We start from the raw sequence: 217,400 nt of genomic DNA on the forward strand, positions 1-217,400 counted from the left end.
CGCGTGGCGCACGATCGTCAACACAACACACGCACCGACCTGGTGTGGCCGGTCCATCGCACATCGGCGCTGGACCGGCCGCGACAACGCACCGACCCGGCAGGCCGCGGCGCCTGTCATCGGCCCGCTCCTCGCCGCGTTGTTCCTGCTCAGCGGGTGTGCACCGGCGGTGGGGCCCGCGCCGGGCAGTCCGCCACGAGCCGAGGTCGAACGGCTGCTCGCGGTGGTCCGGGTCGTCGAGGGCCGTCCGCATCCGGGTGGCTACGACCGCGGCTGCGGACCGGACGAGGCCTGCGTTTTCGGCCCCGCTTGGTCCGATGACTACGAAGGCACCGGCGGGCACGATGGTTGCGATACCCGCAACAACGTCCTGGCCCGTCAGCTCACCGAGGTGAGTTTCCGGCCCGGCACCCGTGAATGCGTGGTCCTCTCCGGCATCCTGGCCGATCCCTACACCGGCACCGAGGTGGTCTTCAGCAAATCCGACGCCGAGAATGTCCCCATCGACCACGTCTATCCACTGGCCGCCGCCTGGGATTTCGGCGCCGCCGCCTGGCCGTTGGACCGCCGCGTCCGGTTCGCCAACGACATCGACCACAACTTGCAGGCCACCACCCGCGCGGCGAATCGGGCCAAGGGCGACAGCACTCCCGGCGAATGGCTACCACCCTCGCGACCGGGGCACTGCTTCTACGCGGCCAAGTATCTGACGGTGGCCATCCACTACGACCTGCCCATCACCGTCGACGACCGGACGGCACTGCAATCCATCGCGATCAGCTGCCCGTAGTGGCTCGTCGCGTCGGGGTCTGCGGCTATCCCACCACCGAGTTCGCAGGTCTGCGCACGAAGCAGATCGCGCTCGGCTATGCCCTTGGTGGTACGGCATCGCCGGGCTGCCGGCGCGGGCCGCGCGCCGATCAATTCTCGTGGTGGCCGGCTGATCTGCGCGGATCACTATCAGGCGCCGGTGGCGACCGCCCGTTTCGGGTCGTTGGACCACTGCGACCACGAGCCCGGGTACAGGGCGGCGTCGATGCCCGCGACCGCGAGCGCCGCGATCTGGTGGGCGGCGGTGACGCCGGAGCCGCAGTAGACCGCCACCGGGCCCGCCCAGTCGGCGAAGCGTTTGCGCAGCTCCTCCGGGGTGCGGAAGTGGCCGTCGGCGGTGAGGTTGTCGGCGGTCGGAGCGCTGATCGCGCCGGGGATATGGCCGGCGCGCGGGTCGATCGGCTCCTGTTCGCCGCGAAAGCGCTCGCCCGCACGCGCGTCGAGCAGTGCCCCTGGCCAGCGCGCGGCGGCGTCGGCATCGATGACCGGCAGATGGCCGGGGCTCAATTCGACGTCGCCATCGGCGGGATCGGGTTCGGCGCCGGTGGCCTGCTCGGCGCCGGTCGCGATCCAGGCGGGCAGGCCGCCGTCGAGGATCCGCACATCGGCCAAGCCGGCCCAGCGCAGCAACCACCAGGCGCGCGCGGCCGCCATACCGCCGGTCGCGTCGTAGACGACGACGGTGTCGCCGTTGCATACGCCCCAGCTACGCGCGCATTTCTCCAGCTGACCGATATCGGGCAGCGGATGCCTGCCGCGGGCAGGCGAGGGCGGTGCGGCGAGCTCGGTCTCCAGGTCGACGAAGACCGCCCCGGGGATATGCCCCTCCAGATAGTGTTGCGGGCCGTCCGGATCGCCCAGCGCCCAGCGGACATCGAGCACCCGTACTCGATTGTCCGACAACGCGTCCCGCAGTTCGTCCGCCGAAATGAGTACCGGCCGCACCCCAGCTCCTCGTTCAGATCCGCCTCGTCGAGCCCGTCGCCTCCAGCGTACGGCCAGGTCCGTGCTTTCGTACCGTGACCCGGAAAAGCCGACCCGGCCGCGGACGCGGGCGGCAATTCAGGCCAGTTCCGCTCGACTGGCTCGGGACAAGGGGCCTGGACCAGCGCAGTATCGCCACAATGTCGCAGAAATCTCCCAGCACCGCCGCGCCGCCGAGCACCGATCCGGCCACGGACTCCCCCGGCGCACGCGACATCACCCAGCCGATCGGTGCCGGCGTGATCACCGCACTGGTCGGCTTCACCAGTTCGTTCGCCGTGGTGCTCAGCGGGCTGACGGCGGTCGGCGCCACCCCCGCGCAGGCGGCGTCGGGACTGCTCGCGCTGTGTCTCACCCAGGCCGTCGGCATGCTGGTGCTGAGCTACCGGTACCGGATGCCGATCACCTTGGCCTGGTCCACGCCGGGCGCGGCCCTGCTCGCCGGCACCGGAGTGGTGGCAGGGGGCTGGGGCGCGGCCGTCGGCGCGTTCATCGCGACCGGCGTGCTGATCGTGTGCACCGGACTCAGCCGGCGGCTCGCCGACCTGGTCGCCGCGATACCGGTGGAGATCGCCCAGGCCATGCTGGCCGGCGTGCTCTTATCGCTGTGTCTGGCACCGGTGCGGGCGGTGCAGACCAGTCCGGCGGTGGTGCTGCCGGTGATCCTGGTGTGGCTGGTCATGCGCCGCGTCGCCGCGCGCTGGGCGGTGCTCGCCGCCTTCGGCGCGGCCGCCATCGGGGTGGGCGTCGGCATCGTGGCCGGACACAAGGAGCTCGACACCGCCGCGATCGCCCCGACGGTGGAACTGGTTGTGCCGCAGTGGAGTTGGCCGGCCACGATCAGCATCGCGGTGCCGCTCTATGTCGTCACGATGGCGTCGCAGAACATTCCCGGCACCGCGGTGCTGCGTTCCTTCGACTACCGCGTGCCCTGGCGCGCCGCGATGACGGCGACCGGGCTCGGCACCATTGCCGGTGCGCCCGCCGGTGGCCACGCGATCAACCTCGCCGCCATCAGCGCGGCACTGTCCGCGGCGCCGTCCGCCCATCCGGATCCGCGACGCCGCTGGATCGCCGGCTGCACGGCGGGCGCGAGCTATCTGGTGCTCGGGCTCGGCTCGGCCGCACTGGTCACCGTGATCGCCGCGGCGCCGGCGGGGACGCTGGAAACCGTTGCGGGCCTGGCCTTGCTGCCGACCCTCGCCGCGGCGCTGGCGGCCGCGCTGACCGCGGAGCAGGACCGGGAGGCGGGCGTGGTCACCTTCCTGGTCGCCGCGTCCGGGATCGGTTTCCTCGGTATCGGCTCGGCGTTCTGGGCGGTGATCGCGGGGCTCGTCGTGCGGCAGACCTTGCGCCGCAGGCCCGCACCGCCGGCGACAACGGAAGAAGCGCCTGAGCACGCTACAAACGGCTGAGCAACGTGAGCGGATCCTCCAGCAAGCCGGCCGTGGTGGCCAGGAACTTCGCGGCTTGTTCGCCGTCGATCATGCGGTGGTCGAAACTGAGGGTCAGCGTGGTGACCCAGCGGATGGCGAGCTCACCGCGCACCACCCAGGGCCGCTCGGTGATCGCGCCGAGGCACAAGATCGCCGCTTCGCCCGGGTTGACCAGCGGCATCCCGGCGTCGACACCGAAGACGCCGACGTTGGAGATGGTGAAGGTGCCGCCGCGCAGGTCGGTGGGCGCGGCATTGCCCGCACGGGCGACGTCGACCAGCCAGCCGATCTCGCGGCACAGATCGCGCAGGCTCAGTGCGTGCGCGTCCTTGATATTGGGCACGAGCAGTCCGCGGTCGGTGGCCACCGCGATCCCCAGATTGACGTAGTGCTTGGTGACGATCTCCTGATTCGCCTCATCCCAATAGGCGTTCAGGCCGGGGAATTCCGCCAGCGCGGCCAGTACCGATTTCGCCACCAGCGCGAGCGGGGTCAGCGTCAAGCCGGCGAACGGCGCGGTGCTGCGCAGGTGATCGAGCAGTTCCATGGACGCCGTGCAATCCACCGTGATCGAGGCGCCGGCCTGCGGGATGGTGCGGGCGCTGGCGACCATGGCGGCGGCGGTGCGTTTGCGGACCCCGCTGATCGGGGTGCGTTCTTCGCGGGCGGGCGGGCGCACGACACCGGATTCGGCGCCCGCCGCAGCCGTGACCGGCGCCGCGGCGGGGGTTGCGGCGCGGACCCGTGGCGCGGACACCGGAACCGCCGAGCGGACGTCCTCGACGGTGACCGCGCCCTGCGGACCGGATCCCGCGACGTACCAGAGGTCGATGCCGAGCTCCTTGGCCAGTTTCCTGGCCGCGGGAGTCGCTGCCGCGCGTGCGGCAGCCCCTTGTTTCCCGTTCGGCGCGGTCGAGTCCGCGGCGTCCGGCTGCCGTTGCGCACCATTGGCGGGCTCGGCCGGCCGACGTCGCCGGGAAGCCGTCTCCCCCTCCGGGCCGTACCCGACGAGCACCGATGTACGTTCCGGGTCCGCCGCCCGCCCCTGCGCGGCGTCCGGTGCAACGGCGGGCGCCTCCGGCGTGGCGGGCGCGGTGGTGCGCACCCGGATCAACGGTGCACCGACCGGCACCGTCTCGCCCGGCTCGGCCAGCAGTTCCACCACCGTGCCCGCGAACGGCGACGGCAGCGCCACCACCGCCTTGGCCGTCTCCACCTCGGCGATGGTCTGATTCAGGTCCACGTCGTCGCCGACGGCCACCGACCAGGATTGCAGTTCGGCGTCGGCGAGGCCCTCGCCCAGATCGGGCAGCCGGAATTCCAGCACCTGGTTCGGGTCTTCGGCACGCGGTTCGTTCACGAAAGGCACCTCGGTCTCGATCGAGCTGGTCGTCGGTTGTCTGCGATTGTGCCGCCCCGACGAGGTCCGCGTGCTGCGGCGGGCCGTCGAGGCGCAATCACGTCAGGCGGCCAGCGAACGATCCACGGCGGCGAGAATGCGGTCGGGGTCGGGCAGGTGGTGCTTTTCGAGTTTGGCCGGAGGATAGGGGATGTCGAAGCCGCCGACCCGCAGCACCGGCGCCTCCAGGTGATAGAAGCAGCGTTCGGTGATCCTGGCGGCGATTTCCGCACCGAGCCCGGCGAAGACCGGCGCCTCGTGCACCACGACCAGCCTGCCGGTCTTGGCCACCGACTCTTCGACGGTGTCGAAGTCGATCGGCGAGAGGCTGCGCAGATCGATCACCTCGAGCGAATGGCCTTCCTCGGCGGCGATTGTCGCGGCGCCGAGCGCGGTCGCGACGGTGCCACCGTAGGCGACGACGGTGGCGTCGGCGCCCTCGCGACAGATCCGGGCCCGGTCCGGCGGCAGCTCTGCGGGGGCATCGAAATCGACGTCGGCCTTATCCCAGTAGCGGCGCTTGGGTTCGAAGAAGATCACCGGATCGTCGAGCGCGATCGCCTGGCGGATCATCGCGTAAGCGTCGGCCGGGGTGCTCGGCGTCATCACTCGCAGCCCCGCGGTGTGCGCGAAATAGGCCTCCGGCGATTCGGAATGGTGCTCCACCGAACCGATGCCGCCGCCGAATGGAATGCGAATGGTGATCGGCGCCTTCACCTTTCCCTCGGTGCGGTAGTGGATCTTGGCCACCTGGGACACGATCTGGTCGAAAGCCGGATAGACGAACCCGTCGAATTGGATCTCGCACACCGGACGGAACCCGCGCAGCGCCATGCCGAACGCGGTGCCGATGATGCCGGATTCGGCCAGCGGCGCATCGATGACGCGGTTGTTGCCGAAATCCTTCTGCAGGGTGTCGGTCACCCGGAACACCCCGCCGAGGCGGCCGATGTCCTCGCCCATGAGCAGCACCTTCGGGTCGTCCTCCAGCGCCCGGCGCAGACCGGCATTGAGTGCGGCGGCGAAGGTGGTGATCATGACGGGACTCCTTCCGTGTGCGTGGTGTGCACGTCGGCGTCGGCCAGGTACCGCGCGTAGGCGCGCCGTTGTTCGGCGATCAGCGGATGCTCGGTGGCGTAGACGTGGTCGAACAGCTGCATCGGCTCGGGATCGGGTAAGTCGATGGTCGCGCTGCGTACCACGGCCGCGATCTCGTCGGCCCTGGCGCGCACTCGCTGCTCGAACTGGGCGTACAGCAGGTTTTCCCGTTCGAGCAGCCGGCGCACCCGGTCGATCGGGTCGCGCTTTTTCCACTCCTCGGTTTCGGCGTCGGAACGGTACCGGGTCGGATCGTCGGCGGTGGTGTGCGGGCCCATCCGGTAGGTGATCGCCTCGATGAACGACGGGCCACCTCCGGCATGGGCGCGGGCCAGCGCCTGCCGGGTGACGGCGAGCACCGCCAGCACATCGTTGCCGTCGACCTGCACCGAGGGGATGCCGTAGCCGAGGGCGCGCTGGGCGATGGGCGTCGCGCTCTGCAACCGGACCGGTTCGCTGATCGCCCAGTGATTGTTCTGGCAGAAGAACACCACCGGCGCGCTCCAACTCGCGGCGAAACCCAGCGCCTCGGCGATATCACCCTGACTGGTGGCGCCATCACCGAAGTAGGCGATGCTGGCGATATCGGCGCCTTCCAGGTGCGCGGCGTAGGCGTAACCAGTGGCGTGCAAGCCCTGCGCGCCGACCACGATGGCCGGGTTGGTCATATTGATGGCGTCGGGATCCCAGCAGGAATGCGCGACGCCGCGCCACATCCGGGTCAATCGGGCCGGGTCGACGCCGCGACAGTAGGCGACCGCGGCCTCCCGGTAGCTACAGAACACGTAATCGTCGGGGCGAAGGGCGCGCGCCGAACCCACCTGCGCGGCCTCCTGGCCGAGCAACGGCGCCCACAGCCCGAGCTGGCCCTGCCGTTGCAAGGCCGTCGCCTCGGTGTCGATACGGCGGGTCACCACCAGGTCTTCGTAGAGGTCGCGCAGCCTGTCGGGCCCGATGTCGGCAACCACCGCGGCGTGTTCCCGGTCGAGGACGCGCCTGCCGTCGGGCTGGATCAGTTGTACCGGATAGCTGGGTTTGCCGAGCATCTCCTTCACCGCCTCCTGGGAAGTCGGAGCCAGGATTGTGTCCTGTATCACACAGCATCCACGATCAGACGATGTGCGCAAGTGACCGACACGAAACTGAGCAGAATGCGCGATTTCGGGGGTTACCCGCCGGTCATATTGCACGTTGTGACAGATCAACTACTCGACGTGTCGACCATCGCCCCTGCTAGAGCACAGAAAAGTCCGCCCAGCGGACGGCCGGGCGGGCTCGATGATCCGCAGACTGCTCCGCCGATTCATCAGGCTGGTTCGCGCGTGCCGCCCGACGAGACCGGCCCGCGCATGGCGATCGCAATCAGAAATGCGGCTGTAACGGCCGCGGAGGCGTCCCGATAGTCTCCGTGGGCCGCGCGGCCGGACCAAACCTGTTCGCAGACGGGCATATTCGGCCATCCTCGCGCCCAGCATCGCCGTCGAGATGCCGGCTCTGGCGATGCCGTACGGCTCGGTCCGATCCGCGACCGAGCCGATCTCATCGCACCGAACAAAGGATTCCTCATGTCGTTCCCCAAGCTGCTCGGCGCAGGCGTCGCGGCACTGGCTCTCGGCACTGTTCTCACCGCGGGTCCGGCTGCCGCCGCACCGCTGCCCGTCACTCCGATGGTCACCCCCGTGGTCGCGCCGGGTGAACCCGCACCGGGCGGGGCGTCCTCGGGCAGCGCGGTGCTGTCACTGATCGATCGCCTCATGTGCGGCTCGTCGATCACCTGCACCTAGGCATATCCCCCGAATCGGCAGGCACGGGCGGAGCACTGCGCCCGTGCCCGCCATCGGTGACCGCCCGGGTGCGCTCGTGCGCACCGAACATCCATCCGAGCCACCCGGCGCGTGTCATCATGCGATATATGACCGGTCGAGAGCTCGCCGATCCCGCCGTCGACGCTACCGACGCGCGATTGCTGCTGGAGCTGGTGGACAACCCGAGAGCGACCGGCGTGGAGCTGGCCGCTCGGCTGGGGTTGTCGCGCAATACCGTGCAGGCCCGGCTGGCGCGCTGGGAGGCCAACGGAGTGCTCGCCAGTTTCGAGCGCCGAGTGGAGGCACGCGCGCTCGGCTATCCGCTGGCGGCGTTCGTCGCGGTGGTGGTCGACCAGCACAAACTCGATCCGGTGGTGGACGAGCTCGCGGAAGTCCCCGAGGTCACCGAGGTATGCGGGATGACCGGCGCCACCGACCTCACCGTGCGCGTGGTGGCCCGCGATGCCGATGATCTCTACCGCATCACCGGCCGCATCCTGAAGATCCCGGGCGTGGAACGCACCAATATGGCTCTGGTGATGCGCGAATTGGTCGGGCCGCGGATCTCGCCGCTGTTGCAGCGGATCGCCGAATCGAGCTGACCGGACGTCGACGATCTCGGAGATACCGCCCGTTGTCCGATGGCCCGACACCGGCGGGCAAGCGAGAGCTATCGTGCGGGCATGGATATTTCGGGCAAGGTCGCCATCGTCACCGGAGCCGGCGCGGGAATCGGAGCGGCGCTGGCGCGACGGCTGGTGGCGGACGGCGCGCAGGTGGTGGTCGCGGATCTCGACGCCGAGGCGGCGCAGCAGGTCGCGGATTCGCTGGGCACGGCGGCGATCGCGGTGGGCGGTGACGTCGCCGATGACGCGGTGATCGCCACCCTCATCGCACGAGCCGAGGCCGAATTCGGTCCGGTGGACCTGTTCTTCGCCAACGCGGGCATCGGCGGCGGGCCCGGCCTCGACAGCACCGACGCGCAGTGGACGGCCGCGCTCGAGGTCAATGTGCTCGCTCATGTCCGCGCGGCACGCCAACTCGTGCCCGGCTGGCTGGAACGCGGCAGCGGATACTTCGTGACGACCGCGTCGGCGGCCGGACTGCTCACCCAGATCGGGTCGGCGCCGTACTCGGTGTCCAAGCACGCCGCCGTCGGCTTCGCCGAATGGTTGTCGGTGACCTACGGCGACAAGGGCATTCGCGTCAGCTGCCTGTGCCCGATGGGGGTGGACACCCAGCTGCTGCACGGCGGGATGATGCCGCCGGAGAACGCCGACGCCGCGGAGCTGGCGATCAAGGCGGTGACCACGGCAGGCGCGGTGCTCACCCCGGAGCAGGTCGCCGAATCGGTGATCGCCGGGATCGAGTCCGAGAGCTTCCTCATCCTCCCGCACCCGGAGGTGCTGAAGATGTACCGGTACAAGGGCAGCGATTACGACCGGTGGATCGACGGTATGCGCCGGTTCCAGGCGGCGTTGCAGAGCTCCATGGCCTGATCCGGCGGGCGCGTCGTCCGGGGCTCAGTCCGTGACGAGCTGGGCCGCGGCGGTGCGGATGACCTCGGGGATCTCCACCGGCTTGCGGGTCTCGGAGTCCACGTAGACGTGCACGAAGGTGCCGGTGGCGGCCAACTCCAGCGCACCGTCGGCCTCGCGGAAGATCGCCAGATCGTAGGTGATGCTGGAGTTGCCGAGCCGCGAGATCCGCAGGCCGACCTGGAGCTGGTCCGGGAAGCTGATCGAGCCGAGGTACTGGCACGAGGTCTGCGCCACCACACCGAGCGCGGGCAGCTCGCGGATATCGGTGCCGGTGGCGTGCATCAGCCAGGCGTTGACCGCGGTGTCGAAGTACGAGTAGTAGGTCACGTTGTTGACGTGCCCGTAGTGGTCGTTGTCGGCCCACCGGGTGGGCACCGGCCAGAGCACCGGATACTGCTGCTGCGTCACCCGGCCGACGATACCGGCGCCGGTGCCGCGCCCCTGCGGTGGTCGCGCGGGCTCACACCGAACTGGCGCTTGAACGCCGAGCTGAGCGCGAACGCGCTGCCGTAACCCACCTGCCGCGCGATGGACTCGATCGTGGCGTCGGAGTCCTGGAGCAGGTCGGCGGCCAGCGCCAGCCGCCATTCGGTGAGGAATGCCATCGGCGGCTCCCCCACCAGTTCGGTGAACCGGCGGGCCAGCGCGGCCCTGGACACGCCGACCGCCGCGGCCAGGCTCGCCACTGTCCAGCCGTGCGCCGGATTGTGCTGCAACAGCCGCAGCGCCTTGCCGACCAGCGGATCGTCGTAGGCGTGATACCAAGCGGGGGCGTCGTTTCGGGCGAACCAGGCCCGCAGCGCCGCGATCAGCAGCAGGTCGAGCAGGCGGTCCAGCACGGCGCCCTGCGCGGGCTGATCCTTGGACATCTCGTCGACGAGCAGTTCGAGCAGCCGGGTATCGCATTCGCCGCGTGGCAGCACGATGACGGGCGGCAGGGCGCGCAGCAGGCCCTGGCTCACCGCGCCGGCCGACTCATAGGTGCCGGTGACCATCATGGTCTCGCCGTTCGGGTCGGTGCCCCATTCGCGCACGCCCAGGCTCAAGGTCTCACAGAGGATGTCGCCCGCGGGGGTCATCGTCACCTGGCCGGGTCGGATGATGATCTGCGGTTCGGTGGACGGGTCGTCGGCCACGGTGTAGGGCCGCCCGCCGCTGAACACCACGACGTCGCCCGCGCTCGCGCGCCGACCGCCGGAGTCGTCATCGGTCGTGATCCACGCACTACCGCGGATCATCGCGAGCACCGTCAGCGGCGCCTCGTCCTCGATACGCAGCGACCACGGCGGTTGCAGCACCGACCGCATCAGGAAGGCACCGCGTGCGCGTGGACCTTCGAGCAAGCCGGCCAGCGCGTCCATGCCATCACTGTACGACGCGGCAGGCCTGCGGCGAATCCCAGGAAATCGGACTATCGGCCCGCCGATCGCCATTGCCGAAACCTGTCGGTGACGGATGCGAGTATGGAACGTATCGAGAAGGGGGCGCTCATGATGGGGATCGAGGTCGTGTTCACCGGCGACCAGGTGTGCTTCGGCAGCGAGCACCTTTCGGCCGCCGATCTACCCGATGGGCGTGAGGTGCCCGCCGGCGCGATCCGCGATGCCGACCCGGCGGCGTTTCCCCCCGAGATCCGCACGTGTTCGGGGCTCACGCTGTTCGTGTCGGCGAACCAACGCGATGAGCTCGCCGAGTTCTGCGCGAGGAACGCCATCCCGATCGGGCATCGCGTCGATGTGTGGGCCGATCTGCTCGAGCCGTATCTGGACACCGAGTTCTCCGAGGCGGATCAGCGCGCCACCATCGCCCGGTTGGCACGCGCCGGGATCCCCGCCGCCGAGGTCGCGAGCATCCGGGCCCGCGTCGGGCCGGTCGTGCACGCGTACAACGTCAAGGTCTGGGAATGGGTGCATCTCGGGCTCTGTGACCTGCTCGAGGCGGCGACCACTCGTTTCGTCCCGCGGCAGATACGCGCCGAACTGGGCGATCTCGCCGAGTTCCGGGCCTGGGCGATGCGCATCGCCGAGCGTCCGGTCGACGGAGCCGGTGCGGATCCGGCTCGTCCGAGCCGGTGAGCGGCGGTACCGTCGACGCGGTGGCCGCATCGACGATCGATCCGATGGTGCGGACCGCCCGCGCGGCGGTCTTCACCGTCTTCGGGCTCAACGGATTCCTGCTCGCCATGTGGGTGGTGCACATTCCGGCGATCACCGAACGCACCGGGATCGCGCACTCCACGCTCGGCATGTTCATCCTGTTGATGGCCGGCGCAGGCATCGTGGGAATGCGGCTGGCCGGCCCGCTCGCGGACCGGTTCGGCAGCCGGGCGCTGGTCGGCGTGGCCGGGGTGACGGCATCGGTCTGCGTGATCGGGCCCGGGCTGGCGATAGGGCCGGTGTCGCTGGCGATCGCGCTGGCGGCCTTCGGATTCGGCAACGGCGCCCTCGACGTCTCGATGAATACCCAAGCGGTGCATGTGGAACGGGAGTATCGGCGCCCGATCATGTCGGCCTTCCACGCGCTGTTCTCCGGCGGCGGTCTACTCGGCGCGCTGGTCGGCGCGCTCACGCTGAGGTTGGGCTGGTCACCGTGGCTGACGATGTCGCTGGCGGCGGGCGCCGGGGTCGTCATCGTGGCGGCCTGCCTGCCCCGGCTGCTGCCGCATGCCCCGCCGGAGCACGACGGCGGCGAGACCGATATCAGCGGCAGTTCCCGCAAGGTATGGGCGCTGGCCGCGCTGGCGTTCGGTCTACTGCTCACCGAGGGCGTCGCCAACGACTGGAGCACCTTGCAGATGCGCGAGCATCTCGAGACCGACGAGTCCACGGCCGCTTTGGCTTTCGGCGCGTTCTCGGTCACCATGACGCTCGGCCGTTTCACCGCCGATAGGGTCAGCGGCGCGTTCGGCCGCGTCGCGGTGGTGCGCTACGGTTCGCTGCTCGCCGCACTCGGGTTGCTGCTCATCCTGGTATCGCCGTGGGTTCCGCTCACCCTGCTCGGCTGGGCGTTGTGCGGCCTCGGCTTGGCCGGCGGTATCCCGCAGATCTTCACCGCCGCGGGCAATCTCGGTTCCGGTAATGCCGCCACGGATATGTCGCGGGTGTTCAGCATCGGCTACGTGGGCCTGCTCGCGGGCCCTGCCGTGATCGGCTGGCTCACAGCTTTGATCCCACTCACCGCCACCTTCGTGGTGCCCTTGGCGATAGTCGTGCTGTGCTGCGTGTTCGCGGGCATCGTCGCGCCCCCGGCGGAGACAACCGCGGCTCCCCCGGCCGCGTCGGCAAAGCCCTTCATGGAGTGATCCCACACGTCCCCGATGCGCGTTGCACCGCCCCAGTCGACCCACACCCGTTCGCCGACAACGTGCTCGCCGACGCCCGCTCCGGTTCGGACGCCCCGCGCGCCGGTCCACGCCGGTCGAATCGCCCCTGCAACCAGCCACCTCCCGGGCCAGCAGCGGAGTTCGCGATCAGCCCCGCATCGACAGCTCGACCATCGGGACGGTGTCGATGCCCTGCCCGGTCGCCTCCTCGATGACGCCGCTGAGTTCCTGGTACGCCTTCGGATGCCGGACGCGATAACCGGCCAGCACGGCGGCGGTTTCCTCGATGTCGAGCATGCGGGCCACCGCGGCCGCGCGATAGCGCCATCCGACGCTCACCCGGCAGTGCGGGTCGGCCAGCAGATTGCGATACCACTGCGAGGACTTGCCGAAGCCGGAGGCGATGACGACGGTGTCGGTATCGGGGCGGTCCACCGTCTCCAGCACCACGTAGCGCACCTGCCGGGACTTGCGGCCGATATGTTCCAGCAGCAGCAACCGGCCGCCGAACAGGAATCCGAGGCGCGCCCGGAACACCCAGATGGGCGCCCGCACGAACCATCGCGTCCGCAACAGCTTCGCTCCGATACTCGGCATACCGACGAGGGTAACAGCGCCACTCCCGCCGCCGCGGTGCCACGGTGCCCGACACGCCAACACACCGCCGCACGGCTGGTTTCGCTCCCGCCACACCGCGTCGATCACGGCCGAACCGTAACCGCCGCACTCCGAACAGAATTCGGCTTCCGATCGGCCATTAAAGCCGGGTCCTGCCGGACGGCTACTGCGAGCCCCATCCGAAAACCATCGACCTACAGGTACATTCCCGATTCGGCCTGCGGCGAGGCGGTCACGATCTGCTCGGCCCCGTCCCGTAGCGCGATCAGCTCCGCGAGCGTCGCGCCCCTGGCCGGAACCTCCACTCGCTCAGCGTGTTCGCCGAGCCAGGCCCGCGATTCGGCATAGCTGAGCCGTCCCACTTCGAGCTGGGCCAGGCACCGTCCCGGCCGGGTGACCGCTGGATGCAGGCGGGACAGATCCTCGTTGGTGGTGATCGCGATCAGCACATCCCGCCCCTGGCCGAGCATGCCGTCGGTCAGATTCAACAGCCGGGAAAGGCCCTGGCCCGCGGACTCTTTGGCCTCGGCACGGATCAGCTCGTCGCAGTCCTCCAGCACCAGCAGCCGCCAGCGCCCTGCCCCCTGTTCGCCGCCATCGGCGCCCATCGCCGCCGACATCAGGTAACCCGGCTGGGAGAACAAGACCTCGGGATCGAGCACACAATCGGCCTGACACCACGGTCCCCAAGCCCGCGCGAGGGCCCGCAGCGCGGTGGTCTTGCCGGTGCCGGGCGCGCCGTGCAGCAGCAACAGCCGTCCGCGAATATCGGCCGCCGCCAAGGCCATCAACCGATCCAGCGTGGCCGCGACCGGCGCCGAGTAGTTGCCGCGGATATCGGCCCAGGCCGGAGTCGAGATGTCGAGTACCCGGCGACGCGGGCCCTGGTGTTCGTCCAGATGCCAGAAACCCATCTTGACCACGTCGTCGGCGATGGTTTCGTCCACTGCCTCGTGGGTCGCCTCGGTCATGATGCGCTCGGCGAGCTCATCGTCGACCGCGACCACTTCGACGACGCCGCTGCGGTCCTCCCAGCGATCCGAACGCAAGGTCCAGCCGTCACCGTGTACCAGCACCGAGACGCTGCCGCCCTCGTTGACCATCCGCGACACCGTCGACCCGGCCGGACGCAGCAGAGCCTGCGGACGCACTCGCTCCAGATGCACCTTCCGGTAGCAGGGCAGCGCGCCGCGCGCGAACGGCGTCAAGGCGAGCACGTCGAGCACATCGCGCGCGGAATAGTAGGAATCGAGCCGGACCGACCAGTCGAGCCCGCCGGTGGCATCCGCGGACGCCTCCGGTGTTCCGACCAGCCGCAGAGCTTCACTGTGTTCGAACATCGCCACCATGCTTCGCGCCGGAACGGGGAACGTCCAGCGATTATCGGTACACCGGCAACGCGACGGCCCGCCGTCCATGCCGGACGACGGGCCGTGTTCGCGCGAAACCGCCTGGATTACAGGGCCTTCAGTTCCTCGGTGACCTCACCGACGGACTTCTTGGCGTCGCCGAACAGCATCGAGGTGTGGTCGGCGTAGAACAGCGGGTTGTCGATGCCGGCGAAGCCGGAGTTCATCGAGCGCTTGAGCACGATGACCGACTTGGCCTGGTCGACGTTGAGCACCGGCATGCCGTAGATCGGGCTGGAGGAGTCCTCGCGGGCAGCCGGGTTGGTGACGTCGTTGGCGCCGATCACCAGGGCGACATCGGTGCGGTTGAACTCACCGTTGATGTCGTCCATTTCCTTCATGGCGTCGTAGGACACCTCGGCCTCGGCCAGCAGCACGTTCATGTGGCCGGGCATACGACCAGCGACCGGATGGATGGCGTACTTGACCTCGACGCCCTTGGCCTCGAGCAGCGCGGCCATCTCCTTGACCGCGTGCTGGGCCTGCGCGACGGCCATACCGTAGCCGGGCACCACGATGACCTGGTTGGCGTAGGCCATCTGGATCGCGGCGTCGGCGGCCGAGGTGGCCTTGGCCTGCTTGGCCTCACCGCCGCCGGCACCGGCCGCGGCGCCGCCGCCACCGCCGAACCCACCGGCCACGATGGCCGGGATGGACCGGTTCATCGCCTTGGCCATGAGGTTGGTGAGGATGGTGCCGGACGCGCCGACGATCATGCCTGCCACGATCATGGCGGTGTTGTTCAGCGCCAGACCTGCCGCCGCGGCGGACAGACCGGTGAGGGCGTTCAGCAGCGAGATCACCACGGGCATATCGGCGCCGCCGATGGGCAGCACGACCATCAGGCCGAGGATGCCCGCCAGCACCAGCACCGCGATCATCCACAGCTGCGAGGCGCCACCGTCGGCGGCCTGCACACCGATGTAGACCGCTGCCGCGATCGCGCCGACCAGCAACAGCAGGTTCAGCGGCTGCTGCAGCTTGCCGAGACCGATCGGGCGGCCGGGCAGGATCTCCTGCAGCTTGCCGAACGCGATCAGCGAACCCCAGAACGAGATCGAACCGATGACGGCCGCGAACAGCGAACCGATCACGATGTGCACGGTCGGTTCCTCGCCGTGCTTGAAGTTCGAGAACCCGGTGGTGTCGAGAAACTCCGCCCACGCGATCAGCGCGACCGTGCCACCGCCGACACCGTTGAACGCCGCCACCAGCTGCGGCATCTCGGTCATCTTGGTGAACTTGGCCGGCGGAACGCCGAGCACCACACCGACCACGAGGCCGGCGATGATCAGGATCCAGTTGCCGGTGTCACGCACCGCGATCAGCGTCGCGATCACCGCGATGGCCATACCGGCCGCGGCGATCCAGTTACCGCGCACCGCCGTCTTCGGGCCGGTCAGGCCCATCAGACCGTAGATGAACAGCGCGAACGCGACGATGTAGAGAATGTTGACCAGGTTGTCCATCGGTTTACTCGCTCGCCTTCTGCGCGGCCGGCTTCTTGCCCTTGAACATGCCGAGCATGCGGTCGGTGACCACGAAACCACCGATGACGTTCAGGGTTCCGAACACCACGGCGACGAACAGGATCACCTGCATCAGCACCGACGGGTCCTCGACCTTGCCGAGCGTCACCAGCGCGCCGAGCACCACGATGCCGTGAATGGCGTTGGTGCCCGACATCAGCGGGGTATGCAGGGTGTTGGGGACCTTGGAAATGACCGCGAATCCGACGAAGCCGGACAGCACCAGGATCGCGATATTGGCAAGCAGTTCGGTGTACATCAGTTCTCCACCTCGCGGGTGACGCAGGAATCGGCGAGCACCTGATCGTCGAAATCAGGGGCGAGCTTGCCGTCGACCAGCATCAGTTCCAGCAGCGCCGCGATGTTCTTCGAGTACAGCTCGCTGGCGTGCTCGGGCATGGTCGCGGGCAGGTTCAGCGGCGAGCAGATGGTGACCCCGTGCTTGACCACGGTCTGGCCGGGTTCGGTCAGCTCGCAGTTACCACCGGTCTCACCGGCCAGGTCGACGATGACGCTGCCGGGCTTCATGCCCTCCACGGCCGCGGCGGTGACCAGGCGCGGCGCCGGGCGTCCCGGCACCAGCGCGGTGGTGATGACGACGTCGAAGCCCTTGATGGCGTCTTCGAGGGCCTGCTGCTGCTTGGCCTTCTCCTCCTCGGTGAGCTCGCGGGCGTAGCCGCCCTCACCGGCGGCGTCGATGCCGAGATCCAGCCACTGCGAGCCGACCGAGCGCACCTGATCGGCGACCTCGGGGCGCACGTCGTAACCGGTGGTGCGGCCACCGAGGCGCTTGGCCGTGGCCAGCGCCTGCAGACCGGCCACACCCACACCGAGCACCAGCACGGTCGCGGGCTTCACGGTGCCCGCGGCGGTGGTGAGCATCGGGAAGAAGCGGGTCGATTCCGAGGCCGCGAGCAGCACTGCCTTGTAGCCGGCCACGTTGGCCTGCGAGGACAGCGCGTCCATCACCTGCGCGCGCGAGATGCGCGGGATCGCCTCGACCGCGAAGGCCTGCACGCCGGCCGATTTCAGGGCGGCGATCTGGTTGTCGGCGTTGCGCGGAGCGAGGAACCCGATCAGCGTCTGCCCGGCCGTCAGCTTGGCCACCTCGGCGTCGTTCGGCGGGGCGACCTTGACCACGACCTCGGCCGACCACGGATCACCGATGGTCGCGCCCGCGTCGATGTAGGCCTCGTCGGGAATGAGCGCGCCGAGTCCGGCACCGGATTCCACGACCACCTGCACGCCCTGTTTCACCAGGGCAGGAATGATCTTGGGTACCAATGCGACACGTCGTTCGCCCGCGCCGGTTTCGCGAACGACTCCGACACGCGCTCCGCGCGGGGACTCCTCGCCCACGTTTTGCGTTGTCTCCACCTGTCAGACTTCCTTCTCGTGCTGGCTTAGCTCTACCGAACGACTCAGCGCCACCGAGCGGCGGCGAACGAAGTTACCGAAGAGTAAGTTCCACCAAATCCTGGCAACTGTACCCGGACCGCGGTGAGCTTAGCTGAGAGTCCGGTCACACGCGGACCCCCGGGTTAGGTTGCCCTTTCGGACTCAGATCGTGACTGAGCAGGGCAAACGGCACAAGACCGTACGTCCGGGTGGGTTACCCACCTCGAGGTAGGTCGTGAGGTCGGGTAGCTGCGGAGGGCTGCCGCAGTGACAGGCATCACGCCATTCAGTGGACGCAGGGTGTCCCAGGCCACTCATACGCCGTATGGTCGCCGTGTGAACGACTGCGTCTTCTGCCGCATCGTGGCAGGTGTTGCTCCGGCGACCAAGGTGTACGAGGACGACACTCTGTGCGCGTTCCTCGACATCCGCCCGATCGCTCGCGGCCACACCCTCGTGGTCCCGAAACGCCATGCCACCGAACTCGAGGACCTCGATCCCGATACCGGTGCCGAACTGTTCCGCGCCGGGCATCGACTCGCGCTGGCGATCCGGCGCGGCGGACTGGCCGCCGACGGCGCCAACCTCATTCTCAACGACGGCACCGCCGCCTTCCAGACCGTGCCACATGTGCACCTGCACGTGGTACCGCGCAGACACGGCGACAAACTCCGCTTCGCCGCCGGTTTCCTGCTGCGCCGCCCGCACGAGCCCGCCACCACCGCCGCCGCGATCCGCTCCGGCCTGGAAGCACTCGACTCCGCGGCCGGAACCATCACGGCCGCAACCGAACTCGATAACGACCAGACCAGCACGGGGGAAGGACCCGCACCACGATGACGGATACGCCGAATCAGGCCGAGCTCACCGCACTGCTGCCGGAGCAGTGGGAGGCCATCGCCACCCTCGTCGACGGGCTGGAAGAGCGCGTGTGGCGCAGCCCGAGCCCACTGCCGGGGTGGACCGTCTTCGATGTGGTGGCCCATGTGGTCGGCACGGAGTCGTTCCTGCTCGGGGAGAAGCCGCCCGCGCGCGATCGCTCGCAACCCGAGGTCGATGTGCATTCGCTGCCGCATGTACGCAACGAGACCGCGGTGTTCAACGAGATCTGGATCCAGCGGCTGCGCCCGCTCACCGGATCCGCACTGCTGCAACGGTTCCACGACGTCACCGAACGCAGGCGCAAGGCGCTGGCGGCGATGGACGAGGCGCAGTGGCAGGCGCAGACCCAGTCGCCGATCGGGCCGGTGAGCTACGGCCGGTTCATGCGGGTGCGGCTGTTCGACTGCTGGATGCACGAATTGGATATCGCCGACGCGCTCGGCGTCCGGGTGGACGAGGGCGGGCGGCGCGGCGAACTGGCGTTCCAGGAGTTCGCCCAGACCGTGCCGCGGGTGATCGCCAAGGTGGGCAAGGCCCCCGAAGGTTCGCGGATCGCTTTCGAATTGACCGGACCGCTGGCCCGCACCCTGCATATCGCGGTCGAGGGCCGGGCCCGCTATGTCGACGCCTTCGACGGCCCGCCGACCACGACCATCACCCTGGATTCCGGCCTGATGGTCCGGCTGGGCGGCGGCCGGGTCACCGCCGATTCGCGGATGGGCGAGATCGGCTTCTCCGGCGACGACGAACTGGGCAGGCGGCTGGTGCGCACCCTCGCCTTCACCATCTGAGCCGATGCGGCTGTTCCTGGCGTCCTACCGTTTCGGCGCGCACGCCGACCGGCTGGCCGCGCTCGCCGGGCCGCCGGGGCGGGTCGCGGTGATCGCCAACGCCTGCGATGCCTGGCCACGGGCCCGGGCCGCGGCGGTGACCAGCGATCTGGTGCCGTTGCGCACGCTCGGCTATCGCCCGGAGGAAGTGGATCTGCGGGAATACGCCGGCCGCGCAAAGGCTTTGGCGCAGCGGCTGGCCGAGTTCCCGATGGTGTGGGTGCGCGGCGGCAATACCTTCGTGCTGCGGGCACAGTTCGCGCGCAGCGGGGCCGATCTCGTCATCCCGGAGTTGCTCGCCGCCGACGCGCTGGTGTACGCGGGATACAGCGCGGGCGCCTGCGTGCTCGCGCCCGATCTGCACGGTCTGGAAACCGCCGACGACCCGGCCGAGGTGCTGCCCGCCTGCGGTATCGAGCCGCGCTGGGACGGACTGGGTTTGATCGACCGGCCGATCGTCCCGCATATCGATTCCGCCACCGACCCCGACGGCGACGGCAACCGCCTGGCCGCCGCCTATCGGGCCGCCGGAGTCGAGCACTGGGCGCTCACCGATGACGATGTGGTCGTCGTCGACGGGGACGCGGTGCGACTGTTCTACTGACCCGATGGCCGAGCCGCGTCGTGGCGACCCCCCCCGCCGGGCGCACATCGTCGCCGCCGACCCGCCGTCACCTCGTGTCGGGCACGGGTTCCGCGCGCCGGCGAAAAACCACCCACCGCATCGCGCTGTACATGTATACGGCTTCACAGGCACCCGCGGCCAGCCTGGACAGGTGGTACTCGAGGCCAAGCGCCGTCAGCCCGGTGCTGACACCGAGGATGAAGGCCAGATAGTTGATCAGCATGACCACCGCGTACACCACGGCCTGCCTGCCGATCGGGGCGTGCGAATGGAAGTTGAAGGTGCGGTTGAGCAGGAAGGCCAGCCCGAACGCGCACACATAGCCGACGGTCACCGATATCCACAGCGGCAGCCCGAGACCGCTGTGCAGTGTGGTGAGCAGCACCAGGTCCACGCCGAAAGTGAAGCTGTTGATCAGCGCGAAGCCGAGGAACGTCGGCGCGACGATCCGGTCCAGCCCGAACGGCAGCCGCGCGACCACGGCCTGGCACAGGCGAGTGAAACGCGCGGCCAGGGAGTCGGCGGCGACGGCCAGATCATGCACGGCGGCCAGGGTGCCAGCGGCAGGTAGCGCCGAAGTTATCAGCTGGTGGGCCGAGATGATCGGCGGGGAAACGCGCCGGTCAGGCCATGCGGGCGCGGGTGTCCGCGCCGCCATCGCCGAGTGCGGCCCATGCGGTGAGGCAGCGGCGGCGGGTGACGTCGTCGGCCTCGGTGAGCAGGGCGTCCAACAGCACCCGTGGATCCTCACGCCACTGCGCGGTGACCGTGGCGACGGTGTCGGTGCCGAACATCCCGGACCGATCGAGGGCCAGCGCCCATTCGGCGTGCTCACCCGCGTGTACGCGGCGCAACGCCGCCGGATCGACCCCGCCGTCGACGAACTCGGCGGAGAACATCGCGGCCACCAGCTCCCGGCAACTCTGCGGTTCGACTTGCATCAACGCCATCCCTCCGCCCGACCAGTGCACAAACCCCGACAGCTGATTGTCGCCCCATGCCCTGCCGCAGGGCCACTCCGGCGCGCGACATCACATTCGGCGGCTTGCGCGCCCGGCTGCGGCACCGGCGGTGCCTGCCACGCGCGGCTGGGCGCGGCAAGGATCGTCCCGGACGCTAGCGTTGTCGCTGTGGACCTGCACGATCTGATCGACTCCCTGCCCGACGGCGCGGTGGTCACCGACCCCGATCTGCTCGACGGCTACCGGCACGACTGGGCCCGCGACCCCGATGCGGGCACCCCGCTGGCGGTGGTCCGGGCGAGCAGCACCGCCGACGTCGCGGCGACGCTGCGCTGGGCGCACGCGCGGAGGGTCCCGGTGGTGCCCCGTGGCGCGGGTTCGGGGCTGTCCGGCGGGGCGACCGCGGTGGACGGCGGGATCGTGCTGAGCACCGAACGCATGCGCGAGATCACCGTCGACCCGATCACCCGTACCGCGGTGGTGCAGCCGGGCCTGCTCAATGCCGAGGTCAAGCGGGCCGTCGCCGAGCACGGGCTGTGGTATCCGCCGGACCCGTCGTCGTTCGAGATGTGCTCGATCGGCGGCAACGCCGCGACCAACGCGGGCGGGCTGTGCTGTGTCAAGTACGGAGTCACCACCGATTACGTGCTCGGCATGGAGGTCGTGCTCGCCGACGGCACCCCGGTGCGGCTGGGCGGGCCGCGGTTGAAGGATTCGGCTGGCCTGTCGCTGACGAAACTGTTCGTCGGCAGCGAAGGCACCCTCGGCGTCATCACCGAACTCACCCTGCGGCTGCTGCCCGCGCAACCACCGCAGAGCACGGTGGTCGCCTCGTTCGGCACACTCGCCGCGGCCACCGAGGCGATCCTGTCCATCACCGGTGCGCTGCGCCCGGCCATGCTCGAATTCATGGACACCGTCGCGATCAACGCGGTGGAGGACGAGATGCGCATGGGCCTGGATCGCGAGGCCGCCGCGCTGCTGGTCGCCCGATCCGACGCGCCAGGCGCGTTCGCCGCGCACGAGGCCGAGATCATGGTCGCCGCCTGCGAGAAGGCCGGCGCCACCGAGGTCTTCCACACCGAGGACCCCGCGGAAGGTGAGGCCTTCACCGCCGCCAGGCGATTCGCCATCCCCGCGGTGGAACGACTCGGGCCGCTGCTGCTCGAAGACGTCGGCGTGCCACTGCCGCGCCTGGGCGAGCTGGTCGACGGCATCGCCGAGATCGCCGAACGCAACGATGTGATCGTCTCGGTGATCGCGCACGCGGGCGACGGCAACACCCACCCACTGATCGTGCACGACCCCACCGATCCGGATATGACCGAACGCGCCCACCGGGCCTTCGGCGAGATCATGGACCTGGCCATCGCCCTCGGCGGCACCATCACCGGCGAACACGGCGTCGGCAGGCTCAAGAAGGCCTGGCTGCCCGATCAGCTCGGCCCCGACGTGATGGCGTTGACCGCCCGCATCAAAGACGCGCTCGACCCGCACGGCATCCTCAATCCGGGCGCCATCCTGTGATCGAATCGAGCGCATCCGGAACAACCGCGCCGGAGAAGGAGTTCCACCCCGATATGACCACCAGGCTCGAACACAATGTCGCCGATACCCGATTCGAGATCTACATCGACGACACCCTCGCCGGCTACGCCGATTACTCCGAACGCGAGGACGCCAAGGTCCGCGACTTCCACCACACCATGACGTTCCCGGAATTCCGTGGCCGCGGCGTGGCCGCCCAGGTGGTCGAATACGCGCTCGCCGATTCCAAGGACAACGGCTATTCGGTGGTTCCCACCTGCTGGTATGTCGATCAGTACATCGGCGCGCACCCGGAGTACGCCGACCTGGTCGCCTGAGCGGCCGCGAGTCAGCCCGCGCGGGCGATGGTGCGGAAGACCTCGAAGGTCTCCGTCTCGTCCTGCGAGGTGCCGTAATCACTGAGCTTGACGATGACGGTGCGGCTGGGCGGATCGACCCAGATGTATTGGCCGTAGACGCCGACCGCCGACAGATCCGCGCCGTCGCCGCCGTCCGGATGCCACCACTGCGCCGAGTAGCCCTCATCGGAGACCCGGTGCGGTGACGGCGTACTGATGCGCTCGATCCAGGCCGGCGGCACGAGCTGGTTATCGCCGACGCGGCCGCCGTCGGCGACCAGCTGCCCGATCTTGGCGAAATCGCGGGCGGTGGCATTGAGACAGCAGAACGCCTTCTCCTGGCCGCCCTCGCGATCGAGATTCCACAGGGCGTCGTCCACCGCGCCGATCGGCGCCCAGATATCGCGCGCCAGCAGCTCACTCAGCGAAGTACCGGTAACGCGCGCCAGCGCCATACCGAGCAGCTGGGTGTCGACGCTGCGGTAATCGCCCTTGCTGCCGGGCGGGAAGATCAGCGTGCGATGCCCGTCGACGAACTCGGCAAGATCGGTGGTCAGATACATGCGGGCGGTGCCGGTGAACGGTGCCCACTTGTTGTAGTTCTCCGAAACATCGATGCCCGAACTCATATCGAGCAGATCACCGATGGTGACCTTGTCGTAGTCGGCGCCGGTGGCGAGTTCGGGCAGCAGATCGACCAGCCGGTCGTCCTCGCTCATCTGCCCGGCGCCGATGGCCCGGCCGATCAGCAGCGACACCACCGATTTGGCCACCGACCAGGACGACTGCTTCGTGGTCGGACCGACGCCGTCGCGGTACCACTCGTGGATCATCACCCCGTCGCGCAGCACCACGAACGAATTGGTCTTCGTGGTGTCGAGGAACTCGGCCACCGAGATCCGCGCACCCTTCCATGGCACCGTATCCGGTAGCGGCGCTTCGGCTTTCGGCAGCGGCCGCGGCTGCGGCGACGCGGGCACGGTGCGCGAGGCGAACAGCTCACCCTGGGTCGACGGCGGTGCGAACATCAGCTGCGCCAATGTCGGCGGGGAGGGCAGCGACATGAGGGCGGTGGCGCCGAACGCGGCGGCGATCAGCAGCACCACCGTCGCCGCCAATCCGACAGCCGCGCGGAGTAGGTATCGACGCCTGCGCGACGGCTGTGCTGCCGGCTCGTTCATGAACGGTCCTCGCTATCGGTTCCATCGGCGAGACCGGCGTTCACAACGGCCGAGAGCGCCGCGCTCATCGTATCCGGGGCGCGCGATGCGAGCCGGGCGACGGGTGGGCAGCGACCGATGGGGCGCATACACGGCTATACGGAACGGAAGCCCCGGGCGATCGAACCGATATGGTCCGATCGCCCGGGGCTGCCACGTCGAGCTCTTCCGGCCGCTCGGCCGGCGAGTACTCAGCCCTTGAGCAGGGCGCGGCTCATCACCAGACGCTGGATCTGGTTGGTGCCCTCGTAGATCTGGGTGATCTTGGCGTCACGCATCATCCGCTCCACCGGGAAGTCGGTGGTGTAGCCGGCGCCGCCGAAGAGCTGGACGGCGTTGGTGGTGACTTCCATGGCCACATCGGAGGCGAAGCACTTGGCCGCGGCGGAGATGAAGCCGAGGTTCTGCTCACCACGCTCGGCGCGCGCGGCCGAGGTGTAGACCATCAGGCGGGCAGCTTCCACCTTCATCGCCATATCGGCCAGCATGAACTGGGTGTTCTGGAAGTCGGCGATGGCCTTGCCGAACTGCTTGCGGTCCTTGGTGTAGGCGATGGCCGCGTCGAGCGCGCCCTGGGCCAGGCCGACGGCCTGCGCGCCGATGGTGGGGCGGGTGTGGTCGAGGGTCTGCAGCGCGGTCTTGAAACCGGTGCCCGGCTCGCCGATGATGCGGTCGCCCGGCACCCGGCAGTTCTCGAAGTACAGCTCGGCGGTGGGCGAACCCTTGATGCCGAGTTTGTGCTCGAGCGGGCCGACGACGAAGCCCTCGTCATCCTTGTGCACCATGAACGCGGAGATGCCGTTGGCGCCCTTGTCGGGATCGGTCACGGCCATCACGGTGTACCACTCGGACTTGCCGCCGTTGGTGATCCAGCACTTGGAGCCGTTGATCACCCAGTCGTCACCGTCCTGCTTGGCGCGGGTGCGCATGGACGCGGCGTCGGATCCGGCCTCACGCTCGGACAGACAGTACGAGGCCATCTTGCCGTTCACCAGGTCGCCGAGCACCTTCTGCTTCAGCTCCTCGGAGCCGTTCAGGATCAGGCCCATGGTGCCGAGCTTGTTGACCGCGGGGATCAGTGACGAGGAACCGCAGACGCGGGCGACCTCTTCGATGACGATGCAGGTGGCGACCGAGTCGGCGCCCTGGCCGCCGTAGGCCTCGGGCACGTGCACGGCGTTGAAGCCCGCGGCGTTGAGGGCGGTCAGCGCCTCTTCCGGGAAGCGGGCGTTGCCGTCGACGTCCTTGGCGTAGGGCGCGATCTCCTTCTCGGCCAGGCCGCGGATGGCAGCACGCAGCTCATCGTGGAAGTCCTCGAGCTTGAACAGGTCGAAATCGGGGTTTCCCGCCATCGGGCACGCTCCTGATCGTGTGTGAAAAGCTGCGGTCCTTTCCGGACACACAGATTGGTCCGGCACTCAGTGCCACGTCGACGCCGAGTATACGCGCCGAACGGGCACTACCGGGAGAGACCGTATGGCACTGAGTGTCAGAATCCAGCTGTGTGGCTGGTCACAGATTACCGAGGCGGTGTTCGAGCAGGTCGGCGACCCGGCGCGGCGGCAGGTCGCGCGGGAACACCGCGAGCACCATCTCATCCGACCGCGGCCGCTGCCCGCCGCGCGGAATCGCGGCCAGTTCGACCCGCAGATCGGCCGCACCGGCATCGGATTCCCCGCGCACCATGCGCCGCAGCAGATAGTTGTGCGTCGCAGTGACCGCCGCGGTGAACTGCACCCTGGCCAGATCAGAGGCCTCCGGCAACCGTTCGCGCAGGAAATCGGTGAACAGCCGCTCGTACCGGAACACCGTCACGATCTCGCGTTCGCGCAGTGCGGGCACCCGCCGCACCACCCGGTACCGGCGCGCGGCGATATCGCGCCACTGGGTGAATCGTTGGAACACCTGCACCACCGCCGAGCACACCGCGTCCCACGGGTCCTCCTCGCTGGCGCTCAGGTATTCCCCCGCCGCCGCCAGCTGGGCTTCGTGATCGGCGAAGATCACGTCCTCTTTCGAACGGAACTGCCGGAAGAACGTGCGCCGCGAAATCCCCGCGGCCTCCGCGATCGCATCCACCGACGTCGCCTCGTACCCCTGCTCGGCGAACAGCCGCAAGGCCACATCCACCACGGCCAAGCGGAACCGGACGGTGTCGTCACCCGCTGTGACCCGCGCTGTGTCGTCGGTCGTCATCGTTTCACCGTATCGAGCGCCGGCGCGGTACTCAGCCGAGCAGCTTGCGGCGCAGCGCCTCGTCCTTGTCCAGCACCATCTGCTCCAGCCCGGCCTGGAACTGGCGCATCCGCTCCAGCAGGGCCGGATCCTGGGTGGCGAGGATGCGGGCGGCGAGCAGGCCTGCGTTGCGGGCGCCACCGATGGAGACGGTGGCGACCGGGACGCCCGCGGGCATCTGCACGATGGACAGCAGCGAGTCCATCCCGTCGAGGTACTTCAACGGGACCGGGACACCGATCACCGGCAGCGGGGTCGCCGAGGCGACCATGCCCGGCAGATGGGCGGCCCCGCCCGCACCGGCGATGATGACCTTGATACCGCGCCCGGCGGCGTCACGGGCGTAGTCGAGCATGCGCTGCGGGGTGCGATGCGCGGAGACCACGCCGACCTCGAAGCGGATCCCGAACTCGGCCAGCGCCTCGGCGGCGGCCTCCATGGTCGGCCAGTCGGAGTCGCTGCCCATGATCAGGCCGACTGCCGGGCCCTGCTGCTCACTCATGCGGATCCCATCCGTCGGTCCATACGGCGTGCGACATCCAATGCGCCGCCCGCTCGGCCTTCTCGCGCACCGTCGCGACATCATCGCCCAGCACGTTCACATGCCCGATCTTGCGATCCGGGCGCTCACCCTTGCCGTACAGGTGCACCTTGGCATCCGGCATCCGGGCGAACAGATGATGCAGCCGCTCGTCCATCGACATGGCAGGCGCCTCGGGCGCGCCGAGAATGTTCGCCATCACGGTGACCGGCGCCAGCGGGCTGGTGTCGCCGAGCGGGTAGTCGAGTACCGCGCGCAGATGCTGTTCGAATTGGCCGGTGCGGGCGCCGTCCATGCCCCAGTGCCCGGAATTGTGCGGGCGCATGGCCAGCTCGTTGATCAGCAGGGTTCCGTCGTGGGTCTCGAACAGCTCCACCGCCATCGCACCGACCACACCCAGTTCGTTGGCCAGCGCGAGCGCCATGGTCTCGGCTTCGGCACCCACCTGCTCCGGCAACTCCGGCGCCGGCGCGATGACGACCGCGCACTGCCCCTTGCGCTGCACGGTCTCCACCACCGGCCAGGTCGCGGCCTGCCCGAACGGCGAGCGCGCCACCATCGCGGACAGCTCCCGCTTCAGGTCCACCCTGGCCTCGGCCAGCAGCCGCACCCCGTTCGCCAACTGCTCGGTGACGATCAGCTCGGCCTCGGCGGCGTCCTCGGGCATCCACACTCCGCGCCCGTCGTAGCCGCCGCGCACCGCCTTGATGACGATGGGCCAGCCCTGTTCGGCGCCGAACTTCACCGCGTGGGCGGGCTCGGACACCTCCACGAACGCGGGCACCGGCAGCCCCATGCTCGACAGTTTCGTCCGCATGGCCAGCTTGTCCTGGGCGTAGAGCAGCGCCGACGGCGGCGGCTGCACGTTCACGCCCTCGGCGACCAGCGTCTCGAGGTGTTCGGTCGGCACATGCTCGTGATCGAAGGTCAGCGCGTGCGAACCCACCGCGGCGGCGCGCAGCGCGGCCAGGTCGGTGTGACTTCCGAGGACGACGTCGGGGCTGACCTGCGCGGCCGGATCGCCGGGCTGCTCGGCGAGCACCCGAAGGCGCTGGCCCAATGCGATGGCGGCCTGGTGCGTCATGCGCGCGAGCTGGCCACCGCCGATCATGGTGACGGTCGGCATTGCCGAAGGATCGAAGGAACGTGCGCTCACGTCGGTCAATACTGTCATGTCCGGTGCGAATGACCGCTACCGGTACACTCGGGCCTTGTGTCATTCGTCGACGACGTGGTCAGCGTCCTTCCCAAGCCTGCGCAGGAGATCGCGTATCGCCACCGCGAGCTGATCAAGTTCGCCATCGTCGGCGCGACGACCTTCGTCATCGACAGCGGGATCTTCTACCTACTGAAGTGGACGGTTCTGGAGCCGAAGCCGGTCACCGCGAAGATCATCTCCGGTGTGATCGCGGTGATCTGTTCCTACATCCTCAACCGGGAATGGTCGTTCAAGAACCGCGGCGGCCGCGAACGCCACCACGAAGCCGCACTGTTCTTCGCCGTCAGCGGCGTCGGCGTGGTGCTGAGCTTCGTGCCGCTATGGATTTCCAGTTACGTCTTCCACCTGCGCCAACCCGACGTCAGCTTCCTTGTGGAGAATGTCGCCGATTTCATCAGCGCGTTCATCATCGGCAATCTGCTGCAGATGGCGTTCCGCTTCTGGGCCATGCGCCGCTGGGTGTTCCCCGATGAGATGGAACAGATCATGGAAGAGTTCGAAGAGCTCGTCGAGGAAGAGCGCCGCCTCGGCCATCAGGGCTGAGCGATCGCCGCGAAGCTAGCGCGGCTCCCCCACCACCCCGTTGGCCTGACGCGTCGCCGTCGGCGCCCCGAGGAACACCGCGAACAACGCGGGCCTGCGCCGCTGCAATTCCAGCCGCCCGCCATCGGCCTCGATCAACGCCCGCGCCAGCGCCAGCCCCACCCCGGTCGAACCGGCGCCGGAGAAACCCCGATCGAAGATGTGCGGGGCCAGCTCATCGCTGACGCCGTCGCCCTCGTCGGCGATCTCCACACACACCAGCGGCTCCCGATCGCCACCGGGACGCACCGTGCGCACCGACACCGTGCAGGTGCCGCCGCCGTGCATGAGGGCATTGTCGATCAGCACCGCGACCGCCTCCCGCAACCGGGAACCGGTGATCGGCGCGCGCAATTGGTCGTCGCCGATCAGTTGCAGGGTGCGCCCGGCCTCGGTGAACGGATGGGTCCATTCGGTGACGATGCCGCGCAGCTCGTCCATCACCGGCACCGGATCGCGGTCGGTGGCGTCCTCGTCACGGGAGGCGCGCACCAGATCATCAATCGCCTCGGTGAGCCGGTCGACCTGCGCCATCGCCTCCTCGGCCTCGTGCACCACATCCGGATCGCGGTGCGCCGACAGCTCGTCCAGGCGCAGCCGCACCGCGGTGAGCCTGCTGCGCAACTGATGGGAGACGTCGGCCACCAGCGCGTGCTCGCGTTGCAGCCGGCCGGCGATCTCGACGGTCGCCGAATCGAGCACATCGGAGACCCGGTCCAGCTCGGCGATGCCGTGCCTGCGCGGATCGGGCCGGAAATCACCCATGGCCAGCCTGGCCGCCCGCGCCGCCACATCGCGCAGCGGATCGGCGACCCTGCGCGCGGTCACCACCGCCACCGCGACCGCGGCGCTGAGCGAGGCCAGCACGGCCAGCCCCACCACGGCGACCGCCTGGCGCTGCCTGGCATGCATCGGCGCCGAAGGCACCTCGAGCCGCAGCGACCCCGACGCACCCATCGACAGCGATTCCAGCAGCGGATCCTGCACCCGCTCCGGGCCGATATCCACCTGCGAGGCGTTGTCGTGCGGTGCGGGATAGATGATGGTGAGCTTGCCGTCGTCGGGCACCAGCGGACGCACCGTGCGCAGATCGAGGCCGTCGTGCACCCGCCCGTCCTCGCGTTCCTGGGCGATCACCTCCACCGCGATCCGTTCGAGCCGGTTCTGCAGATCGTTGCGGGTGATGTCCTCGACCCACAGCCACGCGGTGTAGGTCAGCGGCACACCGAGCGCCACCGTGGTGAGCATGAGCACGGTCAGCATGGACCGCAGAATCCGGCGCCGCACGTCAGTCGGTGTTCAGCCGGAATCCGACACCGCGCACGGTGACGATGCGTCGCTCCGCCATCGGACCCTCGTCCCCGATCTTGCGGCGCAGCCACGACATGTGCATATCGAGGGTCTTGGAGCCGCGCAGTTCGGCATCGCCCCACACCTCGCGCAGGATGGTCTCGCGCGAGACCACCTGGCCTGCCCGGTCGATGAGCACCTTGAGCAGCTCGTACTCCTTGTTGGCCAGACCGACCTCGACGCCGTTGACCAGCACCCGCCGCGCGGCGGGCTCGAGCCGGATGCCACCCACCTCGACGGTGTCGTCGCCGATTCCGCTGCGCCGCAACAGCGCTCGCACCCGAGCCAGCAGTTCGGCCAGCCGGAACGGTTTACCCACGTAGTCGTCGGCGCCCGCGTCCAGCCCGACCACGAAATCGACCTCGTCGGTGCGCGCGGTCAACATCAGTACCGCCAGATCGGCGCCACGCGCCCGCACCTGACGGCACACCTCCAGCCCGTCCATGCCGGGCAGCCCGAGATCGAGGATCAGCAGATCGTGGTTGCCTTCGAGCGCGCGGCGCAGCACCGCGGGACCGAAGCGTTCGACGGTGACCGAGTAGCCTTCCCGGCCCAAGGCGCGCGAGAGCGGCGCGGCGATGGCCTCATCGTCCTCGGCCAGCAGTACAGCGGTCATAGAGCAAGATTACGGACCGACGCCAGGACCGGCGCGCCGCTCACCGGTAGCCGTGCGAATCGTCACGATGGCCGCGCTCGACCTCGAACACCTGGTGGTAGAGCAGCGCGTGCACCTGCTGCACCGCCGGGATGTCGTCGTATTCGAGCGGTTCCTCCGACGAGGATCCGATGATCAGGGTGCCGGTGCCGAGCAGCCGGTCGAACAGGCCGTGCCGGAACTGCACACTGGAGATGCGGCTCATCGGAATATCGATGCCGGTGTGGGTGATCACGCCCTGGCGCACCAGGACCCGCCGCTGAGTGATGATGAAATGCGTCGACTTCCAGCTGATCAGCGGAATGACGCAACGCCAGATCACGATGAGCAGCCAGATCAGGAAGATCACCAGCAACAGGATCGACCGGCCCGGCGCCTCGGTGTTGCGGTAGGCCACCCCGCCGGCGAAGCCCGCGACGGCGGTGGCGACGATCAAGGTGACGACCGGCCAGAACAGCATCTTCCAGTGCGGATGGCGATGCAGTATCAGCTCTTCGTCGGGCGCCAGGACGTCCTCCGGATAACCCATGTGCCGAACCCTACCGCCCACCACGGCGAAACCACCGGCGCGCGGCGTGGTGTCGACGGAACGCGCTCGACCGCAACGAGTTCAGCTCTATTCGGGGCGCAGGTGGGTGACGTCGCCTGCCGAGACCGCCCGATCACCGATCAGCAGCCGGCCCGCGTCGTCGACGTCGGTGGCCACGCCGGTCAGCGTCTTGCCGCCGGGCAGGTCGGCGCGCACCCTGGCGCCGAGCGTCGCGCACCGCTCCCGGTAGGCGTGCGCCAGATGGGCGACGGCCCAATCCTCTTCGCGCCAGGCGGTGATTCGGCGGGCGAATTCGGTGAGGATCGAACGGGCCACCGCGGTGCGGTCGACGCCGTCCGCACCGGCCAGCGTCAGCGAGGTGGCATGCGGGACCGGCAGCTCGTCCTCGGCGAGGCTCACGTTGAGCCCGATGCCGACCACCACCGCGAGCTCGGCGCCGCTCGCGGCGACCTCGGCGAGGATGCCCGCCACCTTCCGGCCCTCGATCAAGACATCGTTCGGCCATTTGAGCGTCGCGGGCACCGAGGCAGTGGTGCGCAGCGCGTCCACCACCGCCACTCCTGTCAACAGGGGTAGCCAACCGAGTGCGGTCGGATCGATCCCCGGCAACCGCACCAGAATCGACAGCGCGATCTGCGCGCGCGGCGGGCTCACCCACACCCTGGCGTGCCTGCCGCGCCCCTGCTCCTGCGCCTCGGCCAGCAGCGCGATCCGGTCGGCGGCCGGATCGGCCGCCCTGGCGATCAGATCGGCGTTGGTGGATCCGGTCGTCTCCACCACCTCGATCTCGCGATAGAACGACAACTGGTCGTCCTCGGCGATATCGCGCCGCAACTGCTCTGCATCCAACGGTGGCCTGTGCACATGCGCAGGCTACTCGCCGTCGGCGGCGCTACCCCGCGAGATCGAAATCGGCCGGACGCGGTGCCGATCGCATCGCGGAGCCGCCTCCGGTCTCCCCTTCGGCGGCCTCGGCGGTGAATCCGGATTCCGCGGCCGACTCCGCTTCGGTGAACTTCGGTTCCGGCTCGGCGACCGGCCGGGTGAACGCCGCCGCGGTCGCGTGTTCGGCCACCGATCTACTCCATCCGAACATGCTCGCTCCCTCCCCTGAGCTCGAAAAATGAATGCTCACAGGGTATTGCGAAGCCCTTTGGGAAAGAAACCGATTTTCCGGCCCGACCCCATGCCCACCTGGGCTTTTCTACTGACCGGTAGCCCTTCCTGGGTTAACAGGCGGTACTGGCACTGGTTACACTCCGAACCCATGACGAGTGTCCAGCAGCAGCCTACGCCGGGACCGGCGGGTGCCCCAGATATCCACACCACCGCCGGCAAGCTGGCTGACCTGCGGAATCGGCTGGAAGAGGCCAAGCACCCGATGGGTGAGGCCGCGGTCGACAAGGTGCACGCCAAGGGCAAGATGACCGCCCGCGAACGCATCTTGGCCCTGCTCGACGAGGGCTCCTTCGTCGAGCTGGACGCCTTGGCGCGCCACCGCAGCGTGAACTTCGGCTTGGAGAACAACCGCCCGCTCGGCGACGGTGTGGTCACCGGTTACGGCACCATCGACGGCCGCGACGTGTGCATCTTCAGCCAGGACGTCACCGTCTTCGGCGGCAGCCTCGGCGAGGTGTACGGCGAGAAGATCGTCAAGGTCATGGATCTGGCGCTGAAGACCGGCCGCCCGCTGATCGGCATCAACGAGGGCGCGGGCGCGCGCATCCAGGAGGGCGTGGTCTCCCTCGGCCTCTACGGCGAGATCTTCCACCGCAACATCCAGGCCTCCGGCGTGATCCCGCAGATCTCGCTGATCATGGGCCCGGCCGCCGGTGGGCACGTGTACTCGCCCGCGCTCACCGACTTCGTGGTGATGGTCGATCAGACCAGCCAGATGTTCGTCACCGGCCCCGACGTGATCAAGACCGTCACCGGTGAAGAAGTCACCATGGAAGAACTCGGTGGCGCCAACACCCACATGACCAAGTCCGGTGTCGCGCACTACGTCGCCTCCGGCGAGCAGGACGCCCTCGACTACGTCAAGGACCTGCTGTCCTACCTGCCGAGCAACAACCGTGCCGAGGCGCCGCGTTTCCCGGCCACCGACCCGATCGACGGCGCCATCGAGGACTGCCTCACCGAGGAAGACCTCGAGCTGGACACGCTGATCCCGGACTCGCCGAACCAGCCCTACGACATGCACGAGGTGATCCGTCGCCTGCTCGACGACGACGAATTCCTCGAGGTGCAGGCCGAGCGCGCGATGAACATCATCGTCGGCTTCGGCCGCGTCGACGGCCGCAGCGTCGGCATCGTCGCCAACCAGCCCACCCAATTCGCCGGCTGCCTCGATATCGACGCCTCGGAGAAGGCCGCGCGGTTCGTGCGCACCTGCGATGCGTTCAACATCCCGATCATCACCCTGGTCGATGTTCCCGGCTTCCTGCCCGGCACCGGACAGGAATACAACGGCATCATCCGGCGCGGCGCGAAGCTGCTCTACGCCTACGGCGAGGCCACTGTGGGCAAAATCACGATCATCACGCGTAAGGCCTACGGCGGCGCCTACGACGTCATGGGTTCCAAGCACATGGGCGCCGATGTGAACCTCGCCTGGCCCACCGCGCAGATCGCCGTGATGGGTGCCTCGGGGGCCGTCGGATTCGTCTACCGCAAGCAGCTGGCCGAGGCCGCCAAAGAGGGCGCCGACGTCGATGCGCTGCGGCTCGAGCTGCAAAACGAGTACGAGGACACCTTGGTCAACCCCTACGTCGCCGCCGAACGCGGATACGTCGACGCGGTCATCCCGCCCTCGCACACCCGCGGCCAGATCGTGTCCGCGCTGCGACTGCTGGAACGCAAGATGGTGACCCTGCCGCCGAAGAAACACGGCAACATTCCGCTGTGAATCAGCGATACCCTCGTTGAGCCGCGCACACTGGTTGCAGTGATGCAATGAGTGAATCCGACGATGATTGCGTCTCTTGACCGGACACGACCCTCGTCCGGCCAAGGCAAGAGAGAGGATCTGGCACCGTGACAATCGTGGCAGATGAAGAAGTGTTGACCGCCGCCGAACTCGACCTCGCGGTCGACTCGCTCGATGACGCCGCGGCAGTCGGCACCGACGTCGACGCTGCCCTGGCTGCGGTCGCGGGCGACAAGCCCTTCCTGATCATCGAAAAGGGCGCGCCCACCGATGAGGAGATCGCGGCGCTGGTGTGCGTGCTGAGCGCGGCGGCCGGCAGTGCGGCGCCCACGGGCCCACAGGGACCGAACGATTTCTGGGGCAGGCCCACCATGATGCACCGCGGCACCTCGCCGTTCTCCCCGTACGCGTTCCCGCAGCTGTCGCATCTGCGCTGAGCCGACGGCGCCGGGAGGGGAACAACCGTGACCGAACTGGTTCTCGCGTCGGCGTCCCCTGCCCGGCGCACGGTGCTGCGGTCCGCGGGCATCGAGCCCATCGTCCGGGTCTCGGACGTGGACGAGGATGCCGTGGCCGCTGCGCTGCCCGCTGATACCCCGCCGCAACGGGTCGTTGTCGAACTGGCCAGGGCCAAGGCCGCGACGGTCGCCGCGGCAGTTCCCGATTTCGCCGCCGACTGTGTGGTGGTCGGCTGCGATTCCATGCTGCTGATCGACGGCACGCTGCAAGGCAAACCGCATACCCCCGAGGTGGCCCGGGCCCGCTGGAACGCGATGGCGGGCCGCAGCGCCGAACTCATCACCGGGCACTGCGTGCTGCGGCTGCTGGACGGCGCCGTGACCGCCGAAGCGGTGGATTGCAGCTCCACCACGATTCATTTCGCCAAGCCCGAACCCGAGGCGCTGGAGGCCTATATCGCCACCGGTGAGCCCTTGCAGGTGGCGGGAGCGTTCACCCTCGACGGTCTCGGCGGCTGGTTCGTCGACCGCATCGACGGTGATCCGTCGAGTGTGATCGGGATCGGGCTACCACTGCTGCGCAGGTTGCTCGATGATGTCGGGGTCGGTGTCGCGGACCTGTGGCGGCATCCCGCCGACCACTGACGGCGCCGGACGCGCGCCCTCGTAGGGCTCGCGCCCCACGGCCAGCAGGGCCAGCCGCAATTCGCACACCTCGGCCTCGACGAACGGATCGAGGCTGACCGCCACCCGGTCGCGGGCGCCGTTGCGGTCGAGCACCTCCTGCAGCAGCCCCTGATGCACCCCGCAGACCACCTCGGAATGCGTGCGGGCCAATTCGCGCAGCGGGCAGGCCGTGAGCCGGATGGTGACCTTCTCGTCGGTATCGCCAGACGGATCACGTTCGGGGGCGAATCCGAGCTCCGACATCAACGACATGGCCAGATCTTTGGCCTCGCCGAGCGATTCGGCCGGCTGCTCCACCACGTCCAAGCGGGCGCCCCACGCACGACCGGCCGCCACCGCGGCTTCGGCGCGACGGCGCGGATCCGGGCCGAGCTGATCGGCGAGCACCTGCGCCAGTTCCTGATAACCGACCGTTCGCTGAACGGCTCGGTACCCGATGCGCGGGCGTCCGCGCCCGCGCGGCGGCTGCTGAAACTGCCGAACCAGTGATTCCCGGGTGAGGACATCGAGATGGAATCGGACGGTGGTGACGTGCTGTCCGGTGATCTTGGCCAGTTCCTGGGCGTCGAGAGGCTCGCTGGCGCCACGTAGGATCGCGAGCAGTCGCCGCCGCGGCCACGAATCGGACATAGCTCACCCCTCCTCCCGGGAGACTTTATCGGATGCTCGTGCGATTTATTCGCCCAATCAGCCGATTTGTGATCTGAAACGAGATTCATCTTCGGGTCACACATACCATGCACTGTGCGACCCCGATACCGCCCTACCGCCGCCTACCTCGTGTGAAGGATCCCTGACGTGCCCGTCGCCCCGGACCCCAATCCCGCCTTCGGTGCCTACGCACACCCACAACGACTAGTAACCACGGAATGGCTGTCGGCAAACATCGGCGCTCCCGGGCTGAAGATCATCGAGTCGAACGAAGACATCCTGCTCTATGACATCGGTCATGTGCCCGGCGCCACCAAGATCGACTGGCGTGGCGACCTGAACGACCCGGTCACCCGCGATTACATCGACGGCGCGCGGTTCACCGAACTCATGCGGTCCAAGGGCATCGAACGCGAGGACACCGTCGTCGTCTACGGCGATCGCGGCAATGCGCAGGCAGCGCACACGCTCTGGGTGCTCACCCTGTTCGGCCACGAGGACGTCCGGCTGCTCGACGGCGGCCGCGAGGCCTGGATCGGCGAAGAGCGCGACACCACCTTCGAACCGCCTCGCCTGGCACCGAGCAGCTATCCCGTCGTACGCCGCGACGACGGCACCGATCGGGCCTTCCGCTCCGAGGTGCTCAATCACCTGGGCAAACCGCTGGTCGATGTGCGCTCGCCGGAGGAATACACCGGTGAGACCTCCGCGGCGCCGGACGATCTGGCGCTGCGGGCAGGCCATATCCCGACCGCGGTGAACATTCCGTGGACCGAGGCGCTGAATTCCGACGGCCGCTTCCGGCCGCGCGCCGATCTCGACGCCCTCTACGGCGAACTCACCGCCGAAGACGCTTTGATCGTCTACAGCAGGGTCGGCGAGCGTTCCAGCCACACCTGGTTCGTGCTCAAATACCTGCTCGGCTTCGATTCGGTCCGCAATTACGACGGCTCCTGGACCGAATGGGGCAACTCGGTGCGCATGCCGATCGCTCGCGGAAGTGAGCCCGGCAGCGCCCCGGCCGGTGCCGGTCGCCGGGCTCGTAGCAGGTAACACAGACCCCGGCCGACCATATATGTGATCCACAACCTACTCTTCGGTAGGACTATCCGAGTTCGGCGTCTGTTGGCAGACTGCCTACACTCGCCCCAGACGTTGAGTTGTCGACCCAGGGGCGACCACAGAGAAGATTGCACAGGAGGCTCAGTGCCCAGCCATGCCAGCGCGCAGATCACGAAGGTACTCGTAGCTAACCGAGGCGAGATCGCCGTGCGCGTGATCCGGGCGGCCAAGGATGCCGGTATCGGCAGCGTTGCGGTGTATGCCGAACCCGATGCCGATGCCCCGCACGTCAAGCTCGCCGATGAGGCCTTCGCCCTCGGTGGACAGACGTCGGCAGAGTCGTACCTGGTGTTCGACAAGATCCTCGACGCCGCCGCCAAGTCCGGCGCCGATGCCATCCACCCCGGTTACGGATTCCTTTCCGAGAACGCCGACTTCGCCCAGGCCGTCATCGACGCCGGGCTGATCTGGATCGGCCCGTCGCCGCAGTCCATCCGCGACCTCGGTGACAAGGTCACCGCCCGCCACATCGCCGAACGCGCGAACGCGCCGATGGCCGCGGGCACCAAGGACCCGGTCAAGAATGCCGACGAGGTCGTCGAGTTCGCCAAGAAGTACGGCGTGCCGGTGGCCATCAAGGCCGCCTTCGGTGGTGGTGGCCGCGGCATGAAGGTCGCCCACAGCATCGAAGAGATTCCCGAGCTGTTCGAATCGGCCACCCGCGAGGCCGTGGCCGCGTTCGGTCGCGGCGAGTGCTTCGTCGAGCAGTACCTGGACAAGGCCCGCCACGTCGAGGCGCAGGTCATCGCCGACAAGCACGGCAACGTGGTGGTCGCCGGTACCCGTGACTGCTCGCTGCAGCGCCGGTTCCAGAAGCTGGTCGAGGAGGCGCCCGCGCCGTTCCTGTCCGACGAGGTGCGCGCCAAGATCCACGAATCGGCCAAGCGGATCTGCCGCGAGGCCCACTACTACGGCGCCGGCACCGTGGAGTACCTGGTGCAGGGCGAGACCGTGTCGTTCCTCGAGGTGAACACCCGCCTGCAGGTCGAGCACCCGGTCACCGAGGAAACCTCGGGCATCGACCTGGTGCGCCAGCAGTTCCGCATCGCCAACGGCGAAGAACTGTCGATCAAGGAAGACCCGACTCCGCGCGGGCACTCCATCGAGTTCCGGATCAACGGTGAGGACGCCGGCCGCGGCTTCCTGCCCGCCCCCGGCCCGGTCACCGCCTACTCCGAGCCCACCGGCCCCGGCGTGCGCGTGGACTCCGGCGTGGTGGCCGGCAGCGTGATCGGCGGCCAGTTCGACTCCATGCTGGCCAAGCTGATCGTCACCGGCGAGAACCGCACCCAGGCCCTGGAACGGGCCCGGCGCGCGCTGGCCGAGTTCCACGTCGAGGGCCTGGCCACCGTCATCCCGTTCCACCGCGCGATCGTCGAGGATCCGGCGTTCATCGGTGACGGCGAGAAGTTCGACGTCTACACCAAGTGGATCGAGAACGAGTGGAACAACACCATCGAGCCCTACACCGGTGGCGCCCCGCTCGATGAGGACGAAGAAGGCCCGCGGCAGAAGGTGGTCGTCGAGGTCGGCGGCCGTCGCGTCGAGGTCTCGCTGCCCGGCAACTTCACCGTCGGCGCCGGCGCCGCCGGTGCGGGTGGCAACGGGGCCGGTGTGATCCGCAAGAAGCCCAAGCCGCGCAAGCGCGGCGGCGCGGGCGCCGGTGCGGCCTCTGGTGACTCGGTCACCGCACCCATGCAGGGCACCGTCGTCAAGGTCGCCGTCGAAGAAGGCCAGACCGTCGAAGCCGGCGACCTGATCGTCGTGCTCGAAGCCATGAAGATGGAAAACCCGGTCAACGCCCACAAGGCCGGCGTGGTCACCGGCCTCGCCGTCGAAGCCGGCGCCGCCATCACCCAGGGCACCGTCCTCGCCGAAATCAAGTAGGACCGGGCAGGCCGAAGACCTACGGGCCGCGAACGAGGAGCTGATCAGCCCCCGTTCGCGGCCCGTCTCGCGTCTCCGCTGCCGCTGCGCAGGCCGAAGGCGAGCAACCCGCACGACACGCGGCCCATGAGCCCAACCCCGGAGGGCGACCCCGAGGAGCCCCGTCCGCGGCCCGTCTCACGTTTCCGTTCGCGGTGCGCACGCCGCAGGCGAGCAGCGCGAACGGAAACGCGAGACATTGGGGGCCGCGAACACGCCGCGCCTGCGGCCGGACAACCCAGTATCGTGGTCGCGTGACCAGCTCTGTCCCCGCCGTCGCGGAGGTCATTCGTGCCCGCGTCGAGTCCGGTAGCCGCGCCGATGGGCATCGGCTGGTGCTCGTCGTCGAGGGCGGCGGCAGTCGCGGGGTGTATTCCAGCGGCATGGTGCACGGGCTGGAGCAGCTGGGGTTGGCCGGGGTGTTCGATGCCGTCTACGGCACGTCGGCCGGTGCGATCAATGGTGCGTGGCTGCTGTGCGGACGGGCCGAGCCGGGGATGCGGTCGTGGACCGATCCGGTGATCATGCGCCGTGCGATCGATCCCGCCCGGTTGTTGCGTGGCCGTCCGGCCTTCGATCTGCGGTATCTGGTGCATCAGGTGTACGACGGCATCGAGCCGATGGATTTTCCGGCCATCCTGGCCAACTCCACCACCTTCCACCCGGTGGCCACCGATGTGCGCACCGGCTTGGCGGTGGACCTGAATCGGCACATCGTGGACAAGCACACCTTGATGACCGCACTGCGGGCGTCGGCGGGGTTGCCGATCCTGGCCGGGCCACCGGTCGCGCTGGGTGACGCCTACTACTTGGACGGCGGGCTCGCCGAAACCGTGCCGATCCGCACCGCGCTGCGGTCCGGCGCGACCCATGCGCTGGTCTTGCGTACCCGTCGGGTGGACGAGCGCCGCCCGCCCGCCTCGCGCGTGCATTCGGTGGTCGGCGGCACCTATCTGCGGGTGCGCGCGCCCGGCGCCTACCGGGCCTGGCTGGAGCGCCCGCACCAGCAGGCAGTGGAGGACCGGGTCTTGGCCGGCCTCGGCGACGCTGTCCTGCAGATCCACCCGCCCGTGGGTTCGCCCGCCGTCGACAGTGCGGCCCGCGATACCGATCTGCTGGCGCGGGCCCTCGAGATCGGGCGGCAGGCGGCGCATGCGGCGCTGGGCGCGGTCGTAGCGCAGCGCGATCGGGGCTGATCGGCTGAATGCACGTCGACCGGGCCGTCGGGATGCTGCTCGGTGAACGTCCGGATCGGTTCGCGCCGAGACATCCTGACGTAGGCGCCTCGGGCGCGCTGCCTACCCACGCTCGGTGCTGTCGCCCGGCTGCCGAGCCGATCAAGTCGCGCGGCAGCTGCCGAGGCATGGCCGATCGTCTCGCGGCTAACCTTGCACCGGAAGCCGACCACGGTCGTGCGGAGTACCGCCGATGCGCTGCCGGGCACGTGAGACGAAGAGAGCTGATGGAACCGATCGAGATCAACGCGGGCTCCTGGTACCTGCGCGCCCTGCGCGCCGACGACCGCATCGACGACCGCCCGGCGCTGGCCGAAGGCGGCATCACCGACCCCGGCTATGTGAACCGCCGCTCCACCCAGTGGGACGACGAAACCCACTACTCCTGGGCGGTGTGCGAGCCGACGACCGCAGAACTCGTCGCCGAGATCGGCGTCACCCCCGGCGCCGACGGCACCGCCGAGATCACCGGCTGGTCCCGCCCGGGCTACGACGAAGCTCTCGACGCCGGGCTGACGGCAGTGCGGCGGTTCACCGAGGGCGCACTCGGTCTGAGCCCGCGCCGAGTGGGCTGAGCGATCCGCACCACCTCGGCCTCAACGCATGACGCCCGTGTGCCCGGTGGAATACCGCCCCGGCTGCGGCCACACCGTCAGCCCGTGCGCGCCTTTCCCGACCGGGATGCGCGCCAGTAGCTTCCAGTCGATGATGTCGATGGCGTAGACCTCGCCGTGGTGGCGGCCGGAGACCCAGAAGATGCGGCCGTCGGCGGAGATATTGCCCATATCGGGGCTGCCGCCGCCGGGCAGATGCCACTTGTGCACCAGCTTGTCCTGGGCGAAGTCCCACACCGAGATGCTGCCCTCGTGCCGATTGGTGATGATCATCTGCTTGGAGTCACGGGTGATGTAGAGCCCGTGCGCGCCATGACCGGTGGGCACGAAGCCGGTGTTCTCGAAGGTGAGGGCGTCGAAGACGTAGATGCCGTTGGCGACCATGTCGGCGACGAAGAACTGGGTGCCGTCCGGTGAGAGCTTCACATCCTGCGGTTTGCCGGAGCGGCCGCCGGGCAGGTCGATGGTTCTGATCGGCTTGCGTTCGGCGACGTCGAAAACCAGCATCCGCCCGATGAATTCGCAGCTGGCCAGGGCGAAGCGGCCGTCGGCTGTGAAGTCCATATGGTCGACGCCCGCGCAGTCGGGCACCGGAACGCCGTGCAGCTTCTGCCACGTCTTCGGATCGTAGAAGTCCAGGGACTTGTCCGCCTCGGCGACGACGAGCGCGAATTTGCCGTCCGGCGTGTAGTACATGTTGTACGGGTCGCGCACCGGAATCGGGGCGCCGGGCTTGCCGGTTCGCGGGTCGATGGGCAGCAGGCTGCCGCCGCCGATGGGCAGATCGTTGGTGGCGTAGAGGGTCTGCATGTCATAGGACGGGACCACATGCTGGGGTTCCTGCCCGCCCGAGGGGAAGGTGTCGACCACCTGGAAGGTCGCCTGGTCGATCACGGTGACGGTATTGGATTCGCTGTTGGGCACGTAGACGAGCGGGCGATGGTCGGCCACCGACGGGTCCAGTTCCCGGTTGGCCGCGTACACGTCGGTGTCCGACAGCGGTGGCGGCATACCGGGGAGCAGGTTCGTCAGGTGCGGAGGCGGCGCCGAGGTGGTGGTGGCGGTGGCGCCCTCGGTGTGCTGGACCGAACCGGCTTCGCTCGTGCTGGAACACCCGGCGACGGCCGCGACCACGGCCAGCGAGGCGACAAGGGAAGCCCGGCGTCGCCGCACGCCGTGGTCGATTCGACAGGTATGGGGTCTGGCACCGGAGACCCGCGTCGCAGCCTCCGAACACTGACCGCGAACGCCGGCCACCGGCGCTGAATTGTGGTGCTGACGGGAGGACATGGCAGCGAAGCATAGGGATAGCCACCCGGTAGCGCAGCTGTCCGCGCCGTACAGGGCGGGAAACCGTCGATCGCTCAGTGCAGGTCGGTGAGCACCCGGTCCAGCGCCGTCACCGCCGCGTCGAGTTCCTCGACGGTCACCGTCAACGGCGGACGGAATCGGATGCCGCGTTCGCCGGTACCGATGATGAGTACGTGCTCGCGTTCGCGCAGCTGGGTGAGCACATCGTCGCGGAAGCGGGTGTCGGGCAGCGTGATCGCGCACATGAGCCCGCGACCTCGCGGTTCGGTGACGGTCGGATGCCGCTGCACCAGCTCGGTGAGCCGGTCGAGCAGGTGCGCGCCGAGCAGCCGGGAGCGTTCCACGAGTCCGTCGCGTTCGATCACCTCGAGGATGCGGCGGGTGCGCACCATATCGGTCAGGTTGCCGCCCCAGGTCGAGTTCAGCCGGGAACTCACCGCGAACACATTGTCGGGCACCTCGTCCACGCGCCCGCCTGCCATCACACCGCAGACCTGGGTCTTCTTCCCGAAGGCCACCACATCCGGTGTCAATCCGAATTGCTGGTACGCCCAGGTGGTTCCGGTCATGCCGACACCGGTCTGCACCTCGTCGAGTACGAACAGTGCGTCGTTGTCGTGACACAGCTGCTGCATCGCGAGGAAGAACTCAGGGCGCAGATGGCGATCGCCGCCCTCGCCCTGGATCGGTTCGGCGATGAAACACGCGATGTCGTGCGGGTTCTCGGCGAACGCACGCGCGGCCTGATCGAGCGCGAGCCGTTCCGCCGCGGCGATATCGCGTCCCTCGCCCAGGTACGGCGCATCGATGCGCGGCCAGGCGAAGGCCGGGAAGCGGGCGGTCTTGTTCGGGTCGGTATTGGTCAGCGACATCGTGTAGCCGGTGCGTCCGTGGAAAGCGCCGGTCAGGTGCATCACCTGGGTGCCGAGACGCGGTGAGCGGCCGTGGCTTTCGTTATGCCTGCTCTTCCAGTCGAAAGCCACCTTGAGCGCGTTCTCCACGGCGAGACCGCCGCCGTCGATGAAGAACAGGTGCGGCAGCCGGGGATCGCCGAGCACCCGCACGAAGGTTTCCACGAAGCGGGCCATGGCGACGGTGTAGATGTCGGAGTTGCTCGGTTTGTTGAGGGCGGCGGCGGCCAGCTCCGCGACGAACGCCTCGTCACCGGCGAGCGCCGGATGATTCATGCCGAGCGCGTTGGAGGCGAAGAAGCCGAACATGTCCAGGTAGACGGTGCCGTCACGTTCGTCGACGAGCTGGCGGCCCTGCGATTGTCGTAGGTCAAGAACCAGCTCGAAGCCATCGGCGAGGATGCTCGCCGACAAGATCTCATGGACTCGGGATGCGGTGGTGACCGATACCTCGTCACCATCCGGGCGGGTGCGCTCCAGTTCGATGGTCACATCCGCAGGGTACGAAAGATTTAGCGAAATCTCTACAACAATACGGAGAAACTCCGGTCAAAGCCTATCTGTCGTAGAATGTCTGCAAGATGATGGTGCTTCGCGTACGGACATTTGCGGTCGCGCGGATCTCCTGCAAGAGCTGCTCCAGGTGCCGGGGCGAGGCCACCCGCACCAGCAGCACATAACTCTCGTCGCCCGCCACCGAGTGGCAGGCCTCGATGCCGGGGATCTGCTGCAACAATGCGGGCGCGTCATCGGGTTGAGACGGGTCGAGAGGAGTGATCGCGACAAATGCCGACAGCAGATGCCCCAGCGCCTCGGGATCGACCTTCGCGGTGTAGCCACGGATCACGCCGCGCGCTTCCAGCCTGCGCACCCGCGACTGCACCGCCGACACCGACAGGCTGGCTTTCTCGGCCAGATTCGACAGGGTCGCCCGGCCATCGGCCATCAGTTCGCGAATCAATAGCCGATCGATGTCGTCGAGAACGGGCTTTGCCGGTGTTTCCGCCATCAGCGAAGGCTAACGCAGCCAACGCGGCCCGTGCAGAAAACTTGTAATCGTTCATTCCGCGACCGGACCCGCATCAGGTACCGGTCACCGACGTCGAAGCGGAGGACCAGATGACCCACATCGTCGGCGAGCACGCCACCCGCACGCTGCCGGGCCGCGCCGAAGCACTGCTCGACGCGCTCGGGGCCGAACTTCCCCCGCCCGGCACGCTGGTCGCGCGCACCCCGATCACCGGCGGGCAACTGGCGACCCTGCGCCCGGACGCCCCCGCCGACGTCGAGGCCGCGATCGACCGGGCCGCCACCGCGTTTCGGAACTGGCGCACGGTTCCCGCGCCGGTGCGTGGTGCGGTGGTGCGCAGGCTCGCCGAACTGCTGCGCGCGCACAAGAACGAGCTGGGCGAGCTGGTCACGCTGGAGGCCGGGAAGATCGGCGCCGAGGCGGTCGGCGAGGTGCAGGAGATGATCGACGTCTGCGAGTTCGCGGTCGGGTTGTCGCGTCAGCTCTACGGGCGCACGATGCCCTCGGAGCGCCCCGGGCACCGGCTGATGGAGACCTGGCATCCGCTGGGCGTGGTCGGAGTGATCTCGGCGTTCAACTTCCCGGTCGCGGTATGGGCCTGGAACACCGCGATCGCGCTGGTGTGCGGCGACACCGTGGTGTGGAAGCCCTCGGAGACCACGCCGTTGACCGGGCTGGCCTGCCATACGCTGCTGCGCCGGGCCGCCGCCGACGTCGGCGCCGATCCGCAGATCCATCAGCTGATCCTCGGCGGCGCCGAGGCCGGCGAGCGGCTCGTGGACGACGAACGGGTGGCGTTGCTGAGCGCGACCGGATCGGTGCGGATGGGCCGCACGGTCGCACCGCGGGTCGCGGCCCGCCTGGGTCGCTGCCTGCTCGAGCTCGGCGGCAACAATGCCGCCATCGTGACGGCGTCGGCGGATCTGGAGCTGGCCGCGCGCGGCATCGTCTTCGCGGCGGCGGGCACCGCCGGCCAGCGCTGCACGACATTGCGGCGATTGATCGTGCACGCCGATGTGGCCGGCCCGCTGCTCGACCGGCTGGAGAGCGCGTATCTGCAACTGCGCGTGGGCAATCCGCTCGAACCCGGTGTGCTGGTCGGCCCGCTGATCGACGCCAGGGCGCATGCGTCGATGATCAAGGCGATCGAGCGCGCACTCGACGACGGCGGGGAATTGATCTGCGGCGGTGAACGCGTGGACGGCTTCGGCGACGACGCCTATTACGTACAACCGGCCATCATCCGGATGCCCGCCCAGACCGCGGTGGTGCGGGAGGAGACCTTCGCCCCGATCCTGTACGTGCTGACCTACCACGATTTCGAGACCGCGATCGAGCTGCACAATGCGGTCCCTCAGGGCCTGTCGTCGTCGGTGTTCACCACCGATCAGCGTGAGGCCGAACGATTCCTGGCCGCCGACGGCTCCGACTGCGGCATCGCCAATGTCAATATCGGCACCTCGGGCGCGGAGATCGGCGGCGCGTTCGGTGGCGAGAAGCAGACCGGCGGCGGACGCGAATCCGGGTCCGATTCGTGGAAGGCCTATATGCGCCGCGCCACCAACACCGTCAACTACTCCGATGATCTGCCGTTGGCACAGGGGATCGAATTCGGCTGAGCCTGCGCGGGCGCACACCTGCGTATCGGTGACCACTCGGTCGATTCGGTCCGGTCAGCGGCCGAACCGCACCGTCCACGCCCCGCGGTGGTGCAGCCGGACCGCGGATCCGGGCGGGACGTCCAGGCGCCAGAACGAAGCGGCGGGGGCATCGAGCGCGACCAGCAGGGCGGCGCGGATCACCGCGGGGTGGGTGACGGCGACCGTCGATCGGCCACCGGCGGCGACCCTGTCGAGCCAGCCGCGGACGCGGCCGATGAGGTCGTCGACGGATTCACCACCGTGTCCGCGAAATCCCGGATCGGTGAGCCAGGCATGTGCCTCGGCGGGATCGAGCGCGGCGAGTTCGCGGCCTCGCCAGCTGCCCGCGTCCAGGTCGCGCAGCGCCGGATCGGACGTGCCCGGCAGGCCGAGCGCCTGCCCGGTCTCACGGGCCCGGCGTTCGGGGGCGAACAGCACCACCGCGCCCGCGGGTGGGCGGAACGGTTCGAGGGCGTTGCGCCCGGCGTCGGTGAGCGATTCGTCGTCGGGGAAGCGCGCGGCACGCATGGCCTCGGTCACACCGTGGCCGATCAGGTCGAGTTTCAGCACGCCGGACACAGCGGCAACGATACGGCGTCGGTGCTGGTCGGGGCCTACGTGTCGGTGCCCGGGTGCACACTGATCTCATGGCCGAGTTCTCCCCCGCGACCCAGGAGTGGTTCGACGGCGCCTTCCCGGCACCGACCGACGCCCAGCTCGGTGCGTGGCGTGCGATCGCGGCCGGTGAACACACCCTGGTCATCGCACCGACCGGCTCGGGCAAGACGCTGTCGGCGTTCCTGTGGGCGATCGACCGGCTGGCCTCCGGAGAGAAATCCGACGAGCCGGGCACCACGGTGCTGTACGTGTCGCCGTTGAAGGCCCTCGCCGTCGACGTGGAACGCAATCTGCGGGCCCCGCTGGTCGGCATCACCCAGACGGCGAAGCGGCTCGGGCTCGACCCGCCGCACATCAGCGTGGGTGTGCGCTCCGGCGACACCAGCGCGAGCGAACGCCGCTCGATGCAGCGCACGCCACCGGACATCCTCATCACCACCCCGGAATCGCTGTTCCTCATGCTCACCTCGGCTGCCAGGGAGACGCTGCGCACCGTGCGGACGGTGATCGTGGACGAGGTGCACGCCATCGCCGGTTCCAAACGCGGCTCCCATCTGGCCTTGTCACTGGCCCGGCTTGACCTGCTCACCGAGCGCCCGGTGCAGCGCATCGGCCTGTCGGCCACCGTGCGCCCGCCCGAAGAGGTGGGCCGATTCCTGGTGGGCAGCGCGCCGCTGACCATCGTCTCGCCGCCGGCGCCGAAGACCTTCGACCTGTCGGTGCGGGTGCCCGTCGCGGATATGACCGAGCCCGGCGAATCGGATCAGCCCGGCTCGATCTGGCCGCATGTGGACGAGGCGATTGTGGACCTGGTGCTCGCCCATCGGTCGTCGATCGTGTTCGCCAACTCCCGCAGGCTGGCCGAACGGCTCACCGCCCGGCTGAACGAGACCTTCGCCGAGCGTGCGGGCGATCCGGTCGAGACCGAGCACGCACCACCCGCGCAACTCGGCGCGTCCACCGAGGTGGTGCACGGTGCGGCGCCGCTGCTGGCTCGGGCGCACCACGGCTCGGTCAGCAAAGAGCAGCGCGCGCTCATCGAAGACGATCTGAAAAGCGGGCGGCTGCGCTGCGTGGTGGCCACCAGCAGCCTCGAGCTCGGCATCGATATGGGTGCGGTGGATCTGGTGGTGCAGGTGGAGGCGCCACCGTCGGTGGCCAGCGGGCTGCAACGGATCGGCCGGGCCGGGCATCAGGTCGGCGAGATCTCGCGCGGGGTGCTGTTTCCCAAGCACCGCACCGACGTCATCCACTGCGCCGTCGCGGCCCAGCGCATGACCACCGGCCAGATCGAGGCCATCCAGATTCCGGCGCATCCACTCGACATCCTCGCCCAGCAGACGGTCGCGGTGTGCGCACTGGAGCCGGTCGACGTCGACGCCTGGTTCGAGGTGGTGCGCGGCACCGGAAGCTATGCGACGCTGCCGCGTTCGGCCTATGAGTCGGTGCTCGATCTGCTGTCCGGGCGGTATCCGTCCGACGAGTTCGCCGAACTGCGCCCGCGGGTGGTGTGGGATCGCGACGCGGGCACGCTGACCGGCAGGCCCGGCGCCCAGCGATTGGCCGTCACCTCCGGTGGCGCGATCCCCGACCGCGGCATGTTCGCGGTGTACATGGTGGGCGAAAAGGCCTCTCGGGTGGGTGAACTGGACGAGGAGATGGTCTACGAATCGCGCGTGGGCGATGTCTTCGCCCTCGGCGCCACGAGCTGGCGGATCGAAGAGATCACCTTCGACCGGGTGCTGGTGACGCCAGCATTCGGCCTGCCGGGCCGGCTGCCGTTCTGGCACGGCGACGGGCTCGGGCGCCCGGCCGAATTGGGCGCGGCGCTGGGTGAATTCATCCGGCGCGCGGGTCAGGTAGCCGAGCGCGCGCAGCCGGACGGCAGTAGCCGGCGCCCCCGATCCGAGCTCGCCGATCACGATGGGGTGCCGTCACCGGATGGCACCGCCGGGGCCGGCTCCCGCGGCGCGACGGGCTCGCGCACCCGTGCGGCGGCACCCACCGCCCCGGCGCACGACGGGCTGGCCGAGTTGGTCGGCGCGGCCGGGCTGGACGAGAACGCCGCCTCGAATCTGCTTGCGTTGCTGGATGATCAGCGCGCAGCGACCGGACGGCTGCCCACCGACCGCATGCTGATCGTTGAACGTTTCCGTGACGAGCTCGGTGACTGGCGGCTGGTGCTGCACTCCCCCTACGGCCTGCCGGTACACGCACCGTGGGCGCTCGCGGTGGGCGCGCGGCTGCGGGAACGCTTCGGGGTCGACGCCGCACCGAACGCCTCCGACGACGGCATCGTGGTGCGGCTGCCGGACACCACCGACGATCCGCCCGGCGCCGAACTGTTCGTCTTCGAACCCGATGAGATCGACGACATCGTCACCGAGCAGGTCGGCGGCTCGGCCCTGTTCGCCTCCCGCTTCCGCGAGTGCTCGGCCCGTGCCCTGCTGCTGCCGCGCCGCGATCCGGGCAAACGTGCCCCGCTGTGGCAGCAACGTCAGCGCTCGGCGCAGCTGCTCGATGTGGCGCGCAAGTTCCCGGATTTCCCGATCCTGCTGGAGACGGTGCGCGAATGCCTGCGCGACGTCTACGATCTGCCAGCGTTGAGCGAACTGCTCGGGCGGGTGGCGCGGCGGCAGGTGCGGCTGATCGAGGTGGAGACAGCGACGCCGTCACCGTTCGCGAACGCGCTGCTGTTCGATTACATCGGTCAATTCATGTACGACGGCGACAGCCCGCTGGCCGAACGGCGAGCGGCGGCGTTGTCGCTGGATTCGAGCCTGCTGGCCGAACTGCTGGGGCGGGTGGAGCTGCGGGAGCTGCTAGACGCGTCGGTCATCGAGCAGACCGAGCGCGAGCTGCAACGGCTCACCCCCGAACGCCTGGCCCGCGACGCCGAAGGCCTGGCCGATCTGCTGCGGCTGCTCGGACCGCTCACCGCCGCCGAGGCGGCCGAACGATGCCGCGAGGATCCGGCGCCGTGGTTCGCCGAGCTGGTCCAGGCCCGGCGCGCCCTCGAGGTTTCCTTCGCCGGCCGCACCTGGTGGGCGCCGGTGGAGGATGCGGCCCGATTACGTGATGCGCTGGGCGTTCCGCTGCCCATCGGCACCCCGGCCGCGTTCATCGAACCGGTAGCCGACCCGCTCGGCGATCTGGTGGCGCGCTATGCCCGCACGCACGGCCCGTTCGGGGTGGATGCGGTGGCAGCCAGGTTCGGTCTCGGCACCGCGGTCGCCGCTGGTGCCCTGCATCGGCTGGCAGCCGAGAAACGAGTGGTCGAGGGCGAATTCACGCCGGCTGCGACAGGTTCGGAATGGTGTGACGCCCAGGTGCTGCGCCGCCTGCGCCGACGCAGCCTGGCCGCCGCCCGCCATGAGGTCGAGCCGGTGTCCACCGCGACCTTCGGGCGTTTCCTGCCCGCCTGGCAACATCTCGGCACCGGCGAGCTGCGCGGAATCGACGGTGTGGCCGCGGTGGTGGAACAGCTGGCCGGCGTGCCGATCCCGGCCTCCGCCCTGGAATCGCTGGTACTGCCGGCCCGGGTGCGCGACTACTCCCCCGCCATGCTGGACGAACTCATGGCCACCGGTGAAGTGCGCTGGTCCGGGCACGGCGCCATCAACGCCAAGGACGGCTGGATCGCGCTGCACCTCGCCGACCAAGCACCGGTGACCTTGCCCCCGGCCGACGACATCGAACTCACCGAAACCCACCTGCGCCTGCTCACCGCACTCGGCGCCCAGCTACCGGCGTGGTCACCGGGTTCCCCGACGCCATCGACCACACTTGTCGACCTGGATGCGCCCGACATCAGCCCTGATCCCACTGCGGTACAACAGGGTTCACCACCCGATGACATCTCCGATGGCAGCGGGACGGTGGAGGTCGGCGCCCCTGCGTCGGGGCGCGCCGCGGCTACCGCAGACAATGCCGACGGGCCAGGAGCACCGCCGCCCACCAACGGGGCGATATCGGAGGGCGCGGGGTCGCCCCGCCCAGCCGAGCGATCGGCGCTGATGCGGGTGCCGCCACAGCTACATGGCGGTGGCGCCTACTTCTTCCGGCAGCTCTCCGATGCCACCGGCCTGCTCGACGATGCCGCGGTGGCGGACGCACTGTGGGAGCTGGTCTGGGCCGGACTCGTCTCAGGCGACACCTTCGCTCCGGTGCGGGCCCGCTTGGCCGGTTCTACCCGGACGCCGACCGCGCACCGCTCACCACGCCGCACCCCGCGCGGCCGGGCCTACCTCCCGCGCCAGGCGCTGCCCACCCGTTCCGGCCCGCCGACGGTCGCCGGACGCTGGTCGCTTCTCCCGGACCGGCTGACCGACAACACGATTCGCGCGCACGCCACCGCCGATCTGCTCCTGGAACGCTACGGCGTGCTCACCAGGGGCTCGGTGCAGAGCGAAGGCGTGGCGGGTGGTTTCGCGCTGATGTACCGGGTGCTCACCGAATTCGAGGACCGTGGCCGTTGCCGGCGCGGCTATTTCATCGACTCCCTCGGCGGCGCCCAGTTCTCCACCACCGATGTGGTCGACCGGCTTCGGTCCTTCGACGGCGACCGCGGCCGCGGCAGTGCGAACGGGCCCGACGGTGCGGCGCTGGCATTGGCCGCCTGCGATCCGGCCAACCCGTACGGCGCCGCCCTGCCCTGGCCCAAGGGCGACGGCGAGTCCGGGCACCGGCCAGGCCGCAAGGCGGGCGCGCTCGTGGTCCTGGTCGGCGGTGAGCTGGTGCTGTATCTGGAACGCGGCGGTAAGACGCTGCTCACCTTCACCGAGGATCCCACCGCCCGGCAGCGGGCGACGCGGGCACTGGCCGCGCTGGTACACGAGCGCAGGGTCGATTCGCTGGTGATCGACCGGGTCGACGGCGAATCGGTGCACGGCAACACCTTCGCCGCCTTCCTCACCGACGCCGGTTTCGCCGCCACTCCGCGCGGCCTGCGCCTACGAGGACGCCCGTGAGCACCCGGGCCGACGGAGCGGGCGATGCCCGAGGGTGACGTCGTCTACCGCACCGCGCAACGACTACGGGCGGCGCTGGCCGGGCAGGTGCTGACCCGCAGCGATTTCCGCGTCCCCCGCTATGCCACCGTCGACCTGCGCGGACAGACCGTGGACAGCGTCGGCAGCTACGGCAAGCACCTGTTCGTCCGCACCGACACCGTCAGCATTCACACCCACCTGAAAATGGAGGGCAGCTGGCGGGTGTTCCATTGCGGGCAGCGCTGGACGAAACCGCGGGTCACCGCCCGGCTGGTGCTGGCCACCGACGAGGTGGAGGCGGTCGGCTTCTCGCTCGGCGTGGTCGAGGTGCTGCGCCGCGCCGAGGAGCAGCGCGTCATCGAACACCTCGGACCCGATCTGCTCGGCCCGGAGTGGGATCCGGCCGAAGCGGTCGACCGGCTGATCCGGCAGCCCGACGAACCCATCGGGATCGCGCTGCTCGATCAGCGCAATCTGGCCGGCATCGGCAATATCTATCGCAGCGAGGTGTGCTTCCTGCGTCGCGTGCACCCGGCCACGCCGGTCGCCGCCGTGCCGGATCTGCTCGCCCTGGTCAACGAGGCGCACCGGGTGCTCACCACCGCCGCACAGCAACCACCGTGGCGCCCGCTGGTCTACGGCCGGCACCGGATGCCGTGCCAGCGCTGCGGCACCACCATCGCGGTAGAGCTGCTCGGCGAGAGCGCACCACCCGCGGACCGGATCTCGCGGCGCGAGCGCGGCATCTACTTCTGCCCGCGGTGCCAACCAGCGGTAACGATGTGATTTGCCATTCAATTGCTAATGATTCAACGAGTTCGCACGACAAGGACGGCAGTAGTCGATTTCGCCGACCGATCGAAAGCGAGCACTCATGCGGGCACCGACGACGCGGCAGCGCCTGGCCGCCATCGCCGGCCGCATCGTGACCACTGTGCTCGCCCTCCTGGCCACCGCCCTGTTCAGCTACCTGCTGCTACATGGCGGCGGTCCCGCCGCGCCCCTCGCGCCGCCCGCCCCCGCGCCGCCCACACCACAGATCGAGCGCTTCTCCATCTCTCACTAGACCGGTCGTCATAATTCACGTAACGTCTCCGTCGTGACTACACGCACGGACTCCCGGCAGCGATTCATCGACGCCGCCGTCGATCTCTTCCACACCCAGGGCTATCACGCCACCGGACTCAACCAGCTGGTCACCGCGGGGGGCGCGCCCAAGGGCTCGCTGTACTTCCATTTCCCCGGCGGCAAGGAACAACTCGCCGCCGAGGCCGTCGACCAGGCGGGCAAGCTGCTGCGCGAGCGGCTCGCGGTCGCACTCGAACACGGCGACATCGATAGCGTCGTCGACCAGTTGACCGCCAACCTCGTCGCCTCCGATTTCGCGCGCGCCTGCCCACTGGCCTCGGTCGCGCTCGATGCCGCCGACAGCGAACCGATCCGCGCCGCGTGCGCGGGCGGTTTCGAATCCTGGCGGCTGACCATCGCGGATTACCTGCGCGCCAAGGGCATCGATGCCGAGCGCGCCGAACAACTGTCCACAGTGGCGCTCGCCATGCTCGAGGGCGCGCTGCTACTCGCCAAGACCAGCCGCGATATCGCCCCGCTGCGCACGGTCGCCGACCACCTTCGCACCCTCATGGACCAGGAGTTGTCCCGATGAAGATCCATCACCTCGACGGCGGAACGATGCGGCCCTTCGGCGGCCGGCTGATCAGCGGCACCGGCGGTCTGCTGCATCGCGGCGAAATGGTCTGCCACTGCGTGCTGATCGAGCACGACACCGGTCTGGTACTGGTGGAGACCGGCATCGGCGAGCAGGCGGTGCGGCGCCCGTCCGAATGGCTCGGCGCCCAATTCCTGCAGATGACCCATCCGGTGCTCGATCTCGAACGGACCGTCGCCCGCCAGATCGAGCGGCTCGGCTACCGGCGCGAGGACGTCCGCGATATCGTGCTGACCCACCTCGACCTCGATCACGCGGGCGGTCTCGCCGATTTCCCGCACGCGCGCGTGCACGTCTACGCCGAGGAGATGCGGGCACTCGAAGGTACCTATGGTCCGCGAGAACGGTTCCGCTATCGCGCGATCCAGTTCGCGCACGGCCCGAAGTGGCAGGTGCACGGCGAACACGGCGAGCCGTGGTTCGGCTTCGAAGCGGTCCGCGAGCTGGCCGGTCTGCCGCCGGAGATCCTGCTGGTACCGCTGGCCGGGCACACCCGCGGGCATGCGGGCGTCGCGGTCGACACCGGTGACGGATGGCTGCTCAGCGCGGGCGACTCGTACTTCCACCCCGGCGTCCTCGAAGCCCATCCACATCAACCGCTCGGCATCGCCGCCTTCGAACGGTTCGTCCAGACGGTGCCCGAGGCCAGGGCGAACAATCAGCAGCGCCTGCGGGAGCTGATCGCTGCCGAGGGTGATCAGGTGCGGATCTTCAGCGCCCATCACGCCGGCGAGCTGCGCGCACTGCAGGCCGCCGCAGTCTGATTCGGCCGCAGGCAGGCGCGTCCGGGTGCGGACGCGCCTGCCCTGAGCATCACCGATCCAGCGGTACCGGCTCCAGAATCTCCGGACGCGGCTCCGGCGCGGCCACCCGCAACGCGTCGGCGCATTCGTCGTCGGGCTCGGCCTGGGAACGGATCTCGGCATCGACCCTGGCCAGGTACAGGCCGACCTCACGGTCGACGTCGTCATCGCCCCAGCCCAGCACCGGCGCCACCAGTCGGGCGACCTGCTCGGCGCAGTCGGCGCCGCGATGGGAGTACTCGATGGAGATGCGGGTGCGCCGGGCCAGGATGTCGTCCAGGTGCAGCGCGCCCTCCGCGGCGGCCGCGTAGACCACCTCGACCTGGAGGTAGGACGGTGCGTCGGTCAGCGGTTGCAGCAGTTCGGGTTTGCCCTCGGCCATGGCCATCACCTCATCGATGAGCGAGCCGTAGCGGTCGAGCAGATGCTTGATCCGGTACGGGTGCACACCGTAGGCCTCGGCCAGCTGCACGGTCTGATTGACCAGCGCGAAGTAGCCGTCGGCGCCCAGCAGCGGCACCTTCTCGGTGATCGAGGGCGAGACCCGGGCCGGAATGTCCTGCGCCGCCTCGTCGACGGCGTCGTAGGCCATCACCCGGTAGGTGGTGTATTTGCCGCCGGCGATGGCGACCAGACCGGGTGCGATCCGGGCGACGGCGTGCTCGCGCGAGAGCTTGGAGGTGTCGTCGCTCTCCCCGGCCAGCAGCGGCCGCAGCCCGGCGTACACGCCGTCGATATCGTCGTGGGTCAACGGGGTGACCAGCACCCGGTTGACATGCTCTAGCAGGTAGTCGATATCGGCCTTGGTCGCCGCCGGGTGCGCGAGGTCCAGATTCCAGTCGGTGTCGGTGGTGCCGATGATCCAGTGGCTGCCCCACGGGATCACGAACAACACCGAGGTGGCGGTGCGCAGGATGATCGCCGCATCGCTGACGATCCGGTCGCGCGGCACCACGATGTGCACGCCCTTGGACGCCCGCACATGGAAACGTCCACGCTGATGCGAGAGGGCCTGGATCTCGTCGGTCCACACGCCGGTCGCGTTGATCACCACATGCGCGCGGGTTTCGGTGGTGCGCCCGTCCTCGCTGTCGCGCAGCTTCACCCCGACCACCCGGTCCGCCTCCCGCAGGAAGCCGACCACCTGCGTCGAGGTGCGGATCACGGCACCGTAGTGGGCGGCGGTACGGGCCACGGTCATGGTGTGGCGGGCGTCGTCGACGACGGTGTCGTAGTAGCTGATGCCGCCGATCATCGAATCGCGGCGCAGCCCGGGCGCCAGCCGAAGCGCGCCGTGCCTGCTCAGATGACGTTGCCCTGGAACCGATTTAGCGCCGCCCATGGTGTCGTAGAGCAACAACCCCGACGCCACATACGGCCGCTCCCACACCCGGTGGGTGAGCGGGTAGAGGAAGCGCAGCGGCTTCACCAGATGCGGCGCCAGCGTCGACATGGACAGCTCGCGTTCGGCCAGCGCCTCCCGGACCAGGCCGAACTCCAGCTGCTCCAGATATCGCAGACCGCCGTGGAACATCTTCGACGAGCGACTCGACGTCCCGGAGGCCAGATCGCGCGCCTCGACCAGCGCCACCCGCAACCCACGGGTCGCGGCATCGAGGGCGATGCCCGCACCCACCACACCGCCGCCGACGACGACCACGTCGAAGTGGTCTTTGCCCAGCCGGGCCCAGGCGTCCAGCCGCTGCTGCGGCCCGAGGAACTGCGAATCGGGCTTCTTGGTCATGCTCGGCTCCTCCAACCGACGCAAGCGCCGGAGGTCGACGTTGTGGTCTGTGATCGGGCGATCGAGCTTCTCTGACACCTTATCGCCGCATCGGCCGCGCTCGCGTGTGACGCCCTCGGGCGCGGGCGGACCCGCTGATCCGGGCCGCGCACCGCCACGGTGCCGGGTTGTCCCGAGGCCACCGTGACCGGCCGCGGGTTCCGGTAACCTGCTCCAATGCGACGCTATGTGGCCGCCATCGACCAGGGGACGACGTCGAGCCGGTGCATCATTTTCGACCGCTCGGGGCGGGTCGCGGGCATCGCCCAGCGCGAGCACGAACAGATCTTCCCGCGCCCGGGCTGGGTGGAACACGATGCCGAAGCGATCTGGCACAACACCGAACACGTCCTCGGCGAAGCGCTGACCGCCACCGGCATCACCGCAGCCGATATCGCGGCGGTCGGCATCACCAATCAGCGGGAGACCACGGTGGTCTGGGATCGCGCCACCGGCAAGCCCATCCACAACGCCATCGTCTGGCAGGACACCCGCACCGAGGCGCTGTGCACCGAGCTGGCCGGCGAGGTCGGGCGCACCCGGTATCAGGATCGCACCGGTCTGCCGCTGTCGACCTATTTCGCCGGCCCGAAACTGCGCTGGATCCTCGACCATGTCGAGGGCGCCCGCGAGCGCGCCGAGGCCGGTGAGCTGTGCTTCGGCACCGTCGACAGCTGGGTGCTGTGGAATCTCACCGGAGAGCACCTGACCGACGTCACCAATGCCTCGCGCACCATGCTGATGGATCTGCGCACCCTGCAATGGGACGGCCAGATCTGCGCCGAATTCGGCGTGCCAGAGGCGATGCTGCCGCGGATCCGCAGTTCCTCCGAGGTGTATGCCGAGATCACCTCGGGTCCGCTCGCCGGAGTACCGGTCGCAGGCATCCTCGGCGATCAGCAGGCGGCCACCTTCGGCCAGGCCTGCCTGTCTCCCGGCGATGCCAAGAACACCTACGGCACCGGCAATTTCATGCTGCTCAATACCGGCACCACACCGGTGTTCAGCAAGCACGGACTGCTCACCACCGTCTGCTACCGGCTCGGTGACCAGGCGCCGGTGTACGCGCTGGAAGGCTCCATCGCCGTCACCGGATCACTCGTGCAATGGTTCCGCGACAATCTCGGCATCATCTCCTCGGCCGCCGAGATCGAACCGCTGGCGCGCAGCGTCGACGACAACGGCGGCGCCTATATCGTGCCCGCGTTCTCCGGTTTGTTCGCCCCGCGCTGGCGGCCGGACGCGCGCGGGGTCATCGCGGGGCTCACGCGTTTCGTGAACAAGGCCCACTTGGCCAGGGCCGTCCTCGAATCCACCGCGTTCCAGACGCGTGAGGTCACCGACGCCATGCGCGCGGACGCCGAATCCGAGCAGCTGCGACTGGAATTGACGACGTTGAAGGTCGACGGCGGGATGGTGAACAACGAGCTGCTCATGCAATTCCAGGCCGATATCCTCGGCGTCCCGGTGGTGCGCCCGGTCGTCAACGAGACCACCGCGCTCGGTGCCGCGTACGCGGCCGGTCTCGCGGTCGGCTACTGGGCAGGCACCGACGACATCCTGGACAACTGGGCGGCGGACAAGACCTGGGAGCCGAGCATGAGCGACACCGACCGGCAGACCCGGCTCGACGCCTGGAACAAGGCGGTCGAACGCACCTACAACTGGGCTGACTGAGCCCCGGTCGCGACGCCGCGAGCCACGCACGGCCCGCGCCCTCCTCGACCGCGCCCCAAGGCTTTCACCGACTACCGCGAGTCTCTGGTCATTCGCACTCGTGCTTCTGCGTGCACTAGGCACCTGCGCGATCACCTGAGCGGGTGCGCCAGGCCGAACCCGGCGCTATACGGTGGCAACCGCGCGCTGCGCGATGACCGCGCGCTCGAGCCGGTCCACCGCTTCGGCGAGTGCGTCCGCTGCGCCGGTGGTGAAGCACATGCGCAGCGAATGCGGGTACGGGGTGCTCACCGAGAACGCTTGACCGGGGACGTAGGCGACGCCGGCGTCGAGGGCGTGGGTGAGCAGCGCCCCGGTGTCCGTGCCGTCGGTGAAATCGGCCCAGATGAACATGCCGCCGGCGGCGTCGGAGCAGGTGAGCCGATCACCGAAGCGCGCACGCAGCGCGCCTGCAAGCGCTTTCGCGCGTTCGGCGTAGGCGGCGCGCACGGTGTCGATGTGGGCGGTGAGCCATTCGGTGTCGGCCAGCAGATCGGCCGCGATCTGCTGGGTCAGCGCCGAACCGCACAGGTCGGCGCCCTGTTTGAGCAGCTCGACCGCCCGGCACACCGGATTCGGCGCGACCATCCAGCCCACCCGCAACGTCGGCGCGAGGATCTTGGAGGAACTCGACAGGCGGATCACATTCGATGAGTAGGTCGCGACGGGAGCCGGCGCGGGCTGGTCGAACCACAGTTCGCCGTAGGGATCGTCCTCGATCACCCAGAAGCCGTAGCGCTCGGCCAGGGCCGCCAGCTCCTGCCGCCGCGCCGGACTCATGGTGACCCCGCCCGGGTTGTGGAAGTTGCTCACCGTATGCACCACCGCAGGCCGCTCCCCACCGGCCAGCAGCTCGCCCAACAGGTCCATCCGCAGGCCTTCGGCATCCAACGGCAGCGCGACGATGCGCGCGCCGGCTGCCCGGAACACCTGAAGCGCGCCGACGTAGGCGGGATCTTCGACGACGACCAGCGCGCCCGGGTCGAGCAGCACCTCCGACAGCAGCGACAACGCCTGCTGCGATCCGTGCGTGACGAACACCTCGTCCAGCGCGACGGTGCGCCCCAACCGCGCGCTCTCTCGTTCGGCGAGGACGGTACGCAGCGGCCTCCAGCCGGGCGATTCGGTGTATTGCAGGGCGGCATCCTGGCGCAGCGCGGCGTCGGCGGCTACCGCGATCCGCTCCCCCGGCATCAGCGCCGCATCGGGCAGACCACCGGCAAGGCTGATGATCTCCGCGCGCGCGGTGAGTTTGAGCAGGTCACGGATGGCCGAACTGGTCAGACCGTTCAGGCGGCCGGCCAGCGGCGGTAGGTGCTGCGACATGGAACCTCCAGGGATTACGCGAGGTGCGCCTGTCCCACTGTCGCATACCGGGGACCATGATGTGAAATAATCATCCCATGATTTGAGACACCCTGGCGTTCACGAGAAACGACAACGGCCCCATCCCGAGTGCGGGATGAGGCCGTTCGCTGCTGCGCAGATCAGCGTCGTGAGGGGACCTTGCAGTCCTTCGTGACGCCGGGCTGGCACGGCGGCTTCTTCTTGGTGTCCTTGCAGTCGGTGCTCACACCCGGCTGACACGGACCGGCAAGCGCGATGGACGGTGCCAACGCGGGGCCAACCCCCACCAGACCGATCGTGAGCGCGACACCGGCAACCAATTTCTTCATGGATACTCCCTCCCTAGAGTCAGCTCGAACAGTACCCGACGGCAGCGGGTGCGGCAATAGGCGGTTCGAACGAAACGCCTTGGGGCAGTAGCGATTTCCTATCGCCGCCGGCTGAGCTGGCACCAGGGAGGGCTGGGTCAGCGGTCCAGGATGGCGAAGATCAGGTGCTTGCCGTTCTGGTCGATGGTCTGCACCGTCTGCGGGTAGAGGTTGGTGGTGCCGTCGGGCTGATGTACCGCCAGATCGACGTCGAAGACGTTCGGTTGCCGTTCGGTCATTCGCAGGCAGTACGTGGTGCCCTGTGGGATCTGCTCATCGATGACCTTTTGCAGATCGGCGGCCGGCAGCACGTTCGCGTCCGAGGCGGCGAAGCTGCGAGCTTTCGCGCCGTCGCGAGCCGTATAGAACGCATGCTGATATCCGAGAATGGCGCCGGCCCCGCTCGCGGTATCACCCGGACCGTTGCCCACGGTGACTTTGCCGTCCTTGCTCGCCGGACAGCTCAGCGCGGCCGTGGTCGTCGGCGCCTGCGCCGATTCCGCTCCACTGTCGTCACCGGTCATCATGACGATCACCACGGTGAGCGCGACCAGCACGGCTACGACGACGGCCGAGCCGGCGATGATCGGCCCGAGCGGACGCTTCTTCTTGGCCGGACGGGCCAGCGCCTCGGTCACCGACTGCGGGGTGAGGCGCTTGGCGATCGGATCGTCGGCCCAGGACAGGCCCGGCTCCGGTGTGGGCTCGGCCGGCGGGGTCGGCGGCTCGCCGGAGGTGGTCGGCCGATTCCACCAGCTGCTGTCGTCCTCGGTCGACATCCGGGCGGTGCGATCCTCGCCGGCGTCGGCGGGTTCCGGGCGCGGCGGGCGTGGTGGATTGTCCGGGAACGTGGTGCTGTCGGGTGCCCGGAACTGCGGCGGCGGTGCGGGCACGCTCGCCGGCGGCTCGGGTGCGGGCTCACCGGCTGGTCGCCAGGTCAGGCCGGGCTTTTCCGGTGCGGGTTCGGGCTTCCAGCCGGGCCCGGGGGTGGTGGGTGGTCCGAAATCGCCGAGCGGAGGACCGAAGTTCGATACCGGAGGTCCGAAGTCTCCTACCGGTGGGCCGAAATCCGATCCTCCGGACCCGCTGTCCTTGCCTTCGCCGTCGCCGGACACACCCAATCCTTTCCCCGGAACACACGTATGGGGCGGCCGCGAACGACCGCCCCAACGCCCATTCAGCACATTTCAGTACTGGAGTGAACCACCCCACTGGGTGGTGACGCCAGCGACATTGATCGTCTGCGGGGCCATGTCACCCGGTTGCACGATAGTCGGCAGTTTAACCTGCGCGGCCGCTTCGAGCGCGGCGGCGCCGCCCGGCTGCTGGGCGATCCACTGCTCGACGTTCGCCTTGGCGGCATTGATCTGGGTGGTGTCGAGGACGGTCTCGAACTTGTTGTCGGCCAGGCCCGCACCGCCGGTGAAGGTGTTCACCTTGATGTGGTTCTCGTCCAGGAACTCCCACGCGATGCCCGCGTCACCGCGACCGGTGGGCGTGCTGTATCCGACGGTGCCGACGTAGCCGGCCTCGTTGGTGAAGTGGTGGGTGTTGGCCAGATAGCCGGGTGCCAGCGAACCACCGTCGATGGTGGCGCCGACCTCGGCGTGCGGGCCCGTCATCTCGACGACCGGCGCGGCGGGAGCAGCCTCGATGCGCGGGGCCTCCCACTGCGGCTGCACCAGCGTCTGGGTCTCGGACTCGGTGCCGGGCTCGATGGTCTGAGCGGTCTCGGGGTCGATGGCCGGCTGGGCCTCGGTGCCCTCTTCCGGGGTGACGGCCTGGCCGGTGCGCGGGTCGACGACGCCAGGACGGTTCGGATCGACCTCGCCCGGCTTCTGATCCGGCACGACGACCGGCTGGACGGGACCGCTCTGGCCGGGCACCGGCAGCGGCGCGACACGCGGCGCGGTGACGCCGGGCTGGCGCGGCGCGGCCAGCTTCGGGTCCTTCTGGTCGTTGTCGGTGTTCGGGGTGGTGACGCCCGGCTGGCTCGGCGTGGCGTTGCCCTGCGGGTTCTCCGGCTTCGCCGGGTCGGTGACGCCGGGCTGGGTCGGCGACTGCGACTGCTCCGGCTGGGTGGTACCCGGCTGGCTCGGCGACTCGTCCTGCGTCGGCGCCGGGGCCTCGGGCTGCTCGTTCGGAACGGCCCCCGCCGGCGATGCGAACAGAGTGGCTACGGCCGCCGCGGTGGCCAGCGGCAACGAAGTACTCGCCATCGCTCGCTGCGCCCGACTCGGCTTACGATGTTTCACTTTTCGCCCAATCCCTTCCCGGGTGCGGTCGCACCGACCGCACTCAGCTGTCTTTGGTGAGACGCTCGGACTGCCAACAGCCCAGGCTGCCCGCCGTTCGCGTCAGGAAAGGAAACCCCCCGACACCAAACCACACGACCACCCATCGATCGCATCTCTGCCGGAAGTGAACCACAACTGCCCGGCCCAGGCAACGTGACGAAACCTACCCACTGACAGGAACACTCGACACGCTGGACGAACCGCCCGGCTCAGTCCAGATCGTCGTGACGCATGAGCTGGCGCGCGGCTTCGGTCACCGATCCGGTCAACGAGGGATACACCGAGAAGGTCTGCGCCAGATCGGTGACGGTCAGATTGTTCTGCACCGCAAGAGCAATCGGCAGGATCAGCTCGGACGCGATCGGCGCCACCACCACACCGCCGATGACCACACCGGTGGCCGGACGGCAGAAGATCTTGACGAAGCCACGCCGCAGCCCCGACATCTTCGCGCGCGGATTGGTGTTCAACGGCAGCATCACCGTGCGGGCCGGGACCTCGCCGTTGTCGATGGCGGTCTGGCTGACGCCGACGGTCGCGATCTCGGGCCGGGTGAACACGGCCGAGGCAACGGTCTTGAGCCGAATCGGATTCACGCCCTCGCCGAGCGCGTGGTACATCGCGATGCGGCCCTGCATCGCGGCCACCGAGGCCAGCGGCAGCAGGCCGGTGCAGTCGCCCGCGGCGTAGATGCCCGGTACCGAGGTGCGCGACACCCGGTCGACGCGCAGGTAGCCGCGGTCGAGTTCGATGCCGACGCGCTCCAAGCCGAGATCATCGGTATTGGGCGTCGAACCGACGGTCATCAGCGCATGCGATCCGGAGACGGTGCGCCCATCGGCCAGCTTGACCACGACGCCGTCGGCGGTGCGCTCCACGGCATCGGCACGCGCGTGCTTGACCAGCTCGACACCGCGCTCGGCCAGCGCGTCCTCCAGCACCAGCGCCGCGTCGGCGTCCTCACCGGGCAGCACCCGGTCGCGGCTGGACACCAGCTTCACCCGCACGCCCATTTCGGTGTAGGCGGAAACGAATTCGGCGCCGGTGACACCGGAACCGACCACCACCAGGGTCTCCGGCAGCTCGGTCAGGTCGTAGAGCTGGCGCCAGTTGAGGATGCGCTCGCCGTCGGGTTCGGCGCCGGGCAGCACCCGCGGGCTGGCACCGGTGGCGATCAGCACCACCTCGGCCTCGATTGTCTGCTCGGTGCCGTCGGCGAGCGCGGCGCGCACCCGATGGGCGGCAAGGCCGGAGCCCGAATCGATCAACTGCCCGCGCCCGGCCAGCACCGTCACCCCGACGGTCTGCAACTTCGAGCGGATATCCGAGGACTGGGCCAGCGCCAGCGCCTTCACCCGCGAATGCACCTCCGGCAACGACACCGTGGCCTGGCTCGGATCGAGAGTGATGCCGAGATCGCGGGCGCGGCGCAGATCGGTGCGCACCCCGGTCGAGGCGATGAAGGTCTTCGACGGCACGCAGTCCCACAGCACGCACGCTCCGCCGATGCCGTCGGAATCGATCAGCGTGACCTCGGCGCCGTGCTGGGCCGCCACCAGTGCGGCCTCGTATCCGGCCGGTCCGCCACCGATGATCGCAATGCGGGTCATGGATACCTCCGCTCGAGCAGTTGCACCGGGATCTCCGGTTCGGCATCAACGTTATCCGCCCTGAGCCGTGCCGCCGCGTTGCGGTAGGCCGCGCCGCGAGCACGGCAAATCCGATACCGGTTACCCTTTCCTCGTGCCGATCTACGCCGCTTACGGGTCCAACATGGACTCGTCCCAGATGCTCGAGCGCTGTCCGCACTCCCCGATGTTCGGGACGGGGTGGCTGGAGGGCTGGCGCCTCACCTTCAGTGGCGACGACATCGGCTGGGAAGGCCCGCTCGCCACCGTCGTCGAGGAACCCGGTTCCCGGGTGTTCGTCGTGCTCTACGACGTCTCCCCCGAGGACGAGCAGCGGCTGGACCGCTGGGAGGGCTCCGATTTCGGGATCCACCGCAAGATCCGGCTACGCGTCACCCCGAATCCCGGTAGCGGCACCGAACCCATCCTGGCCTGGCTGTATGTGCTCGACGCCTACGAGGGCGGGCTGCCATCGGCCCGCTACCTGGGTGTGATGGCCGACGCCGCGGAGAAGGCGGGCGCGCCCGAGGAGTACGTGCACGCCCTGCGCACCCGCAACAGCCGCAACGTCGGCCCGGGCAATTTCAGCGCCTGATTCAGCCTGCCTGGAGCACGATGTTGCTCAGTACCCGCACGCCCACAGCGAGCGCGCGCTCATCGATGTCGAAGGTGGGCTGGTGCAGGTCGAGTTGGTCGCCTTCGCCGGACCAGACGCCGAGGCGCGCCATCGCACCGGGGACCTCCTCCAGATACCAGGAGAAGTCCTCGCCGCCGCCGGACTGTGGTGTGTCGGCGAGGGCGTCGGGACCGACGGCGCGGATGGCGTCCTCGAACATCCGGGTGGAGTGTTCGTCGTTGACCACGGGCGGCACGCCGCGCCGGTAATTGAGCTGATACCGCACGCCGGTGGGCGCCAGCAGGCCGTCGACGATCTCGTGCACCATCGGCTCCAGCAGTGACCAGGTGGCGTGGTCGCCGGTGCGGACGGTGCCGGTGAGCATGCCGGTCTGCGGTATCGCATTCGGCGCCTTGCCCGCGCTGACCGCACCCCACACCATGACGGTGCTGGTGCGCGGATCGATGCGACGGCTCAGCAGCCCGGGCAGCCCGGTGATCACCGTGCCGATGGCGTAGACCAGATCGCTGGTCAGATGCGGACGCGAGGTGTGCCCGCCCGGCGAGTCGAGCACCAGCTCGACGGTGTCGGCGGCCGAGGTGATCGCACCCACCCGCACCCCGACCCGGCCCACTTCGAGCCGCGGATCGCAGTGCAGCGCGAAGATCCGCTCCACGCCCTCCATGGCGCCCGCGGCGACCACATCGAGCGCGCCACCCGGCATCACTTCTTCGGCCGGCTGGAACACCAGCCGCACGCCCACCGGCAGATCGGCATCGGCCAGCGCCAGCGCGGTGCCGAGCAGGATGGTGGTGTGCGCGTCGTGCCCGCACGCGTGCGAGACGCCGGGGACGGTGGAGGCGAAGCTCAGGCCGGTGAACTCCTGCATCGGCAGGGCGTCCATATCGGCGCGCAGCGCGATCCGCGGGGTGTCGGGGCCGATATCGCAGATCAGGCCGGTGCCGCCGGGCAGCACACGCGGGGTGAGGCCGGCCTTGGTGAGCCAGGTGGCGACGAATTCGGTGGTACCGAACTCGGTGCGGGACAGTTCCGGGTTGGCGTGGATGTGGCGGCGCCACTGGACGAGGTCCACCGTGTGCTCGGCCAGCCACGCGTCGACCACGTCCTGGCCGGTCCGCGCTGCCTTCGATAGGGCGGCGGCCCCGGTGGCCTTGGTGGTTACGGGTGGCTGCGTGGTCACGCGCGCTGCCTCTTCCGGCCCCGTCGCTCGCGCCGCCGGACTACTCACCGAATTTCCTCCTGTCGCTGAACGAGCCGTTGCAACAACCTGTCCCTGTGTAGTGCATCGCCGGCAACCGCGATCGCGGTACGCGCGAGCGCCGTCGCCGCATCGATCACCGCTCGGTCGGCCGAGGCGTTGACGCTGGCCGCGGCGAAACCGGGCTGATGCGTCACCGCGCCATCGGCATCGATCCCGATGACCGGGTGTATCCCCGGGATGACGTTGGTGACGTTGCCCATGTCCGTGCTCCCGAGCGGGCGCTGCGCTTCGAGCTCGGGCGCGATCGGCGTCCGTCCCAGGCCGGCGATCTGCTCTCGATAGGCAGACAGTAGTGCCGGATCGGGGGTGAGCTCGGTATAGGTGGGCGCGAGCGTCCGTATGTCGTGGGTGCAGCCGGTCGCGAGGGCGCCCGCCTCGAAGCAATCGGATGCGCGTCGCATCAGTTCGCCGAGGGATGCGGAGTCGGCTGCGCGTAGGTAGTACAGCAGTTCCGCACGTCCGGGCACGATGTTGGGGGCTACGCCGCCGTCGCCGACTATACCGTGCAGCTGCTGGCCCGGCCGCAGGTGCTGACGCAGCAGGCCGATGGCGACCTGCGCCACAGTGACCGCGTCCCCGGCGTTGCGGCCCTGCTCGGGGGCGGCGCTGGCGTGCGCTTCGCGGCCGTGGAAGACCACCGACAGATCGGCGAGTGCGAGCGAGCGCGCACCGACGATGTCGTACGGGCCGGGATGGGCCATCATCGCCATCGCGATGTCGTCGAAAACACCGCGCTCGAGCATCAGGATCTTGCCGCCGCCGCTCTCCTCGGCGGGTGTACCGAGCACCACCACCGTGAGGCCGAGCGCGTCGGCCACCTCGGCCAGCCCGAGCGCCGCGCCGGTCGTGCTCGCGGCGATGATGTTGTGCCCGCAGGCGTGCCCGATCTCGGGCAGCGCGTCGTACTCGGCACACAGCCCGACGGTCAGTTCGCCGCTGCCGTAGCTCGCGCGGAAGGCGGTGGGCAGCTCGGCCACGCCGGTCTCGATCTCGAACCCGCGCGCGGCCAGCGGCTCGATCACCTTGGCGACGCTGCGGGTCTCCTCGAAGGCCAGTTCCGGCTCGGCGTGGATCGCGTGCGACAGGCCGATCAGCTCGTCACGGGCGGCGGCGATGGCCGCGTCGGCCCGGAGCGTGAGGGCCGGGTCCGGACGTGATCTCCCGTCGCCGTGACGCGCGGCAGCCTCGCCGCGCCGAACGGTATCGGCGCTGCGCTGGTCGGACCGGCCGCTGCGCGGGGGTGACATGGCATTCAGTGTCGCACTGCGCACCGACCGGTCCGCAGGCCACCATGGCGGCGGCGTGGCGGGCGGAGGCGGGAGCCGGTTATCCGGCCGCGAACGCCAGGTTCTCCGGCGTGGTCGGCACGGCGAGCCCGGCCAGCGCGTTCGCGTGCAGCGCGCGCTTGATCACCGGCAGGTTCGGCTTGCGGTTGCCGGCCAGGGCAGCAGCCTGCGCGACCGCGGCGGAAACGAGCGCGTCGGCCTCGGCCTTGCCGTCGACGATGCCCGCGGCGATCGCCTCGTCGGCCGGGAAGCGATGCCCGGTCGTCATGGCCTTGACCGCGACCTGATTGGTGAGCCGCTCGGTGAGCAGGGCGTTCATGCCGATGGTGAACGGCATGCCGAGGTGCACCTCGGGCAGGCTGTAGAAGCCGCGGTCGGCACGCATCAACCGGAAATCGTGCGAGGTGGCCAGCATGGCGCCTGCGCCGAACGCGTGACCGTTGATGGCGGCGACGGTGGCCATCGGGAAGGTCAGCAGCCGGGTGTAGATCGAATGCACGCGGTCGAGGTAGCCGTGCATCTGGTCCAGGTTGGCGAAGAGCCAGTCGGTGTCGAGGCCGTTGCTGAAGAACTTGCCGGAGGCGGTGGTGACCAGTGCGGCGGGGCCCTCGGAGGCCTCGACCGTGTCGAGGTGGGCATGGATCTCGGCGATCCAGTCCGGGTGGAAGCGGTTCTCACTGTCGGTCTGACCCTCGTTGCCGAGGTAGAGCACGAACACATCCCCATCACGTTCCAGATACGGCATGCGTGCAGCGTATCGGTACCGGCGAGCAAATCCTACTCACGGGTAGCAAGCGCTCGGGTGGGTTCGGTCACCTCGCACATCCGGCCCGGGAGGTCGCGGGCCGATACAGTTGCCGTCATGCTTGCCGAACAGGCCGCCGCGGCGATCGCCGAACGGACCGAAGTGCCACGCCATCCCGTCGCGGTGGTGCTCGGATCGGGATGGCAGGACGCCGCCATGGAGATCGGAACGCCCACCGCGTCGGTGCCGATGTCGGAGCTGCCCGGCATCGCCGTACCCACCGCGCTCGGGCATGTGGGCATGGTGCATTCCATACCGGTCGGCGAGACGCCGGTGCTGGTGCTCATGGGCCGTCAGCACCTGTACGAGGGCCACGCCCCCGACGACGTGGTGCGTCCGGTGCGCGCCGCCATCGCCGCCGGCGCGCACACCGTGCTGCTCACCAATGCCGCGGGCGGTATCCGGCCGGGGCTGCACGTCGGCGAGCCGGTGCTGATCAGCGATCACATCAACCTCACCGGCCGGACCCCGCTGTCCGGCGCGACGTTCGTGAACATGGTCGACGCATGGGATCCGCAGCTGCGCGAGCTGGCCCGCCGGGTCGATCCCTCGCTCACCGACGGTGTCTACGCCGGCCTGTCGGGACCGCAGTACGAGACCCCCGCCGAGATCCGGATGCTCGCCACCGTCGGCGCCGATCTGGTCGGGATGTCCACCGTGCTGGAGGCCATCGCCTGCCGAGCGCTCGACGCCAGGCTGCTCGGCATCTCGCTGGTCACCAATCTGGCCGCCGGCGTCACCGGCGATGCGCTCTCGCACGCCGAGGTGCTGGCCGAGGGCCGGGCGGCGGCGCCGCGGCTGGGCAAACTGCTGCGCGGCGTGCTGGAGCAGCTGTAGATGCTGCGCTTCGGGACGGCCGGGCTGCGCGGGCCGCTGCGCGAGGGCCCCGACGGCATGAACGTGACCACCGTCGGCCGGGCCACCGCAGGCCTCGCGGATTGGCTGCGTGAGCGTTGTCTCGGCGGTGGCCGGGTGGTCGTCGGCCGCGACGCGCGCCACGGTTCGGCCGAATTCGCCACCGCGGCAGCCGAAATCTTCGCCGCCGCCGGTTTTCCGGTGACGCTGCTGCCCGAGCCCCTGCCCACGCCGGTGACGGCCTTCGCCGTCCGCGAGCTCGGCGCGGTGGCCGGAGTCCAGATCACCGCCTCGCACAATCCGGCCACCGACAACGGCTACAAGGTCTACCTCGACGGCGGCGCGCAGTTACTGGCGCCGGCCGATACCGAGATCGAAGCCAGGATCGCGACGGTCACCGAGCCGATCCCACGCGCATCGGTCGAACCCTCCGGCGCCGAGCTCGTCCAGCGCTACCTGGACCGGGTGAGCACGCTGCCGACGCTGATCGGTGGCCCCGGCGAGCGCACCGAGATCCGGATCGCGCTCACCCCGCTGCACGGTGTGGGTGGCGAGACCGCGCGTACCGCGCTGGCTGCGGCCGGTTTCACCGATGTGCACGTGGTGGACGAGCAGTTCGCCCCCGATCCCGACTTCCCGACCGTCGCCTTCCCGAATCCCGAGGAACCCGGCGCCACCGACCTGCTCGTCGCGCTGGCCGAACGGGTGGGCGCCGATCTCGCGATCGCGCTCGACCCCGACGCGGACCGGTGCGCCATCGGCGTGCCCGACGCCGACGGCAAGTTGCGGATGCTGCGCGGCGACGAAACCGGCGTGCTGCTGGCCGATTACGTGCTGCGCACCGCCCCGGCCGACAGCCTGGTCGCGACGACGATCGTGTCCTCGCGAATGCTGTCGCGGCTCGCACCGGCGCGCGGCGCGCGCTACGCCGAGACGCTGACCGGTTTCAAGTGGCTTGCCCGCGCCGGCGAGGGCCTGGTCTACGCCTACGAGGAGGCCATCGGCCACTGTGCCGACCCGGCCGCGGTGCGTGACAAGGACGGCATCTCCGCGGCCGTACTCGCCGCCGACCTGGTGGCGCGACTGAAGGCGGCCGGGCGGACGGTGCTCGACGAGCTCGATGCCTACGCGGTCGAATTCGGTGTGCACGCCGGCGATCAGGTCTCGTTGCGGCTGCCCGATCACGCCGGCGCGGCCGCGCTGCTCGGCCGGCTGCGCTCGGCACCGCCGCAGATCATCGCCGGGATGCCGGTGCGGATCACCGATTTGAGCACCGTGCGTGGCCGGATGCGCACCGACGCGTTGGTCTTCGAGGGCGATTCGGCACGGGTGGTCATCCGCCCGTCCGGGACCGAACCCAAGCTCAAGTGTTATCTCGAGGTGGCACTCCCGGTGTCCGACGCCGAAGGGCTCGCTGCCGCGAGAAACGCTGCCGCACAGCAACTGTCCCGTCTGCGCGAGTTCTGCTCCGCACTCCAAGAGCCGGCGTGAAGGATCGACACTGCACCCATTGCGGTGGGACGGATCTGCGTGCGGGCGTGCTCGAAACCGGGTGGGACGCCCCGCTCTGGGCCGGCACTGCCACCGATCCGGGCTGGCGCGCGGCGCTGAATCCGCGGCCCCGTTTCCGGGTCACCGCCTACCGCTGTGCGAACTGCGCGCACATCGATCTGTTCGCCGAGTCCGGAGACTGAACCTCGCGCACACCTCAGCGTGGGCCGAATTGCCGATCCCCCGCGTCGCCGAGGCCCGGCACGATATAGGCGTCGGCATTGAGACCGGTGTCGATGGCCGCGGTGATCAGCTGCACCGGCAGCCCGGAATCCTCCAGCACCGCAACCCCTTCCGGCGCGGAGACGACGCACAGCGCGGTGATGTCGGTGGCGCCGCGACCGGCCAGCAGTTCCAGGGTGTATCGCATGGAGCCGCCGGTGGCCAGCATCGGATCCAGCACGAACACCGGTATCCCGGCCAAGTCGGCCGGTAGCGATTCCAGGTACGGCACCGGCTGGTAGGTGCGTTCGTCGCGGGCGATGCCGACGAACCCGACTCGCGCATCCGGTATGAGTGCCGCAGCGGCATCGACCATTCCGAGCCCGGCCCGCAGCACCGGCACCAGCAGCGGCGGCTGCGCCAGCCGCGCCCCCTGGGTGACGGTGATCGGCGTGTTGATGTCGAACCGGGTCAACGGCGCGTCGCGCAACGCCTCGTAGATCAGCAGGCCCGTCAAGTCCCGCAACGCCGAACGAAAGGCCGAGTTGGGTGTGCGCTCGTCCCGCAGAACGGTCAGCAGAGCCGCGGCGAGCGGGTGATCCACAGTGTGCGTACGCATGAAGGAACGATAAAGTCGGATCAGGGTTCGCCGCCGTAGTCGCCGAAACTTTTTTCCGACGATCTGGAACCGATCGGCGGATCGCTGCGTCGAATCAGGTAGATGACATACTCTGCCCGGAAACGAAGACGATGGGGGAAGCTCTGATGAAGAGGATCTCAGCGGATACCGAGGGCATCGCCGCATACGGTGCCACCGCCGGGGTGATGGCGGGCGAGCTCGCGGCGGCGGGAGCGGGAGCCGCCGGTGCGGGCCCGGCGCTACTGGGTCCGATCTTCGGTCTGATCGGCGGTGATTTCATGGCCGCCTATGCCGCCACGCACGCGGGGCACGTCGCAGCGATCGGCCAGCTGTCGGCCGTGGTGTCGAGCATGAGCACCGCCGCGGTGGGTGCGGCGGCCAATTACGACAGCACCGACACCGATATCGCCGACTCGCTGCGGACCACGTCCGCCGAAGGGTGAGCCGGTGATCGACATCAACGTGCTGGCGAAACCGATCTTCGATCTGCTCGCCAGTTTCGGTACCGGTGTGCTTCCCGTCGGCGGCCCCGGCGACGCACTGCGCACCACCTCGACAGCGATCGACCAGGTGCACGAGCTCGGCCGCAACAGCATCAACCAGATGAACAGCGTGTGGGACGGCAAGGGCGCCGACGCGGCGACCTCGAAGGCCCTGCGCGTGCAGACCAGCGCCGCCACCATCTCCGACCGCGGCAACGAGATGTCGACGGTGGTCGGTCAAGCCGCGGCCGAGGTCGAGACCGGGCAGAAAGACCTCACCGCCATCGCGCAGTCCTTCGTCGATACGGCCGTTGCCGCGGGCCCGACGCTGACGACGCCGGTCGGGCTGAGCATGCTCGTCGGCTCGGCCATCGACCATCTCGGCCAAGCCCTCGGCGTGGTCGGCCGGGTGCAGAACGAGCTGTCCACGCACACCGCTTCGATGCAGCAGCTGGCCCCGCCGCCGTCCACCGCGCCCGCGAGCGTGGCCGCGCCGATCAGCGCCGCCACCTCCGGCCTTGGTTCGATGGCCTCGGGAGTCATGGGCACCGCGGGCTCGATGCTCAGCACGGTGATGAGCTCGCCGTCCACCAGTTCGGGCTCGCGCAGCAGCACCTCCACCGGCCGCACCAGCACCAGCTCGTCGTCGAAGTCCGGCTCCGGCAGCACCAGCAGCGGCAAGGCCACCGGTGAGGGCGTCATGATCACCCTGCCCGACGGCAGCCAGGTCGAGGCGCCCAACGAGAAGGCCGCGACGGCGGTGAAGGCCGCGATCGGCGCGGTCGGCACGCCCTACGTCTGGGGCGGCAACACCCCGGGGGCGGGCATCGACTGCAGCGGCCTGACGAAATACGCCTACGGCGAGGCCGGCGTCGAACTGCCGCGTCTGGCGCAGGAACAGCACATCGGACACACCCAGGTGTCCCCCGGCGACCTCATGCCCGGCGACCTGGCGGTCTGGGACGGCCACGTCGCCATGGTCGTCGGCAACGGTCAACTCGTCGAGGCCGGTGACCCGGTCTCCATCAGCGCGATCCGAACGGAGAACTTGGACATGGAGTTCTACGGCTTCTACAGGCCCACCGAATGAGCGAACAGCCGACGCCCGCCATCCCCAACGTCACGGTGGCGGCCAGCAGCAACCGATCCGGCACCATCTCGGTCCGGGCCACCGACCAGGGGATGCCGGTGGAGATCAAGTTCGAGCGCAGCGAATATCGTTACGGCGCACAGGCTCTCGCCGCGGAGATCCTGCGGCTCACCCAGCGCTCCACCGTGGCCGCGAAGGCGAGGCGCCGCGAGGTGCTCGCCGAATCGGGTATGCCCGACGACATCCTGGACCGGCTCGGACTGCCCACCCGCCAGCAGGCGGTGGACGAGCTGGACCGCATCGACGATGCCGACACAGGACAGACGAGCTGGATGAGGCCGGTATGAGTGAGCGAAGCGAGCGAACCATGAGCACAGCTGCCCAGGCAGTCATGGCGGCGCCGAGCGCCAGCGAGGTGACGGCATGAGTGCGGAAATGGATGCCCTGGTCGCCGGGGCCACGCAGAAACTCGAGGCGCTCGAGGCCGCGCTCTACGGCCTCAAGCAGGTGCGCGGGCGGTTCACCACCGAAGATGGCATGGTCAGCGCCGAGGTGAACAGCGACGGTGCGCTGGTCGCGCTGTCGCTGGCGGAAACGGTCACATCACTGCCGCCGGCCGAGGTCGCCCAGCTCATCATCTGGGCCTGCAGGCAGGCCGCCGAGGACGCCGGCGGGCAGCGGTCGAACGTCGTTGCCGCACTGAACGAGTCGTTCGCGCCCGAGTCGCAGACCGCCACGGGCACCGTTGGGGCCAGCCCGGATAGTGCCTGAGCCGGAAGCTCGATAGGCTTCGGCACATGGCTTCTGGAGACATCGTCCCGATCGAGCTCGGTCTGACCGACGGCGATCTCGTCACACTGTGGGCACCGCGCTGGCGTGACGGCGACGACGAGTGGGAGGCGTTCCTCGGCCACGAGGACGCCCTCTACGGTTTCGAGTCCGTCGCGGAACTAGCGGCGTTCATCCGGACCGATTCCGACAACGATCTGGTGGACCATCCGGCCTGGAAGGTCGTGGCCGGGTTGTCGGCGGTGGAACTGGAGCCGGAGGACAACTTCACCTTCGACCTGATCGGGGTTCCCGAGCTGGTCGCGGGCGATCCGGACGCCGAGATCGTCGCCGAACTCGAGGACACCCTCGCCATGGTGCGCAATATCGGCGAGGTGTGCGAGCTGGAGGTGGTGACCAAGTTCTTCGGCTCGCATCCGGTGCTCGGCGCGCTGCCCAGCGGCATCAATGCCTTCGTCGGCCGCGACGGTGAGGAACTCTGGGATCAGATCGGCGCCGCCATCGCCAAGGACTGGGACGCCGTGGTCGATGCCATCGACTCGGTGGTGCAGACCCCCGATGTGGACGCGGACGCGGTCGCGGTGGCCGAGGCCGAGCTGCTGGCCGCCGAGGAGAACGTCGTCGAAGCCGACGACGCGGCCGACGCCGACACCGATTACGAACCGGTCGACCTCACCAAGGACGACGACGAAACCGAAGACGACGAAGAGGACGAATCGTTCTGGACCGAGGTCGGCATCGACCCGATCAAGATCGTCACCGGCGAGGGCACCTACTTCACGCTGCGCTGCTACCTCGACGACGAGCCGATCTTCCTCGGTGGCAAGGGCTCCATCACGGTGTTCAACTCCGAGCGCGCGCTGGCCCGCTACCTCGCCGACGATCACGAACACGATCTCGCCCGGGTCAGCACCTTCGGTGACGTGCAGACCGCGGCCGTGGACGGTTCGCTCGAGGTCGAGGTCACCGATGAGAACGTCTACGTGCTGCCGGGGCTGGCCGAGGATCTCGGCGACGGCCCCGAATCGGTCGATATCGAACAGCTCGACCTGGCCGTCGAGCTGTTCACCGATGCCGCCGACTACGCCGACGACGACACGGTGGAGCAGGGCCTCGCCCAGTCCACACCGCTCGGCTGGTACGTCTCCTACCTGCTGAACCCCGACCCGTCCCGGATGGCGCCCAACCCGCCGTTCACCGCCGAGGCGAAGGCCTGGCGGGAGTTGGAACGCAACTTCGAGTCGCGGCTCGACCCGCAGTGATCCGCCCCGGCCGGGCCGGGCGTGGGTATCACGCCCGGTTCAGCCGGATCCAGATCTGCTCGGCCCGCCCGAGCAGGCGTCCGCCGGTGCCGTAGACGGCGGTGGAGGCGAACGATTTGCGGCCCTGTTCGCCCTGGTCGGCGCCGACCACGACGCACTTCTCCCCCACCTCGGGCAGCGCGAAGACGTTCGCCGTCATCGAGCCGAGCAGCGCCGGGCGCTGCAGCATCTCCGGCAACGCCCAGCCGCCCGGACAATCCATCGCGGCCCACAGCAGCGTCGCGTCGATCGGCAGCGAATCGCCGGGCACCCAGGGCGCGGCGACCATCCCCGCCCGTACCGCGCCGGGCGCCAAGCCGAGCCCGTCCTGGCGGGCGGTCCCGCAGACGAAGCAGTACCGGAACATCTCGCTGTCGTTCCGGTAGGCCGCCGAGGCCGCGTCGGCGTCGTCGAAGGACACCGTGTCCGGAACCGCGCGCTCGAATCCCCCGGGCGCCGCTTCGGCGATGACGGTGTCGCCGTCGTACAGCCCGCCGGTACGCAGCACCAGCGGCACGTCCAGTGGCGCGGGCGCCCGCAACGTCACCCGAACGGGCGCTGCCGCGGCCGAGGCGGTCGCGTCCGGCCCGCTCGAGGCGTGGGACCGCGCAGCGGCACCACAGTGGTGTGCGACCAGGCCGGCCACATAACCACCATTGCCGGAGCCGGAAGGACCATTGAATCGGGCAGGGATCCGCAATTCCGTCACGATCTCAAACTAACCCCTGCCCGCCACGGCTACCGGGACGCTCCCGGCGGCCGGCCATGGAACAGCCGCTCGAGAAATCGACCAGCCGCTCAGAAGCAGCGGATCCGGTCGCCCCGGCCGATCAGCATCGTGGTGCCGTGCGCACCACGCCTCCCGGGCTCACCCCAGCAGGACCGCGTATCCCGGCTTGATGATGTCGTCGATGATGCGCAGCCGATCCGGGAACGGGATGAACGCCGACTTCATCGCGTTGATGGTGAAGCGCTCCAGGTCGCTCCAGCCGTACCCGAAGGTATCGACCAGTTTCAGCATCTCCTCGCTCATGGTGGTGTCGCTCATCAGCCGGTTGTCGGTATTGACGGTGACACGGAAGCGCAGCCGGGCCAGCAGATCGAAGGGGTGCTTGTCCAGTGAGGGCACCGCCCCGGTCTGCACATTCGACGACGGACACAGCTCCAACGGGATGCGCATATCGCGCACATAGTTCGCGACCACACCCAGCCTGGCTTCCTCGACCGCGCCGGGGACGTGGATATCGTCGGTGATGCGCACGCCGTGGCCGAGTCGATCGCAACCACAGAACGCGAGGGCCTCGTGAATGGATGGCAGCCCGAACGCTTCGCCCGCGTGGATGGTGAAGTGGGCGTGATTGGCGCGCAGGTATTCGAAGGCGTCGAGGTGGCGGGTCGGAGGGTAACCGGCCTCGGCGCCCGCGATGTCGAATCCGCCGACGCCCTGGTCGCGGAACCGCACCGCCAGTTCGGCGATCTCCCGCGAGCGGGCCGCGTGCCGCATGGCCGTCAGCAGGCAGATCGCCACGATGGGCGTGCCCGCCGCTTCCGCCGCCGCCATCCCCTCACGCAAACCGGCCAGCGTGTGCTCGACCACCTCGTCGAGAGTCAGGCCGGCTTCCAGATGCTGTTCGGGCGCGAAACGCACCTCGGCATAGACGACGCCGTCGGCCGCCAGATCCTCGACGCATTCACGAGCCACTCGGCGCAACCCCTCCGGGGTCTGCATCACGGCCACGGTGTGGCTGAAGGTTTCCAGATAGCGTTCCAGCGACCCGCTGTCGGCGGCTTCCCGGAACCAGGCGGCCAAGGCGTCGGCGTCGGTGGCGGGTAGCTGGTCGTAGCCGCAGTCGGCGGCGAGTTCGAGCACCGTGGCGGGGCGCAGACCACCGTCTAGGTGATCGTGCAGCAACGCCTTGGGCGCTTGGCGGATCGAGGCAAGGGTCAACGGCATCGGTCCAGTCATGTCCTGACGGTAGCCGGACCGGATCGAATCGGCAGCGGAGTCGGCACGTGGCGACTATCTCGTTGCGTGCGGGCGGCAGGCCATCCGGCCGGTCGCCTATCCCGTCGCCGATCATGCCCCGATCCGGTCGAGGAACAACGTCGGTGCCACGGCCTCGCCATCCTTCTCGATCGTGACGGCACCGGTCACCGCCGACACTGCACCGGGCAGTGCCTCCGGCGTATCGGTGTGCAGCGTGCACAGCGGACTGTCCGCACGCACCCGCTCGCCCACGCGCACATGCAGTTCGACCCCGGCGCCGGCCTGCACGGGATCGCCCTGCCGGGCCCGCCCCGCACCCAGCCGCCAGGCCGCGATACCCACACCCATGGCATCGAGCCGGGTGAGCACGCCATCCCGGCCGGCCCGCACGGTCTCGGTGTGCCCGGCCCGCGGCAGCGGCGCGTCCGGGTCACCGCCCTGGGCCCGGATCATCGCCTTCCAGTGATCCATGGCCCGGCCGTCGGCGAGTGCGTCCGCCGGGTCGGCATCGAGACCGGCAAGGGCCAGCATCTCCCGCGCCAGCGCCAGGGTCAGCTCGATCACATCGGCGGGCCCACCGCCGGCCAGCACTTCGACAGCTTCGGCCACCTCGAGCGCATTGCCCGCGGTGCGGCCGAGCGGGGTGTCCATCCCGGTCAGCAGCGCGACGGTGCGCACACCCGCGTCCTCGCCCAGCTCCACCATCGTCGTCGCCAGCTCACGCGCCTGCTCGACGTTCTTCATGAACGCGCCCGAACCGACCTTCACATCCAGCACCAGCCCACCGGTGCCCTCGGCGATCTTCTTGCTCATGATCGAGCTGGCGATCAGCGGAATGGACTCGACGGTTCCGGTGACGTCGCGCAGCGCGTAGAGCCGCTTGTCGGCGGGCGCCAGATCCGCGCCGGCCGCACACACCACCGCGCCCGCGGCCGGGTCGGCGAGGATCTCGTGCATCCGGGGCACGCTGAGATCGGCCCGCCAGCCGGGGATGGATTCGAGTTTGTCCAGCGTGCCTCCGGTATGGCCGAGGCCGCGCCCGGACAGCTGCGGCACCGCGGCACCACAGGCCGCGACCAGCGGTGCCAGCGGCAAGGTGATCTTGTCGCCGATGCCTCCGGTGGAATGCTTGTCCACGGTGGGCCGGGGCAGATCGGTGAAGTCCATACGCCGGCCGGAGGCGATCATCGCCGCGGTCCAGCGCGCCGTCTCCCGCCGCGTCATCCCGCGCAACAGCACCGCCATCGCCAGCGCCGACATCTGCTCATCGGCCACCTCGCCCCGGGTGAAGGCATCGATCACCCAGTCGATCTGCTCATCCGACAGCTGCCCTCCGTCGCGTTTGGTGGTGATGATCGAAACCGCGTCCAGTGCCGTCATGCTCGTCAGTCTCGCAGCCACAGCGCCGGACCACAGCCCGACTCGCGTCTGCCCGACCGCGGGCCGCCATCCGCGCACATCGGTCCGCCGGGCACCCGCTGCCATCCGGCACCGGCCGCCGGAGGCCCACTACCACCACGCGGGACGGCCCGCTCGACGGCCTCCGGCAGGCACGGCAGCCGCGAGGCGAAGCGCACCTGATCGGCCAGGGCCCATTCGGCCGCCGAACCGAATCAGCGCTGCCCGGCGTCCAGATCGTCCGGGCCGAAGGCGTCCGGAAGCAGCGCGCCGAGCCGGACCGGGCCCCGCCGATGATCCACCAGCAACTCCGCACCGCCGAACTCGTAGAGCACCTGACGGCAGCGTCCGCACGGCATCAGGATTTCGCCCCGGGAATCGGTCACCGATACCGCCAGTAAGCGGCCCCCACCGGTGCTTTGAAAGTTACCGACGAGTACACATTCGGCACAGAGGCCCAGGCCGTATGAGACATTTTCCACATTGCAACCGGTGACGACCCCGGAATCGGTGAGCGCTGCCGCCCCGACCGGGTACCGCGAGTAGGGTGCGTACGCGCGTTGCATCGCTTGAAATGCCTGTTCACGGAGGGTTTTCCAGTCTACCTCGGGCACGTTGGTCACTCCCATTCGTCGCCGTCTTCGCGGTCGGCTGCGGCGTCCGCGTCGGGGTCGGGTTCGCTGTTTTGCCCGTTTATTGCCCGTTTGAGGCCGGAGTCAGAGATTTCGCGGGTCACTTCGTCGGTTTGCGGCCACAGCCGCGCGTACCGCTCGAGGGTGTAGGTGGAGTTCGCATGCCCCATGCGTTCCATCACCACCCTGACCGACGCGCCGCCGTCGATCAACACCGACGCGTAGTAGTGGCGCAGCAGATAGAACCGGAGCTTGGGCAGCCCGGCCTGCTCTCTGATCTTGACCCACTGCGACCACCACGTGTTGCGGTGCCAATGCTGGTCGCCGTCGAACCGGAACACAACCTCGCCCGGATCGGCGGGGTACTTCTTCATGTGGCGCGCCAACGCCTGCTCGACTTCCTTGCCGATCGGTATGCGCCGAGTCCCGAGTTTCGATTTCGGGGGCCCGAACCGAACCTCGCCAGATTTGAGTCGCCGCTGTTCCACAACGTGGATTTCGCCGCGACGAATCCGATTCTGGCGAAGTCCCAGTAATTCACCCGGCCGGAGCCCGGTGCCGGCGGTGACGATGATCTGTTCGCGGAACTTTGGAAATTCCTTTGCGGATTCGTACAGCCGCCAAACATCGTCGCGGGTGGGTAGTTCTTCGGGGTCGATGGGGGCGACCTCTATGTCGGAGCGCTTCATCTTGACCCGCCGCATCGGCGAGCGCGGTATCAGGTCCTCCTCCTCGGCGGCGTTGAGGATCATCGCCAGCACGGTGCGGCGTTGCTCGGCGGTGGTAGCCGCCAACGGTTTCGGTGCCCACGACCTGGTGGTGGTCAGAGCCTTGAGCCAGCTCCCGATCTGGTTACGGTCGAGTTCGAGCAGCAGGGTGTCGCCGAGTTCGGACTTCTTGATGTCGATGTTGATGATGGTTTTGTACTGACTGATGGTGTCGTCGCCGACGCCGGAATAGCCTTCGATCCAGTCGTCAGCCCACTCTGCGAGGGTCCACTGCCGGTCCTTCTTGTTGATGTAGGTGTTGCGGTGGATTTCGTCTCGGCGTTGCGCCAACCAGTGTGCGGCAGTGCCTGTCTCGTTGGCGCGGCCCTTCTTGGCGAAGCTCTTGGAGTCTTCGGGCTGGCCGGGCGGTTTGATGCGCGCGACGAACCGGACCGTTTCTTTGCCGGTCTTGGGGTTGACGTGGACGCGTTTCTGTATCCATCCCTCGGTGGCTCTGCTCATCGGGCGGCCTGCTGTAGCGCGCACATCGACCGGACGGTGGACAGGATCGCGGTCACGCAGTGGTCGGGTAGGTCTGCGGCTGTGTCGGGGATGAGGTCGACCAGTCGGGAGCGCCGGCGGCTGTCGAGTCCGAGGCTGGTTCCGATGGCGAGGAGGACGGTCTCGTGAGATACGCCGAGCGCGTTGGAGATTGCGACGACGGTGGCGGGTGTGGGGAAGGTGTTGAGGCCGCCTTTCGCGATTTGTTGCCAGCGGGCGGCGCCGATCTGGCCGCCGCCGTCGCGTTCTAGTTGGTCGTAGGTGCGGCCTGCTCGGGTGACCCGTATCAGCTCAGCCAGATCCATGTTCATCCCCGTCCCGTGGTTACCAAGCATGCGCTTGCCTACCTGATGAGTGCGGTCTGAATCGTGCGGTACCCGCACTTTTCAGTTCGGTTGCATTATCACCGATTATGTCGCGCCTACCCGCGGTTTGGAATATCCCTAGCGCCGGTTGACATTCCGACTGGTAGGTGAGCTAATAACCGGAAACCAGTCGTAGCAATTCGTTACCGGGGAGGTTGACGTTCACCGTGAGGCTGAAATCCCCCGCAGTGTTGCGGGCGTTGATGCACCAGTCCGGCCTCTCCACTCGGAGACTCGCGAAGGCCGCCCAACTTAGCCACCACAGCGCCATCGATCATTTGCTGTCGGGACGCCGGGACACCTGCCCGGACCTGTCGGCGGCGCGTATCGCGTCTGCGTTGGGCGCGCCGCCGGGGCTGCTGTTCGAGCCCGACCAAACCGACACGGAGTCGGCTGCGTCGTGAGCGACTGGATGACATGCGCCGAGCTGGCCGACCACTGGCAGGTGAGCCAGCGCGAGGTTCAGCGGATGGCATCGCGCGGGGAAATCACGCACATGCGGATCGGACGCCAGATCAGGATCAGCCGAAAGACTGTATCCGAGTACGAGCGCGCGGCGACACGGCATCGACGGACACAGCGTGCGTAACAGCTGTTACGCACACATGATGTGTCGCAAGTGTCGTAGCCTGCTTGAATGGCGAGTTTCGAGCCCGATGAGCATGCCGCGGAGCTATTGGCGCGGTTGCGCCATGCGTCAGAAGAGCTCGAGGAGGCCACCAGGAAACTGACCGAGAACCGCAACCGCATCATCATGGAGCTGTCCGAGATCGAGCCGAAAATCCCGCGCGAGTTGATCGCGGAGTCGGCCGGCCTCTCGCAGAACATGGTTTTCACGGTGATGCGTCGCGAGAAGGAGAAGCGGCAGCGCGGCGGTTGAAATCGAGTCGCCGATAGGTTGCCGAGCCGACTACAATGCATTAAAGTCGGTTACAGCGGGGAGACCACCGGACGGGCATCCGGTGGTCTCCCTCTACCAAAAAGAGCCGAGCAGGACCCCTTACCAATTGGACCGCACCGGCTGATGGCAGATTAACTCACGTGCCTACATGCTAGCAAGCTAGCAGCGCAGGTAGGCCATAGTGCTGGTTGGTTTCTGCCTACAGTCAGTTAGTTCGTCGTGTCCTGCTCCCTTTCTCGAAAGGGACAAACCGACCGTGTCGTATCTGACGAATAACGAGGCCGCCGAGATTATCGGCATCCATCCCGTTACCCTCACCCGCTGGCGAAACGAAGGCCGTGGCCCGAACTTTCAGCGGCTCGGTGATTCGCGCCGTCCGCGCATCCGCTACAACTCGCGTGATGTTCATGCGTGGATGAAGAAGTACAACATGGTCCCCGAGGCGGCGGCTGAGAAGTCGGGGGCTGTGGCATGACGCGCCCGTCGCTGGAGCACACCGACCCTCTGATCCCGTTCCGTTCGGGCGAGTTCGAGCTGGCCATCACACCGCACAGCGTCGACGGCTTCCACGTCCAGGCCCCCGGACTGGCGCGCGCGCTCGGGTTCCGAGACGCATACCGGCTGATGGAGTCGATACCAGATGGAGAGAAGGGGTACACGACAGCGTGTACCCCTGGCGGTGAGCAGCGCGTCGGCTACCTCACCGAGGCGGGATTCTATCGCGCGCTCGGGCAGCGTCAGCCCGCACGAATCAGCGACCCTGAAACCCGCGGCTCCGTCGAGCGGTTCCAGACGTGGGTGTACGGCACGGTGTTGCCGGAGATTCGGAAGACCGGCGGCTATGGTGCCCGCCCGGACGTAGCCGCGATCACCAAGGCCGATCTGGCAAAGATGGTCCTGGAATCCGAAGAAGAGAAGGCAATCATGGCCGCCGCGCTCGAATCGGCGGCCCCCGCCATCGCCTACCACGAGCGCTACGTCGCCAACGGTGACGCCGCCACCGTCAAGGCGTGGGGCGCCCAGTTCGGGCTCACCCAGAAGTCGGCCTACCAGCTGCTGCTGGACCGCAAGATCGTGTACCGATTCGAGATCGGCGAACGCTGGTCGAACAGCCAGCGGCGCAAGGTCCTCGAATACGAATACCGGGCGTACGCGAAGTACATCCCCTGGTTCGACCTGCGTCCCCAGCATGAGGCACCCCGGTACCACAACGGGCAGGTGCGCTCCACCCTCTACGTCCGCCAGGCCCACGCCCTGGACCTCGCCGCCAAATGCGGCCTCACCGTGCCGGAGGCTTCCCGTGCCTGACCTGACCGACATCGACACCGACGCTCTCGCCCTCCGCGCCACCGTGCTCGCCGACCTGCAACACGCGGTCGGCGAACAGGTCACCGAGCACCGCAAGGAGCTGGCCGGGCGGCTCAAGCGCGGCTCGAAAATCACCTCGTTCGATCCGCGTGACGAGACCCGCACACTCGGCACGGTCGGCATGACGAACCCGACCGCGCAGGCCCGCATCACCAACCGCGCCGAGTTCGAACGCTGGTGCCGTCTCAACTACCCCGACAAGGTGGAGCAGTGGGCTGAGTACGGCGATCCCGCCGAGGTGGCTGCCGTCCTGGCCGAGCACGCCCCGCACCTGCTGATCGTGCACCAGACGGTGCCCGGCGAGGTGGAAGAGCAGGCGCTGACACGGGCCGTCGCCGAGGACATCCCCGGCACTGAACGGTTCCTGCCGCGCTCGGTGCTGCAAGTCCGGCCGTCCAAGCACGCCCGCACGGTCGTGGACGAGCTGCTGGCCGCCATGCCGGGCCTGCCCGAGCTGGAGGCGTGATGAGCGACGACACGAAACCCACGGTGTTCGAAGCGTGGTCGCGGGTCATGGGCGCTGTCCAGGCCATCGGCAAGGGCGATTACAACTCGGACCAGCGGTTCCACTTTCGTGGGATCGACAAGGTGATGGATGCGGTGGGGCCGGTGCTGCGTGAGCACCAGGTGATCGTTGTCCCGACCGCCGAGGACATCACCACCGAGCGGTACGTCACCAAGCGCGACACCGCGATGAAGAACGCCGCCGTGCGGATGCGGTACACCGTCTACGGACCGGCCGGGGATTCGTTCTCCGGCGTCACCTACGGCGAAGCGGCTGACAGCGGCGACAAGGCCGTGGCGAAGGCCCAGAGCGTCGCCTACCGGGTATTCCTGTTGCAGGGGCTGACGATCCCCACGAACGAGCCGGACCCGGACACACACAGCCATGAGCGCGTGGCGGTGAACCCCGAAGCGCAGCAAGCGCGTGACGAGCTGGCCGAGCTGTGCGAACAACTGGACATCGCGCTCGGCAGGGCTGTGCAGGACTTCGCTGCCGCGAACGGTGGATTGGATATCCGCGAAGCGACCGACCCCGGCCCGATCCGGGCGTTGGCCGAGCGGTATCGGGTCGAGAAGGCCCCGCCCCCAGCCGAGGACACCGCGCACACCGACGAGCAGGAGCCCGCCGGTGAGTGACAGCACCGAGGCGTTCTCGCCGGTGCAGATCGAGCGGGCTATCCGGGACATCGCGAACCGGATAGCCAACTCGGTGCGGGTGTGCGCCGACCGCTACAGCGAATTCCTCACCGCCGACCGGCTCTACGACCGCGCCTACGCCCGCGCGTACATGGCCTACGAAGGCCCCCAGCACGAAAAGAAGTACGCCGCCGAGCTGGCGACCACCACCGAGCGGGAACAGCGCGACGTAGCCGATGCCAGCTACCGCTACGCCGACCGGCAGGCGAAGGCCCTGGAGAACGAACTACGCGCGCTGCAATCGTTGGGCGCCAGTGTGAGGCAGGCGTACGCGGTCGCGGGCAGGGGTGAGCAATGATGCCGATCACCGCGACCGAGGCGCGCCGCATCATCGACGGCCGGTGCGGCGGCCGCTGCGAACGCTGCGGGCAGGCCGGATACACGATCCACCACCGCCGCAAACGCTCCCAGGGCGGCACCTGGGACCCCTCAAACCTCCTCGCCCTCTGTGGATCCGGCACCACCGGCTGCCACGGCTGGGTCGAAGCCAACCCCACCAGCGCCACCGCGTTCGGGTTCTGGCTGCGCCACGGCCAGCACCCGCTCACCTCCCCGGTGTGGCTGTGGGGCCGCTGGGTCCTACTCGATGACGCCGGCGGTCTATGTGAGACCGAGCGGCCAGCATGACCACGGGCCAGGCGATCCGCTGGATTGCCTGGCCCGACCGATGTAATCCTTTACCCGTACGACGCATACGGCGTCACCCCCCGGATGGAGCCGGAATTGAGCAACGACGATATCGACGTCTCGGTCGATGTGCGGTTCGCGATGATCCCGTACTGGGTTCTCCTGCATGAGGAAATCAGCCCCATCGGCGTGCGCGTGTATGGGGTGATCCGCAAGCACGCCGACAACGAGACCGGCGTCGCTCGCCCGTCCCGCGCCACCCTCGCCCGCCTGTGCCGGGTCTCGGTGAAGACCATCGACCGGTGTCTGCGCGAGCTGGAAGCCGCGGGCGCGGTGGAGGTCCGGGGACGGTGGCGCACCATCGACAGCTCGTCGTTTCGGTCGGCGCCGGACGGCGAGCACGTGGTGCGCGCGCCGTCGCTGTATGTCGTGAAGTCGATCCCGCCGCCCCGCAAGGAGGGTAGGGACACCAATGTCCCTACCCCCGTGGGGACATCCGAGGGGGGTAGGGACACAGATGTCGCTACGGGTGGGGACACCAGTGACGCGGGGGTAGGGACACCAGTGACGCAGGAACTAGACCCTGTTGGTCTAGACCCAGAAGAACTAGAGGGGGGTTGCGTTACCGGGGTACCTCACGTGCGCGAGACCCCGCCTGTGGATAACCCCTCCCCCGAAATCGTCAGCGACCCCGATCCGGCCGCACCGCCGAACCCGTGGTGCCCCACCCACCCCGGCGGCACCGACGACCCGTGCGTCCCCTGCGGTGCCCAGCGCCGGGCCCGCGCCGACTGGGGAACCGCCCGCGCCAACGAACGCGCCGCCGCCCGCCGCGCCGAACTCGCTGCCCGCCACCGCGCCGAAGCGGCCCGTATCGCCGAATGCGGCATGTGCGACGACGACGGCTTCACCGGCCCCGGCCTGCGCTGCGTCCACGACCCCACCCTGATCGACACCGCCCGCCGTGGAGCTGCCCGCGTCCGCGCCGCCCTCGAAGCCATCGCCGCCCGCCGCGCCGAGACCCCCGAGCGGGAGCCCGCACCGGCATGAGCGAACTCACGGCCGACGAAATCGCCCAGCACGAGCAGCACTGCCGCCGCGGCTGGCTCACCCCGTGGTGGGCCGAACACCCCGCCCCCTGCCTCGTGTGCAAACCCCACCTACGCCGAACCCTCGATGAATCCGACGCCCGGAGGTGACACCGTGTCCGTGGTCCCACTGCACCAGCCCCGCTGGAACCCCGACGACCACCTCATCGACGCCGCCATAGCCGGCCGCGTCCGTGGCGCCGACCTCGAACCCTCCGACCGCGCATGGCTGGTCGCCCACCTCACCCACCGCGGCCACTCCAACGACGTCATCGCCGCCTGGCTGCGCTGCTCCAAACGCACCATCCAGCTGGTGCGCACCGAACCGGTCGCTGTCCTCACCACCAAACTCCTCGACGCCGAAGCCGCCGCCGAGCGGGCGGCGTCCCGCGCCCGGTCCGCCGCCGTCACCCCGGCCGCGCTGTCGGAGCTGGTGGCTCAGCTCGAGCACGCCAAGGCCGCCCGCGCCACCCTCATCGACCAGCTCGCCGAGATGCGCCGCCGCTGCGACACCCCATGCCCCGACCAGATCGTCATCATCCGCCCCACCAGCCGCCGACGCCGACCCCCGCAAGCGCCGTCGACCCTGCCCCTGTTCACCCTCGGAGAGAACTGACCAATGAGCACCAACGTCGCATCCCGCGCAATCCCGCGCGGCCGGAAACGATCCCAGTTCGAGCTACGCACCAAGTTCCCCGGCCTGCCCGGCTACCTCCCCGCCGAGCGAGTCCAAGCCCACCTGCGCGAACTCAACTCCTACGGCCTACCCGCCCGCTCCATCGCCCGCGACAGTGGACTCTGCGACTTCGCCGTCCGCCAGATCATCGACGGCCTGTACCCCACCATCCGCACACGCAACGCCGACGCCCTCCTGCGAGTCGGGTTCACCCCGAACGAACGCCAGCAACGCGTCCTCGCCATCGGCGCAACCCGGCGGGCGCGCGCACTCCAGGTGATCGGCTGGCCGCAAACCGAGATCGTCGCCGCCTCCACCCTCACCGCCGCACAGGTCGCCGCGCTCGTCCGCGCCCGCCGAACCCTCACCGACTGGGATGTGTGGAAAGCGATGCACGACACCTACGAACAGCTGTCGGGCACACCAGGACCGAGCAAGTCGGCACGCACCCGCGCCAAACGGCACGGCTGGGGGGCTCCGCTGGATTGGGAAGACCTCGACATCGATGACCCCCGCGTCACCCCCGAAACAGCCGAGGCCACATGGGCCGAACAACGCGCCCAGACCAAGGCCGAACGCATCGCCGAAGTGGCCCGGCTGACCGAGGCCGGCCTCAGCTCGCGGGAAATCGGCGAGCGGCTGGGTGTCACGCAGCGGCAGGTTGTCCGCGACCGACGCGAGGCGCAGACATCACCCGCATATAGCGGTAAGGACTTCGCGAGCGGAGACGACGAAATAGCTTGCTGAACAGCAGCATCCGCGCACTTCGGATTCTTTGACAACAATTCCATATCGGAGTATTCTCAAGGCTTGTACGGCGCGCACGGCGCCACCCACCGGAAAGGACCGGTCTCCCTATGCATTCCATGCATATCGATGCCGACACCGGCGTAAAGCTGGAACTGTCATCGGACGCTCAGTTCGCTCGAACCGCCTCGATCAGCGTGCGCGAGGACGACGAGATCACGCTGCGGGAACTGCGCGAACTCGTCGCTCGCTGCGCGGACATGAGCGAGGACGCGACCGTCACCGCGACCCAGATTGACCCCAAATCCAGTGTCCCCGTCCGGCGCTCCATTACCGCGCTGCACGTTCGCCATCGGGTCACCAACCTCATCGTCTGCCCCGGCGGCGACGCCTGCGTGTGCCACGACCAGGACGGAGCCGACCGGTGACCGCCCGGACCTGGCCGGAGTGCAAGCACTGCGACGAACAGCATCCTGTCGGCGACATCCTGCCCACGCTGCTCGAAACGTACGCACGGCGCATCGAGAGCGGCGAGCCGATCCCGGCGGGCGACCTCGAATCCCTCGTCACCATCGCCCGCTGCATCAACAGCCAGCTGTACGCCGTCCACGCCGACAACCACAACCTCGACCTGCGACTCCTCGAACTCCGCGCTGACCTCCGCGCGGCCCGCGAACTCCCGCAAGGCACCGTCACCGACAGCATGACCGAATGGGCGGTGCGGAAGCGCAACGGCGACATCATCGAATGCCTGGCCCCCGACCGCGCAGTGTCCCGGCTCGACAACATGGACGCCGTAGCCCGCGACCTCGGATACGACACCGCCGAGGCGGAAGTGGTGCACCGCACGATCAGCACCTACGCCGCCCCCTGGACGGCGATCCCGGCCAGCGAAGTCGAACAGCACCGCCCCGAACCCCCGCACTGATGGCCCGCCCGCTGCCGCCGTGGGACCTGTGCCGGTTATGCGGCGGCGGAGGCTGCCGCCACTGCGGCGACACCGGCGAAGTCGTCACAAGCGAAGACCACACCCACGGCTACTCACACGAGAACTGGCCCACACGCTGATGCCAATCCGACCCGAGAACCGCGGCCGCTACCCCGCCGACTGGAAAACCATCTCCCACAACATCCGCTTCGCCCGCGCCGCCGGACGCTGCGAATGCCTCGGCGAATGCGGACGCCCCACCGACCACCTCGCCGTCGACGGCCGATGCCGCAACCGGCACGGCCAACCCGCCCACGGCACCGGTTCCAGGGTCGTGCTCACCACCGCACACCTCGACCACACGCCGGAGAACTGCGACCCGGCCAACCTGCGCGCCATGTGCCAGGGATGCCACCTGCACTACGACCGCGACCACCACGCCCACACCGCCGCCACCACACGGCAATCCGACCTCGAAAGGACCCACCATCCGCTGTTCCCCCTGAACCCATGACCGGCCACGAACCCGCCGGGTTCCGGCGCCCCGTACGCGGCGGCACCGTCATCGGCCGCTGCAGCTGCGGCTACGACACCCGCCGCTACCACGACAGCCAGAAAACAGCGCGCCGCGAACTAGACCACCACATCGAAACCGCCACCGCGCCACCACCACCGGCTTGCCCGCACCCCGGCAAAACGAAGTTCCGAACCCAAGCCGCCGCCGAGCGCGCACGCGGCCGCACCTGGCAGAAGGGCCGCCCCGGCAGCCGACTCCCCACCCGCACCTACCAGTGCCGCTGCGGCTACTGGCACCTCACCAAGGAAGCGAAACGACATGACAACCCCCGTATCCGCTGACCTGAACCAGGTCATCGTCTCCGCCGTCCAAGCCCGCATCGAAGCCGAAGTCGCTGCCGCCCTCTCCGGCGACGAGGTGATCGGCAAATACGTCGCCGCCGCCCTCAACCAGCCAATCGAAGTCGGTCGCAACAGCTGGGACCGCCGCCAGACCACCTTCCTGCGCAACGTCATCGATGAAGCGCTGCGCGCGGCCACCAAGAACGCAGTGCAGCAGGCGATTGCCGAGGAACGCGAAGCCATCGAACGCGCCGTGCGGGCCGAACTCCGGGACCGCGTCGATGCTCTCGCGGTCCAGCTCGTCGGGTCGGCGGTCGAATCGGTCGAGAACCCGTACGGCATCAAAGTCGAACTCCAGTACCCGAAGCGCGACTCGTGACCGGCCATCGCGACACGGCCGCCGGGCTCGTCGGCTCGCTCCACGTCCTCGCCTCGACCGGCCGCGTCCTCCCCCTCGATGAGCGGAACGCCGCCGGTGTCCTGGCCCAGGTCGCCGCCGTCCACGCCCTCATCGCCATCGCCGACCGGCTCGCCGAGCTTGTCGCACACACCAACCCCGACCAGTAGCCAGCCACAGAAAGCCGAACGCCATGCCCGAACAGCACACGATGCGGATGCACTCACCCAGCCAGCGCGTCCGACTCGAAATCGACCATAACCCCGACACCGACGCCGCCGCCCTCGCCACCGAGGTCTCCGACATGCTCGGCGTCGCCGCCGCCATCTACCTCCCCGACAAGCCGACACCGGCCGCCCCGGCACCCGGCCGCGTCCTCGACATCACCACCCCCAACGGATTCGCCACCGTATCCGTGCGCGCATGGGACGCCGTCGACCGCGAACTCGCCATGCGAGACCTCCGCGAACTTGTCGCCTCCCTCGTCCAGGCGTTCCCGGAACTCGCCCCAGCGGTGACCGCATGAAATACCTCGCCCTCCCCCTCACCGGCCTGGTCGTCTCCGCTGCCCTGGTCCTCGCCACCCCATGGCCCACCGCGGCCGCCAGCATCGCCGCCGTCGTCGTGTTCGGCGTCCTGGTCGCATTCATCCTCGGATACACCGCCGGCCGAATCGAATCCACCAGCGACCGCACCGTGCACGCACCGATCACGATCGCGACGGAGGATGCCGAGCGGTACGCCGACCTCCGCGACCTCCTCGCCATGGAGGGCAGCCAGCCATGAGCCTGCGACTGTTCCACGGCGGTATCCCCGGCCTCCGGCCCGGCGACCTCATCGAACCCGGCCACGAACGCAACCCGCACCCCGGCTGCCCCTGGTGCGAAGCCCGCGCCCGCGGCGAGGCCCACCACGGCATCGACGGCCCCAGCCAACACCCCGACCGCGTGTACGCCACCACCAGCCGCATCTACGCACTGCACTATGCCAGCCTCTACGGCCGCGGCGACCTCTACCGCGTCAACCCAGTCGGCGAACTGGAGCGCTCCACCGAGGACACCATCGAAACCTGGACCGCCCCAGCGTTCCGGGTCGCGGCTGTCCTCGACCGCGCCGTGCTGCTCACCCCCAGCCAGCGGCGGCGCTTGTTCCGGGAGTGGACCGCCGCCGACCACGCCGCGCACGCGGGAGCCCACTGATGTCGACCCCCACACGGATCGTCCGGCTCACCAGGAAACAGCCACCGACCAGCCCGGCCACAAGCCCCGACGTGTGCCCGGTCTGCGGCGCGGTGATCGGGAACTGGGAGCAGCACGCCTTGTACCACACCAAGACCGACCAGTGGGCCGACCGGATGAACACCTCGCTGCTCAGCCTCATCAACGGGCTGCGCATCCTCGCCGGCCTCGACACCGACACCCCAACTCCCGAGGAGGACAGCCCCCATGCCTGAACCCCGCACCAGCATCACCACCGCCAAAGGCGAAACCGTCCGCATCGGCGACCGCTTCCGCGACCGCCGCAACTCCAACGTCCGCACCCTCCAGGTCACCGGCATCGGTGTCGATGACCGCATCGAATGCACCGTGATCCGCCAGGAATACGAGGGCGTCGTCACGAAGCCGATGCGGCTCACCTACACCACCGCCGAGCGGCTCACCGGCCGCGATTTCGTGGCGTTGCCCGCGGTCGAGGTCGCACTCGAGGACGGGGCCAGCGATGTCTGACCGCTACCGCAAGAAGCCCGTCGAAATCACTGCCACCCAGTGGTTCAAGAACGGCGACCACCCGGCCGATTACACCGGCGACATCGTCGACCCGGTCAGTGCGGTCCTGCACACCGCCCAGTATCGACGCGAGCAGGGTTGGGAGGGCGAGGTGGTGCGCTACTACCGCCACCCCGATGTGCCTGGCGACAAGGCATGCCAGCACTGCGGTCGGATCATGAACGACCACGGTTGGATCGACACCCTCGAAGGCGGGCACATCGTCTGTCCAGGCGATTACGTGATCACCGGCGTGAAGGGCGAACGGTACCCGTGCAAACCCGACATCTTCGCCGCCACCTACGAGCCGGTGGAGGCGCAGACCAATGCCTGACCAGACTGCCGTCCCGACCTATGCAGAGCTGATGGACCGGGCAATCCGGGCCGAGGAGAAGATCGTTCGCCTGATCTCGGACGCTGAACGCACCGAGGAGCTGCTGACCGATGAGCGCGACCGGGCCCGTGCCCGCATCGCCGAGCTGGAGGCCGAGCGGGAACGCGACCGCAAGGCCCTCGACACGCTCACACGGATGGCGAATCGGGCTGGAGAGTTCTACGGGACCATCTGCGCGCTGATCGATGCCGACCCCGAGGATGCCGGGATGTTGCCGTCGGTAGCCGATCAAGTAGCAACCGAGCACCGCGGCCTCCGCGCCCGCGTAGCCGAGCTGGAGGCCGACCACGCTGAAATCAACGCACTGAGCCGCGACCTCGCGGCCAAGCGCAGCGACTTCGATGCAGCGTGCCGCCACCTGGGAGAAGCCCGCGAGCGCATCGCCGAGCTTGAGGCTGACCACGCCCGTCTGGTCGAGGACGTGGCATCGACCGTGCGCAGGTTCAGCGCGACCCTGGATGAGCGGGACGCCCTGCGCGCCCGCGTCACCGAGCTGGAAGATCAGGTCGCCGTGCTGGCCGACGCCGAGATGGAGCGCGCACGTCTGTCGCTCTACGCCCGTAACGCCCGCCGCACCATCACGACCCTGCGGGAGTCCCGCCGGCACTGGCAGCACCGCGTCGCCGAGCTGGAGGCCGAGCGGGATCGCAACGCCGTCGACCCTGAGGCGGTCGCCGACGAATTCGGAATCCAGGGGCTCACGGTTGAGGACGGCGTGGCCACCCTCACCACCGCCCCAACCACCGAGGGGGCGCGGGACCTCGTGCTCGCCATGAGCCTCGCTCTCGGGAAGATGCTCGACGACGACCAGGCCACGAACTACGTGGAAACCGAGATCAAGAAGGCCGGGCGCCCGGCCTACGTGCTGAATGTCCGTCGGGCTATGGGGCAGACGCCGCACGAACTGCGCCGCGCCGCTGAAGCTCGCGTCGCCGAGCTGGAGGCGCAGCAGGGTGAGTTGGTCAGCCTCGGCGCCGCCGAAGTCGATCCGTGGCTGAACGTACACGCGGTCGTCGAGCAGGCGATCCGCAAGGCCAAACAGCCGATAGAGGACCGCGACGGCAACCCGGTCTACTCCCGCGACAACCTCACCGAAGCGATCCGGCTGCTCATCGCCGCGATCAACAAGCTCGACCTGTGCGAGGAGGCCAGCCGTGGCTGACGTGACGCCTTCCCTCGATGAATTCCGCCGCGCCTACGCCGCAGACGACAACGAATGGTGGCGTTTGGAGTGCGGGCACCACATGAACCTGTTCGATGCCGCGCTCGAAGCGCTCGACGCCGCCCGCGCCCGTATCGCCGAGCTGGAGGCGCAGCAGCCTTACCGCGAGGTGCGGTCCGACGAGGTCGCGCCCGGCGGGATGGTGTGCGGAACCTGCGGGGTGCCGGTGGAGTCGGAGCCGTGTCCGAAGCACGCGCCGGCGGAGGATCCCCAGCTCTGCGACTGCGGGACATGCCAGGCGATCGCCTCGGCCCGTGCCACGTCGGCGATGGCGAGTGACCGGGAGACCTTGGCCGACCTGATCTTCTGGGAGTTCGACCGCGACAAGACCGAGCCCGACGACATCGCGGCCGCGATCCTCGCCGCTGGCTGGCGTCCACCCGCCCGCGTCATCGAGACCGACGCCGAGCTGAACGACGCACCGCCCGGCATCGTCGTGCGCGCGAAAGACGGCACGATCGCCGCTCGATACGACCGGATTCACGGAGTTGTGTTTGGGGACGACCGGCCGTTCCCATGGTCCGTCTTGCGGGCGCCCGCTGCCGTGGTGTGGGAGCCCGAGCAGGAGGCCCAGCGGTGAGCGCCGAACAGAGCCATCCACTGAGCTGGTACCGAACCATGGACCACCGATTTGCCACCAACCGGTTCGGGTTCCCTGACCACCCCGGCAAGGGCCAGCAGTGGACCGCGTTCGACGGGTCCGCGTGGACATTCGACCTCACGGGCACCGGGAACTGGGAACTCGCCAGCTACCCGCCTGATTCGCAGCATGAGCGGCCGGCACATGGATGCCCACCACCCGAAGGCGAACCCGGCGCGCCGGGCTACGTGGTCGGGTACATCGCTGAACTCGATGACGACACCGAAGGCCCCCAGTTAGTGGAGTGGTCCGGCGATGTCCACGAAACATGGGAGGACGCCCACACCGTGTGGAAGGAAGCCCAGAACTGGCGGCGCGGCTGGCGCTTGTACTCGCTCACCGACATGACCGAGAAGCCGAAGCGGCGGCGGGTTGACATCGAGAACGAGAACGCCGAACTCGACCAGATTCGTGAGCGGCTGCTGAAGGAACGCGACGCCTACCGACGTGCCCTGAGCCAGGTGTTCGCCGAGCACCAGCCGATGGCTGTCGAGTCCCTCGGCGGCCCCGGTCTGCAATTGCGTTGCCGCCGATGCCACACCGACGAACACCACACCGTGGCGCATGACAACCACATGCTGTGGCCCTGCCCCACCATCGCGCCGTTCGTCACCTACGCCGCCCCAACCTCCCCCGAACCCACCCCTGACCAGGAGAAGTAATCCATGGACCTGCGCACCCTCATCACGTACCTGCTGTGCCACCCCATCGGCACCCTCGAACAACCCATCCCCACCATCTACGAAACCCCCATCGAAGTGTGGACGTGGTGAACCCGGTTCCCGCCCAGCAGGTCACCGTCAACCTGGCCGAACGCACCCTGCTCGTGGACGGGAAACCGTTCCCGTGGCAGATCACCAGCGACGGCCCGTCCATCGGCGGCCTGGGCCACAAGCTGCGAAAGGTGACCATCACCCTGCTCGCCCACAGCATCACCGTCATCCCTGAAAACAACGAACCCACCGCAGACAGCGGGGAGCTCCCGCCGCCACCGCCCACCCCGCCGGCGCCGAAACCGGGGCAGGGTGCCCGATGACCGATATCTGGTTCACGGCCGATCTGCACCTCGGCCACATCAACATCGCCGCGCACCGGGGATTCACCTCCACCGAGTACCACGACCGCGCCATCGCGGACCGATGGGACGCCGCCGTCCGCCCCGGCGATCAGGTGTGGGTCCTTGGCGATATCTCCCTCGGCCGCAAGGGCGCACCGGCGGCGCTGGAATGGGTCGCGGCCCGGCCGGGCATCAAGCACCTGATCCCCGGCAACCACGACCCTTGCCACCCGATGCACTCGACGGCGCACAAATACCAGCGCGCCTACCTCGAGGTGTTCGAGTCGGTGCAGCAGTCGGCGGTCCGCAAGCTCGACGGCCACCGGGTCCTGTTGTCGCACTTCCCGTTCGAGGGCGACCACACCGACATCCCCCGATACCCCGAATACCGGTTCCCGGACACCGGGCAGTGGCTGCTGCACGGGCACACCCACTCACCGATCAAGCAGCGCGGTCGCCAGCTGCACGTCGGTGTGGATGCCCACGACCTGGCCCCGGTGCCGCTGTCGTGGGTGCGGGACCGCATCAGCCAGGGCGTTGCCCAGTGGGAAGCGCAGGCAATCACCGCCGCGATCACTGCCGGAGGCACCGCATGAACACAACCACGCGCACCCCGTTCCTCAACTCCCTCGCCCGCGCACAGCAGACCGGTGCCCAAGGGCGCGGCGAAATCAGGTTCGCCCACCTCGAAACGAAGGACACCACGCGATCATGAGCAGAGGCCAGCTGCCCCGCCGCCCCTGGTACTTCCCGCGCATGAAGGACCGCGGCGCGCACCGCCGGAACCGTCGCAGCCTCCAGCTGCTCCGCGAGTTCGCCGAGTCGACGCACGAACAGCCCTACAGCTACGGCGGCATCATCCCGCCCACCAAACCGATACGCGTGGTCATCCCTGTCGATGAATGCGTCCTCGTGCCCGCCCGTGGATGGGCCTGCGCCCGCACCGATCCCGCCCACCGCGCCGCCGCCCACCCCACCAACCCAGGAACCCCATAATGACCAGCATCCTCCGCACCTTCGCCACCCTCGCACTCCTCGCCGGCCTGCTCGCCTGGCTGTGGACCGGCGAATGGCGGTACGCCGTCACCGGCCTCATCGTCCTGATCATCGCCGGGCTATCCATCCCCCACCTGCCCCAACCCCCGGAGTCCGGCAAGCTCGAATTCACCGCCGTCACGACCAGGACCGGAACCCGCGTCGCCTGCGACAACTGCGCCGAAGTGCTGCACGACGGGCCGCCCCTGGACCCCAACGACATCCGGACAATGATGCTCGCCCACCACGACAACTGCACCGAGCACAACTGCGGAGACCACCGATGAGCCACCAACCCGAGTTCGATCCTGAACGCCTCAACCAGGCCATGGAAAACCTGCGCAATGCTGCCATCAACACGGGCCACACGCTCACGGTCCAGGCCGCGATGGGTTGGGTTATGCGCGGCGACCTGCCCAAAGCCTGCGAAAGCCTCCAACGCCTCCCCGCTGACAAGCTTCTCGAGGTATCCGCCGCCGCAGCGGCTTTGTCGAGCCTCGCCGACGAACTCGCCACCGGGACAGGGCAGTGACAGAACCCCGCGACGAGATAGACGAACTGGTGGACTGGCAGCTGGAGAAGGGCCGCCGACGCGGCCTCTACCCACCGCACGGCCAACGCCCACCCACGAAGCAGCCGAAACAGTGGTGGGCCACGGTCTCCGACCGAATCGCCGCCATCCTCGAACCCCGCCGATAACGACCGCGCTGCGAGGCTCACCACAGGTACGCAAATGTGACCCTAGTCACGCCGAACATGGGCTACCCTACTCGTAGGACATCCTCACTGGAGGATTCCCACCGGCCTTCGACCCCGCCAGCGAGCGGGGTCGTCGTGCATCTAGGCCCAGGTCAGAACGGCCAGAAGCGTTGCGCGCCTCGACTGCGAATCGGCGCCAGCGAATCCCAGAACCGCTCATAGACAGCACGGCTCTTCTCATTCTGCGGCGGGAACCGCTGCTTATTCAGGACGTACGTAGCCATGTCGACGGCCTGCACCATGCGACTGTGGCACGACGGCGCGAAGTGCAGCGTGTCCGCGATCCGCTCAAGCTTCGACGGTTGCCACCCGCCGGTCCCGTAGGTTCGGTAGTGCTGCAACTTCTTTCGGTACACGTCCCGGTTCTGCACGTCATCGCAGATGCACAGCGCGTACTGATTCGATTCGCTGGCACGCGCATTGATCAGCTCCAGCAAGAACTTCAACGCCCAATCATGCGGGTCATTCTGGTCGCCCCAGTTCACCCGGTTCTCCATCAGCGCACCCCGGAACCATGCCAGGTCCGGCGCGGACCGAATCACCTCGATCGTGTCTTCGTACACGCCGATCCGGGCACGCAGCTTCTCCTTCATCGGCGCCCAGTGGCCAGACCCATCAGCGAGTTCGTAGCCATGCAGCTCGGCGTCCTCGGGTACACCGAACTTCTTGACCGCATCAGCCACGACAGCGTCCAGACCTGCACTGATCGCGGGAATCGAATCCCCTGGGCAGACCAGCGCGGAGATCCAGAATTCCTCACCGCGGCGATAGGTTTCATCAATGTATGCCAGCAGCACCACTCGACATTAGACCTGCCGCCCAACAAAGACCATGTGCCATCGACGGGCCCTCCCCGCACAACAGCGTTGGCCCCGCGACAGGCGTAGCGTCGCGGGGCCAACATCACAGAATAACCCAGCTGACCTGGGGTAGAATAGGTTTCGCCAACGATGAGCTGACATGGCTCGGTGGTGGAGTCCGGTACATGAGCGTCGCAACTCTCTCCGGTCAGACCCTACGGCCACCCGCTCCCACGGGTGGCCGTAGCTGTATCCGCATCACCAGGGGCGGTACCAGACCCGGAAGTACCCGCCGGGCCGATCCTCATACTCCCGGTAGCCATCCACACCGGTCACATGCATGCCTTCACCCAATAGCTCGCGCGCCTTCTCCTCGACCACACTCGCGTCCGTGACGTCGTACTCGAAATCGACGTCGACGTGTTTGTCATCTGGCAGTGGCAATGACATCTCCCATCACGATCCCCCAGCGCATCGATTCTCGCGGCCCTGTCAAACCGCTCCAGCCGGTTGCACCCCACCGGCCTACCTTCCCCGCCCATGGGCAGCCACAACACCACCAGCCGATGCACCACATGCGGCCGGCCAGCATTCCCCCACCCGTACCGACACCCCATCACCCTCCACGCGCGACCACCGAAGACGGCAGCGCAGAAGGCCAACGACGCCGGAGCGGTCACACCTGCCCCCGGCCTCTCCGACCGGGAACAGGTCGCGCTCCTCGCATCCGAGCTGGTGATAGCCCGCCTGGACGTCGACACCGAACGCCAACGCGCCGACCGATGGCGCGAAGACGGCGGCAAGTTCTACGACCTGCGTGAATGGCTCCGCCTCTGCGACGACACCCCCGAAGGCCACGCGGAGTTCTATCGGTGGGCGGCGCACATCATCTTCCCCGACACCTACCCCGCCCCCAACGACGAGGACGAGGACACCGCGACCGTCCCCGCACCCACACCGACCCCAGAGCAGCGGGTAGCCGACGCACAAGCAGCCGTCGCCGCCGCACAAGCCGACGCACGCGACGCACAACGCGCCCTCCGTGACGCACAAGCAGCAGCACAGACCGAACTCGCTGCGTACAGCGAGGGTGCGGAATGACCACCCCCCGCAAGCCAGGCGCGAAGAAACGCCGCGGCCCCTCCAAGGGGTCAGCGTCCCCGGACCCGGAGGTGATCGCGAAACAGCAACGCTGCGCCGACCTCGCCGTCCAGGGCCTGTCGTATACCGAGATCGCCGAGCACGAGGGCTACGCCAGCGAATCGGGTGCCAGGGCGGCGGTGCACGCGGTGTTCCGGCGGGCCGCGACCGAGGCCACCGAGGTGATCCGGCCGAAGCTCATCGCGCGCGCGGAAGCCCTGTGGGTCAAGGCGTATTCGCTGGTACTGCGGGCCGGGCATACCGGCGACACCGACGACCTGATCAAGGGCCTGACCGCGGCCGACAAGGCGCTCGCGCGGCTGTCGAAGCTGTACGGCCTGGACGCACCGGACGTGACCGTGCAGATCGGTTCGTCGCCGGGCGAGCTGGAAGCGCTGAAAGCCGAGCTGGATGCCCTGATGACGGGGCAGGCGCCGGCCATTGACGCCGAGGTGGTCGACCCCGATACCGACACCGGCGAATAGGTAGCTACATGGGTTGGCCGGCGGTGGCTGACCTGGGAGAAGGCATCAGATTTTCGGGCCGAGAACATCGGCCCACCGAGTGGAAGGAACGGCCCGGATGGGTGATAGCAGCCGGAAGGCAAACGGTCGATACTGGGCGCGGGTCGTGGTGACAGCGTGCCTGTTCGGTATCGCGGAGAGCGTGGTGGTTTTCAGTCTGCGCCGGACGCGGGATCGGTTGCTCGCGGAGGCAGGGGGCGGGCGGTGACACGCCAGGTGCGGTTGAGGGTGGCCGCGCTCTACCTGGCTGCCGTGCTGTCGCTCGCCGCCACAGGCGTGCAGTGGATGGATGTGGGAATGCCGGCGCTGGAAGAGCTGCTTGCGCTGTTCTCGTTGGTGGCGCTCGTGTGCTTTTGGCTCCCCGATGTGACCGCCGCGTTTCGCCCGGTGCGCGGGTGGATGCGAGCGTCGCGTGGGCGCAGATCGCCGCCGGGGCAGCACGTTTCGCGTTGACCATGGCGACATATAGGGGTATGATGTGTGGTGTACGGCGCACCAGGCGCCCCTCACCGGATAGGACCGGTTCACCATGCATGTGCATGTCCCCCACATCACCCGCTACACCATCGCCCGCGCGCGCATCCGTGCACGCCTGAGCCTGTGGTTCTGGATCGTCGCCGTCGCCGCGATCATGGCCGCCGTCGTGGTCATGGGCATCATCGCGTCGAACCCGCAGGCGGTGACCCTGTGAACAACAGGCTCGCGCAGATCGCCCACCACCGCACCAACAGCATGTGGGACTGGGCCGTCATCCCCGCATCCAACCCGTACATCTACATCCCGGCCCCGTCCCGCGAGCAGGCCACCGCCATCGCCGTCGACACCGACAAGGGGACGCGGCCGGAGTTGTTCGACTGGCGGCCGGTGCCGGAGCATCTGCGGACCCGGATGCTACTGCCGGACCTGCCGCGCCTGCCCAAGCGCCCGGAAGGGTTTCAGCCGTGGCAGGCAGTCTCAGCGGCGACCGCCGAGATACTGAGGGGGTCGGTGGCGATCACCGCGACCGTCGAGTCCGATTGGCGGGAGACGCATGTGGCGACCGTCCCGTTCGGGATGGCGTTGCATCGGATCGCGTGCCTGACGCGGCGCGAGCTGGAAGCGCGGGGCCTGGCGCTCCCCCACCAGGCGACCGCGTAACCCCCTGAAGGATTCCCCGCCGCTGCACAGCCGGGCGGCGGGGATAGGTCACCGGGCCGTAATCCCCCCTGCACCCAGCGGCCCGGTGACCGTCATCAGGACGTCCGCGGCCGGAGCGGCAGCGGTACCGAGACCCATTCATCCTGGCCGTCCCAACGCACGTACAGCTGAGGCTGCGCCACGCGCGCGATTACGAACGTGTGCGCCTCGCCGGGCTCGATGGTCACGCCGTCCGGTAGTTGTCGGTGTATCTCACCGGCTCGCTCCGAATCGATCCGGACGCCGGTCGCCCGCTCGGTGCCGATATGCCGAAGCTCAAACTGTGAGCCCCGCCGGTGTTCGATCACCCAGGCGACCTTGGGCGGTTCGGCGAGTTCGACGGCCCGTGCGGCGAGCCGGTTGGATTCCTCGGCGGCGTCGGCGCTGCGCCGCGCGTGGGCGGCCGAGTCCTCCGCTGCGGTCGCGGAGCGCTCACCAGCGGCTGCCGAGCGCCGGGATTCCATGAGCGCGCGGCGAGCTATTCGGGTTTGCCACAAGGCGATGCCGGCGGCGAGTGCCGCGATGATGGCGGCCGCGATGGCGATCCAGTCTGACGATTCCATGGCGGGGACCGTATGCGACGGGTGCGGGGTAGTCCAAGTTCCATCGACGGCCGCGCCGGCGGGGCGGGCCACACCGCTTGACCACCACGACATATGTAGGTATTCTGGTTGTTGTACGGCGCACCAGGCGCCACCCCTCCGGAAGGAACCGGATATGCACATCACCACCGCCGCCGACATCGCCCGCGTCGCTCGCGCGCTGGAGAAGCTGATCACCCTGGCCGCGCAGGACCGCGCCGCCTACGAAGACGGCAACGGCGGCATCGGCGGCCGCCTCATCGAGGACGCGTTTGAGGCCGCGCTCGACGCTGGTGCCAGCAAGGAGGTCGCGGATCACGCCTACCGGATCGGGGTCGATTGGGGTGACGTGCCGGAGATGTTGCCCGAGACGGCGGCGTACCGGCTGCCGGTCGCGCCGTTCCCGCTGGAGCTGATCGCGGCGTGAACCACAACCGGGCCGGGTGGCAGGAGATGCCGCCCGGCCCGGCTTCTTTTGCCCACCACTTGACCATACCCGCTTATGTCGGTATATTGGTTCGTGTACGGCGCACCAGGCGCCCACCACCGGAAGGAACCGGACATGTACTTCCCCACCGACGCCGCCGCCCGCGACTACGTGCGCGAATTCCTCGGCCTGCCCGCCGACACCCGCGTCGCCATCGACGTCAACCAGGCCGACCACTGGGCCACCGCGTACTGCGAAGTCACCGGCGAGCCCGCCGCCTTCGAGATCGAGTACGCCACCTGGGACCACGACGAGCGCGGCCACGTCCCCACCAGCGTGATCATCGCCGCCGACATCGCCGCCGAGCAGCTGGCCGGGATCCAGGACGACAACGACACCGACCACCACCACGGCATCACCGTGAACGTCTCCTACTGGTGGCTGCGCTACGCCGCCACCCCGGCCCAGGTCGCCGCCTAACCCACCCCGTCCCGGCCGCCCACCCCGCACCGGGTGGGCGGCCCTACGACATTCAGGAGCCACCCGATGCCACAGAGCCCGATCACCGACGCCGAACTCCGCGAGTGGGCACACGATGCCGATGCCGACGTCGGGCTGCTGCCCTCGGAGGTCGTGCAAGCGATGGCGGCCGAGCTGCTGGCCGCCCGCGCGCGCCTCGCCCGCGTAGACACCCTGCTGACCCGCGAGGACGGCAGCTACTACGAACACCGGCCCGGCTGCTTCGGCGAGGAAGATTGCCCCGCCTGCTGGTCGACCCGAATCCTGGTCGCCCTCGACCCCGGCGGCGACATCCAAGCCGCGCAGCGAAATGCCGCATCGGCCGACGAACCAGCAGACGAGGACGGCTGCCCGTACACGTTCGCCCACACCCGAGACTGGTGCGGATACGACAGATGCCGAGACCGGTGACCATGCTTCGGCGCTCCCTCACCCCATGGCGGCACACCACCGCGTGCCACCATGGGGTCGCGCATCCCCGGTGGGCGGGGACGCAGACCGAGGGAGACCTACACATGGTGGCAGAACACGGCCGGGCCGCACGACTCCGCGTCGCACGCGCATACCTGGGACTCGACCGCGAAGAGATGGCCGCCAAACTGAACGTCAACCGCGCCAACGAAGCCCGCTGGGAGTCCGGCAAAATCCCGATCCCGCCCGGCATCTGGGCCGAACTCGACCACCTGTACGCCGAATTCGACGCGGACGTGGAAGCCGTACTCGAATCCGCCGAACCCGGCCCGGACGGCCGGCGCCTGGTGCGCGTGTGGCGTGGTGTCACCCTGCCGGACAACCCGTTTCCTGGGTGGACGTTGCGGGTGGTGTCGGAAGCGATGCGCCGCGACCCGAGCATTGAGCCGGTGTTCCCCGAAGACGACCCGCGGTCGATGGGAGCGGACGCGTGAAGACCTATCGGCTGATCATCGATGTGGTGCTCATCGTGTTGGGCGTGGGCCTGACGCTGGTGAGCCTGACCGGGCCGGCGCCCATCGGCATCCTGCTGGGGTTGGGTGTGGCGGTGTGGTCCGGGGTGAGCGTGGCGCGGGAGGTTGTGGCACGGCGATGACGGATGTGTGGGAGCGGGCCGCGAAGCTACCACCGGCGCAGCGGGCGGCGTTCGTGGCGCACGCACGGCAGGCCATCACTCGGCGTGCCGCGCTCAACGCGTGCGCGAACCCCGCCGAGCTGGCCGCGTTGCTCGACCCGTCCTACCGGATTACCCCCGCGATCCGGGTGGTGGCCGACACGTTCGAGGTCGCGTGCACCACGCCTGATGACCGCAAGATCGTGACCATGCCCCCGCAGGAGGGCAAAACCCATACGGCGGTCCACGCGGGTATCCGGGCGCTGCAACGCAACCCGGACACCCGCATCCTGTACGTGTCGTACTCCGAAGAACTCGCGGTCCGCTCATCGCGTCAGGCACGCAACCTGATCGCCCAGTACGGCAGCGACGCCCGCGACCCCCTGACCGGGCTCCCACTACCGGACCGGCTGGGCCTGTCCCTCGCGGCCGACAACAGCGCGGCCGGGTCCTGGTCCATCAAGGGCCACCGCGGCGGCATGATCGGTGTCGGTATCGGCGGCACCATCACCGGCCGCGCCGCCGACCTGGTGATCATTGACGACCCGTTGAAGGGTATGCAGGCCGCGGACTCCCCGACCGAACGGCGTCGCGTGATCGAGGGGTATCAAGCCAACATCGCGACCCGTCTCGCGCCGGGCGCGTCGGTGATCATCATCAACACCCGATGGAGCGAAGAAGACCTCACCGGGTGGTTGCTCGCGCAGGACGCCAAACGACCCCCCGGCCGCCGCCGCTGGCAGCTGGTGAACATCCCCGCCGTCGCCGAACAAGGCCTACCGGACGCGTTGGGCCGGGCGCCGGGCGAGTGGTTGGAATCGGCGCGCGGTCACCGCGATTGGGACGAGAAACGCGCCGAGCACGGCGAACGCGTCTGGTACGCCCTGTTCCAGGGTTCCCCCACCCCGATAGGCGGCGGCCTGTTCTCGCAAGCCTGGTTCGATGACCACCGGCTCGCCGCCGCACCGCCGCTCTATCGGCGGGTGGTCGCGATCGACCCCGCCGAAACCGGCAAGGGCGATGAGGCCGGCATCGTGGCCGCAGGTTTGGCGGGTGACGGCACGGTGGTCCTGACCGATGACGAGTCGGGTCAGCTGTCGTCTGCGCAGTGGCCGCGCCGCGCCTGCCTCCTCGCTCTCGCCACTGGAGCGTCGGAGGTGGTGTTCGAGGCGTACAGCGCGCCGACGACGTATGAGGCGCTGTTGAAGCGCGCCTACACCGACCTGGTGGCGGAGGCTGCCGGCGGGACGGTGGAGGGTGTCGCGGTGCCGGCGGATCGGCCGTTTCTGGTGACGCCGTGGAAGGCGACCGGGAATGGGTTGGTGCGGTCCACGGGCCTACGGAATGCGACCTCGGTGGGTCGGTGTCGGGTGGTGGGGCATCGGTTGGCGACGTTGGAGGCTCACGCAATCCGTTGGCAGGAAGGCCAGCACCAACCGGACCGGGTAGCGGCCGCGACGATCGCGTATGACGTGCTTTCTGGTGGCGGGTTGGCGGTGGTGTCGCCGGACCCCGGTGGTTGGGGTCAGTTCCCGGACGGGCTCACCGGCCGTTGACCATAACCCTATATGGGGGTATGATTTGGGGTGTACGGCGCAGCAGGCGCCACCGATCCGGGAGGTACCGGACATGCCCCACATCATCACCCGCGACGCGTGGGTTTCCTCCAGCTGGAACGCTGGCGACGAACGCCACATCTTCCTGACCGGCGGCCACATCGGTGAGGTGAAGCGCGACCGCGATGGCGCGATCACCGCGAGCGTGTCGGTAGTGCTGATCCCCGAGCACGCCGACGAGAAGGTCGCCGCCGCCACCGGGTTCGCGGACTTCGATGCTGCCCGCGAGTGGGCCGAAACCACCATCGACCTGCTCGCCGAATAACCAGCCACGCCCCGCCCCCACCAGGGCGGGGCTTCCCCACCTGTACGACGCATCAGGCGTCACCCTCCCGGATTGGACCGGACACCATGCGAGCCTTCCCCCGCATCGATCACACCATGCGCACCCCACACGGCTACCTCGCCACCCAGCTGATCGCGACCGCCGCCGGTATCGCGCGCATCACCCTCTACGTCGACACCCACACCCCCGCCGAATCGGAATACACCATCGGCGTCTACCAGCGCGCCACCGAGACAGACCCGGCCGTGTGGCGGCCCCTCGCCCGCATCGACGCCCGCGACGCTGGACCAGTCCCGGCCGACCCGGCGCACCCGATGACGCTGCCCGTGTTGCAGCGCATCGCCGAACGCCTCCACACCATCGCCGCCGCGACCCTCGCCACTCACTGACCGACGCAACCAGGCGTCACCCTCCCGGAAGGACCGGAATCACTATGCACAACACCGACAGCCGCGACCACTGCCGACTCGACCACCCCGACCTGTTCGCCGCCGCTATCGGCCACCAGGTCACCTACCACGGCGCTATCCGACACCTGCACGGCGCGGTGTACACCGTCACCGGATACGACCCGGACACCCGGTGCTTCACCCTGGAGCGGCCGCGACTGCCATACGGGCGTCTCACGGTCCCGCTGTCGGCGTTCCGGTTCACCGACACCCCGCTCACGGGTACGCCCGGCGAGACGGCCGCCGAGCTGTTCGCCGCGCTGCGCACCGGCCGCGAAACCGTCGTCACCGGTACCGATGGCGCGCCGGTCGCGGTGGTGCTGACGGTCGCCGAATACGTGGCCCTGATCGAACAGGCACGCTGGGGGCGGAACTGATGCCCGCAGCGCATCCGCTGGCCGAGCTCATCGAGGACGTCCGCGCCCGCAATAAGTGGAGCTACGCCGACATAGCGGAGCGGGCCGGGCGCGCCGGGTATCCGACGACCCGACAGAACCTGTCTCGGATCTGCCTCTCGCCGGTCGTCACGTTGACCGAGTCCACCATCCGCATACTGGCCGCGGGCCTCGACGTTCCCGCGAGCGAGATCGCCCGCGCAGCCATGGCGAGCATGGGCATTCGCCTACCGGGCCTATGCGATCTCGGGAGCGCCATCCTCGCCGACACCGTCCTGTCGGCCAGGGACCGCCGCCTGCTCCTGGCGATGTACCAGGGCATGGTGGCAAGTCAGGCCGACGAGGAGTAGCCGACCATTCCGGCCCCGACCTCGCTGGTCGGGGCCGTCGTCGTCTGCACCCCCGTTCCCTACCGTCCGCGCCATGTCTGACACCTTCACCGCGGTTCTCACCCTCACCGTCTACGTGCTCACCGTGGCGCGCCTGACCCGCATCGTCACCACCGACAAGATCGGCGAACCGGTGCGTGTGGCCATCACCGAACGATTCGGTGATGGCTCGATGGTCAGCTATCTCGCCTACTGCCCGTGGTGCTTGGGTTGGTGGGTGGCGTTGGTGTTCGCGTTCCCGGCCGCGCTGGTCGCCGGCCTGCCGTGGTGGTTCGGGTTCGGGTTGTGGCCGGCCGCGTCGTATCTGGTGGGTGTGTTGTCCCGCCGGGATTGACCATAGCCACATATGCGGCTATGATTGGTGGTGTACGGCGCACCAGGCGCCACCCCCCGGAAGGACCGGACCGCCATGATCACCACCACCTACTCCCGCACCCGCGCCGCCCGCATCGCCACCGCCCGCGTCATCCGCGCCCGCATCGCCACCGCCCAGGCCGCCCGCCTCACCCTTGCCCTCCGCGCACTCAACGGCTTCCACATGACCGCCCTCATGGAGCGCGGCGAGTTCGTCACCGTCTCCCAGGTCATGGCCGACCTCGGCGCCGACGCCGACACGGTCCGCCGCTACGCCTCCCACGCGGGCAAGAAGATCAAGGCCGCCTACATGGACGCCTACGACGGCCGCGAACCCGTAACGGTGTGGAAGGTCGTCCACGACCGGCCCCGCCAGGTCGCCGCCTACACCGCCGACGAACCCGTCATCCGCGCGGGCCTGGCCGCCTACGCCCGGACGGCCCACCTGGTCGCGGTCCCGGCCGCCGCCTGACCCCACCCGGCCCGGCCGGGGCACCGTGCCCCGGCCCTCTCGACCCGGAAAGGGGTTCCCGTGTCCGACACCGCCCGCCGTCTGTCCGGCGACGAATACATGGCGCTGCTGCAACAGCGCGCCGACCAGTGGTTGGCCTCGCGCTCGGGCGTCCGGCCGAAGTTCCCGCCGCTGCTGACCTGGTTCATCCAGGACGGCGACGAGGACCTTGTAGACCCCGCCATCCTCGCCCCACCCGAACCGGCCCCGAAGCCAGTACGCCGCCCCCGCTACTACCGGCCCGCCTCCTACTGGCGGACGGAGGTCGCGCGCCTCGAAGCCGAGCGGGCCGCACTCGCCGAGCCGCTGATCACCGACCGGGCCGCCGCTGGCGGTGTCGCGCTCGGCCCGAAGCGCACGGCCCATATCCAGCAGCGCGAAGACGCCCGGCTGCGGCGGTATGTCGCGCTGGAACCGAAGCTCCGGCACGCGCAGGCGATGCTGCGGGCGGCCGAGGCCCGCGAAGCCCTCGACCAGTGAACCCTCCTACGGCCCGGCGACAACCGCCGCCGGGCCCCGTTCGACGCATTGGCGTCACAACCCGGAAGGAACCGGAAACCATGGGATACGACATGCAAGTCGTGGACGAAAACGGCAACAACGTCGGAAATCGCGAAACCGACTGCTACTGGCGGCGCAACATCTGGGGCGGCGGCACACAGGCCGACAAGCTGGTGGAGCTGGGCATGGCCGAGTGGAGCGCGCCCGGCTACAAGCGGGACCCCTTCCCCGAGAAGCCCGCCCACACGCTGGAGGCGTACGAGAAGGCCGAAGCCGCACAGGATTGGGACTACGAGCACTCCGACTACACGGCAATCCTGTTCCCTTACCTGAAGGACCGGCGCGGCAGCACGCGCGGAATCACCGCCGATAAGCTGTGCGACTCCAACGATGGCTGGTGGGTGACCAAGGAGGAATGCCAGGAAGCCCTGGACGCTTGGGAAAAGGCCGGGCGTCCCGACGTGGACGACTTCGGCAATGGCCCGATCGGTGACACGATCCCGTTCCTGAGGGCCGCCGCCGAACATCACGGCTTCCGCGTCTGGTAGACCTCCGGCCAGAGCGTCGCCATCGCACCCGGTGTGCGGTGGCGACGTTTCTGTCGGTGGGTGCTGGTAAGTCTCGGCTATGTCTGCCCATGACCACGCGGCCCGCCTGCTGGACACCGTCGCCGCCGAACTCGACCGCACCGCGATACGCCGCACCTACCTCACCCCGGACCGACTGATGCTGTTGGCGGCACGGATTCGGGAAGCTGCGGCAGTATTGACCCAACCCACCCCAACCTGACAGGAGAACCGTGCACGCCATCTGGGAATGGGCAACCGCGCTCGACTGGTGGCAGTACCTGCTGATCGTCTACGTGGTCGGTTTCGCGCTCACCGTCGCCACCAACATCGACTCGATGCGGGAGGCCTTGCCGGAGGTGCGCGATATGCGCGAATGGCGGCGGCTGGAAGACACCTACCCGCGGCTTGCGGCCGGCACTCTGGCGTTCCTGGTGATTACGGCGGCGCTGGTGTGGCCGCTGGATGTGCGCAGGGCGGCATGGTGGCGTGGCCTGGTCGGCTCCGGCCGGCGCCGCGAACGTCGCTGAACCGCGCGGTCATGGATGGAACCGAACTCGGGCCGCGCGCGTCCGAGTAGACATGGAACCCATTCGCCTCGACCCCATCCCCCGCTACGAGCCACCCACCGTCCCCGCCGACCAGGCCCCACCCGACCCGGACGCCGACCGCATATGGGCCGACTGGATCAACGGTCGGTCTGCTGATCAATCATCCGAGGCCGACCCGAATACGTGATCGCGCATCAGCTGCGTCCCTGACCGGGCCGTCTCGACTACATGCACAGCCTCGCGCCCGGTCAGCCCCAATCGCTTCGCCAGAGCCAGCGGAACCGCATCAGCATCGCCGACCAGCTCGACCAGCAGCCGATTCCGCGCCTGTTCCGCCGCGTGCAGCTCATTCTGTGCGCGGCGGAACGCCCTGGTGGGGTCTGACCGCCGTCCTCCACCGATGTAGGTGGGTTTCGACCCGTCGAACGCGGCGCGCGCCTTCGCTATCCGCTTCATGATCAGCGGCTCACGCGGGTCGACGGGGAAAGTCACACCGCGAGGATATCGCGGTCGGCCAGCTGGACGTCCAGCTCCCGGACCGGCCGCGACCCCGCCCACGGCGACAGGTCCCGACGCCCGTCCCGGATCGCACCCAACAGCCGCGGCGACCGATTCTGTGCCGTGAGTTCCACCGCTTCGCCGACTGCGGCGGCAGCCTCCTCGATTTCGCCGAGCTGGATCAACCCGCGCTCCAGTTCGAGCAGCGAGATGGCGCGGTCGCGGGTGTAGGTGGGGTCCATCATCGTCAGCGACCGCCGCGACGCCGCGACAGCTTCGGCGGGTTCGCCGATGAGGGTGAGGCAGCCGCCCTTGTAGGACTCCAGCATCCCCGACCCCACGAAGTAAGCGCGTGAGGTGGACGGGTGCGAGGGTTCCACCCCGTCGATTTCCACCTCGGCCGCCGCCAACGCGTCCAGGCAGGCGCGTTTCTGTCCGGCCATCGCCGCCGCCTCCGCCATCCGCATCGCCACATACGCGCGCAGCGGCTGGTCCCGGCTGTCGCGTGCCCACGCCTGGGCGGCCACCGCGTAGTCCATAGCCACCCGTGGACGGTCCTGCCAGATCGCCAGCTGCGCGAGGTGAGTCAGCATGTAGGCGCCCAGGTCGGAGTCCTCCGCGTCATGGGCCATGTCCCGGGCCTGCATATACAAGCGCGCAGCCGCCTCGTACTCGCCGGCATCCCACGCCAGGCAACCAGCGAACCCCATCCACTCCGCGTGCAGCGCGAGTACCTGGGGCCGGATCGCAGCGGTGCAGTCACGCAGCATTGCCTCGGTGACCGAGGTCTGCGCCACCACCATGCCCTGGGCGGCAGGTGAGCCGAGCATGTCGTCCAGCTGCATCGCCGAGTGAAGCGTCGACCGGATCACATGCACCGCTGCCGCGTCCGGGCGGCCGGGCCCGCCGGGGAAAAGGTCACCGGGTTGCAGGCCGAGGGTGACCAGACCGGCCGCGACCGGGGCCGCTTTGAGCAGCTGTCGCCTATCCACGTCGCTGCCCCCGCGGAGCTGGTGGAACCGTTCGGCCACCTCCGGCGGTGCTTGCGCCAGCGCGGTATCCAGATCGGCGGCAGCTTTCCGACCGATCTTGTCGCCGGCCTCCCACCGTTTCACCGTGCGGACCACGACACCGATACGCGCCGCCAGGTCCTGCTGGCTCCATCGGTATGCGTCGCGGAGCGCTACGCAGTCCTGCTTCGTCCATGCCGCCACGGTAGCCATCTGCACCCCTGCTCGGTCAGTGGAACGTCCCCCAACTGTCCCCTTGATGTCACCTGATGTCACCCGGCGGCCGGGAAGGGTTGGGACACAAGCCCCGACGCCGGGTGACCAGGCCATACGCCCCTCATCATGGCACACAATCCGCGGCGTCGGGTGCCACCCAAAACGACACTCACACAGGGGAAATCGATGGCACTTTCCGAGCCCGACGCAATGGTGCTGGCCGCGCTCGCCCGCCTCGCCGACAGTGAAGCGCTGAGCGTGGCGGAGCTACGGACGGCCACCGGTCTGTCGGAGTCCACGGTCCGCACCAGCCTCACCCGACACCACTACTGGGGCGGTGTCCGCCAGTCCCGCCGCACGCGCGGCACCTGCCCGATGGAATGGCGGGCCACCGCGATCGGGCGAGCCGTGATGCGGCAACCCATGTACCGCGAACTCATGACGGTGAACGCATGAGCCGCCCCATCGCGGTCGGGTTCCTGCGCACCGACCTTTCCGGCACCCGGCAGGCATGGGACGAAACACAGCTGCGCAGCATGGCCAAACGGCACGGCTACGACCTCGCCAAGACCGTCGCAGTATCGGGGCGGTCCGGCGACCCGGTCGCGCAGCTGCACGACACCGTCCTCCGCGTTCGGGCCGAAGCGGTCTACGTGCCGTCCCTCGACCACCTCGGTGGCGATGTCCCGCCCGTCCTCACCAAGGCGTTGGTGGAGGTCACTGCCGTCGATACCGGCGACACCTATGCGCCACGCGTGGCCACGGTGTTCGAAGTTCGGGGGGAGGTGAACTCTGTGGTGGATCGAGTCGAGCCCGGCCCCGATGGGGCCGCATCCGATGAGCCGCAGGTCGCACGCGACCGGCCATAATCGATGCCGTGTCATGGAATGAGGGTGACCGGGTGTATCTGGTCGAAGGCGGCGTATCGGTGTTCGAGATCGTGGAACTCGACTACCAGGGCGACCCGGCGCGGGTACTCGTCCAGCCGTTCGATGCCGCGCCCGGCGCCTACCCGTTCCCGACGCCGGTGAAATACCTGGTCCCAGCGACCTAACCCAGCCTGACTATCGGCCTGCAACCTGTCTGGTTGCGGGCTGATTCGCGTTGCACCCCCGTTTTCTACCGTGCCGCGCGATGGGACTCATCTGGCAACGCAAACGCAGCACTACCGGCCCCGACAGCGGCGAGCCGGTGGTGTCGTCGCTGTCCGGTCTCACCGCGGCGTCCGCACCGATCGCACCGGAACGGTGGGGCAAGATCACCAAACCCGCCTCCGGCGAGAGCGGGAAGTGGCAGGGCGAGGCATGGGACATGCTCGACCTCGTCGGCGAACTGTCCTTCGCCCTGCTGTGGAAGCAAGCCCTACTCAGCAGGTTCCGGCTTGTCGCCTCCGATATCGACCCCGACACCGGCAAACCCACCGGCACCACTGACAACGTCGCCGCGCAGCAGCTGGTGGCGCGCATCGCCGGCGGAATCGCCGGACAGTCACAGCTGCTCGCCCGCCTCGCCCCGCTGATGATGATTCCCGGCGAGGCGTGGCTGGCGATCATCTACCCGGCCGGGGTCGAGCAGTGGCATGTCCTGTCCACCGATGAGGTGAAAACCAAAGGCACCGATGTCGAGCTGCTGTTGCAGGACGGCACCAGGTACCTGATGGACAAGTCCAACGACACCTTGTCCCGGATTTGGCGGCCGGACCCGCGCCGCTCCTGGCTGGCGTGGTCGCCGACGAAGGCGGCGCTGCCGATCCTTCGGCGCATCGTGCGCATGGACCAGAACATCGAAGGCGCCGGCAAGAGCCGCCAGGCCGGTAACGGCATCCTCGTCATCCCCACCGAGGCGTCGATGCCGGTGCAGACCGCGCCCACCGGCGACAAAGTCGACCCGGACGCGCCGAACCTGCCGCCGCCGGCCGCATCCCGGTTCGTCACCGCCGGTGAAGTGCACCAGGCGCTGATGAAAGCCATGTCCACCGCCATCGAGAATCCCTCGAGCGCGGAGGCGTTGGTGCCGATCGTGCTCCAGGTGGCGGGCCAGTGGGTCGACAAAATCCGACACATCAAGTTCGACAGCGAAGTCAGCGAGAAGGCGCAGGCGGCGCAGGAGAAAGCCATCCGCCGCCTGGCCATGACCCTCGATATGCCGCCCGAGGTCCTGCTCGGCCTCGCCGACCTCAACCACTGGTCCCTCTGGGGTGTGGAAGAGGAAGCCGTCCGCTGGCACGCCGCCCCGGAGATGGAGGTCATCTGCCAGGCCCTCACCAACGAACTGCTGCGCCCGATCCTCGGCGACACGGCGGCGGATGTGGTGATCTGGTACGACACCACCGACGTCGAAGCCAAACCCGATCAGCTGGAGCAGACCCGCGACGGTTTCGACCGGGGCGTGGTCAACGCCGACGCCTACCTCCGCGAAATCGGGCTCTCCACCGAGGACGCCGGATACGACCTCACCACCCGCGACGGGTGGGCGGCGTGGGCGACCGACCAGGTGCGCCGCGACGCCACCCTCGTCCCCGTCCTCGCCCCCATCCTGCGTGTCCTGGTACCCGCCCTGGCTGACCTCCAAATCGCCGCCCCGACACCCGCACCCGCGCAGGGTGCGGAGCCGGAGGCGATTGAGGCTGCGCCGCGCGGCACACCCGACACCCGCGACGAGCAGCCCGCCGTCACCGCGTCCGCCGTCACCCGCCTCTGCGTCAACCGCGCCCTCGAGCTGGCCGGGAAACGACGCCGCGGCCGCGCCGACCACGCACGCCTACGCGATGTCCCCGCGCGGGACACGCATTTGGCCGCGCACCTGGGCCCGGTCGCGGCGGCGGATGTGGACCGGTTGATCGACGGCTGGGACGACGTGCTCGATGACGAGTTGTGCGCCGGCATCGGATTCACGCGCCCGCAGATCGCGGCGGCGGTGAGGGAGACCGCGCGGACCGTGCTGACGACGGGGTCGCTGCCACCGTGGCGGACGCGATGACTCCGGAGCAGCGGGCCGCCCTGGTCGATGTCCTCACCCTCGAACAAGAGATCGAGGGTGTCGCGGCCGAGTGTCTCCAGGTGTGGTTGGACGCCGCCCGAACCGCCGCCCTCCCGTACTTCACTGCGGCCGCGCAGGGTGAGATCCCGCCGGACCCGGACGCTATCGCCCAGACTTCCCACGTGTGGGAGGCCGAGTTGGATCGACGCCTGCTGCCACGCATGGCGGCACTGCTGACCAGGCAACTCGGCACGGCAGCCGAACGACTGTCGGCCTGGCAGACCAGCTATCTCGGCAGCATCCGCACCCGGCTCCTCGATGTCCCCGCCCGAGGGGTGCGTCGCGTAGCCGCCGCGATCCGCGACCGCGCGGGGCAGGCCGTCAGCGTGATACGTCAAGCCGCCGCCGACGTTCTCACCTATGGGAACAGTTGGCGGGATGATGCGGCGTTGATCGCCCGCAACGAAGCCGTCGCCCTCTACAACGCCACCCGCCTCGCCGCCGCCGAACTCGAAGAACGCGACACCGGCATCCCCCTCGATAAGACGTGGATGGCGCTGAACGACGACCGAACCCGCGCCACCCACCGCCACGCGGACGGACAACGCGTCCCCATCGGCACCCCGTTCACCGTGGGTGGCGCGCAACTGTCGCGGCCCGGCGACCCCGATGGCCCACCGGAAGAGGTGATCGGCTGCCGGTGCGTCCTCTTCATCTCCCCCTCAACCACCGCACTCGCCGCCCCGGCGCAGGTTGCGTCAGCAGCAGACACAGGAGGCATCACCATGCCGAGGACATTCGAGGCGATGATCATCCCGACCGGCGTGCCCGGCCGCTCCCAGGGATGGATGCTCGCCGCAAACGTCGAGCTGGTCGACAGCGCGCTCCCGCTGGCGTTGCGGTGGCAGAAAACCGCCGACCCCGGCCACGACGGCGCCTACACCGTCGGCGTGCTCGAATCGGTGCAGGTGCGCGACGGCGCGGTCTGGGGCACCGGCACCATGCTCGACTCCCCCGAAGCCGCCGAAGCCATCCAGCAGCTCGAAGCCCAAGTCACCAGGCCATCGGTCGACCTGGTCGCCCGCTCCGAAGTCCTCACCGACGTGGCCGGCAACCCGATCACCCCGGAGACTGCCGAGCAGATGTGGATGGAGGGCGCCGCGGTGGTGTCCCGCATCGACGTAGCCGAGATTGTGGCCGCGACGCTGGTGTCGGTGCCGGAGTTCCGGGACGCGTACATGGTGATCGGTGATGCCGCCGACGAGCCGCCCGCGATGCCGTTGGTGGCAGCGGCGACGATCACGATTCCGACGTATCCGGCGGATGCGTTCGCGATCCCGGAGGCCGACGAGCCGACCCCGATCCATCTCACTGACGACGGCCGCGTCATGGGGCACCTCGCCACCTGGGACACCCTGCATCGCGCCCACTTGACCAAGGACGACCCGCCTACCCCGTACAAGTCGCGCTGCGGGTACGCCGAGTTCCATCAGTCGTCGGTGCGCACCGACGACGGGGAGCTGCTGCGCGTCGGCCGGCTCACCGTGGGCGGCGGCCACGGTCCGGCCGGGCGCGGAATGCGCGCCGCGCTGGAGCATTACGACAACGTCGCCACCGCGTGGGCGCTCGTGCGCGCCATCGACGGCAACCTCGGTATCTGGGTGTCCGGTGTGGTGAACCCGGAAGCCGACGAGAAGATGGTCCGCGCCGCGATCGGTGCTCCGCACTCCGGGCACTGGGAGCGTGTAGCCGGGGCGCCGGAACTGATTGCCGCGCACGCGGTCAACTCGCCCGGTTTCCCGATCTTCACCCGCCAGCGCGACCGCGACGGCGATCTCGCATTGGTGGCGTCGTTCGCGCCCCGCGCGGCCCGCACCCCGCTGCCCGAGTCGCTGCTCGCCGATATCGCCCGCCGTGGCGCGGAAGCGTATGCGCGGCAGCAGGCCGAGGAGCAGCGCAGCCGCGCCGCGCAGACGCTGGCGGCGTCGATGCAGGACCGGCGGCGGGTTCTGGCAGACGTGGTTCTCGCGGAGCATGCCCGACGAAAGGTCAGCTGATGGCAGGTTGCAATTGTGGCGGTGGCCGGGCGCGTTTGGGGCAGGTGACCGGCTATCTGGTGACCACCGAATCGGGTGAGCAGTTCGGTCCGTTCCTGACGCAGACGGAGGCCCGGATGCATCTGGAGTTGAAGAAGTTGGGCGGCACGATCACCACCGTGCGCAAAACGGCCTGACCGCGAACGCACGTCGGCCCCCGAACCAGCGTGCTGGTCGGGGGCCGATGCTGCGCCGGGCTACCAGGTTTCGGCGACCGGGCGGGTGACCTCCTGGACCTCTTCGAGGGTGCCGCCGCGCGCCTTCACTGCCTCGACTGACGCCTCGACCGCATCAGCGAGGGCGACGATGGACCGAACGTCCATGTCCCGCCCGATCAGAGGCAGTGCGTGCGCCAGGTGGTAGCAGACCGCCAGGTCATCGCGCGGGGCAACCACTTCAGGGCGTTCGATGACACCATCGGCGAACGCCCGGAACAGGTCCTCGTTGCTGATGCCGTTGGCGCGGCCGTGGTCGGAGACAGCGGCGGCGGTGGCCTCGATGGCGCGGACGACGTCGTAGTTGTAGGTGCGGCGCAGCGCGCGGCCGAGCAGGATGAGGGCGGACAGCTCAGACTTCGCGGCGATAGCGGTGTTGTGCATGGTGTTCCGGTCCTTCCGGTGGGGTGACGCCTGGTGCGTCGTACGGGTGGGGAGGTGGGCCCGCCCCGGTTGGTCGGGGCGGGCCTGGGGTGAGTCAGTCGATGAGGTTGGCGAAGACGAGCGCCCAGAAGGCGTCGTGCTCCATGGCCTCGACGTTGTAGTCGCCGGTGGCCTCGCGGACGCCGGCCACGATGGCGTCGATGTCGAACTCGTCGCGGCTGGCGATGTCGGTGCCGTTGGCCTCGATGGCGGTGATGACAGCGTGGCGGGCGTCGAGGTTGGTGAACATGGTCCGGTCCTTCCGGAGGGGTGGCGCCTGGTGCGCCGTACACCAACCAATATAGCCCCATATGGGGCTATGGTCAAGTTATCGGGTGAAGGTCGAGAAATCCCCTGACCACGTCACCGAACCAGCCGTCACCACAGCCGGATTCAACTCCGCCTTGCTGACTTTGTAGGCGTGCTTCACCGTCTGCCGCGACCCCGGCGGAATCACACCCACCACACCATCACCGAACTTGTCCGCACCCGAAACCACATGCTCCGCCGGGACACCCGCGTCTCCATAGACGACGGTCGGCGTCATCCAGTTGTAGCCCTCCCACGGCTCATCGGTCGTGTTGACGACCTGGAACGTGAACACCACGACCGGCCCGTACCGCGACTGCGTGTCCTCCACCGACAGGATCGACGCCTCCAACCCTGACTGCCCGACCGCCGTCTCGGTGGGCGCATACACCCCACCCCTCCCCTTCGTGGTCGTCGCCGCCTGCGAGGTCGGCGCGCCCGGCTCACCTTCGTAGGTGCCGGGAACGATCGGCGTCGACTGCGGCTCCGGATTCGGGTCGTTGTCGGAGCAGCCGGCGAGCGCGAACACGGCAGCGGCCGCGGCGATGGTCGCGGTGATGCGGGTGCGGGTCATGTTTCCCCTCGGTGTGTGTAGGGAACTCTGACGCTCCCCTTTTGGCCTGGTCAGCGCAGCATAGCCCCGGTTTCACCCCTGCTCTCTATCTTTCGCGCAACAACCGACCGGGGTATGGCTGCGGGCCTCCCGACCTGCACATTCATTGCGAGTTGGGAGTATCCCCGTGAAGTTCAAGCTGCCCGAAACTCTTGATGGCCTGTCCGTCGAGGAGCTGGCCGCCCTGGCCGCGCAGGCCGACGCCGAATTCGATGCGCTCGCACCGGAGCCCGGTGCCAGCCCGACCGCCGAGGCGCTGGCCGATCTGACCGCCCTCAACGACGCCTCCAAGGCGCTCACCGAGCGGATCAACGAAATCCGCGCCGAGGAAGCCGACCGCGCTGCCGCTGCGCAGGCGCTGTTGGAGGCGCGGACCGCTCGTGCCGCCGAGCCCGTGGCGGAGCCGGAACCGGCTGCGCCCGAACCGGCCCCGGAGCCGGAGCCGCCCGCCGACAACGGTGGCGATGGTGGTGCCGAGGTCGTGGCGGAGGCCGAAACCATCACCGCGGAGGCCGCCGAGCCTGCGCTCACCGCGTCCACCAACCCGGCCGGTTCGCCGTTCAAGGGCCTGGGTGCCCGTACCGGCAAGACCCCGGCGAAGGTCGCGGCCCCGGCCGCCGAGGTCGGGTTCGAGATGCGCCCGCAGACCCCGAAGTTCCAGAACGGCCCGGTCGGCTACGACACCCTCGCCGCGGCCCTCGACTCCATGGCCGTCTCGACGCGGATCATCCCGAACCGGGCCCCGCACCGTGAGCGCGGTGCCATGGTCCCGATGTCGCTGGCAACCCTGTCCCGCGACTTCGGCCCGGATCGGATCGTGACCGCCGACCAGGACATCGAGGCACAGGAGCAGATCGACGCGATCATCTCCGCCACCGAGTACCGCACCAACACCTTCGACAAGGACGGTGCGCTGGTGGCGTCGGCGGGCTGGTGCTCGCCGTCCGAACTGATCTACGACTTCTGTGACGTGGACCCGGCAACCGACCTGGTCACGTTGGCGGACATGAACATCAGCCGTGGCGGCATCCGCCGCCCCGTCGACCCGGACTTCACGGAGCTGTACAACACGCTGCCGTTCCGGTTCACCGAGGCCGAGCTGATGGCCGAACCGAACCCGACCAAGCCCTGCATCGAAATCCCGTGCACCGAGTTCGAGGAAATCCGTGCCGAGGCTATCGGCCTCTGCGTCACCGCCGGCATCCTCCAGCGCCGGGGTTACCCGGAGCTGATCGCTCGGTTCATGCAGGAGGTCATGAAGGCCCACCAGATCAAGGTGTCTGTCTGGACCCTCCAGGACATGGTCGCTGGCTCCACCGCGATCACCGTGCCCGCGAACAGCACCATCGGCGCAGCCGGCGCGATCCTCAACAGCCTCGCTTTGCGGGCGACGCTGATTCGGCAGAAGGAACGCATCGGCCACAACGCGATCATCGAGGGCAAAGCCCCCTCGTGGCTGCTGAAGGCGGCTGCGGCTGATATGGCGTACCAGCAGGGTGTGGACGTCAAGTCCGTCACCGACGCCACCATCGACGGCTGGCTCGCAGCCCGCAACATCCGCATCCAGTGGGTCGGTCACTGGCAGCTGCTGCCCGACAACGCCACCCACTGGCCCACCAGCGCGACGGTGCTGCTGTACCCATCCGGCGCCTGGTACCGGCACCTCGACAACATCATCGAGGTCGGCACCCTCTACGAGAAGGCCATGCTCCAGCAGAACCGCTACATGGAGCTGTTCACCGAGGACGAGTACCTCGTGGACAACCGCTGCAAGGTCTCCGAAGCGGTCACCGTCCCGATCTGCGTCAACGGCAGCGTGGGCGCACGCGAGGAGCTGGTGTGCGCGGCCACCGTCAACGAAGTCCAGACCGCCACCATCAGCGGTGGCCCGACCGGCGGCACCTTCACCCTGTCGTTCGGTGGTGACACCACCGCGCCGATCGCCTACAACGCGGCCGCCGCGGTCGTGCAGGCGGCGCTGGCCGGGCTGTCCTCGATCGGCGCCGGCAACATCGCCGTCTCCGGTGTGGCGGGTGGCCCGTACACGATCACCTTCCAGGGTGCGCTCGGTGCGACGAACGTTGCGCTGATCACCGCGGACGGCTCGGGTCTGACCGGTGGCACTGCTCCGGCGGTGAACGTGGTCGAGACCACGGCGGGCGCGCCGAACTAATCCGGGGCTTCCCGCCCCTACTGAACTCCGGTTCTGGGGGCGGGGAGTAGTCCGCGACAGGCACCCGTCTGTCACTGTGGCTGCCCCGCTCCCCGCCCCCAGACCGGACCCCATCTATTGAGAGGCCCGGAAACCATGACCGTGATCTACCGGCCGCCGCTGGCAAACCCCGCGCCAGGGGGCCTGTACGGCGCGGCGACCGTCCTCGAATACCCCGGTGATTCCAAGATTTCGCTGGGCATCACCGTGGAGTCCCGCAACTGCGGCGTCTCCTGGGTGTGGCCCATCGACTGCGACGCCCCCGCCCCCGACCCCTCCCCCAAGGGCGCCGGAGAACGCACCCCACTGCTCGACTTTGCCGGTGACGTGATCGGCGCCGACGACAACTGCGCCGCCGCAGTCCCCGAACTGGAGGCGGCCGAGCGGGCGCAGCAGCTGCTGCGCCTTCAGGAGCCGGTGCGCGTCGAAGAACAACTCGTCCCGAAACTCCTTGCCGCCGCCGGAACCCCGGCGACCGTCGCCGGTCTGGTCGCGGCTGTCGGCGCGCTCGAGGAAGCCGTCGCCGCGTACGGGTTCCCCGGCGTGCTGCACGCGGCCCCGCATCTGGCGGCCGCGCTCGAATCAGCGGACCTGGTGCGCCGCCAAGGAACTCAGCTGTTGTCCCCGCTGGGGCATCGGTGGGCGTTCGGCGCCGGGTACGCGGATCTCGCCGAGACCATCGTTGCGACCGGCCCGGTGGTCGTGCACCGCAAGCCGGTGGTGATGGTCCACGGCCCTGACTATCCCCACAATGACCGGCTGTCGGTCGCTGAGCGTGAGGTCGTGGTGACCTGGGAGTGCTGGGCGGACGCGGTCACGATCGGAGCCTGACATGCGTGTGATCACTGAAATCGTCGGCGAATTCGCGGACGTGTATGCCGTCGACCGCGACCAGCGCGGCCACCTCGCTACCCGGCTGCTCGCCGCGGCCGGGCCGGACCGGCGGCGGGAGGTGCGCACGGTGACCGGTCGGGGTGCGGCGTTCCGGGTGCCGGTCGATATCGCCCGCACCGCCGGACTGATCGCGGACCCTGCACCGGCCGCCGAGCCGGAGCCCGAGGTCTCGAAGCCGGAGACGAAGCCGGAACCGGATGCCGAGCCGAAGAAGGCACCCGCGCGCAAGGCCGCCCCACGCAAGACCACCACCAAGGCCGATGCGGCTGAGGCCGAGCAGGACCAGGAGAGCGCCGATGTGGACTAAGACGTTCTGGAAGGCCACCGCCGAGCGCGCCGTCAAGACGTTCGTGCAGGTGCTGCTCAGCACGATCGCGGGTATGTCGCTGCTGTCCAGCGACTGGAACACCCTCGCCTCTGCGGTTGGCCTGGCCGCGATCAGCGCGGGCATGTCCGTGCTCACCTCCATCGCGTCGGTGGTGCGCGGTGACGCGGACTCGCCGTCGCTGCTGAAACCGCCGGCCCCGCCGCGGCACGGTCTGCCGTCCTGGCTGGGGTGATCGCGATGCCGGGGTGGGTGGAAATCGTTGTTGCTGTGTTCGGGGCGGGTGGGTTCCTGACGGCGGTGGTGACTGGGGTGTTCCTGCGCCGCAACAGGCGGGCTGAGGCGGATGTGACATTGGGTGACGGGTACAAGCGGCTCGTTGACGAGCTCCAGGAGGATCGGCAGCTGCTGCGGGATGAGCTGCGGCAGTCTCATATCGACAATCAGGCGTTGCGGCAGGAGATCGCGGCGTCGCGCCTGGAAATCAGTCAGCTGCGCAACGAGCTGGCGGCGGTGAAGGAAGACCTTCAGCGTGTGCTCGCGGGTGAGCAGCCGCGCGCCAACTGGTTCGGATAACCCAGCGGTTCCCCCGATGCCCCAACCGCACTCGGTTGGGGCATCGGTCGTTTGCACCCCGGTTTCTTACCCTGCGCCGCGTACGGGCCTGGGCAGCCACGGACACCACTCATATGCGCATTTGAGGAGAGTTCAGTGGCTGACTTCGGTGTGGTGAAGGGCAAGCTGGCCCGGTTCACCCTGGTCGATTCGTGCGGTATGCCCATCGCGGGGCCCCGCTCCAGGATCACTACCAAAGGCTTCGTGACGTTCACCGCCAGCCCGCAGATGCGGGAGCGCGAGGAACTGGAGCAGACCAACGCAGACGGCGGCGTGTGTGTCTCCGACTCGACCACCCCAGAGCGGAAGTGGTGGAACATCACCCTGAACCTCTGCAAGGTCAACACCTGCCTCTACAACATGCTCACCGGCTGGGAGACCGTCACCGGCTGGGACGGCACCGATATCGGTTTCTCCGACCGCAAGGCGGTGCAGTCCGACCGCGGTGTCGCCATCGAAATCTGGACGGGCGTCGGCGTCGATGACGAATGCGACGAACCCACCAGCGACGACATCCTCACCGGCGGCGCTGCCGGCGGCATCACCAAGTACGGGTACCTGCTCGTCGGCGCGGTGAAGGAATGGGGCCTCGGCGGCGACCTCGAAATCGGCGCCCAGGTCTCCACGTTCACCCTGACCGGGCGCACCGCTGCGGCGACTCGGTGGGGTCGGGGCCCGTACAACGTCGTCGCCACCGACGCGGCGAACACGGCGGGCCGCATGTTGCAGCCGATCAAGCGGGACCAGCACATCCGCATGTTCGAGACCACGATCGCCCCGCCGGAGCCGAACGCCGATTGCTGCCCGCTGGTGCTGCCTCTGCCGTACTACGGGCCTACCGCTGTCGCGGTCGCGCCGGAGCAGCCTGCCTGCGATGCGGTCGGCACCAACGAAATCCAGTCGGTCGCCCTCAGTGGCGCGCCGACCGGCGGCACCTTCACCCTCGCCTACGGCGGCAACTCCACTGCCGGCATCGCCTACAACGCGGCCGCGACCGCTGTGGAGGCCGCGCTGGAGGCCCTGCCGTCCATCGGTGAAGGCAACGTCGCCGTCACCGGCACCGGCCCGTGGACCGTGGAGTTCCAGGGCGCCCTGGCCGAGACGAACCTGCCGCTGATGACCGCCAACGGTGCCGGTTTGACCGGCGGCACCGACCCGGACGTCACCGTCACCGAAACCCAGGCCGGAGGCGTTTTCGCCTGATGCTGGTACTCGGGGACCCTGTCGGCCGACTGCGTGTGTGGCTGGACCCGGCAGCGGATTTCACCGGGCGGCTGGAATTGCACCAGCCGCCCGGCACCCCGGTGCCCTGGCCTGCCGGGCTGGTGGCGTGGCTGCACCTGTACGTGCCGGGCGGCACGTTCGATGTGGTGTGGCCCGCCACCATCACCGGCCCCGTCATGTCCTGGAACGTCCCGGCCGCGCAGGTGGCGTTGGTGCCGCTCAACGCGTGGGCCGAACTCTGGCTCGACTACCCCGATAGTCCTGCGTTTCCGTGGCTGCGGGGCCCGGTCGGCGCCGGGTGCGGGGACGGCGGATTCGGACACACGGTCGCCGTCCCCAGTGCGGGACCGGACGCGATCGCCGTCCCTGTCCCTGGCCCGCCGGGCCCGCCGGGGACTGGCGGCGGCGGGAGTGTGGTGCAGGCGATGACCGCGCACGCCCTCGGCGGCCACCGGCTCGTCACGACGACTGATGCCGGGTTGGTGGAGTACGCGGACGCCACCAACCCGGCCCACCAGAACCGGCCCGTCTGGATCACTACCGCGGCCTGGCTGGCCGGGGTCACCGCGACCCTCACCGCCGCCGGGCTGGTGACCGAACCTTCCTGGTCGTGGACACCTGGGCTACCGATCCTGCTCGGCACCAACGGACTCCCCACCCAAGCCCTCCCGGCCGGGGCGGTGTTTCTGCGCCGCGTCGCTCTCCCCACCCGCCCCGACACCATCTTTTTCGGGCCGAACCAGCCCGTCACCCTCACCTAGGAGCACACCATGGCCGACCTCTACCTGCGCCTCGACCACGCCGACGGCACCCTCAAAGAGACCGAAGCGACCGACGTTTCAGCTGGTGCCGCGAACGCCGGTGAGGTCGTCGCCCTCGACTCGACTGGCCGGCTCGACCCGTCGATGATGCCGGTCGGCATCGGTGCCGACACCGCGCAGATCACCGCGTCCGAAGCCCTGGCGGCTGGTGACTACGTGAACGTGTGGAACAACGCCGGGACCCCGGCCGTCCGGAAGGCCGACGCCACCACCGCAGGCAAGGAAGCCCACGGGTTCGTCCTCGCCGCCGTCGCCAGCGCCGCTACCGCCACCGTCTACTTCGAAGGCACCAACACCCAGGTCACTGGGCAGACTGCCGGGCGGGTGTTCCTGTCCACCACACCAGGTCTCGGCACCTCGACTCCGCCATCGGCTTCCGGGAACATCGTGCAGCGGGTCGGGGTCGCGATCTCGGCGACGGCCGCGAACTTCGAGGCCAGCCAGCCGGTGGTGCTCGCCTGATGGCTCGCCCTGTCCTGCTCGACACCGATGCGGGAACGCTGATCACCCCCGATCCCGGTGCGACCGGTGATGTCCTCACCAGCGACGCCGCCGGTAACGCCACCTGGCAACCCGCGGCCGCCGGCACGCAAACCAAAAGGGTCTATTACAACCCCGGCGGACAGTGGACCGGCAACATGGGCTCCACCACCGTGCAGTCCTGCGGCCTGCGGATGCTGGTGAAAGTCCCCGAGAACACCACCCGCTGGCGATTCGTCGCCCGAAACTTCGACGTGTCCAACCCCGCCGGCGGCGCAGAACAAGCACTCACCGGTACCGGCCTCGTCATCGGGCTCAGCGCGTACGGCGCCGACGGGGTCCGCACCCACAACTTCGAAGGCGGCGTCGGAACAACCCTCATCGGCACCAACTTCCCGATCCCCGGTGATGGCAGCTTCTTCGTCTCCGACTGGTTCACCGCCGCCAACCAGCAGCTACAGGCCGCCACCGAATATGTGCTCGCTGTCGGCTACACCCGCCCCACCAGCGGCGCAGTGAAAAACGCTGTCGGCCAGTGCTACCGATGGACCACAGCAGCCAGCGCACTCAACCCCGCTATCACCAGCGGCGGAATCACCACCACCCTCGGTACGCCGCTGGACTGGGGAATCGAATACGAGGTCGACACCAGCCGCAAACACTTCTTCCTCGTCGGTGACTCGATCGCCGAGGGAATCACCGGCATATCCGGCGGAACGAACAACACCGCGTGGCGGCAGGTCCCATTGTGGACCGCGTGGCCGCGGCAATGGGCCGAGGGACATGACGCGCTGGTCACCATGCTGGCTGTCAACGGATTCGCTGCGGCGAACTATGCGTCCGCCAGCTTCGACGTGATGTTCGACCGGTTCGACTGGGCTGCAATGAAGATCGACGGCGTCATCCTCGCCCTCGGTGCCAACGATGTGATCAGCCAGACGCTGGCCCAGTTCCAGGCCAGTATTTCCAGCATCAACGACAAGATCACCGCCCGTGTCGGGCACCAGGCGCCGACGTGGATGTGCACGGTGATCCCGCGAAACGGCCTCGACGGCACCCAAAACACTCGCCGCCGCTCCTACAACACCTGGATGTTCGAGCAGTTCCCGTTCGGCATTGCCGGGGTCATCGACGCCGATTACCGCTTCCGTGTCTCGTCTGCGCAGGAAGACACATACACCCCGGAGTTGTACACCGATGGCATCCACGCGTCGTTGCGTGGCCTACAGGTCTACGCATCGGTGGCCGGAGCCACCGTTGGATGAAGTGATAGGGAGAATCGTTTGTCTGTCCTGAATCGAATTGATGTGATCCCGTCCGAGCAGTGGTCTGCGATCCCGGCCGGCGGTCAACGCCTGGTGTGGGCGACCGCCGACGACGGCAAGATCGCTACCTTCTGGCTCGCGTCGAGCGACACGAACGAGACCACCTCCAGCGGGTGGGCGCTGATTCGTACTGACGTTCTCCCGTATCAGGGAGTGCTTGTTGGTGGACCGCCGCCGTACCGTGGCCGCGAAGCTGGTCTGGTCGGGGCGGAAGCGTTCGTCAACGACGAGTTCTTCCTGTGGGTGTATGACATCCCGGCGTGGGGACCCCCGCAGGTGATAGGCGAGCCTGCGCCAATCGGTGTCGAGGGCGAGCCGCTGAACTTGACGCTGTACCCGAAGAACTCGGACCTCACGCCGCCCGCATAGGTCTCGGTGTTGCACCCCTGCCGCCTACCTTCCCGGTCATGAGCTGCACATGGCCGATCGCGCGCGAATGCCTGCCGGAGGTGACCGCCCCCGACGATCAGGTGAGGTTGCAGGCCGCCGTCGACGCCGCCGTCCACGTGCTGTGGTCGTTCACCGGCCGCCAGTACGGGTGCTGCCCGAGGGTCGTGCGGCCCTGCCCCCGCGACTGTGACGGCCCGTTGTTCTGGTTGCCGGGCTGGTCCTGGTATCCGGAGCTGGAAAACGGTGTGTGGCGCAACGTCACCTGCGGCTGCGGCCCCACCTGCCGCATCGGCGGGCCCGGCGTCGTCCACCTGCCCGGCCCGGTGTGTGAGGTGCAGACCGTCACCGTCGACGGCGCGATCATCCCGTCGACTGAGTATGTGCTCGAGGGGGATGTGCTCTACCACCGTGGCGGGCGTTGGCCCGACCAGGATCTCACGATCCCGGCCGGGTCGCCGGGGACGTGGACGGTCGAATACACCAACGGCCGCACCCCACCACCCGGCGCCGGACAGATGGTGGCGTTGTTGGCGAGGGAGTTCTGGAATGCGTGCGAGGGCGGCAAATGCAGGCTCCCGCGACGGGTGGAATCGCTGACCCGGCAAGGGGTGACGATGAAGATGGCGGACCCGTCGATCTTGTTCGACAAGCGGGTGACCGGGTTGCCGGAGGTGGATTCGTGGATCGTGGCCGCGAACCCGGCCCAGCAGATGGCCCCCGCCGCCGTGTTCAGCCCTGATTGGCCGGGTGGTGCGTGATGGCGGGCGATAAGGCGGTCACCATCATCGGTTTGGTGGCTGAGCAGCTGCGGGCGTTCTTCGGCGACACCGCCGCCGTCCAACCATTGGGCGGCGGAACCAACACCGTCCGCATCCTCGCCGGCGACAGCGCGGTCATCCCGGAATGGCTTTCCGGCGAGCAGGAAAGCTGCTGTTCGGACTGCGGCCCGTACCTGTGGGTCAGGTTGGTGCGGCGCTGGCGTTCCGGCAACGAATTCCCGCAAGAGCTGCCGGTCGCGAAATGCGGGACGGGACGCGCGATCACCGTAGAAGCGGGTATCGCCCGCTGCTACCCGATCACCGACGACCCCACCGAGCTGGAGCAGCTGGCGCTGGTGCAGCTTGATGACTCGTGGCGCATCGACAACGCGCTCTGTTTGGCGATGGCGAAGGCCGAACGCGAAGCCGTCGCGCTGAATACCGCGATCGGTGCGGGTGAGCCGATCGGTCCGGAGGGGCTGGCGATCTTGTGGGTGCAGCAGGCATCCGCACAAATAGCGAAGTGAGGACCCCATGCAGGTGACTATCGAGGGCGTTATCGACTCCGATGTGTGTGAGCGCGGCTCCCAGCATCGGGTGGAGTGGACGCCGCTGGTGCAGGGCCTGGCCCGTAACGGCATCGTCCGCATCATCGAATGGCACCACCCCGAACCCGAACCCGTGCCGGTGCGGAAGCCGCGGCGCGCCCGCTCTCGCTCTGAGGGTGACGAATGAGCCTGCGGGCACGGCTACGGGCTGTCTGGCAGCGAATTCCCGGTACTCAGGCGCGGGCGGTGCGCCGCGCCGAGCGGGACCTCGATCAGCTTGGCCGCCGCATCGTGTTCAACGCCCGCCGCCGCGTCCCGTCCCGGACCGGCGCGCTGCGTAACTCGATCGGCTACCAGGTCAGCAACGACGGCTCCCGCGCCCGCCTCCGCGTGTACGCCACCGCGCCGCACGCCCGGTTCGTGCACGAGGGCACCCGCCCGCATGTGATCAGACCGCGCACCGCTCGGGCGCTGCGGTTCCAGATTGGTGGGCGTGTGGTGTTCGCGGCCCGCGTCCAGCATCCCGGCACCCGACGCAACCCGTTCCTGGCTGATGCGGTGCGCGAGGAGATGGCCCGCCAACGGATGCGTTGAGCTGACCTGGGGGTTTCACCCCACTTTGCCACTGTGCGCGCGTGACGGCGCCGGGCATCAACATCCCCATCACCGCGGACGGCTCAGATTTCGATGAAGAGCTGCGCCGCGCTGTCATGTCCGCAATCCGGGATGTGCAGCGCGACCTGGACCGCAGCCCGCTCAACGTCCGCGTCAACGTCGACGTCGATCACTCCCAACTCGACCGCCTCCACAGCTCGCTCGACGGTCTCGGCCGCTCGGCCGGGCAGGCCGGTCTGGTCACCGCCGCCCTCGCGGGGATCGGTGGCGCGGCCGGTGCGGCAGCGGGCGCGGTCGGTGGCCTGGTCATCGGCGCGGCCGCGCTCGGCCCGGCGTTCGCCGCCGCTGCCGGTACAGCAGCGGTCGCCCTGTCGGGGGTCAAGGACGCGTTCGACGCGGTGAAGGCCGCCAGCGAGGCGGCCCCGCAGGAGGCGGCAGCGCAGGCGAAAGCCGTTGCCTCCGCACAGAACCAGCTCACGAGCGCGTTGGAGGGTGTGGAGTCGGCGCAGCGGTCGCTGTCGGATGCGCAGAAGGACGCCCGCGACGCCCAGGACGACCTGGCCGACGCCTACAAGCAGGCCGGCGACGACCTCGAAGACCTCCAATTCAAGTTGCGCGGTTCGGTGCTGGACCAGAAAGAGGCCGCGGTCGCGCTGAAGGACGCGCAGCGGGAGTACGCGGAGGCGTTTTTCGATCCGTCGCGGCGGGAGAAGGCGCTGCTGCGGTTGGAGAGGGCGCAGCTGCGCTACGACCAATCGGTTGCTGAGGGCCGTGATGTCGCCGAAGAGGTGGCGGAGGCCCAGGAGAAGGGCATCGAGAACAGCGACCGGGTGGTGGCGGCGCGTGAGCGTGCCGCGCAGGCCGATCAGCGTGTACTGGATGCGCAGCGGCAGGTGGCGGCGGCGAACCGGCAGGTGGCGCAGGCACAGGCGGCGTTGACGGAGGCGCAGACCGCCGGCACGGCATCAGCGCAGAAGCTTGAGCAGGCCCTCGCCAACCTCGCGCCGAGTGCGCGCGAGTTCGTGACCACCGCGCAAGAACTCGGCCCGGCGTGGGAGGAAGTACGCAAGTCGGTCCAGGAGACCGCGTTCGAGGGCCTCGCGGACGAGCTGCGCGGTCTGGCGACGGATGTGCTGCCCACGCTGAAGGACGGCATGGTCGGTGTCGCCGGCGAACTGAACGCCGGGGCGCGCGGGTTCGCTGATTTCCTCCAGTCCGCCAACGGCCTCGAAGGTTTGGAGGCGACCTTCGACAACACGCGGCTGCTGCTCCAGGGGATGCGGGAAGGGTCGCAGGGCTTCCTGGACTCGCTGGCTGCGTTGGCGGTGGGGGCGCAGCCGTTCATGGAGGGGCTGGGCCGCGCCATCGGCGGCATCGGCACGTCGCTGGGTGAGGCGTTCCGGGGCATGGCCGAGAGCGGGCTGTTCCAGACGGTGCTGGTGGGGCTGACGAAGGCGCTGGAGGGTGTCGGACCACTGCTCGGCGACATGATGACCGCGTTCGCTGAACTGGGTGCGCGGGTGCTGCCCGCGTTGCAGCCGCTGTTCGTGGCCCTCGGTGACGCCCTCGTCGCGATCGCCCCCGCGCTCGGTGATCTGGGGCGGATTTTCGCGGATTCGCTGACCGCGATCATGCCCACCCTGTCGGCGTTCATCCGCGATTTGGCGGTCGGGTTGCAGCCGGTGCTGCCGGTGATCGCGAATCTGCTGAAGGCGGTGGGTGATGCGCTGCGGCCGATGATCGGTCCGCTGTCGGAGGCGGCGGTCGTGCTCGGTACCGCTATCGCTGACGCGGTGCGCGCCCTCGCCCCCGCGATGGGGCCGCTGGCGCAGGCGTTTTCGGACCTGGTGATCGCGGTGTCGCCGCTGATCCCGATACTCGCCGACTCGTTCTCCGTTGTGCTTCAAGCGCTGGCACCGGCTATCTCGCAGATCGCTCAGGCGCTGGCACCGGTGATCGCGCAGTTCGCGGAGCAGATGAAGCCGGTGCTGGAGCAGCTGGCTCCGATCCTGGCGGAGACGGCGATGATCCTGGGCACCGCGATAGCCGACGCCATCAAACAGGTTGCCCCGGTGTTGCCCGAGTTGGTGACAGCGTTCACTGACCTCGTCCTGGCCGTGGTGCCGTTGCTGCCGGAGTTCGCCAAGCTGGCGGCGGAGATCCTTCCGCCGCTGGTGCGTATCTGGGTCGAGATGACCCCGATCACGATCAAGCTGATCGAGGCCCTGACCTGGCTGGTGCAGCAGGTGCTGCCCATTGTGATCTCGAACTGGGAAACCATGGGCGACACCCTGTCCACGGTTTTCACCGTCATCGGTGACGCCATCGTGTTCTGGAAGGACGTTTTCAAAGCCGCGTTTGACGAGGTCAAGGGCTGGTGGGACGACCTGCAAACCAAGTTCGACGGCGTGAAAACATGGTTCACCGACACCCTGGTGCCCGCTTTCTCGACCGCGATCGACAAGGTGAAGGGCTTCTTCCAAACCGGTGTCGACGGCATCAAGACGGCCTGGCACGGCCTCCAGGAAGCCGCGGCGGTTCCGGTGCGGTTCGTGGTGAACACCGTCTGGAACGAGGGCCTACTCAAGGCCTGGAATGCGGTAGCCAGGTTTTTGCCAGGTATCGAGCCGATGGAGAAAGTCACCCTCGGATTCGCCACGGGTGGCGCGGTGCGCGGGCCGGGCTCCGGCACGTCGGATTCGATTCCGGCGTGGCTGTCCAACGGCGAGCACGTCGTCACCGCCGCCGAAGTCATGCGCGCCGGTGGGCAGAACATCTGGTATGCGATCCGCGACATGATCGCGCGCGGCATCCCGTTCCGGTGGGACAACGGGCGCGTCATCTCCGAACTCGGCCGCAACAACCTCTCCGCGTATGGGGCGGCGGTGCGGGAGAAGGGCATCGGCAACGTCCCCCCAGAGGGCCTGTTCGACCCGATCCTGCCCCGATTCAAGTCCGGTGGCGCGGTGGAGGTGCTGCCGTGGATGCGACAGCTGCTGCGCGGCCACGAGTTCGCCAAGTCCCAGCACGGCCGCCACTACCAGTGGGCCGGGCCCCGGTTCGTCGGCGACAGCTTCGACTGCTCCGGATTCATGGGCAGCATTGCGGCGGCGATCCTCGGCCAGAACCCGTGGAAACGGTACTGGGCCACCAGCAGCTTCGGGCGCGGCCAACGCGCGTCCGGGCCGCAGGGATTCGTGGCGGGCGTCGACTCCGGTTTCACCATCGGTGTCACCGACGATCCGGGCGGGCCCGGTGGCGGCCACACCGCCGGCACCCTGGGTGCGCTGCCGAAGCTGGGTATCCCGGCGCCGGTCAACGTCGAATCCGGTGGCAGCCTGGGCAACGTCCACTACGGTGGCGGCCCCGACCCCCGTAGCTTCCTGACCCAGTACCACCTGCCCATCGGCGCCAACGGTTTCTTCCAGCCGGGTGTGGGTGGCGGGTCGGTGGGGCCGTCTCCGAGTGAGCAGGCCGGTTTCATCGAGCGCCGTATCGGCGACATCTACCGGCAGGTCACCGGCCCGATCCGCGACCAGATCACCTCGGTGATCGGTTCGCCGCCGCCGGAGTGGAAGCGCATCCCTGGGGCGTTCTTGTCGTGGGCGGAAACCGAGTCGGTGAAGTTCCTGGCGAGCAAGGTGCCTGGCCTGGGTGATCTGCTGCCGGGGGCGTGGGAGGGCGCGCAGACCGTCATCGAAGGCATCGGCGACACCGCCCGCAAGGCGTTGGATGCCCTGAACCCGTTCGACTCTGGTGGTATCGCCACTGGCACAGGGTTCATGCCGAAGAACATCATCGCGCCCGAACGCGTCCTGTCGCCGGAGCAGACCGCGCTGTTCGAGGCGCTGGTCATGGCGTTGCAGAAGATCGCCGGGGCCGGAGCCACATTCGGCACCAGCGTCATCGACGCCCTCGGCGCAGGTATCGGGCGCGCGGTCACCGACACCCTCACCGCGCTGATCCCGGCGCCGGCCGAACGCCCCGAACGCGAAGCCACGGATACGGCGTTTCTGGCGCAGCAGGTCACGATTGACGAGCAGGGCCGCATCCTCGCGGACACCCGCGATCTGTTGCAGCGCAGTGAGTCCGACCGCAACCGGGTGATCGTGGAGCAGGCCGAGCAGCTGCGCGACCAAATCCAGGATGTCGCGCACCGGCTCTCAGGTGGAGTGCTGACCCCGATTGTGCAGTCGGCGATGGATGCCGCGCTCGGTGTCGTGAAGAACATGTTGGGGGCGGGGTTCGAGCAGGTCACCGATGGCACTGACCGCACCACCGCCGCCGTCGAAGGACTGGACGTCGGGACCGATCCGGCGACGGGTGCACCGCCGCCACCGTTCGGTGCGCCCGGCAGCGCGTTCGATGCGGCGTCCGCGATCTCGGAGGCTGTCGTCAGCGTGGCGAACTCGGCGACGCAGGCGTTCAACAAGGTCGCCCAGGACATCGCCAACGCCGCCCTCGAGCAGCGGCCGTCGCGGGTGGACAACAGCCGGGGTGTGCTCGGCCGCGACATCTCCGGCGGCCCGCTGGTCGACCTCATCGTCCGCCTCACCGGCGTCGAAATCGAAGTACTCGACACCCTCCAGAACACCCTCGAAGAGGTGCGCGAGTTCCGGGGCGATCAGGTGTCGGCGTTCGACTCGGCCGGCCGCATCGTCGCGGATACGGCCGAACTCATGCAGCGCAATGAGTCCTCGCGTGAGCTGGTGCTCAACGAGATGAACCGTTTGAACCGCGAGTTGATGAAGGCGGTCATGCGGTACCTCGTGCTGAGCGTGTTGTTGCCGATCCTGACCGCTGTGCTCGGCGCGATGATCCAGCTCGCCGTCACCGCCATCGGCGCCGCTATCGGGTCGATCATCCCCGGCATCGGCACCGTCATCGGCGCAGCCATCGGCGCGGTCGTCGGCGCGGCGCTGGCGGGCGCGGCGGCGGTGTTCACGTCGATCCTCGCGGTGGGCGCGGGTGCGGCCATCGACTCGTTCGACTCCGGTGGTGTGGCGTCGGGGATCGGGTTCATGCCGAAAAACACCATCGAACCCGAACGCGTCCTGTCGCCGCGGCAGACCGAGAGCTTCGACCGGCTGGTGGCGGCGCTGGAGGGGCAGCGTGGCAACCGCACCGTCAACGCCCCGATCACCGTGTACGAGCGTCCGGGCGCGGGCCGCGCGATCCAATCGAACCTGCTGAGCCTGCTGTAGGAGGAGCCAATCGTGGATATCGACAGGCAGGTCACCGAGCTGGGGCAGCGGTCGTTCTCCGACCCCGATGCCCGCGAACCGCTGGTAGGTCCGACGCAACCGGCGGTGTTGTGGGGTGCCGTGCTCGGTGGCGCGACCCCGCCCACTATCACCGTGAATGCGGAGGACTGACGGGTGTATCGCGGATACCTGGCCCTGGCCGGGGTGGAGTTGACCAACACGTCCCGGTTGATCGCGCACGCCCGCCCGGACATCCCCCAGTCGATGGAAGAAGCCCTCGCACAATGCGCGTGCCGGGCCGACTTCGTCTCCTATGACGATTCGTGGCCGGGGATGCCAGCGTTCCTGGGTGATGGCCCGTACCTGATCACCAACGCACCCTGGTACGACCCGTCCATGCCGCAGTCGGCGGAGTTCCTGGGCTACTGGGTGACCTCCACCGAGGGGTTCGGCGCGACGCCGGTTGATCGGGCGGTGAACGACGCGATCTGTGCGGGTGGGGTCGCGGGCCCGCACCGGGATACGCATCGGACGGTGCGGGTGGAGGCCCTGATCATCGCCTGCACGAACGCTGGCGCCCAGTATGGGCTGGAGTGGTTGGACTGCCGGATGCGCCCGGCGAAGGCATTGTCGGGGACGACGCTGGAATACCTTGCTGCCCATCCCGAAAACAGTGCGGCTGATCCGCAGATGTTGCGGCGCACCATGAACCGGGTGGTGTTGACCCGCGAGGTATCAGTGACGAAGACCTCGAACCGCCGGAACGTGGAGAACCGGCAGGGCTCGATCTTCAACGTGGACTGGGAGTTCGCGGTCATGGACCCCTACACGTACGGTCCGGCCAGCGTGGAGGCGGTGGTGTGGGATTCGACGGTGGTGGAGGGCATCGAGTGGGCCCACCAACCCAACTGTTCTGATCCCGCCGCCTGCGACACCATCCCCGTCCTGACCTCCGCCACATGCGTCCCCGCCACGGTGGATGTGCGCGCGATCCAGCCGCCGGTGTGTTCGGGGTGTACGCCGATCTGTGAGGTGGAAACCCGCGTCACCCAAATCCCGGCCGCGGCCGGCATGTTGTGCACCGACCAGGCCGTCACCCTCACCATCACCGCCAACACCGAGGTGTTCTCCGGCAATTTCTGGTTCCGGCCGTGCGGGTCGGCTGATGCGTGTGACCGGACCGGGTTCTTGTCGGTGGCGGGGTTGAAGCCGGGCGAGACCGTCGTCGCTGATTCGGTGGTGGGGCGGCCGTACGGGATTATCGGTGGTCAGCAGGTGCGGCAGGTGGGTGTGGTGTCGACGCCTTCGGGTGCGCCGTGGACGGCGACGGTGCTGGATCGGACGCAGTGCTGGGAGCTGGTGGCCCAGCATGAGCCGGGCGCCGACTACACCGTCCAGGTGCAGGTTCGGGGGCGGGCATGAGGTTGGAGCAGGCGGCGTTCGGTGTGCACGGCGCGGACGGTGTCGCGCTCGGTGTGGTGGAGTGCCCCACCGACTACACATGGTCGCGGGAAATCTGCGAAGTCTCCCGACTGTCGCTGAATGCGCCGATCCAGGATTTGGCCGAGCAGGTGATCCCGTGGACGCATTGGGTGTCGTGTTGGCATGGGCAGGCGTTGCAGTGGGTGGGCCCGATCATCGACGCCCAACGCGACCGCACCAGCCTCTCCCTCGAAGCGCGGGACCCGGCCCGCTTCATGTGGGAGACCCGCACCCCCACCACCCGCCGCTGGGACGGCCTCGACGTCGCCCCCATCGCGGCGGACATGTGGCGCGACCTGCAACGCATCCAACGATTGACGGGTGATCCGGTGGTGTTGCCGCCGAACCCGAACCACTCCCGCTACAACGTATCGGTCACGGCCGACCAGCGGATGGTGCAGCAGGACATGGCCGAGATGGTGAAGATGGGCCTGCGCTGGACCAACGTCAAGGGGCGCATGGTGTTCGGGGTGCACCCGATCCAGGTCGTCGCCGAGCTCGCCGACTGCGACCTCACCGCCGGCGCCAAGGTGCGGCGTTCCGGTGCCCGGACGAAGAACGATGTGCGGTTGCAGGGGAAGAATTTCGCGCACACCGAATACATCCCCATGGCCGGGCTACGCCTCCAAGGCATCGTCAGCCTCGATGACCTCGAAGGCGTCAACAACATCCAGCGGGCGGCGGTTGACCGGGTGCAGAGGTCGGCGCGCATCCGCGACGAACTGATCGTTCCCTCCCCCGCGACGCTCACCCCCGATGCGCCGATCGAGCTGGACGATCTGGTGCCGGGTGTTCATGTGGCGGTGACTGCACTGGGGATACGTAGCGTGCTGCGCGTGGACAAGGTGCAGGTGGCCGGGTCATCGACCGGCATGGAGGTATCGGTAACCCTGTCGACGCCGGAAATCCCGGACGAGTTGGAGCGTGCGGGCGGGCAGGTGGTCGAATGAGCGGCACAGCCGAACCTGTACGCGAGGCCACCAACGACGCCGAATGGGCGCGCGAAACCACGCGCCGCCTGGACTCGCTGGAAAACCCCACCGCCCAGCGCATCGGGCCGTGGGTGCTGTCGGCGGCCGATGACGGCAGCCTCATCGCCTCCTACGTGGAAGGCGGCAGCGTCGTCCTGGCGCGGCCACCGGCGGGTGGGGAGAACGACCCCGACTCCATCCAAGACGACGTGTTGCCGGAGGTGACCGTCACCCGGATGGCGGGACAGTCGATCCCGGCGGCGGGGGCCGCGGTGATTTTCGACGGGGTGCGTATCGAGCAGGGCGGCGACTGGACCGGCGGCCGCACCACCTTCGACGCGATCACCGTCCCCGAAACCGGCTACTACACCGTCTCGGGCACCGTGCACTTCAACACGGGCTCGGCGTTGATGGCGGCGGGCATCGTGGTCGATGAGGTGTTCATGGCCGGTGGCCGCGCCTCCGACGCCGGGAACCCGTGGCCGTCCGCTGAGGTGCTCGGCCGGATGCTGCTCAACGCCGGGCAGTCCGTCAGCTTGTTCGCGTATGCGGGTGCGGCGCGAACCATCGGCGGGTCAGCGTTTTTCACCCCGGCCGTGCCGACCGAGCTGTCGCTGGTCATGTCGCAAAGGAGCCGCTGATGCCCCAAGTCTGCGTTTCGCGGAACGCGTCGATTGTCGGCGGCGAGCTGGGGATCGCGAAATGGTCCGCGCCCCGCATGGTCGCCCAGGTGAGCGCGACATCCAGCGGGGACGGTGCGATCACCGGCGCCGGCCTCACCACCCAGCCGGGCCGACTGATGGTGAACGCGCAGATCAGCTGGACATCCGACAGCCCGCTCGATTCGATGATGCGGTTGCAGGTGATCCGCCCGTACCGGACCATCATCTGCTCCAACCCCAACGTCGTGCAGATATGGGACTCCTGGAACTGGGCGATAGACCGGCCCGCGCGGGTGCCGGACGGCTACAACCTGGTCAACTCGCTGTGCACGCTCGGCGTCGACATCGGCACCGACAACGTCGCTCAGCCCGTCTACGGCAGGGTGCATCAGGACTATCCGGTGTCGGCGTCCGAGGAATGGTACGAACTCCCGGCAGGGTCGACGCTGAACGTCCACTACAGGGCGTACGTGTGGACACCGCCGCCGTGGTCGAACAATGCGTCAGCGAACAACCCTCTGCATGAGGCGTATGCGCGTGGGGTGAAGCTGCGGTTGTGGGCGTTCCCGACCGCTGATGAGGGGGTGCGATGACCGTGCTACCGGCGGCCCTGCGCTTCCTCGATGGCCTCGACAATCTCGCGGTCGCGGCGCGCGCTGGCCATGATTTCCCGGTACCGGGCCGAGAGGTCGCCCTCGCCGGTGTCGGCGAGCCCGACCCAGGGGAACCGCTGACGTATCGCGTCGTAGTCGACCGGCTCGTCGTCGCCCATACCGAGAGGATAGCCGCATGAGCATCCCGATTTGCTCCAGTGAATGGATGCTGAGCGGGCCACGCGGGACCGGGTTTTCGGATGGCTGGCTGCCCAGGATCGTTGGGGAGCGGTTCGTCACCTCCACCCGCGACGGCGAAGTGCAGCGCGCACCCGACCCGGTGCCGTTCATCGAGGCCGAGCTGACCTGGGCCAACAACACCGGCACCGATCAACAGGTGTGGTTGGGCACCCACCGCGCGCCGCGCGTGGTGATCGCGGCGAACCCGAACACCTACGCCCTCGATGACGCCATCTCCTGGGATGTTGCTGTCTCCCCGAACGCGCCCGCCCCGTTCGCCGCGGAGAACGGCGTCGGCGCCCGCTGCCAAACCACCCCGTTCTCCAGTAACCAGGTCGGGTACACCAGGCTGTTCCGGGGCTGGGACGACAGCGTGCGCACTGACGAGATCGGCACCGTCCCGGCCGGCGAGACCGTGCACGTCCGCTACGCGGCCCTGTATACGACGCCCGGCTCCTGGCGGGCACCGAACCAAGCGCTACAGGTGGTGCGCGCCTACTGGGTGCGGCTGCGCCTGTTCGCGGCACCGGAGGCCACACCATGACCTACCCCTGCGTCGACCCCGATTTCTTCGACACCACCGGCGGGGCGATATCGCCGAAACGCCAGTGGCAGTGGGAGCACCGCGCCACCGCACAGGGTGGCGGGGCGGTGTTCACGCCCGCGAACAACGCCTCCCCCGGCACCACCCTGTTCACCACACAAGCGGTCTGGACGAACGACACCGGTGTGCCGCAACAGGTGTACGCGGTCATGACCCAGGGCCCGGTCCGGTACGTGCTCGACGGACTGAAACACCTGGTCATCCGCTACCAGTGGGGCACCTCGTTCGGCGCCGCACCCACCGACCCGACCCTGACCGAGGAGTCACGAGTCCGCGGCTACCCGGATTTCGGCTCCGCCAACGCCACACCGTCCGGGCCGGTCGCGGCGATCTATGTGCTGCTGGAGGATCGGCAGCCGACGAACAGCGTGCCGATCGGCGACGTGGTGACCTTGCCGCCGGGCCAGCAGATGAAGGCCCGCGTGCAGGTGTCCTGGTACACCGCCGCGTGGGGAATCGACTGGTACACAACGTTCTGGGGCGACCCCGTACCTCACCGCGTCGGCAAGGTCGGGCCGGTCAGGATCGACCTGTTCAGCGTGCCGGTCATCCCGTAGGCGGGCTTCGGGGTGAGGGTGTCGGGAGTCGAACCCGATTCGCGAGGCACCACTAGTGCGGCCCTCTAAACTGCGCTGCCAGCCAAGCCCCGCTGGAGGCGTTTCACCTCCTGGCCCGTCACGGGATAGCTACTCCCACGGACTGGTTGCTCTCGCTGTTTTCGGTGCGCGCTTCCGCCGGTGACCCTCACCCGAAGCGAGCGGCATACGATCCGCCTACACAGGATCGTACCGCCCCGAGGGGGTTAGATCGTGGTCGGCCGTCCCGGATACCAGGCCGAAACCTCGGACAGCAGGACCCGCAGGCGGGGAGTGTTGATGGTCCCTGCTGGCGTTCGTATCGTGACGTCCCGCAGGTGCAGGTGCCGAATCATCGTGGAGGGTGTCATGTTCTCGCGCTCACGCCGCTGGACGTACTCCTCGGCGGGCCGTTCGTACAGCATCCGCGCGAACGCATCGATCAGCGTCTGGATGTTTTCGTCATCGGTTCGCGTCATCAGTTCTCGATGCTGTTCGGCTGCCTCCTGGTAGAAGCTGTCGACAGATGCCGCGTCGCCAGACACGACGGACCCAGGCAGAACGAGAGTCACAGATGTGCCGTGCCCGAACGAGTTCACGAAGTCTGCGATCTCTTGGAGCGTGCGGTCAGGGGCGCCGAACCAGTCCTTGGTGTCGCTGAGGTCGGGGTAATGGTCTTCGGGGAGTTCGCCGGCGGCGGTGTCTTCGGTCATGCGGCGGATTGTGCCAGCAGGAACCGACATCGCCAGCTCCTACCGCTGTCTTCCTGGGCTTTCACCCCTCCCACCTACGGTGCGCCCAGTCATCCGATCAGGGCAGCCAAGGATGGGAGAAACCCGATGACGATTCAGCCGCCGAGCGGTGCCGAAGACCTCGCCGCTCAGGCAGAAGCGCTGCGGCGTGAGCGTGAGGAGTTCCAGGCCGAGCAGGCCGCCGCCCTCGCCGCGCGCGCCGACCGCGACCTCGCCGAAGCCGAAGCCACCGCGGCCGCCGACGCCGACACCTATCACGTTGACGCGGACGGCAACCCGATCCTCGACCCGGACGGAAAACCGTACCGGCGCGGCGAGTGGGAGACCGACGACAACGGTGCCCTCATCCTCGATGACGCGGGCAGCCCGTACCCGTTGTGGAAGCACGACACCGTGGAGCACAAGGGCCACACGTTCCAGATCAGGCGCGCCGAGCCGGCCGCGGTGAATGCGTTCACGATGATGAGTACGTCGTCGTTGCCGGCGGCGACGCAGATGCGGATGTATCGGCAGTTTGTGGACCGGCATATGTCGTTGATGTCGCAGGCGAAGATGTTCGACCTGATGTTGGACGGCGAGTTCGACATGGACGACTACAAGGAAATGTTCAAGCTGATCGCGACGCAGGACACTGCCCGCCCTACCGGGCCGTCGAAGCACTAGCGGCGTTCGCTGTCCACAATTGGCGCACGATCCGGGGCCGGCTGATCTTGGCGGGGATACCTGACCCGTTGCGGCAGTTGCCGGATATGCACGCCATCCTGGATGTGGCTGAGGTGCTTTTGACGGAGTCCATGAGCAAGGAAGAGCTGGAATCGTGGTGGCGTAAGGCCTACCGGCCGTCCCGCCCTGCGATCACGCCGGGCGGGACGGTGGCGGAGGAGCGGCCGGACCCGCCTGGTTTCGATGTGGAGGACCAGCAGGATTCGTTCGCGGCGTTCCAGAGGATGGCCGCCGGGTTCGAATAGGAAGAGGTGGCCCCCGCCGTGGTGGCGGGGGTTACCGGTATTCGGGGGGGATGTTCCATTTGGCGTCGGCGGGGCGTCCGCTGCCGGGGCGGCGGGCGTTCCAGGCGTCGATGGTTTCGGGGAGCCAGCCGCGGGTGTCTCGGCCTTCGGCCTTGATTATGGCGTCGGCGGGTGGGAGCTTGTAGTTCTTGAGGGTGCCGGGTTCGATGCCGACGCGGTGCGCGAACAGCCGGAGCCCTAGGTATGTGACGGCCACGGTGACCTCCTTCCTTCACACACAACCATACCCGTATATAGCGGTATTCCGTGTATCGGTTTCGTGGAGGGTGGCCCTCACCACAGACGCGGCGGGGTGGTTGCACCCCGGTTTTCTACGGTGCGCGGCATGGCGACCACGATGGAACGGCTCACCTCTCTGTTGGGGTTCGCGCAGGCCCGCCACGGTCTGCCGTACGCCTACGGGGGTGCGTTCTCCCCGAACACCAGGGATTCGACTGACTGCTCTGGGTTGGTGTTTTCGGCGGCGGCGATCCTCGACGGCCGCGACCCATACCGCCGCTACGGGTCGACGGAGACGCTGCGGTTGGCGCGGATGAATCGGGTGCCGGCGCCGTGCGGGTTGCTGCCGGCGTCGTCGGCGGCCGCGATCCCCGCCGATGCGCCGCTGCGGGTCGGGTTGCAGCACGGTGGCGGCGGACCCAACTCACACACCGCCTGCTCGTTCTTCATCGACGGCCGCGAGTACGCGTTCGAGTCGCGCGGCTGGCCCGGTGTCCTGCTGTCCTCCCCCGGCTCGCGGGCGACGAACCCGCCCGGCAACGTGGCGCGCGCGTGGAACTCGGCGCTGTTCAACGACTTCTGGTACTTCCCTGGTCCGGTGGGTCCGGTCGATCCGAACGCGTTCCCGCTGCCGCCGGGCTACTACTACGGCCCCTACGAAGGACCGGAGGAATCCATCTCCGGCCGCGCCGGGGAACCAGAGGCATGGGTGGAGGGCCTGCGGCGTTGGCAGCGCGCCGCCGGCATCCCCGCCGATGGCATCTACGGTGCGGCGACGAAGGCGCGCGCCATCGAGTACCAAATCCCGGCCGGTCTGCTGCCGGATGGGTTGATCGGCCCGAAGACTTGGGCCCTGGCGATGAAGGAGCCACGCGTGTCCGACACGAGCTTGTATACCGCGTTGACGGCGTTCATGAAGGGATACCTCGACCCGCTCATCAGCGACGTGAAGGACATTCGGGAGCAGCTGACTGGATCGCGGGACCTCCACTACCTGGACGCGGCGCGCACTCAGGTGGATGTCGCGAAGAGCTTCCCCGGTTGGCCGGATGTGCTGGGGACGAAGCCGGGGCCGGATGGGCGGCCGGTGGGCCGGTTGCCGGTGGATGCGCTCGGTGAGCTGCTGCTGCGGCGGGAGGGAGGTGATTCGGAGTGAGCGCGATGCTGGAGCGGTTGGACGGCGGTGACTGGGTGAAGATCCTGGGGGCTGTCGTCACGATCGTTGGGGCGTTCGTCCTGTGAGGGAAACGCCGGGTCAGGGGCTGGTTTCCTGGCCCGGCGTTGCCCGTTTATTGCCCGTTGGCGCTGTCGCGGGGCGGCGCTGTGGTCGCTGTGGTCGCGAACGGCCCCCGGAACAGGGTCCGAAACCGGAGAAAATCCGATGAAACCCGTGGCAATCCGACGCAACCTTTAGCTACTCTCGGGTAGCTTATCGTGTTGCGATTGAGACATTTTCCACATTGCAACCGCTCACAATTCGGCCGTCGGCACAGAGAGCCGCCGCACCGACCGGAAACCGCGAGTACGGCGCATACGCTTTGCGCATTACTCCAATTGCATTGTCACGCAGGAGTTTCCAGTCGATTTCGGTCATCCCGAACTCCCCTCGAACGGGCCGCACCAGGGCATGGACGAACCACCGCACAACCCCTCACCCACCGGGAAAGGTAACCCTAACCTACCGGAAATGCACGCAACGCGCGGCACTCCGAATTAGTTCCGCGATTCGGAGAGGATTAGAGTCCAACAACAGATCGGTTCAGGTTCCCGGCGGCGGGCCGGAGCGCAGCCACAAGCGAAAAACTCCTGGTGGCCGCGAGCTGGTTTGCACCGGATTTCCGGCTCGAAGCGCCGGCGTCGGATCTGCGACCGGGTCCATCAACGACGTTGGAGGCACCGCACTCTATGACCACGATAGAAGCTCCGGCTCAGCCGAAGCGGAAGACGCTGTACCGAGGCGACCCCGGAATGTGGTCCTGGGCGCTGCACCGGATCACCGGCGTCACCGTCTTTTTCTTCCTCTTCGTCCACGTCCTGGACACCGCGCTGGTGCGCGTCAGCCCCGCCGTCTACGACGACGCGATCGAGACCTACAAGAACCCGATCGTCGCGTTCATGGAGATGGGCCTGGTCTTCTGCGTGCTGTTCCACGCGCTCAACGGTGTGCGAGTGATCCTGGTGGACTTCTGGTCCAAGGGCCCGCGCTACCAGCGCCAGATGCTCTGGGGCATCCTCGGCCTGCTGGTCGTGCTACTCGTGCCCGCTATCGGTCGGATGTTCTACCTACTGTTCACGGAGCACTGATAACCCATGAGTGAGCGAAGCGAGCGAATCATGAACACAGCCGCCATTGCGGTCATGTCGGTGCCGAGCGCCAGCGAGGTACTGGCATGAGCGCACCTGTACTCGGCAAGTCGTACGACCGTCCGGCGAGCCTGGATCTGCCCCGCTCCCCGCGCGCACGCGCCAACAGCAACTTCGAGAAGTACGCGTGGCTGTTCATGCGCTTCTCCGGCCTGGCACTGATCGTGCTCGTCCTCGGCCACATGTCGATCATGCTGCTGCTCGACGGCGGCGTGAAGCGGCTGAACTTCGCGTTCGTGGCCGGCCGCTGGTCCAGCCCGTTCTGGCAGATCTGGGACCTGGCCATGCTGTGGCTGGCTCAGCTGCACGGCGGCAACGGGCTGCGCACCGTGATCGCGGACTACTCCCGCAAGGACTCGACCCGCTTCTGGCTGAACACGCTGCTGGTGCTGTCGATGATCCTGGTCATGGGCGTCGGCACCTACGTCATCTTCACCTTCGACCCCAACATCAGTTAGGAACAGGCCACCTCCGATGAGTGAATCCCGGATTCAGGAGCACCGCTACGACGTCGTCATCGTCGGCGCCGGTGGCGCGGGTATGCGTGCGGCGATCGAGGCCGGGCCCCGGGCGCGCACCGCGGTGCTGACCAAGCTGTACCCCACCCGCAGCCACACCGGCGCGGCGCAGGGCGGCATGTGCGCGGCGCTGGCCAACGTCGAAGAGGACAACTGGGAGTGGCACACCTTCGACACGGTCAAGGGCGGCGACTACATCGTCGACCAGGACGCCGCCGAGATCATGGCCAAGGAGGCCATCGACGCGGTGCTCGACCTGGAGAAGATGGGTCTGCCGTTCAACCGCACCCCCGAGGGCAAGATCGACCAGCGCCGTTTCGGTGGCCACACCCGCGATCACGGTAAGGCCCCGGTCCGCCGGGCCTGCTACGCCGCCGACCGCACCGGCCACATGATCCTGCAGACGCTGTACCAGAACTGCGTCAAGCACGACGTCGAGTTCTTCAACGAGTTCTACGCCCTCGACCTGGTGCTCACCGAGACCGAGCGCGGTCCGGTGGCCACCGGCATCGTCGCCTACGAACTCGCCACCGGTGACCTGCACGTCTTCCACGCCAAGTCGATCGTGTTCGCCACCGGCGGCTCCGGCCGGATGTACAAGACCACCTCGAACGCGCACACCCTGACCGGCGACGGCATGGCCATCGTCTTCCGCAAGGGCCTGCCGCTCGAGGACATGGAGTTCCACCAGTTCCACCCGACAGGCCTGGCCGGCCTCGGCATCCTCATCTCCGAGGCGGTCCGCGGCGAAGGTGGCATCCTGCGCAACGCCGACGGCGAGCGCTTCATGGAACGCTATGCCCCCACCATCAAGGACCTCGCGCCGCGCGACATCGTCGCCCGCTCGATGGTGCTCGAGGTGCTCGAAGGCCGCGGCGCCGGGCCGAACAAGGATTACGTCTACATCGACGTGACCCACCTCGGCGAGGACGTGCTCGAGGAGAAGCTGCCCGACATCACCGAGTTCTCCCGCACCTACCTCGGTGTTGACCCGGTGAAGGAACTGGTGCCGGTGTTCCCGACCTGCCACTACGTGATGGGCGGCATCCCGACCCGGATCCGCGGCGAGGTGCTGCGCAACAACACCGACATCGTGCCCGGCCTGTACGCCGCCGGCGAATGCGCCTGCGTCTCGGTGCACGGCGCCAACCGCCTCGGCACCAACTCGCTGCTCGACATCAACGTCTTCGGCCGTCGCGCGGGCATCGCCGCCGCCGAATACGCCGAGCGCACCGAGTTCGTCGACATGCCGGAGAACCCGGCCAAGATGGTGCAGGACTGGCTCGCGCTGATCCTGTCCGACCACGGCAACGAGCGGGTGGCCGACATCCGCACCGAACTGCAGCGGTCGATGGACAACAACGCGTCGGTGTTCCGCACCGAGGACACGCTCAAGCAGGCCCTCACCGATATCCACGCGCTCAAGGAGCGGTACTCGCGGATCACGGTGCAGGACAAGGGCAAGCGCTACAACAGCGATCTGCTCGAGGCCGTCGAACTCGGCTTCCTGCTGGAGCTGGCAGAGGTCACCGTCGTCGGCGCGCTCAACCGCAAGGAATCGCGCGGCGGCCACGCCCGCGAGGACTACCCGGATCGCGACGACGTGAACTTCATGCGCCACACCATGGCCTACAAGGAGGGCACGGACCTGCTGTCCGACATCCGCCTCGATTTCAAGCCGGTGGTGCAGACCCGCTACGAGCCGATGGAGCGTAAGTACTGATGACTGCTGTTGCCGAAGCACCCTCTTCGCAGAAGCCGGCTCCGGTGCCCGAGGGTTCGACCATGATCACCGTGAAGGTGGCCAGGTTCAACCCGGAGGACGACAAGGGCGCGCACTGGGAGTCGTTCCAGGTGCCGGTCCTGCCGACCGACCGCTTCCTGAACGTGCTCATCTACATCAAGTCCTACCTGGACGGCACCCTCACCTTCCGGCGTTCCTGCGCCCACGGTGTGTGCGGTTCCGACGCCATGCGGATCAACGGTGTGAACCGACTGGCCTGCAAGGTGCTGATGAAGGACATGCTGCCCAAGAACGGCAAGTCCATCACCGTCTCCGTCGAGCCGATCCGCGGCCTGCCCGTGGAGAAGGACCTCATCGTCGACATGGAGCCGTTCTTCGACGCGTTCCGCGCGGTGAAGCCGTACCTGATCACCACAGGTAACGAGCCCACCCACGAGCGCATCCAGAGCCAGGCCGACCGCGCCCGGTTCGACGACACCACCAAGTGCATCCTGTGCGCCTGCTGCACCACGTCCTGCCCGGTGTACTGGCATGACGGCAGCTACTTCGGCCCGGCCGCGATCGTGAACGCCCACCGCTTCATCTTCGACAGCCGCGACGAAGGCGCCCGCGAACGCCTCGACATCCTCAACGACGTCGAAGGCGTCTGGCGCTGCCGCACCACCTTCAACTGCACCGACGCCTGCCCCCGCGGCATCGAGGTCACCAAGGCCATCCAAGAAGTCAAGCGGGCCCTGCTGTTCGCCCGCTGAGCTCCCCGGATCCCACCGGATCCACCGGCTGATCGAAGGCCGCCTTCCCCAAACGGGAAGGCGGCCTTCGTCGTTCGCTTGCCCACCCGGCGATGATCAGAAGCCCAGCTGGATCGCGCCCGGACCCTGCATCACCTTCTCCAACTTCCCGATCTGCTCGGCTGCCGCCACCGAAAGCACGATGAACCAGAAGAACAATTTGGCGGCCTGCCGGATCGAGGTATACACCCAGTCCCATGTCCGGTGCACCGGCGCCTGTCCGGTTGCCGTTCCCCAGATCCCCCAGCGCACCACCGACCAAGCGAGCACGAATGTGAAAGTCGCTGCGTAGCTGTGCCATGACGCGGGATCATGGTTGCGCCACACCGAAATACCGACCAACGTGAGCCCCGTCGCCACGAGCACCGCGACCGTTCGGGTAGCCCAGATGACCTGCAATACCTGGTCCGACACACCGATTCGGGCCGACCGGCCGGCGGCACCGGCGAAGACCGTACGGATATCGACCGATCCGGTGTCGCGTAGTTGATCACGCAGCTTGCGGAGATCGTCGCGGCGCTCGTTCCACCATGTCCGCGCGGATCCGATCGCATTCCTCGGTGGGCGGGCGAAACCGCGGTAGTAGAGCAGCCCCCGCACCTGTGAACGGTCCCGGAGAAATCCACGACCACGGATGTCGTCCCGCTCGATGCGCTGACCACGACGCATGGTCTGCCACCGATGCAATTTCTGCACCACACGTCCCCTGCTGCGCTCACGGCCGGGCCTGTGGTGATGGCATCGCTTCCACTCCCCGAGTACTCGATTCCGGCACGGATGCCCAGTCGTCGTGAGCGGATAATCGCAGCGCACCGGCTTGGCCGTGCCACGTGACCACCACACGACGACCGCCAGCACCCCCATCACGAATGGGAACACCAGAGCAAAGGCCAGCGGCCACGGCATGCCCCACGGACTGACCTTGTCGAAAAAGTTGGCAACAACCCCCAGCAGGCGTCTGAGGTGATTCATGACCTCGCCCATACAGCGAATCGTACTGATCGCGTCGCCACGTTCCGGCCGATCGTCCGGAAGTCGATCACGCACGGGCACAGCGGTTTCGGCTCGGATACACCCTGCGGCGAACCCTCGCATCCACCAGTCCGGGCCGGAGGCTCTGGAACCGCTGGAGCCCGATCGCGGCTAGCGGGCGGTGGCCAGGCGCGGCGGGGTCTCGTCGTCCATGTCGGCGAAGAAACCGCCGATGACGTCTTCGATCTCGCTGATCGACTCGGCGCAGTAGAGGGTGGGTTGGTAGCGGGTGATGTCGTAGGTGGCGGTGCCCATGGCGGCTATGTCGAGGGGGCGGAGGTCGGCGTGGCGGAACTCTTCGATCTCGCCGTAGGAGGAGAGCAGGCCCGCGCCGTAGCAACGGATTTCGCCGTGTTCGCGCACTACGCCGAACTCCATGGAGAACCAGAAGACGTCGGCGAGGAACTTCAGGGCCTGCTGGGTTTCCAGGCGGGCGACCGCGGTGCCGACGGTTTCGTAGATGGCGGCGAAGCGGGGGCTCGCGATCTGGTTGGCGTGGCCGATCACCTCGTGGATGGCGTCGGGTTCGGGGGTGTAGAGCGGCGCCGAATGATGGCGGATGTATTGGGTGGCATGGAAGATCCGGTCGGCGAAGGAGCCGAAGAACTCACGCAGCGGCACCAGGCCGGCCGCGGGGACGTAGCGGAAACCGGTCAAAGGTCGCAGTGCGGCCGAAACTTCGTCCAGCTGCGGGATACGGTCGGTGGGCAGGGCCAGCCGCGACGCCGCCTCGAGGACCTCGGCGCAGGCGTATTCGCGGTGCTTGCGGGCGAGTTCGGCGGACACGATCCGCCAGACCTGCTGCTCGTCGTCGGTGTATTCGACCCGCGGCACGGCGCCGCCCGGCCGGTAGTCGAGCGCGAGCGCGGCGATCGCGTTGCGCCGGGCCCGGTACTCGGGGTCGTGGACGCCAGGGTGCTCATCGCTCAGGTGCACCGTCACGTCACCGTCACCGGTGCGAGTGACCGGCGAATAGAGCTGTGCTTCGGTGAACATACTTCGATGCAAGCACCACCAGGGCACACTGACAACGAACACACGCTCAACTGCGCAAACTGTCTACATTTACCGTCCTCGGACAGCAGATGCAGACACCGGGGACCGCGTGCGAGCCGTCTCGGCGGCGCCATTCACCGCACATTCGCTCGGTTCATGGCGCAAGATGGCGAATGTACGAAGGAGGACGCATGCCGACCGTGCGGATCGATCTCGACCAGAAACTGCTCGCCGCGGCGGGTGCCATCATGGGCACCTCGACCAGTGCGGCGACCATCAACGAAGCGCTGCGCCGCATAGTGGTGCACGAGCGGCAGCTGCGGCACCTGGAGAAGCTCGCCTCCGGTGCCGGGAGGTCCAGCGTGGATCTGGTCGTCGTCGACAGATAGACCCGCGGCGCAGGGCCGAAATCTGTCGGTGGGTGCTGGCATCATCCGGGGACGTCGAACATCCGGTGCCGCACCGAGGGGGAAAGATGCCGGTCCCGATCGCCCACCTGCCCACAGGTCAGCGTCCGCGTGAGCGGCTGGCCGCGCTCGGCCCGGCCGCACTCTCCGACTGCGAACTACTCGCCCTGCTACTGCGCAACGGCAGGCACGGCGAAAGTGCGCTGGAGATGGCGGCCGAGCTGCTCGCCGAACACGGCGGGATCGCCGGGCTGGCCGTGGCGCGCCCCGAGGAGCTCGCCATGCGCTGCGGGGTCGGTGCGGCGAAGGCCGCCTCGATCATCGCCGCCTTCCATCTGGCCAACCGGGCCAGGCACGGCACCACTACCGCATCCTGCCTGCGTGGCGCTGCCGATGTCGCTCGGATCGCGCAGCCGATGTTCGTCGGCGCGAGGGTGGAGCGGCTACTGGTGCTGGTGTGCGATGCGCGTAACCGCTTGCGCCAGCCGGTCTTCGTGGCCGAAGGCGCGATCGACCAGGTGGCGGTCCCGGTGCGGGAAATCCTGAATACCGTGTTGCGTCACGACGGCCGCGCATTCGCTCTCGCGCACAACCATCCTTCCGGCGATCCGTCGCCGAGCATCGATGATCGGCGCGCGAGCACCCTGCTGATCGAGGCGGCGCGCACGGTCGGCCTGCGCTTTCTCGACCACGTGGTCGTCGCGGGCGAGCAATGGCGCAGTGCCCCAGCGCTTCCGGAGCCCTGACATGCATCGGAGACGCCCCCGTCACGGAGCGACGGCGACCCCTGCCGCTTTCCGTCGTGCCGCGGCGATCCGTGCACCGATCACCCCGTGGCGCGGCGCGAACAGGTACACCGCCGCGAACGCGACGCCCTGGGTGACCACGATCATCCCGCCCGAGGCGGTATCGAGGTGGTAGCTCAGATACAGCCCGATCACCGCGCACACCGCCGAGACGGTCGGAGCGATGACGAGCATGCGCCCGAACCGGTCGGTCAGCAGGTACGCGGTGGCCCCGGGAATGATCAACATCGCCACCACCAGGATCACGCCGACCGCCTGCAACGCCACCACCGACGTCAACGCCAGCAGCCCGAGCAACCCGGCACCGAGCAGTCGTGGACTCATGCCGATGGCGTGGGCGTGGGTGGGATCGAAGGCGTAGAGCGTGAAGTCGCGTCGTTTGAGCACCAGCGCGGCGAAAACGATCGCGGCCAGGATCGCGATCTGCAGCAGATCCGAACGGCTCACGCCGAGCAGGTTGCCGAAAATGATGTGATTGAGGTCGGTTTGGCTCGGCGTCACCGATACCAGCACCAGACCGAAGGCGAAGAGCGTGGTGAACACGATGCCGATGGCGGCGTCTTCCTTCACCCGGCTGGTATCGCGCACCACGCCGATCAACGCCACCGCGAGGAAACCGAAGATCACCGCGCCCAGGGCGAACGGCGCGCCGACGATGTAGGCGAGCACCACGCCCGGCAGCACCGCGTGCGAGACCGCGTCGCCCATCAGCGACCAGCCGATCAGCACCAGCCAGCACGACAGCACCGCACAGACCACCGCCGCGATCACGCTGGTGGCCAGCGCGCGCACCATGAATTCGTAGCGCAGCGGGTCCACGAAGAAATCGACCAGTTCCATGGTGCTCACCGCTGTCCCATGACGTCGAGACCGAAAGCGAGAGCGAGGCTTTCCGGGCGCAGCGCCTCATCCGGATCGCCGTGCATCAGCACCTTCCGCATGAGCAGCACCGCTTCGTCGGCGAGCCCGGGCAGCGCGTGCAGGTCATGGGTCGACACCAGAACGGTCGCACCGTCGGCTGCCAGTTCCCGCAGCAGTCCGGTGATGGTGGCCTCCGAGCGCTTGTCGACGCCGGCGAACGGTTCGTCCAGCAGCAGCACGGTGGCGCCCTGGGCGATGCCACGGGCGACGAACGCGCGTTTGCGCTGGCCGCCGGAGAGCTGGCCGATCTGCCGGTCGGCGAGTTCGGTGAGTTCGACCCTTTCGAGCGCGTGGTCGACGGCCTCGCGATCACTGCGACGAGCCCGCCGGGTGAATCCCATTCGCCCGTAGCGTCCGGTGGCCACCACATCACGCACCGACAGCGGGAACGACCAGTCGACGTCCTCACTCTGCGGGACATAGCCCACCACGCCGGCTTTGCGGGCCGCCGCGGGTGTGCCGCCGTCGATCCGGACGGTACCGCGATCGGGGGCGATCAGGCCCATGATCGTCTTGAACAGCGTCGATTTGCCGGAGCCGTTCATGCCGATGAGCCCGCACACCCGCCCGGGTTCGACGGTCAGGTCGACGGCGTCGAGCGCGAGCACCGAGCCGTAATGGACCGTGACGTCCCGGACGTCGATGGCGGGTCGGTCGCTCATGGCTTGCTCCCGGTGAGTGCCGCGCCGATCAGGTCGGCGTCGTGGCGGATGAGTTCGAGGTAGGTCGGTACCGGGCCGTCGGGTGCGGACAGCGAATCCACGTACAGCACCCCGCCGAAGGTGGCGCCGGTGGCCTCGACGACGCGGCGCATCGGCGCGTCGGAGACGGTGGATTCGCAGAACACGGCGGGCACCTGATTGGCGCGGACGAACTCGATCGCCGAGGTGATCTGCTGCGGGGTGGCCTGCTGTTCGGCGTTGACCGGCCAGATGTATTTCTCGGTCAGGCCCGCGTCGCGGGCGAGGTAGGAGAACGCGCCCTCGCAGGTGACCAGCGCCCGCTGATGCTGCGGCAGCACACTCAGCTCGGCGACGAGCTCATCGTTGACCCGCTGCAACTCGGCCTTGTACGTATCGCCGTTGGCTCGGAAATCGGCGGCGTGGTCCGGATCGAGTTCGCTGAAGGCGGTGACCATGTTGTCGACGTAGGTGCGCACGTTCAGCGGCGACATCCAGGCGTGTGGATTGGGTTTGCCCTGGTAGGCGTCCTCGGTGATGCTCATCGGCGCGACACCCTCGCTGACGGTCACATGCGCCGCCTCGGAATCCTCGACGAACTGGCCGAACCACGCTTCCAGGTTCATCCCGTTGTCCAGGATCAGGTCGGCCTTCGCCGCCTTCTTGATGTCACCCGGCGTCGGTTCGTAGCCGTGGATCTCGGCGCCCGGCTTGGTGATCGATGCGACCGTCAGATGTTCGCCCGCCACATTCGCCGCGATGTCGGCGAGCACGGTGAAGGTGGTCAGCACCGTCGGCTTCCCGTCGTCGGCCTCGATCGCACCGCAGCCGGCGGACCCGATCGCCACGGCACATGCGGTGACCAACGCACCGATCCCCGCCAGACCACGAACACCACACAAGGAACGAACTCTCTCCACTACCAAATAGTAATGTTCGGGTACCCGAAACTTCAAGTTCGGGAAAAGGTAGCTGCCCGATGGCCCACCCGCCAGGCACGGTGAATGCCCTCGCGCCCGCTAGGCTCACCCGCGATGAACATGCGGGAACTTCGCCGCCGGTCCGCGGTGGCGGTAGCGGCAATGCTGACGGTCGGTGCGGTGGCGGCGGGCGGCCCTGCGGCGGCGGAGCCCGCCGGGACGACGGGCCCGACGACGACGCCGTTCACCACGCCGAACACCGACAATTGCGCCCAGCGCACCCTGCCGCCGCCGCCGATCGATCTGTCGGAGGTACCGGAGCCCGGGCAGCCGACGCCGAAGCCGCTGCCGGTGCCGGATCCGCCGATCGGCGGGAAGCGGATGGGCGAGTGCGGAGTGGTGGTGCCCGATGGTGCACCGCCCGTGCCCGCCGAGATCTCGGCGACGGCGTGGATGGTGTCGGATATGGACACCGGCGAGGTGCTGGCCGCCAAGGATCCGCACGGACGATACCGCCCGGCCAGCACGATCAAGGTGCTGCTGGCGACGGTCGCGTTGCGCACACTGGATCTGGATGCCGTCGTCACCGGCACACAGGCCGATGCCGACGTCGACGGCACCCGGGTCGGCATCGGTCCCGGCGGCCGCTACACCAACCGGCAGCTGATGCAGGCGCTGATCATGGCTTCCGGCAATGACGCCGCGCACGCGATCGCCGCCCAGCTCGGCGGTGACGACGCCGCTGTGGCGAAGATGAACGAGCTGGCGAAATCACTGCGCGCCCTCGACACCCGCGCCGCGACGCCGTCGGGGCTCGACGGCCCCGGCATGAGCACCTCGGCCTACGATCTGTCGCTGCTGTTCCGCGAAGCGATGACGATTCCGCTGTTCGCCGAGCTGATCCACACCGAGCAGATCGATTTCCCCGGTTACCCGGCCGACCCGCGCATCCCCGGCGACAAGGACCATCCCGGATTCCCGGTCGGCAATGACAACCATCTGCTCTACAACTACGAGGGCGCGCTCGGCGGTAAGACCGGCTTCACCGATGACGCCAGGCAGACCTTCGTCGCGGCGGCCGAGCGCGACGGCCGCAGGCTGATCGTCACCTTGCTCAAGGCCGACGTGCTGCCGATCCGGCCGTGGGAGCAGGCCGCGCGGCTGCTGGATTACGGGTTCGCGCTCGAATCCGGCGAGTCGGTGGGCAGCCTGCCCGGTGCGGACACCGAAAGCGCCCCGACGGGTGTCGCGCTCGCCGCGCCGCCGCAGGGTTCGGAGGTCGGGCACCTGGCGCAACCACCGGGCGGCCCGGACCGCGACGATCTACGGTGGGTGCTGGTTGTCGGCGGCTCGATCATGGTGCTGGTGCTGCTCGTCGGCGCCCGACGAATCACCCGGCGGCGCTGAACCTTTCGCCCACCCCGCCCCACTGCGTTCCGCCGCGGCCTCCGCCGACCGCCGACGCCGGACCCTACCGCCGGCGCCGCCGCAACAGCGAAAGCCCCAGCGCGGCAACCGCACCGGCCCCGAAATACGTCGCCCCGCTACCGAACCGCCCGGCATCCTGCATCCGCGGCCGGATCACCGCCGGCCCCGGCACCGGCACCTCGGCTTCGGGTTCGTTCTCCGCGGCGGTGGCGGCCCACGCGGTCGCGAACAGCACGATCCGATAGGTGATGTAGCTGAACACCATCAGACCGATCACCGAACCGAACGCCGCGCCGGCCGGGCTGCTCATCACCGATTGCAGATAGATCGAGGCGATCATCTTGAACACCTCGAACGCCACCGCGGCCAGCGCCGCCGCCTTGGCCGCGCTGGCCAGCGTGACCTTCTCCCTCGGCAATCGCGCGATCATCCACGCGAACACCGCCCAGGACGCCAGCAGCGCGAGCAGCGTCGACAACAGCCACAGCACGAACCGCGCACCGGGCACGTCCCGGAGCCCGACCAGCTCGAGCAGTTGCGCACCCAGCCCACTGGAGGCCAGGCCCGACAGACCGAGCGACACCACGAACGCCAGCGCCAGACCGATCAGCGCACCGAGGTCGTTGATCTTGGTGACGATCCAGTTGCCGTCCTCGGTCTTCTGCTCCCACTGCTCGGTCAACGCGGCGCGCAGGTTCGCCATCCAGCCCAGACCGGTGTACAGACCGGTCAGCAGGCCGAGGACGCCGACCGCGGTACGCGACCTGATGGCCTGGTCGATCAGGTCGTTGAGCTGTGTGCCCAGCTCACCGGGAATGTTCTCGACCACCCGCTGCTCGATCTCGTCGAGCAGTTCCGGGTTGCCCGCCAGCACGAAACCGGCCGCGGCGAAAGCCACCATGAGCAGCGGAAACAGCGACAGCACCGTGAAATAGGTGATGCCGGCGGCGAAGTAGTCACCGCGCTGACTCTGATACCGCCCACCGGCGCGAACCAGATGGTCCAGCCATGGCCGCGCCGCGACCTGCTGGGAAACCGCCGCTTTCACGTTGTCGATCAACTGCACCTGTCAGCCCCTCAGACGGACCCCGCAGTCGGCGAGCACGAGTCGAGCGGGTCAGAAACCCACTCGCTCGTAAACCTGTGCGAGGGTGTTGCCGGCGATCTCCCGCGCCCGTTCGGCACCCTTGGCGAGGATGCGGTCGAGTTCGCCCTGATCCGCGAGATACTCTTCCACCTTCGCCTGCAACGGCGTGACAAATTCGACCAGCGCGTCGGCGACGTCGGACTTCAGATCGCCGTAGCCCTTGCCCGCGTAATCCTTTTCCAAGGTGACGATCGGGGTCTCGGTGAGCGAGCTCAGGATCACCAACAGGTTGCTGACACCGGGCTTGGCTTCGGGGTCGTAGCGGATCTCGCGTTCGGTGTCGGTGACCGCGGAGCGGATCTTCTTGGCCGTCACCTTCGGATCGTCGAGCAGGTTGATCAGGCCGGCGTCGGAGGCGGCGGACTTGCTCATCTTCGCGGTCGGATCCTGCAGGTCGTAGATCTTGGCCGTGCCCTTGACGATATGCGCCTCGGGGACCACGAAGGTCTTCTTGAACCGAGTGTTGAACCGCTGGGCCAGGTTCCGGGTCAGCTCCAGATGCTGGCGCTGATCCTCCCCCACCGGCACCTGGTGCGGGCGGTAGAGCAGGATGTCGGCGGCCATCAACACCGGGTAGGTGAACAGCCCGACGGTCGCGTTCTCCGCGCCCTGTTTGACCGACTTGTCCTTGAACTGGGTCATCCGGCTCGCCTCACCGAAACCGGTGAGGCAGCTCAGCACCCAGGTCAGCTCCGCGTGCTCGGGCACCTGGCTCTGCACGAACAGCGTCGAGCGGGCCGGGTCGATGCCGATGGCCAGCAGCTGGGCGACGGCCCGGCGGGTACGCGAGCGCAGCTCCTTCGGATCCTGCGGGACCGTGATGGCGTGCATGTTCGGGATGAAGTACAGCGCGTCGTACTCGTCCTGCATCGTCACCCAGTACTGCAGCGCACCGAGGTAGTTCCCGAGATGGAACGAGGAGCTGGTGGGCTGGATCCCGGACAGGACCCGCTGTTTGCGTTCACCGGCGGCGACGGGGCTGGAAGCAGGACTGGACATGCCCCGATCTTCGCATGCCGCCCTCCGCCGGATCGAACCCGTTTCCCGGCGGCCGGGGACCGCGGCCCCGACCCCGCCGTGGCCGCCTCACCCTATGATCGAATTCGTGACTGCGCAGCGGACCTACGGCGGGATCTCCGCGGACGAGCGCCGCGCGCAGCGACGTGCGGCGCTGCTGGAGGCCGCGCTGGAGATCATCGGCACCCAGGGCCTCGGCAAGCTCACCGTCTCCGGTCTGTGCAACCGCGCCGGCCTCAACGAGCGCTACTACTACGAGAGCTTCGACAGCCGCGACGCGGTGCTGACCGCGCTGATCGATGGCATCGCCGAGGAACTGGCGACGGTGATCGTCGCGGCTCTGCACGCCGCGCCCGCCGACACCCGGTCCAAGGCGCATGCGGCGATCACCGCCGGGATCCATCTACTCACCGACGACCCGCGCAAGGCGGAGGTGGCGCTGGTGGCGGGTATGGCGACCCCGGAGCTGCGGGCCCGCACCACCGAGACGGTGCGGGTGTTCGCACGGCTGGTCGCCACCGAGGGCGTCGAGTTCTACGGCATCACCGATCCGGAGCCGGATCCGGTGATCGATTTCCGCGCCACCTACCTGGTCGGCGGCCTGGTCCAAACCCTCACCGGCTGGCTGCGCGGCGATCTGCCGATCAGCCGCGACGAGCTGATCGAGCACACCACCGACGTGTTCGTGCTGCTGGGCGAGGATCTGGCGCACCGGCTGGGCTGACCGGCGAGCTCGTCACAGGTGCAGCCCGATCGTCGGCACACCCTCCGATTCACCCTGGAGGACCACCCGGAAAACGATCTCGCGCCGCCACCAGTAATCGGCCGTCTCGCTCAGCGCCTCGGCGAGCCACGCCCGCTCCTGCGGAGTATCGGCGAGCAGCTGATCGGCGTCGCGGATCACCACCACGTAGCCTTCGGCCGAGCCGAGACAGTCGTCGAGATCGCGCAGGCAGTCATCGAAGGCGTCCTTGTTGCCGCCGAAGTAGTACGGGAATTGCAGCGCCGCCGCGAACTCGTCGAGCACCCCGGCCACCGTCCGCATCTTCTTGCCGCGCAGCTCCCGTACCCGGTACCCGGACGGCGCCTGATGACGGACCCCGCTGAACTCCGGCGCCCCCACATCGAGGGCGCCGAACACCGGCGCGGGCTCACGCATTGCCGGCGCGGGCGACAGCTGCGGAGTCAGGAACTGCGATAACGCGATGGTCATCAGCGCATCCTCGTGAACGTCTCGTAGTGGTCACCGGTATACCAGGCCGAGCCGTCACTTCCGGTGACGATGCGTTCGGCGTCGCGGGAGCGGCCGGGTTGCTTGGGGTTGACGTCCCATTCCTGATAGGTGATCGCCTTACCGTCGGCGTCCTTCGCGGGCAGGTCGCCGCCACGGTTGTAGAACCTGTCCCCACCTTTGGTGCCCGGCGAGTTGGCCGAGCCGGGCCAGCGTCCCGCGTCGATCTCCCGCAACGTGGCGTAGGCGCGGTCGGGGACCCCGGGCGCCTTGGAGACGACCGGTGCGGTGGATCCGGTGCCGCGCGGCATGCCGTCGGTGGTCGGCGCGCTGGTGGTGGCGGCCTTGGTCGAGGTGACCGAGCTGCCCGCGCTCTTGTCGTCGCCGCCCTGGGTGGCCAGCAGTGCGACGACGACAGCGACCACCACCGTTCCCAGCACGGACAGGATCCGGAGGACCTTCGCTTTCACAACTCCTGCTTTCGTCGGTACCGATCGTGTGTGCGCGGTGATACCAGGTGGTGATGTCGTCAGCGGTACTGGACGGTGACCGGTGCGTGATCGGACCAGCGCTGGTCGTAGGCGTCGGCGCGTTCGACGATCGCCTGTTTGGCGCGTTCGGCCAGATCCGCGGTGGCGAGCTGATAATCGATGCGCCAGCCTGCGTCGTTGTCGAAGGCGCGACCGCGGTAGGACCACCAGCTGTAGGGGCCGTCGCCTTCCGGATGCAGGGCGCGCACCACGTCGACGTAGCCCGCCGCCAATTGCGCGTCGAGCCACGCGCGTTCCTCGGGCAGGAAGCCGGCGTTCTTCAGGTTGCCCTTCCAGTTCTTGATGTCGCGTTCGGTGTGCGCGATATTCCAGTCCCCCGCGATCACGTAGTTGCCGGTCTTGGTGCGCAGATGGGCCGCGATCTCGGCCAGGAACCGGTACTTCTCGTCCTGTCGCTCGGTGCCCGCCTCACCGGTGTGGACATACACGCTGGCCACGGTGACCTCGTCGAAGTCGACCTCGATGAATCGTCCGGTCGCCGCGAACTCGCTCGCCGGCGTAATCGCGGTGCGCACCGCGATCGGCGCCCGCCGCGACAGCACGCCCACCCCGGCCCTGCCCTTGGCTCCGGGTTCGGCGTGCGAGAGCTGCCAGCCCTGCTCGATGGCCGGTGCCAGCGCGGCCGCGACCTGCTCATCGGTGGCGCGGGTCTCCTGCAAACAGACGATGTCGGCCTCGGTGACCGCGAGCCAGGCGAGCAGACCTTTGCCCGCGGCGGCGCGCACGCCGTTGACGTTCACTGTCGAGATGATGTGGGGCACCCGACGACCGTACAATGCACATCATCGACCCTGCCCAAGGCCCATTGCGCCAGGAAGGGGTGATGACGATGACGTCAGGCACCTCCACGTCCACTTCCGCACTCGTGCCCGTCAAGGCGCTGCATGTCGGGTCCGGCGACCCGGTGCTGCTGCTGCACGGATTCATGCTCTCCCCGCATTGCTGGGAGCAGGTCGCGGCCCGATTGTCCTCGAACTGCGAGGTATTCGCGCCCGCGTTCCTCGGACACTGGGGCGGGCCCGAATACCCCGGCGGCAGGCTGGGATTTCGCGATTTCGCCGATCAGATCGAGGCCCAGCTGGACGAACTCGGTTGGCGCACCTGCCATATCGCCGGAAACTCACTGGGAGCCTGGGTGGGTTTCGAGCTGGCGCGCCGCGGCCGGGCCCGTACGCTCACCGCGATCGCGCCTGCCGGTGGCTGGGATTCCCCCTCGTTCACCCAGATTCGGGTCGGGTTGAAGTTCGCCTCGCTGATTCCGCTGGTGCAGCTCGGTAAGCGGCTGGGCGATTTCCCGGCACACAATCGGCTCATCCAGCTGGCCGTGGCCCTGCTGCTGAGCAAGAACGTCACCGCTGTGCCGCGCACCGATCTCGCCGCCATGATCACCGCCGCCCTGCACTGTCCGGCGATGGTGCCGATGATCCTCGGCAGTCTGCGCGCCTCGGCGATGGACGACGTCTCGACGATGACGACCCCGGTGCGGCTGCTGCTGGCCGAAACCGACCGCATTATCCCCAACCGCGTCTACGCCCGCCGCTACCTCCGCCAGCTCCCCGCCTCCGCCGACCGCATCATCGTCAACGGTGTCGGCCACGTACCCATGCTCGAAGCCCCCGACCGCATCGCCACCCTCATCGCCGAGCACATCTACGCCAGCCGCAGCCACCTGCGGGCGGTGTGAAGCCGGCGAGCGTCACCTCAGCGAGGCGTTTCGCGAGTAGGCCGGTAGCACCCCGGTAACCGGCTATCTGGTGAGGTCGGAGATCTGGGCGACCAGGTGCCAGGGGCGGGTGGTGTCGGTGGTGGCCTTGCCGCTGGTGAGGATGGCGCCGGAGAGGGCGCGGGCGGAGTCGGCCCAGCCGTATTGGGTGGTCAGACCGCTGCGGCCGAAATGGGATTGCGTGTCGCGGCCGAATTTCGAGCGCCGGGCGCCGAGCTCGAATCCGGCCCGTGAGACCCGCCCTGCCGCTCCCGGCATGCGGTGCGCGGGCTGTACGGCATCGCGCAGTGTGGTGGGTTCGATGATGCGGACGCCGTCGAGTTCGCCGCCGCGGGCGAGGATTTCGTAGAAGCGGGAAAGCTCGTAGGCCGTGGTGACCAGGTTGCCGGAGGGCAGTTCGGCGGTGAGGAAGGCCGCATTGGCCTCCTCGGACCTCGATGCGCTGCCCATGCCGCCGCCGAGCGCCTTGCGCGCCAGAAACTTCGAGATCCGCGACGGCCCCGGCCCGGTCTTCACACTGGGCACGACCTTGCCGACATCCTCGGGGCGTACGCCGAAGTTGTTCCACCGGAAACCCAGTGGGTCCAAGACCTGCTCGGCGAGATGTTCGCGCATCGATTGTCCGGTGGCCCGGCGCACCAGCAGGCGCTGGATCAATCCACTGGTCAGCGCGTGGTAGACGCGGAAGCGGCCGGGACGCCAGCTCGGCACCAGATCGGCGAGCGCCCGCACGGCCAGGTCCTCGTCGATCACCACGTCGAGGGCACGGTAGGGCGGTGTCATGAACGGCACGCCCGCCGAATGGGAGAGCACGTCGCCGATGGTGATGGATTCCTTGCCGTTGGCCGCGAATTCCGGAATGTATTCGCACACCCGGTCGTTCACGCCGAACGCGCCCTGCTCGATGAGCATGAACATCAGCGTCGCGGATACGCCCTTGGCGGTGGAGAATCCGCAGAACGGGGTGTCCGGGGTGGCGAGAATCTTCTCGGCGTCCGGTCCGTCGTCCGGCGCGTTGCCCCAGCCGTGCCCGATGGTCCGGTTCAGCACGATCGCGCCGTTGTGCCGCACACACACCTGAATCGCCGGGGTGGTGCCCATCCGGTACCAGTCCTGCACCGAGGCCCATATCGCCTCGACGTCCGCGCGCGCGAGCTTCGCGGCCGCCGGATCGTCTTCGTAACCGCGCGTGGTCACGGCCTCCAGATCGTCGCCGACGGTGATCAGAGCGCCAGGTAGTGCCGTCATTCGCCCGAGCCTAACCACCCACCCTGATAGGCGGCTGAGCTGCGCTGAGAGCGAGCGAAGAATGGGCGCCGGGCTCAGCCGACGAGCTCGGAGGCAGCGGTGGCCAGCGCGATCACATCGGCCTGGCAGATGGCTGGATCGGCGGCGGGATCGCGGCCCCAGGACAGGTCGATGTACGCCGTGCCCTGGTCCAGGAAGACACCACATTCCGGCTTGCGGGTGGATTGGCAGAAGGCCGCACGCTGGGCGTTCCCGATCGCCGGTGCGGGTTCGCCCGGGCACAGCATCATCATGTTGGTGAAGCCCGCGTCGACCAGCGGCTCCGTCGGATAGCGCAGGACACCGGCCTCCACGTCCACGGTCCCCGACTTCCAGGCGCAGACCCGGTAGACGCCACGGTTGTTGTAACCACCCGGGTCGTGGTCGGTCTGGGTGCCGCCGGTCAGCTCCGGACGTCCGAGCCGATCGGCGATGGCGTCGCATGTGGGCAGCCCGGCGAGATCGGGGCGTGCGGGTTCGATGGCCGTGGTGGTGGCCGTCGTCGTCGAGCTCACCGGTGGTGTCGGCGGAATGCCCTCGTCGCCTTCACATGCCGCGATGACAAGTGTCGCTGCCCCGATAACGGCAGCGGACATGAACTTACGCGGTGATCGCACCCGCACAGCGCCCCCTCGAACTCGAACTCGGTGTATCAGCGTAGCCAGGTCCCGTGGCGGGGACGATTCGGGAGTGCGTCGGCAGATCACGGGCTCGTCTCGGGATTGTGAAACGCCAGCGATTCATAGTTGTCCGGCGTTACCGTCCGATCATGAAGCGCTCCATCGCAGGCGTTGCTCTCGGCGTCGCCGTCACCCTCATCGTTCCGCTGCCTGCACTGGCCGATACCGGTTCGTCCATTCTGCCCGGTGGTACCGGTTCGTCGTCGGGGTCCGCGAAATCCGGTTCCGCGTCCGGGTCGGCGAAGTCGGGTTCGGCTTCCGGGTCAGCGAAGTCCGGATCATCCTCGGGCTCAGGAAAATCCGGGTCGTCCTCGGGCTCGGGGAAATCCGGTTCGGCGTCGGGATCGAGCGATTCCGGTTCGGCGTCCGATGACGACACGGGCTCGTCTTCACGCTCCGACAACGACACCGGCTCGTCATCCCGTTCGGATGACGACCGTGAATCGCCCGCGCGCACGCCCAACCCCCGCTCACGTTCCGGCGGTAGCGAAACCCCCACGGACTCCGCGGATTCCGGCGCACCCTCCGGCTCCGGCGGCGCGCTCCCGTCGTATGAGCAATGGATCGGCGAAGTGCAGACCGTGGTCGATCAGGCCCGCGACGCGCTCGCGCAGCGCCTGCCCGGCACCACCCGTCCCGCCATCGTGCTCGATATCGACAACACCTCGCTGGAGACGCAGTACCACCCGGGCATCATCATCCCGGCCATCGACCCGGTGCTGCGGCTGGCGAGCTGGGCGAAGGGGCAGGGTGCGGCGATCATCTTCGTGACCGGCCGCCCGGAGTTGGTGAACGGCTATACCCAGCACAATCTCAGCAGCGTCGGCTACCCGGTCGACGGTCTCTACGGCAGCCCGCTCACCACGCTGTCGGCCGGTTCGGCCGGGCTCGAGCAGTACAAGAGCGGCGCGCGGATCGATATCGAATCGGCGGGCTACACGATCATCGCCAATATCGGCAACAGCCCGTCCGATCTCGCGGGCGGGCATGCGGAGCTGACGTTCAAACTCCCCGACTACGACGGCGCCCTGAGCTGATCCCCGGTTCCCGGAGCGCGGCGGCCGCGGCGGCAAGTGCTCTCCCACGGTGGGGTGCTGCGGTTGGCGCCGGCGGTCGAGCTGTAGCCGGCGATCGCGCTCGGCCCGTCGACCGTCCGCACCCTCGCCGCCGCGCAACGAGCGCCTCAGGACCAGGTAGGTCTGCGACAGCAGAATGCCGCCCACCGGTTGCGGTGGGCGGCATTCACGCGAACGGCGACGCTACGCCAGCAGCCCCTTCGCCACATGCGTCACCTGGATCTCATTGCTGCCCGCATAGATCATCAGCGACTTCGCATCGCGCGCCAACTGCTCGACCCGGTACTCGGTCATGTACCCGTTCCCGCCGAACAGCTGCACCGCCTCCATCGCCACCTCGGTGGCGGCCTCGGAGGCGTAGAGCTTCATCGCCGACGCCTCGGCCAGCGTCGGCGGCTTGCCCGCCCGACCCCGCTCGAGGACGTTGAACACCATGTTCTGCACGTTGATCCGCGCGACTTCCATCTTGGCCAGCTTGAGCTGCACCAGCTGGAACCGGCCGATCTCCTGACCCCACAGCTTGCGGTTCTTGGCGTAGTCGATACAGAGCCGATGGCATTCGTTGATGATGCCGAGCGCCATGAACGCCACGCCGACGCGTTCGGCGGTGAAGCTCGACCGCGCGCTGTCCCGGCCGTCGCCGCCCTTGTGCTCCTCGGTCTCGCCGAGCAGCCGGTCCCGGCCCACCCGCACGTTGTCGAAGAACAGTTCACCGGTGGGCGAAGAGTGCAGGCCCATCTTCTTGAAGGGTTTGCCCTGGGTGAGGCCCTCCATGCCCTTGTCGAGCACGAAGGTGAGCACCTTGCGGTCGCGCTTGTCGACGCCGGCGTCCCCCTCGTCGAGCTTGGCGTAGACGATCATCACGTCGGCGAAGGGGCCGTTGGTGATGAAGGTCTTCTGGCCGTTGAGGATGTAGTCCTCGCCGTCGCGCTTGACGTAGGTCTTCATGCCGCCGAAGGCGTCGGAACCGGAATCCGGCTCGGTGATCGCCCAAGACGCCACCTTCTTCAAGGTGACGATGTCGGCCAGCCAGCGCTCCTTCTGCGCCAGCGTGCCGCGCGACATGATCGTGGTGGCGCCGAGCCCGATGCTGACACCCAGCGCCGTCACCAAGCCCATGCACACCCCGGACAGCTCCCCGATCAGCACCGCCATCAGCGATTCCTGGCCGGCGAACGGGCTCGACCCGGCCGCGGATTTCTTCTTCTCCGGCAGCGGCTCCCCCGCCGCGAGCGCTTCCTCACGTTTGCGCTGGGCGGCCAGCATCTTGGCCACCGCCTCGGCGCCCATCGCCTCGATCCCGAAGTCGGCGAACAACTTCCGCAGGATCGGGTACGGCGGCATCTCACCGCTGTCGAGGGCGTCGAGGTTCGGGCGGACCTCTTTATCGATGAAGGTCCGCACCGCCTCGCGGATCATCTCGTCGGTCTCGGACCATTCGAACATCGTTGTTCTCCTGTGCTCGGTGCTGCTCAGGGCAGGCGGGCGGCGATATCGTCGATCAGCCAGGGCCCGTCGGCCTCGATGGTCTTCACGTCATGCCAGCCTGCCAGCTCGGAGATGGCGCCGCCCTGGACCGCGAAAACCTTGCCGGTGAGCGGGCACTTCTCCGACGCCAGGTAGGCCACCAGCGGGGAGATGTTGGCGGGGCTGAACGCGTCGAACTCGCCTTCTTCGACCTCGGCGGCGAAGATCGCGCCCATGCCAGGGGTGGCGAGAGTGAGCCGGGTACGGGCCATGGGCGCGATGGCGTTGACGCGTACGCCGTAGCGCTCGAGTTCGTCGGCGGCGACCAGGGTGAGCGCGGCGATGCCGGCCTTGGCCGCGCCGTAGTTGGCCTGGCCGGGATTCGGAATGGTGACGCCGGATGCCGAGGCGGTATTGATCACCGCGGCGTTGGGCTGATTGCCCGCTTTGCTCTGCTCCTTCCAGTACGCCGCCGCATGATGCAGAACGGCCGCATGTCCCTTCAGGTGGACCGCGATCACCGCATCCCACTGGGACTCCTCGAGGGCTGCGATGAAGCCGTCACGCAGGATGCCCGCATTGTTGACGACGATGTCGAGCTTGCCGAACTCGTCGATGGCCTGCTCGACCAGCTTCTTCGCGCCGTCCCAGGTGGCGATGTTCTCGGTGTTGGCCACCGCGCGCCCGCCGGCGGCGACGATCTCGTCGACCACCTGCTGGGCGGGGCCGGCGTCGGAACCCTCACCGGCATTACTGCCGCCGAGATCGTTGACGACCACCGCCGCGCCTTCGGCGGCGAACAGCAGCGCGTGTTCCCGCCCGATCCCCCGGCCCGCGCCGGTGATGACGGCGACCCGTCCTTCGAGTGCACCCATGTGTCGAAACTCCTTCACAGCTCAGGGAAACGCTGTGGCGGCAGCCGAACCGGGCAGCCGCCACAGCGTGAGATCAGTCGGTGACGACGGCGAGCCCGTCGGTGAGCACCAGATCCGCGCCGCGCGCGGTCCGGAACGCGTAGGTGGTGGCGCCGTCTTCGGCACCGACCCGCCAGATCTGGGTCTCCAGATCGTCGCCGGGGAACACCATCTTGGAAAACCGCACCGCGAACCGCTTCAGCCGATGCACGTCGGAGCCGGCGACGGCGGTGAGCACACCCCACGACGACATCGCCATGGTGCACAGCCCGTGCGCGATGATGCCCGGCAGACCGGCATCCTTGGCGACCTGCTCGTCGAGGTGCAGCGGAACCGGATCGCCGGACGCAGGCGCGTACCGGTAGGTCTGATCGTCGTCCACGTGGTGGGCGACCGTCGCCAGCGGCGGCTGCTCGGCCAACGCCGGATCGAACTTGTGCGCCGGAGCCGACTCGCCGACCTTGGTACCCACATCGATATTGCGGAAGAACGCGGTCAGGTACTGCTCGTTGACCAATTCCCCGTCCTCGGTGCGGCATTCGATCAGGATGGTGATCGTCGTGCCGTTCTCGCGGCCCTCGTAGCCGATAGCCTTGGCCCGCGAGACCAGCGTGTCGCCGGGGCGGATGGGGCGATGGAAGTGGAAGTCCTGCTCCCCGTGCACCACCCGGCCGAAGATGTCCATCGGCACCACGTCGATCACCGGCATCATCATGGCCTCGAACACCGGGACGATGCCGAAGACCGGTGCGGCGACCTCACCTGACAGATGTGCGGGAATCGGATCGTTGGTGGCGGCCGCGTACTCGGCGATCCGCTCCGCGGTGACCTCGAAACGCTCCTCATCGGACCAGACGTTCAGCCCCGAATCGTCGAACTCGACGCTCGTGCCCGCTGTTTCGGTCGTCATGTGCGCGCCCGCACTCAGGCCGACGCCAGCGCGTCGAGCTGCTCGAGGGTCTTGTCCAGCTGCTTGGCGCCGTCCTTCTCCACGGCCTTGCCCAGCGCACCCTTGATCAGGGCGCCCTCGAAGTCACCGTCGACGGAGAACTTGCTGCCCGCACCCTCGGGCTGGATCTCGAAGGAGAACTTCACCTTGACCCCGGCCATGCCGGTGCCGCTGAGCACCAGCTTGTTGGGAGCGTCGACGCTCTCGACAACCCATTCGATCTTGTTCGCCATGCCGAGCATGAAGATCTTGGCGACCAGCTTCGATCCGGCGGTGAGGGTGGCGGGCGGCTCCTCCATCCAGCGCTCGTGGATGGTGAACCACTTGTCCCAGGTGGAGGTATCGGAGACGACGGCCCAGACGGCGTCCGGGGCGGCGTTCAGGTTCTTGGTTGCGTCGATATGACCCATGGTCGTGCTCCTCGTCGAGTACGGGTTTCGCAGTGTCGCGGCGAAATTCGGATGATGGAGGTCAGCGCACGGCGCGCTGGTAGGCGGTGACGACGGCGGCGCCGCCGAGACCGATGTTGTGCTGCAGGGCGGCGGTGACGCCCTCGACCTGACGCTTGTCCGCGGTGCCACGCAGCTGCCAGGTGAGCTCGGAGCACTGCGCCAGACCGGTCGCACCCAGCGGATGCCCCTTGGAGATCAGGCCGCCGGAGGGATTGACGACCCACTTGCCGCCGTAGGTGGTCTGATCGGCGTCGAGCAGCTTGGCCGCCTCACCCTCACCGCACAGGCCGAGCGCCTCGTAGAGCAGCAGCTCATTGGCGGAGAAGCAGTCGTGCAGCTCGATCACCTGGAAGTCGTCCGGGCCGAGGCCGGCCTGGTCGTAGACCTTGCGCGCGGCCTGCACATTCATGTCGTAGCCGATGATGTTCTTCGCGGTGCCGTCGAAGGTGGAGGCGTAGTCGGTGGTCATCGCCTGCCCGACGATCTCCACCGCCTGCCCGGCCAGATCGTGCGAGTCCACGAAGGCCTCGCTGGCCAGGATCACCGCACCGGAGCCGTCGGAGGTGGGCGAGCACTGGAGCTTGGTGAGCGGGTCGTAGATCATCCGCGCACCCAGGATGTCGTCCATCGTGTACTCGTCCTGGAACTGCGAGTACGGGTTGTTCACCGAGTGCTTGTGGTTCTTGTAGCCGATCTTCGCGAAATGCTCCGGCGTGGTGCCGTACTGCTGCATGTGCTCGCGGCCGGCCGCGCCGAACATCCACGGAGCCACCGGGAACAGCACCTCGGAGATCTCGGCGAGCGCCAAAATATGTTTGCCCATGGGTTGTTCACGGTCGTCCCAGGTGGATTCCAGTGAACCGGGCTTCATCCGCTCGAATCCGAGCGCCAGCGTGCAGTCGGCCAGACCGCCCCGAATCGCCTGTGCCGCAAGGTAGAGCGCGGTGGAGCCGGTGGAGCAGTTGTTGTTGACATTGACCACCGGGATACCGGTCATGCCCAGTTCGTAGACCGCGCGCTGACCCGAAGTCGACTCGCCGTAGACGTAGCCGACGTAGGCCTGCTCTACTTCGCGGTAATCGATTCCGGCGTCGGCGAGGGCCTTGGTCCCCGATTCGCGTGCCATGTCCGGGTAATCCCAGTCGCTGCCGTCTTCGTTCTTGCGCCGGCCGGGCTTTTCGAACTTCGTCATCCCGACACCGACGACATAGACCTTGTTCGCCATCGAACTCCTCACCTTGTGCCGCCCGAAGACTTCGGAGCCGCTCGCAGGTAACCGCGCCAGTCGCGCGGTTCGACCACAAACAAACATACAAGTGTGTATGTAAGGCCGCAAGAGTGCGGGCCTCTATCGGCCGGAGAACGTCGGTCAGGGCCGGTAGAGCGCAGGGCGCCGACATTCCCGTCGAATTGGTACGCGACAACGTCTGGAGCTCACCGGGCCGGCAACATGCGCGTGCGGCGGCAAGGTACGAGGGTCAGGCCGGACGCCGCACCGGCTCAGGGCAGGCGCCGGATCATCGGCCGAGCGCTTGCACAGACCGAAGCCAACCGCACATGCGTTCGGCCGTCACACCGGCCGAGGACCGTTCGATGTGAGCGCGGCCGCCGCGATGGTGCGCAGGTGCGCGCACGCGCGCCCCCAGCGCCGGCGCGCACGCTCGGGATCAGGATCGATGAAGTTCGAGATCAGGATGCCGCGCAGGGCATCCATGGCGGTGTAGACGAAATCGCGGGCATCCTTGCGGCGCACCTCATCCGGCACGAAACGGGCCACGGCCAGCAATACCGCGTTGTTGACGAACGGCTCGACTTTCTCCATGGCCGCGGCGAGCACCGGATCGGTGCGCCCGGCCACCCAGAGTTCGACGGTGGCGATGAACAGCGGCCCCTGGTGTAGCTCCCAGAGGAAATCCAGCGCCGCGTCGACCGGATCGTCGACGCTCTCCACCCGGCCCATATCGCGCATCGCGGTTTCGGCCCGGCGTTGCGCCAGGTGACTGATGGCCGCGACCACCAGGTCGTTCTTGGAGCCGAAGTGGTGCACCTGGGCGCCGCGGGTGACCCCGGCTCGTTCGGCGACCCGGGGCGTCGTGGTGCCCGCGTAGCCGTATTCGACCAGGCAGTCGATGGTGGCGTCGAGCAGTCGCACCCGCATCTCGCTACTGCGCTGCTCCTGGGTACGGCGCGCGGGCTTGGTGAGTGCGGTTCTGGCCATTCGGAGGATTCTACCTTTACATGCAGGTCGGTATGTTCACGAGGCGGCGACGATATGCGGTTCGCGGCGCCGGAAGGTCCTGCGGTACTCGGCCGGGGTCACCCCGACCACGGCGCCGAAATGGCGGCGCAGATTCGTCGCGGTGCCGAGCCCGGTCATCCGCGCGATCCGTGCCATCCCGAAATCGGTTGATTCCAGCAATGATTGCGCGTGACCGAGCCGCTGGTTGAGCAGCCAGCGCATCGGGGTCACGCCGGTGGACCGGTGCACCCGCCGGTGAAAGGTCCGCGGGCTCATATTCGCGCGGGCGGCCAGCGTGTCGACGGTCAGTGGCCGATCCAGATTCGCCGCCGCCCATTGCAGTACGGGGCCGAGATCGTCGGACTCCGACGTCGGCACCGACAGTTCGACGAACTGCGCCTGCCCGCCGGATCGATGCGGCGGGATCACCATGCGCCGGGCCAGCCGGTTGGCCACCAGGGCGCCGAAATCGCGGCGCACCAGATGCAGGCACAGGTCGAGGGCCGCCGTCATGCCCGCGCTGGTGAGCACGTCGCCGTCGTCGACATAGAGCACCGAATCGTCGACCGCGATCCGCGGATACCGCGCGGCCAGCGCCGCCGCGTGCTCCCAGTGCGCGGTCACTCGGCGGCCGGTGAGGATGCCCGCCTCGGCCAGCGCGAAGATCCCGTCGCAGAGGGCGACGATGCGCGCTCCCCCGGCATGGGCGGCGGCGATCACCTCGACCAGCTCGGCCGGAACCGCGCCGCCGTCGCGCAGGTAGTCGTGCGCGACGGACGGCACGATGACGGTGTCGGCGGCGAGCAGGTCCGCCCGCCCGTGTTCGGCGCGCAGAAAGGTACCGAAACCGAGCGGCTGGGTCCGTGTCCGCGTTTCCACCGTGCACACGCGCAGCTCGTACCAGGGGTCCGCGAGGTCCGGCTGGGGCGTGCCGAAGATCGACGCCACCACGCCGAGTTCGTACAGATCCCACGGGTGCAGTTCGCCGGGTGAGACGGCCAGCGCCACGACATGTCCGGACATGACATCCAGCCTATGGCAGTAATCGTTCGCCTGCTGTCAGTCCTGCCACTCACACCCCGGCACCGGCATGACGCAAGCTTCTTCTCGGGCCCACACCACCGACATCACCAGCAACAGGAGTCACATCATGACCGACAATCGCACCGCGGTGACCGTGCTCGGGCTCGGCCGTATCGGCGCCGCCCTGGCCGAGGTGTTCCTGCGCAACGGCCACCCGACGACGGTGTGGAACCGGACGCCGGGCAAAGCCGAACAGCTCGACGCGCTCGGGGTCCACCGAGCCGATTCGGCCGAGGCCGCCATCGCGGCCGGTGAACTGATCGTGATCGCCGGAGTCGACACCGGCACCGCCGCCGAACTGGTCGAGCAGGGGCGCGACCTGGTGGCCGGCCGCGACATCCTCAACGTCGCCACCGGCCGTCCCGACCAGGCCCGCGAACTGGGCGTCCGGGTCGGCGAGCTCGGTGGACGGTTCTTGGACGGCGCGATCCTCGGCGTCCCGCAAACCCTCGGCACGCCGGACACGCTGTTCCTCTACAGCGGCTCGCCCGAGGCACAGCGGCGGCACGCGGGCACCCTCGGCGAACTCGGCACGGTGAACTACCTGGGCGCCGACGCCGGACTGGCCGGACTGCACGATATGGCGGTGCTGGCCGGCATGTACGGCCTCTTCGGCGGTTTCTTCCAAGCGGTGGCCATGGTGGGCAGCGAGGGCGTCGGCGCGACGGCATTCACCGACGGCTACCTCATCCCGTGGCTGCGGTCACTGCTCGAGCTGCTGCCGACGCTGGCCGCCGAGATCGATTCGCGGGAGTTCCCGGTGAACTTCTCCGACCTCACCGCCAATCGGATCGGGCTGGACAACATTCGGGCGGCCGCGCGCAACCAGGGTGTGTCGACCGAACTGCTCGACCCGCTGCAACGGCTGTTCGACACCCAGACCGAGGCGGGTCGCGGCGCGGACAGCTTCACCGCCGCCGTCACCGGGTTGCTCGCCGGGCGTCCGGCCGCCGTGCACTGACCCCGGAAAACACTTCGGGCACCCCGCATGATGTGCGGGGTGCCCGTTTTCAGCCGGACCATGTCGCCGGCCGCAGCGCCTCGGTAGGGGCGCCGCACGGCCGGCAGCGGTCCTGTCGAGCGGTTCGGTCTGCCGAAACCGGCTCAGCGGAGGGCGCGCGCCAGGTTGGCGTCCAGCGCGGCCAAGAACTCCTCGGTGGTCAGGTAGCCCTGGTCACCGCCGACGAGCAGCGCGAGGTCCTTGGTCATCTGACCACCCTCGACGGTCTTGATGACGACGTCCTCGAGGGTCTGCGCGAAGCCGATCACCTCGGGGGTATTGTCCAGCTTGCCGCGGTGCTCGAGACCACGAGTCCAGGCGAAGATCGACGCGATCGGGTTGGTCGAGGTCGGCTTGCCCTGCTGGTGCTGGCGGTAGTGCCGGGTGACGGTGCCGTGCGCGGCCTCGGCCTCGCAGGTCTGGCCGTCCGGGGTCAGCAGCACCGAGGTCATCAGGCCCAGTGAGCCGAAGCCCTGCGCCACCGTGTCGGACTGCACGTCGCCGTCGTAGTTCTTGCAGGCCCAGACGTAGCCGCCCTCCCACTTCATGGAGGAGGCGACCATGTCGTCGATCAGGCGGTGCTCGTAGGTCAGGCCCGCGGCGTCGAACTGGCTCTTGAACTCGGCGTCGAAGATCTCCTGGAAGGTGTCCTTGAACATGCCGTCGTAGGCCTTCAGGATGGTGTTCTTCGTCGACATGTAGACCGGGTAGTTCTGCTGCAGGCCGTAGTTGAACGACGCCCGCGCGAAGTCCTCGATCGACTTCTTGAAGTTGTACATACCCATGACGACGCCGCCGTCCTCGGGCATCTTCACGACCTCGTGCACGATCGGCTCACTGCCGTCGTCGGGGGTGAAGGTCAGGGTGACGGTGCCGCCCTGGAAGACCTTGAAGTCGGTGGCGCGGTACTGGTCGCCGAAGGCGTGACGGCCGATGATGATCGGCTTGGTCCAACCGGGCACCAGGCGCGGAACGTTGGAGATGATGATCGGCGCGCGGAAGATCGTGCCGCCGAGAATGTTGCGGATGGTGCCGTTGGGCGAGCGCCACATCTTCTTGAGACCGAACTCTTCGACCCGGGCCTCGTCGGGGGTGATGGTGGCACACTTCACGCCGACGCCGTGCTTCTTGATGGCGTTCGCCGCGTCGACCGTGACCTGGTCGTCGGTCTTGTCGCGGTACTCGATGCCGAGGTCGTAGTACTCGAGGTTCACATCGAGATAGGGGTGGATCAGCTTGTCCTTGATGAACTGCCAGATGATCCGGGTCATCTCGTCGCCGTCGAGTTCTACGACGGTGCCTTCAACCTTGATCTTGGACATGGATCTTCGTGTCCTCCTAGGATGGTGCCCTCATTGCACGGCCAGGCGAACACGCTTGTGAGCGGACCCCAGCTGTTCAACAGACAACGTATACGCCTCGTGTTGTCCGCGAGACGTCTGGTGCAAACAAGACAAGCGTACTGCTGGTGGCTATCTCACCGCGCGGGTAGGGCAGGGTGTGAGGCGGATTACGCTCCGCCGTCGATTCCGCCGCAGGTCACTCGCCTCCGATCCCGGACATGGGAAGCCGGGGTTCGGTCCGCGACATGGCGCCGGTTACGATGTCGGTCAGGTCATGAGAGCCAGTGCAAAGCCCCGGCTAGCTGGACGGCAACCCTCCTGCAGCGGTGGGGTGCTCCGGGTGAGGACCGGGCTTCCGAGAGTCGGAAGCAAGCGCGCGCGTAGGAGGTCACCGAGATGTGTTGTTGTTGTTTGTCGCTCGCGCACAGATAACCCCGTAATCCCGGCGAACAACCTTTGGAGCCTTCCTTGACCGACGCCACAGCGCCCGATCCGACCGCGACCTGGTCTTTCGAGACCAAGCAGATCCACGCCGGACAAGCGCCCGACGACAGCACCGGCGCCCGCGCGTTGCCGATTTATCAGACGACGTCGTATGCCTTTCGTGATACCGATCATGCGGCGGCGTTGTTCGGGTTGGCCGAGCCGGGCAATATCTATACCCGGATCATGAATCCCACCCAGGATGTGGTGGAGCAGCGGATCGCCGCGCTCGAGGGTGGGGTTGCGGCGTTGTTGGTGGCGTCGGGGCAGGCCGCGGAGACCTATGCGATCTTGAACCTCGCGGGCGCGGGTGATCACATCGTGTCCAGCCCGCACCTGTACGGCGGCACCTACAACCTGTTCCGCTACAGCCTGCCCAAGCTCGGGATCGAGGTCTCCTTCGTCGACGATCCCGACGATCTCGAGCAGTGGCGGGCCGCGGTGCGCCCGAACACCAAGGCGTTCTTCGGTGAGACCATCGCCAACCCCAGCAGCGTGGTCTTCGACATTCCCGGTATCGCCGAGGTCGCGCACGCGGCCGGGGTGCCGTTGATCGTCGATAACACCGTCGCCTGTCCTGCTCAGTTCTGCTCGTAGGTGGCGACCAGGGTGGCGCGGGCGAGGGTATGGGAGAACAGGTTGAAACCGAGGAAGGCCGGGCTGGCGTCGGCGGGGATGTCGAGGGAGTCGACGTCGACGGCGTGCACGACGATGAAGTAGCGGTGCGGTCCGTGCCCGGAAGGTGGGGCGGCGCCGACGAAGCCGGCGAAGCCGCCGTCGTTGCGCAATTGCACCGCACCCGTTGGCAGTTCACCGCCCTGGCTGCCCGCACCGGCCGGCAGCGACGTCACCGTGGCGGGGATGTTCGCCACGGCCCAATGCCAGAAACCGGAGGCCGTCGGTGCGTCGGGGTCGAAGACGGTGACGCCGAAGCTCTTGGTTCCGTCGGGGAAACCCGACCACGACAGCTGCGGCGACACATCCTTGCCTCCGGCCCCGAACACGCCGCTGACCTGGTCGTTGCCGAACCTCTGGCCGTCGGCCACATCGTCGGAGGTCACGGTGAAGGACGGGACCTGCGGGAGAGCGTCATAGGGGTTGTAGCTCATTGGCTCCTCATCTCGGATCGGTTCAGCTGTGCAACAGGAAGTGTTCCAGCACCTGGGTGCCGAATTCGAGGGCGTCGACCGGGACCCGTTCGTCGACGCCGTGGAACAGGGCCGCGAAGTCCAGTTCCGGCGGCAGCCGCAGCGGCGCGAAGCCGAAGCAGCGGATCCCCAAGCGGGCGAACGCTTTCGCGTCGGTGCCGCCCGACAGCATGTAGGGCACGGTGCGGCCCTGCGGGTCGTGGGCGAGGATCGCCTCGTTCATGGCGTCGACGAGGTGGCCGTCGAAGGTGGTTTCGTAGGAGTCGAGTTTGGTGATCCACTCCCGTTCCACATCCGGGCCGATGAGTTCGTCGACCTCGCGTTCGAAGGCGGCCTGCCGGCCGGGCACCACCCGACAGTCCACCACCGCCTCCGCCGTCTGCGGGATGACGTTGGCCTTGTAGCCGGCGTCGAGCATCGTCGGATTGGCGGTATCGCGCAGGGTGGCACCGATGATCCGCGCGATCGAGCCCAGTTTGGCCAGGGTGCCTTCGATGTCGGGGCTGTGCGGGTCGAAGTCGAGGCCCGATTCCTGCGACACCGCGGCCAGGAACTCCGCCACCGAATCCGAGATCACCAGCGGGAAGGTGTGGGTGCCCAGGCGTGCGACGGCGCCGGCGAGGATGGTGACGGCATTGTCTTCGTGCAGGAACGAGCCGTGCCCGGCGCGGGCCTTGGCCCGCAACCGCATCCACCCCAAACCTTTTTCCGCGGTCTCCACCAGATACAGCCGCCGCTCCCCGCCGTCGGGGCGCGGCACCGTCAGCGAGAAACCACCCACCTCCCCGACCGCTTCGGTGATGCCGTCGAACAGGTCGGGGCGATTGTCGACCAGCCAGTGCGAGCCCCATTTGCCGCCGTTCTCCTCGTCGGCGAGGAAGGCGAACACCAGATCGCGCGGCGGGACGGTGCCCTCGATCTTGAACTGGCGTGCCACCGCCAGCATCATCCCGACCATGTCCTTCATATCGACCGCACCGCGGCCCCACACATAGCCGTCGCGGACCGCGCCGGAGAACGGATGCACGCTCCAATCCTCGGCGCGGGCGGGCACCACATCCAGGTGCCCGTGCATGAGCAGCGCGCCCCGGGAGGAATCGGCACCGGGCAGGCGGGCGAAGACGTTGCCGCGACCCGGCGCACCGGATTCGACGTATTCGGTGGTGTAGCCGACCTCGCGCAGTTTCTCGGCCACCCATTCGGCGCATTCCTGTTCGCCTTTGGTGGTGGCCAGCTCGCCGGTGTTGGAGGTGTCGAACCGGATCAGCGCACTGACCAGATCCACCACCTCCGACACCGCGCGAGAACGTTGCTGTGAACCCGGTACTCCGCCAGTTGCCGACACGTACCCTTTCCTACCATCCGCGGGCGGGGTTGCCGGTGGTTCGGTCGGTCGCGCGGCGCCCGGGCAGCCGCCGATCCGCTGGTCGGGGCGTTCGGCGGGGTCCGGCGGGTTCGAGTCGCGGTGAGCCGAATCCGGCGTGCCGTCGCTTGTGCGGTCGAGCGCGCGAGGCGGGTGTGCGACGTGGTCGGCGGCGACCGCGTCCGAGCCGGGCATGACACCTGAGCCAATTCCGGTAGCCGCAGGTCGTTCGCCTCGTACGCTGTCCGCACGGAGCCGGCACCGACGGAGCGGAGAGCGGGTGAGCGAGAGTCCGGCCGAGATCAAGCGGCACGGCAAGCACTACACGCCCACCGATCTCGCACGGTTCCTGGCCGAGCGCGTCGTCGACCATCTCGACGACGAACGTACCGAACTGCGGATCCTGGATCCCGCCTGCGGTGATGGCGAGTTACTGTTCGCGGCCTACCGTGCGGTGACCGAACGTCGGCCCGGGATCGCGGTGCGGCTCACCGGCTACGACCTGGACCGCGACGCGCTCGGGGTGGCGCGGGTGCGGGCGGCGCGCCTCGGTATCGCGGTCGACCTGCACGCGGGCGATTTCCTGGACGCACGAACCGAACTCGATACCGCCGGTTTCGACGCCGTGATCACCAATCCGCCGTATGTGCGGGTCCAGCAACTCGGGCAGGTGACCGCCCGACTACTGGCCGCCCGGTTCGGACTGCGTGGCCGCATCGATCTCACCCACCCGTTCGTGGTGTTGCTGCCCGCGCTGCTGCGCCCGGACGGGGTGGTCGGGCTGCTGTGTTCGAACCGGTTCCTCACCACCCGGGCGGGCGCCAATGTGCGGGCGGTATTGCAGCAGTCGTTGCAACCGCTCGAGCTCTACGACCTCGGTGACACCAAACTGTTCACCGCCGCGGTGCTGCCCGCGATCGTCATCGCCCGCAACCGGGCACCCGATGGGGCGTCCCGGTGCGTCTACACCTCCGCCTACCAGGACATGCGCGCCGTGCCGAACAGTGCGATCGGCTTGTACGAGGCGCTGACCGCCGGTGCTGACACCGTCATCGACCACGGTGGGCGCACCATCGCCATCAGGTCCGGGCATCTCGCATCGGCCGTTGACGCGCACCTGCCCTGGCGACGCTCGCATGCCGCAGGCGATGCGTGGTTGCAGCGGGTGCAGGCCGGCACCTGGCGCCGATTCGGTGAGGTAGCGCGCATCCGGGTGGGCATCAAGACCACCGCGGACCCGGTGTTCATCTCCGACGCTTGGCACGAACGCAGTCCGCGCCCGGAGCAGTCGCTGTTGCGTCCGCTGCTCACCCAGCACGATGTGCTCGCGTGGCGGGTCTCGCCCGCACCGGCGAGCCGGGTGCTGTATCCGTACGTGCTCGACCACGCCAGACGGACGGTGGTGGATCTGGCCGACTACCCGGATACCCGCGCCTATCTGGAGGCGCATGCCGACCGGTTGCGCAGCCGCCGCTACGTCGCCGAGGGCGGGCGCGAATGGTATGAGATCTGGGTGCCGCAACAGCCTGCGCGGTGGGCGGCACCCAAGATCGTGTTCCCCGATATCAGTGCCACCGCGCGTTTCGCGCTCGACCGGTCCGGGGCGATCGTCAACGGCAACTGCTACTGGATGTCGGTGCCCGATATCGGGGGCGACGAGCTGGCCTATCTGATGCTGGCCGTCGCCAATTCGCGGCTGGGCCTGCGCTTCTATGACGAAGTGTGCGGTAACCGGCTCTATTCCGGGCGCCGCCGCTGGATGACGCAGTACGTGGCCCGATTGCCGCTGCCCGCCCCGGAATGCGCGGCGGCCCGCGAGATCATCGCCCTGGTCGCCGATGTCCTCGCCGCCGGCGCGGTCCCCTCCGCGCAGCAGTGCGCGGCGATCGATGAGTTGCTCGACGCCGCGTTCGGTCTGTAGGCCGCTGCCGTCTCATCCAGTGGGAGCATCACCGACCGCGGGACGCCGTGGCGGGCGGTGGTGCGATGATGGCGGCGTGACTGCGTGGCTGCCCCTCATCAGTTCGGTTGTTGTCGTCGTTGCGCTGTCGTTGACGATCCTGGCGACCCACCGCTCGCATCGGCGCGCGATCATCGCCGCCGACGAGCGCGCGGCTGCGGCGGTGGAGGCGGCGCAACGCACCACCGAGGCCACCCACGGCGCTGCCGCGAGCCGCGATCATGACCGGTGGCGGCGGGAAAAGGTGCTCGACGCAGTCTCCGACATCCTCGCCATCTCCGAGGAGGTCACCGATCAGCTGGATCGGCGCGCGGAGTGGAGCGCCGAGACCGTCGACGACGCCGAGGCCCAGATCCTGCACACCTTGGACCGGCTTCCCGTGCTGTTCAACGTGATTCGCCTGCTCGCCGATGACGCTCTGCTCGAAGAATGCGACCGGCTCGGCCAGGCCCTGCACTCGGTGACCAAGGCCGCCGCGGCGACGGTGGCGCGGGAGCCGATCGGCTTCGACGAACACAAGAAGCTGATCGAGCACTACATCGCCAGCTACCGCGCGATCGCGGCCATCGAGTTCGACCTCGTGGCCGCGGCCCGATCCGAACTCGGCGCCACCGCCTTGGTGCGCGTGGGGTAACCCACACACCGATCACGCCTCCCGAGCGATCAACCCGCGCCGCACCGATCCGCGGCCAGCACTGCCGCCGCGCCTTCGCGCAGGCCCTCGACGAGATATCGGGGAACCTCCAGCGGCGGGAAATTCCCGCCGTTCTCGGGGTGAGTGCCGGCGGACGACACGCCGTGCCGCTGCTGCGCCCCGGGGCGTGGAGTCTTCTCGATATCGCCGGGGTGCATGGTGATTCGGGCGAATGCTGTAGCCGCGGGGCGCTGGTTCGCGCCCACCGGCCGTCTTCGTTGTCCGGCGGTGGGCGCGCCGGTGCGCTACTGGGCGCGGTCGAACAGCTCGCGCGCCTGCTCGATGGCAGCATGTAAACGCTGCGGCTGCGGCACCAGCTCCGCGATGATGTCGTCGACACCGCGCAGCCCGGCGCGGTTCAGCATCCGCTTCTCGTTGACCACCCAGGTGCCGCGGGCCGCGAGCACCGCGTGCGCGGTCTGCACCGCCGCTGTCGCCAGCGCCCCTGCCACTTCGGTGCGGTGTCCGCGTGCGGCATAGGCGTTGTCGGCGTAGGTGAGGGTGAGCGCGGCGCGTTCGCGCCACACCGGCGGCGCGGATTCGCGCAGGGCCCGCGGGTAGTCCGGGCGCGGCAGCGCACCGTGCAGCACGCTGTTGATCGCGAGTTCGGCGACCAGCAGATAGCTGGGGATGCCCGCCAAATGGAACATCAATGGTTCCCAATGGAATCGGCCCGCCTCGGCCTCGGTGAGTTCGCGGTCGACGGCGGCCAGGTCGCGGTAGTGGATGTCGACGCGGCGGCCGTCGACGGTGAGCCACGCGCCGCCGTTGAACACCCCGCCGCCCCACGCACCGAGGTCGAACACCTCGCCGGGCCAGCCGATGGCGCGCAGGTCGGCGGGGTCGAAGCCGTGGCGGTAGTAGACGGCAAGGTCCCAGTCGCTGTCGGGAGTGTGGGTGCCTTCGGCGCGGGATCCGCCGAGGGTGACCGCCTCGACGCCGGGCAGCGCGGCGAGGCGGTCGGTGAGGTGGGCGAGAAACTGCTCGTCGGTCATGGCTGTCCTCTGGATCGGAGCGATGAAAGAACCTGCGGGCAGCACCATCCATCGCGCCCGGGTATCCGGGCCGCGATCAGGGGGGCCGCGCTGTCATCACTCCACGACCGGCGATGGTACCGAGCACCAGCGCGATGTGCGCGGCATTATCCGCGGCGCCGATCCCTGTCGCGGCGCCGGTCGATGACCTGACTCCAGGCGCTCGCGTGATCGAGGCGCTCGGCGACGCCGTCGCCGGTCCTAGGAGGCGACGTGGATCTTGTCCGCCCCGATTCGCGCGATCCGCTCGCGCCCCCACTCCCCCAGCGGGCCGAGCGCGGCGTTGAGGGCGGCGCCGAGTTCGGTGAGCCGGTATTCCACGCGCGGTGGCACCTCGGCGTAGACGGTGCGGTCGACGATCTCGTCTTCTTCGAGTTCGCGGAGTTGCTGGATGAGCATCTTCTCCGAAATACCGGGAAGGCCGCGGCGCAGTTCGCCGAAGCGGCGCATGCCGTGGTTGTGCAGCTCCCACAGGATCAGCGATTTCCATTTGCCGCCGACGACGTCCATGGCCGCGTCGATGCCGCAGAAGTATGGTCCGGATCTCTTCGCACCCATTGCCGACCTCGCTACCTGTTCACACACGGTGTGGTAAGTACCCGACCAAATAGTAGGTACTTGTCGGGTCTTCCGGTACACCGCAGTGTTGGGGCATGCGGCGCGCATCGGCGCGCTACCGAACCCAGGAGATGTCTTCCATGCCCGACACCACCCCCGCACCGGTCACCGTCCTCGGCCTCGGCGCCATGGGCCGAGCCTTCGCCGCCACGTTGCTCAAAGGTGGCCGGTCCGTGACGGTCTGGAACCGCACGCCCGGCAAGGACGGCGAGCTCGTCGCCGCCGGTGCGAGCAGTGCCGCCGCGCTCACCGACGCGGTTGCCGCGAGTCCGGTGATCATCGTGCTGCTGCTCGACCACGCCTCGGTGCACACCACCCTCGACCCGGTGGCCGAACAGCTGTCCGGTCGCGCGGTGATCAATCTGACCAGCACGACGCCCGAGGAGTCGCGGGCGTCGGCCGAGTGGGCCGCCGCCCGCGGCATCGACTACCTCGACGGCGGCATCATGGCCGTCCCGCCGATGATCGGGCAGCCCGGCGCGTCCATCCTCTACAGCGGCGCACAGACGGTCTTCGACGAGCACCGCGCGATGCTGGAACTGCTGGCCTCGGCCGAATACTTCGGTACCGACGCCGGGCTGGCCTCGACCCTGGACTTCGCGCTGCTGGCGGCGATGTACGGGATGTTCGGCGGCTTCTTCAACGGTGTGGCGATGACGCGCTCGGTCGGTGTGTCGGCCCAGGCCTACGCCGAACGCGCGGCCGCGTGGGTGGCGGCGATGGCGCAGCTGCTGCCCGACTACGGAAAACTCATCGACACCGGCGATTACCGCGATGGCGTGCAGGGCATCGCATTCCACAAGTCCGCCATCGACGCGATCGTGCGTGCCACCCGCGATGCCGGCGCCGCCCCCGATTTCCTGGCGCCGATGCAGCATCTGCTCGACCGTCAGATCGCCGAGGGCAATGGCGCACTGGCCTTCGAGCGCACGGTCGAAGAAATCGCCTGACCCCGGCCCCGGGCGACGGGCCCGCGCGGCGGCCGTTGGCGGCTGACCGGGACGTGTGGTCCGGGCCTCACCGCCGGTGCGGTTAGCGTGTGAGGTTCGGCCGGTCGTATCCGGCGGTGACCGGAGGGTCCGGCCGAGCAGGCAACGACGACGACAAGGAGTCCGCGGGTGGCTGTCCTGGACGCGAAGCTGAGCGACATCTACGACGAGGTGTTGCGCCGCAACCCCGGCGAAACCGAGTTCCATCAGGCTGTGCACGAGGTACTCGACAGCCTCGGCCCCGTGGTCGCCAAGCATCCGCACTATGCCGACGCCGCGGTGATCCGCCGGCTGTGTGAACCCGAACGCCAGATCATCTTCCGGGTGCCGTGGGTCGACGATTCCGGCGCGGTACAGATCAACCGCGGGTTCCGGGTCGAGTTCAACTCCGCGCTCGGCCCCTACAAGGGCGGGTTGCGGTTTCATCCGTCGGTGTATCTGGGGATCGTGAAGTTCCTCGGCTTCGAGCAGATCTTCAAGAACTCGCTGACGGGGCTGCCCATCGGCGGCGGTAAGGGCGGTTCGGATTTCGACCCGAAGGGCCGTTCCGAGGGCGAGGTGATGCGGTTCTGTCAGGCGTTCATGACCGAGCTGTACCGCCACCTCGGTGAGCACACCGACGTCCCCGCCGGCGACACCGGCGTTGGTGGTCGCGAAATCGGTTACCTGTTCGGCCAATACAAGCGCATCACCAACCGCTACGAGTCCGGTGTGCTCACCGGAAAAGGCTTGACCTGGGGCGGATCCCAGGTCCGGCGGGAAGCCACCGGGTACGGCGCGGTGTTCTTCGTCAACGAGATCCTGGCCGCGGCCGGCCGTTCGCTGGAGGGGCAGCGGGTGGTGGTGTCGGGATCGGGCAATGTCGCGATCTATGCCATCGAGAAGATCCACGAACTGGGCGGCATCGTGGTGGCGTGCTCGGATTCGAGTGGCTATGTCGTCGACGAGCACGGCATCGACTTGGAGTTGCTCAAGGAGATCAAGGAGGTACGCCGGGCCAGGATCGCCGATTACGCCGAGGCCAGGCCGGGTGCGGCGCGTTTCGTGGCCGGCGGCTCGCTGTGGGAGGTGCCCTGCGATATCGCGTTGCCGTGCGCCACCCAGAACGAACTCGACGGTGTCGCCGCGGGCAAGCTCATCGCCAACGGCTGCCATATCGTCGCCGAGGGCGCCAATATGCCGTGCACGCCGGAGGCGGTGAAACTGTTCGGCGCGGCCGGGGTGACCTTCGCGCCGGGGAAAGCCGCGAACGCGGGCGGGGTGGCCACCAGTGCGCTGGAGATGCAGCAGAACGCCTCGCGCGATTCCTGGAGTTTCGAACACACCGAGCAGCGGTTGGCCGAGATCATGCGCGGCATCCATGACCGCTGCCTGGCCACCGCCGACGAATACGGCATGCCGGGCAACTATGTGGCCGGTGCGAATATCGGCGGTTTCATCCAGGTCGCCGATGCGATGCTGGCGCTCGGGGTGATCTGAGCGCCGTCTCGGCCGCGGGCGCCAAGGGCTCGGCGGTGGGTCCGTACCCTGGGTGCATGCCCGATCACACCGCCGGGCGGGCCGAGATCGAGCGGCTCGCGCAGATGATCACCGGGCGCCGGGTCGCGGTGCTGACCGGGGCCGGGATGTCCACCGACAGCGGGATCCCGGACTACCGCGGCCCCGGCTCCCCGCCCCGCACCCCGATGACCTTCCAGCAGTTCATCGGCGACGCCGCGTTCCGGCAACGGTATTGGGCGCGCAATCATGTGGGCTGGCGGCGCATGGACGCCGCGCGCCCCAACCCCGGCCATCGCGCGCTGGCCCGGCTCGAACGCCTCGGTGTGGTGAGCGGGTTGATCACCCAGAACGTCGACCTGCTGCACACCAAGGCCGGCCATCGCCGGGTGATCGACCTGCACGGCACCTACGCGCGGGTGCGCTGCCTGAGCTGTGATCATCTGGTGTCGCGGATGTCGCTGGCGGATCGGCTCGAGGCCGCCAATCCGGGGTTCGCCGACGCCGCCGACGCCACCGGTGTGGAGGTGGCGCCCGACGCCGACGCGGTGATCGCCGATACCGCCGCGTTCCGCATGGTGGATTGTGTGCGATGCGGCGGCATCCTCAAACCCGACATCGTCTATTTCGGGGAGAACGTGCCCAAGCAGCGGGTGCGCGCGGCCTATGACGTGGTCGACGACGCCGAGGTGCTGCTGGTGGCCGGTTCGTCGCTGACGGTGATGTCGGGGCTGCGGTTCGTGCGCCACGCCGCGAAATCGGGGACGCCGGTGATCATCGTCAATCGTGGGCGCACCCGCGGCGACGAACTGGCCACCCACACCGTCGATGCCGGATGTTCGCCGACGCTGAGCGCGCTGGCCGACCACCTCGCGGCGCGGGTCGCGGTGGCCTGAGCGGCTGCGTCACCGGCCGGTGAGCGGGTACGCCCCGGGTATGACGTTGTTGGTGGGCACCTCCGGGTGGCAGTACCGCGACTGGCGCGGGGTGCTGTATCCGCAGGGGGTGCCGCAACGGCTGTGGCTCGAGCAGTACGCGCGGTCCTTCGCCACCGTCGAGCTCAACAATGCGTTCTACCGGCTACCCAGCGCCGAGACCTTCGCCTCCTGGCGGGTACGCACTCCGGCGGGGTTCCGGATCGCGGTCAAGGCCAGCCGGTTCCTCACCCACATCAAACGGCTGCGCGAGCCCGAGGAACCGGTGGCGCGGCTGATGGGCCGGGCCGCGAGCCTGGGTGAGCGCCTCGGACCGATCCTGCTGCAACTGCCGCCGACCTTGCGCGCCGATCCCACGCTGCTGGAGGCGTGTCTGCGGTGTTTTCCGGATGGCACGCGGGTGGCGGTCGAACCGCGCCACGAGTCCTGGTGGACCGAGGAGACCAGGCAGGTCCTCGAACGTCAGGGCGCGGCGCTGTGCTGGGCGGATGCGGGCGAGCAGGCGGTCACACCGCTGTGGCGCACCACCGATTGGGGCTATCTGCGCCTGCACCACGGCACCGCCGAGCCATGGCCGCGCTATCACCCCGGCACCCTGGCCGAGTGGGCGCGCCGCCTCACCGAGACCTGGCCGCGGGCGGCTGAGGTGGAGGTGTATTTCAACAACGACCCGGGCGGTGCGGCGATCTACGACGCAACCGTTTTCGCGCGTTCGGCGGCCGCGCTGGGCGCCGAGGTCACCCGCACACCGGATATCCGGCCCGCGACCGCACCACCTGCCGTCGGCGGGGCGTGACCGCAACGCTTCAACCGGGGTGGTCGGCCGACCGGGCTGAACGCGCGCAGACACAGCCGACCGACAGATGCAGCCGACGTCTCGTCCCGGTGCCGCCGACGCCCGGCCGGGCTGCACCGTCCCCCGGTCGGGCGTGCAGCGGGTCGTCAGTCTTCGGTAGGGAAGAACGACTCTCCGTCCTCGGGGGCGCCGTCGATTTGTCCGCGGTGTTCGCCGAAGGTTTCGTCGCTGTCGTCGGCGGGCAGCTGGTCGATGTCGTCGCCTTCGTCGATGGTGCCGGGTTGCCCGGCGGTGGGTTCGCCCGGCTCGGTGGCGCCCAGGTCGGGTTCTTCTTCGGCCAGCCGTTGTCCGAGTGATTCGCCGGCGCGCTGTTCGGCGGGTGTCATGCCGAACTTGTCGGCGCCGGTCCAGTCCTCGGGCGGGTCGACCACGATGTCACCGTCGTCGTTGCGCACCTCGTCGGAGTCGAGGCTCTCGGTGGGGCCCAAGGTGTCGCCTGGTCCGGTTTCTGTAGCCATATGCGCCGGATGCCCGGACACCGGCCGGGCAAACAGCTCACCCGTGCGGGGCGATCTCGGTCTCGTCGGGCGACAGGCATGCTGTCGGCGGCGGCGCCCGGACGCACGACGACAGCAGCGGGTACGCCGGTGAGCGCGCGGATCGGGCAGCTTTACTCGCTCGGCGAGCAACCGCACCCGTGGTGCGCGGTCGGCGGCGACGAGCGTGCTCAGCTCGATGGCGGCCGGCGTCCGGTATCGGTGCGCGGCAGTAGGTCGAAGGCGGTGTCGACCACGACGTCGCCGAGCCCGGCGGCACGCAGATTTCCGCGTATGCGGTCCAGGTCGAGCGCGGGCAGCGGTGGAACGTGCGAGGCCGGGCCTGAATCGAGTTCGGGTTCGGGTTCGTCGTCGCCGACGCGCACGGTGACGGGGTAACCCGGATAGTGTTCGCCGATGAACGCTCGATAGGCGGCGGCGTCGACCGGATCCCAGCGGTCGACGCCGGCGTGGCAGTCGAGTGCGAAAGTGCCGTCTTCGAATCCCCGCACGATCGTGAACAGCCAGGCTTCCAGCCCGGGATGGGTGATAGAGCGGTATTCGCTGTCGTGGCTGAACTCGACGATCTGGCCGGCAACGCCATCGAAGGCGCCGGCGAGATCGACGCAGACGCAATCGCCCCAGCCGTTGTCCAGGAACGGGATCCAGTCCGGGCCCCACCACTCGGCCATGTCGTCGTTGTCGACCAACCACGCCATATCTGCCAGGGTGGACTCGATACTGTCGGTGGACATCAGCGACCACGTACCCAGCAGTGCGCCGCGATGGTCGGCGCCTTCACCGTCGTGCCAGCCGAGGAGTTCACGCAGCAGCGGCGGGAACCGGCCCTCGAACCGGGCGGCGAGGGCATCGATGGCGTCCGCGGACGCGCCGGGCCGCAACCCGGCTCGATAGGCGGGGCGGTTGAGCATGAGCCATCGGTCGAGTCGGGTGAGCAGCGGATGCATGACGCCGAAACTACCGGCGCACTGCGTGATTCGCGCATCGCGCCTGCCTCCGGGCTGTGAGTTGTCAGCTGTCGGCGCGGAGCAGGGCGGCGATCTCGGCCTGTCCGCGCGCGAGCGCGTTGTCGAGGGCGGTGTTGCCGTCGCTGTCCCGGATGTTCGGATCGGCGCCCGCGGCGAGCAGATCGGTGACGACCTGCTGGTAGCGGGTGCTGCCGTCGCCGTAGACGATCGCTTCCTGTAGCGCGGTCCAGCCCGGGGTGTTGACGTGGTTCACCGCCACGCCGGCCTCGATGAGCCTGCGCACCGTGGTGACCGAACCGTGTTCGGCGGCCGGGATGAGCGCCGTGCCGCCGTAGCGGTTGACGCTGGTCAGGTCGGCGCCATGAGCGAGGGTGAGGTCGAGGATGGAGTCGATTCCTTCGGCGCCGGCATACAGGTAGGCCGAATCCTGCAGGGCGTCCACGGCGTTCACGTCGGCCCCGGCCTCGATGAGTGCGCGGGCGGCGTCGGTGGCACGGTTCTTGGTGGCCTCGATCAGGGGCGTGCGCTCGTGTGGTCCGCGGGCTTCGATATCGGCGCCGCGGGCCAGCAGCTCGCGCACTCGGGCCGCGGCATCGGCGGCGGCCGCGGCGAACAGATCGTCGTCGAGGGCCGGGTCGTGCGGCGGGGTCGCCGGGGCGGTGCCCGGGTTCGGTTCGATCGAGGCCGGTGCGCCGGCGGATGCGGGCACGGGAGTCGAGACCGAGGTCTGCGTGGGCGCCGGGTCAGCGGTGCACGCCACGGTAGCCGTCAGGATCGCCGCCGACGCCGCGAGGGTGACGCTCGCCGGCAGCGAACGTCGTCTGCTCGAATGGTTGCGGGTCATCGCCGACTCCTCAGATTTGGTATACCAACGATGGTCGACTCGTTGCGGGAGTTTGTCCAGATGAAGACCGGAACTGTGGTTACCGACACCAAGGAGGCGACTTGTTGGTATACCAGAGTTGGTATCGTGGGGATATGAGCCAATCAGGCGAGGGCTACCAGATCACCGATCAGGACCGGCAGCATCTGCGCCGATGCGTCGACCTGGCCCGTACCGCGCTCCAGGACGGTGACGAGCCGTTCGGGTCGATCCTGGTCGACGCCGAGGGCGCGATCCGGTTCGAAGCCCGCAACCGCATCGTCACCGGGGAACCGACCCAGCATCCGGAGTTCGAGATCGCCCGCTGGGCCGGGATCCACCTGCCGCCCGAACAGCGCGCGAGCGCCGTCATCTACACCTCCGGCGAACACTGCCCGATGTGCAGTGCCGCGCACGCCTGGGCCGGTCTCGGTCGCATCGTGTACGCGGTCGGCTCCGAACAGCTCGGCCGCTGGCAGCGCGAATGGGGTCTGCCACCCGGGCCGGTGGCCGCGCTCCCCATCACCGCCGTCGCGCCGACGGTGCCGGTCGCGGGGCCGGAACCCGGCCTCGAAGCCGAGATCAAGGAGCTGCACCAGCACATGGCCGCACGGCTGCGCGGCTGACCGCGGTCGCGCGGGCCGGTGTCAGTCCGCGCCGTCGCGGATATCGGCGGCGTCGCGTTGCGCGGCGAGGGCGCGGCTGGTGTCGATGTGGGCGGCGGCCAACGCCTCGACGCGGGCCAGATCACGGTTGGCGATGGCGTCGAAGAGCTGCTGGTGTTCGCGGGCCACGGTGGTCAGATCGTCGTGGCGGCCCAGCAGCCAGCGCATCCGGCTGCGCAGCCCGGCCTGCAGTTCGCCGAGCAGTTCGTTGCCCGTGAGCCGGATGACGGTTTCGTGGAAATCGGCGGCCGCCCGGCGCGCGGTGACGGCATCACCGGCGCGGGCGGCATCCCATTCGGCGTCGAGATCGCGGCGCAGTTCGTCGAGCCCGGCGCGGGTGGCGCGTTGCGCGGCGAGCCGGAAGGCCAGCACTTCGAACGCCGAGCGCACTTCGATCAAGTCGGCGATATCGGTGGCGCTGAACTGGCGCACCACGGCCCAACTGCGCGGGCGCGCCGTCACCAATCCCTCTGTCACCAGCGCTTTGAGTGCTTCCCGCACGGGCAGCCGGGAGACACCGAGTTCGGCCGCGAGTTCGCGTTCGACCAACTTGGATCCTGGTGCCCGCACACCGTCGAGGATCTGATCCCGCAGGATCCGGGTGACCCGTTCGGATTCGGAGGCGAACCCAGCCGACGCACTCATCACCGCATTCTCGCATCCCCTCGCCCACATTTGGTATCCCACCTGCGTCGGGGGTGGGTCAACGCCCGGGACGTCCCAGCTGCTGCAGGCGGGCTTCGTCGAAGTCGAGCATGTACTGGCAGCGGGCCAGCGCCTTGGCGCCGAAACGTTCGCCGTCACGGGCGCGCAGCAGCGCCGTCCGCTGCGCACCCAGTACCCGCAGCCGCAGCTGCCGGTACTGTTCGCGCGGGTCGGGACCGTCGGCAGGCAGATCCGCCTGCGCGGCCGAGCCCTTCCGGACGGTGTCGTCGCGAACCATTCCCACCAGTGCGTCCGGGAATGGGTTGCCGTCGTCGTCGGCGAGACCGGGAGTGTCGAGGACGTGTTCGGCGGCCTCGGACAGCAGCGTCCGCAACTCGGCGAAGTCGTCGCGCAACCGCACCGGATCGTCGCCGGGTACGCGGACGAGGCGGATCACCGCGGGCAGGCTCAGGCCCTGCACCAGCAGCGTGGTGGTCGCGACGACGAACGCGATCAGCACCAGCTCCGACCGCATCGGGGTCTGCGCGGGCAGGGTTTGCGCCGCCGCGACGGTGACCGCGCCACGCATCCCGGACCAGGCCAGGACCGCTCCGCCGCGGGCACCGACGGTTTCGGTGAGCCGGAAGTCGACCGTGGCCGAGACCTTGCCGAAGCGGCGCAGCATCATCTGCAGGCGTTTGCTCTCCGGCGGCAGGCCGGTGTCGGCGATGCGCGCGCTGATCTGCTCGAGGCGCGGTTTGACTTCGGCGGCGCGGCGCTGGTCCAGCCGGAGAAAGGCCACCAGCGGCATGATGAACACCGCGCGGATCACCATCACCACCAGCGCGGCCAGCAGCCCGATACCGAAAGCTTGCGCGGCGCTGAGCTGTTCGCCGCGCACATCGTCGATCAGGCCGGACAGGCTCAGGCCCATGAGCAGAAAGATCGCACTTTCCAGCAGGAAGGCGACGGTGCGCCAGTTGGTGGCGTCGACGAGGCGGTCCTGGGCGCTGAGACGGCGTGGGCTCAGGTGCCCGCTGACCAACCCGGCAACGACGACGGCGAGCACGCCCGAGCCATGGAATTCCTCGGCCGGCAGATAGGCCAGAAACGGGATCACGAACGACACCGCCGTGGTGGCCACCGGATCGTCGAGCATGGCCCGCGCCCGCACCCCGAGCCAACCGACCAGCAGTCCGGCGATCACCGCGACCACGACCGCGAGGACGAAATCGCCGAGCACCTGCCACAGCGACACCGTCGCCGCCAGCGCGGCCACCGCCGAGCGCAGCAGCACCAGTGCGGTCGCGTCGTTGACCAGCCCCTCCCCCTCCAGCATCGTCAGCAACCGCGACGGCAACCCGAGCCGTCGGCCCACCGAGGTCGCCGCGATCGGATCGGTCGGGCTGATCACCGCGCCGAGCGCGAACGCCGCCGGCCAGCCGATATCGGGCAGCAGCTGATGAAACAACCAGCCCGTGCCGAGGGTGGTGACCACGACCAGCAGCACCGCAAGGCCGGTGATGGGTTTGAGGTTGCGGCGAAAATCGACCGCAGGCATGTTCACCGCCGCCGAATACAGCAGCGGCGGCAGCACACCGGACAAGATGAGCTCGGGTTCGACCTGCGGATGCGGAATGCCCGGCACGAAACTGAGCGCGATACCGACCACCGCCAGGCTCAGCGGCGCGGCCACGCCGAGCGTGTCGGAGAACGCCGCGACCACCACGATGGCGATGATGCCGACGACCACGACCAGGGTGATCTCCACGAACCCTCCTCAGCGCTGACGGCGTGTCCCGGTAGCACCGTACGACGCGGGCGGCGGCCGTGATTCGATGGCGGTGCAGCGTTTCCCTGACCGCGGCGACCGATCGGAGCTGACGATGACGGCAACTACGGGTATCAGCGAACTGTCCTTGGCCGAGAAGGCCGCCCTCGGCAGCGGCGCGGATTTCTGGACCACCAAGGCGGTGGGCCCGGTGCCGTCGATGCTGCTGACCGACGGCCCGCACGGGGTGCGCAGGCAGACCGGCGCCACCGACCATCTGGGGCTGGCCGCGAGCAGGCCCGCCACCTGTTTCCCGCCAGCGGCCGGGCTCGGGCAGAGCTGGGATGTGGCTCTGGTGCGCCGGGTCGGCGAAGCGCTGGGCCGGGAGGCGCGCGCCCTCGAGGTGGACGTGCTGCTGGGGCCGGGGATCAACATCAAACGGGATCCGCGCTGCGGGCGGGTGTTCGAGTACTACTCCGAGGACCCGCTGCTCACCGGTGTGCTGGGTGCGGCGTGGGTGCGGGGTGTGCAGAGCCAGGGGGTGGGCGCCTCGCTCAAACATTTCGCGGTCAACAATGCCGAACACGATCGGATGCGATCGAGCTCGGATGTGGACGCACGGCCGTTGCGGGAGATCTATCTGCGAGCCTTCGCCCATATCGTGCGCACCGCGCAGCCGTGGACGGTGATGTGTTCCTACAACCGGATCAACGGCGTCTACGCCGCGCAGAACCGGTGGCTGCTCACCGACGTGCTGCGCGATACCTGGGGTTTCGACGGGCTGGTTGTCAGCGACTGGGGTGCGGTGTCGGACCGGGTCGCCTCCGTCGCCGCGGGCCTGGATCTGCAGATGCCCGGCGGTGGCGGCGACCCGGACGCGCAGGTGGTGGCAGCGGTCGAATCCGGTGCGCTCGAGGTTGCCGCGGTCGATCGGGCCGCGCAGAAAGTGGCCGAGTTGGCGGCGAAGGTGCTCGCCGGGCGGGCTGCTGCCCCGGCGGCGCCGGATCCGGACGCACATCATCGGCTGGCTCGTGAGGTCGCCGCACGTTGTGTGGTGTTGTTGCGCAATGACGATGAGCTGCTGCCGTTGCGTGCCGGGCAGCCGCTGGCGGTGATCGGCGAGTTCGCGCAGACCCCGCGCTACCAGGGTGGCGGCAGTTCGCATGTGAATCCGACCCGTGTGGATGTGCCGCTCGAGGAGATCGCTGCCGCGGCCGAGCCCGGGCAGGTGCGGTATGCGCGCGGGTTCCGCACCGACACCAGCACACCCGATCCGGTGCTGGTGGCGGAGGCCGTCGCCGCGGCGCGTGCGGCCGAGGTGGCGGTGGTGTTTCTCGGGTTGGGCGCGGGCCAGGAATCGGAGGGCTTCGACCGCGAGGATATCGAGCTGCCCGCCGACCAGCTCGCCCTGCTGGCCGAGGTCGTGGCGGTTCAGCCGAAGACCGTGGTGGTGCTCTCCCACGGTGGGGTGCTGCGGTTGGCGCCGGTGGTCGAGCTCGCGCCGGCCATCGTCGACGGCGCGCTGCTCGGTCAGGCCGCGGGCGGCGCGCTCGCGGATGTGCTGTTCGGGCGGGTCAATCCCTCGGGCCGGCTCACCGAGACGGTGCCGCTGCGGCTTCAGGATGTGCCCGCGTATCTGAACTTCCCCGGCGAGAACTCCCACATCCGGTACGGCGAAGGTATTTTCGTCGGCTACCGCTGGTATGACGCGCGCGAGATGGCGGTGAGTTTCCCGTTCGGACACGGCCTGTCCTACACCAGCTTCACCTACTCGGACCTGGCGGTCGAGTCGAGCGCGAGCGGGCTCACCGTGGAGGTCACCATCACCAATACCGGTGACCGGCGCGGCCGTGAGGTCGTGCAGATCTACACCGCGCTGCCCGAATCGGCGGTTACCCGTCCGCCGCGCGAGCTCGGGGGCCATGCGGTCACCGGTGAGCTGGAACCCGGTGCGAGCCAGCGGGTCTCGATTCCGATCGAGCGCGAGGCTCTGGCCTACTGGGAGACCCGCACCGAGGCGTGGGTGGTGGAAGGCGGCACCTACCGGGTGATGGCCGGTGCGTCCAGCCGCGATATCCGCGCCACCGCCGACGTCGAGGTGCCCGGCGACGAGCTGCGCCTGCCGATCACCCGGCAGTCCACCCTCGGCGAGGTGCTGGCGAACCCGGCCGCGGCAGCGGTGCTGTCACAGATGTTCGCGGCGATGACCGGCGGCGGTGACGGTGACGGTCAAGCCCTCGGCGTCGACATGATGCGCATGCTCGCCTCCATCCCGCTGGACCGGCTCACCGGCTTCGGCATGTCCCCCGCCGACCTCGATGCCCTGCTGTCGGCCACCGACGACCACAGCCGACCGTGAGCCGTCGCGCCGTCCCGCGGCGCCGGCCGGAGCCGACCGTGAGCCGTCGCGTCGTCCCGCGACGCCGGCCAGAGCCGAGCTGCACGAGGGGCTCTGTGACCGCCGCGCACGCCGCCGGGAGAAGGTGGCCGGCTTCGACGGGTCACCGCCGCGGTCTCGGGGCCGGCGCAGTCAGCAGGTCGCTATTTCCGCGCCGCGACGACGAACATCGGCACCGCGACGAAGATCCGGTTCGTGCGGGCGCGCTCGGCTTGCTCGGCGAGCCAGCTCTGCTCATCGGTGATGCGACGCACCAGGGCGAGTGCGGTGTCGTCGGTGAACACGCTGGTGCGCACCTCGACGACCGCGTCGCTGAAACCGGCGTCGAGCAGCAGGTTGCGGTAGCGGCGGGCGATGCGCGGCGACGGCAGCGAGTCCGCCTTCGCGTGGACCAGCCGCCGGGTGGTCTCCGGCTGGTCGGAGTCGATGACCACCGTGTCCCAGTCCTGGCCGAGCAGCACGGCCCGCCCGCCCGGAGCGAGCACCCGGTGGGCCTCGGCGACGGCGCGCACCGGGTCGTCGACCGTGTGCAACACCTTGTCCGCGCGGTAGCCGGCCACCGACCCGGTGGCCAACGGCAGTTCGCAGGCATCGCCGACGTGGAACTCCCCGGCCGGCCAGCGCTCGCGGGCCACGGCGATCATCTCGGGGTCGGTATCGATCCCGACGGCGTGGCACCCACGCTCGGCCAGTTCGGCGACCGCGCGGCCACCGCCGCAGCCGACGTCGACCACGGTCCGGCCGGTGAGATCGCCGAGCAATGCGTAGGAACGTGCGCGCAGTTCCACAGACATCGGCTGGGCATCGATGGCGTCGAGGACATCAAGAAGAGTGGACATGCCCGCCATAATTCGACTTAATGTCGACATGAAGTCAAGTGTGCTGACGATCGGCCAGGTCGCCGACCGCTTCGGCCTGCCGACACACGTTCTGCGGCACTGGGAGTCGGTCGGCCTGCTGCATCCGGCCCGCGTCGCCGGCGACCGCCGCCGCTACACCGACGACGACCTCGTCCGGGTGGCGTCGATCATGATCGCGAAGCGGGCCGGCCTGCCGCTCGAGGACATCCGGGCGTTCCTCGCCGCCGCGGACCCGGCCGCCCGCAAGGACGTGCTGCAGCGCAACCACCGTGCGCTGCAGGCCAGGATGGCGGCACTGCGTTCGGCGCTGGATCTGCTCGAAGCCGGCATGAACTGCTCGCACGAGGACATCACGACCTGCCCGAACTACCGGGCCCACCTCGCAGCCGAGTCGACCCGAGGCCGATGACCGGCATGGTCGCCGCGCGGGAGGGCCCCGCTAGGTGATGTGCCCGCCCAGGGCATCGGCTGTGCGTGCGGTTGCGGCGAGGTGGGCGTTGACTCGCCCCAGCAGCGCGAACAGCTGTGCGCGTTCCTCGTGATCGAGTGGGGTCATGATCTGTTCGTTGACCGTGTCGAGGACGCGGTCGAGTTCGGCGAGGCGTTGTTCGCCGGCTGCGGTGATGGTGATGACGTTGCGGCGTTTATCGGCCGGGTCCGGGGCGCGGCGCACCCATCGGCCCTCTTCGAGGTCGTTGAGTACCGAGACGAGGTCACTCTTGTAGACGCTGGTTCGCTCCGACAGCGTCGCCTGGCTCGCCGGCCCGAATTCGGCGAGCGCGGCCAGCACCACGAAGTGATCCTTGCGCGCCCCCGTGGCCCGTAACGCCTCGCGCGACAGGCGCGTCATCTGGGCCGCCGTCATCGAGGTCAGGCGTGAGAGCTGCTTTTTCAGCCGCGCCGGAGTGGACTCGCCGCGGTCGAAGCGCATCTCCTCATCGGTGTCCATGCACCGAGCCTACCCCTTGCGTTAGTGCCACTAACGACCTACATTCATTCGCGGCACTAACGTTAGTGCTCCGAACAGATTGTAGGAGTTCCCATGACCCCCACCGAATCCCTGATCCGTACCCTCGCCGACCGCGCCGAGCTGGCCGATCTCGTTGCCCGTCACAGCCTCTGGATCGACGAGGGCTTGGCCGACACCGACCGCATCTTCACCGACGACGTCGTGGTGCGCTCCATTCGCGGGCAAGCCAAGGGCATCGACGCCCTCGAAGCTCTCGCCCGCGCAGGGCACGACACCTACACGCGCACCCTGCACAACAAGTCCAACCTCGTCATCGAGATCGACGGCGACACCGCGACTGTGCGCGCGCACGACGTGGCCGTCTTCGTCATCGACGACAGCACCGCGGCCGTCGCGGCCGGTATCGGCCGCTACCGAGCTCGCCGCACCTCGGCGGGCTGGCGCTTCGACGCACTCGACATCACCCCGGTCGCGCTGACCGACGCGCTGCCACGCACCCTGTAACCCGCCCGACTGGCCGAATATCTCGATTTTGTGGCCGCCAGTCGTTGCTGTCGGCGTCGCGCACCGCTCTACGCTCGAACAACAGGTCAACGGTGATGGAGGACACAGGCAGATGGCGTTCGACTACGACGTGCTGGTGATCGGTTCGGGATTCGGCGGCAGCGTGTCCGCGCTCCGGCTGACCGAGAAGGGCTACCGGGTCGGCGTGCTCGAGGCCGGACGCCGCTTCGCCGACGACGAATTCGCCGCGACGTCGTGGCGGGCACGGCAATTCTTGTGGGCGCCACGGCTGGGCTGCTTCGGCATCCAGCGGCTGACGTTGCTGAAGAACACCTTCATCATGAGCGGCGCCGGTGTCGGCGGCGGCTCGCTGGTGTACGCCAACACCCTCTACGAGCCGCCTGCGGCGTTCTACGCCGACAAGCAGTGGGCCGGTATCACCGACTGGCGCGCCGAACTGGCACCGCACTACGACCAGGCCAAACGCATGCTCGGCGTCACCACCAACCCGGCCACCACCCCCAGTGACCGGATCCTGCGTGAAGTCGCCGACGAACTCGGCGTCGGCGACACCTACCGCCAGACCCCGGTGGGTGTGCTGTTCGGCGGCGCCGGGGCCCGGCCCGGCCAGGAGGTGCCCGACCCGTTCTTCGGTGGTGTCGGCCCCGCGCGGCGCACCTGCACCCACTGCGGCGAATGCATGACCGGATGCCGCCACAACGCCAAGAACACCCTGGTCAAGAACTACCTGTATCTGGCCGAGCGGGCGGGTGCGCGCGTGCATCCGCTGACCACGGTGGTGGATGTGCGGCCCCGCCCCGGCGGCGGCTACGAGGTGCACACCCGCCGCACCGGACGCTGGGCTCGCACGGGAGCGCGCGTGTTCACCGCCGAACAGGTGGTGTTCTCCGCGGCCGCGCTCGGCACCCAGAAACTGCTGCACCGGCTGCGGGATCGCGGCTCGCTGCCCCACATCTCGCCGCGGCTCGGCTATCTGTCGCGCACCAATTCCGAGGAGCTGCTGTCGGTGCGCAGCCGCCGCCGCGACGCCGATTTCACCAAGGGCGTCGCGATCACCTCCTCGATCCATCCCGACGAGCACACCCATATCGAACCGGTGCGCTACGGCAAAGGCAGTAATGCGCTGGCGCTGATCACCACCGCGATGGTCGGCGACGACGGCGTGCGCCCACGCTGGCGCCAGTACCTGCATCAGCTGCGGCGCAATCGCCGCGACCTGCTGCACATGCACAATCCGCACCGCTGGTCCGAGCAGATGATCGGGCTGCTGGTGATGCAGTCGGTGGACAACTCCATCACCACCTACACCACCCGAGGCGTGTTCGGCCGCAAGATGACGACCAAACAGGGCGAAGGCGAACCCAATCCCACCTGGATCCCGATCGGCCACGAGGTCGCCGAACGCGTCGCCGACAAGATCGACGGCTTCCCCACCGGCGCCACCAGCAGCATCGTCAATATCCCGGCGACCGGCCATTTCATCGGCGGCTGCGCCATCGGCGACTCCCCCGCCACCGGCGTCGTCGACCCGTACCACCGCCTCTACGGCCATCCCGGCCTGCACGTCATCGACGGCTCGACCATCTCGGCCAACCTCGGGGTCAACCCGTCGCTGACCATCACCGCCCAAGCCGAACGCGCGATCTCCCTGTGGCCCAACAAGGGTGAGCCGGATCTACGGCCCGAACTAGGCGCACCGTATCGGCGGCTGGCGCCCATCGCACCGGCCGCTCCGGTGGTGCCGGCCACCGCCCCTGCCGCTTTGCGGTTGCCGATCGTCGAGATCTCCGGCGGCCAGCCGCTGGTCGAACACGACAACTGACCGCACACCACGCGATCTCGACCGGTTCGCGACAACGTCGTCGCGTCGGTCACCGAGCCGGTCGCGTCGGATCGCGTCGGCGCGGCCCCTCCTGAACGGGCCGCGCGAGGACGCTGCCCGTGAACGCTCAGCCGTCGGTACCGCGTCGATCCCGCCGACCCGACGCCCGGCGCGGCACACTGGTGCGGGTGAGCAATGTCCCCGTCGCCGCGGTGGTGTGTGCCTTCCTCGCCGCGCTCGGGTTCGCGGTGGCCGCGGTCGCGCAGCAGCGGGCCGCGGCCGAGGTGCCCGAGGGTGCGGCTTTCCTGGCCGGGTTGGCGCGCAGTCCTCGCTGGTGGGCGGGGATCGTCGGGGACGGCGGCGCGTTCGTCTTCCAGATCGTGGCGCTGGCGTTGGGGTCGGTGCTGGTCGTGCAGCCGATCCTGGTGACGTCGTTGATCTTCGCGCTACCGCTGGCCGCACGCTACAACGACCGACCGGTGACGCGGACGGCCTGGGCACAGGCGATCGCCCTGTCGGTCGCGCTGGCGTGTTTCCTGGTGGTGGGTGATCCGTCGCCGGGGGTGCGGGACGCGCCGTGGTCACACTGGTTCGGCCCGCTGATGCTGGTGCTCGGGCTCGTCGCCGCGGCGGTGGCGGCCGCGGTCGCGGTGCGGGCCACCGCGGTGCGGGCGCTGCTGCTGGGGGCGGCGGCGGGGCTGTTGTTCGGTGTGTCGGCGGCGGTGACCCAGCATGTGGTCGAACTGTTCGGCGACGGCATCGCCACCGTGTTGCGCAGCTGGGAGCCGTACACGATGGTCGGGGCGGGCCTGCTGGGGTTGTATCTGCAACAGCGCGCGTATCAGATCGGTGCGCTCTCGGCGTCGCTGCCGGCGTTCACCGTGGCCGAGCCGCTCGCGGCGATGTTCCTGGGGCTGACCGTCCTCGACGAAACACTGAACACCGGGACCGTTGGCGTCGTGGTGGTGCTGGCGTCGGTGGTGGTGATGTGTGTTGCGGCCGTGCAGCTTTCTCGCGCCCAGGCCGAGGCCGTGCCCGCCGAGCACGCCGGATGATCGTGCCGCCGGGCATGGTGGCCGTCCGTGGACAGCGACAATTGCCGGTCGGTTGCCGATTTTTGTCGATCGACGCGCTCTGCGCGGTGGTCGGTATGTGTCGATCCCGGCACCGGAGCTCGACGGTGAGGCCGGCCCGTTCCTCGAAGGTGGCGAAGTCCTCGTCCACGGCAACCACGTTTTCGTCGGCGAGTCCGGGATGGCCACCAACGGTCTGGCCATCGACGCCGAAACCTATATCACCGACCCGAATTTCGAGCGCGTCGGCCGCGACGTGCAGGCTCGCGGCATCACGGTCGAGTATGTGGACTTCGCGGTGTCGCGACTGTTCGGTGGCGCGTTCCGGTGCTCGCCCCAACCCCTGGGCCGCTTCGACTGAGACACCCCGGCGTTCGCCACACCTCCCGGTCTGGGTGGCGACGAACGACCACCGGCAACCCGTCGTTGCCGGTGGTCGCGCCGCGGTCATCGCACCGCAGTCCGAGCGAACCCGCGGACGCGCCGGATGTGGCGGACGTAGCGAGGACGACCGATCACGTACCAGATGACGCGCACCGGTGCCGGCAGCACACCCAGCAGCAGCGCACGTTCGGCCGGGTCGGCGTCCTCGAGGACGAGACCGAACAGCGTGAGCAGAGTCGGTTTCGGTGTGTTGGCCACCAAATGCTCACCCAGCGACGCCCATTCCTTGTCGGTGATGTGGTCGGCCGCGAGCGGAAGCAGCATGGTCTCTTCGTCGTCGAGGTGCTCGACCAAGACCGCCCGGTGATCGGCCAGGACCGCGACCAGCGCGTCGCGTTCATCGGCACCGGCCGTTGCCTCCCACGCCGGGACCGCGCTGTCCAGGCTCGCCAAGGTGGCTTCGACGCGCTCATGCTGTCGCTGCATCCGCAGGATGACATCGGCGCCCAGATCGACGCGGGACAGCAGCGGCGGCCACAGCAGCTCGTCCTCGCCCTCATGATGGTTCTTCAGTCCCAGCCGATAGTCGCGGAAATGGCCGGCGATCACCGCTGCGCGCGCGGTGTCACCAGGGGCGACCGCCGCCACGAGCTCCATCAGCAACCGCGACTCGCGCCGGAACGCGCGGTGCACGATCTTCATGTCCTGGGTGTCGACGCTCATCTGTTCCTGCCTTTCAACATCGGTGGTGTTCGCTTGCGGTTCGATGCGCCTGCGGCGCTAGGCGCCGACGAGGGAACGTGCGACACGGCCGCGCGCCACCGGATCGGTGCCTGCCGGTCGCGTCCGCTCGGTCAGCAGCAGGACCGCCGTCAGCGCGACGACGACCACCGCCGAGCCGTGCACGATCAGCGCCGTCGACACGCTGCCGCCGTGCGACACCACCGCGAGCGCGTCACCGACCGGGATCGCGGCGTGGATCAGCACCACCCAGCCGAGAACGCGCCGCAGGCCGAGGCCGAGCAGCAGGAAGGTGACGGCCGCGATGGCGAGGTCGCGCACACCCTTGACGACGAAATAGCCGTCGGCGTTGCCGGTCGGCCACGGCTCGATACCGAAACCGGCGGGGGCACTGCCGGGAGCGAGCAGGAAGCTCAGCCCGAAGTACAGGGGCGCGGCCGCGCAGATCACGGCCAGCACGGTGGTCAAGCGATACTTCGTCATGATGGTTTCTCCTCGGTTGGTCGGCGGATCGTTTCCGTCCGATGGGACCGTGTTCGGTCTGCTCCGAGACTGCGTGCGCGGGTTTGGAGGCCACCTGGAACCGACTTGGAACACCGGTCACAGCGGTGGTGCGTACGATGTGCCAGGTCATGGTCTTCATCCGGGTATTGGGGTCGTTCGCGGCCGAAGCCGACGGCGAACCCATTCCCCTCGGCGGACCGCGCCAACGTGGCGTGCTCGCCCTGCTCGTCGCCGCGCGCGGCCACGTCGTGCCGGTCGACCGCATGGTCGAGGACCTGTGGCGCGGCGAGGCGCCCGCCCGCGCGCTGGCGTCACTGCAGGCCTACATCTCCAACCTGCGCCGTCTGCTCGAACCCGGCCGCCCGCCACGCACTCCGGCCCGCCTGCTGGTGAGCGCCGCACCCGGCTACGCCTTGCGCCTGCCGCAGTCGGCGGTCGACGCCTGGCGCTTCGAAGAACTGCTCGACCAGGCCCGCACGCGCACCGACCCCGGCGCGGTCCGCGCCAGGCTGGACGAGGCACTGGCCCTGTGGCGAGGACCCGCGTTCGCCGAGTTCGCCGACGAACCATGGGCTGTCACCGAGACCGGCCGCCTCAGCGAGCTGCACCTGGTGGCCCGGGAACTGCACCTCGCGGCGCGCCTGCGTCTCGATCTTCCCGCGACGGTGGCGCCCGACGCCGAAATCCTCACCCGCGACCATCCTTTGCGCGAGGAGGGCTGGCGACTGCACGCGCTCGCCCTGTGGAGCAGCGGCCGCCAGGCCGATGCGCTCGCCGCGCTCCGCCGCGCCCGCGCCACCTTCGCCGACGAACTCGGCCTCGACCCCGGACCGGATCTGCTCGCGCTGGAAGAGGCGATCCTCACCCAGCGCACCGACATCCTCCGCGAGGCCGGCCCACCACCCCGAAACGACGCACCCCACGCGAACACCGTGCCGGACAACAGCATTCGAACCGGCACCGATCCGGGCACACCCGACGCGGGGACGTTCGTCGGACGCGACGACGAACTCGCCGCACTACTGGCGGCCGCGACCGATGCGATCGAATCCCGAGGGCGCGTCGCGCTCGTCACCGGAGAAGCCGGGCTCGGCAAATCGACACTGCTCGAACACCTCACCGCCCGACTCGAACACCACGGGTGGCTGGTGGCCACCGGACGCTGCCCCGATCTCGACAGCGCCCCGCCGGCCTGGGCGTGGGTCGAGGTCCTGCGCACAGTGGCCGCGACCGTACCGGCCGGCGAGTTCGCCGACGATCTCGCGCCGCTGCTGTCGGATGCGGCAGCGGTCACCGGTGACGCGGCCGCCGGGCGGTTCCGGCTGCGGCAGGCCGTGTGGGCCTTTCTCACCGCGGCCGCCGCCGAGCGTCCGGTCGCCATCGTCGTCGACGATGTGCACTGGGCCGACGCCGCCACGCTGGAACTACTCGGCGGCTGCCTCGACACGCGCGCCCCGATCTTCGTCGTCGCCGCCTACCGCGCCGACGAGAGCGAGCACCTCACCGCGACGCTGGCCGCCCTGGCCCGCACCGCGCCGCTGCGGCTCGATCTCGCCGGACTCGACCGCGCCGCCGTCGCCCAGCTCGTGCGCGCCGAATGCCGGGCCGATGAAGCGACCGTGACCGGAATCGCCGAACGCACCGGCGGCAACCCGTTCTATGTGCGGGAGAGTGCGCGGCTGCTCAACGGCGAGGGCGCCTTGATCGCGTTGTCGGAGGTGCCCGACGGTGTCCGCGACGTCCTGCGGCGCCGCCTGGCCCGGCTCCCCGAAAGCAGTGTTGCTGTGCTGCGGCTCGCCGCGGTCGCGGGCCGGGAAAGTTCGGTGGACGTGCTGGTGCAGGCCGCCGACACCGACGAGGACGGCGTGCTGGACGCACTGGACGCCGGCGTCATCGCCGGGCTGCTCGACGAGCCCGGACCAGGGCGGGTCCGATTCGTCCACGCATTGGTCAGGGACACACTGGGCACCGACGTCAGCCGACTGCGCATCACCAGGATGCACGCCAGGATCGCCGCCGCTCTGGAAGGCACCGGCGATATCGCCGCCCTCGCCCACCACTATGCGCGCGCCGGCTCACCGAAGGCCGTCGGCTACTGCGTGCGCGCCGCCGAACTGGCCGAGGCCCGCTACGCCCACGACGTGGCGGCCACACTGCTCACCGACGCCGTCGCCAACTCCAGCGACCCGGACGAACGCATCGACCTGTGCGGCAGGCTGCTGCGCGCCCAGGTCAGAGCCGGAGACGTCGCCGCGGCCAGACAGACCCGCGAATACGCCGTCACCTATGCCGAATCCCTTGGCCGCGACGACCTGATGATCGCGGCGTTCACCGCCTGGACCGAACCCACCCCCTGGCTTGCCCGCACCTACGGCACGGTCGACCATCCCATCGTCGACCGCCTCCGCCGACTGCTCGACCGCACCGACCTCGCCGCAGAGGTGCGCGCCCACCTGCTCATCGCCTATACCCACGAACTGGTCGGCGAAGCAGACCCGACCGTCATGGCGGCCGGGCGGGAAGCGCTGGCACTGGCCACCTCACCGCGCCTGCGCGCCGGGGCGCTCCTGGTCCTGGCACGCGACTCGGGCCAGGAGGAGTACTCCCGTGAGCTGGTGCGGATCGGCATCGAGCACGATCTGCCCGTCTACCGGGTGACCGGGCTGCTCAACCTGGCCGCCAACGCCGCCGGGGCCAACGACCCGGCCACCATGCGCGAGCTGATCGGGCAGGCACTCGAACTGGCCCGCACCTACCGGATGCCGGAGGCGATCGGCGCCGCCGAGATCGCGCTGGCCTCACTGCTGCTCATCGAGGGCCGGTTCGCCGACGCCGAACACAGCTACATCGAAGCCACCGAACGCCTGGAACGAGCCGGATCAGTGCACGCCACCGGCTTCCTGCGCCTGGCGCTTGCGGCGACCTGGCTCAACGCGGGCACCCTCGGCGACCACCTCGACGACATCCGCGCCCTGCACACGGCACTCGGCCCCATGGTCGCCGACCTGCACACCCTCGCCCTGCACGCCGCCGGCCACACCGAGCAAGCGCGCCGAACCCGCACCGCACCGACCCCGATCCGCCCCGACTTCTTCTTCACCTTCCTGACCAGCCTGCGCGCCATGGCCATCCTCGCCGTCGGCGACCGCGCCGCCGCCGAGCAGATCTACACCGACCTGCTCCCCCACCGCGACGGTCCCCCGGCCGGCGCGGAAAGCCTGTCGCTGGCCGTGCGTCCGGTCGCCCATACCCTCGGCGAACTCGCCCGATTCCTCGGCCGCGACGCCGAAGCCGACGCGCACTTCGCCCGCGCCGACGCCATCGCCGGATTGTGGAACGCGCACCTGAGCTGATCCGCTCCCCTGCACCGGCACGGCGTTCCAAGCCGGCTCCAAGCGCCTTCCAAAGCCCCGGGACCACTGTCGAGCCATCAGAACCGAACTGATGGAGGAGTCACCCATGAGCAGCGCAGCAACTTTCCGGGCCGCCGTCGTCCGCACGCCGAGCGGGCCCGATTCGATCGAGATCATCGACGTACCCGTCACCGAGCCCGGACCAGGCGAAGTACGGGTGGCGGTCGCGGCGGCGCCGGTCAACCCCACCGACCTCGGCGTCGTCAGCGGCTTCTTCCACGAACTCGGCATGATCGACCAACCCGCCCACACCGGTCTCGGCTGGGATTTCGCCGGCACCGTGCTCGCTGCCGGGCCAGGAGTGGACCTGACGCCCGGCACCCGGGTCGCCGGCGTGGTCCTCGGATTCGACCGTGACTTCGGCACGTATGCCGAACAACTCGTCGTGCCCGCCGCCGAGGTGGCGGTGGTGCCCGACGGGCTCGACCTGGTCGCGGCATCGACAGTGCCGCTCAACGGGTTGGGTGCGGCGCGGATCGTCGACCTGCTCGGCGACGCACCCGCCGACGGCAACCGGCTGCTGGTGACCGGCGCGGCCGGTGCGATCGGCGCCTATGTGGCCGCGCTGGCCCCTGAGCGCGGCTGGAAGGTGACCGGTCTGGCCCGCCCCGCCGACGAGGCGTTCGTGCGCGGTCTCGGCGCCGACTTCGTCACCGAGGCCGCACCGGGCTGGGACGCGGTCGTCGACACCAGCTCACAGCAGACGTGGGGCCTGACCCCGGTCCGCGACGGCGGCGCCTTCGTCGGTGTCCGGCCCAATCTCGCGCCCGCACCCGAACGCGGCATCACGGTGAACGCGCTGCTGACCCAGTCCGATCGCACGCGACTGGAGCAGCTACTCGCCCTCGCCGAGTCCGGTCGCCTGCCCGCCCGAGTGCATGCGGTCCTGCCGTTGTCCCGAGCCGCCGACGCCCACCGGGCGATGGCCGAGGGCGGGACGCGCGGACGCTACGTGCTCCAGCCCTGACCGAGCAGCCCGCCCCGGAGACGCCGATGCCTCACGGGATCAGCCCGTGCCATCGAAGGTCGCCCAGGTATCTGGTGATCAGATCCGCACTCAGGTGCGGGATGTCGGCGTCCGGGCCGAGTTGCGCGGCGCGCACCGCGGCCCGGAACTCGGCGGCCGGAATGGCCGAGCCCGCGATCGCCGGCGCGGGCCGGGCGAAGGCGTGCAGCAGCGGCAGCACCGAGGCGCTGCGCTGCGGCTCGGGCAGCCCACGCAGCGCCGCCTCGAAACGGGTCACCCACTCGGCGTAGTCGTCGACGCGTTCGATCGCGACACCGGCCTCGATCAGCCAGTCGACCACCGTATCGAGCGAGATCCCGTCATCGTGCGGGTTCACCACATGGAAGCTGTGATGGCCCGCGTCGACGGCGGCGCCGAGCACGGTGATCGCTTCGGCGGTGAAATCCGCTGGTAGCCCGTCGTAGTGGGCCCGTGCCCGCGCACCGTCGCCGGCGCGGCGGTAGAACGAGGCGGGCGCGAGTCCGGTGGCGGCCAGCCCGATCAGCAGCCGGGTGAACATGTCCGGCACATTGAGCTGCCCACGGTAGCGCGGATGGGCCAGCACCATATCCGAGCGGAACACCGCCACCGGCAGGCCGCACAGATCGTGCGCCTCGCGCAGCAGCACTTCCCCCGCCCATTTGCTGTTGCCGTAGCCCGCGGCGTACCCGGCGCCGTTGCGCCGCACCGGGCTACCGGCCCGGATATCGCCGCCCTCGGTGAACACCGTGCGATCGACGTCGGCGGCCACCGCCACCGTCGACAGATAGGTCACCGGCTTGAGCCGATGGGTGAGCGCCAACCGGATCACCTCGGCCGTACCGACCACATTGGGGCCGAACAACTGCTCATACGGCAACACATGGTTCACCAGTGCCGCGCAGTGCACGACACGGTCCACGCGCCGCGCCAACTCCTGCCAGGCCGGTTCGTCGAGCCCGAACCGGGGCGCGCTGATATCGCCGGCGATCACCTCGAGGTGGGCATCGGCCGATTCCCGGTAGCGGCGCAGCAACTCGGGATCACCGGAGTCGAACGCCGCGTCGAGCCTGCGGCGCGCGCTGTCGGCGTCCTTGCCACGCACCACACACAGCACCCGCCCGCCGACGGCCGCCATCCGCTGCAACCACAGCAGGCACAGCCACCGCCCGAGGTAGCCGTTGGCGCCGGTGATCAACACCGTCGACGTCGTCGCAGCCAGCGGTAGCCCTGGCGCCGCCGCCACGGTGTCGGCGCCGATGAATTTCTCCAGCGTCAGGTCCGCGGCCGCCACCTGTTCGGCCCCGGCGCCGTGCACGCTCGCGAACGACACCACCTGTGCACCGGATTCCCTTGCGGTGCTGATGTATTCGGCGAGATCGCCCAGCCTGGTGGCCGGGCTCGTCACCACGCTGACCGGCACCTCGACGCCGAAGATCTCGGTCAGCAGCTTCGCCAGCGACAGCGCCGAGAGCGAATCACCGCCGAGGTCGGCGAAACCCGCCTGCGGGCTCGACTGTTCGGGCGTGCAGTCCAGCACGGCGCGCGCGGCTCCCAGCACCGTGTCCACCACGGCGACCTCGCCCGCGCTGATGTGCAGGTCCCGCAGCTGCGCCGAACGCCCCTCGGCGCGATCGCGGTACATCTGCTCGAGCCGCGGACCATACCGGCGCTCCAGCGCCGGGCGCAGCAGCTTACCGATTCCCGACAGCAGCCCGTTCTCGATCGTGAACGGCTCGGTCTCCACGATGAACTCGCGCGGAATCTCATACGGTTCCAGCCCGGCCTCGGCTGCCACCGCACGCACCGAGGCGGCGATCGACGCCGTGAGCTCACCGGTGTTCGCTGCCGCGTCGATCGCGGCCTCGGTCGGCACCACCACCGCGAGCAGATAGGCGCGCACACTACTGCCGTAGACGAAGATCTGCCGGATCAGCGGGCTGCCCGCGAACACCGCCTCCAACTGCGCGACAGCGACGAACTCCCCTTGGGACAGCTTCAGCACATTGTTGCGCCGATCCAGATACCGCAGCCGATCCGGGCCGATCTCGGCGACGATGTCGCCGGTGCGGTAGAAACCGTCGGCGTCGAAGACCTGCGCGGTGATATCGGGGCGCCGGTAATAGCCGGGGATCATGGTCGTGGTCTTGAGCAGCAGCTCACCACGCGGATGGGGGGTATCGGTGGTGCGGTAGCCGAGTTCGGGGACGTCGACGAGCTTGTAGTCGATCACCAGCGGCCTGCGCACCCGGTTGTCGACCACCAGACCACCACCGGCCTCGGTGGACCCATAGGCGTCGTGCACCTCGATCTCGAGCAGCGACTCCAGGAACGTCTTCAGCTCCGGCGCCAGCGGCGCGCTACCGGTCGAGGCCGAAATCAGCCTGCCGCCGAGCACTTCGCGCCGCAGCTGCGCCCGCACCTGCTCCTCGGACCGGCCACCCGCCACCTCGCTCTGATACCGCTGGTAGATCATCTCGCTGACCCTCGGCACCAGCACCATCTCGGTGGGCCGCACCAGCGCGATGTCGTCGAACAACGTCGACATGTCCGCCGCGGCGGTGAAATACGCGGTGCCACCGCGCACCAGGACCCCGGCCAGGGCCAGCCGTCCGGCGAGATGACTCAACGGCATGTAGTTCACACTGATGGCCGGCGGGTTCGAGCCCGCCTTACGGGCCAGCCCTTGCAACCAGATCCCCGCGGCCAGTCGATCGGTGTACATCGCGCCCTTGGGCGTGCCGGTGCTGCCAGAGGTGTAGATCAGCATTGCCAGCGGGTCGGTATCCCGGTCCGCGAAATACGGTGCGACCCTGGGCATATCGCGGCCCGCCTCGATCACCTCGGCCAAGGTTTCGAGCGTGATCGACGTGCCGGCCAGTCGCTCCCGAGCCGTGGCCAGCGCGGACCGGTGCGCATCGAGCTCGGCGACGTGATCGATCACCACCAGCCGCCGCAGCCCCGGGCCGGCCAGCGCGCAGTCGACCGCACGGTCGAGCAGTTCGGGCGTGGATGCCAGTACCCGCGGTTCGGTCTCCGCGACGATCTGGGCCAGCGCCGGACTCGGCGCCCCTGCCTGCAGCGGCACCACCACCGCCCCGAGCCGCACGCAGGTCAGATCGACGATGGTCAACTCGACGCCGGTCACGCCGAGAACCGCGATCATCGTGCCCGCCTCGACTCCGGCCGTGCCCTGCCACGCGGCGGCTATCGCCTCGACTCGATCGGCCACTTCGGCATAGCTGAGGGTCTCGAAACGGTCGAGCCAGCGGCGTTCGGGCTGCCCGGTGACCGGATCGCGCACGATGTCGAACGCGCGCTGCCCGAGCGCGGGACGTTCGGCGTAGCCGGTGAGCACACTGGCCACGATCTGGGCGACACCGGTGCCGGGCGTCCGCACGGCATCGAGCACTGTCTCATCCGGCGCCGCCGCGCGGGCCTGGTGATCATCGCTGTACAGCTGAGCGATGCGCTGCCTGCGCCGAGCAGCCGGCGTCTCGATCGACATGGTGTTGGTGCCTCCCCTGGCCGGCCGAGCACGTCCTGAACGTTAGCGTGCCTAAGCAAGATGCCAGCCGGGGGGCGCTTACGCAGCCGCAATCGGGTGTGATACCAGTCACAAGGGTGCTGATGTCTCAAACGCGGCAGGGGGACCGGTCATTCGACCGAGCCGGACACGAGCTAAGCGGCAGCCGGTTCGGCCAGTGCCTGCTCCCGCAGACTCGCCAGCGTGCGCGACAAGATCCGCGACACCTGCATCTGGGACACACCGAGCCGTTCGGCGATCTGGTTCTGGGTCATCGACCCATAGAACCGCCACACCAGCACCTGACGTTCCCGCCGCGGCAGCGCGGCGATCAGCGGCCGCACCGCCATCGCATCCTCGAGCAGGCCGTAGCAGGGTTCCTCACTACCGAGCCTGCGCTGCACCGCACTGCCCGCGTCATCGTCGTCACGAGCGATCGACTCCAGCGAATTGCTCGTATGCCCATTCGCGGCGACCATCGCCTGCGTCAGCTGAGCCAGCTCCACCCCGAGCTCGGCGGCGACCTCACGGGCGGTCGGCACCCGTCCCAGCCGCTGCGACAGCGCTTCGGTGGCCGGACCTATCCGCAACTGAATGTCTTTCATCGTGCGCGGCACCCGCACCGCCCAGGTGCGGTCGCGGAAGTGGCGGCGCACCTCACCCATCATGGTTGGCACCGCATAAGCGAGAAACGTACTGCCGCGGCTGAGATCGAAACGATCCACGGCCTGGATCAAGCCCACCCTGGCCACCTGCTGCAAATCGTCGAAGGACTCACCGCGTCCACCGAAACGACGCGCGATGTGCTCGGCCAGCGGAAGGCACAGCTCGATGATTTCGTCGCGAACATGCGCGCGATGCGGATCGTCAGGGTCCAAAGACTCGAGTTTGTCGAACCACGGCTCGATGTTCTCGTAACTGTCCGAAGAATCTCCGTATTTCCCCGCACCGGCACCGACTGATCGGGCCGCAGGAGCGGTTGTGGTGGTCTGAGCGTGCTTCGACTGGTTCATTGGGCCTCCTCGGTTCCCCAATCGGCTGACGTTCGGCTCGACCTGACTGAGGGGTACCCAATTTCCCGTAATCGAAAAGTGATCGCCCACGCCGCGTTCGCCGCCGCGACGAACTGCACGGACGTGTCGGCGCCGCACACCCGGGTATGCGGGAAGCGAGTCGCATGATCCGCGACCAGAGCGCCGAACACGCGCAGCGGGCATCGACAGGAAGGAACCGCGCATGGCAGGCACCGATCTCACCCAGCGCCGCATTCTGGCGATCGTCACCAATTACGGCGTCGAACAGGACGAACTCATGGTTCCCGTGCAGCATCTCCGCGACGCGGGCGCCACGGTCGACATCGCCGCCGAATCCGGCGACACCATCCAGACCCTGGTGCACGACAAGAATCCCGGCACCACCGTCCAACCCACCGTCACCCTCGACGCGGTGAACCCGGCCGACTACGACCTGCTGCTGATCCCCGGCGGCACCGTCAACGCCGATTCGCTGCGCCTCAACGCCGCCGCCGTCGACATCACTCGCCGGATCGCGGCCGCGGGCACACCGATCGCCGCGATCTGCCACGGACCGTGGCTGCTCGTGGAAGCCGGCATCGTCGGCGACAAGACACTCACCTCGTTCCCCTCCCTGAAAACCGATATCCACAACGCGGGCGCCGCCGACTGGGTGGACCGATCGGTCGTCTTCGACGACACCCACGGTTACCCGCTGATCACCTCACGCTCCCCCAAGGACATCGGCGACTTCATCGAACGCATCGGCCTCACCCTGGCCGAGCGAGCGGCCTGACCGCCCGCTCAGCCGTTGCCGCGGCGACGCAGCCGCGCCAGATCGGCGTGCAGGGCGGCATTGGCGTCTTCGAGTTCGAGAATGCGGCCGATGCCGGCGAGGTTCACCCCATCGGCGGCCAGCGCCGCGATCCGATGCAGCCGCGCCAGATCGTCGCCGCTGTAGCGGCGGGTTCCGCCGTCGCTACGGGCCGGGGTGATCAGACCGTGCCGCTCGTACAGGCGCAGAGTCTGCACGCCGATGCCGGCCAGGTCGGCGGCCACCGAGATCGCATAGACCGCCTGCGTCGAGTCGGGGAGACGAGGCTCGAAACTCTCCTGCGTCATCCGTTCTCCTCACTCCTGCCATTCCTTTCAGATTTTCTATCCTAAGCCCTTGCGTTCATCTCACCGCCGAGCTATAACGAATCTATGTCAGATGACATAGGTTATCTGCTCATCGATACAGAGAATGGAGTGATCTGGAGGTGGCGACCATGCTGATGCGCACCGATCCGTTCCGTGATCTGGACCGACTGACGCAGCAGGTGTTCGGCACAGTGGCCCGCCCGGCCGTCATGCCGATGGACGCCTGGCGTGCGGGCGACGAATTCCTGGTCGAGTTCGACCTACCCGGCATCGACCCCGAATCGCTGGATCTCGATGTCGAACGCAATGTCGTGACAGTCCGCGCCACGCGTCCAGAACTGCAAGGCGACCGCGAGATGATCGCCGCAGAACGCTCCCGCGGCGTCTTCAGCCGACAGCTGTTCCTCGGCGACGGCCTCGACACCGACCACATCCGCGCCGACTACACCGACGGCGTACTGCGCCTGTCCATCCCGGTCGCGGAGAAGGCCAAACCCCGCAAGATCGCGGTCGAGCGGGCCGAACGGCGTCAGGCCATCGACGCCTGATCCGGCACGGCCCGGCACTCCTTCGAGGAGACAGGGCAATGATCGGAACGGACTCGCGCGAGGACCTGCTCGACACCGAACTGCTCCTGCTCGACCCCGACATCGAGCAGCTCTTCGCCGAAATGGACGCCATTGTGGCCGAAGCGCTGGCCCGTTGGCCCGCACCACAGCACCCCGGCCAACGGGTCCGGCCCGAGCGACCACCGCGCGCACCGACGCACCCCGCGCTCGTCGCGACGCTACGCCGGCGCATCCCGCCCGGCGTGCAGCCGACTCAGCGCGGCCCGCCGCACCGCGCGGTGTCCCCGCAACCGGCCGAGATCGACACGAGTGAGGTGATGCCCCTGTTCGACACGGACTCACAGCAACCCATCTCGAACACAGTCACTCTTCGCGGGGCGACCCGGAACCCTCCGGGCCGCCCCTGGCCCGTCACCCGATCGGACGCAGGGAGGTAACGCGATGACCCCGTTCCCCACCGGCAGCGACGCCGACCGCAGCGACCAGCACACCCTCGCCTACGCCACCGACGTCGACGCCGGACTCGACACCGCGGAACCCCCACTCACCACTCGCATCCGCGAAGCCTTCGACAACGCCGATACCGCCGACCGCATCGATCAAGCCTGGATCACCCCGCTGCCCGACGACGAGTACCCCCTCGCCTACTGACCGCGGGGACACCGGGCCATCAGCGATTCCCGGCCGCGACCCCGTGCTCCGCCAGAATCCGTTCGCGCTTACGCGGAGCGATATTGGCCTTGGTGACATCACCGCCGTAATGCGCGAGCACCCGCGGATCCATCACCCGCCGCCACAGTGGAGGGACAGCGGCCAGCAAGATCATGGTGGCGTACCCCGCGGGCAGCTGCGGGGATTCGGCGGAACTACGCAGCGTCTGATACCGCCGCCCCGGGTTCGCGTGATGGTCGCTGTGGCGCTGCAAATGGAACAGGAAGATATTGGTCACCAACCGGTCGCTGTTCCAGCTGTCACGCGGCGAGCAGCGCTCGAACCGGCCGTTGGGGCGGCGCCTGCGCAGCAGACCGTAGTGCTCGACATAGTTGACCGTCTCCAGCAGGGCCGCGCCGATCACCGCCTGCAACAGCAGCCACGGCAACACCTCGAGCCCGAATGCCGCGATCAGCGAACCGAACAACACCACCGTCATCGCCCACGCCTGCACGATGTGGTTGTGCGGTGACCACCAGCCCTGGCCGTGCCGCTGCAACCGCTCACGTTCGAGCGCGATGGCCGAGCGGAACCCACCCGAGACGGTGCGCGGCAGGAACTCGTACAGCGACTCCCCCAGCCGCGCGCTCGCCGGATCCTCGGGCGTCGCCACCCGCACGTGATGACCGCGGTTGTGTTCGACGAAGAAATGCCCGTAACCGGATTGGGCCAAGGCGATCTTGGCCAGCCAGCGCTCCAGATGCTCGGCTCGATGCCCCAGCTCGTGTGCCGCGTTGATCCCGATCCCGCTGACGAATCCCAGCGTGACCGCCAAGCCGAGCTTGTCGACGAAACTCAGCGCATCGCCCGCCCACATCGAGGACGCGATCACCAGTCCGAGCAATTGGATCGGCAGGAACATGTAGGTGCACCACCGGTAATAGTGGTTGTTCGACAGCGCCTCGTAGTCCTCGTCGCGGGGGTTGCTGCCGTCCTCGCCGACGATCAGATCGAGGACCGGAATCACGATCAAGACGATGATCGGACCGATCCACCAGAACACTTCGGATCCCGTGCGCAGCACCAACTGTGAGGGCAGCAGCGCACACCCCGGGGCAATCAGCCCCAATACCCACAGATACCGCTTCCGATCCTGAGGACCCCGCGATTCGCCCGCTTGCACTGAGACCAACTCCGAGTGTTGCCTTGTGGCCCCCCACAACGAATAAATCCGGATGCTCACCCGGCCCGTTACAGCCGGCGCAAATCATTGGCATCCCGATTCTCGCACCCGCGACTCGAGTAGATCAATACAGATGATCATGCCCCTTGGATCAACCAAGCGACCATTCGGACAGGGCCCAATAAAAAGGACAGAAGCCGACCAATTGCGGAACGGCGTATCGCCGGGCGCCCTACTTTTCCCGCAAACCCGCTGAGCCACATCGAGATCCAGTCGATACCGCGATATTTCGAAAAGATCCGTTCCCACATCGACCGCTGCTTTGAAATGCGCGATCCGATCGGCACGCCCGGCGAGCTCAGCCGTGGGCGCCGCAATTATCCGCTCGTGCAGAAACCACACCCATACCGCCGAATCGAGCCACCGGATCGTCGAGCAAACTACAGTTTGCAGTGAACGACGAAACCAAGGGGCCGAGACCGATCGCGCCCGACCGGCCGGGCACCCTCGGGAAGGGACCGCACCGATGCACCGCGGCCGAATCAGCACACCCGGGCGAGCTCCCGGAGCCCTCCCATGACCCGCTGGTTCACCGACACCATCGTCGACAACGGCCGCCTGCCGCTGCTGTTCATGATGGTTGCCTTCCTGCTGACGTTCCTGTTCATCCGGATGAGCACCCGGATGATCCGCGCCGAAGTCTCCTGGTGGCCCGGCAACGTCACCCCGGGCGGCCTGCACATCCACCACGTGATCTTCGGACTCGTCACCATGCTGGTCTCCGGCCTACTGCTGGTCGCGCTCGCCGCGCACGAAACACCGGTCCTCAACTGCGTGCTCGCCACCTTCTTCGGCATCGGATCCGCGCTGGTACTCGACGAATTCGCCCTCGTGCTGCACGTACGCGACGTCTACTGGAGCGAGGAAGGCCGCAGCAGCATCGACGCCGTCATGGTCGCCTTCGCCATCTCGGTGCTGTTCCTGCTCGGCATCCACCCCCTCGGCCTCGCCGACGACTTCGACGAATACACCGACGACGGCGAAGTCGCCACCCTCATCGCCTCGATCGCCGGTCTCACCATCCAATACGGCCTCGCCGCCATCACCCTGCTCAAAGGCAAATACTGGACCGGCTTCCTCGGCCTGTTCTTCCCACCACTGCTGGTCGTCGGCGCCCTCCGGCTCAGCAGGCCGACCGCGCCCTGGGCGCGGTGGCGCTACCGCCCGGGCTCATCGAAACTCGCCAAAGCCACAGCCCGTGAAACCCGCTACCGGGAGCCGGTGGTCCGCGCGAAGATCACCGCCCAGGAATTCGTTTCGGGTCGCTTCACCACACCCGAACCGGCTGCCGAACCGGAGACGAGCAGAGCTGGGCGAACCGGCAGCGGACACGAACTCTGATGCGGCGAAGACTCGGACCGTCCGGCGGCGGGCCGCCGGCTAGGCGGTAGTCCGTACTCGACGCTCTCCTCCTCTCGCGGCATACTTTCCCGCCGGCTGTAGCTCGGCCCCTCGAGGACTTGGGCCGACCGATTCTGATGAACCCCACCAGGCCCTCACGCCTCTTTGCTGTTTTTACGGAGGGTCGTGTATGGGCGACGTTGGCTATTGGGTGAGGCACATTCGTAGATGCGCATATCTACGTATCGGCAAGATTAACACAGCGAGATTATCGGACCCTTCTCATACCGAACTTCAGCCCCCACTCGCTCAAACCGGTAGCCGAGCTACGCCGGACCTCACTTCCCTGGCCCACATAGTTTGCGTGTCCACCGCCCCTCCCCCATGTCGCCGTCGCCGAACGACAACTACACGCCTCAGCTCCCCCGGTCGAACGATCCGAGTCCCTCCTGGTGGTAATACTCGAGCGTGAGCTCATCACCGTCGAAGGTCGCCTTGGAGACCGAGCCGGGGGCGGCGTTCTCCCCGGAGGGTGTGAAGACGAAAATGTCGCCATCCCAGTGAGTCAGCGGGAAGGCCGTATTCTTCGGGCCGAGCGTCAGGGTCAACGCGCCCGCGGTTTCGGTGATGGTCGCCGGGCCGTAGTACGGGTTGTCGTAGACGCCCGCGTAGTCGGTCAGTGGGCGGGCCGGGGCCGGGTCGGCGGGCGCGGTGGCGTCGGCCAGTTCGCCGGTGGGCGCGCTCATCGGCGCGAACGCTTCCCGGTAGAGGGCTCGCCAGTCCTGCCGGATCTCACCGAATTGCACCAGGTCGGCGAATTCGGCGTTGAGCGTCTCGGGTACGCCGATCGGTGCCGCGTTGGTCAGCGTCACGATGCCGACGTCGGCCGAGGGAATCAGGGTGAACGCGGTCGCCGCTCCGAGTTCGAATCCGCCGGAATGGCTGAGCATCACCCGTCCGGCCGCGGATTCGGAAACATTGAAACCGAAGCCGTAGAAGCCGGCGCGTGCGTCGGCCGATTGCGGTGGGTGCGCGACCGACTGCGGTGAGATCGCGGGCAGCAAGTCCTGCGGTTCGATCAAGGCGCGCCCGTTCACCGAGCCGTTCGCGAGCACCATCGTCATCCATTTCGCCATGTCCGTCACCGAGGAGCTCACTCCCCCGGCCGGCGATTGCGCGTCCGGCTGTCGTCCCGGATTGGTGACCCGGTATTCGCCGTCGACGAAGGTGTGACCGTCGGCCCGGTCCGCGCGTTCGGCGAATTCGCTGTAGCGCGAACTCGTGGCGGTCATGCCGAGCGGCTCGTACAACTCGCGGGCCGACAGTGTTTCCCAGTCGGTGCCACCGGCGCGCGCCACGGCCATGGCGGCGGCGGTGACCCCGAAGTTGGTGTACTCGTACGAATCGCGGAAGGGTCCGAGCGGCAGCAGACGCAATCGCTCGACGACCTGTTCGCGGTCATAGCCGAGATCCTCGAGCAGGTCACCGGCGTGATCGGGTAGTCCGGACCGATGGGCATACAGGTCGCCGACGGTGACATGGTCGGTCACGTAGGGGTCGCCGAGAGCGAAGGACGGCATCAGCTCCTCGAGCGGCGAATCCCACTCGACCTTGCCCGCCGACACTTGGTGCGCCACCACCGTCGCACCAACCGATTTCGACACCGACGCCAGCTGGAACACCGTGTCGGGCCCGACCTCGCTCTTGCTGTCGACATTGCCGACGCCGAAACCCTCGCTGTAGACCACCCTGCCGTCGTGCACGATGGCCACCGCCATCCCGGGGATTCCGGAGGATGCCATCAGCTCCTCGGCCAGCCCACCGACCCGATCGACCGCCTCGCCGACTCGGCCATCCGGGATCGCGACACCCGCGACCTGGTTGGGCAAGACCGAATCGGTCGCCGACGGCGTCGTACTCGCCGACTCCGCCGGTTCCTCACCCCCGCAACCGCTCACCACTAGTCCCGCGGCGACAACAGCCGCGAGAGCCCCGAACCTCGACCGCCGACGCTTCATTACGTCGCCTCCTGGGTGTGGCACGCCCCCGTCCGACAGTAATGCACCCGGGTACCCGGCGGAAGATCATCGATGCGGGCCGCTACGCCGGTGACGTCCTCGACCGACCCCGGCGGCTACCGGCGCTGTGTGCCCGGATCTCTTCGGTGGCCGCTCGGAAAGCAGGTGCGGCCCGAGCGAAATAGTCGAACAACAGGGCGCGCTGCTCGGGGGTGTAGTGGTCGAGGACTTCGGCCAGGTGCCGGCGGGCAGGGCCGACGACCTGCTGGATGCGATCGAGGGCTTCGGGCACCGGCTCGACGAGCACACGCCTGCGGTCATTCGGGTCCGCCGTTCGGCGGGCGAAACCGGACTTCTCCAGCCGGTCGATCAGGCGGGTGGTGGCACCTGTGGTGAGCCCGGCCCGGGTGGCGAGCTCTCCCGAGGACAGGGCGCCGTGGAATGCGATCAGGCTCAGCGCGTACCACTCCGAGGTGTGCAGACCTGCGGCCTCCGCGCTGGCGAGGCCTTGCAGGCCCACCGCGTCCAGGTACTGCCGGAAGATCACATGTTCGCGGTCACCATCCGCCGTACTTGCCATCGGGTCGCCTCGCCTCGTACATTCGATTTATCTGCATCTGAGCAGATACTTCTTGCATGCAGTATCTGCGCCATTCTAACCAGCGAGGGAGTGATTCACCATGCAGCAGGACATCGCCGCGGTGAGAGCGGTCATCGACGGTCTGGTCGCCGCCTGGGCCGACCACGACGCCGAGGCCTACGGCGCACTGTTCACCGAGGACGCGAGCTATATCAGCTTCGTCGGCACCGTCTACCGCGGCCGGCGCGATATCGTGAGCAGCCATCGCGCGCTGTTCGCGAAGTTTCTCGCGGGCACGAAACTCGCCGACGAGGTTCTCGACATCCAATTCTGCGGAACCGATACAGCCGTGGTCACCAGCCGGGGCGATACCTACAAAGGCGGGCGGCCGCGCAAGCTGAGCAAGGTCCAGACCTACACGATGGTCCGTGACACCGACGGACAGTGGCGCGTGGCCGCCTTCCAGAACACCCAGCGCAAACCGGTCATGGAGAAGATCTCGTTCCTCGTCTCCCCCGACACCGTCCCCCGGGCACAGCAGTGATCATTTCTCAGGACGATTGTCCATAACAGGCGACCAGCGCGGCTGCGCGATCGTGAAGACGGGTGCGCAGCCATTGCGGCGCAAGAGCTTCCGCGTCCGCGGCGAGCTGCCACAGGGCCCATTCCGCGTGCCGGGCATCTTGGAAACTCACCTCGAGGCGCAGTCGACCGTTCGTGTCGGAGTCCTCGGCATGCACGGCCAGGGCGGTGCCGACCAGGTCCTCGCGCCGTGCCGGATCCACCAGCGCCAGCACGGTGACCTGGTCGCCACCGGCACGAAAACGTGTGCTGCGCTCCTGCCAGACGCGATCCAGATCGACCCGGCCCGCCCGCTGCGCGGGTTCGGGCAGTTGCTCGGCGGCCAGCACTCGCGACAGCCGATAGGTGCGATCCGCACCCGCTCGGGTGGCCAGCAGATAGACGTGATCGCGCACAGTGACCAGGCCGATCGGGTCCACCGTTCGCCACGTCGGGGCCTGGTCCACGGCGGCGTAGTGGATGCGCAGTTTGTGTCCGGTGAACACAGCACGGCGAACCTCGGCGGCCACGGCCTCGGGCACCTCGTCCTCGACCAGCCGACGTGAGAGCAGATCGGTCTCGGGATCGACGAGCAGCCGCCCGGCCACCTCGTCGGCGGTGGCCCGGTAGCTGTCCGGCAGCGCATCGACCACCTTGAGCATTGCCGAAGCCAACGCCGAGCCGAGACCGAATACCTGTGCGCCACGCCGGGATCCGGCCACCAGCAGGGCGAGTGCCTCGTCATGGTTGAGTCCGGTGAGCTCGGTCCGGAATCCCGGTAACAGCGCGAAACCGCCGTGTCTGCCGCGTTCGGCGTACACCGGGACGCCCGCCGTCGACAGCGCTTCGATGTCGCGCAGGACCGTGCGCGTCGACACCTCGAGCTCATCGGCCAGCTCCGCCGCCGTCAGCCGGCCACGCCGGCGCAGCAGCAGCACCAGCGATACCAGCCGATCAGCGCGCACACCGGAAATCTTCCCAGAAATACCTGACACAGGATGTCGTGAATCGTTGGAAGGCTCGTCAACACGGCGCCTAGAACAGGCGGCGGTAGGTACCTCGACAATGCGAATGGAGCTGAAGTGGTAGCGCAACGAACGGCAGTGAACCCGGTGACGTGGTCGCTGGAGATGGGGTTCAACCAGGGCGAACTCGTTTCCGGGCACACCCGGACGCTGTACTGCTCCGGCCAGACCGCGATGGGCGAGGACGGCACTCCCCAGCACGACGGCGACATGGCGGCGCAGTTGGCCCTGAGTCTCGACAATGTCGAAGCCGTGCTCGGCAAGGCAGGAATGTCGCTGGCGAACCTGGTCCGGCTCAACGTTTATACGACCGACGTCGACCTGCTCTTCCAGCATTACGGCGTGCTGGCCGCGCGATTGGGCGCCGCCCAGGTAGCCCCGGCCACCACGATGCTCGGCGTCACCCGCCTCGCGATCCCCGGCCAGCTGGTCGAACTCGAGGCGACCGCCGTCGACTGATGCTCGCCCCGCCGCCTCTGGTTGCGATGCCGGAGGCGGCGGGTAGCCGGAAGATGACGATCACCCGTCGTACGACACGTGGGGCGTCCAGTCGTCATCGGGCCGCTGCACCGCTGCCCACATGGCTTCCGCGATGGGCGGCGGGGAGAACGGACCCGTCTCGGCCAGCAGGCCGTTGATCTGGACGGCGACGGCCCTGATCCCTTCACCAGCCAGGGCGGCGTCGAGACTGGTGACGAGATTGCGTACGCCGGCCTTCTGCACACCGAGCGAAGCCGCGCCGTGCCACGGCTTGTCGGCGGCCGCGCTGCCCGTCACCAGGATGCGCGCCCCGCGCGACATGAAGCGGTATGCCGCCTGTACCGCGGGCAGCAGTGCCGCGACACCGAAAGTGACGTCCTCGAGCAGTTCGGCCACGGTCAGGTGCAGCGGATCCTTCTCCCGCCACGCGCTGGGATTGAAATGCAGCAGATCGATGCGGCCGTGGCGGGACCCGATCTCGGCCACCACCCGGCTGATGTCGCCCGCATCGAGCAAGTCGATGGCGGCACCCTCGGCAGAAAGGCCGTCGGCGGTGAGCATGTCCGCCAGCCCGGCGGCATCCTCGGTGGTGCGGGCGGTGAGCGCCGCATGGTAGCCCGCACGGGCGAATCGGCGCGCGACCGCGACACCGAGACCGGGCCCTGCGCCGATCGTCAGATGGACGGGAGTGGTCATCCCGCCAGGCTAAGTCGCCGGAGCCACTCGTGCGAGGACGCTCCCCGCGCCGGTTACTTTCACACGCGTGAGCGCTCCCCCAAGGCAAGCTGACGGCAGGGCCCACCACCTACCGCCCGGATCGCCGGCATCGATGACTCCGCAGCCGGAGCAATCCCACTCGCAGCCACCCCGGCGCCGACAGACGCCCGGTACGCACCCCAAGCCCCTCTCCTCAGTAAACCACCAGGTCAGGGCGCGATTTGGCGCTTACCCTGAGCATCCGATAATCTTGCTGGGCACACCGGTCCGGGTGGCGGAATGGCAGACGCGCTAGCTTGAGGTGCTAGTGCCCTTTATCGGGCGTGGGGGTTCAAGTCCCCCTCCGGACACAACCACTACGCCCACGGGCGGTTGTGGGCTGGTTTCGGCTACCACCGTTCGTGTGGCGTGGTTATAGGTGAGCTTCAGGCCAAGCTGTCGGTAGATCTCAAGTTTCTGGGCTGGGTCGGCCTTGCGTATCACTTTCACCAGACCGCCGAGCGAATCGATGAGGCTGGCGATCTCCGCCTGTGTCATGCGCTGGTTTGAAACGTGCCGGCTTTCTAGTGCCGCCATCTGTGCGGTGACGAGTTGCCGCTCTCGCTGGACATCGTCAATCCACCCGGCGACAAGTCCAGGGTCTGCCCCCGCTTCCAAGGCTGCACGGTGTCTGGCGAGTTTCTGATCGATGGTGGCCAGTGATCGACGTGCCGCATCCAGTGCTGGTGCATCATCTCGTTGGGTGGCTTCGAGCATAGAGAGGGAGTGCGCGAGCCGATCGGGGTGAAAGATATCTGCCAGCCATGTGTGCAGAGGACCAGTGAGTTGGTCTTCGCGCAGGTAGACCGACGGCGGGTGGTCGAGCTGGTTGGCGATAGCGTATTCGGAGGGGTATCGGCATCGGTAGTGGGCTCGCTCGTGGTTCCACGTACCCTGCATCCTCCTGCCGCAGGACTCATGAAACAGTAACCCTTTGAACATGTAGGGATGCTGTCGCCGAGTCACAACCCGGCCGGTCGATTTCGGGCCCCGGGAGGCCAGTCGTAACCGGACGTGTTCGAAATCAGTTCTGCTGACCAACGCCTCGTGAGCAGGTCGGTCGGAGTAGACCCACTCGGTTTTCGGATTCCAGGACAGCCGGGTGTGATGGCCGAGAGCGACGTCGTCTACGTCGATGAGGGACTCTTGCTTGCGCTGCTTGTTCCACACTTCGTAGCCGGTGTACCGCGGATTGGTCAGGATCGAGCGGACCGCACTCTTCGACCACGCGAGTGCCGAGCGGTGGTTGTTGCGCTTGCTGTCGTAAGCCGACGGGCACGAAATACCCTCAGTGGTGAGGCGTTGCGCAATCGCGAATACTCCTATACCCGACAGGTACTCGTGATAAATGCGCTGCACTACGGGCGCCGTGACCGGGTCGGGTTCGAGCCGGTGTAGCCGCTTACCATCGGCGGCTTTGCCCGGATTGGGATGAGGGCCGGCGTCGGCGAGCCGGTACCCGTAGGGCGGTCGGCCCCCAAGATAGCGGCCCTCGACTTGCACTTGCGCGGCCATAGCAGCACGAACACGAATCTTGATGCGGTTGCGCTCGCCTTTGGACATGCCACCGAAAACCGACATGATCAGGTCGTGCGCTTCGGAGTCAGGGTCGATCGGACCACCGACCTCCGGCACCCACAGCTGCACGCCGTAGTGGACGAAGACCGGGAACGTCAGCCCGAATTGGTTGCCGTAGAACGCGCGCTGCGGTTCGCCGATCACGACCGCGTCGAACCCTCGATCAGGTTCTTTGAGCAGCTCGAGTAGTCGCCCGGCCGCGGGCCGCCGCTTCCACGGAATGGATCGCGACTGCCCGATGTCGAAGAACTCCGCGACGATGTGCCCGTGCTGACCGATGAGGGCCTTCGCCCGTCCGATCTGCCAGTTGCGAGATGCATCCGGATCCTGTTGATCTTCGGTGGAGACCCGCCCGGCGAAAGCGAATCTGAGCATTAGTGCAATTCCACCTGCTGGTTGCGAAAGACATCCATGTTCGGCGGTGAGGTGGTGGGACTGCCCCATCGTTGTAAAAGGAGCCTCGTGGTGTCGGTCGTGCTGCTGAGGCGGGCTCGGTCCGGAGCGACCGGCGATCTCGCCATCAGCAGCACGGACATGTTGGAGAATGATCTCCAGCAACACTCTAGCGGCCGAGGCGTTGAGCATCGGCGGATCGCTCGGGACGTTAACGGTGATGTCCTCCGCGTCATTTCGGCCAGAGCTATCGTCTGCGTTGATGCTGTCAGGTCGCACGGCGCACGTCCTCACCTACAGCGGCGGACTTGAACCAGCTGATTGATGACCGAAACCTTGGCCTATACAGGCTGCCGCGCACGCCCGACCGAGCGTGGTCATTTCCCTGTGAGGGCCCACGAATCGGTGCGCTGAAGTGGACAGTCGCGGCTGATGCACCCATGAATCCTGGGTGCCCGATAACGGGAGCAGCCCCGGCACAGGAAACACTTATCGATATCTGGCCTTGGAGATCGAACGGCATGAATCCTCCAGCCCGCCGATTCTCCCTCTATCTATGAGAGCCGAACCACGACGATTTCGCAACCGCCGAAGTCCTTGTGCACAAACGCGGCCAAAGGGCAGTTGCGACGACCCGTGAGAAGCGCTCCGAGCCATAGTTATTTCTCTTGCCAGCCGCCGCTGCAAGGGTGGCGCCACGACCACGTCAAGTCTCCCATCCCGAAGGATGGCGCCGCGCTGTCGGTACAGACAGGCAACCCTCATTGGCTCGCCTCCGCCGCATATCGCTCACACCCTGACCACAATCACGGGAGGACTCCCATGCACAGCTCTGCGTCCGATTCACCGAACCGTGCGGACGCGACGGAAGTAGTGGTCGCGACGGATGTGCCGCGTGCGCACCCGTTCTTCTGGGCCGTGCTCATTACCGCCGCGACTGTCAGCATCATCGGCAACGCCACGCAAGCAATCCTGCATGGCACCGCTGTTCCCGTTGTCGCCGCTGCCGTCGCCGTCATACCACCGTTGGCGTTGCTCGCCGCTGTGCACGGGGTGTCGGTCCTGGTCCGCGCCGACACCGGAGCCCGCGCAACGCACATCGTCGCAACAGCGATGACTGCGCTGATCGCGGCGGGCGCCTTCTGGTTGTCGTTCACCGCGTTGAGGTCGTTGGCGGTAACGGCCGGCGTACCTGGCAAGGAGGCGTGGCTGTGGCCGCTGATCATCGAAGGCTCGATGGCACAGTCCACCGTCGCGCTGCTCGCACTCGCGCATTCCTCCAACAGTGCGCACGCGAGCGTGCCCAATGTCCCGGCCGCTCCCGCGGATGAGCCGATGCTCGAACGCGTGCGCACGCCGCTCGATTCATCTGCGCCGGTCTTGGCGGACTTCGCGGCGCTGGCAGAGCTGTTGTGCGCACGCGATCCTGCCAGGCGCCGCGATCCGCGTGTGGTCGCGCACG

Annotated in this window: 255 protein-coding genes, 1 tRNA gene, 2 pseudogenes and 1 riboswitch (1 of these 259 only partly in view); of the genes and pseudogenes, 157 read left to right on the forward strand and 101 right to left on the reverse strand. The window is 68.4% G+C overall.

Translation table 11 applies throughout. The annotated features are described in order from the left end of the window. Positions 1-118 precede the first annotated feature (118 nt). Entirely contained in the window at positions 119-790 is a 672-nt protein-coding gene (locus AC5W7N_RS28575) for an HNH endonuclease family protein (RefSeq protein ID WP_495924227.1), read from the forward strand. A gap of 170 nt (positions 791-960) precedes the next feature. Here AC5W7N_RS28575 and AC5W7N_RS28580 read toward each other — a convergent pair whose 3' ends face one another. After that, entirely contained in the window at positions 961-1,776 is an 816-nt protein-coding gene (locus tag AC5W7N_RS28580) for a sulfurtransferase (protein ID WP_163813898.1), read from the reverse strand. A 179-nt stretch (positions 1,777-1,955) separates the two neighbouring features. Between AC5W7N_RS28580 and AC5W7N_RS28585 the strand changes: the two genes are divergently transcribed. Continuing rightward, positions 1,956-3,230, forward strand: a complete 1,275-nt coding sequence (locus AC5W7N_RS28585; RefSeq protein WP_495922721.1) for a benzoate/H(+) symporter BenE family transporter — start codon at positions 1,956-1,958, stop codon at positions 3,228-3,230. Here AC5W7N_RS28585 and AC5W7N_RS28590 read toward each other — a convergent pair. The 3 genes from AC5W7N_RS28590 to pdhA all read right to left on the reverse strand — a co-directional run bounded on the left by AC5W7N_RS28590 (position 3,217) and on the right by pdhA (position 6,794). Next, a complete protein-coding gene (locus AC5W7N_RS28590; protein WP_495922723.1) occupies positions 3,217-4,611 on the reverse strand; it encodes a dihydrolipoamide acetyltransferase family protein in 1,395 nt (464 codons plus the stop codon). The two genes, AC5W7N_RS28585 and AC5W7N_RS28590, sit on opposite strands and share 14 nt — an antisense overlap. Positions 4,612-4,713: 102 nt before the next feature. Continuing rightward, on the reverse strand, positions 4,714-5,688 hold the full coding sequence (locus AC5W7N_RS28595) for an alpha-ketoacid dehydrogenase subunit beta (RefSeq protein WP_163813895.1): 975 nt from the start codon (positions 5,686-5,688) through the stop codon (positions 4,714-4,716). Next, complete coding sequence (gene pdhA, locus AC5W7N_RS28600; protein ID WP_495924228.1) at positions 5,685-6,794, reverse strand: pyruvate dehydrogenase (acetyl-transferring) E1 component subunit alpha; 1,110 nt, start codon at positions 6,792-6,794, stop codon at positions 5,685-5,687. Before pdhA ends, AC5W7N_RS28595 begins: the two co-directional genes overlap by 4 nt. A gap of 519 nt (positions 6,795-7,313) precedes the next feature. Between pdhA and AC5W7N_RS28605 the strand changes: the two genes are divergently transcribed. From AC5W7N_RS28605 to AC5W7N_RS28615, 3 genes are all read left to right on the forward strand, one after another. Further along, entirely contained in the window at positions 7,314-7,532 is a 219-nt protein-coding gene (locus tag AC5W7N_RS28605) for a hypothetical protein (protein WP_163813894.1), read from the forward strand. A 128-nt stretch (positions 7,533-7,660) separates the two neighbouring features. Continuing rightward, on the forward strand, positions 7,661-8,155 hold the full coding sequence (locus AC5W7N_RS28610; RefSeq protein ID WP_163813892.1) for an Lrp/AsnC family transcriptional regulator: 495 nt from the start codon (positions 7,661-7,663) through the stop codon (positions 8,153-8,155). Between the two features lie 81 nt (positions 8,156-8,236). Continuing rightward, positions 8,237-9,052 carry an SDR family oxidoreductase gene (locus AC5W7N_RS28615; protein WP_194990640.1) on the forward strand — a complete coding sequence of 272 codons (816 nt, stop codon included), beginning with the start codon at positions 8,237-8,239 and terminating at the stop codon, positions 9,050-9,052. 24 nt (positions 9,053-9,076) lie between these two features. Here the strand turns inward: AC5W7N_RS28615 and AC5W7N_RS28620 are convergent, their stop codons facing one another. After that, positions 9,077-9,502 (reverse strand): acyl-CoA thioesterase, encoded by a 426-nt coding sequence (locus AC5W7N_RS28620; RefSeq protein ID WP_163813889.1) that lies wholly within the window; start codon positions 9,500-9,502, stop codon positions 9,077-9,079. After that, on the reverse strand, positions 9,499-10,455 hold the full coding sequence (locus AC5W7N_RS28625; protein ID WP_163813888.1) for an AraC family transcriptional regulator: 957 nt from the start codon (positions 10,453-10,455) through the stop codon (positions 9,499-9,501). The genes AC5W7N_RS28620 and AC5W7N_RS28625 overlap by 4 nt, the downstream gene beginning before the upstream one ends. Before the next feature lie 102 nt (positions 10,456-10,557). Here AC5W7N_RS28625 and AC5W7N_RS28630 point away from each other — a divergent pair, with 102 nt between their 5' ends. Beyond that, entirely contained in the window at positions 10,558-11,169 is a 612-nt protein-coding gene (locus AC5W7N_RS28630; protein WP_194990639.1) for a hypothetical protein, read from the forward strand. Positions 11,170-11,213: 44 nt separating this feature from the next. Then, positions 11,214-12,395 carry an MFS transporter gene (locus AC5W7N_RS28635; protein WP_495924230.1) on the forward strand — a complete coding sequence of 394 codons (1,182 nt, stop codon included), beginning with the start codon at positions 11,214-11,216 and terminating at the stop codon, positions 12,393-12,395. A gap of 168 nt (positions 12,396-12,563) precedes the next feature. Here AC5W7N_RS28635 and AC5W7N_RS28640 read toward each other — a convergent pair whose 3' ends face one another. From AC5W7N_RS28640 to AC5W7N_RS28660, 5 genes are all read right to left on the reverse strand, one after another. Then, a complete protein-coding gene (locus tag AC5W7N_RS28640) occupies positions 12,564-13,013 on the reverse strand; it encodes a nitroreductase family deazaflavin-dependent oxidoreductase (RefSeq protein WP_194990638.1) in 450 nt (149 codons plus the stop codon). A 215-nt stretch (positions 13,014-13,228) separates the two neighbouring features. Beyond that, positions 13,229-14,374 carry a DUF5925 domain-containing protein gene (locus AC5W7N_RS28645; RefSeq protein ID WP_228806450.1) on the reverse strand — a complete coding sequence of 382 codons (1,146 nt, stop codon included), beginning with the start codon at positions 14,372-14,374 and terminating at the stop codon, positions 13,229-13,231. A 116-nt stretch (positions 14,375-14,490) separates the two neighbouring features. Next, positions 14,491-15,912 carry an NAD(P)(+) transhydrogenase (Re/Si-specific) subunit beta gene (locus AC5W7N_RS28650; protein ID WP_163813882.1) on the reverse strand — a complete coding sequence of 474 codons (1,422 nt, stop codon included), beginning with the start codon at positions 15,910-15,912 and terminating at the stop codon, positions 14,491-14,493. A gap of 4 nt (positions 15,913-15,916) precedes the next feature. Further along, a complete protein-coding gene (locus AC5W7N_RS28655) occupies positions 15,917-16,231 on the reverse strand; it encodes an NAD(P) transhydrogenase subunit alpha part 2 (protein WP_014349354.1) in 315 nt (104 codons plus the stop codon). After that, on the reverse strand, positions 16,231-17,349 hold the full coding sequence (locus tag AC5W7N_RS28660) for a Re/Si-specific NAD(P)(+) transhydrogenase subunit alpha (protein WP_175585898.1): 1,119 nt from the start codon (positions 17,347-17,349) through the stop codon (positions 16,231-16,233). Before AC5W7N_RS28660 ends, AC5W7N_RS28655 begins: the two co-directional genes overlap by 1 nt. A 357-nt stretch (positions 17,350-17,706) precedes the next feature. Here AC5W7N_RS28660 and AC5W7N_RS28665 point away from each other — a divergent pair, with 357 nt between their 5' ends. From AC5W7N_RS28665 to AC5W7N_RS28675, 3 genes are read left to right on the forward strand one after another with little or no spacing between them, the layout of a single operon-like run. Beyond that, complete coding sequence (locus tag AC5W7N_RS28665; protein ID WP_495922727.1) at positions 17,707-18,210, forward strand: HIT family protein; 504 nt, start codon at positions 17,707-17,709, stop codon at positions 18,208-18,210. Continuing rightward, positions 18,207-19,043 (forward strand): maleylpyruvate isomerase family mycothiol-dependent enzyme, encoded by an 837-nt coding sequence (locus tag AC5W7N_RS28670; protein WP_163813880.1) that lies wholly within the window; start codon positions 18,207-18,209, stop codon positions 19,041-19,043. Before AC5W7N_RS28665 ends, AC5W7N_RS28670 begins: the two co-directional genes overlap by 4 nt. A gap of 4 nt (positions 19,044-19,047) precedes the next feature. Next, positions 19,048-19,686 carry a Type 1 glutamine amidotransferase-like domain-containing protein gene (locus AC5W7N_RS28675; RefSeq protein ID WP_495922730.1) on the forward strand — a complete coding sequence of 213 codons (639 nt, stop codon included), beginning with the start codon at positions 19,048-19,050 and terminating at the stop codon, positions 19,684-19,686. A gap of 67 nt (positions 19,687-19,753) precedes the next feature. Here the strand turns inward: AC5W7N_RS28675 and AC5W7N_RS28680 are convergent, their stop codons facing one another. Together AC5W7N_RS28680 and AC5W7N_RS28685 are read right to left on the reverse strand one after the other, a co-directional pair. Continuing rightward, entirely contained in the window at positions 19,754-20,251 is a 498-nt protein-coding gene (locus AC5W7N_RS28680) for a GtrA family protein (protein WP_495922732.1), read from the reverse strand. A 79-nt stretch (positions 20,252-20,330) separates the two neighbouring features. Continuing rightward, positions 20,331-20,648, reverse strand: a complete 318-nt coding sequence (locus AC5W7N_RS28685; RefSeq protein ID WP_306043179.1) for a hypothetical protein — start codon at positions 20,646-20,648, stop codon at positions 20,331-20,333. 189 nt (positions 20,649-20,837) lie between these two features. On the opposite strand from AC5W7N_RS28685, the gene AC5W7N_RS28690 reads away from it, so the two are divergent. Further along, the gene (locus AC5W7N_RS28690; RefSeq protein WP_163813875.1) at positions 20,838-22,196 is read left to right on the forward strand and encodes an FAD-binding oxidoreductase; all 1,359 of its coding nucleotides are present in this window, start codon (positions 20,838-20,840) and stop codon (positions 22,194-22,196) included. A gap of 53 nt (positions 22,197-22,249) precedes the next feature. Then, entirely contained in the window at positions 22,250-22,534 is a 285-nt protein-coding gene (locus AC5W7N_RS28695) for a GNAT family N-acetyltransferase (RefSeq protein WP_163813874.1), read from the forward strand. 11 nt (positions 22,535-22,545) lie between these two features. On the opposite strand, the gene AC5W7N_RS28700 is transcribed toward AC5W7N_RS28695, so the two are convergent. The 5 genes from AC5W7N_RS28700 to AC5W7N_RS28720 all read right to left on the reverse strand — a co-directional run bounded on the left by AC5W7N_RS28700 (position 22,546) and on the right by AC5W7N_RS28720 (position 27,677). Continuing rightward, complete coding sequence (locus AC5W7N_RS28700) at positions 22,546-23,736, reverse strand: serine hydrolase domain-containing protein (protein WP_495922734.1); 1,191 nt, start codon at positions 23,734-23,736, stop codon at positions 22,546-22,548. A 230-nt stretch (positions 23,737-23,966) separates the two neighbouring features. Next, positions 23,967-25,127, reverse strand: a complete 1,161-nt coding sequence (locus AC5W7N_RS28705; RefSeq protein WP_194991584.1) for an acyl-CoA dehydrogenase — start codon at positions 25,125-25,127, stop codon at positions 23,967-23,969. 160 nt (positions 25,128-25,287) lie between these two features. Further along, positions 25,288-25,971 carry a TetR family transcriptional regulator gene (locus tag AC5W7N_RS28710; protein WP_462778387.1) on the reverse strand — a complete coding sequence of 228 codons (684 nt, stop codon included), beginning with the start codon at positions 25,969-25,971 and terminating at the stop codon, positions 25,288-25,290. Positions 25,972-26,002: 31 nt separating this feature from the next. Then, positions 26,003-26,512 carry a 5-(carboxyamino)imidazole ribonucleotide mutase gene (purE, locus tag AC5W7N_RS28715; protein ID WP_175585896.1) on the reverse strand — a complete coding sequence of 170 codons (510 nt, stop codon included), beginning with the start codon at positions 26,510-26,512 and terminating at the stop codon, positions 26,003-26,005. Continuing rightward, a complete protein-coding gene (locus AC5W7N_RS28720; RefSeq protein ID WP_194991588.1) occupies positions 26,505-27,677 on the reverse strand; it encodes a 5-(carboxyamino)imidazole ribonucleotide synthase in 1,173 nt (390 codons plus the stop codon). Before AC5W7N_RS28720 ends, purE begins: the two co-directional genes overlap by 8 nt. A gap of 87 nt (positions 27,678-27,764) precedes the next feature. On the opposite strand from AC5W7N_RS28720, the gene AC5W7N_RS28725 reads away from it, so the two are divergent. Beyond that, positions 27,765-28,313, forward strand: a complete 549-nt coding sequence (locus AC5W7N_RS28725) for a GtrA family protein (RefSeq protein ID WP_036533622.1) — start codon at positions 27,765-27,767, stop codon at positions 28,311-28,313. A gap of 15 nt (positions 28,314-28,328) precedes the next feature. Here the strand turns inward: AC5W7N_RS28725 and AC5W7N_RS28730 are convergent, their stop codons facing one another. The 5 genes from AC5W7N_RS28730 to AC5W7N_RS28750 form a co-directional block, all read right to left on the reverse strand. Further along, entirely contained in the window at positions 28,329-29,639 is a 1,311-nt protein-coding gene (locus AC5W7N_RS28730) for a sensor histidine kinase (protein WP_163813868.1), read from the reverse strand. A gap of 1 nt (position 29,640) precedes the next feature. Then, entirely contained in the window at positions 29,641-30,318 is a 678-nt protein-coding gene (locus AC5W7N_RS28735) for a response regulator transcription factor (protein ID WP_036533618.1), read from the reverse strand. Positions 30,319-30,358: 40 nt separating this feature from the next. Then, on the reverse strand, positions 30,359-30,886 hold the full coding sequence (locus AC5W7N_RS28740) for a PH domain-containing protein (RefSeq protein ID WP_163813867.1): 528 nt from the start codon (positions 30,884-30,886) through the stop codon (positions 30,359-30,361). Between the two features lie 87 nt (positions 30,887-30,973). Beyond that, positions 30,974-31,771, reverse strand: a complete 798-nt coding sequence (locus AC5W7N_RS28745) for a biotin--[acetyl-CoA-carboxylase] ligase (protein ID WP_280213432.1) — start codon at positions 31,769-31,771, stop codon at positions 30,974-30,976. A gap of 28 nt (positions 31,772-31,799) precedes the next feature. After that, positions 31,800-31,982 (reverse strand): hypothetical protein, encoded by a 183-nt coding sequence (locus AC5W7N_RS28750; RefSeq protein ID WP_163813866.1) that lies wholly within the window; start codon positions 31,980-31,982, stop codon positions 31,800-31,802. A 192-nt stretch (positions 31,983-32,174) separates the two neighbouring features. Between AC5W7N_RS28750 and AC5W7N_RS28755 the strand changes: the two genes are divergently transcribed. The 3 genes from AC5W7N_RS28755 (at position 32,175) to AC5W7N_RS28765 (ending at position 34,939) form a co-directional block, all read left to right on the forward strand. Beyond that, positions 32,175-33,815 (forward strand): acyl-CoA carboxylase subunit beta, encoded by a 1,641-nt coding sequence (locus AC5W7N_RS28755; RefSeq protein WP_163813865.1) that lies wholly within the window; start codon positions 32,175-32,177, stop codon positions 33,813-33,815. Between the two features lie 128 nt (positions 33,816-33,943). After that, positions 33,944-34,273 carry an acyl-CoA carboxylase subunit epsilon gene (locus tag AC5W7N_RS28760; RefSeq protein ID WP_194992922.1) on the forward strand — a complete coding sequence of 110 codons (330 nt, stop codon included), beginning with the start codon at positions 33,944-33,946 and terminating at the stop codon, positions 34,271-34,273. 27 nt (positions 34,274-34,300) lie between these two features. Further along, on the forward strand, positions 34,301-34,939 hold the full coding sequence (locus AC5W7N_RS28765) for a nucleoside triphosphate pyrophosphatase (RefSeq protein WP_163813863.1): 639 nt from the start codon (positions 34,301-34,303) through the stop codon (positions 34,937-34,939). Here the strand turns inward: AC5W7N_RS28765 and AC5W7N_RS28770 are convergent. Continuing rightward, entirely contained in the window at positions 34,862-35,611 is a 750-nt protein-coding gene (locus tag AC5W7N_RS28770; RefSeq protein ID WP_163813862.1) for a helix-turn-helix transcriptional regulator, read from the reverse strand. The genes AC5W7N_RS28765 and AC5W7N_RS28770 overlap by 78 nt on opposite strands. Before the next feature lie 168 nt (positions 35,612-35,779). Between AC5W7N_RS28770 and AC5W7N_RS28775 the strand changes: the two genes are divergently transcribed. From AC5W7N_RS28775 to AC5W7N_RS28790, 4 genes are all read left to right on the forward strand, one after another. Next, positions 35,780-36,685 (forward strand): sulfurtransferase, encoded by a 906-nt coding sequence (locus AC5W7N_RS28775; protein WP_163813861.1) that lies wholly within the window; start codon positions 35,780-35,782, stop codon positions 36,683-36,685. 153 nt (positions 36,686-36,838) lie between these two features. Further along, positions 36,839-38,641 carry an acetyl/propionyl/methylcrotonyl-CoA carboxylase subunit alpha gene (locus AC5W7N_RS28780; RefSeq protein ID WP_195020696.1) on the forward strand — a complete coding sequence of 601 codons (1,803 nt, stop codon included), beginning with the start codon at positions 36,839-36,841 and terminating at the stop codon, positions 38,639-38,641. Between the two features lie 293 nt (positions 38,642-38,934). Beyond that, positions 38,935-39,876 (forward strand): patatin-like phospholipase family protein, encoded by a 942-nt coding sequence (locus tag AC5W7N_RS28785; RefSeq protein WP_195020695.1) that lies wholly within the window; start codon positions 38,935-38,937, stop codon positions 39,874-39,876. 266 nt (positions 39,877-40,142) lie between these two features. After that, positions 40,143-40,490, forward strand: a complete 348-nt coding sequence (locus tag AC5W7N_RS28790) for a hypothetical protein (RefSeq protein WP_195020694.1) — start codon at positions 40,143-40,145, stop codon at positions 40,488-40,490. Positions 40,491-40,511: 21 nt separating this feature from the next. On the opposite strand, the gene AC5W7N_RS28795 is transcribed toward AC5W7N_RS28790, so the two are convergent. The 3 genes from AC5W7N_RS28795 to AC5W7N_RS28805 form a co-directional block, all read right to left on the reverse strand. Then, positions 40,512-41,702 carry a YncE family protein gene (locus AC5W7N_RS28795; protein ID WP_324197397.1) on the reverse strand — a complete coding sequence of 397 codons (1,191 nt, stop codon included), beginning with the start codon at positions 41,700-41,702 and terminating at the stop codon, positions 40,512-40,514. 191 nt (positions 41,703-41,893) lie between these two features. Continuing rightward, positions 41,894-43,243: an L-lysine 6-transaminase gene (gene lat, locus AC5W7N_RS28800; RefSeq protein ID WP_195020693.1), complete on the reverse strand. Its 1,350-nt coding sequence runs from the start codon at positions 43,241-43,243 to the stop codon at positions 41,894-41,896. Positions 43,244-43,307: 64 nt separating this feature from the next. Beyond that, positions 43,308-43,760 (reverse strand): Lrp/AsnC family transcriptional regulator, encoded by a 453-nt coding sequence (locus AC5W7N_RS28805; protein ID WP_036533594.1) that lies wholly within the window; start codon positions 43,758-43,760, stop codon positions 43,308-43,310. A 110-nt stretch (positions 43,761-43,870) separates the two neighbouring features. Between AC5W7N_RS28805 and amaB the strand changes: the two genes are divergently transcribed. Then, positions 43,871-45,400 (forward strand): L-piperidine-6-carboxylate dehydrogenase, encoded by a 1,530-nt coding sequence (gene amaB / locus AC5W7N_RS28810; protein WP_195020692.1) that lies wholly within the window; start codon positions 43,871-43,873, stop codon positions 45,398-45,400. A gap of 54 nt (positions 45,401-45,454) precedes the next feature. Here the strand turns inward: amaB and AC5W7N_RS28815 are convergent, their stop codons facing one another. Then, positions 45,455-46,000 carry a histidine phosphatase family protein gene (locus AC5W7N_RS28815; RefSeq protein ID WP_195020691.1) on the reverse strand — a complete coding sequence of 182 codons (546 nt, stop codon included), beginning with the start codon at positions 45,998-46,000 and terminating at the stop codon, positions 45,455-45,457. A gap of 68 nt (positions 46,001-46,068) precedes the next feature. On the opposite strand from AC5W7N_RS28815, the gene AC5W7N_RS28820 reads away from it, so the two are divergent. The 5 genes from AC5W7N_RS28820 to AC5W7N_RS28840 all read left to right on the forward strand — a co-directional run bounded on the left by AC5W7N_RS28820 (position 46,069) and on the right by AC5W7N_RS28840 (position 53,520). Continuing rightward, positions 46,069-51,009, forward strand: a complete 4,941-nt coding sequence (locus AC5W7N_RS28820) for an ATP-dependent helicase (RefSeq protein ID WP_195020690.1) — start codon at positions 46,069-46,071, stop codon at positions 51,007-51,009. 24 nt (positions 51,010-51,033) lie between these two features. After that, the gene (locus AC5W7N_RS28825; protein ID WP_195020689.1) at positions 51,034-51,816 is read left to right on the forward strand and encodes an Fpg/Nei family DNA glycosylase; all 783 of its coding nucleotides are present in this window, start codon (positions 51,034-51,036) and stop codon (positions 51,814-51,816) included. Positions 51,817-51,904: 88 nt separating this feature from the next. Then, positions 51,905-52,096, forward strand: coding sequence for a hypothetical protein (locus AC5W7N_RS28830; RefSeq protein WP_194991825.1), 192 nt, complete (start codon positions 51,905-51,907; stop codon positions 52,094-52,096). A gap of 33 nt (positions 52,097-52,129) precedes the next feature. Beyond that, positions 52,130-52,693, forward strand: a complete 564-nt coding sequence (locus AC5W7N_RS28835) for a TetR/AcrR family transcriptional regulator (protein WP_195020688.1) — start codon at positions 52,130-52,132, stop codon at positions 52,691-52,693. Next, positions 52,690-53,520 (forward strand): MBL fold metallo-hydrolase, encoded by an 831-nt coding sequence (locus AC5W7N_RS28840; RefSeq protein ID WP_163813851.1) that lies wholly within the window; start codon positions 52,690-52,692, stop codon positions 53,518-53,520. Before AC5W7N_RS28835 ends, AC5W7N_RS28840 begins: the two co-directional genes overlap by 4 nt. A 49-nt stretch (positions 53,521-53,569) precedes the next feature. Here the strand turns inward: AC5W7N_RS28840 and glpD are convergent, their stop codons facing one another. Next, positions 53,570-55,303: a glycerol-3-phosphate dehydrogenase gene (gene glpD / locus AC5W7N_RS28845; protein ID WP_195020687.1), complete on the reverse strand. Its 1,734-nt coding sequence runs from the start codon at positions 55,301-55,303 to the stop codon at positions 53,570-53,572. Between the two features lie 216 nt (positions 55,304-55,519). Here glpD and glpK point away from each other — a divergent pair, with 216 nt between their 5' ends. Continuing rightward, positions 55,520-57,019: a glycerol kinase GlpK gene (gene glpK, locus AC5W7N_RS28850; RefSeq protein WP_495922741.1), complete on the forward strand. Its 1,500-nt coding sequence runs from the start codon at positions 55,520-55,522 to the stop codon at positions 57,017-57,019. A 165-nt stretch (positions 57,020-57,184) separates the two neighbouring features. Here glpK and AC5W7N_RS28855 read toward each other — a convergent pair whose 3' ends face one another. From AC5W7N_RS28855 to AC5W7N_RS28875, 5 genes are all read right to left on the reverse strand, one after another. Continuing rightward, complete coding sequence (locus tag AC5W7N_RS28855; protein WP_163813848.1) at positions 57,185-58,384, reverse strand: aminotransferase-like domain-containing protein; 1,200 nt, start codon at positions 58,382-58,384, stop codon at positions 57,185-57,187. A gap of 161 nt (positions 58,385-58,545) precedes the next feature. After that, positions 58,546-58,734, reverse strand: a complete 189-nt coding sequence (locus tag AC5W7N_RS28860) for a hypothetical protein (RefSeq protein WP_163813847.1) — start codon at positions 58,732-58,734, stop codon at positions 58,546-58,548. A gap of 137 nt (positions 58,735-58,871) precedes the next feature. Beyond that, positions 58,872-59,888 carry a DUF8176 domain-containing protein gene (locus AC5W7N_RS28865; protein ID WP_228815280.1) on the reverse strand — a complete coding sequence of 339 codons (1,017 nt, stop codon included), beginning with the start codon at positions 59,886-59,888 and terminating at the stop codon, positions 58,872-58,874. 72 nt (positions 59,889-59,960) lie between these two features. Continuing rightward, a complete protein-coding gene (locus AC5W7N_RS28870; RefSeq protein ID WP_228806589.1) occupies positions 59,961-60,992 on the reverse strand; it encodes a hypothetical protein in 1,032 nt (343 codons plus the stop codon). 287 nt (positions 60,993-61,279) lie between these two features. After that, positions 61,280-62,680, reverse strand: coding sequence for an NAD(P)H-quinone dehydrogenase (locus AC5W7N_RS28875; protein ID WP_163813845.1), 1,401 nt, complete (start codon positions 62,678-62,680; stop codon positions 61,280-61,282). Between the two features lie 133 nt (positions 62,681-62,813). Here AC5W7N_RS28875 and AC5W7N_RS28880 point away from each other — a divergent pair, with 133 nt between their 5' ends. Next, complete coding sequence (locus tag AC5W7N_RS28880; RefSeq protein WP_014349306.1) at positions 62,814-63,293, forward strand: gamma-glutamylcyclotransferase family protein; 480 nt, start codon at positions 62,814-62,816, stop codon at positions 63,291-63,293. 1 nt (position 63,294) lies between these two features. On the opposite strand, the gene AC5W7N_RS28885 is transcribed toward AC5W7N_RS28880, so the two are convergent. The 3 genes from AC5W7N_RS28885 to AC5W7N_RS28895 form a co-directional block, all read right to left on the reverse strand. Beyond that, positions 63,295-64,437, reverse strand: coding sequence for a M20 family metallopeptidase (locus AC5W7N_RS28885; protein WP_194991086.1), 1,143 nt, complete (start codon positions 64,435-64,437; stop codon positions 63,295-63,297). A 122-nt stretch (positions 64,438-64,559) separates the two neighbouring features. After that, complete coding sequence (locus AC5W7N_RS28890) at positions 64,560-65,843, reverse strand: M20 family metallopeptidase (protein WP_228806590.1); 1,284 nt, start codon at positions 65,841-65,843, stop codon at positions 64,560-64,562. A gap of 79 nt (positions 65,844-65,922) precedes the next feature. After that, positions 65,923-66,627 carry an enoyl-CoA hydratase-related protein gene (locus AC5W7N_RS28895; RefSeq protein WP_195020684.1) on the reverse strand — a complete coding sequence of 235 codons (705 nt, stop codon included), beginning with the start codon at positions 66,625-66,627 and terminating at the stop codon, positions 65,923-65,925. 117 nt (positions 66,628-66,744) lie between these two features. On the opposite strand from AC5W7N_RS28895, the gene AC5W7N_RS28900 reads away from it, so the two are divergent. Genes AC5W7N_RS28900 through AC5W7N_RS28910 form a run of 3 tightly spaced genes read left to right on the forward strand, consistent with a single transcriptional unit; the run spans position 66,745 to position 69,236 of the window. Continuing rightward, positions 66,745-67,524: a purine-nucleoside phosphorylase gene (locus AC5W7N_RS28900; protein WP_495922744.1), complete on the forward strand. Its 780-nt coding sequence runs from the start codon at positions 66,745-66,747 to the stop codon at positions 67,522-67,524. Beyond that, the gene (locus AC5W7N_RS28905; RefSeq protein ID WP_495922746.1) at positions 67,525-69,033 is read left to right on the forward strand and encodes a phospho-sugar mutase; all 1,509 of its coding nucleotides are present in this window, start codon (positions 67,525-67,527) and stop codon (positions 69,031-69,033) included. Next, on the forward strand, positions 69,030-69,236 hold the full coding sequence (locus tag AC5W7N_RS28910) for a hypothetical protein (RefSeq protein WP_495922747.1): 207 nt from the start codon (positions 69,030-69,032) through the stop codon (positions 69,234-69,236). Before AC5W7N_RS28905 ends, AC5W7N_RS28910 begins: the two co-directional genes overlap by 4 nt. A gap of 14 nt (positions 69,237-69,250) precedes the next feature. On the opposite strand, the gene upp is transcribed toward AC5W7N_RS28910, so the two are convergent. Beyond that, positions 69,251-69,874 (reverse strand): uracil phosphoribosyltransferase, encoded by a 624-nt coding sequence (gene upp, locus AC5W7N_RS28915; protein ID WP_195020682.1) that lies wholly within the window; start codon positions 69,872-69,874, stop codon positions 69,251-69,253. A gap of 146 nt (positions 69,875-70,020) precedes the next feature. On the opposite strand from upp, the gene AC5W7N_RS28920 reads away from it, so the two are divergent. The 5 genes from AC5W7N_RS28920 (at position 70,021) to AC5W7N_RS28940 (ending at position 73,518) form a co-directional block, all read left to right on the forward strand. Further along, entirely contained in the window at positions 70,021-70,338 is a 318-nt protein-coding gene (locus AC5W7N_RS28920; RefSeq protein WP_014349299.1) for a type VII secretion target, read from the forward strand. A gap of 4 nt (positions 70,339-70,342) precedes the next feature. Continuing rightward, positions 70,343-71,467: an NlpC/P60 family protein gene (locus AC5W7N_RS28925; RefSeq protein WP_163813839.1), complete on the forward strand. Its 1,125-nt coding sequence runs from the start codon at positions 70,343-70,345 to the stop codon at positions 71,465-71,467. Beyond that, a complete protein-coding gene (locus tag AC5W7N_RS28930; RefSeq protein WP_036533558.1) occupies positions 71,464-71,814 on the forward strand; it encodes a hypothetical protein in 351 nt (116 codons plus the stop codon). The genes AC5W7N_RS28925 and AC5W7N_RS28930 overlap by 4 nt, the downstream gene beginning before the upstream one ends. Before the next feature lie 76 nt (positions 71,815-71,890). Further along, a complete protein-coding gene (locus tag AC5W7N_RS28935) occupies positions 71,891-72,238 on the forward strand; it encodes a YbaB/EbfC family nucleoid-associated protein (protein WP_195020681.1) in 348 nt (115 codons plus the stop codon). Positions 72,239-72,264: 26 nt separating this feature from the next. Further along, positions 72,265-73,518 carry a SatS C-terminal domain-containing protein gene (locus AC5W7N_RS28940; RefSeq protein WP_163813837.1) on the forward strand — a complete coding sequence of 418 codons (1,254 nt, stop codon included), beginning with the start codon at positions 72,265-72,267 and terminating at the stop codon, positions 73,516-73,518. A gap of 28 nt (positions 73,519-73,546) precedes the next feature. Here AC5W7N_RS28940 and AC5W7N_RS28945 read toward each other — a convergent pair whose 3' ends face one another. The 6 genes from AC5W7N_RS28945 to AC5W7N_RS28970 all read right to left on the reverse strand — a co-directional run bounded on the left by AC5W7N_RS28945 (position 73,547) and on the right by AC5W7N_RS28970 (position 79,147). Next, entirely contained in the window at positions 73,547-74,266 is a 720-nt protein-coding gene (locus tag AC5W7N_RS28945) for a hypothetical protein (protein WP_195020680.1), read from the reverse strand. A 159-nt stretch (positions 74,267-74,425) separates the two neighbouring features. Next, positions 74,426-75,523 carry an adenosine deaminase gene (locus tag AC5W7N_RS28950; protein WP_163813835.1) on the reverse strand — a complete coding sequence of 366 codons (1,098 nt, stop codon included), beginning with the start codon at positions 75,521-75,523 and terminating at the stop codon, positions 74,426-74,428. Positions 75,524-75,634: 111 nt separating this feature from the next. Continuing rightward, entirely contained in the window at positions 75,635-76,924 is a 1,290-nt protein-coding gene (locus AC5W7N_RS28955) for a thymidine phosphorylase (RefSeq protein WP_195020679.1), read from the reverse strand. 233 nt (positions 76,925-77,157) lie between these two features. After that, on the reverse strand, positions 77,158-77,556 hold the full coding sequence (locus AC5W7N_RS28960) for a cytidine deaminase (RefSeq protein ID WP_495924232.1): 399 nt from the start codon (positions 77,554-77,556) through the stop codon (positions 77,158-77,160). Between the two features lie 5 nt (positions 77,557-77,561). After that, positions 77,562-78,803, reverse strand: a complete 1,242-nt coding sequence (locus tag AC5W7N_RS28965; protein WP_495922750.1) for a tyrosine-type recombinase/integrase — start codon at positions 78,801-78,803, stop codon at positions 77,562-77,564. Beyond that, positions 78,800-79,147, reverse strand: coding sequence for a hypothetical protein (locus AC5W7N_RS28970; protein WP_495922751.1), 348 nt, complete (start codon positions 79,145-79,147; stop codon positions 78,800-78,802). Before AC5W7N_RS28970 ends, AC5W7N_RS28965 begins: the two co-directional genes overlap by 4 nt. A gap of 263 nt (positions 79,148-79,410) precedes the next feature. Here AC5W7N_RS28970 and AC5W7N_RS28975 point away from each other — a divergent pair, with 263 nt between their 5' ends. The 34 genes from AC5W7N_RS28975 to AC5W7N_RS29140 all read left to right on the forward strand — a co-directional run bounded on the left by AC5W7N_RS28975 (position 79,411) and on the right by AC5W7N_RS29140 (position 94,810). After that, entirely contained in the window at positions 79,411-79,611 is a 201-nt protein-coding gene (locus AC5W7N_RS28975) for a hypothetical protein (protein ID WP_495924233.1), read from the forward strand. 65 nt (positions 79,612-79,676) lie between these two features. Continuing rightward, entirely contained in the window at positions 79,677-79,796 is a 120-nt protein-coding gene (locus AC5W7N_RS28980; RefSeq protein ID WP_495924235.1) for a hypothetical protein, read from the forward strand. Positions 79,797-79,844: 48 nt separating this feature from the next. Next, positions 79,845-80,087: a hypothetical protein gene (locus AC5W7N_RS28985; protein ID WP_495922752.1), complete on the forward strand. Its 243-nt coding sequence runs from the start codon at positions 79,845-79,847 to the stop codon at positions 80,085-80,087. 277 nt (positions 80,088-80,364) lie between these two features. Continuing rightward, the gene (locus AC5W7N_RS28990) at positions 80,365-80,583 is read left to right on the forward strand and encodes a helix-turn-helix domain-containing protein (protein WP_495922754.1); all 219 of its coding nucleotides are present in this window, start codon (positions 80,365-80,367) and stop codon (positions 80,581-80,583) included. Beyond that, entirely contained in the window at positions 80,580-81,416 is an 837-nt protein-coding gene (locus AC5W7N_RS28995) for a phage antirepressor KilAC domain-containing protein (RefSeq protein ID WP_495922756.1), read from the forward strand. The genes AC5W7N_RS28990 and AC5W7N_RS28995 overlap by 4 nt, the downstream gene beginning before the upstream one ends. Further along, positions 81,409-81,942, forward strand: a complete 534-nt coding sequence (locus tag AC5W7N_RS29000; RefSeq protein ID WP_495922758.1) for a hypothetical protein — start codon at positions 81,409-81,411, stop codon at positions 81,940-81,942. Before AC5W7N_RS28995 ends, AC5W7N_RS29000 begins: the two co-directional genes overlap by 8 nt. Next, entirely contained in the window at positions 81,942-82,616 is a 675-nt protein-coding gene (locus AC5W7N_RS29005) for an ERF family protein (RefSeq protein ID WP_495922760.1), read from the forward strand. The genes AC5W7N_RS29000 and AC5W7N_RS29005 overlap by 1 nt, the downstream gene beginning before the upstream one ends. After that, a complete protein-coding gene (locus AC5W7N_RS29010) occupies positions 82,609-82,974 on the forward strand; it encodes a hypothetical protein (RefSeq protein ID WP_495922761.1) in 366 nt (121 codons plus the stop codon). The genes AC5W7N_RS29005 and AC5W7N_RS29010 overlap by 8 nt, the downstream gene beginning before the upstream one ends. Next, on the forward strand, positions 82,974-83,303 hold the full coding sequence (locus AC5W7N_RS29015; RefSeq protein ID WP_495922763.1) for an HNH endonuclease: 330 nt from the start codon (positions 82,974-82,976) through the stop codon (positions 83,301-83,303). The genes AC5W7N_RS29010 and AC5W7N_RS29015 overlap by 1 nt, the downstream gene beginning before the upstream one ends. Positions 83,304-83,399: 96 nt before the next feature. After that, entirely contained in the window at positions 83,400-84,353 is a 954-nt protein-coding gene (locus AC5W7N_RS29020; protein ID WP_495922765.1) for a helix-turn-helix domain-containing protein, read from the forward strand. Positions 84,354-84,506: 153 nt separating this feature from the next. After that, the gene (locus tag AC5W7N_RS29025) at positions 84,507-85,007 is read left to right on the forward strand and encodes a hypothetical protein (protein WP_195019098.1); all 501 of its coding nucleotides are present in this window, start codon (positions 84,507-84,509) and stop codon (positions 85,005-85,007) included. Positions 85,008-85,010: 3 nt separating this feature from the next. Beyond that, positions 85,011-85,814, forward strand: coding sequence for a hypothetical protein (locus AC5W7N_RS29030; RefSeq protein ID WP_495922767.1), 804 nt, complete (start codon positions 85,011-85,013; stop codon positions 85,812-85,814). A gap of 119 nt (positions 85,815-85,933) precedes the next feature. Next, positions 85,934-86,242: a hypothetical protein gene (locus AC5W7N_RS29035; protein ID WP_495922768.1), complete on the forward strand. Its 309-nt coding sequence runs from the start codon at positions 85,934-85,936 to the stop codon at positions 86,240-86,242. After that, positions 86,239-86,742 (forward strand): hypothetical protein, encoded by a 504-nt coding sequence (locus tag AC5W7N_RS29040; RefSeq protein ID WP_495922770.1) that lies wholly within the window; start codon positions 86,239-86,241, stop codon positions 86,740-86,742. Before AC5W7N_RS29035 ends, AC5W7N_RS29040 begins: the two co-directional genes overlap by 4 nt. A gap of 139 nt (positions 86,743-86,881) precedes the next feature. Next, positions 86,882-87,256 carry a hypothetical protein gene (locus tag AC5W7N_RS29045; protein ID WP_495922771.1) on the forward strand — a complete coding sequence of 125 codons (375 nt, stop codon included), beginning with the start codon at positions 86,882-86,884 and terminating at the stop codon, positions 87,254-87,256. Further along, positions 87,253-87,600 carry a hypothetical protein gene (locus AC5W7N_RS29050; RefSeq protein WP_495922772.1) on the forward strand — a complete coding sequence of 116 codons (348 nt, stop codon included), beginning with the start codon at positions 87,253-87,255 and terminating at the stop codon, positions 87,598-87,600. Before AC5W7N_RS29045 ends, AC5W7N_RS29050 begins: the two co-directional genes overlap by 4 nt. Further along, the gene (locus tag AC5W7N_RS29055; RefSeq protein ID WP_495922776.1) at positions 87,578-87,979 is read left to right on the forward strand and encodes a hypothetical protein; all 402 of its coding nucleotides are present in this window, start codon (positions 87,578-87,580) and stop codon (positions 87,977-87,979) included. The genes AC5W7N_RS29050 and AC5W7N_RS29055 overlap by 23 nt, the downstream gene beginning before the upstream one ends. Then, on the forward strand, positions 87,976-88,167 hold the full coding sequence (locus AC5W7N_RS29060) for a hypothetical protein (protein WP_495922778.1): 192 nt from the start codon (positions 87,976-87,978) through the stop codon (positions 88,165-88,167). The genes AC5W7N_RS29055 and AC5W7N_RS29060 overlap by 4 nt, the downstream gene beginning before the upstream one ends. Positions 88,168-88,190: 23 nt before the next feature. Then, on the forward strand, positions 88,191-88,523 hold the full coding sequence (locus AC5W7N_RS29065) for a hypothetical protein (RefSeq protein WP_495922780.1): 333 nt from the start codon (positions 88,191-88,193) through the stop codon (positions 88,521-88,523). After that, a complete protein-coding gene (locus AC5W7N_RS29070; protein WP_495922782.1) occupies positions 88,520-88,783 on the forward strand; it encodes a hypothetical protein in 264 nt (87 codons plus the stop codon). The genes AC5W7N_RS29065 and AC5W7N_RS29070 overlap by 4 nt, the downstream gene beginning before the upstream one ends. Beyond that, positions 88,780-89,196, forward strand: a complete 417-nt coding sequence (locus AC5W7N_RS29075) for a hypothetical protein (RefSeq protein WP_495922784.1) — start codon at positions 88,780-88,782, stop codon at positions 89,194-89,196. Before AC5W7N_RS29070 ends, AC5W7N_RS29075 begins: the two co-directional genes overlap by 4 nt. Beyond that, complete coding sequence (locus tag AC5W7N_RS29080; protein ID WP_495922786.1) at positions 89,196-89,450, forward strand: hypothetical protein; 255 nt, start codon at positions 89,196-89,198, stop codon at positions 89,448-89,450. The genes AC5W7N_RS29075 and AC5W7N_RS29080 overlap by 1 nt, the downstream gene beginning before the upstream one ends. Continuing rightward, positions 89,443-89,724 carry a hypothetical protein gene (locus AC5W7N_RS29085; RefSeq protein WP_495922788.1) on the forward strand — a complete coding sequence of 94 codons (282 nt, stop codon included), beginning with the start codon at positions 89,443-89,445 and terminating at the stop codon, positions 89,722-89,724. Before AC5W7N_RS29080 ends, AC5W7N_RS29085 begins: the two co-directional genes overlap by 8 nt. Further along, a complete protein-coding gene (locus AC5W7N_RS29090) occupies positions 89,717-90,097 on the forward strand; it encodes a hypothetical protein (protein ID WP_495922790.1) in 381 nt (126 codons plus the stop codon). Before AC5W7N_RS29085 ends, AC5W7N_RS29090 begins: the two co-directional genes overlap by 8 nt. Continuing rightward, positions 90,090-91,319, forward strand: coding sequence for a hypothetical protein (locus AC5W7N_RS29095; RefSeq protein ID WP_495922792.1), 1,230 nt, complete (start codon positions 90,090-90,092; stop codon positions 91,317-91,319). The genes AC5W7N_RS29090 and AC5W7N_RS29095 overlap by 8 nt, the downstream gene beginning before the upstream one ends. After that, positions 91,312-91,959: a hypothetical protein gene (locus AC5W7N_RS29100; RefSeq protein WP_495922793.1), complete on the forward strand. Its 648-nt coding sequence runs from the start codon at positions 91,312-91,314 to the stop codon at positions 91,957-91,959. Before AC5W7N_RS29095 ends, AC5W7N_RS29100 begins: the two co-directional genes overlap by 8 nt. Beyond that, entirely contained in the window at positions 91,956-92,681 is a 726-nt protein-coding gene (locus AC5W7N_RS29105) for a hypothetical protein (protein ID WP_495922795.1), read from the forward strand. Before AC5W7N_RS29100 ends, AC5W7N_RS29105 begins: the two co-directional genes overlap by 4 nt. Positions 92,682-92,785: 104 nt before the next feature. Beyond that, positions 92,786-93,055, forward strand: a complete 270-nt coding sequence (locus tag AC5W7N_RS29110) for a hypothetical protein (RefSeq protein ID WP_495922796.1) — start codon at positions 92,786-92,788, stop codon at positions 93,053-93,055. After that, positions 93,052-93,672 carry a metallophosphoesterase family protein gene (locus AC5W7N_RS29115; RefSeq protein WP_495922798.1) on the forward strand — a complete coding sequence of 207 codons (621 nt, stop codon included), beginning with the start codon at positions 93,052-93,054 and terminating at the stop codon, positions 93,670-93,672. Before AC5W7N_RS29110 ends, AC5W7N_RS29115 begins: the two co-directional genes overlap by 4 nt. Continuing rightward, a complete protein-coding gene (locus tag AC5W7N_RS29120; protein ID WP_495922800.1) occupies positions 93,669-93,791 on the forward strand; it encodes a hypothetical protein in 123 nt (40 codons plus the stop codon). Before AC5W7N_RS29115 ends, AC5W7N_RS29120 begins: the two co-directional genes overlap by 4 nt. Beyond that, positions 93,788-94,072 carry a hypothetical protein gene (locus AC5W7N_RS29125; RefSeq protein WP_495922802.1) on the forward strand — a complete coding sequence of 95 codons (285 nt, stop codon included), beginning with the start codon at positions 93,788-93,790 and terminating at the stop codon, positions 94,070-94,072. Before AC5W7N_RS29120 ends, AC5W7N_RS29125 begins: the two co-directional genes overlap by 4 nt. Continuing rightward, positions 94,072-94,398 (forward strand): hypothetical protein, encoded by a 327-nt coding sequence (locus AC5W7N_RS29130; protein ID WP_495922804.1) that lies wholly within the window; start codon positions 94,072-94,074, stop codon positions 94,396-94,398. Before AC5W7N_RS29125 ends, AC5W7N_RS29130 begins: the two co-directional genes overlap by 1 nt. Then, on the forward strand, positions 94,395-94,643 hold the full coding sequence (locus tag AC5W7N_RS29135; RefSeq protein ID WP_495922805.1) for a hypothetical protein: 249 nt from the start codon (positions 94,395-94,397) through the stop codon (positions 94,641-94,643). The genes AC5W7N_RS29130 and AC5W7N_RS29135 overlap by 4 nt, the downstream gene beginning before the upstream one ends. After that, the gene (locus AC5W7N_RS29140) at positions 94,640-94,810 is read left to right on the forward strand and encodes a hypothetical protein (protein WP_495922806.1); all 171 of its coding nucleotides are present in this window, start codon (positions 94,640-94,642) and stop codon (positions 94,808-94,810) included. The genes AC5W7N_RS29135 and AC5W7N_RS29140 overlap by 4 nt, the downstream gene beginning before the upstream one ends. 152 nt (positions 94,811-94,962) lie before the next feature. Here the strand turns inward: AC5W7N_RS29140 and AC5W7N_RS29145 are convergent, their stop codons facing one another. Both AC5W7N_RS29145 and AC5W7N_RS29150 read right to left on the reverse strand, forming a co-directional pair. Then, positions 94,963-95,667 carry a DUF3800 domain-containing protein gene (locus AC5W7N_RS29145; RefSeq protein WP_495922807.1) on the reverse strand — a complete coding sequence of 235 codons (705 nt, stop codon included), beginning with the start codon at positions 95,665-95,667 and terminating at the stop codon, positions 94,963-94,965. A 261-nt stretch (positions 95,668-95,928) separates the two neighbouring features. Continuing rightward, complete coding sequence (locus tag AC5W7N_RS29150; protein ID WP_495922808.1) at positions 95,929-96,120, reverse strand: hypothetical protein; 192 nt, start codon at positions 96,118-96,120, stop codon at positions 95,929-95,931. Positions 96,121-96,210: 90 nt separating this feature from the next. On the opposite strand from AC5W7N_RS29150, the gene AC5W7N_RS29155 reads away from it, so the two are divergent. From AC5W7N_RS29155 to AC5W7N_RS29175, 5 genes are all read left to right on the forward strand, one after another. Beyond that, the gene (locus tag AC5W7N_RS29155; protein WP_495922809.1) at positions 96,211-96,771 is read left to right on the forward strand and encodes a hypothetical protein; all 561 of its coding nucleotides are present in this window, start codon (positions 96,211-96,213) and stop codon (positions 96,769-96,771) included. Then, entirely contained in the window at positions 96,768-97,295 is a 528-nt protein-coding gene (locus AC5W7N_RS29160; protein ID WP_495922811.1) for a hypothetical protein, read from the forward strand. Before AC5W7N_RS29155 ends, AC5W7N_RS29160 begins: the two co-directional genes overlap by 4 nt. Positions 97,296-97,562: 267 nt before the next feature. Next, on the forward strand, positions 97,563-97,787 hold the full coding sequence (locus AC5W7N_RS29165) for a hypothetical protein (protein ID WP_495922812.1): 225 nt from the start codon (positions 97,563-97,565) through the stop codon (positions 97,785-97,787). 76 nt (positions 97,788-97,863) lie between these two features. Continuing rightward, positions 97,864-98,025 (forward strand): hypothetical protein, encoded by a 162-nt coding sequence (locus AC5W7N_RS29170; RefSeq protein WP_195019130.1) that lies wholly within the window; start codon positions 97,864-97,866, stop codon positions 98,023-98,025. Next, complete coding sequence (locus tag AC5W7N_RS29175; RefSeq protein WP_495922814.1) at positions 98,022-98,471, forward strand: hypothetical protein; 450 nt, start codon at positions 98,022-98,024, stop codon at positions 98,469-98,471. Before AC5W7N_RS29170 ends, AC5W7N_RS29175 begins: the two co-directional genes overlap by 4 nt. Positions 98,472-98,566: 95 nt before the next feature. Here the strand turns inward: AC5W7N_RS29175 and AC5W7N_RS29180 are convergent, their stop codons facing one another. After that, positions 98,567-99,073: a hypothetical protein gene (locus AC5W7N_RS29180; RefSeq protein ID WP_495922816.1), complete on the reverse strand. Its 507-nt coding sequence runs from the start codon at positions 99,071-99,073 to the stop codon at positions 98,567-98,569. 154 nt (positions 99,074-99,227) lie between these two features. On the opposite strand from AC5W7N_RS29180, the gene AC5W7N_RS29185 reads away from it, so the two are divergent. The 16 genes from AC5W7N_RS29185 to AC5W7N_RS29260 all read left to right on the forward strand — a co-directional run bounded on the left by AC5W7N_RS29185 (position 99,228) and on the right by AC5W7N_RS29260 (position 106,718). Then, positions 99,228-99,518 (forward strand): hypothetical protein, encoded by a 291-nt coding sequence (locus AC5W7N_RS29185; protein ID WP_495922817.1) that lies wholly within the window; start codon positions 99,228-99,230, stop codon positions 99,516-99,518. A 135-nt stretch (positions 99,519-99,653) separates the two neighbouring features. Next, on the forward strand, positions 99,654-99,998 hold the full coding sequence (locus AC5W7N_RS29190) for a hypothetical protein (protein ID WP_495922819.1): 345 nt from the start codon (positions 99,654-99,656) through the stop codon (positions 99,996-99,998). 66 nt (positions 99,999-100,064) lie between these two features. Beyond that, positions 100,065-100,448 (forward strand): hypothetical protein, encoded by a 384-nt coding sequence (locus AC5W7N_RS29195; protein WP_495922820.1) that lies wholly within the window; start codon positions 100,065-100,067, stop codon positions 100,446-100,448. A gap of 104 nt (positions 100,449-100,552) precedes the next feature. Continuing rightward, entirely contained in the window at positions 100,553-100,942 is a 390-nt protein-coding gene (locus tag AC5W7N_RS29200) for a helix-turn-helix domain-containing protein (protein ID WP_495922822.1), read from the forward strand. Further along, complete coding sequence (locus AC5W7N_RS29205; RefSeq protein WP_495922824.1) at positions 100,939-101,103, forward strand: hypothetical protein; 165 nt, start codon at positions 100,939-100,941, stop codon at positions 101,101-101,103. The genes AC5W7N_RS29200 and AC5W7N_RS29205 overlap by 4 nt, the downstream gene beginning before the upstream one ends. Continuing rightward, positions 101,100-102,677, forward strand: a complete 1,578-nt coding sequence (locus tag AC5W7N_RS29210; protein WP_495922826.1) for a terminase large subunit domain-containing protein — start codon at positions 101,100-101,102, stop codon at positions 102,675-102,677. The genes AC5W7N_RS29205 and AC5W7N_RS29210 overlap by 4 nt, the downstream gene beginning before the upstream one ends. A gap of 73 nt (positions 102,678-102,750) precedes the next feature. After that, the gene (locus AC5W7N_RS29215; RefSeq protein ID WP_495922828.1) at positions 102,751-103,002 is read left to right on the forward strand and encodes a hypothetical protein; all 252 of its coding nucleotides are present in this window, start codon (positions 102,751-102,753) and stop codon (positions 103,000-103,002) included. An 86-nt stretch (positions 103,003-103,088) separates the two neighbouring features. Next, the gene (locus AC5W7N_RS29220; protein ID WP_495922829.1) at positions 103,089-103,412 is read left to right on the forward strand and encodes a hypothetical protein; all 324 of its coding nucleotides are present in this window, start codon (positions 103,089-103,091) and stop codon (positions 103,410-103,412) included. Positions 103,413-103,456: 44 nt separating this feature from the next. Continuing rightward, positions 103,457-103,849 (forward strand): hypothetical protein, encoded by a 393-nt coding sequence (locus tag AC5W7N_RS29225; protein ID WP_495922830.1) that lies wholly within the window; start codon positions 103,457-103,459, stop codon positions 103,847-103,849. After that, positions 103,849-104,217: a hypothetical protein gene (locus AC5W7N_RS29230; protein ID WP_495922831.1), complete on the forward strand. Its 369-nt coding sequence runs from the start codon at positions 103,849-103,851 to the stop codon at positions 104,215-104,217. The genes AC5W7N_RS29225 and AC5W7N_RS29230 overlap by 1 nt, the downstream gene beginning before the upstream one ends. Positions 104,218-104,290: 73 nt before the next feature. Continuing rightward, positions 104,291-104,590 (forward strand): hypothetical protein, encoded by a 300-nt coding sequence (locus AC5W7N_RS29235; protein ID WP_495922832.1) that lies wholly within the window; start codon positions 104,291-104,293, stop codon positions 104,588-104,590. A 75-nt stretch (positions 104,591-104,665) separates the two neighbouring features. After that, entirely contained in the window at positions 104,666-105,082 is a 417-nt protein-coding gene (locus AC5W7N_RS29240; RefSeq protein WP_495922834.1) for a hypothetical protein, read from the forward strand. 60 nt (positions 105,083-105,142) lie between these two features. Continuing rightward, positions 105,143-105,601, forward strand: coding sequence for a hypothetical protein (locus AC5W7N_RS29245; protein WP_495922836.1), 459 nt, complete (start codon positions 105,143-105,145; stop codon positions 105,599-105,601). A gap of 80 nt (positions 105,602-105,681) precedes the next feature. After that, positions 105,682-106,170 (forward strand): hypothetical protein, encoded by a 489-nt coding sequence (locus AC5W7N_RS29250; RefSeq protein ID WP_495922837.1) that lies wholly within the window; start codon positions 105,682-105,684, stop codon positions 106,168-106,170. A gap of 79 nt (positions 106,171-106,249) precedes the next feature. Further along, positions 106,250-106,411 (forward strand): hypothetical protein, encoded by a 162-nt coding sequence (locus tag AC5W7N_RS29255; RefSeq protein WP_495922839.1) that lies wholly within the window; start codon positions 106,250-106,252, stop codon positions 106,409-106,411. Positions 106,412-106,421: 10 nt separating this feature from the next. Next, positions 106,422-106,718 carry a hypothetical protein gene (locus AC5W7N_RS29260; protein WP_495922841.1) on the forward strand — a complete coding sequence of 99 codons (297 nt, stop codon included), beginning with the start codon at positions 106,422-106,424 and terminating at the stop codon, positions 106,716-106,718. Positions 106,719-106,895: 177 nt separating this feature from the next. Here AC5W7N_RS29260 and AC5W7N_RS29265 read toward each other — a convergent pair whose 3' ends face one another. Together AC5W7N_RS29265 and AC5W7N_RS29270 are read right to left on the reverse strand one after the other, a co-directional pair. Continuing rightward, positions 106,896-107,231 (reverse strand): hypothetical protein, encoded by a 336-nt coding sequence (locus AC5W7N_RS29265; protein ID WP_495922843.1) that lies wholly within the window; start codon positions 107,229-107,231, stop codon positions 106,896-106,898. Then, on the reverse strand, positions 107,228-108,460 hold the full coding sequence (locus AC5W7N_RS29270; protein WP_495922845.1) for a helix-turn-helix domain-containing protein: 1,233 nt from the start codon (positions 108,458-108,460) through the stop codon (positions 107,228-107,230). Before AC5W7N_RS29270 ends, AC5W7N_RS29265 begins: the two co-directional genes overlap by 4 nt. Positions 108,461-108,649: 189 nt before the next feature. Between AC5W7N_RS29270 and AC5W7N_RS29275 the strand changes: the two genes are divergently transcribed. From AC5W7N_RS29275 to AC5W7N_RS29300, 6 genes are all read left to right on the forward strand, one after another. Then, positions 108,650-108,919, forward strand: a complete 270-nt coding sequence (locus AC5W7N_RS29275) for a hypothetical protein (protein WP_495922847.1) — start codon at positions 108,650-108,652, stop codon at positions 108,917-108,919. Beyond that, positions 108,916-109,332, forward strand: a complete 417-nt coding sequence (locus AC5W7N_RS29280; protein ID WP_495922848.1) for a hypothetical protein — start codon at positions 108,916-108,918, stop codon at positions 109,330-109,332. Before AC5W7N_RS29275 ends, AC5W7N_RS29280 begins: the two co-directional genes overlap by 4 nt. Positions 109,333-109,340: 8 nt before the next feature. Further along, on the forward strand, positions 109,341-109,517 hold the full coding sequence (locus AC5W7N_RS29285; RefSeq protein WP_495922849.1) for a hypothetical protein: 177 nt from the start codon (positions 109,341-109,343) through the stop codon (positions 109,515-109,517). Positions 109,518-109,597: 80 nt separating this feature from the next. Next, positions 109,598-111,442 (forward strand): hypothetical protein, encoded by a 1,845-nt coding sequence (locus AC5W7N_RS29290; protein ID WP_495922851.1) that lies wholly within the window; start codon positions 109,598-109,600, stop codon positions 111,440-111,442. Further along, on the forward strand, positions 111,439-113,499 hold the full coding sequence (locus AC5W7N_RS29295; protein ID WP_495922852.1) for a phage minor head protein: 2,061 nt from the start codon (positions 111,439-111,441) through the stop codon (positions 113,497-113,499). The genes AC5W7N_RS29290 and AC5W7N_RS29295 overlap by 4 nt, the downstream gene beginning before the upstream one ends. Continuing rightward, a complete protein-coding gene (locus AC5W7N_RS29300) occupies positions 113,499-113,675 on the forward strand; it encodes a DUF7196 family protein (protein WP_495922853.1) in 177 nt (58 codons plus the stop codon). The genes AC5W7N_RS29295 and AC5W7N_RS29300 overlap by 1 nt, the downstream gene beginning before the upstream one ends. Positions 113,676-113,735: 60 nt before the next feature. On the opposite strand, the gene AC5W7N_RS29305 is transcribed toward AC5W7N_RS29300, so the two are convergent. The 3 genes from AC5W7N_RS29305 to AC5W7N_RS29315 form a co-directional block, all read right to left on the reverse strand. After that, positions 113,736-114,137, reverse strand: coding sequence for a hypothetical protein (locus AC5W7N_RS29305; protein ID WP_495922854.1), 402 nt, complete (start codon positions 114,135-114,137; stop codon positions 113,736-113,738). A gap of 94 nt (positions 114,138-114,231) precedes the next feature. Further along, positions 114,232-114,426 (reverse strand): hypothetical protein, encoded by a 195-nt coding sequence (locus AC5W7N_RS29310; RefSeq protein WP_495922855.1) that lies wholly within the window; start codon positions 114,424-114,426, stop codon positions 114,232-114,234. Positions 114,427-114,504: 78 nt separating this feature from the next. Beyond that, the gene (locus AC5W7N_RS29315) at positions 114,505-115,059 is read right to left on the reverse strand and encodes a hypothetical protein (RefSeq protein WP_495922857.1); all 555 of its coding nucleotides are present in this window, start codon (positions 115,057-115,059) and stop codon (positions 114,505-114,507) included. Positions 115,060-115,225: 166 nt separating this feature from the next. Between AC5W7N_RS29315 and AC5W7N_RS29320 the strand changes: the two genes are divergently transcribed. The 20 genes from AC5W7N_RS29320 to AC5W7N_RS29415 all read left to right on the forward strand — a co-directional run bounded on the left by AC5W7N_RS29320 (position 115,226) and on the right by AC5W7N_RS29415 (position 134,217). Continuing rightward, a complete protein-coding gene (locus AC5W7N_RS29320; protein WP_495922859.1) occupies positions 115,226-117,271 on the forward strand; it encodes a major capsid protein in 2,046 nt (681 codons plus the stop codon). 135 nt (positions 117,272-117,406) lie between these two features. Then, positions 117,407-118,141 (forward strand): hypothetical protein, encoded by a 735-nt coding sequence (locus AC5W7N_RS29325; RefSeq protein WP_495922860.1) that lies wholly within the window; start codon positions 117,407-117,409, stop codon positions 118,139-118,141. A gap of 1 nt (position 118,142) precedes the next feature. Then, positions 118,143-118,511 (forward strand): hypothetical protein, encoded by a 369-nt coding sequence (locus AC5W7N_RS29330; protein WP_495922861.1) that lies wholly within the window; start codon positions 118,143-118,145, stop codon positions 118,509-118,511. Beyond that, positions 118,501-118,764: a holin gene (locus AC5W7N_RS29335; RefSeq protein WP_495922862.1), complete on the forward strand. Its 264-nt coding sequence runs from the start codon at positions 118,501-118,503 to the stop codon at positions 118,762-118,764. The genes AC5W7N_RS29330 and AC5W7N_RS29335 overlap by 11 nt, the downstream gene beginning before the upstream one ends. Positions 118,765-118,769: 5 nt before the next feature. Continuing rightward, on the forward strand, positions 118,770-119,105 hold the full coding sequence (locus AC5W7N_RS29340) for a hypothetical protein (RefSeq protein WP_495922864.1): 336 nt from the start codon (positions 118,770-118,772) through the stop codon (positions 119,103-119,105). A gap of 135 nt (positions 119,106-119,240) precedes the next feature. Continuing rightward, complete coding sequence (locus AC5W7N_RS29345; protein ID WP_495922865.1) at positions 119,241-120,347, forward strand: hypothetical protein; 1,107 nt, start codon at positions 119,241-119,243, stop codon at positions 120,345-120,347. Beyond that, on the forward strand, positions 120,347-121,129 hold the full coding sequence (locus tag AC5W7N_RS29350; RefSeq protein WP_495922866.1) for an LtfC-like domain-containing protein: 783 nt from the start codon (positions 120,347-120,349) through the stop codon (positions 121,127-121,129). The genes AC5W7N_RS29345 and AC5W7N_RS29350 overlap by 1 nt, the downstream gene beginning before the upstream one ends. Positions 121,130-121,138: 9 nt before the next feature. Then, positions 121,139-121,651 (forward strand): hypothetical protein, encoded by a 513-nt coding sequence (locus AC5W7N_RS29355; protein ID WP_495922867.1) that lies wholly within the window; start codon positions 121,139-121,141, stop codon positions 121,649-121,651. Then, on the forward strand, positions 121,651-122,934 hold the full coding sequence (locus tag AC5W7N_RS29360) for an SGNH/GDSL hydrolase family protein (RefSeq protein WP_495922868.1): 1,284 nt from the start codon (positions 121,651-121,653) through the stop codon (positions 122,932-122,934). Before AC5W7N_RS29355 ends, AC5W7N_RS29360 begins: the two co-directional genes overlap by 1 nt. A gap of 18 nt (positions 122,935-122,952) precedes the next feature. Then, positions 122,953-123,363 (forward strand): hypothetical protein, encoded by a 411-nt coding sequence (locus AC5W7N_RS29365; RefSeq protein ID WP_495922869.1) that lies wholly within the window; start codon positions 122,953-122,955, stop codon positions 123,361-123,363. A gap of 38 nt (positions 123,364-123,401) precedes the next feature. Further along, positions 123,402-124,142 carry a hypothetical protein gene (locus tag AC5W7N_RS29370; RefSeq protein ID WP_495922870.1) on the forward strand — a complete coding sequence of 247 codons (741 nt, stop codon included), beginning with the start codon at positions 123,402-123,404 and terminating at the stop codon, positions 124,140-124,142. Then, positions 124,142-124,669, forward strand: coding sequence for a hypothetical protein (locus tag AC5W7N_RS29375; protein ID WP_495922872.1), 528 nt, complete (start codon positions 124,142-124,144; stop codon positions 124,667-124,669). The genes AC5W7N_RS29370 and AC5W7N_RS29375 overlap by 1 nt, the downstream gene beginning before the upstream one ends. Positions 124,670-124,676: 7 nt before the next feature. Then, positions 124,677-124,877 carry a hypothetical protein gene (locus tag AC5W7N_RS29380; RefSeq protein ID WP_495922873.1) on the forward strand — a complete coding sequence of 67 codons (201 nt, stop codon included), beginning with the start codon at positions 124,677-124,679 and terminating at the stop codon, positions 124,875-124,877. After that, on the forward strand, positions 124,874-125,284 hold the full coding sequence (locus tag AC5W7N_RS29385) for an HK97 gp10 family phage protein (RefSeq protein WP_495922875.1): 411 nt from the start codon (positions 124,874-124,876) through the stop codon (positions 125,282-125,284). Before AC5W7N_RS29380 ends, AC5W7N_RS29385 begins: the two co-directional genes overlap by 4 nt. A gap of 41 nt (positions 125,285-125,325) precedes the next feature. Continuing rightward, positions 125,326-130,509, forward strand: coding sequence for a phage tail protein (locus AC5W7N_RS29390; protein ID WP_495922877.1), 5,184 nt, complete (start codon positions 125,326-125,328; stop codon positions 130,507-130,509). Positions 130,510-130,521: 12 nt separating this feature from the next. Further along, positions 130,522-130,680, forward strand: a complete 159-nt coding sequence (locus AC5W7N_RS29395; RefSeq protein WP_495922878.1) for a hypothetical protein — start codon at positions 130,522-130,524, stop codon at positions 130,678-130,680. Positions 130,681-130,683: 3 nt separating this feature from the next. Further along, a complete protein-coding gene (locus AC5W7N_RS29400; RefSeq protein WP_495922879.1) occupies positions 130,684-131,931 on the forward strand; it encodes a sugar transferase in 1,248 nt (415 codons plus the stop codon). Further along, a complete protein-coding gene (locus AC5W7N_RS29405; RefSeq protein WP_495922881.1) occupies positions 131,928-132,941 on the forward strand; it encodes a hypothetical protein in 1,014 nt (337 codons plus the stop codon). Before AC5W7N_RS29400 ends, AC5W7N_RS29405 begins: the two co-directional genes overlap by 4 nt. Beyond that, positions 132,938-133,603: a hypothetical protein gene (locus tag AC5W7N_RS29410; RefSeq protein WP_495922883.1), complete on the forward strand. Its 666-nt coding sequence runs from the start codon at positions 132,938-132,940 to the stop codon at positions 133,601-133,603. Before AC5W7N_RS29405 ends, AC5W7N_RS29410 begins: the two co-directional genes overlap by 4 nt. Continuing rightward, positions 133,603-134,217, forward strand: coding sequence for a DUF7172 family protein (locus tag AC5W7N_RS29415; protein WP_495922884.1), 615 nt, complete (start codon positions 133,603-133,605; stop codon positions 134,215-134,217). The genes AC5W7N_RS29410 and AC5W7N_RS29415 overlap by 1 nt, the downstream gene beginning before the upstream one ends. A gap of 5 nt (positions 134,218-134,222) precedes the next feature. On the opposite strand, the gene AC5W7N_RS29420 is transcribed toward AC5W7N_RS29415, so the two are convergent. Beyond that, entirely contained in the window at positions 134,223-134,396 is a 174-nt protein-coding gene (locus AC5W7N_RS29420) for a hypothetical protein (RefSeq protein WP_495922885.1), read from the reverse strand. 17 nt (positions 134,397-134,413) lie between these two features. On the opposite strand from AC5W7N_RS29420, the gene AC5W7N_RS29425 reads away from it, so the two are divergent. Together AC5W7N_RS29425 and AC5W7N_RS29430 are read left to right on the forward strand one after the other, a co-directional pair. Next, positions 134,414-135,001, forward strand: coding sequence for a DUF7172 family protein (locus tag AC5W7N_RS29425; protein ID WP_495922886.1), 588 nt, complete (start codon positions 134,414-134,416; stop codon positions 134,999-135,001). Beyond that, positions 134,998-135,618, forward strand: a complete 621-nt coding sequence (locus AC5W7N_RS29430; RefSeq protein WP_495922888.1) for a DUF7172 family protein — start codon at positions 134,998-135,000, stop codon at positions 135,616-135,618. Before AC5W7N_RS29425 ends, AC5W7N_RS29430 begins: the two co-directional genes overlap by 4 nt. 245 nt (positions 135,619-135,863) lie before the next feature. Here the strand turns inward: AC5W7N_RS29430 and AC5W7N_RS29435 are convergent, their stop codons facing one another. Next, complete coding sequence (locus tag AC5W7N_RS29435; RefSeq protein ID WP_495922889.1) at positions 135,864-136,349, reverse strand: GvpU-like protein; 486 nt, start codon at positions 136,347-136,349, stop codon at positions 135,864-135,866. Here AC5W7N_RS29435 and AC5W7N_RS29440 point away from each other — a divergent pair. Together AC5W7N_RS29440 and AC5W7N_RS29445 are read left to right on the forward strand one after the other, a co-directional pair. After that, positions 136,308-137,051, forward strand: a complete 744-nt coding sequence (locus AC5W7N_RS29440; RefSeq protein ID WP_495922890.1) for a hypothetical protein — start codon at positions 136,308-136,310, stop codon at positions 137,049-137,051. The genes AC5W7N_RS29435 and AC5W7N_RS29440 overlap by 42 nt on opposite strands. Before the next feature lie 68 nt (positions 137,052-137,119). Then, positions 137,120-137,356 carry a DUF7240 domain-containing protein gene (locus tag AC5W7N_RS29445; RefSeq protein WP_495922892.1) on the forward strand — a complete coding sequence of 79 codons (237 nt, stop codon included), beginning with the start codon at positions 137,120-137,122 and terminating at the stop codon, positions 137,354-137,356. Between the two features lie 31 nt (positions 137,357-137,387). Here AC5W7N_RS29445 and AC5W7N_RS29450 read toward each other — a convergent pair whose 3' ends face one another. After that, a complete protein-coding gene (locus tag AC5W7N_RS29450; protein ID WP_495922894.1) occupies positions 137,388-137,612 on the reverse strand; it encodes an XRE family transcriptional regulator in 225 nt (74 codons plus the stop codon). Between the two features lie 129 nt (positions 137,613-137,741). On the opposite strand from AC5W7N_RS29450, the gene AC5W7N_RS29455 reads away from it, so the two are divergent. Next, positions 137,742-138,791: a peptidoglycan-binding domain-containing protein gene (locus AC5W7N_RS29455; protein WP_495922895.1), complete on the forward strand. Its 1,050-nt coding sequence runs from the start codon at positions 137,742-137,744 to the stop codon at positions 138,789-138,791. Between the two features lie 288 nt (positions 138,792-139,079). Here the strand turns inward: AC5W7N_RS29455 and AC5W7N_RS29460 are convergent. Then, positions 139,080-139,229, reverse strand: a pseudogene (locus AC5W7N_RS29460) (cytidine/deoxycytidylate deaminase family protein); the annotation flags it as partial. A 311-nt stretch (positions 139,230-139,540) separates the two neighbouring features. Between AC5W7N_RS29460 and sdhC the strand changes: the two are divergent. The 4 genes from sdhC (at position 139,541) to AC5W7N_RS29480 (ending at position 143,013) form a co-directional block, all read left to right on the forward strand. Continuing rightward, on the forward strand, positions 139,541-139,939 hold the full coding sequence (gene sdhC / locus AC5W7N_RS29465; RefSeq protein WP_195020678.1) for a succinate dehydrogenase, cytochrome b556 subunit: 399 nt from the start codon (positions 139,541-139,543) through the stop codon (positions 139,937-139,939). Positions 139,940-140,025: 86 nt separating this feature from the next. Beyond that, complete coding sequence (locus AC5W7N_RS29470; RefSeq protein ID WP_163817106.1) at positions 140,026-140,457, forward strand: succinate dehydrogenase hydrophobic membrane anchor subunit; 432 nt, start codon at positions 140,026-140,028, stop codon at positions 140,455-140,457. A gap of 16 nt (positions 140,458-140,473) precedes the next feature. Then, entirely contained in the window at positions 140,474-142,240 is a 1,767-nt protein-coding gene (sdhA, locus tag AC5W7N_RS29475) for a succinate dehydrogenase flavoprotein subunit (protein ID WP_085996156.1), read from the forward strand. After that, the gene (locus AC5W7N_RS29480; RefSeq protein WP_163817104.1) at positions 142,240-143,013 is read left to right on the forward strand and encodes a succinate dehydrogenase iron-sulfur subunit; all 774 of its coding nucleotides are present in this window, start codon (positions 142,240-142,242) and stop codon (positions 143,011-143,013) included. Before sdhA ends, AC5W7N_RS29480 begins: the two co-directional genes overlap by 1 nt. A gap of 96 nt (positions 143,014-143,109) precedes the next feature. On the opposite strand, the gene AC5W7N_RS29485 is transcribed toward AC5W7N_RS29480, so the two are convergent. Further along, positions 143,110-144,036, reverse strand: a complete 927-nt coding sequence (locus AC5W7N_RS29485; protein ID WP_195020677.1) for a hypothetical protein — start codon at positions 144,034-144,036, stop codon at positions 143,110-143,112. Between the two features lie 159 nt (positions 144,037-144,195). Further along, positions 144,196-145,080, reverse strand: coding sequence for a phenylalanine 4-monooxygenase (locus AC5W7N_RS29490; protein WP_163817100.1), 885 nt, complete (start codon positions 145,078-145,080; stop codon positions 144,196-144,198). Between the two features lie 191 nt (positions 145,081-145,271). Between AC5W7N_RS29490 and AC5W7N_RS29495 the strand changes: the two genes are divergently transcribed. Both AC5W7N_RS29495 and AC5W7N_RS29500 read left to right on the forward strand, forming a co-directional pair. Continuing rightward, positions 145,272-145,469, forward strand: a complete 198-nt coding sequence (locus AC5W7N_RS29495) for a type II toxin-antitoxin system VapB family antitoxin (RefSeq protein ID WP_194991336.1) — start codon at positions 145,272-145,274, stop codon at positions 145,467-145,469. 86 nt (positions 145,470-145,555) lie between these two features. Next, a complete protein-coding gene (locus AC5W7N_RS29500; RefSeq protein ID WP_490725543.1) occupies positions 145,556-146,233 on the forward strand; it encodes a JAB domain-containing protein in 678 nt (225 codons plus the stop codon). A 21-nt stretch (positions 146,234-146,254) separates the two neighbouring features. Here the strand turns inward: AC5W7N_RS29500 and AC5W7N_RS29505 are convergent, their stop codons facing one another. The 3 genes from AC5W7N_RS29505 to AC5W7N_RS29515 are packed head-to-tail and all read right to left on the reverse strand — an operon-like array spanning position 146,255 to position 148,742. Further along, complete coding sequence (locus AC5W7N_RS29505) at positions 146,255-147,133, reverse strand: metal ABC transporter permease (protein WP_490725582.1); 879 nt, start codon at positions 147,131-147,133, stop codon at positions 146,255-146,257. Positions 147,134-147,138: 5 nt separating this feature from the next. Beyond that, positions 147,139-147,876 (reverse strand): metal ABC transporter ATP-binding protein, encoded by a 738-nt coding sequence (locus AC5W7N_RS29510; protein WP_490725542.1) that lies wholly within the window; start codon positions 147,874-147,876, stop codon positions 147,139-147,141. Further along, on the reverse strand, positions 147,873-148,742 hold the full coding sequence (locus AC5W7N_RS29515) for a metal ABC transporter solute-binding protein, Zn/Mn family (RefSeq protein ID WP_280210980.1): 870 nt from the start codon (positions 148,740-148,742) through the stop codon (positions 147,873-147,875). Before AC5W7N_RS29515 ends, AC5W7N_RS29510 begins: the two co-directional genes overlap by 4 nt. Positions 148,743-148,928: 186 nt before the next feature. Between AC5W7N_RS29515 and AC5W7N_RS29520 the strand changes: the two genes are divergently transcribed. Next, positions 148,929-150,221, forward strand: coding sequence for a D-alanyl-D-alanine carboxypeptidase family protein (locus AC5W7N_RS29520; RefSeq protein WP_490725541.1), 1,293 nt, complete (start codon positions 148,929-148,931; stop codon positions 150,219-150,221). Positions 150,222-150,285: 64 nt separating this feature from the next. Here AC5W7N_RS29520 and yhjD read toward each other — a convergent pair whose 3' ends face one another. Both yhjD and trpS read right to left on the reverse strand, forming a co-directional pair. Next, positions 150,286-151,308, reverse strand: coding sequence for an inner membrane protein YhjD (gene yhjD, locus AC5W7N_RS29525; RefSeq protein WP_194991334.1), 1,023 nt, complete (start codon positions 151,306-151,308; stop codon positions 150,286-150,288). A gap of 51 nt (positions 151,309-151,359) precedes the next feature. Continuing rightward, a complete protein-coding gene (gene trpS, locus AC5W7N_RS29530) occupies positions 151,360-152,388 on the reverse strand; it encodes a tryptophan--tRNA ligase (RefSeq protein WP_163817091.1) in 1,029 nt (342 codons plus the stop codon). A 106-nt stretch (positions 152,389-152,494) separates the two neighbouring features. On the opposite strand from trpS, the gene AC5W7N_RS29535 reads away from it, so the two are divergent. Continuing rightward, positions 152,495-153,130 (forward strand): TetR/AcrR family transcriptional regulator, encoded by a 636-nt coding sequence (locus AC5W7N_RS29535; RefSeq protein ID WP_280210967.1) that lies wholly within the window; start codon positions 152,495-152,497, stop codon positions 153,128-153,130. Positions 153,131-153,142: 12 nt separating this feature from the next. On the opposite strand, the gene AC5W7N_RS29540 is transcribed toward AC5W7N_RS29535, so the two are convergent. The 3 genes from AC5W7N_RS29540 to AC5W7N_RS29550 are packed head-to-tail and all read right to left on the reverse strand — an operon-like array spanning position 153,143 to position 154,949. Next, positions 153,143-153,619, reverse strand: a complete 477-nt coding sequence (locus AC5W7N_RS29540; RefSeq protein WP_490725540.1) for a barstar family protein — start codon at positions 153,617-153,619, stop codon at positions 153,143-153,145. Next, positions 153,619-154,107: a guanyl-specific ribonuclease gene (locus AC5W7N_RS29545; RefSeq protein WP_195020675.1), complete on the reverse strand. Its 489-nt coding sequence runs from the start codon at positions 154,105-154,107 to the stop codon at positions 153,619-153,621. The genes AC5W7N_RS29540 and AC5W7N_RS29545 overlap by 1 nt, the downstream gene beginning before the upstream one ends. A gap of 59 nt (positions 154,108-154,166) precedes the next feature. Further along, positions 154,167-154,949 (reverse strand): exodeoxyribonuclease III, encoded by a 783-nt coding sequence (locus tag AC5W7N_RS29550; protein ID WP_194992977.1) that lies wholly within the window; start codon positions 154,947-154,949, stop codon positions 154,167-154,169. 62 nt (positions 154,950-155,011) lie between these two features. On the opposite strand from AC5W7N_RS29550, the gene AC5W7N_RS29555 reads away from it, so the two are divergent. Then, the gene (locus AC5W7N_RS29555; RefSeq protein ID WP_256673538.1) at positions 155,012-155,872 is read left to right on the forward strand and encodes an epoxide hydrolase EphH; all 861 of its coding nucleotides are present in this window, start codon (positions 155,012-155,014) and stop codon (positions 155,870-155,872) included. A 63-nt stretch (positions 155,873-155,935) separates the two neighbouring features. Here the strand turns inward: AC5W7N_RS29555 and AC5W7N_RS29560 are convergent, their stop codons facing one another. From AC5W7N_RS29560 to AC5W7N_RS29570, 3 genes are all read right to left on the reverse strand, one after another. Further along, positions 155,936-157,159, reverse strand: a complete 1,224-nt coding sequence (locus tag AC5W7N_RS29560) for a serine hydrolase (RefSeq protein ID WP_194991464.1) — start codon at positions 157,157-157,159, stop codon at positions 155,936-155,938. A 74-nt stretch (positions 157,160-157,233) separates the two neighbouring features. Continuing rightward, positions 157,234-157,794: a hypothetical protein gene (locus AC5W7N_RS29565; protein ID WP_490725538.1), complete on the reverse strand. Its 561-nt coding sequence runs from the start codon at positions 157,792-157,794 to the stop codon at positions 157,234-157,236. 160 nt (positions 157,795-157,954) lie between these two features. Next, the gene (locus tag AC5W7N_RS29570) at positions 157,955-158,287 is read right to left on the reverse strand and encodes a hypothetical protein (RefSeq protein ID WP_194991462.1); all 333 of its coding nucleotides are present in this window, start codon (positions 158,285-158,287) and stop codon (positions 157,955-157,957) included. A gap of 163 nt (positions 158,288-158,450) precedes the next feature. On the opposite strand from AC5W7N_RS29570, the gene AC5W7N_RS29575 reads away from it, so the two are divergent. Then, positions 158,451-158,915 (forward strand): HAD family acid phosphatase, encoded by a 465-nt coding sequence (locus AC5W7N_RS29575; RefSeq protein ID WP_490725537.1) that lies wholly within the window; start codon positions 158,451-158,453, stop codon positions 158,913-158,915. 222 nt (positions 158,916-159,137) lie between these two features. On the opposite strand, the gene AC5W7N_RS29580 is transcribed toward AC5W7N_RS29575, so the two are convergent. The 7 genes from AC5W7N_RS29580 to AC5W7N_RS29610 form a co-directional block, all read right to left on the reverse strand. Further along, a complete protein-coding gene (locus AC5W7N_RS29580) occupies positions 159,138-160,400 on the reverse strand; it encodes an acyl-CoA dehydrogenase family protein (RefSeq protein WP_163817078.1) in 1,263 nt (420 codons plus the stop codon). Between the two features lie 26 nt (positions 160,401-160,426). After that, positions 160,427-161,296, reverse strand: coding sequence for an SDR family oxidoreductase (locus AC5W7N_RS29585; protein ID WP_490725536.1), 870 nt, complete (start codon positions 161,294-161,296; stop codon positions 160,427-160,429). Between the two features lie 73 nt (positions 161,297-161,369). Continuing rightward, positions 161,370-162,245 carry a MaoC/PaaZ C-terminal domain-containing protein gene (locus AC5W7N_RS29590; protein ID WP_163817074.1) on the reverse strand — a complete coding sequence of 292 codons (876 nt, stop codon included), beginning with the start codon at positions 162,243-162,245 and terminating at the stop codon, positions 161,370-161,372. A gap of 14 nt (positions 162,246-162,259) precedes the next feature. Then, positions 162,260-162,694 carry a type II toxin-antitoxin system Rv0910 family toxin gene (locus tag AC5W7N_RS29595; protein WP_036533519.1) on the reverse strand — a complete coding sequence of 145 codons (435 nt, stop codon included), beginning with the start codon at positions 162,692-162,694 and terminating at the stop codon, positions 162,260-162,262. 61 nt (positions 162,695-162,755) lie between these two features. Then, positions 162,756-163,961, reverse strand: coding sequence for a lipid-transfer protein (locus AC5W7N_RS29600; RefSeq protein ID WP_163817072.1), 1,206 nt, complete (start codon positions 163,959-163,961; stop codon positions 162,756-162,758). 345 nt (positions 163,962-164,306) lie between these two features. Then, complete coding sequence (locus AC5W7N_RS29605) at positions 164,307-164,954, reverse strand: TetR/AcrR family transcriptional regulator (protein ID WP_163817070.1); 648 nt, start codon at positions 164,952-164,954, stop codon at positions 164,307-164,309. 36 nt (positions 164,955-164,990) lie between these two features. Next, positions 164,991-165,998: a helix-turn-helix domain-containing protein gene (locus AC5W7N_RS29610; RefSeq protein ID WP_163817068.1), complete on the reverse strand. Its 1,008-nt coding sequence runs from the start codon at positions 165,996-165,998 to the stop codon at positions 164,991-164,993. Between the two features lie 127 nt (positions 165,999-166,125). Between AC5W7N_RS29610 and AC5W7N_RS29615 the strand changes: the two genes are divergently transcribed. Continuing rightward, entirely contained in the window at positions 166,126-167,019 is an 894-nt protein-coding gene (locus AC5W7N_RS29615; protein ID WP_490725535.1) for an NAD(P)-dependent oxidoreductase, read from the forward strand. Positions 167,020-167,162: 143 nt separating this feature from the next. On the opposite strand, the gene AC5W7N_RS29620 is transcribed toward AC5W7N_RS29615, so the two are convergent. Then, positions 167,163-168,380 (reverse strand): NADP-dependent isocitrate dehydrogenase, encoded by a 1,218-nt coding sequence (locus AC5W7N_RS29620; protein ID WP_014349259.1) that lies wholly within the window; start codon positions 168,378-168,380, stop codon positions 167,163-167,165. Between the two features lie 291 nt (positions 168,381-168,671). Beyond that, a riboswitch (SAM riboswitch) is annotated at positions 168,672-168,782 on the forward strand. An 87-nt stretch (positions 168,783-168,869) separates the two neighbouring features. Between AC5W7N_RS29620 and AC5W7N_RS29625 the strand changes: the two genes are divergently transcribed. After that, on the forward strand, positions 168,870-169,481 hold the full coding sequence (locus AC5W7N_RS29625; RefSeq protein WP_495922902.1) for a PLP-dependent transferase: 612 nt from the start codon (positions 168,870-168,872) through the stop codon (positions 169,479-169,481). On the opposite strand, the gene AC5W7N_RS29630 is transcribed toward AC5W7N_RS29625, so the two are convergent. Both AC5W7N_RS29630 and AC5W7N_RS29635 read right to left on the reverse strand, forming a co-directional pair. Continuing rightward, positions 169,466-169,993 carry a YbhB/YbcL family Raf kinase inhibitor-like protein gene (locus AC5W7N_RS29630; RefSeq protein ID WP_495922455.1) on the reverse strand — a complete coding sequence of 176 codons (528 nt, stop codon included), beginning with the start codon at positions 169,991-169,993 and terminating at the stop codon, positions 169,466-169,468. The genes AC5W7N_RS29625 and AC5W7N_RS29630 overlap by 16 nt on opposite strands. A 22-nt stretch (positions 169,994-170,015) precedes the next feature. Next, positions 170,016-171,329: a M20/M25/M40 family metallo-hydrolase gene (locus AC5W7N_RS29635; protein WP_495922456.1), complete on the reverse strand. Its 1,314-nt coding sequence runs from the start codon at positions 171,327-171,329 to the stop codon at positions 170,016-170,018. A gap of 346 nt (positions 171,330-171,675) precedes the next feature. Between AC5W7N_RS29635 and AC5W7N_RS29640 the strand changes: the two genes are divergently transcribed. After that, positions 171,676-173,316 carry an Eco57I restriction-modification methylase domain-containing protein gene (locus AC5W7N_RS29640; RefSeq protein ID WP_495922457.1) on the forward strand — a complete coding sequence of 547 codons (1,641 nt, stop codon included), beginning with the start codon at positions 171,676-171,678 and terminating at the stop codon, positions 173,314-173,316. Between the two features lie 76 nt (positions 173,317-173,392). Then, positions 173,393-173,989 carry a hypothetical protein gene (locus AC5W7N_RS29645; RefSeq protein WP_495922458.1) on the forward strand — a complete coding sequence of 199 codons (597 nt, stop codon included), beginning with the start codon at positions 173,393-173,395 and terminating at the stop codon, positions 173,987-173,989. A gap of 29 nt (positions 173,990-174,018) precedes the next feature. On the opposite strand, the gene AC5W7N_RS29650 is transcribed toward AC5W7N_RS29645, so the two are convergent. From AC5W7N_RS29650 to AC5W7N_RS29660, 3 genes are all read right to left on the reverse strand, one after another. After that, positions 174,019-174,255 (reverse strand): hypothetical protein, encoded by a 237-nt coding sequence (locus AC5W7N_RS29650; protein WP_194991596.1) that lies wholly within the window; start codon positions 174,253-174,255, stop codon positions 174,019-174,021. A gap of 39 nt (positions 174,256-174,294) precedes the next feature. Further along, positions 174,295-175,044 carry a nucleotidyltransferase domain-containing protein gene (locus tag AC5W7N_RS29655; RefSeq protein WP_495922459.1) on the reverse strand — a complete coding sequence of 250 codons (750 nt, stop codon included), beginning with the start codon at positions 175,042-175,044 and terminating at the stop codon, positions 174,295-174,297. A 240-nt stretch (positions 175,045-175,284) separates the two neighbouring features. Next, positions 175,285-175,641, reverse strand: a complete 357-nt coding sequence (locus tag AC5W7N_RS29660) for a winged helix-turn-helix transcriptional regulator (protein WP_163815354.1) — start codon at positions 175,639-175,641, stop codon at positions 175,285-175,287. A 140-nt stretch (positions 175,642-175,781) separates the two neighbouring features. On the opposite strand from AC5W7N_RS29660, the gene AC5W7N_RS29665 reads away from it, so the two are divergent. The 4 genes from AC5W7N_RS29665 to AC5W7N_RS29680 all read left to right on the forward strand — a co-directional run bounded on the left by AC5W7N_RS29665 (position 175,782) and on the right by AC5W7N_RS29680 (position 179,918). Then, a complete protein-coding gene (locus AC5W7N_RS29665; RefSeq protein WP_194991598.1) occupies positions 175,782-176,651 on the forward strand; it encodes an NAD(P)-dependent oxidoreductase in 870 nt (289 codons plus the stop codon). Between the two features lie 168 nt (positions 176,652-176,819). Then, a complete protein-coding gene (gene gdhA / locus AC5W7N_RS29670) occupies positions 176,820-178,169 on the forward strand; it encodes an NADP-specific glutamate dehydrogenase (protein WP_163815350.1) in 1,350 nt (449 codons plus the stop codon). A gap of 56 nt (positions 178,170-178,225) precedes the next feature. Further along, a complete protein-coding gene (locus AC5W7N_RS29675) occupies positions 178,226-179,083 on the forward strand; it encodes an NAD-dependent protein deacetylase (protein WP_490725106.1) in 858 nt (285 codons plus the stop codon). A 40-nt stretch (positions 179,084-179,123) separates the two neighbouring features. Then, complete coding sequence (locus AC5W7N_RS29680; RefSeq protein ID WP_495922460.1) at positions 179,124-179,918, forward strand: DUF72 domain-containing protein; 795 nt, start codon at positions 179,124-179,126, stop codon at positions 179,916-179,918. Between the two features lie 146 nt (positions 179,919-180,064). Here the strand turns inward: AC5W7N_RS29680 and AC5W7N_RS29685 are convergent, their stop codons facing one another. From AC5W7N_RS29685 to AC5W7N_RS29695, 3 genes are all read right to left on the reverse strand, one after another. Then, the gene (locus AC5W7N_RS29685; protein ID WP_194993018.1) at positions 180,065-180,436 is read right to left on the reverse strand and encodes a hypothetical protein; all 372 of its coding nucleotides are present in this window, start codon (positions 180,434-180,436) and stop codon (positions 180,065-180,067) included. A gap of 209 nt (positions 180,437-180,645) precedes the next feature. After that, complete coding sequence (locus AC5W7N_RS29690) at positions 180,646-181,422, reverse strand: SMI1/KNR4 family protein (RefSeq protein ID WP_495922468.1); 777 nt, start codon at positions 181,420-181,422, stop codon at positions 180,646-180,648. 64 nt (positions 181,423-181,486) lie between these two features. Continuing rightward, positions 181,487-182,287: an ankyrin repeat domain-containing protein gene (locus AC5W7N_RS29695; protein WP_495922470.1), complete on the reverse strand. Its 801-nt coding sequence runs from the start codon at positions 182,285-182,287 to the stop codon at positions 181,487-181,489. A gap of 134 nt (positions 182,288-182,421) precedes the next feature. Between AC5W7N_RS29695 and AC5W7N_RS29700 the strand changes: the two genes are divergently transcribed. Then, entirely contained in the window at positions 182,422-182,931 is a 510-nt protein-coding gene (locus tag AC5W7N_RS29700; RefSeq protein ID WP_490725101.1) for a nucleoside deaminase, read from the forward strand. 21 nt (positions 182,932-182,952) lie between these two features. Here AC5W7N_RS29700 and AC5W7N_RS29705 read toward each other — a convergent pair whose 3' ends face one another. Together AC5W7N_RS29705 and AC5W7N_RS29710 are read right to left on the reverse strand one after the other, a co-directional pair. Further along, positions 182,953-183,615 (reverse strand): GntR family transcriptional regulator, encoded by a 663-nt coding sequence (locus AC5W7N_RS29705; RefSeq protein WP_490725100.1) that lies wholly within the window; start codon positions 183,613-183,615, stop codon positions 182,953-182,955. A gap of 58 nt (positions 183,616-183,673) precedes the next feature. Continuing rightward, complete coding sequence (locus AC5W7N_RS29710) at positions 183,674-185,386, reverse strand: cation:proton antiporter (protein ID WP_490725099.1); 1,713 nt, start codon at positions 185,384-185,386, stop codon at positions 183,674-183,676. A gap of 115 nt (positions 185,387-185,501) precedes the next feature. Here AC5W7N_RS29710 and AC5W7N_RS29715 point away from each other — a divergent pair, with 115 nt between their 5' ends. After that, entirely contained in the window at positions 185,502-187,745 is a 2,244-nt protein-coding gene (locus tag AC5W7N_RS29715) for a glycoside hydrolase family 3 C-terminal domain-containing protein (RefSeq protein ID WP_495922473.1), read from the forward strand. 182 nt (positions 187,746-187,927) lie between these two features. On the opposite strand, the gene AC5W7N_RS29720 is transcribed toward AC5W7N_RS29715, so the two are convergent. Then, the gene (locus AC5W7N_RS29720; protein ID WP_495922475.1) at positions 187,928-188,623 is read right to left on the reverse strand and encodes a methyltransferase domain-containing protein; all 696 of its coding nucleotides are present in this window, start codon (positions 188,621-188,623) and stop codon (positions 187,928-187,930) included. Between AC5W7N_RS29720 and AC5W7N_RS29725 the strand changes: the two genes are divergently transcribed. Continuing rightward, a complete protein-coding gene (locus AC5W7N_RS29725) occupies positions 188,622-189,053 on the forward strand; it encodes a MerR family transcriptional regulator (protein ID WP_228815371.1) in 432 nt (143 codons plus the stop codon). The genes AC5W7N_RS29720 and AC5W7N_RS29725 overlap by 2 nt on opposite strands. 30 nt (positions 189,054-189,083) lie before the next feature. On the opposite strand, the gene AC5W7N_RS29730 is transcribed toward AC5W7N_RS29725, so the two are convergent. Further along, positions 189,084-189,593: a MarR family winged helix-turn-helix transcriptional regulator gene (locus AC5W7N_RS29730; protein ID WP_194990949.1), complete on the reverse strand. Its 510-nt coding sequence runs from the start codon at positions 189,591-189,593 to the stop codon at positions 189,084-189,086. 93 nt (positions 189,594-189,686) lie between these two features. Between AC5W7N_RS29730 and AC5W7N_RS29735 the strand changes: the two genes are divergently transcribed. From AC5W7N_RS29735 to AC5W7N_RS29750, 4 genes are all read left to right on the forward strand, one after another. Continuing rightward, positions 189,687-190,118 carry a nuclear transport factor 2 family protein gene (locus AC5W7N_RS29735; RefSeq protein ID WP_163815325.1) on the forward strand — a complete coding sequence of 144 codons (432 nt, stop codon included), beginning with the start codon at positions 189,687-189,689 and terminating at the stop codon, positions 190,116-190,118. A 112-nt stretch (positions 190,119-190,230) separates the two neighbouring features. Continuing rightward, the gene (locus AC5W7N_RS29740) at positions 190,231-191,961 is read left to right on the forward strand and encodes an FAD-dependent oxidoreductase (protein WP_495922476.1); all 1,731 of its coding nucleotides are present in this window, start codon (positions 190,231-190,233) and stop codon (positions 191,959-191,961) included. A 188-nt stretch (positions 191,962-192,149) separates the two neighbouring features. Beyond that, the gene (locus AC5W7N_RS29745) at positions 192,150-193,016 is read left to right on the forward strand and encodes a DMT family transporter (protein WP_163815321.1); all 867 of its coding nucleotides are present in this window, start codon (positions 192,150-192,152) and stop codon (positions 193,014-193,016) included. A 97-nt stretch (positions 193,017-193,113) separates the two neighbouring features. Next, the gene (locus AC5W7N_RS29750; protein ID WP_495922478.1) at positions 193,114-193,395 is read left to right on the forward strand and encodes a hypothetical protein; all 282 of its coding nucleotides are present in this window, start codon (positions 193,114-193,116) and stop codon (positions 193,393-193,395) included. Between the two features lie 86 nt (positions 193,396-193,481). Here the strand turns inward: AC5W7N_RS29750 and AC5W7N_RS29755 are convergent, their stop codons facing one another. Both AC5W7N_RS29755 and AC5W7N_RS29760 read right to left on the reverse strand, forming a co-directional pair. Beyond that, on the reverse strand, positions 193,482-194,141 hold the full coding sequence (locus AC5W7N_RS29755) for a hemerythrin domain-containing protein (protein ID WP_163815319.1): 660 nt from the start codon (positions 194,139-194,141) through the stop codon (positions 193,482-193,484). 57 nt (positions 194,142-194,198) lie between these two features. Continuing rightward, positions 194,199-194,642 (reverse strand): DUF4267 domain-containing protein, encoded by a 444-nt coding sequence (locus tag AC5W7N_RS29760; RefSeq protein ID WP_163815317.1) that lies wholly within the window; start codon positions 194,640-194,642, stop codon positions 194,199-194,201. A gap of 137 nt (positions 194,643-194,779) precedes the next feature. Between AC5W7N_RS29760 and AC5W7N_RS29765 the strand changes: the two genes are divergently transcribed. Both AC5W7N_RS29765 and AC5W7N_RS29770 read left to right on the forward strand, forming a co-directional pair. Next, complete coding sequence (locus AC5W7N_RS29765) at positions 194,780-198,016, forward strand: ATP-binding protein (RefSeq protein WP_495922480.1); 3,237 nt, start codon at positions 194,780-194,782, stop codon at positions 198,014-198,016. 106 nt (positions 198,017-198,122) lie between these two features. Next, positions 198,123-199,043, forward strand: a complete 921-nt coding sequence (locus tag AC5W7N_RS29770; RefSeq protein ID WP_495922482.1) for an NADP-dependent oxidoreductase — start codon at positions 198,123-198,125, stop codon at positions 199,041-199,043. A 31-nt stretch (positions 199,044-199,074) separates the two neighbouring features. Here AC5W7N_RS29770 and car read toward each other — a convergent pair whose 3' ends face one another. Continuing rightward, the gene (gene car, locus AC5W7N_RS29775; protein WP_495922483.1) at positions 199,075-202,569 is read right to left on the reverse strand and encodes a carboxylic acid reductase; all 3,495 of its coding nucleotides are present in this window, start codon (positions 202,567-202,569) and stop codon (positions 199,075-199,077) included. A 173-nt stretch (positions 202,570-202,742) separates the two neighbouring features. Beyond that, the gene (locus AC5W7N_RS29780) at positions 202,743-203,600 is read right to left on the reverse strand and encodes an RNA polymerase sigma factor SigF (RefSeq protein ID WP_228805988.1); all 858 of its coding nucleotides are present in this window, start codon (positions 203,598-203,600) and stop codon (positions 202,743-202,745) included. Between the two features lie 223 nt (positions 203,601-203,823). Here AC5W7N_RS29780 and AC5W7N_RS29785 point away from each other — a divergent pair, with 223 nt between their 5' ends. Beyond that, entirely contained in the window at positions 203,824-204,396 is a 573-nt protein-coding gene (locus AC5W7N_RS29785; RefSeq protein ID WP_495922485.1) for a type 1 glutamine amidotransferase domain-containing protein, read from the forward strand. A gap of 8 nt (positions 204,397-204,404) precedes the next feature. On the opposite strand, the gene AC5W7N_RS29790 is transcribed toward AC5W7N_RS29785, so the two are convergent. Beyond that, positions 204,405-204,722 (reverse strand): MerR family transcriptional regulator, encoded by a 318-nt coding sequence (locus tag AC5W7N_RS29790; RefSeq protein ID WP_163812980.1) that lies wholly within the window; start codon positions 204,720-204,722, stop codon positions 204,405-204,407. 134 nt (positions 204,723-204,856) lie between these two features. Here AC5W7N_RS29790 and AC5W7N_RS29795 point away from each other — a divergent pair, with 134 nt between their 5' ends. Next, positions 204,857-205,291: an Hsp20/alpha crystallin family protein gene (locus AC5W7N_RS29795; RefSeq protein ID WP_280211720.1), complete on the forward strand. Its 435-nt coding sequence runs from the start codon at positions 204,857-204,859 to the stop codon at positions 205,289-205,291. On the opposite strand, the gene AC5W7N_RS29800 is transcribed toward AC5W7N_RS29795, so the two are convergent. After that, a complete protein-coding gene (locus AC5W7N_RS29800) occupies positions 205,273-205,473 on the reverse strand; it encodes a hypothetical protein (RefSeq protein ID WP_195007135.1) in 201 nt (66 codons plus the stop codon). The genes AC5W7N_RS29795 and AC5W7N_RS29800 overlap by 19 nt on opposite strands. A gap of 280 nt (positions 205,474-205,753) precedes the next feature. On the opposite strand from AC5W7N_RS29800, the gene AC5W7N_RS29805 reads away from it, so the two are divergent. Beyond that, positions 205,754-205,963, forward strand: coding sequence for an Rv3202a family protein (locus tag AC5W7N_RS29805; protein WP_495922487.1), 210 nt, complete (start codon positions 205,754-205,756; stop codon positions 205,961-205,963). A 19-nt stretch (positions 205,964-205,982) separates the two neighbouring features. Here AC5W7N_RS29805 and AC5W7N_RS29810 read toward each other — a convergent pair whose 3' ends face one another. Next, positions 205,983-207,101 carry an alkane 1-monooxygenase gene (locus AC5W7N_RS29810; protein ID WP_228805994.1) on the reverse strand — a complete coding sequence of 373 codons (1,119 nt, stop codon included), beginning with the start codon at positions 207,099-207,101 and terminating at the stop codon, positions 205,983-205,985. A 621-nt stretch (positions 207,102-207,722) separates the two neighbouring features. Between AC5W7N_RS29810 and AC5W7N_RS29815 the strand changes: the two genes are divergently transcribed. After that, entirely contained in the window at positions 207,723-208,547 is an 825-nt protein-coding gene (locus tag AC5W7N_RS29815; RefSeq protein ID WP_495922489.1) for a hypothetical protein, read from the forward strand. 416 nt (positions 208,548-208,963) lie between these two features. Here AC5W7N_RS29815 and AC5W7N_RS29820 read toward each other — a convergent pair whose 3' ends face one another. Continuing rightward, positions 208,964-210,565: a serine hydrolase gene (locus tag AC5W7N_RS29820; protein WP_495922490.1), complete on the reverse strand. Its 1,602-nt coding sequence runs from the start codon at positions 210,563-210,565 to the stop codon at positions 208,964-208,966. 82 nt (positions 210,566-210,647) lie between these two features. Continuing rightward, on the reverse strand, positions 210,648-211,145 hold the full coding sequence (locus AC5W7N_RS29825) for a MarR family transcriptional regulator (protein ID WP_163812994.1): 498 nt from the start codon (positions 211,143-211,145) through the stop codon (positions 210,648-210,650). Positions 211,146-211,245: 100 nt separating this feature from the next. On the opposite strand from AC5W7N_RS29825, the gene AC5W7N_RS29830 reads away from it, so the two are divergent. Further along, the gene (locus AC5W7N_RS29830) at positions 211,246-211,689 is read left to right on the forward strand and encodes an SgcJ/EcaC family oxidoreductase (RefSeq protein ID WP_495922491.1); all 444 of its coding nucleotides are present in this window, start codon (positions 211,246-211,248) and stop codon (positions 211,687-211,689) included. Between the two features lie 7 nt (positions 211,690-211,696). Here the strand turns inward: AC5W7N_RS29830 and AC5W7N_RS29835 are convergent, their stop codons facing one another. Beyond that, on the reverse strand, positions 211,697-212,671 hold the full coding sequence (locus AC5W7N_RS29835; RefSeq protein WP_495922492.1) for a helix-turn-helix transcriptional regulator: 975 nt from the start codon (positions 212,669-212,671) through the stop codon (positions 211,697-211,699). 165 nt (positions 212,672-212,836) lie between these two features. Between AC5W7N_RS29835 and AC5W7N_RS29840 the strand changes: the two genes are divergently transcribed. Further along, on the forward strand, positions 212,837-213,190 hold the full coding sequence (locus AC5W7N_RS29840) for a RidA family protein (RefSeq protein ID WP_163813265.1): 354 nt from the start codon (positions 212,837-212,839) through the stop codon (positions 213,188-213,190). Between the two features lie 60 nt (positions 213,191-213,250). On the opposite strand, the gene AC5W7N_RS29845 is transcribed toward AC5W7N_RS29840, so the two are convergent. Next, positions 213,251-213,907, reverse strand: a complete 657-nt coding sequence (locus AC5W7N_RS29845) for an SDR family oxidoreductase (protein ID WP_495922493.1) — start codon at positions 213,905-213,907, stop codon at positions 213,251-213,253. Positions 213,908-214,193: 286 nt separating this feature from the next. On the opposite strand from AC5W7N_RS29845, the gene AC5W7N_RS29850 reads away from it, so the two are divergent. After that, positions 214,194-214,278, forward strand: a tRNA-Leu gene (locus tag AC5W7N_RS29850). A 742-nt stretch (positions 214,279-215,020) separates the two neighbouring features. Here AC5W7N_RS29850 and AC5W7N_RS29855 read toward each other — a convergent pair. Next, positions 215,021-216,130: pseudogene (locus AC5W7N_RS29855) on the reverse strand (recombinase family protein); the annotation flags it as partial. Between the two features lie 444 nt (positions 216,131-216,574). Here AC5W7N_RS29855 and AC5W7N_RS29860 point away from each other — a divergent pair. Further along, positions 216,575-217,400, forward strand: partial view of a DUF2637 domain-containing protein gene (locus AC5W7N_RS29860; RefSeq protein WP_194989627.1) — the 5' portion only. It continues 158 nt past the right edge of the window; 826 of the gene's 984 nt are visible here — the first part of the coding sequence; the start codon lies at positions 216,575-216,577; its stop codon lies beyond the right edge, outside the window.

The organism is Nocardia sp. CDC519 (assembly GCF_059509835.1).

Excerpts from the sequence above, each read along its gene's own strand:
- AC5W7N_RS28585 (WP_495922721.1), top strand. The coding sequence starts at position 1,956 with ATGTCGCAGAAATCTCCCAGCACCGCCGCGCCGCCGAGCACCGATCCG.
- AC5W7N_RS28595 (WP_163813895.1), bottom strand. The coding sequence starts at position 5,688 with ATGATCACCACCTTCGCCGCCGCACTCAATGCCGGTCTGCGCCGGGCG.
- pdhA (WP_495924228.1), bottom strand. The coding sequence starts at position 6,794 with ATGCTCGGCAAACCCAGCTATCCGGTACAACTGATCCAGCCCGACGGC.
- AC5W7N_RS28605 (WP_163813894.1), top strand. The coding sequence starts at position 7,314 with ATGTCGTTCCCCAAGCTGCTCGGCGCAGGCGTCGCGGCACTGGCTCTC.
- AC5W7N_RS28610 (WP_163813892.1), top strand. The coding sequence starts at position 7,661 with ATGACCGGTCGAGAGCTCGCCGATCCCGCCGTCGACGCTACCGACGCG.
- AC5W7N_RS28615 (WP_194990640.1), top strand. The coding sequence starts at position 8,237 with ATGGATATTTCGGGCAAGGTCGCCATCGTCACCGGAGCCGGCGCGGGA.
- AC5W7N_RS28625 (WP_163813888.1), bottom strand. The coding sequence starts at position 10,455 with ATGGACGCGCTGGCCGGCTTGCTCGAAGGTCCACGCGCACGCGGTGCC.
- AC5W7N_RS28630 (WP_194990639.1), top strand. The coding sequence starts at position 10,558 with ATGGAACGTATCGAGAAGGGGGCGCTCATGATGGGGATCGAGGTCGTG.
- AC5W7N_RS28635 (WP_495924230.1), top strand. The coding sequence starts at position 11,214 with ATGGTGCGGACCGCCCGCGCGGCGGTCTTCACCGTCTTCGGGCTCAAC.
- AC5W7N_RS28640 (WP_194990638.1), bottom strand. The coding sequence starts at position 13,013 with ATGCCGAGTATCGGAGCGAAGCTGTTGCGGACGCGATGGTTCGTGCGG.
- AC5W7N_RS28645 (WP_228806450.1), bottom strand. The coding sequence starts at position 14,374 with ATGTTCGAACACAGTGAAGCTCTGCGGCTGGTCGGAACACCGGAGGCG.
- AC5W7N_RS28650 (WP_163813882.1), bottom strand. The coding sequence starts at position 15,912 with ATGGACAACCTGGTCAACATTCTCTACATCGTCGCGTTCGCGCTGTTC.
- AC5W7N_RS28655 (WP_014349354.1), bottom strand. The coding sequence starts at position 16,231 with ATGTACACCGAACTGCTTGCCAATATCGCGATCCTGGTGCTGTCCGGC.
- AC5W7N_RS28670 (WP_163813880.1), top strand. The coding sequence starts at position 18,207 with ATGACGGATACGCCGAATCAGGCCGAGCTCACCGCACTGCTGCCGGAG.
- AC5W7N_RS28675 (WP_495922730.1), top strand. The coding sequence starts at position 19,048 with ATGCGGCTGTTCCTGGCGTCCTACCGTTTCGGCGCGCACGCCGACCGG.
- AC5W7N_RS28685 (WP_306043179.1), bottom strand. The coding sequence starts at position 20,648 with ATGCAAGTCGAACCGCAGAGTTGCCGGGAGCTGGTGGCCGCGATGTTC.
- AC5W7N_RS28695 (WP_163813874.1), top strand. The coding sequence starts at position 22,250 with ATGACCACCAGGCTCGAACACAATGTCGCCGATACCCGATTCGAGATC.
- AC5W7N_RS28700 (WP_495922734.1), bottom strand. The coding sequence starts at position 23,736 with ATGAACGAGCCGGCAGCACAGCCGTCGCGCAGGCGTCGATACCTACTC.
- AC5W7N_RS28705 (WP_194991584.1), bottom strand. The coding sequence starts at position 25,127 with ATGGCGGGAAACCCCGATTTCGACCTGTTCAAGCTCGAGGACTTCCAC.
- AC5W7N_RS28710 (WP_462778387.1), bottom strand. The coding sequence starts at position 25,971 with ATGACGACCGACGACACAGCGCGGGTCACAGCGGGTGACGACACCGTC.
- purE (WP_175585896.1), bottom strand. The coding sequence starts at position 26,512 with ATGAGTGAGCAGCAGGGCCCGGCAGTCGGCCTGATCATGGGCAGCGAC.
- AC5W7N_RS28720 (WP_194991588.1), bottom strand. The coding sequence starts at position 27,677 with ATGCCGACCGTCACCATGATCGGCGGTGGCCAGCTCGCGCGCATGACG.
- AC5W7N_RS28735 (WP_036533618.1), bottom strand. The coding sequence starts at position 30,318 with ATGACCGCTGTACTGCTGGCCGAGGACGATGAGGCCATCGCCGCGCCG.
- AC5W7N_RS28740 (WP_163813867.1), bottom strand. The coding sequence starts at position 30,886 with ATGGGTTATCCGGAGGACGTCCTGGCGCCCGACGAAGAGCTGATACTG.
- AC5W7N_RS28755 (WP_163813865.1), top strand. The coding sequence starts at position 32,175 with ATGACGAGTGTCCAGCAGCAGCCTACGCCGGGACCGGCGGGTGCCCCA.
- AC5W7N_RS28770 (WP_163813862.1), bottom strand. The coding sequence starts at position 35,611 with ATGTCCGATTCGTGGCCGCGGCGGCGACTGCTCGCGATCCTACGTGGC.
- AC5W7N_RS28790 (WP_195020694.1), top strand. The coding sequence starts at position 40,143 with ATGGAACCGATCGAGATCAACGCGGGCTCCTGGTACCTGCGCGCCCTG.
- AC5W7N_RS28805 (WP_036533594.1), bottom strand. The coding sequence starts at position 43,760 with ATGGCGGAAACACCGGCAAAGCCCGTTCTCGACGACATCGATCGGCTA.
- amaB (WP_195020692.1), top strand. The coding sequence starts at position 43,871 with ATGACCCACATCGTCGGCGAGCACGCCACCCGCACGCTGCCGGGCCGC.
- AC5W7N_RS28820 (WP_195020690.1), top strand. The coding sequence starts at position 46,069 with ATGGCCGAGTTCTCCCCCGCGACCCAGGAGTGGTTCGACGGCGCCTTC.
- AC5W7N_RS28825 (WP_195020689.1), top strand. The coding sequence starts at position 51,034 with ATGCCCGAGGGTGACGTCGTCTACCGCACCGCGCAACGACTACGGGCG.
- AC5W7N_RS28830 (WP_194991825.1), top strand. The coding sequence starts at position 51,905 with ATGCGGGCACCGACGACGCGGCAGCGCCTGGCCGCCATCGCCGGCCGC.
- AC5W7N_RS28840 (WP_163813851.1), top strand. The coding sequence starts at position 52,690 with ATGAAGATCCATCACCTCGACGGCGGAACGATGCGGCCCTTCGGCGGC.
- glpD (WP_195020687.1), bottom strand. The coding sequence starts at position 55,303 with ATGACCAAGAAGCCCGATTCGCAGTTCCTCGGGCCGCAGCAGCGGCTG.
- glpK (WP_495922741.1), top strand. The coding sequence starts at position 55,520 with ATGCGACGCTATGTGGCCGCCATCGACCAGGGGACGACGTCGAGCCGG.
- AC5W7N_RS28855 (WP_163813848.1), bottom strand. The coding sequence starts at position 58,384 with ATGTCGCAGCACCTACCGCCGCTGGCCGGCCGCCTGAACGGTCTGACC.
- AC5W7N_RS28860 (WP_163813847.1), bottom strand. The coding sequence starts at position 58,734 with ATGAAGAAATTGGTTGCCGGTGTCGCGCTCACGATCGGTCTGGTGGGG.
- AC5W7N_RS28870 (WP_228806589.1), bottom strand. The coding sequence starts at position 60,992 with ATGGCGAGTACTTCGTTGCCGCTGGCCACCGCGGCGGCCGTAGCCACT.
- AC5W7N_RS28875 (WP_163813845.1), bottom strand. The coding sequence starts at position 62,680 with ATGACCCGCATTGCGATCATCGGTGGCGGACCGGCCGGATACGAGGCC.
- AC5W7N_RS28890 (WP_228806590.1), bottom strand. The coding sequence starts at position 65,843 with ATGTCACCCCCGCGCAGCGGCCGGTCCGACCAGCGCAGCGCCGATACC.
- AC5W7N_RS28895 (WP_195020684.1), bottom strand. The coding sequence starts at position 66,627 with ATGCCGTATCTGGAACGTGATGGGGATGTGTTCGTGCTCTACCTCGGC.
- AC5W7N_RS28900 (WP_495922744.1), top strand. The coding sequence starts at position 66,745 with ATGCTTGCCGAACAGGCCGCCGCGGCGATCGCCGAACGGACCGAAGTG.
- AC5W7N_RS28905 (WP_495922746.1), top strand. The coding sequence starts at position 67,525 with ATGCTGCGCTTCGGGACGGCCGGGCTGCGCGGGCCGCTGCGCGAGGGC.
- upp (WP_195020682.1), bottom strand. The coding sequence starts at position 69,874 with ATGCGTACGCACACTGTGGATCACCCGCTCGCCGCGGCTCTGCTGACC.
- AC5W7N_RS28920 (WP_014349299.1), top strand. The coding sequence starts at position 70,021 with ATGAAGAGGATCTCAGCGGATACCGAGGGCATCGCCGCATACGGTGCC.
- AC5W7N_RS28930 (WP_036533558.1), top strand. The coding sequence starts at position 71,464 with ATGAGCGAACAGCCGACGCCCGCCATCCCCAACGTCACGGTGGCGGCC.
- AC5W7N_RS28935 (WP_195020681.1), top strand. The coding sequence starts at position 71,891 with ATGAGTGCGGAAATGGATGCCCTGGTCGCCGGGGCCACGCAGAAACTC.
- AC5W7N_RS28940 (WP_163813837.1), top strand. The coding sequence starts at position 72,265 with ATGGCTTCTGGAGACATCGTCCCGATCGAGCTCGGTCTGACCGACGGC.
- AC5W7N_RS28950 (WP_163813835.1), bottom strand. The coding sequence starts at position 75,523 with ATGACTGGACCGATGCCGTTGACCCTTGCCTCGATCCGCCAAGCGCCC.
- AC5W7N_RS28955 (WP_195020679.1), bottom strand. The coding sequence starts at position 76,924 with ATGACGGCACTGGACGCGGTTTCGATCATCACCACCAAACGCGACGGA.
- AC5W7N_RS28965 (WP_495922750.1), bottom strand. The coding sequence starts at position 78,803 with ATGAGCAGAGCCACCGAGGGATGGATACAGAAACGCGTCCACGTCAAC.
- AC5W7N_RS28970 (WP_495922751.1), bottom strand. The coding sequence starts at position 79,147 with ATGGATCTGGCTGAGCTGATACGGGTCACCCGAGCAGGCCGCACCTAC.
- AC5W7N_RS28975 (WP_495924233.1), top strand. The coding sequence starts at position 79,411 with ATGCACCAGTCCGGCCTCTCCACTCGGAGACTCGCGAAGGCCGCCCAA.
- AC5W7N_RS28980 (WP_495924235.1), top strand. The coding sequence starts at position 79,677 with ATGGCATCGCGCGGGGAAATCACGCACATGCGGATCGGACGCCAGATC.
- AC5W7N_RS28985 (WP_495922752.1), top strand. The coding sequence starts at position 79,845 with ATGGCGAGTTTCGAGCCCGATGAGCATGCCGCGGAGCTATTGGCGCGG.
- AC5W7N_RS28995 (WP_495922756.1), top strand. The coding sequence starts at position 80,580 with ATGACGCGCCCGTCGCTGGAGCACACCGACCCTCTGATCCCGTTCCGT.
- AC5W7N_RS29005 (WP_495922760.1), top strand. The coding sequence starts at position 81,942 with ATGAGCGACGACACGAAACCCACGGTGTTCGAAGCGTGGTCGCGGGTC.
- AC5W7N_RS29015 (WP_495922763.1), top strand. The coding sequence starts at position 82,974 with ATGCCGATCACCGCGACCGAGGCGCGCCGCATCATCGACGGCCGGTGC.
- AC5W7N_RS29030 (WP_495922767.1), top strand. The coding sequence starts at position 85,011 with ATGAGCACCAACGTCGCATCCCGCGCAATCCCGCGCGGCCGGAAACGA.
- AC5W7N_RS29035 (WP_495922768.1), top strand. The coding sequence starts at position 85,934 with ATGCATATCGATGCCGACACCGGCGTAAAGCTGGAACTGTCATCGGAC.
- AC5W7N_RS29045 (WP_495922771.1), top strand. The coding sequence starts at position 86,882 with ATGCCAATCCGACCCGAGAACCGCGGCCGCTACCCCGCCGACTGGAAA.
- AC5W7N_RS29050 (WP_495922772.1), top strand. The coding sequence starts at position 87,253 with ATGACCGGCCACGAACCCGCCGGGTTCCGGCGCCCCGTACGCGGCGGC.
- AC5W7N_RS29055 (WP_495922776.1), top strand. The coding sequence starts at position 87,578 with ATGACAACCCCCGTATCCGCTGACCTGAACCAGGTCATCGTCTCCGCC.
- AC5W7N_RS29065 (WP_495922780.1), top strand. The coding sequence starts at position 88,191 with ATGCCCGAACAGCACACGATGCGGATGCACTCACCCAGCCAGCGCGTC.
- AC5W7N_RS29070 (WP_495922782.1), top strand. The coding sequence starts at position 88,520 with ATGAAATACCTCGCCCTCCCCCTCACCGGCCTGGTCGTCTCCGCTGCC.
- AC5W7N_RS29075 (WP_495922784.1), top strand. The coding sequence starts at position 88,780 with ATGAGCCTGCGACTGTTCCACGGCGGTATCCCCGGCCTCCGGCCCGGC.
- AC5W7N_RS29080 (WP_495922786.1), top strand. The coding sequence starts at position 89,196 with ATGTCGACCCCCACACGGATCGTCCGGCTCACCAGGAAACAGCCACCG.
- AC5W7N_RS29085 (WP_495922788.1), top strand. The coding sequence starts at position 89,443 with ATGCCTGAACCCCGCACCAGCATCACCACCGCCAAAGGCGAAACCGTC.
- AC5W7N_RS29090 (WP_495922790.1), top strand. The coding sequence starts at position 89,717 with ATGTCTGACCGCTACCGCAAGAAGCCCGTCGAAATCACTGCCACCCAG.
- AC5W7N_RS29095 (WP_495922792.1), top strand. The coding sequence starts at position 90,090 with ATGCCTGACCAGACTGCCGTCCCGACCTATGCAGAGCTGATGGACCGG.
- AC5W7N_RS29115 (WP_495922798.1), top strand. The coding sequence starts at position 93,052 with ATGACCGATATCTGGTTCACGGCCGATCTGCACCTCGGCCACATCAAC.
- AC5W7N_RS29120 (WP_495922800.1), top strand. The coding sequence starts at position 93,669 with ATGAACACAACCACGCGCACCCCGTTCCTCAACTCCCTCGCCCGCGCA.
- AC5W7N_RS29125 (WP_495922802.1), top strand. The coding sequence starts at position 93,788 with ATGAGCAGAGGCCAGCTGCCCCGCCGCCCCTGGTACTTCCCGCGCATG.
- AC5W7N_RS29130 (WP_495922804.1), top strand. The coding sequence starts at position 94,072 with ATGACCAGCATCCTCCGCACCTTCGCCACCCTCGCACTCCTCGCCGGC.
- AC5W7N_RS29135 (WP_495922805.1), top strand. The coding sequence starts at position 94,395 with ATGAGCCACCAACCCGAGTTCGATCCTGAACGCCTCAACCAGGCCATG.
- AC5W7N_RS29150 (WP_495922808.1), bottom strand. The coding sequence starts at position 96,120 with ATGTCATTGCCACTGCCAGATGACAAACACGTCGACGTCGATTTCGAG.
- AC5W7N_RS29155 (WP_495922809.1), top strand. The coding sequence starts at position 96,211 with ATGGGCAGCCACAACACCACCAGCCGATGCACCACATGCGGCCGGCCA.
- AC5W7N_RS29160 (WP_495922811.1), top strand. The coding sequence starts at position 96,768 with ATGACCACCCCCCGCAAGCCAGGCGCGAAGAAACGCCGCGGCCCCTCC.
- AC5W7N_RS29170 (WP_195019130.1), top strand. The coding sequence starts at position 97,864 with ATGCATGTGCATGTCCCCCACATCACCCGCTACACCATCGCCCGCGCG.
- AC5W7N_RS29180 (WP_495922816.1), bottom strand. The coding sequence starts at position 99,073 with ATGGAATCGTCAGACTGGATCGCCATCGCGGCCGCCATCATCGCGGCA.
- AC5W7N_RS29185 (WP_495922817.1), top strand. The coding sequence starts at position 99,228 with ATGCACATCACCACCGCCGCCGACATCGCCCGCGTCGCTCGCGCGCTG.
- AC5W7N_RS29190 (WP_495922819.1), top strand. The coding sequence starts at position 99,654 with ATGTACTTCCCCACCGACGCCGCCGCCCGCGACTACGTGCGCGAATTC.
- AC5W7N_RS29195 (WP_495922820.1), top strand. The coding sequence starts at position 100,065 with ATGCCACAGAGCCCGATCACCGACGCCGAACTCCGCGAGTGGGCACAC.
- AC5W7N_RS29200 (WP_495922822.1), top strand. The coding sequence starts at position 100,553 with ATGGTGGCAGAACACGGCCGGGCCGCACGACTCCGCGTCGCACGCGCA.
- AC5W7N_RS29210 (WP_495922826.1), top strand. The coding sequence starts at position 101,100 with ATGACGGATGTGTGGGAGCGGGCCGCGAAGCTACCACCGGCGCAGCGG.
- AC5W7N_RS29215 (WP_495922828.1), top strand. The coding sequence starts at position 102,751 with ATGCCCCACATCATCACCCGCGACGCGTGGGTTTCCTCCAGCTGGAAC.
- AC5W7N_RS29220 (WP_495922829.1), top strand. The coding sequence starts at position 103,089 with ATGCGAGCCTTCCCCCGCATCGATCACACCATGCGCACCCCACACGGC.
- AC5W7N_RS29225 (WP_495922830.1), top strand. The coding sequence starts at position 103,457 with ATGCACAACACCGACAGCCGCGACCACTGCCGACTCGACCACCCCGAC.
- AC5W7N_RS29230 (WP_495922831.1), top strand. The coding sequence starts at position 103,849 with ATGCCCGCAGCGCATCCGCTGGCCGAGCTCATCGAGGACGTCCGCGCC.
- AC5W7N_RS29235 (WP_495922832.1), top strand. The coding sequence starts at position 104,291 with ATGTCTGACACCTTCACCGCGGTTCTCACCCTCACCGTCTACGTGCTC.
- AC5W7N_RS29240 (WP_495922834.1), top strand. The coding sequence starts at position 104,666 with ATGATCACCACCACCTACTCCCGCACCCGCGCCGCCCGCATCGCCACC.
- AC5W7N_RS29250 (WP_495922837.1), top strand. The coding sequence starts at position 105,682 with ATGGGATACGACATGCAAGTCGTGGACGAAAACGGCAACAACGTCGGA.
- AC5W7N_RS29255 (WP_495922839.1), top strand. The coding sequence starts at position 106,250 with ATGTCTGCCCATGACCACGCGGCCCGCCTGCTGGACACCGTCGCCGCC.
- AC5W7N_RS29270 (WP_495922845.1), bottom strand. The coding sequence starts at position 108,460 with ATGGCTACCGTGGCGGCATGGACGAAGCAGGACTGCGTAGCGCTCCGC.
- AC5W7N_RS29275 (WP_495922847.1), top strand. The coding sequence starts at position 108,650 with ATGGCACTTTCCGAGCCCGACGCAATGGTGCTGGCCGCGCTCGCCCGC.
- AC5W7N_RS29280 (WP_495922848.1), top strand. The coding sequence starts at position 108,916 with ATGAGCCGCCCCATCGCGGTCGGGTTCCTGCGCACCGACCTTTCCGGC.
- AC5W7N_RS29290 (WP_495922851.1), top strand. The coding sequence starts at position 109,598 with ATGGGACTCATCTGGCAACGCAAACGCAGCACTACCGGCCCCGACAGC.
- AC5W7N_RS29295 (WP_495922852.1), top strand. The coding sequence starts at position 111,439 with ATGACTCCGGAGCAGCGGGCCGCCCTGGTCGATGTCCTCACCCTCGAA.
- AC5W7N_RS29300 (WP_495922853.1), top strand. The coding sequence starts at position 113,499 with ATGGCAGGTTGCAATTGTGGCGGTGGCCGGGCGCGTTTGGGGCAGGTG.
- AC5W7N_RS29305 (WP_495922854.1), bottom strand. The coding sequence starts at position 114,137 with ATGCACAACACCGCTATCGCCGCGAAGTCTGAGCTGTCCGCCCTCATC.
- AC5W7N_RS29310 (WP_495922855.1), bottom strand. The coding sequence starts at position 114,426 with ATGTTCACCAACCTCGACGCCCGCCACGCTGTCATCACCGCCATCGAG.
- AC5W7N_RS29315 (WP_495922857.1), bottom strand. The coding sequence starts at position 115,059 with ATGACCCGCACCCGCATCACCGCGACCATCGCCGCGGCCGCTGCCGTG.
- AC5W7N_RS29325 (WP_495922860.1), top strand. The coding sequence starts at position 117,407 with ATGACCGTGATCTACCGGCCGCCGCTGGCAAACCCCGCGCCAGGGGGC.
- AC5W7N_RS29330 (WP_495922861.1), top strand. The coding sequence starts at position 118,143 with ATGCGTGTGATCACTGAAATCGTCGGCGAATTCGCGGACGTGTATGCC.
- AC5W7N_RS29335 (WP_495922862.1), top strand. The coding sequence starts at position 118,501 with ATGTGGACTAAGACGTTCTGGAAGGCCACCGCCGAGCGCGCCGTCAAG.
- AC5W7N_RS29340 (WP_495922864.1), top strand. The coding sequence starts at position 118,770 with ATGCCGGGGTGGGTGGAAATCGTTGTTGCTGTGTTCGGGGCGGGTGGG.
- AC5W7N_RS29350 (WP_495922866.1), top strand. The coding sequence starts at position 120,347 with ATGCTGGTACTCGGGGACCCTGTCGGCCGACTGCGTGTGTGGCTGGAC.
- AC5W7N_RS29355 (WP_495922867.1), top strand. The coding sequence starts at position 121,139 with ATGGCCGACCTCTACCTGCGCCTCGACCACGCCGACGGCACCCTCAAA.
- AC5W7N_RS29360 (WP_495922868.1), top strand. The coding sequence starts at position 121,651 with ATGGCTCGCCCTGTCCTGCTCGACACCGATGCGGGAACGCTGATCACC.
- AC5W7N_RS29370 (WP_495922870.1), top strand. The coding sequence starts at position 123,402 with ATGAGCTGCACATGGCCGATCGCGCGCGAATGCCTGCCGGAGGTGACC.
- AC5W7N_RS29375 (WP_495922872.1), top strand. The coding sequence starts at position 124,142 with ATGGCGGGCGATAAGGCGGTCACCATCATCGGTTTGGTGGCTGAGCAG.
- AC5W7N_RS29380 (WP_495922873.1), top strand. The coding sequence starts at position 124,677 with ATGCAGGTGACTATCGAGGGCGTTATCGACTCCGATGTGTGTGAGCGC.
- AC5W7N_RS29385 (WP_495922875.1), top strand. The coding sequence starts at position 124,874 with ATGAGCCTGCGGGCACGGCTACGGGCTGTCTGGCAGCGAATTCCCGGT.
- AC5W7N_RS29405 (WP_495922881.1), top strand. The coding sequence starts at position 131,928 with ATGAGGTTGGAGCAGGCGGCGTTCGGTGTGCACGGCGCGGACGGTGTC.
- AC5W7N_RS29410 (WP_495922883.1), top strand. The coding sequence starts at position 132,938 with ATGAGCGGCACAGCCGAACCTGTACGCGAGGCCACCAACGACGCCGAA.
- AC5W7N_RS29415 (WP_495922884.1), top strand. The coding sequence starts at position 133,603 with ATGCCCCAAGTCTGCGTTTCGCGGAACGCGTCGATTGTCGGCGGCGAG.
- AC5W7N_RS29420 (WP_495922885.1), bottom strand. The coding sequence starts at position 134,396 with ATGGGCGACGACGAGCCGGTCGACTACGACGCGATACGTCAGCGGTTC.
- AC5W7N_RS29425 (WP_495922886.1), top strand. The coding sequence starts at position 134,414 with ATGAGCATCCCGATTTGCTCCAGTGAATGGATGCTGAGCGGGCCACGC.
- AC5W7N_RS29430 (WP_495922888.1), top strand. The coding sequence starts at position 134,998 with ATGACCTACCCCTGCGTCGACCCCGATTTCTTCGACACCACCGGCGGG.
- AC5W7N_RS29440 (WP_495922890.1), top strand. The coding sequence starts at position 136,308 with ATGGTCTTCGGGGAGTTCGCCGGCGGCGGTGTCTTCGGTCATGCGGCG.
- AC5W7N_RS29435 (WP_495922889.1), bottom strand. The coding sequence starts at position 136,349 with ATGACCGAAGACACCGCCGCCGGCGAACTCCCCGAAGACCATTACCCC.
- AC5W7N_RS29455 (WP_495922895.1), top strand. The coding sequence starts at position 137,742 with ATGGCGACCACGATGGAACGGCTCACCTCTCTGTTGGGGTTCGCGCAG.
- sdhC (WP_195020678.1), top strand. The coding sequence starts at position 139,541 with ATGACCACGATAGAAGCTCCGGCTCAGCCGAAGCGGAAGACGCTGTAC.
- AC5W7N_RS29470 (WP_163817106.1), top strand. The coding sequence starts at position 140,026 with ATGAGCGCACCTGTACTCGGCAAGTCGTACGACCGTCCGGCGAGCCTG.
- sdhA (WP_085996156.1), top strand. The coding sequence starts at position 140,474 with ATGAGTGAATCCCGGATTCAGGAGCACCGCTACGACGTCGTCATCGTC.
- AC5W7N_RS29480 (WP_163817104.1), top strand. The coding sequence starts at position 142,240 with ATGACTGCTGTTGCCGAAGCACCCTCTTCGCAGAAGCCGGCTCCGGTG.
- AC5W7N_RS29485 (WP_195020677.1), bottom strand. The coding sequence starts at position 144,036 with ATGGGCGAGGTCATGAATCACCTCAGACGCCTGCTGGGGGTTGTTGCC.
- AC5W7N_RS29490 (WP_163817100.1), bottom strand. The coding sequence starts at position 145,080 with ATGTTCACCGAAGCACAGCTCTATTCGCCGGTCACTCGCACCGGTGAC.
- AC5W7N_RS29495 (WP_194991336.1), top strand. The coding sequence starts at position 145,272 with ATGCCGACCGTGCGGATCGATCTCGACCAGAAACTGCTCGCCGCGGCG.
- AC5W7N_RS29500 (WP_490725543.1), top strand. The coding sequence starts at position 145,556 with ATGCCGGTCCCGATCGCCCACCTGCCCACAGGTCAGCGTCCGCGTGAG.
- AC5W7N_RS29505 (WP_490725582.1), bottom strand. The coding sequence starts at position 147,133 with ATGGAACTGGTCGATTTCTTCGTGGACCCGCTGCGCTACGAATTCATG.
- AC5W7N_RS29510 (WP_490725542.1), bottom strand. The coding sequence starts at position 147,876 with ATGAGCGACCGACCCGCCATCGACGTCCGGGACGTCACGGTCCATTAC.
- AC5W7N_RS29520 (WP_490725541.1), top strand. The coding sequence starts at position 148,929 with ATGAACATGCGGGAACTTCGCCGCCGGTCCGCGGTGGCGGTAGCGGCA.
- trpS (WP_163817091.1), bottom strand. The coding sequence starts at position 152,388 with ATGTCCAGTCCTGCTTCCAGCCCCGTCGCCGCCGGTGAACGCAAACAG.
- AC5W7N_RS29540 (WP_490725540.1), bottom strand. The coding sequence starts at position 153,619 with ATGACCATCGCGTTATCGCAGTTCCTGACTCCGCAGCTGTCGCCCGCG.
- AC5W7N_RS29555 (WP_256673538.1), top strand. The coding sequence starts at position 155,012 with ATGACGATGACGTCAGGCACCTCCACGTCCACTTCCGCACTCGTGCCC.
- AC5W7N_RS29560 (WP_194991464.1), bottom strand. The coding sequence starts at position 157,159 with ATGACGGCACTACCTGGCGCTCTGATCACCGTCGGCGACGATCTGGAG.
- AC5W7N_RS29565 (WP_490725538.1), bottom strand. The coding sequence starts at position 157,794 with ATGTCCGCTGCCGTTATCGGGGCAGCGACACTTGTCATCGCGGCATGT.
- AC5W7N_RS29580 (WP_163817078.1), bottom strand. The coding sequence starts at position 160,400 with ATGTTCGAATGGTCCGAGACCGACGAGATGATCCGCGAGGCGGTGCGG.
- AC5W7N_RS29585 (WP_490725536.1), bottom strand. The coding sequence starts at position 161,296 with ATGGGTGCACTCGAAGGACGGGTCGCCGTCATCACCGGCGCGGGCCGG.
- AC5W7N_RS29590 (WP_163817074.1), bottom strand. The coding sequence starts at position 162,245 with ATGACGACCGAAACAGCGGGCACGAGCGTCGAGTTCGACGATTCGGGG.
- AC5W7N_RS29595 (WP_036533519.1), bottom strand. The coding sequence starts at position 162,694 with ATGGGTCATATCGACGCAACCAAGAACCTGAACGCCGCCCCGGACGCC.
- AC5W7N_RS29600 (WP_163817072.1), bottom strand. The coding sequence starts at position 163,961 with ATGGCGAACAAGGTCTATGTCGTCGGTGTCGGGATGACGAAGTTCGAA.
- AC5W7N_RS29605 (WP_163817070.1), bottom strand. The coding sequence starts at position 164,954 with ATGGCCAGAACCGCACTCACCAAGCCCGCGCGCCGTACCCAGGAGCAG.
- AC5W7N_RS29610 (WP_163817068.1), bottom strand. The coding sequence starts at position 165,998 with ATGTCCGGACATGTCGTGGCGCTGGCCGTCTCACCCGGCGAACTGCAC.
- AC5W7N_RS29615 (WP_490725535.1), top strand. The coding sequence starts at position 166,126 with ATGACCGACAATCGCACCGCGGTGACCGTGCTCGGGCTCGGCCGTATC.
- AC5W7N_RS29620 (WP_014349259.1), bottom strand. The coding sequence starts at position 168,380 with ATGTCCAAGATCAAGGTTGAAGGCACCGTCGTAGAACTCGACGGCGAC.
- AC5W7N_RS29630 (WP_495922455.1), bottom strand. The coding sequence starts at position 169,993 with ATGAGCTACAACCCCTATGACGCTCTCCCGCAGGTCCCGTCCTTCACC.
- AC5W7N_RS29655 (WP_495922459.1), bottom strand. The coding sequence starts at position 175,044 with ATGACCGACGAGCAGTTTCTCGCCCACCTCACCGACCGCCTCGCCGCG.
- AC5W7N_RS29660 (WP_163815354.1), bottom strand. The coding sequence starts at position 175,641 with ATGGGTGCGAAGAGATCCGGACCATACTTCTGCGGCATCGACGCGGCC.
- AC5W7N_RS29665 (WP_194991598.1), top strand. The coding sequence starts at position 175,782 with ATGCCCGACACCACCCCCGCACCGGTCACCGTCCTCGGCCTCGGCGCC.
- AC5W7N_RS29675 (WP_490725106.1), top strand. The coding sequence starts at position 178,226 with ATGCCCGATCACACCGCCGGGCGGGCCGAGATCGAGCGGCTCGCGCAG.
- AC5W7N_RS29680 (WP_495922460.1), top strand. The coding sequence starts at position 179,124 with ATGACGTTGTTGGTGGGCACCTCCGGGTGGCAGTACCGCGACTGGCGC.
- AC5W7N_RS29685 (WP_194993018.1), bottom strand. The coding sequence starts at position 180,436 with ATGGCTACAGAAACCGGACCAGGCGACACCTTGGGCCCCACCGAGAGC.
- AC5W7N_RS29690 (WP_495922468.1), bottom strand. The coding sequence starts at position 181,422 with ATGCATCCGCTGCTCACCCGACTCGACCGATGGCTCATGCTCAACCGC.
- AC5W7N_RS29695 (WP_495922470.1), bottom strand. The coding sequence starts at position 182,287 with ATGACCCGCAACCATTCGAGCAGACGACGTTCGCTGCCGGCGAGCGTC.
- AC5W7N_RS29700 (WP_490725101.1), top strand. The coding sequence starts at position 182,422 with ATGAGCCAATCAGGCGAGGGCTACCAGATCACCGATCAGGACCGGCAG.
- AC5W7N_RS29705 (WP_490725100.1), bottom strand. The coding sequence starts at position 183,615 with ATGAGTGCGTCGGCTGGGTTCGCCTCCGAATCCGAACGGGTCACCCGG.
- AC5W7N_RS29715 (WP_495922473.1), top strand. The coding sequence starts at position 185,502 with ATGACGGCAACTACGGGTATCAGCGAACTGTCCTTGGCCGAGAAGGCC.
- AC5W7N_RS29725 (WP_228815371.1), top strand. The coding sequence starts at position 188,622 with ATGCCCGCCATAATTCGACTTAATGTCGACATGAAGTCAAGTGTGCTG.
- AC5W7N_RS29720 (WP_495922475.1), bottom strand. The coding sequence starts at position 188,623 with ATGTCCACTCTTCTTGATGTCCTCGACGCCATCGATGCCCAGCCGATG.
- AC5W7N_RS29730 (WP_194990949.1), bottom strand. The coding sequence starts at position 189,593 with ATGGACACCGATGAGGAGATGCGCTTCGACCGCGGCGAGTCCACTCCG.
- AC5W7N_RS29735 (WP_163815325.1), top strand. The coding sequence starts at position 189,687 with ATGACCCCCACCGAATCCCTGATCCGTACCCTCGCCGACCGCGCCGAG.
- AC5W7N_RS29740 (WP_495922476.1), top strand. The coding sequence starts at position 190,231 with ATGGCGTTCGACTACGACGTGCTGGTGATCGGTTCGGGATTCGGCGGC.
- AC5W7N_RS29755 (WP_163815319.1), bottom strand. The coding sequence starts at position 194,141 with ATGAGCGTCGACACCCAGGACATGAAGATCGTGCACCGCGCGTTCCGG.
- AC5W7N_RS29760 (WP_163815317.1), bottom strand. The coding sequence starts at position 194,642 with ATGACGAAGTATCGCTTGACCACCGTGCTGGCCGTGATCTGCGCGGCC.
- AC5W7N_RS29765 (WP_495922480.1), top strand. The coding sequence starts at position 194,780 with ATGTGCCAGGTCATGGTCTTCATCCGGGTATTGGGGTCGTTCGCGGCC.
- AC5W7N_RS29770 (WP_495922482.1), top strand. The coding sequence starts at position 198,123 with ATGAGCAGCGCAGCAACTTTCCGGGCCGCCGTCGTCCGCACGCCGAGC.
- car (WP_495922483.1), bottom strand. The coding sequence starts at position 202,569 with ATGTCGATCGAGACGCCGGCTGCTCGGCGCAGGCAGCGCATCGCTCAG.
- AC5W7N_RS29780 (WP_228805988.1), bottom strand. The coding sequence starts at position 203,600 with ATGAACCAGTCGAAGCACGCTCAGACCACCACAACCGCTCCTGCGGCC.
- AC5W7N_RS29785 (WP_495922485.1), top strand. The coding sequence starts at position 203,824 with ATGGCAGGCACCGATCTCACCCAGCGCCGCATTCTGGCGATCGTCACC.
- AC5W7N_RS29790 (WP_163812980.1), bottom strand. The coding sequence starts at position 204,722 with ATGACGCAGGAGAGTTTCGAGCCTCGTCTCCCCGACTCGACGCAGGCG.
- AC5W7N_RS29805 (WP_495922487.1), top strand. The coding sequence starts at position 205,754 with ATGACCCCGTTCCCCACCGGCAGCGACGCCGACCGCAGCGACCAGCAC.
- AC5W7N_RS29815 (WP_495922489.1), top strand. The coding sequence starts at position 207,723 with ATGACCCGCTGGTTCACCGACACCATCGTCGACAACGGCCGCCTGCCG.
- AC5W7N_RS29820 (WP_495922490.1), bottom strand. The coding sequence starts at position 210,565 with ATGAAGCGTCGGCGGTCGAGGTTCGGGGCTCTCGCGGCTGTTGTCGCC.
- AC5W7N_RS29825 (WP_163812994.1), bottom strand. The coding sequence starts at position 211,145 with ATGGCAAGTACGGCGGATGGTGACCGCGAACATGTGATCTTCCGGCAG.
- AC5W7N_RS29830 (WP_495922491.1), top strand. The coding sequence starts at position 211,246 with ATGCAGCAGGACATCGCCGCGGTGAGAGCGGTCATCGACGGTCTGGTC.
- AC5W7N_RS29840 (WP_163813265.1), top strand. The coding sequence starts at position 212,837 with ATGGGGTTCAACCAGGGCGAACTCGTTTCCGGGCACACCCGGACGCTG.
- AC5W7N_RS29845 (WP_495922493.1), bottom strand. The coding sequence starts at position 213,907 with ATGACCACTCCCGTCCATCTGACGATCGGCGCAGGGCCCGGTCTCGGT.